Origin of the sequence: Gordonia aurantiaca, assembly GCF_039939235.1 — a bacterium.
In the GTDB taxonomy this organism is placed as follows: Bacteria; Actinomycetota; Actinomycetes; order Mycobacteriales; family Mycobacteriaceae; genus Gordonia.
Map to the genome: position 1 here is coordinate 1 of NZ_JBDUUF010000002.1, position 230,686 is coordinate 230,686.

The window sequence follows — 230,686 nt, forward strand, 5'->3', positions numbered from 1 at the left end:
ACAGGCCGCCGCTGAACCCGTGGCCAAACAACATCAAATCGCCTAGCATTCACCATGACTCGTTGATCACCACGCGTGAACCCACGCCGACCCAAAGTCCACCACCCCACGGGACACTGTCCGACACTGGTCGGTCGGCCGTCGGCGTCGTGGATGACGGAGGCCTGCGCGAGCAACCATCGTTCGCCCACCGTGGCCGCCCGGACCCCGATTCGTCCAGGACCTCCCGCCTGTGCACACTGCAACGCCCGTGCCGCTGCGGCGACGATCCACATCGGCACCGGCAGGCCGAACGGGTTCGTCACGTGGGCCTCGTCGCCGAGCGCCGACAACCACGGCGAGACGGCGTCGCCGGTCGCCACGAGGTCGAGTTCCCGGTCGAAGACGAGAAGTCCGGGGTGCGCGGGCAGGGGGCCTTCGGGGCCACGCCGGAGTCCGGCACGGACGAGTCGTCGAACCTGGCGACCGAGCGGCTCGGCTAGTCGTGCCAGGAGTTCCTCGTCGGCCGGGGTGAACGGTTGCTCGTCCCGGTTGCGGCGGAGGGAGACCAATGCCCACGGGGCGTCCTCGCATCCGAGGACCGCACGCAGTTCCCGGGGCCGGGCGCGCCGTGCTCCGGCGGAATGAGCCATCCGCCCGAGCGCCGCACAGTCGAGGACCTCGCCCCGTCCCATCTGCCGACGCCACCTGTCCGCGCGACTCGACGCCTCGGCTTCCCACAGCGTCGGCGAACTCGGCAGGCCGGTGTCCGGGTCGGCTGCGGTCCACACCGCGCTGCTGTACGGGACGATTCCGGGCAGGCGCGTCGTCACGAGGTCGAACACCTCGCGCACGTTCGACGCAGACCCGACTCGACGTACCAACTCGTCCTGGCGCCGTCGCACAACAGTCGGAGATCTGTCCGGGCCCACGTCTCCACCGTCACCCCTGCCCGCGGGTGCCGTCAAACGCGACCCCCTCAATCGAGGGATGGCACCGGGACCCGCGACCTGGCAAGAGTGGACGGGTTCGCCCACGCCACCGCCCGATCGCAGACGAACCGCAGAAGGAGACGACGTGAGCCGCCGCCGCTTTCGCCCGATCATCGCCACCGGAACCACCGCCCTCATCGGACTCGGGGGAGTGTTCGCGACGGGAGTTCCGAGCGCCTCGGCGGCACCTCCGAAGGCGACCACCACGGTCCGATGTGAGCCCGACAGCAGCGGTGACCCGCCACCGGGCGGCTGGTATCAGGGAAAGTCGGCGTCGTACCTGTACGATCGACGTTTCCGTGAGGGGCCGATCCTCTCCAAGGAACAGCTCGGCCGGTACACCCCGCAGGCGATCGCGCATTGGAAGGACTGGGACGGCAACGGCCGGGACGCCCTGCTCACCGCCACCTACGTCGAGGGTGGTGCCGACGACCGCGCGAAGATCATCGCGGTCGACGCGACCGTGCCCCACCGTCTGGTCGGGTGGGTCATGGTGAACAAGCGCTCCGCGAACGAACTGCCGACGCACGCGGGCGGGATGGCGATCGGCAACGGCCAGCTCTTCCTGAGTGGGCCGCAGGAGGCCGGCTCCATCCGTCACTATGCCCTTGCCGACGTCCGGAAGGCCTTGAAGTCCAACGGATCGATCAGTCCGAAGGGCGCCGACCGCAAGGTCTACGGACAGTCCTTCATGACCGCCGACGGGGACAAGCTCTACGCGGGGAAGTTCAATCGCAAGACGCGCGACTGGATGTACCGGTACACGATCGGTCCCGAGGGGGAACTGTCCACCGATCCGAAACCCGGCGGTGGCGGGAACCTGCGCTATGAGGTGCCCAAGGGGACCCAGGGCGTCGCGAAGGCCGGAGACACGATGTTCTTCAGCACCTCGTTGAATCGCAATGTGCGCAGCAACTTCTACGCGACAAGCGCCGAGGAGACCAACCTCGACAAGGCGCGGCCCCGCTGTTTTCGCGGCCCCAGCATGTCCCAGGGCATCGCCATCGACTCCGCGCACAATCGCGTGTTCCTGAACTACGAGTCCGGATCCCACAAGTTCGACGATCGCGCGAAAGATCCGGCGCGCAACATCATTCGCGGCGCCCACGTCGCGAACCTCACCGACGTGACCTCCGTCCCCGGTGGCACTCTGCGGATCGGCACCTTGCATGCGGAGAAGCAGACCGACACCAACGAGGCGGACGAGGTCGTCGTCAGCGTCGAGGGCGCCCCGATGTGTGTGAGGGGCGGCAACGGCAAGTGCCTGAGGCACATCACGATCCGGGAGGGCGAACGGCGCAAGATCGACGCCACCTTCCAGTTCACCGGTAACGCCCTGATCGGCATCACCGAGCGCGACGACCCGCCCGGCAACCCCCACGACGACCTCGGCACGGAGAAGCTCACCCCGGGAGCCGAGAAGGGAATCCTCCGGTTCACCAAGGGCGAGGCGGTCTACCGGCTGAGCTACGAGGTGAGCTGACGACCCTCGAGAATCGCGGATTCGACACAGACGCGCAGGTTGCGTGCAGCTCGCGCCCCTGGGTCGAACTCGCGGTTGTCGGGGGCTCGGGTACTGACAGTTCCTGCCCGGGATCATCGGGTGCGACGATGGGCGCAGCGGCCACGATCGTAGGCGAAAGGAGAGCCATGATCGGCACGCTCAACGCGCTCGTCGACCTCGTCGAAGGGGACACCGCCGAACCGGTCGACCTCGCGGGGTTCGCCCGTTCTCACGGCACGACCGAGTACCACCTGCGACGGATGTTCGCGTCGCTGGCGGGCATGCCGTTCTCGGAGTACGTCCGGCGCCGCCGGATGAGTCTCGCCGCAACGGATCTCGCCACCGGTGACGAGGGTCTGCTGGACATCGCCGTGCGCTACGGCTATTCCTCGGCCGAGGCCTTCGGTCGCGCGTTCCGGTCCGTGCACGACGCCTCGCCGTCGGAGGTGCGGACACATGGCGGTCCTTTCGCGACACAACCCGTACTCAGGTTCCGCCTGACCGTCGAAGGGAGCCGTCCCATGGACGTCACCATCACCGAACGCCCCACCCTCACATTCGTCGGACACGCGGCCGAGGTGCCGCTGATCCACCGGGGCGTGAATCCGCACATCCAGCAGCACATCGCCTCGATCCCGCCCGAGGAACACCTCCGGCTCAAGCAACTCAACGACACCGAGCCGGTCGGCATCCTCGCGATCACCGACGGCAGCGAGCCCGACGCGCCGGAGGGCACACCGATCACCTACCTGCACGGCGTCGCGGTACGTGAGGACACCGCGGTGCCCGACGACCTGTCGAGCATCACCGCCGACGCGGGCGCGTGGGTCACCTTCCGCTCCAGCGGACCTTTCCCGAATGCACTTCAGGAAACCTGGGCCGCGACCGCCACGGACTGGTTCCCGTCGAATCCCTGGCGACTGCGTCCCGGGCCGACGTTCGTGCGTTACCTGGCGCTCGACGAGTCGCATGCCGAGGCCGAGATCTGGATGCCGATCGAACGCGCGTGAGCCGCCGGTTCCCCCGCGAGATCACGCCATCGGGGAATCGCGGGTTCGACCACAGAAGCGCGGGTTACAGCTCGCGAATCTGGGCCGAAGCCCGCGATCCTGCGGGGGACTCGGGTGCCCGTCAGGCGACGGTGATGGCGTCCAGCCGTTCCCGGATGAAGTCGCCCGAGACGACCGGGGCGCCACCGCCCAGGGGGTGCACCACCGCATCGTGATCGAGCTCATAGAAGAAGATCAGGGACACGAGGTCCTCGGCCGGCGCGTCCGGTTGCGGAGGCAGCACACGATGGCGTCCCGCCGGCCAGCGACCGCCGGACCAGTACTCCAACAGGTCACCGATGTTGACGGTCAGCGCGTTCGGGTCGTACGGCGCGTCGGCCCAGCCGCCCTCCTCGCTGTAGACCTGCAGACCGCCGGCGCCGGGCTCGCGGTCGAGGATGGTGACCGTGCCGAAATCGGTGTGCGGGCCGATGCGGAACTGTCCCGGCTCGGGTTCGCCCACGTCGTGCAGCGGCGGATAATGATTGATGTTCGACGTCCAGGTCGGGTTCGACGCCAGGCCGCGGAACGGGTTGTCCTCGCCGGTCATGCCGAGTGACGCCGCCATCAGCGACAGCAAATCGTCGGACAGCGCCTTCATCTGAGAAGTCCACCGGTTGAACAGGGTTCGCAACTCCGGAACCTCGTCGGGCCACACGTCGGGAGCGAACCAGTAGTCGTCGACCTCGGGGATGCCCACCGGCGTCTGCGCGCCGCAGTTGTAGGTCTCCTTCAGATCGGGCGGGGTCTCGGTGCCCTCCGAGTAACCGTTGGCCTCCTTGCCCGGGCCGATCCAGCCACGGCCGCCGACGCCGACCGAGTACTTCTCCTTGACCTCGTCGGGCAGGGCGAAGAAACGCCGTGCGGTGGCACGCAACCCGGCGGGCAACGACGGATCGATGCCGTGACCGGTCACCAGCAGGAAACCCGCCTTCTGCAGCGATTCGTCGACGGCCGCGCACAGTTCCCGCGCGGCGCCTCCCGCGCGCCAGGCACTGATGTCGACGGTCAGGATGGGGCTGTCGGTCACCGCTCCTCCTCTGCGGCGTCCTCGTCGGCCACGCCGATGTCCTCGTTCCACACGTGCGGATTGGCGGCGATGTAGCCGGACATCATCGCGCGGCACCGCTCGTCATCGAGCACGATCACCTCGATCCCGTTCTCGCGCAACCAGTCCTCGCCGCCGTAGAAGGAGTCGTGCTCGCCGATCACCACCGTGCCGATGCCGAACTGCTTGACCAGTCCCGAGCAGTACCAGCACGGCGACAGCGTGGTGACCATGATCGTCGACGAGTAGTCGCGCTGGCGTCCGGCGGCCCGGAAGGCGTCGGTCTCGCCGTGGGCCGACGGATCGTCGTCCTGGACCCGTCGGTTGTGGCCCGCGCCGAGGAGCGTGCCGTCGGCGGCGAACAGGGCGGCGCCGATCGGGATGCCGCCCTCGTCGAGACCGATCCGTGCCTGCTCGTAGGCGACGTCGAGCAGCGCGTTGAGATCGAGGCCGGTGCGCTGGTGCAGGGTCGAGGTCATGAGATGAGAGTGCCCCCGCATCGCTGCGACGACAACCGACAGATCGTCGCCCTGCAGGATCGATCGCTCGGGCATATTGTCCTGTTCCGTGACCACCGTCCGCGACACCTCGACCGCCTGGGCGCCGACCCTCCAGGAAGTCCTCGACGATCACCTGGCGCCCGCGCACCCACGGGTCCTGTGCGCCCACGACCGTCTCGACCGGCCCGTGCGCTGGGTGCACTCCAGCGAGATCTTCGAGATCGGTCCGCTGCTGACCGGCGGCGAACTGCTGCTGACCACGGGTCTCGGCCTGCGCGGCCTCGACGCCGGCACCCGACGCCACTACGTCCGCGATCTCGCCGAGCGGGAAGTCGCCGCCCTCGCGATCGAACTCGGCCGGACCTTCGACGAGGTGCCCGAGGAGATGGTGCGCGCCGCGTCGGCGTCCCGCCTGCCGCTCATCGAACTCCGTGAGGTCGTCCCGTTCATCGAGCTCTGCCGCTCGGCGAACACCGCGATCGCCGCCCGCGAACTCCGACTCCTGAGGGACCGCGCGGAACTCGACGACGCGTTGCACGCCGCGCTCGCATCCGGCTCCGGGGTGGCGCCCATGCTCGAACATCTCGGAACCGCGCTCGACGCACCGGTCGTCCTGGTCAGCGCGGGCGGCGCGCTGATCTCCGCATATGGCGTCGACGACGATCCGTCGGCCTGGCGGGTCGTCGACCGCGCGGTCGCGGAGGCCGAGGTGACAAGCAAGGACCGCAGGCTCGCGCGCCTGGTCGTCGGCGAGAGTCGTTCCGGCCGGCCCATTCCGCATGCGGCCGAACTGTTGCGGGCGGCGGCCGCACTGCTCGCGGTCGGGCTGACGCGCACCGGTGTCCGAGGATCGGCGCTGGCCGCGCGCCTCGTCGAAGACCTCGTCGACGGCCGGCCGATGCGGCGCGCCGACCTCGAGTCACGCCTCGCCGCAGCAGGTGTCGCGATCAGCGGACCCACGGCCCTGGTGCCGGTCGTCGCCGAGGCGCCCGACCCGCGGATGGCCGACGCCGCGATCGCCGCGGCCCGATCCCTGGAGGCGGTGGCGCGCAGCATCGTCGACGCGACGGTCTACGCGCTCGTCGCGCTGCCCGCCGTCGACCTCGAGACCGCCGGCGATCCCGTCGACCGCGTCGCGAACGCGCTGACCATGCTGGGGACACGGCTGGGGCGCACGACGATCGTCGTCGGCGACGCCGTCCGCATCGACCGGGACCGCGCGGATGTCGACGTCGCCCGCTCGCTCACCGCCGCACTTCGACGTTGCGCCGGGCAGCTGGCCCTCACGGCGTCGGGCGGGGAGACCGGCCGACGCGTGTTCACGAGCCGGGAACTCCTCGCCGACGAGGCGATCGCCGCCCTCGACCCGGGGCTGCGCACCGACCTGTCGGCGCTCGTGAAACCGCTTGTTGCGCACGACGAGAGGTCGTCGGGCAACCTGGTCCGGACCCTCGCGGTGCACCTCGCGCACGGATGTAGCGCGACCAGGACCGCGCAGGCACTGCACATCGGACGCCAGAGCCTCTATCAGCGGCTGGAGAAGATCCGGCAGTTGCTCGGCTTCGACCCGACCGAACCCGCGGTCTACGCGTCGATGCTGCTGGCGGTGCGGGTGGCGGCATCGCCCTGAACGAGAGAGCGGCTGCGCGCGTTCGCGATCAGCAGCGTCCCGAACGGGACCAGTGCGAGAAGGCTCGCGCCGAGGCCGACGAGCAGCGGACCCCGGGCGGCGAGCCCGGAGTCGAGGGCGACGCCGGCGAGGAGGCTGCCGAGCGTGATCCCGACGTTGACGAATGCGATCGGCAGTGCGGCGGCGAGCAACGGCGCCTCGGACCCGTGATGCATCGACAACGAGATGAGTACCGGAAACGCCGCCATTCCCGTGAAGCCGAGAAGCCCGAACAACACCACCGCGGCCCAGGATTGCCCGGCGAACGCGACGAGCGCGGCGGTGACGACCGCGGTGGTGGCCATCGCGGTCGCGGCCGTGCGGTGCGGGCGTGCGTTGCCCAGCCGGCCTCCGGTGACCTGACCGATGGTCGCGCCGATACCGAATACACCCAGTGCGATCGGCACGAGCGAGTCGTCGAGGCCCGCGACATCGGTGAGCAGCGGGGAGGCGAAGGCGAACACCGACAGCGTTCCGCCCGCGACCGCGACGCAGGTGGCCAGCAGGAGCCACAGGCGCACCGAACGCACGCCCGCGAGCTCCCGGCGCAACGACAGGTCGACACGTTCGTGCCGGTCGCGCGGGATCAGTGTGACCACGACCGCCGCGGCGAGGACCGCGAGGCCCGCGAGCGTCCAGAACGCGGTGCGCCAGCCGAACATCTGTCCGGTGAACGACCCGAGGGGAACGCCGACCACGTTGGCCATCATCCCGCCGCTCTGCACGATCGCTATCGCCCCGGCACGGCGCGCGGGTCCGGCCAGGTCGGCCGCGACGAGTCCGCCGACGGTCCAGAAACCGCTCGTCGCCACCGATGCGACAAACCGTGCGGCGATGAGCACCCAGAACTCGTCGGTGAGCACCGACGCGAGCATGCCGATGGAGAACACGATCAGCGACGACGCCAGCGTCACCTTGCGCTGGACGCGCGCGGTGAGCAGTGCCATCGCCGGGGCGCCGCCGATCATGCCGAGGGCGAACACCGTGACGGTGAGTCCTGCACGGGCCTCGGTGACCTCGAAGTCGTCGGCGATGTCGGGGAGCAGTCCGGCGATGACGAACTCACTGGTCGACATCAGGAACGTGCAGCACGCCATGATGTACACGGCAGCCGGAAGCCGTTCTGCCGCACGCTCAACGGTGGTCACCCGACGAACAGTAGGGCCGGTGGGCGATCTCGGCAGCGTGGCGGATGAATGTCACAGTCGATCCTCGCGACGCGACTCCCTCCCGCCACCGGGAGTCGCTTGGCGGGAGGGAGATGTCGGCGCGGGCGGCGGGCCGGGAACCTCACACCCTCGGAACCGGGTTCGGGGCGGGTGAGTGCGGCCTCGCCTCCGCATCGTCGTGCAGCGCCCGCGCGTACCAGGCGCCCAGCCCGAGGAGGAGCAGGCCGGTGACCATGAACACGACGACCCGGAAGATGCCGTCGAGGGTGGCGAGATCGAACAGGAACAACTTGGCCATCGCCGCCGCGACCAGCACCAACCCGCTCGTGACCGCGGCGGTTCGTTCACCGCCGCGGCGGCGTCGTGCGTAGGCGAGGAGCCCGCCCGCCATCGCGACCCAGCAGGTGGTCGCGGCGACGTGCCCACCGAGGAATCCGTCCGCGCCGGCCAACAGCACACCGGTGGTGACGCTCATCGCGGTGACCGAGTAGACCGCGACCACGCCGGCCACGGTGTAGGCGAGGCCGACGACGTCCCGGTCGGTCAACCGAATCCAGGCGTCGGCGAGGATGATCGCGCCGACGGCGGCGAACAGTGCGCCGATCACGGCCGCGAGCGAGGCGCGGGATTCCACGAGACCGGTGTCGACCAGCACGTAGGGAGCCATGTCGGAGATCAGGAGTCCGAATCCGACGACCCAGACGAGGGTCGCGCCGACGAGTAGCACCATCGACGTCGCCGACCAGGTGCGCGCCATCAGTGCGGTGACGATCGCCAGGCCCAGCATCACCGACACCGCGACCCGGCCGTCGAAGCACACGAGTAGCGCCACGAACACCAGGACGAGCGCCGTCGCCGCCCAGATCGGGGCGACCGTGTCGGGCAGGCCGAACCGCTCGGTCCTCACCGTCGCGCAGACGACGGTCGTGCCGATGACGAGGAGCGCGGTCACGGCCAGCAGCGACACCGCGCCCGCCGTGCCCATCACCGCGCCGGCGAACAACGCCGGCACCGTCGTCGCGGCGGCCAGGCCGGCCATCGCCTCTGGGAAGCGGGTCGTGGACATCGCGACCACCGCGAGGGCGAACCCAAGGAAGACGACGATCATTGTCGCAGTGGCGAATTCGAATCCCAAGCCGGTGAAGGCACTGCGCTCGTGGCCCAGGGCGTGCAGTCCGACCATGGTCAGGGGCACGGTCGGCGCGGCGAGTCGGATGGTGTGCAGCCAGATCCAGTCCCGGCCGATCTGTACCCACGACGATGCGACGGCGAGCATCACCATGGACGCGATCAGGGTCATGTCCAGGCCGTCGGTGAGGACCGGTGCCAGCGCGATGAGTGGGACGATCACCAGAACGCCGAGATGTTCACTGTCCCAACGGGATGCGAGGATCAGGCCGGCTGCGGCGATGACGCCGGCGATGGTCAGGCCCGCGACGACCGGCAGCCATTCGTAGATCCTGGTCGCCGCGAGGACGTCCAGATGGCCGGCGGCGATGCCGGTGGCGGCCAGGGCGACCGCCCCGATGCGGCCATCGCGCTTGCGCTGCAGCCAGATAGAGGTCCCGACGAGCGCTCCGGCGAGCAGCGCACCACCGGCGACACGGAACTCCGGGCGCAGGATGCCCGCCTGCGCGGCGAGCACGAGAAGCAGCACGACACCGATGAGCGTGACGCCGACACCGGCGACGGCGAGGAGCTTGCCGATCAGACCGCGCTCGACGGCGGCGGAGATCCGATCCGACACCGGCGGGGTGGCCGGGCGCGGAGGTGATGGGGCCGGCGGTCGCTGCGGGACCGGCGCGTACGCGGGGTGCGGCCCCTGCCTCTGCTGCGCGAGCGCGCCCCAGTCGGGTGTCCAGGGCGCGTCGGGGGTTCTGGCCGCCGGTGACGGAGAAGCCTGCGTGGGCCCGGCCATCGGCGGCGCGGCCTGTGTGGACACCTGCTGGGACGGTGCCTGCGGCGGCACGACCGGCCGGGCGTCGACCGCGGGTGGGGCGAGCCGCGACGGCGACGCCCGCCGCCCCGCCGGCCCTGTTGCGGACCGGGAGGGCTCGCCGGATGCAGCCGACTCGGCCGCCGGCATCTGTTGCCGGGTCGTCTCATGCTCGAGGAGCCGCTTGAGTTCGGTGAAGTCCGCTGACACGGAGGACATCTGGTGGGCGATGGCGTCGAACTCGGACGCGAGACGCGCGAGCGTCGCCGCGCCGTGGGCACCACCGAGAGGACTGCTGGAAGTGGTCATGGTTCGACGATGGTCGTCGACGCCCGCCGGGACATGAGTAGTCCTACCCAGGCGAGGTGGGGATTTCCTGGTGCGGTCCCGGGTGGACCCCGGCGCCGTCGAGGTTCCTGCCGGGGTTTGGCTGTCCACCTTGTGCGGGTACGCCCAGGTCATGACTGATGCTCATGACCCCACCGACCGCGGGCGGGCCGACGTGGAGAAGCGCTGGCAGGACACCGGCACCTACCGCTCCGCGGCACTCTATGTGCTGGCCGTCGTCGCCGTGGCGGCGGTCGTGTGCGCGATCTTCCTGTCCGTCGCCCGTGACAGCGTCGTCGTCGGGGCGTTGATTCCGGGCGTGTTCTTCCTGGGCGGCGTCGGCGCCCTCGTCACGGGTTATCGCAGCTACCGAAAGGGCGGCACCTGGCCCATGTGGCAGGGAGCGGGATGGTTCCTCTTCGCGCTCATGCTGGTGACCCTGGCATTCCCCACCATGGCGACCTGACGCGGCGCCGTCCCCGGCCACCGACACGCGCCTCCGGGTTCTGGCACAGCGCCTCTGGTGCCCGGCCTGGCACAGCGCCTCTGGTGCCCGGCCTGGCACAGCGCCTCTGGCGCCCTTGTCGGGACGCCTCCGGTGTCGCTACTCGCAGCGCGGCCCGCACTCGGCGGCGAAACACGCGCGAGAGCGGCACCCTGGTCCCGATCCGTCCTCCCGGGCGCCATCCCATCGTCGGCTCCGACGGTGACCGCCGAGAGCGGTCGCGGCCTGAGGCATGATGTCTGCCATGTCGACTCCGTCGCGCACGGGCGCGCTGGCCGGCGGCACCCTGCTGCTGCTCACCGCCCTCTACTTCGCGCAGGGTCTGCCGTACGGGTTCTTCAGCCAGGCCGTTCCGGTCATCCTCCGCGAGGAGGGCTACTCGCTCACCCAGATCAGCGTCTACGGACTGCTGTTCGCGCCGTGGGGGCTGAAGTTCTTGTGGGCGCCGTATGTCGACCGTTACGGCACCCGCCGCCGATGGCTGCTCACCATGCAGCTCACCTCGGCCGCGACAGCCCTGGCCCTCGCGTGCTGCGACCTCGACGGCACCCTTGCCTGGATGCTCGTGGGCATCGCGGTCATCAACCTGACGTCGGCGACCCAGGACATCGCCACCGACGGACTGGCGGTGGAGACCCTCGGACCCCGGCAACGCGGACCGGGCAACGGGATTCAGGTCGGCGCCTATCGGATCGGCATGATCGTCGGCGGCGGCGGACTGCTCTGGCTGTTCTCTCTCGCGGGGTGGCGGACCCTCTTCGTGGCGATGTCGCTGATGCTGTTCGCCGTGACGATCCCGGTCTGGTTCCTCGTCGGGCGGTCCCGGCCGGACGAGGCCTCCGACGCGGTGGCCTCGGTGTCGGCGGCCCGCCCCAACCGGCCCACGCCCGGCCTGCTGCTCACCGGGTGGCTCACCCGGCTCCGACGCGCCGGCGTCCTCGTCTTCATCCTGGTGGTCGGGGCGTACAAATTCGGGAACTCGATGGGCTCGGCGCTGGTCGGTCCGTTCATGTCCGACATCGGGCTCTCGCTCGGCCAGATCGCGCTCATCGAGGGCGCGCTGTCGTCGGCGGGCGCGCTCGCGGGTGCGGCACTCGGCGGCTGGCTGGCCTTCCGGTTCGGGCGACGTTCGGCGTTGTTGTTCGGCGGGGTCACCCAGACGCTGAGTCTGGCCCTCTATCTCGTCGCCGCATTCGGTGCGGGCGGTTTCTTGATCGTCGTGACCGCAGGTCTCGCCGAACACGTGCTCGGCGGCGCCGCGACCGTCGCGGTGTTCACGCTGATGATGGACGCCTGCGAAAAGGGCCACGAGGGAAGCGATTACACGCTCTTCGCCTGCGCCGTGGTGGGGGTGCAGGGTGCAGCCGGCTTCTGTGCCGGGGTGATCGGCGACCTGTTCGGATTCCCGACGCTGTTCGGAACGTCGCTGGTGTTGTCGGGGCTCGGTGTCGTGGTGATGATCGCGGCGCTCGATCGCGGCATGGGGCCGGAGTCGATCCGGGCCCTCGCGCGGACGGGACCGCGGTCGGCAGGGTGACGGCTCGCGGCGGGCGGTATCGCGGTCGCCGTTTGCGGCCCCGCACCTGCGTCCGACGGGGGCGGCCCGCAACGGGGAAGACGCGGGCCCGGCCTCAGCCGGCGGTCCGGCGTCGCGCGGGGAGCAGCATCTCCACCACCTCGTCGACGACCCGGTCGAGGTCGTCGCCCAGGTTCCCGGCGAGGAACTGCTGCGCCAGCTCGGCCATCGCGCCGGTGAACATCGCCGCACGCACACGACCGGTCAGCGGATCGGTCTTCCGGGCGTCGGCCTCGGCGAACGCCAGGTCGAACAGCATGTCCTGGGTAGCGCCCCGGCGCTCGACCAGCACCGGATTGGTGCGGCCCTCGGTGAAGAGGATGCGACCGCGGCGCGGGTCCTCCGACGCGTGCCCCAGCACCGCCCGGATGCCGGCGCGGGTGCGTGCCCGAACCGACGGCCCGGCCGCAGCCATCGCGGCCTCCACGACCTCGGCGAGCTCCGCCGCCGTGGTGTCGTAGACCGCGCCGAGCAGCTCGTCGGTGTCGGCGAAGCTCTCGTAGAAGTAGCGGGTGTTGAAGCCGCAATGACGGCACACCGACCGCACCGACAGGTCGGTCTCTCCTCCGGTGCCGCCGAAGATGTCGAAGGCCGCCGCGATCAGGCGCGCTCGGCGTTCGGCGCGGCGGTCCGCGAGCGGGACGCCGGCCCATCGGGTCGGACTCGACATTCCTCCACCATATCCGCCGAAACCGACCCGGGGCGATGTCTGGTCACATGCGTACCCAAAGGATAGTCTGGACACAACCGTGACCACATTGCGTCGCCCATCGCCCGGACGTGTCCACACGACCGGGTGGGGGATCGGTGCAGAGGAGAGGACGACCCATGAACGTGTCCCTTGCTCCGGCGGATCTGCCGCCCGTGAAATCGCCGTCGCCGAAACTGCCAACGCCGAAACTGCCAACGCCGAAACTGTCGTCACCGAAGCTGTCACCGCTGAAGCTCGCGCCGGTGAAGCTGCCGCCGGGCGGGCTGAACCGCGGGCGGCTGTCGACGCCGGACCGGTTGCCGCTCGGCCTTCCGCACGAAGTGGTCGGCTCCTGGCTGAACGGAAAGTTCGACGAGAGTGTCCGGGCCAGGTTCTTCCGCGGCATGGAGTTCGGGGCTCCCGAGGGGGACCCCGGGTGGTTCGGTCCCGATAGTGCGACCTGGTACGTGCATTCGCACACCCCGGCCCTGATCTTCGGGTTGCAGGCCGCGTCGTACATGGAACGGCTCGATCCGTCGATCTACTGGATGGGCATGCACCATTCGCGCCTCGTCCGGCGGCGCGCGGACGGGACGCCCACCACGGCGATCGACCCCGACGGCGCGATGACCCGGCTCGGGCATTCGCTGGCCTTCTTCATGGGCACCGCCTACGGGTCGACCGAGACCGCCGAGCGGCTCGCCCGCACGGTTCGCGCCATGCACCACACCATCAAGGGAGTGCGCCCCGACGGAGCGGCCTACGACGCCGACGATCCGGAGTGGCTGCGTTGGAACTACGCGACCGTCGTCTGGGGCATCGCGACGGCGCACGAGATCTACCATCCGCGTCCGCTCCGCGGCGCCGAACTCGACCGGTACTACGGCGAATTCGTACGAGTCGGACACGCGCTGGGCGGCACCGACCTGCCGGCCACCAAGGCGGAGACCCTGCGCTGCCTCGAGTCATATCTACCGCGGCTCGCCCTGACGCACGGCAATGCGATGGCCACGGGCGCGAATCTGCGGAATCGTGTTCAAGCGGCGGTGGATTGGGCGATCCGCGACATCCAGCCGCGCTGGGCCAAGCAGCTGATCTCCTACCGTCCGCCCAATCCGGTGGAGCGTCGCGCCCGGCGTTCCCTCGTGTGGAGTGTCATCAACACCGCCCATCTCACGATGGGGGAGATGCCCGAGTTCCGGGCCGCCAGGCGTCGCGTGGCAGGCGGAACCGATGTGCCCCACACCCTTCCGCGGTACGAGCTCGGCACCGATCCCGAGATGAGCCGCGCCGAGGTGGAGGCGTCCTTCTCGCACTGAGCGCGGATCGAGGTCGCCGGCATCGTGTCTCCCGCCCCGGAGAGGTCGGCGAATTGTAGTCGTCGATGTTCTTTCGTGGGCTGAAATCGCCATGGTTACAACAAAATTCGGTGGCGTGGATCCGGCGTGAGCCGCCGTGAAGCGGAAACAGGGAATTCACTTCACGTCATGCCGGTGTAACAAACCATCAATACGTTTACCCCCCATACGCGACGTCACCGCTTTTCTGGTGTCGCGTATCCGAGCGGGGGGTTCCATCGGTGCGAAGGTGCACCGTTGTCTGTCTGGGCCATCCCGTACCGACCCGAGACGTATTGAGAAAGGCCTTCGGATGCCGTTCAGTTCATTGTCGTCCGCCGTCACCCCCACACGCCGTCGGCGGTACGGCATCATGATCCCTGCAGCCCTGTCGGCCGTGGCACTCGCGCTGAGCGCCTGTGGCAGCTCCGCGAGCGACGAATCGGCGTCGGGCGGGACGTCGTGCGTCGACACCTCGGGCGACACGATCAAGGTCGGCTCGCTGAACTCGCTGTCGGGCACGATGGCGATCTCCGAGGTCACGGTGCGTGACTCGATCAAACTCGCCGTCGACCAGATCAACGACGACGGCGGCGTCCTCGGCAAGCAGATCCAGCTCATCGGCGAGGACGGCGCGTCGGAACCGACCGTCTTCGCGGAGAAGGCCGAGAAGCTCATCTCCAGCGACTGCGTCGCGGCGGTGTTCGGCGGCTGGACATCGTCGAGCCGCAAGGCGATGCTGCCGGTCTTCGAGGACAACAACGCGCTGCTCTACTACCCGGTGCAGTACGAGGGCCTCGAGTCGTCGCCGAACATCTTCTACACCGGCGCCACCACCAACCAGCAGATCGTGCCGGCCCTGGAGTACCTGAAGGAAAAGGGCGTCAAGTCGCTCTACCTGGTCGGCAGTGACTACGTCTTCCCGCAGACCGCCAACCGCATCATCAAGGCGTACGCGGCGGCCAACGGCATCGAGGTCAAGGGTGAGGATTACACCCCGCTGGGCTCGACGGACTTCTCGACGATCGTCAACAAGGTCCGCGCCGCCGACGCCGACGCCGTGTTCAACACCCTCAACGGCGACTCCAACGTCGCGTTCTTCCGCGAGTACAAGAACGTCGGCCTGACGCCGCAGCAGATGCCGGTCGTGTCGGTGTCGATCGCCGAGGAAGAGGTCGGCGGCATCGGCGTGGAGAACATCGCCGGGCAGCTGGTCGCGTGGAACTACTACCAGACCGTCGACAACCCGCAGAACCAGTCCTTCGTCCAGGACTACAAGGCGGCCTACGGCGCCAACAAGCCCACCTCGGACCCGATGGAGGCGGCGTACGTCTCGGTGTACCTGTGGAAGAACACCGTCGAGAAGGCCTATTCCTTCGACGTCGAGGAGGTCAAGAAGGCCTCCGGCGGAGTCACTTTCGAGGCTCCGGAGGGAACTGTCACCATCGACGGCGACAATCACCACATCACCAAGACCGCCCGCATCGGCGAGATCCGTCCCGACGGTCTGATCTACACGGTGTGGGATTCGGGTCAGCCGATCGAGCCGGACCCCTACCTCAAGAACTACCCCTGGGCCGAGGGTCTCGGCAGCTGATCGCCAGGTGACCCGTCCCGCGTCCGCGGGACGGGTCACCTGCGTGACGGGGGAAAGCCCACCCCGGCGAGTCCGGCCACGGACATTCCCGCCGGCACAGACCCACAGCGAAACGGATGGTGACGTGGAAACCGTTATCGGACAGCTCTTCACAGGACTGAGCCTCGGCTCGATCCTGCTGCTCGCAGCACTCGGCCTGTCGTTGACCTTCGGTCAGATGGGTGTCATCAACATGGCGCACGGCGCGTTCATCATGGCCGGCTCGTACACCGCCTACTCGGTACAGGAGTACCTGGTCTCGAATGCCGATGTGTCCCTGCTCGTCTCGCTGGTCATCGGTTTCCTGGTCGGTGGGTTGATGGGGGTCATCCTCGAGGTCACCCTCATCAAACGCATGTACGACCGTCCGCTCGACACCCTGCTGGTGACCTTCGGAGTCGGCCTCATCCTGCAGCAGCTGGCCCGCGACATCTTCGGCGCTCCCGCCGTGGACGTGACCGCGCCGTCGTGGTTGTCGGGCGGCGTCGACATCCTCGGCGCGGTGGTGCCCAAGACCCGACTGTTCATCATGCTGCTGGCCGTGGTCGCGGTGATCGCGGTCGCCGCGGTCATGAAGTACACCGCGATGGGACGTCGTATCCGCGCGGTCGTGCAGCACCGCGATCTCGCGGAGACCAGCGGAATCGACAGCCGCGCAACCGACATCACGACCTTCTTCATCGGTTCGGGGCTGGCCGGCGTGGCCGGTGTGGCGTTGACCCTCATCGGTTCGACCAGTTCGAACACCGGCATGACCTACCTGATCGACGCCTTCCTGGTCGTCGTCATCGGCGGTCTCGGCCAGATCAAAGGCGCGGTCATCGCGGCCATCGCCCTCGGCATCCTCAACTCGTTCATCGAATACAGCACGACCGCATCGGTGGCGAAGGTCGCCGTCTTCGTGATCATCGTGATCTTCCTGCAGATCCGACCCCAGGGTCTGTTCACGGTCCAGTCGAGGAGTCTCGTGTGAAGGACTATGTCAACGGCCACTTGAAGGTGTGGGCGGGGTTCGGCGTCGCCGCGATCCTGCTGTTCGGCGTCGCGCCCACGGTCCTCTCCGACTTCCGTCTCAATCTGCTCGGCAAGTTCCTGTGCTTCGGCATCGTCGCGGTCGGCATCGGGCTGGCCTGGGGCCGGGGCGGCATGCTCACCCTTGGCCAGGGCGTCTACTTCGGCCTGGGCGCCTACATGATGGCCATGCACCTGAAGATCTCCGACGCCGAACTGCGCGGCGACGACGTGCCCGACTTCATGCAGATCGCCGGCATCCGCGAACTGCCCGGTTACTGGAAGCCGTTCGCCTCGCCGGTGGTCACCATCCTCGGGATCCTGTTCGTGCCCGCCCTGATCGCGGTCCTGCTCGGCCTCGGTGTCTTCAAGCGCAAGGTCAAGGGCGCCTACTTCGCCATCCTGTCGCAGGCACTCGCCGCGGCCTTCGCGATCCTGCTGGTCGGTCAGCAGACCACCGGGGGCAGCAACGGCCTCAACCGATTCCGCAGCTTCTTCGGGCTCGCGCTCAACGACCCGGTGAACCGGCACCTGTTGTTCTACATCGCCGCGGCCACACTGCTCATCGTCGTCGCGCTCACCCGCCAACTCATGTACAGCCGGTACGGCGAACTCCTCGTCGCGGTCCGCGACCAGGAGGAACGCGTGCGCTTCCTCGGCTACGACCCCGCGAACGTCAAGGTGGTCGCGTACGCCGTCGCGGCGCTGTTCGCGAGCATCGCGGGTGCGCTGTTCGTGCCGATCGTCGGCATCATCTCTCCTGCGGACGTCGGCATCGTCCCGTCGATCGCCTTCCTGATCGGTGTGGCCATCGGCGGCCGGACGACGCTGCTCGGCCCGGTGCTCGGCGCGATCGCGGTGGCGTGGGCACAGACGAGCCTGTCGGAGAACTTCCCGTCCGGCTGGACCTACGCGCAGGGCATCCTGTTCATCGTCGTGGTCGGCTTCTTCCCGGCGGGGCTTGCCGGACTCGGCGCATTGTTCAAGTGGCGGCGCGGAAACAAGCCCGACCCCGCACCCACCGGTGACATCGATGAAGTCGCCACCACCAAGGTAGGAGCGTCCTCATGAGCGGAAGCGAGACCGAGGTCGTCGAACCGGTCGCCGGGGGCAACGCCGGCATGAACAGCGAATACCTCCAGGTGCGCGGACTCACGGTCGAGTTCGACGGTTTCACGGCCGTCTCCGACGTGGATCTCACACTGATGCAAGGCGATCTGCGGTTCCTGATCGGTCCCAACGGCGCCGGCAAGACCACCATCATCGACGCCATCACCGGTCTGGCGAAGGCGAGTGGTTCGATCCAGAAGTCCGGTGTCGAGCTGATCGGCAAGAAGGTCCACCAGATCGCCCGTCTCGGCGTGGGCCGGACCTTCCAGACCGCGAGCGTCTTCGAGGAACTCACCGTCCTGCAGAACCTCGACATCGCCGCCGGGGCGGGTCGGTCGGTGTGGACGATGCTGCGCCGTCGTCCGGCCCGGATCCCGGATTCGATCGCCGAGGCCCTCGAGACCATCGGCCTGCAGGATCTGCGTGACGCCCCGGCCGGTGTGCTGGCCCACGGCCAGAAACAGTGGCTGGAGATCGGCATGCTGCTCGTCCAGAACGCGTCGGTGCTGTTGCTCGACGAGCCGGTTGCCGGAATGAGTCACGAAGAACGTGAGGAGACCGGAAACCTGCTGCGCCGTATCGGTGGTGAGCGAACAGTGGTCGTCGTCGAACACGACATGGACTTCATGCGAGCGTTCGCGACGTCGGTGACCGTGCTCGCCCGCGGTCAGGTGATCGCCGAGGGCACGGTCGCAGAGGTGCAGGCCAACCCGAAGGTGCAGGAGGTCTATCTCGGCACCGCGGCCGGCGGCGAGGAGCTCGAGGAGATCGCCGCCGGGACGGAGGGCCCCGGGGGCGACACGTCGGTGTCGATCGAGAAGAAGGGCTGAACCCGATGCTGAAACTATCCGGGGTCCACGCCGGATACGGCCGGACCGAGGTCATCCACGGGGTCGACATCGAGGTCCCCGCCGACGGCGTGGTCGCGATCATGGGTCACAACGGCGCCGGCAAGACCACCCTGCTGCGCGCGGCGGTCGGTTTGGTGAAGACCACCAGGGGAACCATCACGTTCGACGGGGTGGACATCACCAGGGCGCGCCCGAGCGCGCGCATCAAGCAGGGCATCGCCTATGTTCCGCAGGGCCAGCAGAGCTTCCCACAGCTCACCACCGCGGAGAACCTGCAGGTCGTCGCCGACGGCCGCAAGCGCGGGAAGGAACTGATCGACGAGATGCTCGACATGTTCCCTGCGCTCAGGGAGCTGCTGGGCCGGCGCGCCGGCCTGCTGTCGGGCGGTCAGCGCCAGCAACTCGCGATCGCACGCGCCCTCATCACCGAACCACGGATGCTGATCCTCGACGAACCCACCGAGGGCATCCAGCCCTCGGTGGTCGCCGAGATCGAGGAGACCATCACCGCGCTGACCCGGCGCGGCGGCCTCGGCGTGCTGCTGGTGGAACAGCACATCGGGTTCGCTCTCGAAGCGGCGCAACACTATTACGTGCTCGAGAGCGGGCGGGTCACCTCGTCGGGTGCCGGTGGCGCCGGAGCCGAGACGGCCGTGCGGGAGGCCATGACCATTTAGGGGGGCGGGCCTCGTTGCCCTTGCCGCGTACGACGTACGACTCGGCGCCCATCGAGCCGGGTATGAGTCCGTGGGTGCCGGTGCTCGCGTCGATGAGCCCCTTTCTGGTCGGCCACACATGCTCGCCGGCGATCTCCACCTTCTCGGTGTAGTTGTGATGGCAGTTGATCCGCCGCTGCTCCAGCGTCTTGCGCGGACGGAAGGCGTTGTCGCCCAGCCACTCGCCGAACACCATCAGAACCGGTCCATCATCTCGGCCCGGTTCTCGTAGGCGAAGGCCTGCGCCCACCGCAACTCGCGGCCATAGGCGCCGAACTCATCGGTGTCCGCGGAGGGTACGCCAGGTCGGGATGCGCACGACGGATGTGCCGGCTCCGGCACGACTTCTGCGCGATCCGGATGTGCTTCTGCGCGATCTTGTTCCCCACTCCACGGCTGCCCGAGTGAAGGAACAGCCAGAGGCTGCCCGTGCCGACCGCCGAACCGTTCCCCGCGTGGGCGTCGGGGATCAGCGGACATGTGGATGAACGAACGGCAACATCGAGATCGCTTGTGCCTGAGACTTGTCGTGTCGTCGAGGATCGTCGCGAAGTTGAGTACCCTCGGTGCGATCATCTCGGGCATGGTGTTTCCCCTGATGATGGATGCGATCGGCGCCGGCTTGTGGCCCGCACCGGCCGGTCAGTTCATCGCATCGCGGTGTGGGTGTCAATCCTTTGATCCGAAGCCGGATCCCGATCACCCCGCTACTCCAGGTGTACGGAGATCTCCTCGCCGAGTGCATAAGGATCGTGCAGCGGGAGGCGGTCACCACTCCAGAAGCGGCCCGGGTCGAACCAGTTGGGATCCTTGGCCGTGTACAGGATTCCCATGTCGCGGTAGGTGATCGCGACGACCTCGGCACAGTACGCGGTCTCGAGGCCGACGTGATCGGCACCGGCGCCGGAGTCCTCGTCGCGTCTGGCCCGGCGCTCGCGGATCCTGCGGCCGAGGAACGGCACCCCGCGCACGAGGTCGGCCGACGTCGGCACGCGCCCGGCGAACCAGCGGCCGGCCAGCCGCGCAGTGGTGGGGAAGGGGGTGCCGTCGAGTCGGGCGATCGCCTGCAGCAGCCCGTCCTCCTGTTTGCGCGTGACCTCCGGGGTGAGCTGTCGCAGCCAGCACGCCTGCTCGTAACGCACCATCCATTGCTCGGCCGCTTCGCGCGCGTCGTGCAACTGGACCCCGCGGTGCCGCGACCCGGTCCACACGTCGGTGAGCTTGTCGCCGAGTTCGGCGTGCCACAGCAGGGGCGGCAGGTCGTCGATGCACACCGCCATCGCAACGTGGTTCACCGGTGCGTTGGTGAGGGTGCGGATGGCCCGGTTGGGCCCGGAATGTCCCCGGAACAGCCAGATGTCGCCGGTGCGCGTGGCGTCGAGAGCGGCCTCCAGAGAGATCCCGCCCGGACGGCCGGGGAGGTCCGCGGGTGCGCGGCGGTGACGGCTGGGCATGCCCGAAGACTAGAGGGTATGGCCGCCGACGGGCCATCAGAACGTCGTCGGACCTAAGCTGCCCGCATGCGAAGTGTGTGGAAATGGCTCGGGCTGGCCGGTGCGGTCGGTGTCGCGACCGGGGGCGTACTGGTGGCGCGGGACCGGCGTCAGCGCAGGGCGTACACGCCCGACGACGTTCGCGAGCGGCTGCACCGCAGGCTCGCGGAGGCGGCGGAGGAGACCCCGACATCCGATTGACCCCGACATCCGATTGACCCCGACATCCGATTGACCACGACATCTGAATGACATGGGCACCCGAATGACATGGGCACCCGAATGACGTGGGCATCCGAAGACGTGCCGAGTGGGCCCGGACGCCGTTGGTGGCGCGTCCGGCCGATTCTGAGCAGACTGGACAGCGACGCCGGCCGCACGGTCGGCCGCACGGCTCGCCAGGATGGGATGCACCATGACCGACAACAGCGGATTCGGGGGCGGAGCGTTCAACTTCGGCCCCGAGGACTTCGACCGATTCGCGCGTGAGGCCGGCGACGGGCTCCGCGAGATGTTCGGCAAGCTCTTCGAGGGGCAGCCGGCCGCCGGGGCCTTCTCGATGTTCTTCGACGAGGCGGCGCGCGGCCGCACCAGGACGCAGCCACGCCCGGAGACGACGGGCGAGGCGGGTTCGGGTGTCTGGGCGGTGTTCTACGTCGACGAGGACGGCGGCGCGCGCGTCGAGCAGGTCTTCGCGACCGAGCTCGACGCCCTGCGCGCGAACAAGAACAACACCGACCCGCGGCGCAAGGTGCGATTCCTGCCGTACGGCATCGCCGTCAGCGCGCTCGACGAGGATTTCGACGGGGATCACGGACCGGGGGAATCGGTATCCGACAAGCTCGACTGACCGGTGCAGACGCGACGAGGCCGGTGAGTCATGGACTCACCGGCCTCGCGTATGAAGTTGTTCAGGGCACGCGAGGTGCCCGGGGCGTCACAGGTAGGCGCCGCAGGTCGGCCACGCGCCCGGGCCCTGGGTGGCCAGGACGTTCTCGGCCACGCGGATCTGCTCCTCGCGCGAGGCGTTGGCCGGGTTGCCGGAGCCGCCGTTGGCCTCCCAGGTGCTCTGGGAGAACTGCAGGCCGCCGTAGTAGCCGTTGCCGGTGTTGATGGCCCAGTTGCCACCGCTCTCGCACTGTGCGACGGCGTCCCAGTTGCCCGAGTAGGCCGAGGCGTTGGACGCGAGCATGGTGATCGGGGCTGCGGTCAGCGCGCCGACGATGGCGGCACGGGTGACGAGCTTGGTCAGGTGCGTCTTGGTCATACGCATGGTCTCTGTTCCTCCTTCACCACCCGGGGTCGGCAAGGTGGTTGATCTCGGACCGTGGCCGACCATACGGGTTGATAACGGTGAGGTCACGTCGAGCCCGTGACCTGCGGAGTTTTGGTCACGCACTGATAACGCCGTTAGCTTTGCGACAAAAGCCCAGCGCACGGCGCCATTCGGTTGCGCACGTCCCCAGGGTGTGTTCGAGCGTGTTCGATGACCAAGGTCACATCGCCTGGGTGGCTCACATCACGCGCCTCGGCTGGCGCGAAGTGCTACGAGCGCCTCCGAACCGCGATGCGTCCGCCGCGCGAGGGGGCGTAGGCGACCCCGCGTGAGAAGAAGCGTTCCGGTCGGGCGTCTGTGGGCAGCACCTCGAACTCGCCGAGTACGGTCCGCAGCACCACGTCCATCTCCATCGTCGCGAAAGCCGCCCCGATGCAGCGCCGGGTGCCGCCGCCGAACGGGAGCCATGCCGGCGACGGTGTGCTGTCGAGGAACCGTCCCGGGTCGAAGCGCTCCGGATCGGCGAACTCGCGGCTGTCGTCGTGGAGCAGGGCGATCGAGACCATGACGTTGTAGCCGCGCGGGATGCGCCACGGGCCGAGCTCGAGGTGGTCGGCGACCACGTGGCGCGCGGCGAAGTCGATCACCGGCCGGCTGCGCTGTGTCTCCAAGATGGTCGCGTGCCGGTAGTCGCTGCCGCCCTCGTCGACCTCGGCGACCAGGCGTGCCAGGACGTCGGGGTGGCGCCGGACGCGCTCGAACGCCCACGCGAGGGTCGTCCCCGTCGTCTCGTGCCCGGCGGCGAGCATGGTCACCAGCTCGTCGGCGATCTCCGCGTCGCTCATCGGGGTCCCGTCGTCGTAGCGACTGCGCAGCATCAGGGCGAGGATGTCGTCGCGCTCGTCGAGCGCGGGGTCGTTGCGGGACCTGGTGATCAGGTCTGCGAGGTACTCCATGCACTCCGCGTGCAGGCGCGCGTACCGTCGATTGGGGTCGACCCTGCTCAGCACGCGGGGGAGTTCGGGGACGGTCGCCGCGCGGGAACCGGCGACGACCGTGGGCGGGATCAGCCGGTGGAGGTGGTCCAGATCCTTGCCGACGGCGCCGAATACTGCACGCAGGATCACGTTGAGCGTGATCCGCATCATCGGTTCCATCGAGGCGAATTCGGTCTCCACCGGCCACGTCGAGGTCTCGGAACGGACCTCTTCCTCGACGATCTGCTCGTAGGTCTTCATCCGTTTGCCGTGCAGCGGCGGGGTCAGCAGCTTGCGGCGTGCCCGGTGCTCACGGCCTTCGAGGGAGAAGATCGATCCGGCCCCGAGGATGCGGCCGAGGTTCGGCTGGACGTTGATGACCTTGTCGCCGGCGGTGAACAGCTCGCGTGCGAGCGAGGCATCGGAGATGACCACGCATGGCCCGAAGACCGGCAGATCGACGGTGAAAGCCGAGCCGAACCGGTCATGCAGCCGTCCGAAGAACAGGCGTCGGGACGTCACCGCGGCCAGTCCCTGGATCGCCGACGGCAGGCGCGTCGCGGGCGGTAGGACGGTCTCGTCGTTCAGGACCGGTGCGCTCATCGGCGTCGTCGCCTTCCGTGAGTGGTACGCGGGCGTACCAGCGACGGTACTCACGCGTACCGTCGGAACACAAGGGGCATATCCTCAGTTCTGTGGAGCTGTGGCCGAACGGTGCGATGTCGACGAGGGGACGCCTCCTCGCGGCAATGCTCCAGTGCGTGGCCGAATCGGGCTACCGCGAGACCACCATCGCCGACATCGTGCGCGTGGCCCAGACGTCACGACGCACCTTCTATCAGGAGTTCACCGACAAGCAGGACTGCTTCTTCGAACTGCTGCGGGAGACCAATCGATTCATGATCGCCCGGATCGCGGCCGGCGTGGACCCCGGGGCGAGCCCGGAAACGCAGGTGCGTCAAGCGGTCACGGCCTATGTCACCACCAGCGAGCGATACCCCGGATTGATGCTGTCGTGGATTCGGGAACTGCCCGCGCTCGGCAGGGCGGCGGCGCAGGTGAAGAACGAGGCCATGGAGGACTGGGTAGACCTCTTCGTCGGACTCACCTCGACGCCCACGCTGGCCGCGGCCGGGGTCAAGCCGATCAGCCGTCAGCGCGCGGTGTTCCTGTGGGGTGGCGTCCGCGAGCTGACCGCGAGTGCCGTGGAATCCGGGGCGCCGCTCACCGAGATCGTCGAACCCGCCACCTCGGCGTGCCTGGCGTTGATGGGACGACAGGGCGACGACTGACATCGCGGCGTGCGGTTCTCAGCGCCGAGCGCCGCGCAGGTACTGCGGCGGGGTACGGCGCGTCCTCGCGGGACAGGCCCAGTTCGTGGGCGGCACGCTGCGGCCAGGAGGGCTCGCGCAGTGCGACGCGGCCGAAGAACACCGCGGTGACGTCCGCGTCGCCGGCGATCTTCTCGGCCTGATCCGGTTCGGTGATGAGTCCGACCGCGGCGGTCGGCACACCGGACTCGCGATGGACCGTGCGGGCGAGATCGACCTGGTACCCGGGCCCGACGGGGATGTCGGCGATCACGTTGCCGCCGGACGACACGTCGATGAGATCGACGCCACGGGCGCCCAGGACCTCCGCGAGGCGCGCGGTGTCGTCGAGGTCCCAACCGCCGTCGCGCCACTCGGTGCCCGACAGCCGCACGAACAGCGGCTTCGAGGAGGGCCAGGCCGCGCGCACGGCCTCCGCGACCTCGATCACCAGCCGGGTGCGGCCGGCGAAGTCGCCGCCGTGGGCGTCGGTGCGGGTGTTGGAGAACGGCGACAGGAACTCGTGCAGCAGATATCCGTGCGCTGCATGGATTTCCATCACGTCGAAGCCGGCGTCGTCGGCACGTCGGGCGGCCTGTGCGAAGGCTTCGACGACCGCGGCGATCTGTGCGATGGTGAGAGCGTCCGGCGTGGCGAGATCCTCGAAGGGGATCTCCGACGGCCCGACCGGAGTCCACCCGCCGTCCTCGGGCGGCACAGGTCCCGTGCGCTCGTCGAACGGCGAGAACACCGATGCCTTCCGTCCCGCGTGTGCCAGCTGGGTGCCGATCACCGCGCCCTGGGAGTGGACGAAGTCGACGATGCGCGACCAGGCCCCGGCCTGCTCGTCGTTCCACAGGCCGGCGTTATGGGGGCTGATCCGGCACTCGGGCACCACGGCCGCGGCCTCGGTGAGCAAGAGTCCGAAACCGCCGGTCGCGCGGGAGCCGAGATGGACGAGATGCCAGTCGGTGGGGACGCGTCACCGGCGAAACAGCTGTACTGGCACATCGGTGCCAGCCAGACCCGATTCGGGATCGTGACGGCGCGGAGGGTGATCGGTGCGAAGAGAGCGGTGCTGGCCACAACAGGAGCGGTGCTGGCCACAACAGGAGTCAACGGGGACGACTGCGGGCTGTTCCCGTCGATGGAACCTGTCGACGGTAACTTGAGGTCCATGACAGGCCCCGTCCCGAACCCGCGTCGGATGCTGCTGCCGGCGTCCGCGGCCGTTTTCGCGGTGGTCTGGGTATGGGTCGCGGTGTTCGGGCCCGACGAGCTGGCCGGCCACATGGGCGTCGACGGCGAGGTCACCCGCTGGGATTCCAAGTGGGGCCTGCTGACCGGGCTCGGCCTGGTGGCGGTGCTGCTCGTCGCCGTGTTCGGCGGCGTGGCCCGGCTGATGCCGCGGGTCCCGGCGTCCGCGGTGAACCTGCCCGGCCGCCACCGCAAGGAGTACTGGATGCGGCCGGCGAACCGGGTGGACTTCGACCGGATGGTCGCCGAGGACATGGCCGCGATCGGCGCGGGGACCCTGCTGCTGATGGCCTGGATCCTCGCAGCACTCGCCGTGATGGGCGATGACCGCATCGAATCGTGGCCGCTGATCGTCCCGGTGGTGATCTACCTGGTGGCCGTCCTCGGCCACACCGTGCACATCACCGTGGGCCCGCGCTACGCGATACCGGGGGACTGACCCTGCCATGGAGAGGAGCTCATCGATGAGCGAGACCGCGACGGACACACAGGCGGTGACGGTGGAGGTCGACGCCCCGCTCGGGATCATCACCCTGGGCGCTGCGCGTCGTCGGAACCCGTTGTCCACGAGCACGATGCAGGCGATCACCGCCGGACTGCGGGACTTCGACGCCGACCCGGCGGTGCGGGTCGTGGTGATCCGCGCACTCGGGCCCGCGTTCTCCGCCGGACACGACCTGAACGAACTCGTCGACCGCACCCTCGACGACGAACGTGCGGTCTTCGACACCTGCACCGAGCTGATGCGCACCGTCCACGGGATCAGACAGCCGGTCATCGCAGAGGTCGCCGGGATGGCGTTCGCCGCGGGCTGTCAGCTCGTCGCCACCTGCGACCTCGCGGTCGCCGGACGCAGCGCGACCTTCTCCACCCCGGGGGTGCGGATCGGACTGTTCTGCTCGACGCCGATGGTCGCGCTGAGCCGGGCCGTCGGTCGGAAACGTGCCATGCACATGCTGCTCACCGGCGACCCGATCGACGCCGAGACCGCCGCGGACTGGGGACTGCTCAGCGGCGTCGTCGACGACGACGAACTCGCCACGACCGTGCGCGAGCTCGCGCTGAGGATCGCGGGGTCGAGTGCGCGGACCGTGTCGATCGGCAAACAAGCGTTCTATCGGCAGATCGAACTCGACGAGAATTCGGCCTACGCCGAGATGTCGGAGACGATGGCGAACAACGCGATGACCTGCGATGCGCAGGAAGGGATCTCGGCGTTCCTCGCCAAGCGCGAACCGGTGTGGACCGACAACTGAGGGACAACGCAACGACCTGAGCGGTTGCGTCGGACGCACCCGGGCGGTCGCGGGGTGACTGCGGCCGTTTCGTCGTGGACCAAGCGTGAATACGCCACCGTCGGTCACCACGGGTGGGACTGACCGACGGTGGCGTCGGGACGGCTCAGGCCTCGGCGGTCTCCGCGGTCGCCTTCGCGAACCGCGCGAGATGCGCATCGGCCGTGCCGAATTCGTACTCGATCGCGGTCAGGCGCTTGAAGTAGTGACCGATCGCGAGCTCCTCGGTCATGCCCATGCCGCCGTGCAGCTGCACCGCGTTCTGGCCGATGAACCGGGCGGCCTTGCTGATCGTGGCCTTCGCGGCGGACACCGCGGCGGCGCGTTCGGCCGGTGACTTGTCGAGCGACAGGATCGCGAGGTACTGCGCGGCGACCGACTGCTCGAGTTGCAGGTGCATGTCCACCATGCGGTGCTGCAGCACCTGGAAGCTGCCGATGGGCACACCGAACTGCTCACGCTGCTTGGAGTACTCGACGGTGTCGGTGAACACCTTGCGCATCAGCCCGACGGCCTCGGAGACGACAGCGGCGGTCGCGGTGTCCCATGCCTTCTCGAGGATGTCGATCGCGTCCTGTGCGATCAGGGCGTCGGCGGGCAGCCGCACGTCGGTGAAGGTGATGTCGGCGGCCTGCCGGTCGTCGATGGTGCGCAGCTTGTGCAGCTCGAGACCCTGCGGCGTGCCATCGGAGACGTCGACGAGGAACAGCGACACCCCGGCGCGGTCGGTCGGGACGCCGGAGGTGCGGGCGGTGACGAGCAGGTAGTCGGCCAGCGGTGCGGTGGTGACGACGATCTTCGCGCCGTTGAGCACCCAGGCGTCGCCGTCGCGGGTGGCGGTGGTCTCGATGCGCGAGAGCACGCCGCCGGAGCCGTCCTCGAGGGCGGCGAGGGCGCTGAGCGCCTCGCCCTCCGCGATGCGGGTGGCCGCCGCGAGCGCGGTCTCGTTGCCGGTGGCGTGCAGCAGGCCGGCGCCGAGCACGACCGTGTCCACGAACGGCTCGACGACCAGCGCGTGCCCCAGCGCCTCGGTGACGACCATCAATTCCTCTGCTCCGCCGCCGAATCCGCCGATCTCCTCGGGAAGGCAGGCCCCGACGACACCGAGGTCCTCGACGAACGCCTTCCAGATCTTCGGCTGCCAGCCCTCGCCGACCTTCGCGGCGTCGCGGCTGGTCTGCAGGTCGTACCGCGCCTCGAGGAACTTGTTGAGGCCGTCGGCCAGCAGCTGCTGTTCGGGAGTGAGTGTGAAGTCCATGAGTTTTCTCCTGTTCCCGTCAGAGACCCAGAGCTGCTTTGGCGAGGATGTTCCGCTGGATCTCGTTGCTGCCCGCGTAGATCGAGCCGGCGCGGTCGTTGAAGTAGTGCAGCGGGGCGACGGCCTGCCAGTCGGCGCCGCTGACGTAGCCGTCGGTGGGCGGGGTGTATTGGAAGATCGGGCCGCCGGGCCGCGTGGCATGCGGCTGGAAGACGCGGCCGTGTGGCCCCGCGGCCTCGAGCGCCAGGGTGGTGATCTCCTGGCTGAGCTCGGTGCCCAGGATCTTCAGCATCGACGCGATCGACCCGGGGTCCTTGCCCGAGCTCATCGCGGCCAGCGCCCGGTACTCGAGGACCTCGAGGATCTTCGCGCGCACCTGCAGATCGTTGAGCTTGTGCGCGAACGCCGGGTCCTCCGACAACGGCCCGCCGTTCGGGCCGGTCACCGTGGCGGCGTCGCGGCCGAGGTTCTCCGCCATGACCTGCAGCGCCGGTGCGGCGGCGCCGCCGCCACGCTCGAAGACCAGCAGGTACTTCGCGACGGTCCAGCCGTCGTCGATCTTGCCGAGGACGTTCTTCTTGGGGACGCGCACGCCGTCGAAGAACACCTGCGCCTGGATCTGCTCGCCCGACGCGAAGACCAGCGGCTGGACCTCGATGCCCGGCGAGTTCATGTCGATGAGCAGGAAGGTGATGCCCTTCTGCTTCTTGTCCTGGCGCGAGGTGCGGACCAGGCAGAAGATCCAGTTCGCCTCGGCGGCGTGGGTGGTCCAGATCTTGGAGCCGGTGACGACGAAGTCGTCGCCGTCGTCGACCGCGGCCATCGACAGCGAGGCCAGGTCGGAGCCCGCCTCGGGCTCGGAGTATCCCTGGCAGAAGAAGACGCTGCCGTCGAGGATGCCGGGGAGGAAGAAGTCCTTCTGCTCCTGGGTGCCGAACGCCATGATCGCGTGCGAGACCATGCGGATGCCCATCGGCGACAGTGCGGGTGCGCCGGCCAGGATCGACTCGCGGCTGAAGATGTAGTGCTGGGTCAGGGTCCAGTCGCAGCCGCCGTACTCCACCGGCCATGCCGGTGCCGCCCAGCCGCGCTCGTGCAGGATGGCCTGCCATCTCATCGACGCCTCGTGGTCGGAGTAGACCGATGTCCGCAGGGTTCCCGCCGCGCGCAGGTCAGGGGTGAGTTTCTCGTCGAGGAACGCCCGTACCTCGTCGCGGAACGCGATGTCCTCGGGGGACCAGTTCATGTCCATGGCGGTGCGCAACCTATCTGTAAACGGTTGTGGTCAGATTTGGGTCGAGTGGCAATCTACCGAATTATCGCTCGTTAGAGTAGTCCGGCTCACTGATCACCCTCAGTGTGATCTGTGAGCGGGGCGCGGGGGCCGGGTCCGGCGAAGCGCCCGTCCCGGTGCAGACAACCGCGCCCCCGGAATCGACCCTCCGGGGCGGCGTCGACGACGATCGGTCGCCGACGCCGCCGGCGGGGGTGATTTCGGGGGCGGTTGTCGCCGAACGGGACCGCGCGTCAGCGGCCCTTCCACTCCGGCTTGCGCTTCATCACGAAGGCCATGATGCCCTCGAGGGTGTCGCCGCTGACGATCAGCGAGTCGAGCACGTTGGTGCTCGCGCGGACGGCTTCGACGGTGTCGGTGATGCCGTCGGACTGCTCCATCGTCGCGATCGACGCCCGCACCGAGGTGGGCGAGGCGGACAGGATCTCCTCGGCGACCTCGCGCGCGAGGTCCATGACCTTGCCGGCCGGGGCGACTCGGCTGACCAGGCCCGCGGCGGCGGCCTCGGAGGCCGAGATGCGGCGGCCGGTCAGGATCAGGTCGCGGGCCAGCGCCGGCGGGATCATGCGCGGCAGCCGGACGAGACCGCCTGCGGCGGCGGCCAATCCGACCTTCACCTCGGGCAGGCCGAACGACGCGTTCTCGTCGGCGACGATGATGTGGCAGGCCATCGCGATCTCGCAGCCGCCACCGAGGGCGAAGCCGTTGACCGCGGCGATCACCGGCTTGGGCAGGTGCTCGCGCGCGGTGAGGCCGGCGAATCCGTTCTTCGGCACCGACAGTGCGGCCGGACTGGTGGTCGCGGCGAGGTCGTTGCCCGCGGAGAACGCCTTGTCGCCCGCGCCCGTCAGGATCGCCACCCACAGGTCGTCGTCGGCGAAGTAGGCGTCGAAGATCGAATCGAGCTCGGCATTGGCGGCCGGGTTGAGTGCGTTGCGCGCGTCGGGCCGGTTGATGATCACCTCGAGCAGGTGGCCGTCGCGCCGGATCTCGACGTGTTCGTAGCGGTCCCTGAACGCAGGGGCGACCGTCGGGTACTTGGCCCGCATCGCCGCCTCGCTCAGCTTGACCCGGTTGCCCTTGTCGAACGAGCGCACGAAGATCTTCGTGCCCACCGGATCGTCGGAGTTCAGCAGCAGGTCGAAGAACTCGTCATCGTCGGAGTCGAGGTTGGCCAGGAACCGCGGGCCGAGACCGTTCGGCGCGGAGTCGTCGACCAGGCGACCGACCACGACGCCGGTGCGCTTGCCGCTCTTGGACGGGATGACGGTGTAGGACTCCAGGATCGCCGGGCCGTCGGCGTCGCCGATCGTGGGTACCGTCGGCACCGCGTCGAGGGCGGCCTGGACGGGGCCGCTGGTGTCGGGGCGCCAGGGCACAGGGGTCGTCGAGTAGACGCCGGCCGCGTGCTTGCTGAGCACACCGCCGTTGGCGATGACGAGACCGAACTCGCCGGGGGATCTCCTTGCGCGCGTGACGACTTCGGCGATCGCGTGCAGCGAGTAGTTGTTGCCGGGGCCGCCGAAGAACGGCAGGCCACCGGTCAGGGTCAGGCCGCGTGGATCGTCGGGTGCGATGCCCAGGCCGTCGAGGATGTTGAAGACGGCGATGGGGAAGCAGCTGTAGATGTCCAGGAACGAGATGTCGTCGAGACCGACGCCGGCGACCTCGAGCGCATGGCGGACCGCGGCCGGGGCGGCGGGGGCGGACCCGAGGTCGGGGCGGGCGAGCGCGGTACGTTCGACGGTCTTGGCGTGGCCGTGCAGGAAGACCCATTTCGACGGGTCGATGCCGGCGGCCTGTGCGGCGCGCACCGACATGACCAGCACGGCAGCGGCCTGGTTCACCTGGTCGCGGGCGACGATGTAGCGGGTGAACGGGTCGGCGACGAGTCGGTTCTCCGGGGTGACCGTCACCAGTTCCTCGGCGGTGCGCACGGTGGGGGCGGCCGAGTGCGGGTTGGCCGCCGCGACCTTGGTGAACGGTGCGAACAACTCACCCATGGCCTTGGCGTACTCCGCGCGCGAGAGCCCGGTGTCGTGACGGCGCGCGTTCTCCAACAGCGCGTACTGCGGGATCACCGTGGTGAGGCCGTGCCGCATCTCGGCGACGGTGACGATGCCCTTGAGGTCGTATCCGCGGTCGTCGAGTTGCCCGCCGACCTCCTCGGTGAAGTTCGGGCGCTCACCCTCGGGCCTGGTCTGCAGGTGACGCACGGTGGAGATGACCTCGGCGCCCACCACCAGGGCACCGTCCGACCGGCCGGCCGCGATGTCCGCGGCCAGTTCGGTCAGCATCGTCTGCGGGGTCTGCCCGCCGGTTCCCGGCTGGATGGCACGTCGGGGATCGATGCCCACGCGCTTGCCGATGGCGCGCGGCATGTTGTCGGGACGGCCGAGGGGCGCGGCGGACAACGGGGTGGAGATCTCGAACGAGCGGATCGCGGCGATCGTGTCGATGGCGGATGCGACACCGGAGCCGTCGGCGTCGGCGAGTGCTTCGGTGACGGCGCGCGCCGCGAGGTCGGCTTCACCCAGTGCCTCGTATCCGGGGTCGGTCAGGCGTTCGGAGGCCTGGCCCACACCGACGACGACGGGGGTGTGCGGATCGAGATCGGCAATCGAGATTGGCATATGCACACAATGGCACAAAGAGGTGATGAGCGTCTCATTGCGGGTCCGGTCCGGCACGCGATGGCTGTCCCGCACCGAGTCTGCCGAGAAAACGGCGGGTTGTGAACTTCTGCGTTCAGTGCGGTTTCAATCGTGGCCGATCACCACGGGCGCCGACGAAACTGTCGGCCTACACGTTCGTAGTGAAAGGACCTTTGATGACCGCAACCGTGCCCGCAGGCACCTCCTCCGCCGGCACCACCGACGAGCGGCTCGACGACATCTTCGCCCCGATCTTCGCGCGCATCGCCGAGGGCGCGGTGGCGCGCGAAGAGGACCGCCGGCTCGCCTATGACGAGGTGGCGTGGCTGCGTGAGGCGAAGTTCGGCGCGCTGCGTGTGCCCGTGGAACTCGGCGGCTACGGCGCGACCGTGCGCCAGTTGTTCCGTCTGCTCATCGACCTGGCCACCGCGGAGTCGAACCTCCCGCAGGCGCTGCGCGTGCACTGGTCGTTCGTCGAGGACCAGCTCTCCGCGCTGCCCGACGCCGAGGCCGAGCGCTGGCTGCGCAAGGTCGCCGAGGGCACCCTGGTCGGCAATGCCATCACCGAGCCCGGCGCCGGCGCCATCGACCGTTACCAGACCCGGCTGACCCCGAAGGGGGACGGCTATCGGCTCGACGGCACCAAGTACTACAGCACCGGCAGCCTGTACTCCGATCACATCCTGGTCGCCGCCGACAAGGACGGCGAGCGTGTGTCGGTGCTCGTCGACGCCGCCGCCGAGGGCGTCACCCAGCACGACGACTGGGACGGCTTCGGGCAGCGTCTGACCGCGAGCGGCACCACCGAGTTCAACGACGTCGAGGTCACCGCGGACCGCATCCTCGGGCCGGGCTACGGCACCGCCGGCCGCACCTACGCCACCTCGTACCTGCAGCTGGTGCAGCTGTCGGTGTTGGCGGGCATCGCGCAGCGCGTCGTCGACGACTCGGCCGAGTGGGTTCGTGAGCGCAAGCGCACCTTCACCCACTCCACCGCCGACCTGCCGCGGCACGATCCGCTGGTGCAGCAGGTCATCGGGCGGCTCACCTCGGCCGCCTACGCGGCACGGACCATCGTCCTCGACGTCGCGGACCGGCTCGATGAGCTCGCCGCCACCGGTTGGCAGGACGAGAAGCTCCTCGACCGGGTCGAGTTCGACGTCGCGCGCGCCCAGGCGACGGTGATCCCGCTGGTGCTCGACGCCACCACCCAGCTCTTCGAGACCGGTGGCGCGTCGATCACCTCCGAGCGGCTGCGCCTCGACCGCCACTGGCGCAACGCCCGGGTGATCTCGGTCCACAACCCGCTCATCTTCAAGCTGCAGGCGCTCGGCGACCATCTGCTCAACGGCAGCGAGTTGCCGTACGCCTGGAGCGCCGGACAGAAGTAGGGGGTCGATACCCTGGCCGCATGCAGCGCATGGCGGCGGCCGATGCCGCGTCGTACTGGATGTCCGAGCGCATCCCCAACGACCAGTTCCTCGTGTACTGCTTTGCGGCGCCCTCGATCTCGGTCGGGGAATGCGCACAGCGGCTACGGGCGTGGGCGCAGCGCGTCGACGATCTGTGCCTGCGGGTCCACGACGTCCCGGCAGCGGCCGATCGTCCGTACTGGGTGAGGGCTGCACCCACACGGGACCAGGTCCGCGTCGACACCGCGACGCGGACCTGGTCGTCGTTGTCGGAGGAGGTGGCCCGCCTCATCGGCGACCCGCTCGTGCCGTCGGAGGCGGCGTGGCGACTCCACCTGTTCGGGCCGGTGGCCGAGGTGCCGACCTCTGCGCCGGGTGAGGTGGGTGTGGTTGCGGTGCTGCAGATCTCGCACGCGCTCGGCGACGGACGTCGGGCAGCGCGGATCGCGCGGCAGTTGTTCACCGCGCCGCCGGCCCCGCGGTCCGGTCGTACCGGGTCGGGCATGCCCGACATCGTTCGTGACGCCGTGACCGTCGTCGCCGGCGCGGCCCGGTTCCCGATCGAGTTCGTGCATACCCTCCGGCGCGGAATCGACGCCGCTCGTGCTGCCGGACAAGGGAATCAGCCCGAGCGCGGGTACCCGCTGACGCGACTCAACACCGACCCCGGACCGCGACGGACACTGCGCGTGCTCGTGCTCGACCGGCACGTGCTCACCGCATCCGGTCATCCGGTGGCCGTCGCGGTGCTCGCGGCGATCTCTCGGGCCCTGCCGGAATACCTCGAGGGGCAGGCCGGTCGGCTGGGCGTCGAGCTCACGGTCGGGCGTTCAGGAGAATCCGGTGCGCGCAACAACTTTCGCAACGTGGGGATCGATCTCCACGTCGACGTCGACGACCTCGACGAGCGCGCCCGCCTCATCCGGGCGGAGATCGACGCCGCCCGCGCCGCCGATGCCGATCCCGTGCGCGTGGCCCGGCGCCGGGCGACCGAGGCCACCCCGGCGATCCTCGCACGCTGGGGCGTCCGCACATTCGACCTCGCCGCCCGCCCGGAGACCGTCACCGGTGTCACCGTGGTGTCGTCGGTGGACCGCGGCGCCGCCGACTTCGATCTCGACGGCGGAAAGGTGCTGTTCACCACCGGATTTCCTGCGCTCTCGCCGCTACAGGGACTCACCCACGGAGTGCACGGCATCGGCGACCGGGTCGCGGTGTCGGTGACGACGAGCCCCGATGTGATGCCCGACGTGGACCGGTACGTGGAGTTGCTGGGCAGGGCCTTTGCTCAGGGGCGCGAGTAACCGTTGCTGTCTGCGGACGCCGGGCCGTCCGAGGACGACCCGGAGTTCTTCGACCCCCGCGTGAGCCGCTTCGGAAGACGTTCGGCGAGACCGCCGAGCGGGGCGACGGTCTGGTTCAGCAGGTCGACGGTCTCGGCGAGCTCGTGCACGGTGTCCTGCATGGCGAGCAGGTTGGGTGCCAGCTGGCCGATGACCTCGGTGAGCTCGGTGATGCGGTCGAGCGGTCCGCCCGGCGCGATGGCGCGTTCGATGGCCCCGCCCTCGCCGAGGAGTTGATCGAGCAGGCCCTCCTCCTCGGTGAAGCGATCCAGGAGGCCGCCGGGCTCGGTGGCCTTCTCCAGGATGCCGTCGGGCGCGGTGAGCTTGTCGACGATCCCGCCCTCGGAGGTGAGGCGTTCGAGGATGCCCTCGTTCTCGGTGAACTGGTCGACGACGCCACCCGGGCGCGTGAGCCGGTCGAGCGGGCCGTCCTTGGCGGTGAGACGCATCAGGATGCCGCGCTCGTCGGCCATCTGGTCGAGCAGCCCGCCCTTGGCGGTGAGCTTCTCCAGTGCGCCGTCGGGAGCGGTGAGCCGGTCGATGACGCCGCCCGGGGTGAGCAGCCGGTCCAGCGGCCCACCGACGGAGAGGATGCGGCCGAACGGCCGGTCGGGACCCAACAGCTCCGACAGCTGGTTGAGCAGGGCGAGCGGCGTGCGCGCCGCGTTGACGCTGTCGTCCTCGAGGCCGACGGCCTGTGCGATCTCGTGCTGAACGCTGCCCGCGGTGATCCGCGCGATGGTGACCGCGGACTCCGCCGCGGCCATGACGACCCCCGTGACTGCGAAGCCCAGCCGGAACGGCGCCTCGATGAGCGCGCGCGCCGGATCGGTTCCGCGGGAAGCTCCTCGTTCGGGAACTGACTCCATGGTCCCGACACTAGGCCACTCGGGGCCGATTGGGCAGAAGGCCCCGGCGAATTCGACCGACGGATTCACCCCGTCGATTCCCGGCGCTCAGCCCTTGGCGGCCTTGGCGGCGGCCTTGGCGGCCTTCTTGAAGTCGCGGACCTTCTGCAACGAGTCGGGATCGACGACGTCGGCGACCGACCGGAACCCTTCCTTGCCGTAGTCGCCGGCGGCCTTCTCCCAGCCGGCGGGTTGCACGCCGAGCTGCTTGGCGACGAGCGCGATGAAGATCTTGGCCTTCTGCTCGCCGAAGCCCGGCAGCGCACGCAACCGTTTCATCAGGTCGGCGCCGCTGGTCGCCTCGGTCCAGATACGGGAGGCGTCGCCGCCGTAATCCTCGGCGACGACCTTGGCGAGTTCCTGGATGCGGCCCGCCATCGAGCGGCCGTAGCGATGGATGGCAGGTGGAGTGGAGCACAGGTCGGCGAACGCCTCGGGGTCGGCGTGGGCGATCTCGACCGGGTCCATCGTGCCGAATCGGTCCTTGATCTTGGCCGGGCCGGCGAACGCGCGCTCCATCGGGAACTGCTGATCCAGCAACATCCCGACGAGAAGGGCGAACGAATCGGTGGAGAGGAGTTCGTCGGCCGCGGGCTCCTGTGCGATCTGGATCTTCGGCATGCCTCCGATTCTGGCAGACGGGGTCGACGCGCCGCTCTAGACTGCCCCCATGGTCAGCGGGGAGAACATCACGGGACGGCGGGGTTCGCGCAGGACATCACGTATGGCGATCGGCGCGGTCGTCGTGACCATGGTCGCGACGCTGCTCGGGGCCGTGGGGCAGGGGGTCGTGGCGCCGCAGAGCGCGCACGCGATCCCCGACCACACCGAAGCCGATTACGTCACCACGCTGAACTGCACGTCGGCGAACCCGTGGCCCGCCGGTCCGGTGAAGATCCGCGTCGACGTATTCAACGGCATCCGGTTCCCGGCCGACGGCCTGCCCGGTCCGGCGATCGCGCTCATCGGGACCGACCGCGCCAAACCCGTTGCGCTGGAGTACACCTACGACGTCACCGTGCGCTGGCGGAATCTCCGGACCGGTCGCACCGGCACCGTCTTCGTGCCCGGCCGCGGCTTCACCGTGAAATACCAGGTGGACATCCATCCGGGGCACGGTCCGGTGGCCTTCACCATCTTCCAGAAGCTCGGGGCACTGGCGTTCAACCCGATGGTGAACCCGCAGTACTCGTCGTGCTCCGGGCGTGCGACGGCCTGACCCGACGGCCGGTCGGCGGCGCTGGATCTCCAGGCGCCGGATCTACCGGCGTTCTACTGGGGGCCACCTCGTCGGGACCGCTCGGCGAGCCCGCAGATCAGCAGGTACTGCGCGGTGAAGTAGCTCGCGAGAACCCACGCCTCGCCGGCGATCCGCAGGCGACGGTCGCGCACGAGGTGGCGGCGGTTGATGATCGCCAGATCCGACAGCAGAAACGCCAGCCCTCCGATCCGTAGCCGCGGCTGGGTGTCGGGCATCGCGCTCGCCATCGCCGACATCGTCGCGAGGGTGTTGCCATAGGCGCCGAGCACCGGTAGCAGCGCCGGCCGATGGCGGGCGAGCACCGTCGCCGATTCGCCGAGGAGTCCGACGCGGGGGAGCAGCTGCTTGGATGACGGCCGTGCCCCGGCCCGCCACATCGTCGCGATGTAGCTGAGCTGGGCGGCGGCGAACAGCGTCGCCCCGCGTCGGAGATACCGGTCCTTGGCGTCGGGTTCGGTCTCGAACTCCTCGAGGAACATCAGCACGTCACCGGCCATCGAAAAGACCAGGGCCCCGGCCAGCCCCGCGTTGTCCGCCGCACCGCGTCCGGGCGCCCCGGCGGCCGTGTCGGCCGCCAGGATCAGCATCGGCAGCGGTTTGGTCAGGCCCGCGATCCTCCGGTGGCCGAGGGCGCCGGAGACCGTGGCGACGGCGGTGGTCGCCGCGAACGCGAGATCGCGCACGCGTCGGCTCGGCAGTCGGGGACCCATGGCCCGCCTACTTCAGGATCTTCGCGACGAATGCGCGGATGTCGTTGTCGGACAGCTTCTTCGACTGCGCCGCGTCGAGCACGAGGTAGGTGCGCGGCTGGACCTGGCGGTCGGCGCGTGCCTCGTTGAGGTACTTCAGCGTGAGCGGCACGACGACCGAGGTGTCCTGCAGCGACTGGGTCATCATGACCGGCTTGGTGAAACCGCGGGTGGGCAGGTCGGTCGCCTTGGTGAGCAGGTTGGTCAGTTCGGTGTTCGACGAGACCGGCTTGGCGAACAGCGAACCGATCTTGAGGCCGTCGACCTGCTTGCGGAACTCCGTGATGCACTGGCTCGCGGCCTTGGCCATCCAGCGTTTGCCGGTGTCGGTGAGCAGCGAGTCGACGTCGAGGTTCGGCCGGGCGTTGCGGATCGCACTCAGCGTGTAGAGCGCGTCGGCGGCGATGCCCGACGGCATGCTCGCCGTCGACGGGCCGATGTTGGCGAGCAGGGCGCCGAACTCGGCGGGGATCGAGGTGGCCGCCGCCCCCTTGAAGTCGAGCGCACCGCGCTGGAGTTGCGGGGCCAGTTTGGCGAGGGTGATCGCGGCCGCCGCGCCCTGTCCCTCGCCGACGACGGCCCACGACGTGGACAGTTTGTCGGAGACATCGCGCGCGGCGCTGACCGCGTCGACGATGTTGCGGGCGGTTGCCTCGAGGTCGTAGTACTGCGGCGTGCCCGGGGTGCCGACGCCTGCGTAGTCGGTGCTGACCACGGCGTAGCCGCGGGACAGCCAGGAACTCAGCTCGGTGGTGTCGTCCTTGGTGGGCCGCTCCGACGGCGCGCACTTGTCGGAGATGCCTCGCGATCCGTGGGCCCAGGCGACGATCGGCCATCCGCCGGCGGGGGCCTGACCGCGCGGCACCATCACCACCGCGGAGGACAGGTGCGCCTTGCCGTCGGCGCCGGTGCTCCAGTAGGTGAAGTCGCTGCCGCCCGCCGACCCGGCGACCATGCGGGCGCGCGGCAGGTCACGGTTGGCGAACACGGCCCCCGGTGCCTGGCCGGGGCCCCGCGCGTCGATCTCACCCGCGTTCGCGTCGGCCGGTGACCCCGGTTCGGTGTCGGCCGCATCGGTGGCCGGGGTCTCCGCGGACGGGGTCGCCGGTGCGGGAGCAGCGGTCGACGGGGTGGTCGTGAGCGGTTCCGCGACCGCCTGCGCGGCCAGACCGAAGGTGGTCAGGCCCATCGTGAGGGCGGCGGCGAGGGCGACCGTGCGGGCGATGGGGGTGCTCCGTCGGGGGGAGGAGCCGTGCGTGTTCATGTGTGTTGTTCTGTCGTTCTGTGAGATGGGTGAATGACGTTCGGCGAGAGGGGCTCTCAGGCCTCGATGATGCCGACCGCCGGCAGGAACCAGCAGGTCTGCGCGCCGTTCTGGGCGGTGCCGAAGACCGCGGACAGGATGGTGCCCTCACCGGTCTTGACCGGCGCCAGGCGGACGCCGTTCAGCAGCGGGAGCGCGGTGAGCGCGGTCTTGTCGGTGACCGGCTTCAGGTCGGCGAAACCGCCCTGCAGGGTGCTCGTGTTGAACCACGCGACCTGCATCTGGCCGCCGCTGCCCGCCCGGGTCGTCGCGGGCACGAATGCGTAGGCGGTCTCACCCTTGTCGACCAGGTTCAGCTCGGACGGGATGTTCGCGATGGGGAGCATGTCGATCAGCGGCTTGAGCGGCGTCAGCGGATCGGTCTTCAACGGCCACGGACCTGCGACGGCACCCGCGCCCGCGGTGACGAGGCCGAGCGGGTTGTCGGCGGTCGGTGCGGTGCAGAACGGCGCCACCGACGGGGTCAGGGTCTGGATGCCCAGCTGCCTCAGCAGGGCCAGCGGATCGGTCGACGCGGCCTGCCGCGGGGCTGCGGCATCGTAGGGGAGTGCGCCGGCGCGCTGGACGAGGCTCTCCACGGACAGCTGGCCGCTGCTGCTCAGGATCGCCTGGGCGGCCTGCACGGCCAGCTGATCCACGCCGGCGGACTTGAGCATGCGGATGCCGGCGGCGAGTTCGCTGTCGAAGGGAATCGAGTACTGGCTGAGGAGATTCGGCGGCAGCAGCGGGAGCGACGGCGCGGCCGAGGCGGCCGGTGCGGTCGAGGTGATCGCCGCGGCGGCCATGGCGACACCCGCGAGGCCCATACCGCAGCGTCGGAGTCCGCGCCGCCCGACGGCACGACGTGTGAACCGAGACCTGATGGACATGGCACTCCTTCGAACAGCCGAACACCCCGCCATCGTGTGGCGGGTGTGACAGATGGGACTTGAGTTAAACAAGAGCACGGTAGGGGCCACCCGATCAAGCTGCGAGTCCGACCTGTGACATCCGCGCGACCGACGGGATACCGAGTCCGCGACGACCTGCGGTTATGGTCACCGGGGGCGTGTGGTGCGGGTCACGTCAGGCGGAGGTCTGCGGCGGCCCCGAAAACGACGAAACCCCGGCCGCAGCCGGGGTTTCGTCGTCGGATCTGCGTGTCAGATGACCGCGATGCCGATCACCGGGACGATCGTGCAGGACACGACCTTGCCCTTGGTCTTCGTGGTCACGTTGCCGTGGATCGCCGAGATCACGCGGCCCTTGCCGGTGCGGGCGATGCCGGTGAAGGTGCCCGGGCCGTCCTTGACGTTGATCTTGTCGTTGCGCTTGAGGGTCAGGGTGCCCGAGCGGCCGGTGTCGACGTTGAGCCAGCTCACCACGAGCGGCTGGGCCTTGTTGTCGATCGCCGGGCCGGTGCCTAGGGCGGTGTAGACGTAGCCGCCCTCACCGCGCTTGGGGCCGGGCGCCGGGGCCTCCTGCGGGCCTGCGGTCACGAGTGCGCGGCCGAGCGAGCCGCCGCCGGGAATGCAGCCGAGGCCGAACGTCGGGTACAGGAACTCCTGGATCTTCGGGGCCTTCGGCCCGCTCGGGATCTCCGGGTCGCTCTCGGCCTTCTTCTTCGATTCCGCGGCGAGCTGCTTGGCGGCCTGCTGACGTCCGGGCTCGCCGAGAAAATCGGCGACCGTGCGCCAGATCTTGCTGACCTCGGCGGGCATGCCGGGGGTGTTGGCGAACTGCTCGGCCTGTTGCAGGAGTTGGGCGTTGACCTTGCCGTCGGGGCCCGGGGTCGCGACCGAGCCGATGATCGCCGGTGCGAACGCGCCCAACGAATCCAGCACGCGCTGGTCGACCTTGGGGGCGGGGTCCGCCTGCGCGACCGCGGGAAAGACGAGTCCGGCTGCGGCGACCAGTGCCGAAGCGCTGACGATCAGGCGGCGGGTCCGGTGCGGGCGGGAGGCGGTGGAACGCAACCTCGACGGCCGGGTGAATCGCACTGGGTGTGTCCTATCGGTCGTGGCGCTGCGTCGGCCGGACTGCGGCCTCGGGCGCCTCGTGGTCGTATGGATCGTTCTCGTGAGCTGTCCGGGCGGGTGGACGTCTCTGACGATCCTCCCACCCCCGGACGTCGCGTCATTCTAAGCCCCGGCAATCCCCCGGTGTCCAGGCAGGCAACCCGGTTGCGACTGTGACGTATGGGGTTATTGATGCAATTGTTACAGAAGTGACTGCGTGACCGCCGAATCGTGCCGGGTTTCACCACCTGGTTGGATAAGGGGGACAGACGCATCCGCCGCCAGTCGCGAGGAGACCTGACGTGGAACAGCAGCAGCGTGCCGACCTGCCCGGAGGGCACCACCGACCCGGTGGACGGTCGGCCGGACACCGGGACGCGGTCGGCCGGATCGCGCGCAAGACGCTGGCGCTGGCCGTGGGTGCGCTGATGGTGGTGGGTGCCGCGGCCTCCTGTGCCGACGAGTCGACGACGGGTGGGGAGGTCACGCTGCTGACCCACGAGTCGTTCGAACTACCCGAATCGGTCATCGACGGCTTCCGCCGGCAGACCGGTCTGACTCTCAAGATCGTGAGGTCCGGTGACGCCGGGCAACTCGCGTCGACGGTGTCGCTGACGCCGGGCGCGCCGAAGGGCGACGTGGTCTTCGGTATCGACAACACCTTCGCCTCGCGGCCCATCGAGGCCGGGGCGCTCGAGGCCTACGAGTCGCCGGCGGCCGCGAACGGTGCGTCCGAGTACGCGGTGCCCGGGGCGGCGGACCTGCTGACCGCCGTCGACCGCGGCGACGTCTGCCTCAACATCGACGACGCCTGGTACTCCGCGCGCAAGCTGGCCCCGCCGCAGAGCTTCCGCGACCTGGCCGAGCCCGAGTACGCGGCGCAGGCGGTGCTGACCGATCCGTCCACGTCGTCGCCGGGTACCGCGTTCCTGCTCACCACGGTGGGTGCGCTCGGCGACGGATGGGAGGACTACTGGAAGCAGGTCGTCGCCGGTGGCGCCGAGATCGTCTCCGGATGGGAGATCGCGTACAACCAGGTCTTCTCCGCCGGCGAGGGCAAGGGCGACCGTCCGATCGTGCTGTCCTATGCCTCGTCGCCCGCGGCCACCCCGAACACCCGCGCCCTGCTCGACAGCTGCTTCCCGCAGGTCGAATACGTGGGAATCCTCAAGGGCACGCGCAACTCCACCGGTGCACGCAAGCTCGTCGACTATATGTTGAGCCCCGAGGTGCAGTCCGCGCTGCCCGATTCCATGTACGTCTACCCGGTCCAGCGCGATGTCCCGCTGCCCGAGGGCTGGCCGCCGCGCGCCGAGGTCCCCGAGTGGATATCGAAACTGCCGCCCGCCACGATCGCGGAGAACCGTGAGAAGTGGCTCGATCAGTGGCGCGCCGCCGTCGGCAGGTGACGCCCCGGTGACCCGGGAGGTCAGTACCCCGGTGACCACGGGCCCGATGACCCGGACGGTGATTCCGGCCGGGCGGATCGCCGTGCGTCTCGTCCCGGCACTGTTCATCACCGTGCTGTTCGCGTGGCCGGTGGTCGCACTGATCCGCCGTGCGGTGCGCATCGCGTCGGAGTCGGGGGAGCGGCTCGGCGATCTCCTCGCCGGCACCGGTGCCTGGTCGCTGCTGGGCGTCACGCTCGGACAGGCCGCGGCGTCGACGGTGCTCGCGATCGTCGCGGCCGCACCCATCGCCTGGCTCTACGCCCACGTGGGCGGACGCGCGGCGGTGATCCTGGCGGTCGTGGTGACGGTCCCGTTCGTGCTGCCGACGGTCGTCGTCGGCGTCGCCTTCCGCTCGCTGCTGACCGGGCCGTTGTCGTTTCTGCACATCGGATCGGGGCTCGGTGCGGTGCTGGCCGCGCACGTCTTCCTCAATGTCGCGGTCGTCGTCCGGGTGGTCGGGGCGGCCTGGCGCAACCTCGACCCCCGGCTCCTCGAGGCGGCCCGCACGCTCGGCGCGGGACGACTGAAGGCGACGCTGACCGTCGTCGTGCCACGGCTGCTGCCGGCGCTCGCCGGCGCCGCCGCACTGATCTTCCTGTTCTGCTCCACGAGTTTCGGCGTCGTGCTCATCCTCGGCGCCGGGAAACTGCGCACGCTGGAGACCGAGATCTACACCCAGGCGATCGGATACTTCCGCATCCCGCAGGCCGTGATGCTGTCGATGCTGCAGATCGTGGTGGTCTTCGCCGCGCTGCTGATGACGCGGGTGTTCTCCGACCCCGCCGGGTCCGGCTCGGCCCGCGGCGGAGGCCGGGGACGGGCGGAACCCCCGCTCCCCGGACCGGTGGCGCGGTTGTCGATGGTCGCGGCCGCGGTATGGGCGGTGGCGCTGCTCGTCGGGCCGGTGGCGGTCCTCGTCGTCCGGTCCCTGCGCCCATCGGTGGGCGGCGACTGGACCCTTGCCGGATACCGGGCGCTCGCCGAACCGGTCAACGGGGTGACACCCCTCGACAGCCTGCGGTACTCGCTGGTGTCGGCGGGTCTAGCGACCCTCATCGCGCTCGTCGTCGGGACCCTTGCCGCGGTGTCGTTGTACCGGGCACGCGGCGTGTTGGGCACGATTGCCTCGACCATCTCCCTCATCCCCCTCGGGATCAGTGCTGTGACACTGGGTTTCGGCTACCTGATCGTTCTCGCGTCGATGCCGTACGCGATCGCCGCGTCGCCGGCGGTCATCCCGTGTGTGCAGGCGCTGATCGCGATCCCGCTCGTCATCCGCATCATGGTGCCGGCCCTCGAGTCGGTACCGGTCCGCCTGCGTCAGGCCGCGGCCACGCTCGGCGCGCCGCCGTTGCGGGTGTTCACGACCGTCGACCTGCCGATCGTCGGCCGGTCCCTCGGGGCCGCAGCCGGTTTCGCATTCGTGATGGCGCTCGGTGAGTTCGGCGCCACCGGCTTCCTGGCGCGCGCCGACACCACGACCCTGCCGGTCCTCATCGGTTCCGCGCTCAACCGGCCGGGCGCGGAGAACCTGGCGACCGCGATGGCCGCCTCGGTGGTCCTCGTCGCGGCGACAACCCTCGCGGTGCTCATCGTCGAGGTCCTGCGTCCCCGAACGGAGGTGCCGCTGCTGTGAGCGGACCGGGCAGCGATTCCCGCTCTCCCGCCGAACGCGGGGTCCTCGAGATCGACGATCTGACCGTGACCTACGGCGATCACACCGTGATCGACGGATTGACGTGGCGGACCGGGGGAGCGGGCGCGCTCGTCACCGCGGTGCTCGGGCCGTCGGGGTGCGGCAAGTCGACGCTCATCCGCGCCGTCGCCGGTCTCGAACGTCCCGCCCGCGGCGCGGTGCGCTTCGACGGGCGCGACCTCGCCGGCGTCGAGGTGCACCGCCGCGACTTCGGGGTCGTCTTCCAGGACGGCCAGCTCTTCGGCGGCCGCAGCGTCGCCGCCAACATCGCCTACGGACTGAGGATGCGTCGCTGGCCGCGTCGCCGCATCGCCGACCGGGTTGCCGAACTCCTCGACATCGTCGGGTTGCCCGGATACGAGAAACGTTCCGTCGACACGCTTTCCGGCGGCCAGGCGCAACGCGTCGCGCTCGCCCGGGCGCTGGCGCCGCACCCGCGGCTGCTCCTGCTCGACGAACCGCTCGCCGCCCTCGACCGTCGGCTGCGTGACGAACTGGCGGTGGAGATCTCGGAGATAGTACGGGAGGCCGGCGTCCCGACCGTCGTCGTCACCCACGACCACGCCGAGGCGGCGACCATGGCCGACGTCATCGCGGTCATGCGCGACGGGACGATGGTGCAGGTCGCCGAACCGTCGGCGCTGTGGACCGGGCCCGCCGACGAATGGACCGCGCGGTTCCTGGGCGCCACGACGATCGTCGACGCGACACTCCGCGACGGTGTCGCCGCTACCGTGCTCGGCGATCTGCCCCTCGATCTCCCCGACGGGTCCCGCCGGCTCGGCCTGCGCCCGGAGTCGGTGGAGGTCGGTCGTGCGCCCGGCGCCGGCGACGAGGCGGATCCCGCGCGGGCGCGGGTCGTGCTCGTCGCCGAACTGCCCGCCGGTCCGCGGGTGCGCATAGACACCGTCGTCGGCGAGATCGACGCCGTCGCCACCGAATCCGTCGCCATCGGCGACCGGGTGCGGCTGCGTCTGGTGCCCGACCGGGTCGCCGTCGTCGGCGGTGCGGCGGTCGGATGACGGTGTGCCGATGACCAGCGCGACTCGCGGCGACCTGCTGCTGCCGCCCGGCCTGGTGGTCATCGGGGCGACCTCGATGTACCTGGGCGCAGCGGTCGCCGTGGGGCTCTTCGACGACCTCGAACCCGCAGCGGTCGCATGGCTGCGGATCGTCGGCGCCGCCCTGGTGCTGGCGCTCTGGGTGCGTCCGCCGCGGACCGCCTGGCGCCTCGACCGGCTACGGCTCGCGGCGTGTTTCGGCGTCATCACGGCCGGGATGAACATCACCTTCTACGAGGCACTCGCCCGGCTTCCGATGGGCACGACCGTGGCGCTGGAGTTCCTCGGCCCGATCACCGTGGCGGCGCTGGGTTCGCGCCTGCCCCGCGACATCGCCGCGCTGGTGTTGGCCGCGGTCGGGGTGGTCTTGATCGCCGACGTGCGGTGGCAGGGGACCGGTGCGGGTGTGCTGCTGGCGCTCGGGGCGGCTGCGTGCTGGGCGGGCCACATCGTCCTCGGCAAGAGGGTCGCCGCACGCGGCGCCGGCATCGAGGACCTGGCCACCGGGTTCGTGGTCGCCGCGCTGGTCACGTCGCCGCTGGTGTGGTGGGTCGTGGCGGCGGCCGCCGACGGGCTGTCGGTATTCGCGCTGATGGGGCAGGGCCTGATCCTCGGCGTCGCGTCGACCGCGGTGCCCTACGCGCTCGACCAGGTGGTACTGCGCCGCGTCGGCCAGGCCCGGTTCGCGATCCTGCTCGCGCTGCTGCCGGTGACGGCCGCCGTCATCGGGCTGATCGTGTTGTCGCAGGTGCCGCGCCCCCTCGAGGCCGCCGGGATCGTCGCGGTCGCGCTGGCGGTGGCCCTGCGGACCGTCGACGAGGACGGGATCCCGCCGGGCTGACCGGGGCCCGGGACGGCTGTGCTGACGGGGCCGGGGACGGCTGTGCTGAGGGGCCGGGGACGGCCGTGCTCAGGCGGCGCGGGCCTTCTTCAATGCCTTGCCCAGTTCCTTCTTCGTCATCTCCGAGGTGTCGAGCTTGCGCATCCGGTGGATCACGACGGGACAGCGCACGCACCGCTTGGAACTCTTGCAGCACTTCTTCTTCGGCTTCAGAGAGCCCACTTTGCCCGGGTCGACCTTGCCCATGCGGGAAAGGTTAGCAGAACCTAACTCAAGGGCATTCGGGGAGCCGTGATCGCGGTCTCAGGCCCTCAGCCGATACGCTGTGACGTTGAAACCTTAGGTGATCTGCGCCCGACACCGGTCAAAGACGACCGGCCGGGGAGCTGATATGCCCGGACCTCCCGGGCACCCGGCCGCGACGGCGGTCCCCAACTTACGAAAGAGAATCAGTGAGCACTGCCCCCTCCTTCCGGAACGTCGCGATCGTCGCGCACGTCGACCACGGAAAGACCACCCTCGTCGACGCCATGCTGCGCCAGTCCGGCGTCTTCGGCGAGCGTGCCGAGGTCGTCGACCGCGTGATGGACTCCGGTGACCTCGAACGTGAGAAGGGCATCACCATTCTCGCCAAGAACACCGCGGTGCACCGCCGCCAGCCCGACGGCACCGAGATCGTCATCAACGTCATCGACACCCCCGGCCACGCCGACTTCGGCGGCGAGGTCGAGCGCGGCCTGTCCATGGTCGACGGCGTGGTGCTCCTCGTCGACGCCTCCGAGGGACCGCTGCCGCAGACCCGCTTCGTGCTGCGCAAGGCGCTGGCCGCCTCCCTGCCGGTGATCGTCGTGGTCAACAAGACCGACCGCCCCGACGCCCGCATCCAGGAGGTCGTCGACGAGACGCAGGACCTGCTCCTCGACCTCGCGTCGGATCTCGACGACGAGGCCGCCCGCGCCGCCGAGCTCGTCCTCGAGCTCCCGGTGCTCTACGCGTCGGGCCGCGCCGGCGTCTGCTCCACCGAGCAGCCGGAGAACGGCCAGGTCCCCGACGCGGAGAACCTCGACGCCTTCTTCGACGTCCTGCTCGAGCACGTCCCGGCGCCCAAGGGCGACGCGGAGGCCCCACTGCAGGCCCACGTCACCAACCTCGACGCCTCGGCCTTCCTCGGCCGGCTGGCGCTCGTCCGCATCCACAACGGCACCCTGCGCAAGGGGCAGCAGGTGTCGTGGTGCCGCGAGGTCGACGGCGAGGCCGTCATCGAGCGCGCCAAGGTCACCGAGCTGCTGCGCACCGTCGGCGTCGACCGTGAGCCAGCCGAGGAAGCGGTCGCAGGCGACATCGTCGCGGTCGCGGGCATGCCCGACATCATGATCGGCGACACCCTCGCCGATCTGGAGAACCCGCAGCCGCTGCCGCGCATCACCGTCGACGAGCCGGCCATCTCGGTCACCATCGGCACCAACTCGTCGCCGCTGGCCGGCCGCGTCTCCGGTCACAAGCTGACCGCCCGCATGGTGAAGTCGCGCCTGGACTCCGAGCTCATCGGCAACGTGTCGCTGCGCGTCCTCGACATCGGCCGCCCGGATGCCTGGGAGGTGCAGGGCCGTGGGGAGCTCGCGCTGGCCATCCTGGTCGAGCAGATGCGCCGCGAGGGCTTCGAGCTCACCGTCGGCAAGCCGCAGGTGGTCACCAAGAAGGTCGACGGCAAGCTCAAGGAGCCGTTCGAGCACCTCACCGTCGACGTGCCGGAGGAGTACCTCGGCGCCGTCACGCAATTGCTGGCCGCCCGCAAGGGCCGCATGGAGAAGATGTCCAACCACGGCACCGGCTGGGTGCGCATGGAGTTCATCGTCCCGTCGCGCGGGCTGATCGGTTTCCGCACCGACTTCCTCACCGAGACCCGCGGTACCGGCATCGCCAACGCCGTGTTCTCCGGCTACGACGACTGGGCCGGCGAGATCCGCGCCCGCCACTCGGGTTCGCTGGTCAGCGACCGCGCCGGCACGGTGACCCCGTACGCGATGATCCAGCTCGCCGATCGCGGAACCTTCTTCGTCAACCCCGGCGACGACACCTACGAGGGCCATGTCGTGGGCATCAATCCGCGCGCCGAGGACCTCGACATCAACGTCACCCGCGAGAAGAAGCTGACCAACATGCGCAGCTCCACCGGTGACGAGCTCGAGCGGCTCGCCAAGCCGATGGAACTCGACCTCGAGGGCGCGATGGAATTCTGTGCCGCCGACGAGTGTGTCGAGGTCACCCCGGAGGTCGTCCGGGTGCGTAAGGTTCACCTCGACTCGTCGACGCGTGCCCGTGAGCGTTCGCGGGCCAAGTCCCGGGATGCCGCGGTCGGCTAGCCGACCGTGACCCGGCCTCCCTTCCCGCGGGGTGGGAGGCCGGCGCGTCCGACCGACCGAGAAGCTCATCCATGGGGGTATCCGAGTGAATCGCGCGAGACCACAGCGGGGTCGCGACGCCTCGAATCGGACCCGACGCCGTGTGCTCGGGTTGCTCTCGTGCGGCGTGGCCCTGCTCGTCGCCATGGCGGCGTGCTCCGCGGATCCGCCGCCACCGGTCCGCGACACCGGGCCGCCGCCCACCCCGTCCGAGTACCCGGTGGAGAAGACGATCTTCGTCGCCACCGACTCGGTGGGGGCCGGGTTCAACCCGCACATCGCGGCCGACCTCAACCCGGTGACCACCGCGGTCGCCGCGATGACCCTGCCGAGCGCGTTCGCCCCGGTCGAGACGCCGCAGGGCACCGTGTGGGAGCTGCAGAAGCACTTCGTGACCTCCGCCGAGGTCACCGACCGCGAGCCGTTCACGGTCACCTACCGCATCCACACCGACGCGCAGTGGTCGGACGGGCTGCCGGTGACCGGTGACGACTTCAGCTACCTGTGGCAGCAGATGTCGCGTCAGCCGAACGTCGTGGCGCCTGCCGGCTACCGGCTCATCGACTCGGTGCAGTCCCGCGAGGGCGGCAAGGTCGTCGAGGTGAAGTTCGAGCGGCCGTACCCGGCCTGGCGCGAGCTGTTCACCAACCTCCTGCCGAGCCACGTCTTCAAGGGCGCCCCGGCCGGTTTCCAGACCGGCATGGACACGGGCAAGCCGGTGTCGGCGGGTCCCTACGCGATCGTCGGCATCGACACCACCCGCGACGAGGTGCGGCTGGCCCGCAACGATCGCTACTGGGTGAAGCCGCCGCGCCTCGACCAGATCGTCCTGCGTCGTGCCGGCAACAACTCCCAGATGCTCGACTCGGTGCGTTCGGGCGACACCGCGATCGTCGCGCTCGGTGCGTCCCCGGCGACCCAGGCCGAACTCGCCGCGCTGCCCGGTCTCGAGACCCGGCGCAGCCTGACCTCCCGGTCGCTCGGCATCAGCGTCAACGTCCGCACCGACGCGATGAGCTCGCTGCCGGTGCGGCGCGCGGTCCTCGGCATGATCGACCCGCAATTGACCCGGTATGCCGGGGCGGGGGACTGGATCGTCGAGCCGTACGCGAACACGGTGTTCGCACCGTCGGATCCCGGCTACACCCCGGTGGCGCGCCCGCGTCCGGACCGCGCTGCGGTCGACGCGATGCTCGCCGAGGCCGGCTACCGCCGCGCCGAGCCCGAACCGCCGGCCCCGGTCCCCTCCGAGGCGCCCGCTTCGGACCCCGACGCGCCGTCCCGGTCGGCTCCCGCATCAGCGGATGCGTCGATCTCGGCGGAGACGTCGACACCGGCGCCGGCCGCGGGCGAGACCCCGGTGCCCGAACTGCCCGAGGGGGTCCAGCCGTTCGAGAAGGACGGGCAGGACCTCATCGTGCGGGTGGGTGCCGTCGCCGGCGACCCACGCGCAACCTCGGCGGCCGCCAGCGTCGTGGACCAGCTCCGCAGTGGGGGAATCCGCGCGCAGGTCGTCACCATGCCCAACAGCGAGCTATACGGCTCGGCGCTCACGAAGAAACGCGTCGACCTCGTCGTCGGCTGGACCGGACTCGGTGTGCCCCCTGCCGCATCGCTCGCCTCGCAGGTGGACTGCAACCAGCCGAAGCCGGGCACCGAGCCGTCGCCGATCACCCCGCCGACGCCGACCAGCCTCGCCCCGAACGGGGGCGACGCGGATGACAACTACGCCAGCAACATCTCGGGCCTGTGTGACCCGAGGCTGATCGAACTCGCGCGGACCGCGCTGAGCGAGGAGGACCCGATCGCCACCCTGAACCAGGCGGAGCCCCTGCTCGCCGCGCAGGCGATCTACATGCCGCTGTACCAGGACTCGATGGTCGTCGGCGTCACGCCACTCGTGCGCGACGTCCCGCTGACCGGCCCGATCCAGGAGTCCATCTTCGGGACCGCGGTCGACTGGGAACTGTCGTGACCGCCTCCGCCCCGGCCGCGAAGGCGGCGCGTCGGCTGTTGCTCGTGCACGCCCACCCCGACGACGAGACGATCCAGACCGGGGGCACCATCGCCCGCTACCTCGCCGACGGGGTCGACGTCCGCGTCGTCACCTTCACGCTCGGCGAGGAGGGCGAGGTGATCGGTGACGAGTACGCACTGCTCGTCGCCGACGGCGGGGCCGACCAGCTCGGCGGCTACCGCATCGCCGAACTCACCCGTGCGCTCGCCGCGCTGAGCCCCGCCGACGGTCCCGTGTTGCGTCCGCGGTTCCTCGGCGGGGCCGGTCGCTGGCGCGACTCCGGCATGGCAGGCGCGCCGTCGGCGCAGAACCCGCGCGCCCTCGTGCAGGCCCCGTTCGACGAGGTGGTGTCGACGCTGCTCGACATCCTCGTCGACTTCGAGCCGCAGGTCGTCGTCAGCTACGACGAGTCGGGCACCTACGGGCACCCCGACCACAAGCTCGTGCACTCGGTCACCGCCGCCGCCGTCGCGCGCGCCCGCGACCTCGGTCGCGGCCCGGTCAAGCTGTACGAGTCGGTCACCGAGCGCAGCGCGCTGCAGAATGGGCTGGCCGCGGCGTCGGAGGTCCCCGAGGGCTGGCGGATGCCCGAGCCCGGCGAGCTGCCCAGCTACCCGGACGACGCCGTCACCACCGAGATCGACGTGCGCGGGTTCTATGAGCGCAAGGTCGCGGCGCTGCGGGCGCACGCCACCCAGGTGACCGTCGCGCCGTCGGGCACCGAGTACGCGCTGAGCAACAACATCCTGCAGCCGATCGGCGACCACGAGCACTTCATCCTCACCGACTACGATCCGCGGGAGAATCTCGACGGCGATCGGGAGACGGATCTGTTCACCGGGATCGAGTGAGGACGAGGCGAGACGATGGCAGCCAAGAAGGGCCGCAGTCGCAGGAACCGGGCTCGCAAGTCGCCTGCGTCCGCAATCGGGGCGACCTCGGCGAAGGCGCCGGAGCGGGCACGGGTACCGGTCACTGGCCCGACGTCCACGCCGGCGTCCACCACGGCGACCGGCGGCACGCCGCCCCCGAAGGCCGCGACCGCGGTCGCCGGCCGGCCACCGACCCTCGACCCCGAGATCCGCGACCGTCTTCTCCTGGCGCTGCTGACCCTCGACGGCCTGGTCGTCGGCCTGCTCAGCGTCGCCTTCGCCTACCAGCGATTCGGAGGTGTCGCGCTTCCCGTCGCGGCTCTCGCCGCCGGCCTGTGCAACGCGGTCCTGCTGTATCTGGCCGCCGGCCACACCTCGAGCGGCCTGCGCTGGGCCCCGCTCGGCGCGTGGGGACTGGTAGTCCTCGTCGCGGGTGGCGTGCCGGGGCCGGGCGGCAACGTCGTGCTGTCGACCTCGTCGAACTATCTCGTTCAGACACTGCTGTTGCTGGTCCTCGGCGTCGCACCCGCCGTGCTGTTGAGCCGCAGCGGTCGCCTACCCGGGTCCGGCGACTGATCACGGCGATTCACGACGGTCGATCGCCCGCCGCGCAACACCGCGACGCGTGGGTCGCACCCGACCGGACGATAGAGTGTGGACATGGTTTTGCGCGCGTGGGCCGACGACATCACGGCCCCGACCGAGCGCGTCACGGCCGCCCTGCGGCAGCTCCGTGACGACCCGACATCCCTCGGTCCCGACGCCCTGGACGTCGAGGGCTGGGTCGCGCTGCTCGGCGCCTCCGGATCGCAGCTGGAGGAGCTGTGCGAGCTGGCCGACGCCGTGCGCCGGCAAGTCACCGATCCCGATGCCCTCACCTTCGTCGTCAACCGCAACCTCGACACCGCGGTCGCCTCCCGCCTGTTGTCCGACGACACCCGCGGGGCGGACCCCACGTTGGTCGACCTCGTGACCGAAGCCGTCGACCTCGGCGCCACCGAGATCTGCATGCAGGGTCCGCTGCCCCCCGATCGGCCCGCCGAGGACTATGTGCGTCTCGTCGAGGAGATCACCGGAGCCGCCACGGACCTGCACCTGCACGCGTACCGCGCCGCGGAGATGGTCGACGGCGCGCAGCGTGCCGGGGTGACGGTCGCCGAACACCTCCGCCGACTCCGCGACGCGGGGCTCGGGTCGATGCCCGGCACCGCAGCCCAGATCCTCGACGACGACCTGCGTGCGTACCTCTCGCCGACCGGCTCCGCGATGCCGGTGCGCGACTGGATCGAGGTCGTCGAGACCGCGCACCGCACCGGACTGTTCTCGACCGCCACCATCGTCTACGGACACGTCGAGACACCGGAGCAGCAGGTCGCCCACCTGCGCACCCTGCTCGGCATCCAGGCCCGCACCGGTGGTTTCAGCGAACTCATCCTGATGCCGATGGTCGACACCAACACGCCGCCCCACCTGCTCGACGGCGCCACCGCGACCGCCTCGCAGCGGGAGAGTCGCGCGCTGCACGCGGTGGCCCGGCTGATGTGCGCCGGGCTCGTCGACCACATCCAGGTCGCATGGACCAAGCTCGACCCGGAGACCGTGGAACTGCTGCTGCGCGGCGGCGCCGACGATATCGGGGGAGTGCTGCTCGACGGCCGGCTGATGCCCGAGGCCGGGCCCGAGGCCGGGCGCGTCCTCGACGTCGAGACCATCGCCGACATCGCGCAGCGCCTCGGACGCTCCCCGCGCCAGCGCACCACGCGCTACGGCGAGCCGCGATCCCATCGGCTGATCCCGATCCCGCAGGTACATTCGTGACGGTGACTTCGCAGGGGACGGGCCGGGATTCGGCGCCGACGGTGCACATCGATGTGGCCATCGTCGGCGCGGGTTTCGCGGGCCTGGGCATGGCCACGCAGCTGGCCCGCCGCGGGCAGGAGACGTTCGTCGTGCTCGAACGCGCCGACGCGGTCGGCGGCACGTGGCGCGACAACGTCTATCCCGGCATCGCCTGCGACATACCTGCGCATCTCTACTCGTTCTCGTTCCGCCCGCCCGCCGACTGGGCGTCGCGGTACCCGAGCGGCGCCGAGATCCGCGACTACCTCGAGCAGACCGTCGACGACGAGGGATTCGCCGACAACATCTGGCTGAGAACCGAGCTGCGAGAGGCCCGTTGGGACGAGACCGATGCCCAGTGGGTGATCACCGCGGGCACCGCCGACGGCGCCGTGCGCACCGTGATCGCCCGCACCCTCGTGCTGGCGGTGGGCCGCCTGTCGGAACCGAAGATCCCCGACATCGCCGGGCTCGAGGGCTTCCCCGGGCAGGTCGTGCACACCGCGGCCTGGCACGACGACGTCGCGGTCGACGGTGCTCGGGTCGGGGTCGTGGGCACCGGTGCGTCGGCGGTGCAGGTCATCCCGCATCTCGCCGAGGCCGCCGAGGAACTCGTCGTGTTCTGCCGGACGCCACCGTATGTGGTGCCGCGCGAGGACCGTGACTACACGCCCGAGGAGCGGGCCGCGCTGCTCGACCCCGAGATCGCCGCCGAGGTCCGCAACCGCCTTCTCACCGAGGCCGACGCCGCCTTCCGCCAGCGGCTGGGACTGCATCCCGACATCGACGAGATCCGCTCGCGGGCGCGCAACCACCTGTTCGCGCAGGTCGCCGATCCGGTGCTGCGCGAACAGCTGACCCCCGATTACGAGATCGGCTGCAAGCGAATCCTTCTCAGTGACGACTTCTACCCGGCGCTGCAGCGGTCCAACGTGATCTTCGAGCCGAGCGCATTGGACTCGGTCACCGAAACCAAGGCGACCGCGCGCAGCGGCCGCACCTTCGACCTCGACGTCCTCGTCATGGCGACCGGCTTCGAGGCGGCGCGCCCGCCTGCGGCGGTCCGGGTCGTCGGCCGTGGGGGAGAACGCCTCTCCGACCACTGGTCGTCGGGCATGACCTCGTACGCGTCGACGGTGGTGAGCGGCTTTCCCAACATGTTCGTGCTCGACGGACCCAACGCCGCGCTCGGCCACAACTCGGCGATCTACATGATCGAGACGCAGCTCGACTACGTCCTCGGCGCCCTCGACTTCATCGACGCGAACGGTGTCCGCGCGCTCGAGGTCTCCCCCGAGGCGGAGGAGGCCTACACCCGCGAGATCGACGAGCGCAGCGCGTCGACCGTCTGGCTGACCGGTTGCGACAGTTGGTATGTCGATCCGGAGAGCCGCCGTCTCACGCTGCTCTGGCCGGGCACCGCGGCATCGTTTCGCGAACGCAACGGCACCTTCGATCCCGCGCCGTATCTGACCGACACCACGGAGGGCCGGCGATGACAGATCTGAGCATGCCGATCGTGAGAAACGCGTCCCCACACGACGATCCGCCGCCGAGCCGAGAGGCCGTCGCCGCCGCACTAGGCGCGGCCGAGGCCGGTGAGCGGATCGACGTCGATCAGGCCGTAGCGCTCTTGCACTGCGCGGGCGACGATCTCGCGCGCCTGCAGTCGGTCGCCGGAGCCCTGCGCGACGAGGGACTCACGGCGGCCGGCCGGTCCCGGCAGGTCACCTACTCGCGCAAGGTGTTCATCCCGCTGACGCGCCTGTGCCGCGACCGGTGCCACTACTGCACCTTCGTCACCGTGCCCGGCAAGCTCGCCCGCTCCGGCGAGGGCCTGTACCTCGAACTCGACGAGGTCGTCGACCTCGCGCGCCGTGGTGCCGAACTCGGTTGCAAGGAGGCGCTGTTCACGCTCGGCGACCGTCCCGAGGACCGCTGGCCGCAGGCCCGCGAATGGCTCGCCGAGCGGGGCTACTCGTCGACGCTGGACTACGTCCGCGCCGCCGCGGTCGCCGTGCTCACCGAGACCGGTCTGCTGCCGCACCTGAATCCCGGGGTGATGAGCCTCGAGGAGCTGCAGCGCCTGCGCCCGGTCGCCCCGTCGATGGGCATGATGCTCGAGACCATCTCCCGGCGACTGTTCACGGAGAAGGGCCAACCGCACTACGGCAGCCCGGACAAGGACCCACAGGTCCGGATGCAGGTCTTGCGCGACGCCGGGACGGCCCGCGTCCCCTTCACGACCGGAATCCTCGTCGGCATCGGCGAGTCCATGCGCGAACGTGCGGAGTCCTTCTTCGCCATCGCCGACGTGCACGCCGCGTCGGGGCACATCCAGGAAGTCATCGTGCAGAACTTCCGCGCCAAGCCCGACACCGCGATGCGCTCGACACCCGACGCGGAGATGACGGAGTTCCTCGCCGCGGTCGCCGTCGCACGGATCGTCCTCGGACCCCACATGAGGGTGCAGGCGCCGCCGAACCTCGTGTCGCCGGCCGAGTGCGCCGCGCTCATCGCGTCGGGCATCGACGACTGGGGCGGGGTGTCCCCGCTGACCCCCGACCACGTCAACCCGGAACGCCCGTGGCCCAACCTGGATGCCCTCGCTGCACGGACGGCGGAGTCGGATTTCGTTCTGACCGAACGGATCACGGCGCAGCCGGCGTATGTGCTCGGGGCGTCGGAGTGGATCGACCCGGCGCTCGCCGATCACGTTGCGGCGTTGAGCGATCCGGCCACCGGCCTGGCCCGCGACACCCGCCCCCTCCCGCGTCCCTGGCCGGCGGTCGCCTGAATTCCCGCAAGATCGCGGTTGTGTTCAGAGTCGCCGGTTGGAAGTCGCACTTCTGTGGGTCGACCTGCGAATCCCGGCGGCCCGGCGCAGGGGCACGGCCTCAATCCAGGACCGGCGCCAGCGCCTCGTACCCGCCGATGACATCGGTCGCGCGGTGCAGACCGAGATCCTGCAGCGCGGCGGCCGCGAGGCTCGACGTGTAGCCCTGCTGGCACAGGATGATCCACCGGACGTCGTGGTCGACGGCCTCCGGGATGCGGGCGTCACTGGCCGGGTCGCACCGCCATTCCAGGACGTTCCGTTCGATGATCAGTGCACCGTCGATCTCGCCCTTCTCGGCGCGCTGCGCGGCGGGACGGATGTCGACGAGGACCGCGCCGTCGGCGAGTTCGGCGGGGACCTCCGACGCCTCGAGTCGTTCGAGACGAGCGCGAGCCTCGGCGAGGACGTCGTCGATGGTTCGGGGAGCGGGCCTGCCGGTCATTCGGGCTCGTCGGTGAGGACCGTACGGGTACGGCGCAGGTGATGGTTGTCGTCAGCGACCTCGTAATACGACATCGCCGTCAGCGGCGGCGAGTAGGCGTGCACGCTCAGCGTGGGGCCGGTCACGGTGATCGCCGGGTTCTTGACCACGTCGTGCACCCAGCCGAGCGGGAAGGCCGCCTGGTCGCCTGCGTCGAGCACGCGGACGTCGAGGTCCTCGCCGGTCCAGTGGTACTCGCGGAGCGAACCGGACAGCACGGTCAGCGCACCGAGCGAGCCGGCGTGGTCGTGCAGTTCGGTGGCCTCGCCAGGGGTCCAACTGATCAGCCACACGTCGAGGTCGTCGTCGGCGTACAGGCGCGTCGACCACCGGTGGACCGGGTCCCACTCGGCGGGCAGGAGGTCGTCGTGCCGACCGTCGAGGACGTCGGCGACGCCCTGGTCGGTGATGCGCAGCAGGTCGGCCGGACGCAGGCGGGTGGGCAGATGTGTGCGCGACCGCGGGGCCTCGGCGACGAACCGGCGACGGCCGGGCGAGGCGGGACCGGTCGGCCGGTCGGCCTGTGAGCGGAGTGATGATGCGCCGGAGCGCGAGAGGGTTGAGGTCATGGTGAATCCTTGCGGGCGAGGTATGTGAGGTCGGAGAACCGGGGATCTAGCGACAGCACATACACATCGCCCGCGAAGCCGGCTCGAGCCCACGCACGACCCACAGGCCGGTGCGGGGACGGTCCACGGCGACCGGATTCGACACGACGATCATGCGGCCGAGAATGCCTGCGGAACCGGCTGAAGTCCAGTGTTGTGGCCACGGTGAGGAAAACTCTGCGGATGCCCCGGGGGAGCGGGACCTCCGGCACGGATCGGCTGCCTGCGCATCGGCCTCCGAGTCGGCGGGAGCGGGGTTCCGCCCGGACCGATCCCGGTGTGATACTCGTTACATACGCCCGTTCCGGGGCCTCGGGGGCGGGGGCCGATTTCGTGGTGGGAACCTGCTCAGCGGATACTGTGGGTTGCGGTCCGATCAGCCCTCGGGCCGAACCGGCGCCGACGCCGGAGAGTGCGAGAGACCGGAATGGTTCGACGCCGGACTGCTCAACCCGTCGCGCCGGCAATGATCTTCCTAGCGAAGGAGTGAGTGGTGACCTACATCATCGCGGAGCCTTGCGTCGACGTCATGGACAAGGCTTGCGTGGAGGAATGCCCCGTCGACTGCATCTACGAGGGTGGGCGCATGCTTTACATTCAGCCGGATGAGTGCGTCGACTGTGGTGCATGCGAGCCGGTGTGCCCGGTGGAGGCCATCTTCTACGAGGACGACGTCCCGGATGAGTGGGAACCCTATGTCAGCGCCAACGCGGACTTCTTCGACGAGCTCGGTTCGCCGGGCGGCGCCAGCAAGGTCGGCAAGACCGAGGCCGATCCGGCGTTCATCAAGGGCCTGCCCCCGATGAACGAGGACGACTGAACGCAGTCGATCGAACGCAACCGACTCAACGCAGTCGAGCGAACGCGGCGACTGATCGCAGACGACCGACGTACCGACCCTCTTCGACATCTCCGACCGGACGGATAGGACTGGCCCCGACGTGAGCACCCCCACCTCCCGAGCAGCGACACCGCTTCGCGTGTCGACGACCCGCGTGAGCGGTACTCTGCCCGACTTCCCGTGGGACACCCTCGCCGGCGCGAAGGCCACGGCCGCGTCCCATCCGGACGGCATCGTCGACCTCTCGGTCGGCACCCCGGTCGACCCGGTACCGCAGCTGATCCGCGACGCCCTCGTCGAGGCCTCGGAATTCCCGGGATACCCGACGACGGTCGGTACCCCGGAACTGCGGGAGGCCGCCGCCGAGGCGCTGACCCGCCGTCACGGCGTGACGAACCTCGATGCGTCGGGCATCCTGCCGGTCATCGGAACCAAGGAGGCCATCGCGTCCCTGGCGTCGACCTTCGGGCTCGGACCCGGTGACGACGTCGTCATCCCGGAGGTCGCGTACCCGACCTACGAGGTGAGCGCGCTGCTGGCCGGGGCACGTCCGATCCGATCGGACTCGACGGTCGCGCTGGGGCCGATGACCCCGGCGCTGATGTTCATCAACTCGCCGTCGAACCCCACCGGCAAGGTGCTGCCCGTCGAGCACCTTCGCAAGGTCGTCGCCTGGGCGCGCGAGCGGGGCACCGTCGTGGTGTCCGACGAGTGCTACCTGGGACTCGACTGGGACGGCGAGCCCGTCTCGATCCTGGACCCGCGGGTCTGCGACGGTGACCACACGGGCCTGATCGCCGTGCACTCGCTGTCGAAGATCTCCAACCTCGCGTCGTACCGCGCCGGTTTCCTCGCCGGTGACGCCGAGCTGATCGCCGAGCTGCTCGCGGTACGCAAGCACGCCGGCTGCATGGTGCCGTTCCCGATCCAGGGTGCGATGACCGCCGCACTCCGTGACGACGCGCACGTCGTGGAGCAGCGTGAGCGGTATGCGGCACGACGCCGGACGCTGCTCGCCGCGGTCGAGGGTGCCGGTTTCCGCGTCGACCACTCCGAGGCCGGGCTGTATCTGTGGATCACCCGCGACGAGCCGTGCCGTGACACCATCGCCTGGCTCGCCGAACGCGGAATCCTGTGCGCCCCGGGCGATTTCTACGGCCCGGCGGGGGAGAAGCACGTTCGCATGGCGCTCACCGCGACCGACGAGCGGGTCGCCGCGGCGGCCGCACGGCTGAGCTCCTGATCGCACACCCACCTTTTACGGACAAACCCTCCCCCCGCGCGGGGGGAGGGTTTGTCCGCAAAAGGTGGGCGTGCCGACCCTCGGTCGTACTCGCCCTCAGTCGTTCTTGTGCAGCGCCTCGTTGAGCGCGATGCCGTCGCCCTTCCACGGTACGACCTCGACCGCACCGGTGAGGCTGTTGCGACGGAACAGCAGGTTCGACTGACCCGCGAGATCGCGTGCCTTGACCTGGGTGCCGTCCGGCCCGGTGACCTTGGTGCCGGCGGTGACGTACAGGCCGGCCTCGATGACGCAGTCGTCGCCGAGCGGGATGCCGCAGCCGGAGTTCGCGCCGAGCAGGCAGCGCTTGCCCAGCGAGATGATCTCCTTGCCGCCGCCGGACAGCGTGCCCATCGTCGACGCGCCGCCGCCGATGTCAGAGCCGTCGCCGACGACGACGCCGGCCGAGATGCGGCCCTCGACCATCGACGACCCGAGGGTGCCGGCGTTGAAGTTCACGAAGCCCTCGTGCATGACCGTGGTGCCCGACGCGAGGTGCGCGCCGAGGCGGATCCGGTCGGCGTCACCGATGCGGACACCGCCGGGGACGACGTAGTCGACCATGCGCGGGAACTTGTCGATCGAGTACACGGTGACCGGGCCGCGGGCGCGCAGCCTGGTGCGGACGGACTCGAAGTCCTCGACCGGGCACGGGCCGTGGTTGGTCCACACGACGTTGGTCAGCAGCCCGAAGATGCCCTCGAGGTTGGCGCCGTGCGGCTGGATGAGCCGGTGGGAGAGCAGGTGCAGCCGGAGGTAGACGTCGTACGCGTCGACCGGGGCCGCCGACAGGTCGGCGATGCCGGTGCGGACGGCGACGGTCTTCACGCCGCGGGCCTCGTCGGTGCCGACGAGTTCGCGCAGCTCGGCCGGGGTCGAGTCTCCGTCGAGGACGACGGTCTCGGCGGTCTCGACGCCGTCGAGTTCGGGCTTGGGGAACCAGACGTCGAGCACGACCCCGGGGTTCGCGCCCCCGTCGGTCACGGTTGCGATGCCTGTTGCGTGTGCGCCAGTAGTTGTCACGACTCCTCAGTCTAGGTGATCGGCCCGGCACGTCCGTCCCGCCGCCCGACCCGTGGTGCCCGGCTGCCCGCGGGGTCATCCGAACGGCACAAGATCCTGGTGGGAGGGGGTCGGGGCTCGTATGGTCGCTCACATGACCGGTCACGGCACCGCGCCTCCGTCGCCACCGCCCCCGCTGCCGGGAGAACCCGCGCCGCGGCGTCGCCGTCGGTGGCCCTGGGTGCTCGGTGGAGTGGGCGTCGTGGTGGTCGTCGGTCTGGTGATCGGTGCGGTGGCCTTCCAGCCCTGGCTGATCTTCGTCGACACCGAGATCGACGACGAGATCCCCGTCGCGGTCACCCCGACCACGTCCGCCGAGGGACGGGCGCCCGCCGGGCCGGTCGTGCTTGCCGAAGGCGGCCTCATCAGCCACGAGCACTCGACGTCGGGAACGGTGTCGATCATCGAGAGGCCCGACGGCACGCGCATCCTCGCGATCGACGACCTCGACACCACCACCGGGCCCGACGTCCACGTCTGGCTGTCGCGGGCCGAGGTCGTCGAGGGGTTCTCCGGTTGGCGCACCGCGGCCGGGCCGCCGCACGTCGACCTCGGCATGATCAGGGGCAACAAGGGTGACCAGGTCTACGAGATCCCCGCCGATGTGGACCTCGCCGACCACCCGTCGGTGTTCCTGTGGTGTGTGCGATTCAGCGTCTCCTTCGGCGCGGCGGAGCTGACCCCGACCTCCGCCTGGGACGCGGGGGGATACCGTTGAGCGCGTGAGCACACTCGATCTCGCCGCCGACCCCGTCGAACTGACCGCCGCCCTCGTCGACATCGAGAGCGAGTCGCGCAACGAGTCCGCGATCGCCGACGCGGTGGAAGCGGCTCTGCGCGAGCAGACCACGGGCTTCGAGATCTTGCGGCACGGCAACCGCGTGCTCGCCCGTACCAACCGCGGGAAGGCGCAGCGCGTCATCCTCGCCGGGCACCTCGACACCGTGCCGGTCGCGGGCAACCTGCCCTCGCGTCGCGAGAACCACCCCAACGAGGGCGACATCCTCCACGGCTGCGGCACGGTCGACATGAAGTCCGGCGACGCGGTCTTCCTGCACCTCGCCGCGACCCTCGCCGAGCCCGCCCACGACCTGACGCTGATCTTCTACGACTGCGAGGAGATCGCCGCGGAGTTCAACGGCCTCAACGACATCGAACGCGAGTTGCCCGACTGGCTCGCCGGCGATGTCGCGATCCTCGGGGAACCCACCGCAGGTCTCATCGAGGCAGGATGCCAAGGGACGCTTCGGGTTCGGCTCTCCACATCGGGGACGCGCGCCCACTCGGCACGCTCGTGGATGGGTGACAACGCGATCCACAAGCTCGGCCGGGTGCTCACCACCCTCGCCGCCTACGAGCCGCGTCGCGTCGACATCGACGGCTGCGAATACCGCGAGGGCCTGTCCGCGGTCGGGCTCGGCGGCGGTGTCGCCGGCAACGTCATCCCCGACGCCGCGCACGTCGACGTCAACTTCCGCTTCGCTCCGGACCGCTCCGTCGAGCAGGCGATCGATCACGTGCGCGAGGTGTTCGCCGCCGATCTCGCCGACGGCACCGTCACCCTCGAGGTGACCGACGCCGCGGCGGGTGCGCTCCCGGGACTCGACCGCCCGGCGGCGGCGGCGCTCGTCGAGGCCGCGCAGGGCCGGTTCCGCGCGAAGTACGGCTGGACCGACGTCTCGCGGTTCTCCGCCCTGGGCATCCCCGCCGTCAACCTCGGCCCGGGCGACCCCAACCTCGCGCACCGCCGCGACGAACGTGTCCCGGTCGCCCAGATCCGCCAGGTCACCGAACTGCTGCGTACCTACCTGTCCTGACCTGCGTCTTGTCGCAATTCGTCACACGGGACGCGGAGCCCGTCGGACGGGGTCGCCGGCACTGCTAGCGTCGATCGCATGTCGACGAATCCGGAACCCCCTGCGCACGATCCCGAGACCGACGACGTCTGCTACATCGGGCCGATCCGTGTCCGGCCGCAGCAGCGCCTGGGCAAGACCACCGACCGCCGCCTCCTCGAGTGGGTCGACCCACGCGATGCCGAGCGGCGTGCCGAGCGCACCATGCGCGACTCATGGCGGGTGCTGCGCATCCAGTCGGAGTTCGTCGCCGGCTTCGACGCGATGAGCGAGGTCGCCGAGGCGGTCACGGTGTTCGGTTCGGCACGGGTCAAGCCGGATTCCCCGGAGTACGCCCTCGGCGTGCGCGTCGGGCGCGCGCTCGGCGAGGCGGGGTACGCCGTCATCACCGGTGGCGGCCCCGGTGCGATGCAGGCGGCCAACCAGGGTGCGCACGAGGCCGGCGCCCAGTCGATCGGCCTGAACATCGAGTTGCCCTTCGAGCAGTCGCTGAACCCGTGGGTCGACCTCGGCATGAACTTCCGCTACTTCTTCGTCCGCAAGACGATGTTCGTGAAGTACGCGGTCGGCTTCGTCTGCCTGCCCGGCGGGCTGGGCACGCTCGACGAGCTCTTCGAGGCGCTGACGCTGGTGCAGACCAAGAAGGTGGTGCGCTTCCCGATCGTGCTGGTGGGCAGCGAGTTCTGGGGCGGCCTGCTCGACTGGATGCGCGACGTGCTGGTCGCCCGCGGCATGATCTCGGCCGAGGATCTCGACCTGCTGACCGTCGTCGACGACCCCGAGGACGTGGTTGCGGCCATCGAGGCGACCGCCGCGGCCCGGCCTTCTGGGAGAACGTCCGATGCCGATGGCACGATGACCCGGTGAGTGCCGTCTGCGTCTACTGCTCGTCCGGTCCCGTCGAGCAGCGTTTCATCGATTTCGCCGCCGAGGTGGGTACCGCCCTCGCCCGCGCCGGGCACACCGTCGTCTCCGGCGGCGGCAACGTCTCCATGATGGGTTCGCTCGTCACCGCTGCGCGCGCGGCGGGCGGTAACACCGTCGGGATCATCCCGCGCGCCCTGATGGAGCGCGAGGTCGCCGACCTGGGGTCCGACGAGCTCGTCATCACCGAGACCATGCGCGAGCGCAAGCGGATCATGGACGAGCGCGCCGACGGTTTCATCGCACTCCCCGGGGGTATCGGGACCCTCGAGGAGTTGTTCGAGACATGGACCGGCGGCTATCTGGGGATGCACGACAAGCCCGTCGTGCTGCTCGATCCTTTCGATTTCTACGCGCCGCTGTTGACCTGGCTGCGAGAGTTGTCGACAACCGGCTTCGTGTCGCAGCGCTCCCTGGACCGACTGCTCGTCACCTCGTCGATCGACGAGGCGCTGAAGTTGGCGACACAGCGGTAGCGGTTTACTTACCGGCCGGTAAGGTAGCGCGCGTGAGTGCGCGGGGCACTCAACGACGCCCAGCGGAGAGCGGAGGCCACATGTCCCCAGAGATCCAGCGTAAGGACGTCCAGACGGACACGACCGAGGACTCGAACGGCAGATCGTCGAGCAGTGCGAGCGAGGGTGGGTCCACCGACGCGGTCAAGACCATCGGGGTGAGAGATCTCCTTCGCGGTGTGGTGAAGATGGCGCCACACGCGACCGGGATGATCAAGCACGCGCCAGGGCTGATCCGCCGGCCCCCGGAGGCCAAGAAGACCATCGGGTCGGTCTTCCAGAAACATGCCCATGCACACCCGGACCGTCCGTTCATCCGGTTCGAGGGCCGCACCACCACCTACGGTGACGCCAACCGGCGGGTGAACCGGTACGCCGCGGTGCTGGCCGAGGCCGGCGTGCGAAAGGGCGACGTCGTCGCGCTGCTGAGCAAGAACAATCCCACCGACCTGATGCTGATGCTCGCGACGGTCAAACTCGGCGCGGTGGCGGGCATGCTGAACTACAACCAGCGCGGCGAGGTGCTCGAGCACTCGGTCAAGCTGCTCGGCGCCCGGGTGCTCGTCTACGACCCGGAATGTGCCGAGGCGCTCGAGTCGATCCCGGAATCGACTCTGCCCGAACACGTCTACGACTTCACCGCATTCGACGAGGCCGCCAAGGGCAAGCCGGACACCGATCCCGAGATCACCGCGCAGCTGCCCGCGTCGACCAAGGCGTTCTACATCTTCACCTCGGGCACCACCGGAATGCCCAAGGCGAGCGTGATGAGCCACAACCGCTGGCTGGCCAGCTTCTCGGGCATCGGCGGACTCGCGGTGCGTCTGCGCCAGAGCGACACGATGTACGTCCCGCTGCCGCTGTACCACAACAACGCGCTGTCGGTGTCGCTCGCGTCGGTCCTCGCCTCAGGGGCGTGCATCGCGATCGGCAAGTCGTTCTCGGCGTCGAGGTTCTGGGACGACGTGATCCTCAACCGCGCCACCGCCTTCTGCTACATCGGCGAGCTGTGCCGCTACCTGCTCGCGCAGCCGCCCAAGCCCACCGACCGACAGCACTCGGTGCACACCGTGGTCGGCAACGGGATGCGACCGGAGATCTGGGACGAGTTCCGGGAACGCTTCGGCATCGACCGGGTCGTGGAGTTCTACGGCGCCAGCGAGCTCAACCTCGCGTTCGTCAACGCCTTCACCGTCGACAAGACCGCCGGCTTCTGCCCGCTGCCGTACAAGATCGTCGAGTACGACGAGGACGGCAATCCCAAGCGCAACGCGCAGGGCCGCCTGACCGAGGTCGGTAAGGGCGGCACCGGCCTGCTGCTCGCGGAGATCTCCAACCGGGTGCCCGTCGACGGTTACACCGACGAGGCGGAGACCGAGAAGAAGATCGTGCGCGACGCCTTCGAGGACGGGGACGCCTACTTCAACTCCGGCGACCTCGTGCGCGACCAGGGCTGGTTTCACATCGCCTTCGTCGACCGGCTCGGCGACACCTTCCGCTGGAAGGGCGAGAACGTCGCCACCACCGAGGTCGAGGGCGCCGTCGACGCGTTCGAGAGCGTCGCCCAGTCGGTGGCCTACGGCGTCGAGGTGCCGGGCACCGACGGTCGGGCGGGCATGGTCGCGATCAAGCTGCGCGAGGGGGCCGAGCTCGACAAGAAGGGACTCGCGGAACACCTGTACAAGGCGCTGCCGGCCTACGCGGTGCCGCTGTTCGTCCGCGTCGTCGACGACTTCGAGCAGACCTCCACCTTCAAGAACCGTAAGGTCGAACTCCGTAAAGAGGGTTACGCGGACGCGGACCCGAAGACGGTCTACGTCCTCGCCGGACGGGAGAAGGGTTACGTGGAGTACTACGACGACTACGCCGCAGACGTGGCGGCCGCCAAGGTCCCCAAGGGATGATGACGGTCTCGCCGACCCTGTGCGGCCGGCCGGTCGCCACCGATCGTGCGCTGATCATGGCGATCGTCAACCGGACCCCGGACTCGTTCTACGACCGCGGCGCCAGCTTCGACGACGAGGCGGCGCAGCGGCGGGTGCACCAGGTGGTCGCCGAGGGCGCCGACATCATCGACGTCGGCGGCGTGAAGGCCGGACCGGGTGAGGAGGTCGACGCGAAGACGGAGGCGCATCGCGTCGTCCCGATGATCGCGTGGATCCGTGAGCGCTACCCCGACGTGCTCATCAGCGTCGACACCTGGCGCAGCGAGGTCGCCGACCAGGCGTGCGCGGCCGGCGCCGACATCATCAACGACACCTGGGCGGGCTACGACCCGGATGTCGTCGCGGTGGCCGCCGAGCGCGGTGCCGGACTCGTCTGCTCGCACACCGGCGGCGCGGTGGTGCGCACCCGTCCCCACCGCGTCGCCTACGGCGACTCCGTCGACGACGTGGTGGCCGACGTGGTCGCCGAAGTGACGTCCGCCGCAGAACGGGCCCTTGCAGCCGGGGTGCATCGAGATTCGATCGTTATCGATCCGACGCATGATTTTGGCAAGAACACCCATCACGGGCTGGCCCTGTTACGCCACGTAAAAGATCTTGTTAACACGGGCTGGCCAGTGCTCATGGCGCTGAGCAACAAGGATTTTGTGGGGGAGACTCTGGGTACAGACCTAGAGCACCGGTTGGAGGGAACTCTCGCCGCGACGAGTCTGGCCGCCGAACACGGTGCCCGGATCTTTCGCGTACACGAGGTCGCTGCCACCCGGCGCGTGGTCGACATGGTCGCTGCCATCGCGGGAAGTAGACCACCCGCCCGAACAGTCAGGGGACTCGCATGACCAAGCAGCAGAAGCGACGTAAGCCCGGCACCATCAGCCGTGACAAGGCCGCCGTGTGGCCGACTCCGGTCGAGACGTCCGGGACGAAGCAGCTCTGGTCGGCAACCCACACCTGGGAACAGCCGGATTGGACGATCGACGAGCTGATCGCCGCCAAGAACGGACGCACCGTCTCGGTGGTGCTGCCGGCCCTCAACGAGGAGGAGACGGTCGCCGACGTCATCGCCTCGATCATGCCGCTGTACGGCACGCTCGTCGACGAGCTGATCGTGCTCGACTCGGGCTCCACCGACGCCACCGCCGAGCGCGCACGCGCCGCCGGCGCCAAGGTGGTCAGCCGTGAGGAGGCGGTCCCCGAACTCGAACCCGTCAAGGGCAAGGGCGAGGTGTTGTGGCGTTCGATCGCCGCGACCACCGGCGACATCATCGCCTTCGTCGACTCCGACCTCATCGACCCGGACCCGATGTTCGTGCCGAAGATGCTCGGCCCGCTGCTGGTCAACCCGGAGATCCACTTGGTCAAGGGTTACTACCGGCGGCCGCTGCTCACCGGAGGCACCCAGGACGCCAATGGTGGCGGTCGTGTCACCGAACTCGTCGCCCGGCCGCTGCTGGCCTCGCAGAAGCCCGAACTCACCGCGGTCCTGCAGCCGCTCGGCGGCGAGTACGCGGGCACCCGCGAGATGCTGTCGTCGGTGCCGTTCGCGCCCGGTTACGGCGTCGAGATCGGCCTGCTCATCGACACCTATGACCGCTACGGCCTCAACGGCATCGGTCAGGTGAACCTCGGGGTGCGGACCCACCGTAACCGTCCGCTCGTCGAACTCGGCGTGATGAGCCGGCAGATCGTCGGAACCCTCATGCGCCGCTGCGGCATCGAGGACTCGGGCGTGGGGCTCACCCAGTTCACTGCCGAACCCGACGGCACCTTCACGCCGCACACCACCGAGGTCTACCTCGAGGATCGCCCGCCGATGAACACCCTGCGCTCGATGGATTCCAAGGTGATGGCCTCCTGATCCGACCCGCCCGGCCGGCTCCGACCGGTCTGTGACCCCGCCTCCGGCGACACCGCGTCAGCCCTGAACCGGTGTCGCCGGAGTCGTGTCCGGGCCCTGCATCGGCGGACGCGGCCTCAGGGGGCAACGGGCGGGGTGGTGGGTTCTGGCGATCGGGCGGGATGGTGGGCTCTGACAATCGGGCGGGATGGTGGGCTCTGACAATCGGGCGGGATGGTGGGCTCTGACAATATGGACGCATGCAGACCTTGCTGCTGTACCTGCTGATCCTGGCGCTCGTCGCCGGCGTGATCTACGCGCTCGTCTGGTTCGTGTTCGGCCGTGGCGAGGAGCTGCCGCCGGTCGAACCGGACACCACGCTCACCCGGTTGCCGTCATCGGGGATCAGCGGCGACGACGTGCGCGCCCTGCGCTTCCAGCAGACGCTGCGGGGCTACAAGCAGGCCGAGGTCGACTGGGCACTGGCGCGTCTCGCGCGCGAGGTCGACGATCTGCGCGCGGTCATCGTCCGCCTGCGCGAACGGGAACAGGTGTCGCAGACCGGGGGCGGCGCCGGGATCGCCGGCGCTTCACCGGACATCGCATCCGATGGTGTTGCCGATGCCGAAACCGTCCACGAACAGGGAGTTTCCGGTGCCGGCGGAGCGGATTCGGCGGTGTGGGAGCCGGGTCCGTGCTCGCCGGGCGAGAGGTGAGCAGGGTACGCCGGGACAACGCTCGTGTCGCGCACTCGCGTTCGATTGAGACATCGACACGTATCATGTTCAGAGCAGGACATTGTGAAGGGAGCTTGAGAATGGCGGCAATGAAGCCACGTACTGGGGACGGCCCCCTCGAAGCGGCCAAGGAAGGGCGTGGAATCGTTGTCCGGATTCCGATCGAGGGTGGCGGGCGTCTCGTCGTCGAACTGACCGCCGAGGAAGCCGCCGCGCTGGGCGAGGAACTCCGCGGGGTCACCAGCTGAGCGGAGGTCTCGCCGAAGTCGTCGAGCTGCTTCGATGTCCGGTCTGCGCCGGATCCTTCGGAACACCGGAATCCGGGGCGGGGTCGTCGAGTGATGAGCCCACCGCCCGGTCGGCCCGTGTCGTGTCGCTGCGATGCGACAACGCACACTCTTTCGACGTGGCCCGGCAGGGCTATGTCTCGCTACTCGACGGGCGTTCGGGATCGTTGCGCGCCGACACCGCGGCCATGGTCGCGGCTCGTGCGCGCGTACACGACACCGGCTTCTTCTCCCGCGTCGTCGACGCCGTTGCGGAGCGGACGAGCCGATTCGGCACGGACGTACCACGGCCGGTCGTCCTCGACGCGGGAGCCGGTGGCGGCCACTACCTCCGCGCCGCCGTCGGCGCTCTCTCGTCCGACGCCCGGGGCATCGGCATCGACCTGTCCAAGTTCTGTGCCCGGGCCATCGCGCGCGGCACACCACCGCAGGCCGCGGTCGTCGCCGATATCTGGCGCGGCCTGCCCGTCGCCGACGACACGGTCACGGTGGCGCTCTCGGTCTTCGCGCCCCGTAACGGCGCAGAGTTCGCTCGCATCCTCTGCGACGACGGCGGTCTGATCGTCGTCACGCCCGCGACCGATCACCTCGCCGAGATCGTCGGCCCGATGAAGATGCTGCGGGTCGACGCGGAGAAGTCGGAGCGGCTGCGTGCCACGCTCGACGAGCACTTCGAGGTGATCGACTCGGAGCCGGTGCGCGCAGTCGTCGAGGTCGACGCGCATACGGTCGGCGACCTCGCGGCGATGGGGCCCTCTGCCTTTCACGCCACCGAAAACGACATCCGTTCGCGCGCAGAGACGTTCGTGGGTTCCGGGACGATCGCGGTCACGGCGTCGGTGATGGTGACCACCTGCCGGCCGCGCACCGCGGACACGAGGACTGCGAACGCTTAGTCCGGGCGACCCTCAGTGCAGGACCGACCGGTAGACCGCGAGGGTCTGTTCGGCGATCGTCGCCCAGGAGAACTCGGCCTCGGCGCGCTCGCGACCGGCCTTGCCCATCGCGTCGGCCGCGGCCGGATCGGCGACGACGGTGTTGACCGTCTCCGCCAGTGACCGTTCGAAGGCCCTCGGGTCCGAGGGGTCGTAGGGGACGAGGCGTCCGGTGACGTGGTCGCGGACCACCTCGGGGATGCCGCCGACCTCGGATGCGACCACGGCGGTTCCGCAGGCCATCGCCTCGAGATTCACGATGCCCAGTGGCTCGTACACCGAAGGGCATACGAAAACTGTTGCTGCGCTGAGTATTTCTCGGATTCTTGGCAGCGGAAGCATTTCCCGGACCCAGAACACCCCGGGGCGTGCGGCAGACAGCGCGGCGACCGCCGCCTCGACCTCGGCGCCGATTTCCGGGGTGTCGGGAGCGCCTGCGCAGAGGACGAGCTGGATGTCGGGATCGAATCGGTGGGCCGCCGCGACGAGATGGGCGACGCCCTTCTGCCGCGTGATGCGGCCGACGAACGCGGCGATCGGACGAGACGGGTCGACGCCGAGTGAGGCCAGCGTCGACTCCGGCCCGAACGGGTCGTCGACCGGATACCACTGGGTGGTGTCGATGCCGTTGCGCACGACGTGGACCCGCTCCGGGTCCAACAGTGGATAGGTGGTGCACACGTCGGTGCGCATGCCGGAACTGACCGCGATGACGGCATCGGCGTATTCGACGGCATTGCGCTCCACCCAACTCGACACCCGGTAGCCGCCGCCGAGTTGTTCGGCCTTCCACGGCCGCGACGGTTCGAGGGAGTGCGCGGTGAGGATGTGCGGGATGTCGTACAACTGCCCGGTGAGATGGCCGGCCAGCCCGGTGTACCAGGTGTGCGAGTGCACGACGTCCGCGCCCTCGGCGCCGACGACCATCCGCAGGTCGGCCGAGAGCGTGGTGATGGCCGCGTTCGCCCCGGCCAGGCCGGGATCGGGGGTGTAGACCTTCGCGGTGTCGCGCTCGGCGCCCATGCAGTGCACGTCGACGGTGGTGAGATGGCGTAGGTGGCGGACCAATTCGGTGACGTGCACCCCGGCGCCGCCGTACACCTCGGGTGGATACTCCCGGGTCATCATCGCCACCCTCATGATGACGACGCTAGTGGCAACCCGGACAGTTCGCCATCGCAGCGACGGATGCGTTCACGAATCTCACCGCGCGGGTACGGAGAGGTGGGCCGGCGACGGCGGGGTGAACGGTCGGATCCATCTGGCCGGTCATCTGGCCCGCGTGTGAGATCGCGGTTAAGTTGGGGGAGTGAGATCACAGCCGCACGTCCTCGGCATCGTCCTCGCCGGCGGAGAAGGCAAGCGCCTCTACCCGCTGACGATGGATCGGGCCAAGCCTGCGGTGCCCTTCGGCGGTGCCTACCGGCTGATCGACTTCGTGCTGTCCAACCTGGTCAATGCCGGGTATGAGCGCATTTGCGTGCTCACACAATACAAATCGCACTCGCTGGACCGGCACATCTCGCAGACGTGGTGGACGTCGGGCTTCCACGGGGAGTACATCACCCCGGTGCCCGCCCAGCAGCGGCTCGGTCCCCGCTGGTACACCGGCAGCGCCGACGCGATCTTCCAGTCGCTGAACCTGATCGCCGATGAGCAGCCCGAGTACATCGTGGTTTTCGGCGCCGACCACGTCTACCGCATGGACCCGTCGCAGATGGTCGCCGCACATGTCGAATCCGGAGCCGAGGTCACCGTCGCCGGCATCCGCGTGCCGCGCGCCGAGGCGACCGCCTTCGGATGCATCGACGCCGACGAGTCGGGCCGGATCACCCGGTTTCTCGAGAAACCTGCGGCCCCGCCCGGCACCCCCGACGACCCGGACGTCACGTTCGCGTCGATGGGCAACTACGTGTTCACCACCGACGCGCTGGTCGAGGCGCTGCGCGAGGACGCCGCCGACTCCGACTCCGACCACGACATGGGCGGCGACATCATCCCGGCGTTCGTGGCGCGCGACCAGGCGCACGTCTACGACTTCAAGGACAACGAGGTGCCCGGCGCCACCGAGCGTGACAAAGGGTACTGGCGCGACGTCGGAACGCTCGACGCCTTCTACGAGGCCCACATGGATCTGGTGTCGGTGCACCCGATCTTCAACCTGTACAACAACAAATGGCCGATCCGAGGGGAGACGCACAACCTCCCGCCGGCCAAGTTCGTGCAGGGCGGCGTGGCCGAGGACTCGGTCGTCGGCGCGGGCTCCATCATCTCCTCCGGCACGGTCCGCAACTCGGTGCTCTCCTCGAACGTCATCGTCGAAGACGGCGCGATCGTGGAAGGCGCGGTGTTGATGCCCGGCGTGCGCATCGGCAAGGGCGCGATCGTGCGCCGCGCGATCCTCGACAAGAACGTGGTCGTCAGCGACGGCGAGCAGGTCGGCGTCGACCTCGAGCACGATCGGGAACGCTTCTCCGTCAGCGCCGGTGGGGTGGTGACGGTCGGAAAGGGTTTCCGGGTCTGAGCCGGGCGGTCACGACGCGGTCCGCCGCACGCACGTCGCCGCCCGACCCGCGTGAACCGCCGGCCGGATGACTCGCGGATCGAGGACGCCGCGGGTCAGGTCAGCCGAGGGCTGCGCGGATCAGTTCGGGGATGTCGGCGTCGGCGTCGTCGGGCAGGGCGTCGATCGGCCACCACTGCAGGTCCACCGACTCCTCGCTGCGCGCGAACACCGGCAGCGAACCGTCGGGCGTGGGCGCCGCGACGATGCGGTAACGCACGTCGAGATGGCGCGTCGGCACTCCGAGCGAGCACGTGATCGGGTGCGTGTGCAGGTGGACGAGTCCGCCGTCGGCGGCGTCGCGATCGAGGTCGAGTCCCGCGATCCCGGACTCCTCACGTGCCTCCCGCAGCGCGGCGCCGGCGAGTGTCTCGTCGGACGGTTCGCAGTGCCCGCCCAGCTGAATCCATTTCCCGACCCGGGGGTGCAGCGTCAGCAGGACATGGCTGCGCGTGGCGTCGAAGACGATCGCCGACCCGGTGAGATGCCCTGCCGCACAAGCTCTCAGGCATGCCTCGGGGGTCGAGGCGAGGAAGGCCAGGTAGGCGTGGCGCAGGCTGTCCTGTGCCGAGGTCGGCGCCGCCCACGAGGTCAGGGCCTCCACCGCGGAGACGTGTAGCGACTCGGCGCTCACAGCTCGATCACCCACTCGTCGGTCGGGGCTGCCTCGCGAAGCGGAGCCGGTTCCAGCGGGTATCCGATCGCGACCGCGCCCAGCGGTTCCCATGAGTCATCGAGCCCGAGGACACGCCGGACGGTCGGGGCCGCGAAGATCGTGGAACCGATCCAGCAGCTGCCGATCTCCCGGACCGACAGCGCGATCAGCAGACTCGCGACCGCTCCGCCCGCGGCGACGGTGAACATGGTGTGCTCGGCGGCGTTCCGGCGATCGTCGGGATAGGTTTGGGCGCCCTCGGGAACGAGGAACGGGATCACCAGTTCCGGCGCGTCGTACAGGATCCGGCCGCGGCGCAGCCGCTTGGCGATGGACTCCTCCGACTTGCCGTCCGCGGTGAGGTCGGCGCGCCAGTCGGCGTTCATCGCGTCGAGCAGCTCCCGTCGGCGCGCGGCCGAACGCACCCACACGAACCGAACCGGATGCGTGTGATGCGGCGCCGGAGCGGTGAGGGCCTCACCGAGCGCCGCACGCAACTGCTCCTCGTCGACCGGCCGGTCGTCGAAGGCGCGCACCGAACGGCGGGTCCGGATGGCCTCGCGACGCCCCTGGGCGATCGCCTCCTCGGTGCCCAGCCGGAACAGGTCCTCGTCGGCGGGGCGGATGAGCGCGGCCGCGGTCGATCCGTCGTCGACGGGGGAGTACCCGCGGACCACGGCGACCGGGACGCCGGCGAGCTTGCCCTTCACCAGGTCCGCGGCGGCCGCGAGTTCGTCGGCGACCGCGATGTCGGTGACGACGAGCGGGTTCCCGTAATCGTCGACGCCGCCCTCGTACGGGTGGGTGACGGCGATGCCGGCGGACCCGATCGCGACGTCGGTCTGGCCGGTCCGCCAGGCACGGCCCATGGTGTCGGTGATGATGACCGCGACGTCGAGCCCGGCGCGCTCGGCGATGTCGCGCCGCAACCGTGCGGCACTGGCGTCGGGGTCCTCCGGCAGCAGCGCGAGTTCGTCGCCGCGGACGTTGGAGCCGTCGATGCCCGATGCGGCCTGGACGATGCCGAGGCGGTTCTCGGTGATGAGCGTGCGGTTCTTGCGTGCCAGGACGCGGACCGCCTCTTGTTCGACGAGCCTGCGCCGCAGTGCATCCCGCTCCTCGGGGTCGGTCGGCGCGGTCACCATCCGGCCCTCGGCCTTGGAGATGATCTTGCTGGTGACCACCAGGACGTCACCGTCGGCCAACCACGGTGCGGCGGCGAGGATCTCGCCGGCCACGTCGGAATCGGTGGTGAACTCGCCGAGTCCGGTGACCGGGCGGATCTCGAGTCCGTCGGGGGCACGGTGATCGGTGCGCTCGCTCACGCGGTGCCCACGTTCCGGTCGGGGACCGCCACGCCGACGAGCGCACATGCGGCCCGGATCATCTGCGCGGTGGCGGCCGGGTCGGTCATGAGCAGCGGGGCCGAGCCGATGGCGATGCCGTCGACCGTCGCCTCGTCGCCCTCGGCGATCAGCCAGCCGTCGAGGATTCCGTTGGCGCTGCGGGCGCCGTAGTGGGCGGCGATCGCCTCGGCGGAGGTCTCCACCCCGATCACGGACAGGCACTCGTCGGCCATTCCGCGCAGCGGGCGGTTGTCGATCACCGGCGAGATGCCGACGATGGGCGCCTTGGTGGTGCGCAGCGCGCTGCGCATCCCCGGGACGCTCACGATCGCCCCGATGCTCACCACCGGGTTCGACGGCGCGAGCAACACGACGTCGGCCTCGGCGATGGCGTCGAGCACACCGGGCGCGGGAGTGGTGTCGTCGGAACCGACCTGGGCGAAACCGTAGGTCGGGACCCGGGCGCGGTGACGCACCCACCATTCCTGGAAGTGGATCGCGACGCGCTCGCCCTCGTCGCCGTCGGGCTTGGCGATGACGACGTGGGTCTCGTGCCGGTCATCGGTCGCCGGAAGCAGGCGCACGCCGGGATTCCAGCGGCGGCACAACGCGGCGGTGACGTCGGAGAGTCTGAACCCCGCGTCGAGCATCTGGGTGCGGATGAGGTGGGTCGCGAGGTCGCGGTCACCGAGGCCGAACCAGTCCGGGTCGGCGCCGTAGGCGGCGAGCTCCTCCTTGGCATGCCACGTCTCGTCGCGCCGGCCCCAGCCGCGTTCGGGGTCGATGCCGCCGCCGAGGGTGTACATGCAGGTGTCGAGGTCGGGGCAGATGCGGACGCCGTGCATCCAGGCGTCGTCGCCGACGTTGACGACGGCGGTGATCTCGTGGTCGCCGGGCGAGGCGTCGGGATGCGGCGGGAACGGGGTGGCGCCGAACAGTTCGCGTGCGCCGAGCAGGAATCGCGCGCCTCCCACGCCGCCGACGAGTACGGTCACCTTCACAGCAGGTACTCCTTCACACCGCCACTCTAGTGGTCGGCGATCGGCCCTCTGCTGTCGGAGCCGAGCGGGACGAGCGTCCGGGTGGGGTGCCGGCCAGGAGGTGTGATCTTCGTTCGGCTTGGGCATCTCGCCGTGTCGAGTCACAAGATGCGCGGCCGACGATGGTAAAGGGAAATCTTCGTTTCAACTTGACCTGGAGCACGCTCGGCGTGTCTAATCACATCAGTGTCATTCCGAGTTTGAGATCGAGAACCTTCGAGGTCGAGAACGGCTGGCCTCCAAGGGATTCGATCACTTGTTCGAACTCGGTACAGGGTGTCGGCGCCGGAGCAGATGGGCCGTCGCTCGGGCGCTGTGTACGACGCGAGCAGGCTCTTCGCCGACGCGTAGTACAAGTGGTGTGGCAGCAGTGGTGGGTACGGCACCTGTGTCGTGTTCGCGAAGGACAGAAATCGACCGAAATCCCGAGCTAGGAGGCGCCGACGATGGCTTTGGAAAACCCGATCGGCAATCCGCTTGAACCACATGATCGCCCGCAATACATCGCTGAACCCAGCGTCCGCGAGAACCACGTCACCCCGGGTGCCACGGACTCCGATGTCCTCCGCGGCATTGGGCCCGTTGACGATTCGATGATCGGCGGGACCGCGTTCGCCGGTGTCCCCGAAACCGGTGACACCGTCGCGGATCTCGCAGGTCGTGGGGATGACGACCAGTCCGCTCGTCGTCATCTGGCCTTGGTGCCCAACGGTTTCGACGAACTCTTCGACGTCGTCGAGGAGCAGTGGCAGGACCGCGCGCTGTGCGCGCAGACCGACCCTGAGGCGTTCTTCCCGGAGAAGGGTGGCTCGACCCGCGAGGCCAAGCGCATCTGCCAGGGCTGCGAGGTCAAGGCGGAGTGCCTCGAGTACGCCCTCGCCAACGACGAGCGTTTCGGTATCTGGGGTGGGCTCTCGGAGCGCGAGCGGCGTCGCCTCAAGCGCGGCATCGTCTAGTCCGGATCGAGGAATTCGACTGGGCGACAAGCGAGATGTCGCCGGTTCGGATGTCGTCCGAACGGATCAACTTCTGCGACGGTCTTCTTTCAGATCAGGCCGTCGAGAAGCGACGCGGCCACCGCCGGGAGGTGGGATCAGGCCTGCGGTTCGACGCCGAGTGCGTCGAACACGATCATCGACCGCGGAAACACCCGAGGGGACGTCACTCGGGTCCGCGGTCGATCGTGTCCTCGTCGAGTCCCAGGTGCGTGGCCACCTGCTGGACGAGCACCTCGTGGATCAGCTCGAGCAGATCCGTGCCCTTCTTGGCGCGGGATTCCAGCGGCCTGCGGAACAGGATGATCTGCGCGCGCGTCGGCACGCCGTGGACATCCATGCCGGCCGGGATCAGACGCGCCAGCGGCACCGCGCCGTCCGCGGTGACCTCGTCGGGCCACTCGACCGTCTCCGGGTCGCGGGGGAGCAGTCGCGGGATCTCGTCGACCGCGATGTCGAGACCGGCGAGCTGGTCGTGCCAGTTGGCGTCGATCTCGGCGAACGCCTCCAGCGCGATCGCGTCGAACTCGTCGGAGCGCGTGTTGTAGGCGGGCACGTGCTGCGGCAGCAGCGGGGAACGCAGCCCACGACCGCGGCGGTCCCGGAGACGCCCGGGCCGCCGGCGACCACGACGGGGACCCGAGATGCCGTAGGGGCTCGGGGTGCCGTAGGAGCCGCGCGCCGGCTTCGGGTGGATGCGCATGGCGCGAGTGTAGGAGGTCGGAGTGGCACATGTCGCGTCCGCCCCGTGGGCGCCGCTGAGCGTGTCGGCTCCGTGGTTGCCGAGCCGCCGGGCTAATCTCGTCACGTGAAGCTTCCCCGTCTGTGCTGCCGACCCGGCTGCGCCCGATCCGCGGTGGCTACCCTGACCTTCGTCTACGCCGAATCGACCGCGGTCATCGGCCCGTTGGCGACCTCGGAGGAGCCGCACTCCTGGGATCTGTGCGAAGACCACGCGCGGCGGATCACCGTCCCGCGCGGGTGGGAGATGCTGCGTAGCGAGCGCGGGTTCTCGGTGCCTGCCGAGGACCACGAGCTGACCGCGCTCGCCGAGGCCGTCCGTGAGGCCGGTGCCGTCGCCGGTGGACCGCGTCCGGGCTTCGACAACACCCTCGGCCAGGTCGATTCCCTCGACGGCTTCGACAACGGCCGCTCGTCGGTCGAGGCGGCCTTCGACGCCGCCCTCGCCGACCGCCGGAGTGGTCGCCACCGCGCCGGGCCCGTCGATCCGCCGTCGCCGTTGACGCAGGGATCGTCCGGCTCCTCCACGCCCCGTCACCAGACCCGTCCGCGTCCGGGACGCCGAGGACACCTGCGTGTCCTGCCGGACCCGGTCGACTGAACGCGTACCGCCACGCTCACGACGCGACCCCCGCCTTCCCACGGCTCGTCGGATGACCCCTGCGCACGGTCCGGGACCTCTTCGACCATCGCCGGATGTGAGTCTGTCGCGTAGCCGGGCGGGTGTCCCAGTGGCTGGCTACGCTGGTTCCATGCGTACCGGTGCCCCCGACCTCGACGACGCCGAGGAACTCCTCTCCGCAGACGTCGACGGTCTCCTGCGTACCGCCGCGCTCGCCGGGGCGCAGGTCCGGGCCACGGCCGAGGCCGCCCGCGAGGGCGTCCTGGCACCGCTCGCCGATCTCCGGCCGCGCAGTGTGGTGGTCGTCCACGGTTCCAGCGAGGTCGCCCATCGTGCCGCCGGGCTGAGCGTGGCCGCGGTCGCATCCCGGGTCGACGTCCCGCTCGTCACCTCGCCTGTCCTGCCCGGCTGGGTGGGCCCCCTCGACGTCGTGGTCGTGGTCGGCGAGGATGCCGGCGACATGGCCCTCGCCGACGCCGCCGCACGCGCCGGCCGCCGACGCGCCGAGGTGATCGTCGCCGCGCCGATCGCCGGACCGTTGCGGGATGCCCTGGGTGGCAACGGGATCGACCTGTCGCCGCGATTCGACATCGAACCCCGCTTCCGGTTCGCCGGCTTCGTCGCGGCGCTGCTGGCCGTCTTCGGCGGCCTCACCCAGGTGCGGGTCACCGGCCCGGTCCCGGTCCTCGACGACGTGGCCGACGCGCTCGACGCCGAGGCCTCGGCGTCGCATCCGGGTCGCGAGACCTTCCACAATCGTGCCAAGTCCCTGGCCGTACGGCTGCAGGATCGGCCGGCGGTGTGGACCTCGGACTCCCCGGCGGGCACCGTGATCGCCGCCCATGCCGTGGCGAGCCTCGTCGGTCTCGCGGGAATCGTCGGCGCCGTCGCCGAACTCGCCGAGGTGGCGAGGATGTCGCGGCTGTTGGCGGCACGGTCGCCGGGCGCGTCGGCCACCGACTCGATCTTCTACGACCCGGACTTCGACGAGCCGCCGGCCGAGGTGGCCCCGCGCATCCTCGTCGTGTCCACCGCACGTCGTGAGTGGTACACGCGGCAGCGTGTGACCGGTCTCGGCGACGTCGACCTCGTGGTCGGCGTCGACGCGGCCGACGGGGTGCCGGACGGCCGGTCGCAGCCGCGTCGGGAGTTGCATCCGCTGCCGGGCGAGGACCCGGTGGCCGACGGTCCGGGCGACGTCCTGGACTTCCTGCTCGTGGCGTTGAGGATCGAGATGGCGGCGGTGTACCTCCGCCTGATTGGGAACACGGTGCAATGAGGATTCTCGAGGGAGTGGTGCGTCCCTACGCATGGGGTTCGCGAACGGCCATCGCGTCGATCCAGGGCAGGCCTGTCCCGTCGGCGCATCCGGAGGCCGAACTGTGGTTCGGTTCCCATCCGGCGGGTTCGGCGACGTGTGTGGACCCGTCCGGCCCGCCGCAACCGCTGGTGGACGTGATCGACGCCGACCCGACGTCGACCCTCGGGCCCGCCAGCACCGAGGCGTTCGGTGACCGGTTGCCGTTCCTGCTCAAGATCCTCGCCGCCGAGGAACCGTTGTCGCTGCAGGCGCACCCGTCGTCGGAACAGGCGCGGGAGGGCTTCGAACGCGAGAACGCGCGCGGGCTCGCACTCGACGCCCGCGACCGCAACTACAAGGACCCGTGGCACAAGCCCGAACTGATCGTCGCGATCACGCCGTTCGACGCGCTGGCCGGGTTCCGCGACCCGCAGGAGACCGTGGCCCTGCTGCGTGAGCTGCAGGTCAGTGAACTCGACCACTACCTGGGAATGCTGGCGGGACAACCGGATTCGGAGGGTCTGCGGGCGGTGTTCACCACCTGGCTGACCCTGCCGGAGGCGTTGATCCGCCGGCTCGTCCCGGCGGTGCTGCGCGGCGCGGTCGAGGTGCTCAGCAAGGGGCGGTCCGACTTCACCGCGGAACTGCGCACCCTGTGCGAACTCGGCGAGGACTACCCGAACGATCCCGGCGTGCTGGCGTCGCTGCTGCTCAATCACGTCCACCTCGAACCGGGGCAGGGCCTGTACCTGCCGGCGGGCAACCTGCACGCGTACCTACGCGGCACCGGCGTGGAGATCATGGCCAACTCCGACAACGTCCTGCGCGGCGGGCTCACACCCAAGCACATCGACGTCCCGGAGCTTCTGCGCGTCCTCGACTTCACCCCGGTCGATCCCGCCGATCTGGCGCCGTCGGTGCGCACCCTCGGCGCCGAGCAGATCTATCTCACCCCGGCGCCGGAGTTCCGGCTGTCGCGGATCGAGTTGGACGGCACCGGATTGCACCACGCGTCGTCGATCTGCTTCGACATGCCCGGCCCGCAGATCCTCGCGGTGCTCAGCGGCGCCATCGAGGTCCGGCCGGTCGGCGGCACGCCGCTGACGATCCCGGCGGGACGTGCGCTGTGGATCACCGACTCCGACCCGGACGTCATCGTGCACGCCGCGTCGTCCCGGGCGGTGTTCTACCGCGCGCTCGTCCCGGTCGCGGTGTCGGCGGTCGAGGGCGGCGCGTCGGCGGAGCCCGCGGTCAGCGCCGCGGAGTGACGCACCCCGACCACCGGCCGCGCGCCGATGTGCGTGCTCAGCCTCGTGCGGCGGCAGGTTCTGGGTAGCCGCCGATCAGCTTCCACTCGTCCGGTGTGGCGACCATCGTCACCATCACCGGCGCGCCGCCTGCCGTCAGGGAAAGATCCTGCGGCGCACGCGGATTCTGGCTCAACGTGACGGTGTGTGCGCTGTTCGGGTCGTCGAGGCCCGGCGCGGTGACGATCATCCGCGTCGTATCCGCCTGCGGCGGAGGCGGGGTCACCCCGTCGGCGATGACCAGTGCCGGGCCCGGACGCGCTGGGGTGCGGTCGCCGGCCAGCGAGAGGGCGCTCGGATCGCCGACGGCGTTCACCACGGGAGCCCACCGGTGCGGCCGGTCCGTGTGGATGCGGACCGAGGCCCCTACCGCGACCGCCCGCAGCGCGATCTGCGCGACCACGTGGATGCCTGCCGAGACCGCGACGGTGGCGATTCCGGGGCCGACGAGTCGGGTCGCGACGGCACGCCCCGCGTGGTCGGCGCCGATCAGCTGACCGCAGCCGCCCGCGGGCAGTCGGACCGATCGCAGGAAGTCCTGTGCCGCTTCGCCGGTCAGGTTCGGCAGATCACGGTCGAGGCGGGTGGCACCGGCGATCGGCAGACTCACGGTGAGCGCCTCGAACTGTCGGCCGTCGAGGGGGACGAGACCCTCCGGCCACGCCGACAGCGCGCGATGGGCGCCCGGGAACTCGTTGAACCGGACGAATCCGGTCACCTCGACCTCGTTGCGGTCGCCGCGACCCCGGCGGTCGGTGGAGACCTGGCGGAGTCGCAAGGTGAACGTCGTCGACACCGCCGGGTTCACCCAGACGTCGCGGATGACGCCGGACAGCGCCGCGGGTTCGACCGCGGCGGTGCGGATGCGGAGTCCGGCGGCCCCGACCAAATCCCATTCCTCCTCGAGGGAGTCGATGCTCGCTCCCTCGGTGAGCTGGGTGGTGACCGAGGTGATCTGCGCGGCCGAGAGGATAGTCGTGCCCAGGCCGTGCTCGCTGAGGCGTTTCGCGACGCGGCGTGTGGTGACGGTGGCGGTGCGGAGGGCGCCGGCGGCCCCACCGCCGCGTCGCGCGACCGCGTCCGGGCAGTCGAGCGGGTCGAGTCGCAGGACCACGAACACCGATCGCTGGGCGGTGGCGGCCAGCGGGCCGAGGGTACGCTCGTAGGTCGCCGGCGCGACCCCCGATCCCCATACGCGCACACCGTGACTGATGACCTCGATGGAGCCGAGGACGATGTCGTAGCGATTGATGCACTCGGCGAGGACGTCGAGCGGGATGACCTGACCGGACTCGTCGGACGGCGTGCTCGATCCCGGCGCGAGGTAGGTGACCGCGGGACCGCCCGGATCGACGCGGATCACGGTCACGAGGGTGTCGCCGACCCACCGGGCGCCGATCGTGGTCGGGGCCGACGACCGACGTGCCGCGGGACGTGTCGACGGTCTGGCCAGGGGGACGTCGAACGGGGCGGGCGCGAGGTCGGCGGTGCGTCGGCGCGTCCGCGACAGCGAGAACGCGGCCCGGCTCCACAGCCGACCGAACACCGACGGGCGTCCGCCGAAGCGGATGAGTCCGACGGCCAGCACGGCCGCCAGGGCGAGGGCCGCGGAGCCCCACCTGCTCCCCGAGAGAGCCCAGGTGACCAGGCCCGCGGCCAGGATCACCTCGACCACCACGAGTGTGCGCATCGCTGTCGCGCGCGTGTTCCGGTCCACGCCTGTCCGCCCCCTCGGTTCCCCCGTCGACGTCGTCGGACGCCACCGCCGGCGGGTCTCCACAACCGGCGGAGCCCCACGTGTCGGGGGCATGTTCGTCGGCTAGGCTACTACCGCGCGACGGGGGGTACGTCGCCGGAGATCACAACCGTCCTGGCCGCCGTCGGCTGTCGTCAGGACGCCGACGGTGCGGACAGGGGGGAGTCGTGGCACGTCAGCTGACGACCAAGGCTCAGGTCAACGGCTACCGATTCCTCATCAAGCGCCTCGAACATGCTCTCGTGCGCCGCGATGTGCGGATGCTGCACGATCCGATGCGTTCCCAGTTACAGGCGCTGGTCGTCGGCACGGTCCTGGGCCTGCTCGTCCTCGGCGGCTGCGGGGTGTGGGGCCTCATCCGGCCGCAGGGCTCGGTCGGTGACGCGACCATCGTCGTCGGAAAGAACAGCGGCAGCACCTACGTCCTGATCGAGGACACCCTCCACCCGGTCCTCAACCTCGCCTCGGCGCGCCTGATCAGCGGCAGCTCGGAGAAGCCGACGTCGGTGGCCGACGACAAGCTGAAGACCTACGCGCGCGGCCCGCTGCTCGGCATCCCGGGCGCGCCGGCGGCACTGCCGGGTCCGGCGCACAGGGGCACCTCGACGTGGACGGTGTGCGACACCGCCGAGGTGTCCTCGGACGGCTCGGCGGAATCCCTGCGGCAGACGGTGATCGGCGACGAGCCCGTCCTCGGCGACGACACCGCGCACGTCGTCGCGCCGTCGGATTCCGTGCTCGTGAACTCCGGTGACAAGACCTTCCTCGTCTATCAGTTGTTTCGCAACGGCGCCTGGAGTCCGGTGCGGGCCGAGATCGACACCGCCAGCGCTCCGGTGATGCGCGCGCTCGGCCTCGAGGGCGTGACCGCGCGCCGCATGTCCCCGGGTTTGCTGAGCGCGTTCCCGCTCGTCGACCCCATCAGGGTTCCGGCGATCCCGAACGCCGGACAACGCGGCGCGGTCGACTCGCTCAGCGTGGGCTCGGTGGTGAGGTCGGTCGATGTCGACGACGAGACCAGCTACCATCTCGTGCTGCGTGACGGGGTGCAGGAGATCAGCGAGCCGACCGCTCAGATCCTGCGGCTCGCCGACCGGAAGGGCGACGCGCAGGTCCGGACCGTGCCGCCCGGCCGGCTCGCCAGTGTGAAGGTCGTGGACACCCTGCCGCTCGGCGACTTCCCTCAGCTCACGCCCAAACCGCTCGGCGTCGCGGCCGATCCGACGCTGTGCCGCACCTGGACCCGCAAGGCCGACGAGCCGCGGGCCGGGACCATGCTCCTCGCCGGGCGGGCCCTGCCGCTGAAGTCCGACGCGGTGCCGGTGTTGCTCACCTCGGGCGACGGCTCCGGACCGGGGCTCGACCAGGTGTACCTCCCGCCGGGCTCCGGGGAGTACGTGCAGGTGACCGGGAACGAAGACGACTCGACCCGCAGAGAGTCGCTGTTCTACGTCAACGACTCCGGCGTGCGCTTCGGCGTTCCGGGCGCCGAGACCGCGGCCGTGCTCGGCCTGCCGGACTCGCCTGCACTCGCACCGTGGTCGGTGGTGTCACTGCTCGCGCCCGGCCCGACGCTGTCCCGGGAGGCCGCGCTGATGGCGCACGACGGTCTGCGGACCCAGGAGATCGAGCGCGACGGGGAGTAGCGGTCCCCACGCGCGGCCGCCAGAATCGCGGGTTGATGTGCAGAAGCGTTATTTCCGGACAGCGCTTCTGGATTCGAGGCGCGATTCTGCGCGACCCGGGGGCGACAGGGCCTGGGGCGAAGCGAACCGGGTGACTTGGCTCAGGTGAGCGGCCCGCCCATGATGTTGCCGACGATCCCGCGGATGATGTTGGTGCCGTCCTCCCGGCGGAGTTCCTCGTACCAGGCCGCGGTCTTCTTCGGGTCCTTGCCGTGGGTGACGTCGCACCGCTTACGGGCCCGCAGCACCAGGTCGCCGGCGCGTTCGGTGCGGGCGGCCTCGTAGGCGGCGAGCGCGGCGTGGGCGTCGTCGGGATGCTCCCTGAACGCGAACTGCAGGGCCACGGCGTCCTCCATCGCCGAACACCCGCCCTGCCCGATGTCGGGGGTGGTGTTGTGCGCGGCGTCGCCGAGGACCGCGACGCGTCCCCTCACCCAGGTGTGGAACGGGTCGAGGTCGAGGATCTCGACGCGGTTCGTCGTTGCGGGATCGAGCTTTTCGATGAGGGTCTGCACACCCGGGGCCCAGTCGGCGAACTCCTGCGCGAGGAACTCGCGGGCGGTGCCGCGCTCGAACGGAACGCCCTCGGGCATCGGGACGTCGAAGAAGAAATAGAAACGGTTGCCCGCCACCGGCATCACCGACACCCGTCGTGAGTCACCCACGTAGGTCGTCCATTCCGTGGCCGGGCCGATCTTCTCGTCGATCTCGACGAGGCCGTTGAAGTTGACGTAGCCGGCGTAGCGTCGCTTTACGGGATGTCCCAGCACGTACTCGCGCGCCAGCGACCTGGCGCCGTCGGCGCCGATCACGATGTCTCCGGAATCGCTGGTGCCATCGGCGAATTCGACGGTGGCGCGATCGCCGTCGTCGTGCACCGCGACCATCTTCTTGCCGAAATGGATGTCGTCGAGGCCGTAGGCGTTCATCAGCATCAGCTGCAACTCGGCGCGGGCGATGGGGTAGGGGCGCTGGCCGACCTGATCGATGAGCGGCTGCATGCTGAAGCGGCACATCGTGTCACCGGTGAAGGCATCGACATAGCTCATGGAGTCGACGATGCCGCCCAGCTCGGCGGTCTCCTTCTCCAGGCCGAGGTGGTTGAGGCACTTGACGCCGTTGGACCACACGGAGATCGCGGCGCCGACCGGCTTGTTCTCGGTGACCTGCTCGTAGACCTCGACGTCGAAGCCGAGTTGCTCGAGGGCGATCGCCGCAGACATCCCGCCCATCCCCGCGCCGACGATCACTGCCTTCACACTCACCACCGCTTTCTTCTCCACGAGCGAGCCGCCGTCGGGTCGCCGCGGCGGTAGTCACAAGGCTAGGGCGACACCTCGGTCTCCGCGCGGCGAGCAGAGGCCGGTGCGACGAGCGTCGCGGTCAGTGCGATCGACGGGCCCGAACGAGGTCGATGACCATCCGCTGCCACTGGTCGGTGATGGTCTGCAGGTCGAGACCGACCTCCTGTGTGAGGTACCGGACGGAGCCGGCCGACATCGGAGCCTGGATGGACAGCGCCATGAACTCGAGATCGTCGTCGAAACCGAGCTGTCGCAACAGGATACGGACGTGCTGGGTCGACGCCCGGCCCGCCGGGTGGGTGAGGAAGTCCTCGGCGGTCCCGCCGGCCTCGAGGAGGATGTCGAGGTGATCGCAGGTGAGCTTGAGCCGGGCGCGGCCGTAGGCGAGCAGCCGGTCGAGTGGCGGCGCGCCCGGTCCGAGCGGTTCCGGGCCCGAGAGGTAGGCCTGTTGCATCTCGGATTCGGAATGGTCGAGCAGCGCCAGCATCAGCCCGGTGCGGCTGCCGAAGCGCCGGAAGACTGTGCCCTTGCCCACACCCGCCTCGCGTGCGACCGCCTCCATCGTCACCGCGGACGCCCCGTGATGGTCGATCAGGTTCTTGGCAGCGGCCAGCAACAATCGCCGGTTACGTGCGGCGTCGGCACGTTCTGTCTCCGCGATGTTGAAGGAGAGGGGGATCGGGGAGTGGTCGGGCCCGTTCGACACGTGATGAGGGTAACTCTTGACCTCGACCGGGAATCAATCGGACCCTGGTCCGGTTAAACCCTCCGTATCCCCGGCCCACGAGGGTCGGAGCCGCGTCTTCGAAAGGAAACCCATGTCGGATCGAACCGTCGAACTGGTCGCCCTGGTCGGAAGCCTCCGCGCCGCCTCCATCAACCGTCAGCTGGCCCAGGTGGCCGCGGACAACGCCCCCGAGGGTGTCCGTGTCACCATCGTCGACGACCTCGGTTCGCTCCCGTTCTACAGCGAGGACATCGACGTCGAGGGCCGACTGGACCCGGCCGTGACGGCCCTGCGCGAGAAGGTCGGTGCGGCCGACGCCGTGCTCATCGCCACCCCGGAGTACAACGGCTCGATCCCGGCCGCGCTGAAGAACGCCATCGACTGGCTGTCGCGCCCCTATGGCAACGGCGCCCTGAGCGGCACGCCCGTCGCGGTCCTGTCGGCGGCCCTCGGCCAGTACGGCGGCCAGTGGACCCGCGAGGACACCCGCAAGGCGGTCGGCGTCGCCGGCGGGAAGGCGATCGAGGAGGCCGACCTCGGCCTGCAGATCCCCGCACTGCCCGAGGGTGGTCTCACCCATCCGACCATCGTCGAGAAGGTCGTCGCGTCGGTGAGCCGTCTCGTGGACGAGGTCACCGTCAGCGCCTGAGTCTCGCGCACTGGTGGTGCCCGACGGTCACGGCGCCGTCCCGCACCGAGCTTTCCTCTCACCGAATGACGCCGCGCCGGGTCCCATCCCGGCGCGGCGTCGTCGTGTCCGGGGTCCACTGTCCCGGCGGGGCGCTCCGGTTTGCGCCCGGCTTCGGGCCTGGGATGGGTGGCACGGTGTGGGGAGGGGGTCCGGTGAAGCCCGTGTGTCCGTTTCGTGACCGGACTGTGGACTGCTGGTGCACACGTTGTGGAGGACCGCTGGACAACCTGTGAGCGACACGCCGAACGCGGCCACGACACGCCGGAATTTGTGATCGTGCACCGCTGCGACCTGCATGTCTTTCACGGATGTTATTCACAACCCCTTGTGGTGCCCAGAAAAGTCAGCCACTAGGTGTAGTGTTTGCACTACCAGTGAGGCGGACGCCGGGGCGGGCATCGATCCCCGCGAAACGCCTCGTAGGAGCGTGACCCAAATCACCTTCTTCACACTGGGAAACCGCAAGTCACTGGCGATTCACAACGACTGAGGAGAACCACTCGATGTCTTCGATCACCGTCTACACCAAGCCGGCATGCGTCCAGTGCAACGCCACCTACAAGGCCCTCGACAAGCTGGGTCTGTCCTACGAGGTCGTCGACATCAGCCAGGATCCCGAGGCGCGTGATTACGTCATGGCGCTCGGCTACCTGCAGGCGCCGGTCGTGGTCGCCGGCGACGAGCACTGGTCGGGATTCCGTCCGGACCGCATCAAGAAGCTCGCCACCGCAGCAGCCTGATCTCCTCGTCGACGCCCGCCACGACGCCGACGCAGGTGTGATCCGAAGGGGAAGCCGGGTCAGCCGCGTCGGGACGTGACGGACGACAAGCACCGTGGTCGATCCCGGGTAGGGGAAATGACCACCTCGGTTCAGTTGTTGGAACTCCACGACACCGTCCGCGACCGGCCGTCGGGCCGGGCGGGCGGGGCGTGGAACGAATCGTCAATCGGTCACCGCAGGGTTGGAGGCAGACATGTCGGCATCGCCGCTGATCGTCTACTTCTCCTCCGTGTCCGAGAACACCCGGCGCTTCGTCGAGAAGCTGGACATGCGCGCCGAGCGTATTCCGCTGACCGGCGGCGCCGAGGGGTTCCGGGTCGACGAACCCTACGTGCTGATCTGCCCCACGTATGGTGGGGGCAAGGTCGGGCAAACCGGCGGGTTCGTGCCGAAGCAGGTGATCCGCTTCCTCAACGACGAGCACAACCGGTCACTCATCAGGGGGGTGATCGCCGCGGGCAACACCAACTTCGGTGAGGAGTTCTGCCACGCCGGCGACATCATCTCGCGGAAATGCCGCGTGCCCTACCTGTACCGATTCGAATTGATGGGCACCGCCGACGACGTCGAGCGCGTGCGCGCGGGCCTCGCCGAGTTCGTCCGCAGTCAGGCGTTCACGGGCGGACCGTCGCTGCACGCCACGCCCGCCTGAGCGGCGCCCCGCGCGTCGCACCCGGTCCGTCGTCCACGTTCTGTCACACCCCTCCAATAGCCTGCCCGCAAGGTTCCAGCCCACAAGGAGTCATCTGTCGTGTCGCCCACCGTCACCGTCTCGGACACCAACTCAGCCAGCAAGTCGGGCGTTCATGCCGGTCCGTCGGGGCACGACCCCGCCGAGCTCGACTACCACGCGCTCAACGCGATGCTCAACCTGTACGACGCGGACGGCAAGATCCAGTTCGACAAGGACCGCGAGGCGGCCCGGCAGTACTTCCTGCAGCACGTCAACCAGAACACGGTCTTCTTCCACGACCTCGACGAGAAGCTCGACTATCTCGTCGAGGAGAACTACTACGAGGCCGAGATCCTCGACAAGTACGACCGTGAATTCGTCAAGGACCTCTTCAAGCACGCCTACAGCAAGAAGTTCCGTTTCCCGACGTTCCTCGGTGCGTTCAAGTACTACACCAGCTACACGCTGAAGACCTTCGACGGGAAGCGCTACCTCGAGCGGTTCGAGGACCGCGTGTGCATGGTCGCGCTGACGCTCGCCGACGGTGATCGTTCGCTCGCCCGCGACCTCGTCGACGAGATCATCGACGGCCGCTTCCAGCCGGCCACCCCGACCTTCCTCAACTCGGGCAAGAAGCAGCGCGGCGAACCGGTTTCGTGCTTCCTGCTCCGCATCGAGGACAACATGGAATCGATCGGCCGCGCGATCAACTCGGCGCTGCAGCTGTCCAAGCGCGGCGGCGGTGTCGCGTTGCTGCTGAGCAACATCCGCGAGCACGGCGCCCCGATCAAGAAGATCGAGAACCAGAGCTCGGGCGTCATCCCGATCATGAAGCTGCTCGAGGACTCGTTCTCCTACGCCAACCAGCTCGGCGCACGTCAGGGTGCCGGCGCGGTGTACCTGCACGCGCACCACCCCGACATCCTGCGCTTCCTCGACACCAAGCGTGAGAACGCCGACGAGAAGATCCGCATCAAGACGCTGTCGCTGGGTGTCGTGATCCCGGACATCACGTTCCATCTGGCCAAGGCCAACGACGACATGTACCTGTTCAGTCCGTACGACGTCGAGCGCGTCTACGGTGTGCCGTTCGCCGACATCAACGTCACCGAGCGCTACCACGAGATGGTCGAGGACCGTCGGATCCGCAAGACCAAGATCAACGCCCGCGAGTTCTTCCAGACCCTCGCCGAGCTGCAGTTCGAGTCGGGCTACCCGTACATCATGTTCGAGGACACGGTGAACCGGGCCAACCCGATCGACGGCAAGATCACCCACTCCAACCTGTGCTCGGAGATCCTGCAGGTCTCGACCCCGTCGACGTTCAACGACGATCTGTCCTACTCCCATGTGGGCAAGGACATCTCGTGCAACCTCGGCTCGCTGAACATCGCCAAGACGATGGACTCCCCCGACATCGGCAAGACCATCGAGGTCGCCATCCGCGGTCTGACCGCGGTCAGCGACCAGACGGCGATCACCTCGGTGCCGTCGATCGAGCGGGGCAACAACGAATCCCACGCCATCGGCCTGGGCCAGATGAACCTGCACGGCTTCCTCGCCCGCGAGCGGATCTTCTACGGGAGCGAAGAGGGCATCGACTTCACGAACATCTACTTCTACACGGTGACGTACCACGCGATCCGGGCGTCGAACAAGATCGCCAAGGAGCGCGGCCGGGCGTTCGCCGGGTTCGAGAAGTCGAAGTACGCCACCGGTGAGTTCTTCGAAAAGTACACCGACCAGGTGTGGGAGCCGAAGACCCAGAAGGTGCGGGATCTGTTCGCGCAGTCGGGAATTCACATCCCGACGCAGGACGACTGGCGTGAGCTCAAGGAGTCGGTCCAGCGCTACGGCATCTACAACCAGAACCTGCAGGCCGTCCCGCCGACCGGTTCGATCAGCTATATCAACCACTCGACCAGCTCGATCCACCCGGTCGCGGCGAAGATCGAGATCCGCAAGGAAGGCAAGATCGGGCGCGTCTACTACCCGGCGCCGTACATGACCAACGACAACCTGGAGTACTACCAGGATGCGTACGAGATCGGGTACGAGAAGATCATCGACACCTATGCCGCGGCGACGCAGCACGTCGACCAGGGTCTGAGCCTGACGCTGTTCTTCAAGGACACCGCCACCACGCGCGACGTCAACCGGGCGCAGATCTACGCGTGGCGCAAGGGGATCAAGACGCTGTACTACATCCGCCTCCGCCAGATGGCCCTCGAGGGGACCGAGGTCGAGGGTTGCGTGTCGTGCATGCTGTGATCTGCAGCGGTGCAACAGCTTCAGATACTTCCGAACTCCACTCGACCCACCAGATGAGGAAGACTCGATGACCTCCACGCACAGCCCTGCCGACGGCGCACCCATCAAGCTGATCGATCGGGTGTCGGCGATCAACTGGAACCGCGTCCCCGACGAGAAGGACGCCGAGGTCTGGGATCGCCTGACCGGCAACTTCTGGCTGCCGGAGAAGGTGCCGGTGTCCAACGACATCCAGTCGTGGAGCACGCTGACCGAATACGAGAAGCAGCTCACCATGCGGGTCTTCACCGGCCTGACGCTGCTCGACACCATCCAGGGCACGGTCGGCGCAGTGTCGCTGATCCCGGACGCCACCACCCCGCACGAGGAGGCGGTGCTCACCAACATCGCCTTCATGGAGTCGGTGCACGCCAAGTCCTACAGCTCGATCTTCTCGACGCTGTGCTCCACCAAGGAGATCGACGAGGCCTTCCGCTGGTCGGAGGAGAACGAGAACCTCCAGCGCAAGGCGCACATCGTCATGGACTACTACCGTGGCGACGACCCGCTGAAGCGCAAGGTGGCCTCGACACTGCTCGAGTCGTTCCTGTTCTACTCGGGCTTCTACCTGCCGATGTACTGGTCGAGCCGCGCGAAGCTGACGAACACCGCCGACCTGATCCGCCTCATCATCCGCGACGAGGCCGTCCACGGCTACTACATCGGCTACAAGTACCAGCGCGGCCTGGAGACCCAGTCGCCGGAGCGTCGTCAGGAGCTCAAGGACTACGCCTTCGAGCTGTTGTTCGAGCTGTACGACAACGAGAGCGACTACACCGAGTCCCTCTACGACGAGGTCGGGCTCACCGAGGACGTCAAGAAGTTCCTGCGGTACAACGCCAACAAGGCGCTGATGAACCTCGGCTACGAGGCGATGTTCCCGAAGGACGAGACCGACGTGAACCCGGCGATCCTGTCGGCGCTGTCGCCGAACGCCGACGAGAACCACGACTTCTTCTCGGGGTCGGGCAGCTCGTACGTCATCGGCAAGGCCGTCAACACCGAAGACGAGGACTGGGACTTCTAGAGGCCTGGCGAAGCGTAGAAGTAGTGGGCGGATAGCGCCGACAACTTCTACGAATCCCCGGCGGAGAGGCGGTCGTAGAGGTCGCCGAGCTCGTCGATCGCCTCCGCGATGTCGGCCGGCGCGACGCCGGTTGCGCGCAGCGCCGCCCGCAATTCCGACCCGTCCAGTGCGGTCAGCGGATTCATCCGCGGCACCGACGGCGACGGTGGCAGCGGAGAATTCGTCCCGTAGAAGTCGTCGGGCCTCAGAGCGCTGCCCGACGACTCCTCGGACGAGGTCTCGGAAGCCGCAGGGCGCGCGTCGATCTCGGCGAGCAGTCCCCGCAGGTCGGTTCCCATCACGGTGAGCAGCGTGAGTGGCGAGCGGTCGATCTCGGCGGCCACCTCGTAGGCGGTGGCGAGCGCGTGCACACACCGCGGCGCCTCGTCGGGGCAGGTGCAGTCGATCGCGATGTCCGCCGACTCGGTGGGCAGCAGCAGCTCACCGAGGACCGGCGGTTGCTCGCCGCGTGTCAGCCGCATGAGTTCGCCGACGGCGCCCCGGTCGCGGAGCAGATCCGCCACCGTGGGGGTGTCGACGGTGCGGGTGGTGAGGATGACGTCGAACGGCTCGAGCTGGGTGCCCTCCACCGATGAGGTCACCCGGCCCGCGCCGATCCGCAGGCCGCGCACGTGACGATCCCGGAAGTACCTGCGCGCCTTCGTGATGTGGCGGCTGTCGGCGACTGCCGTCCCGTCCGCGCCGCGTCCCTCGACGACGTCGACGAACGCACGCGACCACGGGGTGAGCGCGTATCCGCGGACGGCGATGGTCCCGCGCGAGCCCTTGCGTCCGGCGCTCTTGCGTGCGCTCATTCGCTCACCGCCTCGTCGCGCAGGCGCAGCAATTCGAACAGCTCGTCGTCGGCGAGGTCGGACACCCAGTTCTCGCCCGCCGCGACCGTCAGCTGCGACAGTTCGCGCTTCCTGGTGATCATGTCGTCGATCCGCTCCTCGATGGTCCCGACGCAGACGAATCGGTGCACCGACACCTTCTGGTTCTGTCCGATGCGGTAGGCACGGTCGGTGGCCTGGTCCTCGACCGCCGGGTTCCACCAACGGTCGATGTGGATGACGTGGTTGGCGGCGGTCAGGTTGAGACCGGTGCCGCCGGCCTTGAGCGTCGCGAGCATGACCGGTGGGCCTTCGTCGGCCTGGAAATCGGCGACGAGCCGGTCGCGGTCGGCCCGGCCGAGTCCTCCGTGCAGCAGCGGGATCCCGGTGCCCAACTCCTCGGACAGCCAGCCCGACAGCATCTCGCCGAAGGCGGCGAACTGCGTGAACACGAGTGCGCGGTCGCCCTCGTCGGCGACGGTGGAGACGATGTCGGACAGCAGTTCGACCTTGCCCGAACGGTGTTCGCCGTCCCGCAGCAGAGCGGTGCCGTCGGCCAGGTAGTGCGCAGGATGGTTGCAGATCTGCTTGAGCCGCGTGAGGGCGGCGAGCACGTTGCGGCGTCGGAGGGTTCGCTGCTGTTTGTCGCGTAGCGCCTCCATCAGTTCGTCGATGACGGCCCGGTACAGCGCGGCCTGTTCGACAGTGAGGTTGGCGCGTACCGCGAAGTCGGCCTTCTCCGGCAGGTCCGCGGCGATCGCCGGGTCGGTCTTCTCGCGCCGCAGGATGAACGGCCGGGTGATCGCCGAGAGTCTACGCAGCGCACCGGTGTCGCGGTCGCGTTCGATGGGTTCTGCGTACCGTGCACGGAACACCGACGCCGACCCCAACAACCCCGGGTTCACGAGGTCGATGACGGCGCGCAGATCCTCGAGACGGTTCTCCACCGGGGTGCCGGTGAGGGCGAGCCGACGGTCGGCGGGGATGGTTCGTACCGCCTTGGAGGCGATGGTGTTCACGTTCTTCAGGTGCTGCGCCTCGTCGACGACGATGCGGTGCCACGGCCGCGACGACAACAGTTCGTGGTCGCGGGCGGCGATCGCGAAGGTCGTGATGACGATGTCGACGGAGTCGCGGACAGTGTCGAACACGGTGCCGGACGCACGTGACGGCCCGTGGTGGACCGCCACCCTCAGCGTCGGCGCGAAGCGGGTGATCTCGCGAGACCAGTTGCCCACCAGGGACATCGGACACACCACCAGCGACGGCCCGGGGACCTCGCCGTCGGGGGCGCGCTCCAGGCACTCGAGCGCGATCACCTGCAACGTCTTGCCCAGGCCCATGTCGTCGGCGAGCACGCCGCCGACGCCCAGCCTCGACAGGTGGGCCAGCCAGTCCAGGCCGCGCTGCTGATACGGCCGCAGCGTGGCCTCGAGAGTAGGTGGGGGAGTGACGGGTTCGGGTCGGATGGCGCCGGCGGTGGCGATGTCGTCGAGCCAGGACAGACCCTCGACGCGGGTGACCGGCACCGGAATCTGATCCGATGCGCCGGTCACCAGTCCGAGCAACTCGCCGACGTCCGCCGGCGGTTGCGTCGCGGCGAGCGCACGTTGGGCGGCGACGAACGCCGCAGCCCGGGTGAGAGCGGCTCCCTCGGCGACTACCCACACGCCACGGACACGTACGAGATCGCCCTTCTGCCCGGATAGTTCGTCGAGATCGGCGTCGGTGAGGGTGAGGGCATCCGGTGCCTCGCCGAGCGCCAGCCGCCACTCGAATTCGCGGATCTCGCGCAACCCGACCATCGCCGCAGGCGCGCCACCGCCGGGCGGGGGCAGTGCGCGCAGGGTGAGGCTCGGCCGGACCTCGGCGATGGTCCGGGGGAGCAGAACCGGGATTCCGGCCGCGCCCAGTGCGGCGGCGCCGGTCGGGAACAGCTCGGCGGCCACGTCGGTGGGCAGCAGGAAGTCGAGGGACCCGCGGTCGGGGTCGGCGCGGTCGAGTTCCGGGAACGCCCGCACCGCTTCGGCCAGCCCGGTGGTGATCTCGTCGAGTTCGTGGGCGTCGAGCCGATGCGGGGCGACCGGTTCGATCTGGCCGTCGACGCTGCGCCGGCACACCTCCAACCGCCACCGGGAGCTCTCGGCGACCTCCTCGCGGCCGGGCAGCTCGAACGTGTCGTCGTCCCACGCGTCGTCCCAGTGGCCCTCGGAGGGGGCGTCGTACTCCGGTTCGTGGAGCCGGAAGATGAGGGAGAGGTCATCGCGGGCGGTGCCCGAATTCCACTTCAGCCAGCTGCTCGCGGCCCTCGACAGGCGATCGGGCGAGCACGGCGTCGGGACGTCGGTGCCGGGCAGCAGCGCCCGCACCACCGGCGACGACGGGTTCGGCTCGCCCCAGCGCGGCCCGGAGCGGGCGATCGCGGCGCGGCACTCGTGGTCGACGAGCTCGGTCAGGAAGTCGTCGATCGCCGACCGAGTGCCGTTGTGCAGCAGGGCGTCCGGGGCGCCGTCGAGGGCGACGGCGTGCCAACCGCGCCAGGTCGGAGTGGGGACGGCGCTCCACCGGAGCAGCCACTCGCCGGCGATCTGCACGACGGTCGGGGCGACCGCACCCGCGGCGACGAACGAGCGCACCCCGTCGAGCAGATACCGGTACCAGCGGACGTCGCCGGTGACCGCGACCGACCGAGAGGCGTCGAGCAACACGACGGCGGTCGTGATGCCCAGAGTGGCGGCGCGGACGAACCTGCGGCGGCCTCCGTCGCCGATGACGGGTATGTCGCTGCGGAACCGTCGGCCGCCGAGGGCCTCGCGCAGCGGTTCGGGCAGGTCCGCGGGATCGCCGTCGACCCACACCGACATACCCACACCGGGACGCCACAGGGCGTGCAGGGGTGCGGGCGTCGTCGGGGCGGAATCCGGGCCGCCGTGCTGGGGTTGCGATGGCATCGATGATCGGGCGCCAGTCTATCGGCGGTGACCGACGATGCCGGTTTCCTTGTCGGCGCTACGGGGTAAGACCTCCGTCTGCGGATCCGCGTCACGCGGGGCGAGAGGAGTCACCGATGGGGAAGTCCGACAGACAGGCAGAGCACGCCAAGGGCACCGAGGAGGTCCGTGAGGATCCTCCGGGCCCGAAGGACCACGGCCGTCAGGGCGGTATGGCGACCCGGGAGAACGCACCCGACGCGGTGCAGCGGTCCGACGACTCCGGGGACTAGTTCACCGGAGACCGACCGGGCGCCGGCGGCGGGCGCCCGGTCAGTGGTGTGTCGGCGTCAGGAGACCTCGCGCAGCAGACCCGTGGCAACGTCGAAGACGAATCCACGCAGCGAGGTGGTCTTGGTGATGAACGGGCTGTTCCGGATGCGGTTGAGCGACTGGCGGACGTCCTCGTCGATGTCGGTGAACGACTCGGCGGCCCACTCCGGCTTCTGGCCGATCTCGTTCTGGATCTCGCGCTTGAAGTCGTCGTCGGTGAAGGTCAGCATGCCGCAGTCGGTGTGGTGGATCAGGATGATCTCGGTGGTGCCCAGCAGTCGCTGGCTGATCGCGAGCGAGCGGATCTCGTCGGCGGTGACGACGCCGCCGGCGTTGCGGATGACGTGGGCCTCCCCCTCCTTGAGGCCGAGGACGCGGTAGACGTCGAGGCGGGCGTCCATGCAGGCGACGATGGCGACGTGCTTGCTCGGCGGCAGCGGCAGGGGACCGGAGAACGTCTTGGCGTATTCGGCGTTGTTGGCCAGGTACTCGTCGGTGACACTCATGCGCCAACAGTGATGAATCGCCAGGTGCTTGCGTAGGGTTTGGCCTGCGCTGATCGCAAAGGGTGACTCCATCCGACGGAGTGCTAGGCGAACGGCTTCGATGCGGCGGAGTCTGTTCCGGGGCGCCACCGCTTCGACACCGGACTCCGTGGGCGCCGGACTCTGTGGGCGCCGGACTCCGTGGGCGCCGGACTCCGTGGGCGCCGGACTCCGTGGGCGCCGGACTCCGTGGGCGATGCGGTCTCGGCCGGAAAGAAGGGGAGCGATTCCCGTCTCGGGTGGAGCTCAGCTGTTTCCGTCCAACGACCCCTTGACGTCGTTCAGCACCAGCCACGCGGCCGCCAGGCCGGACGAGTCGTACCAGATGTCGTCGTCGACGGCGAGGACGCGCTTCCACATCGACGCGCCCAGGTTCAGCCATTCGTCGCTGAGGAGCACCTTCTCGGCGTGCTTCTGCCCCTCCTCGCCCTCCCAGCTCACATAGATGAGGTCGCCTTCGGCCTCGCGGAAGTTCTCCGAGTCGACGGGGAAGGAGTCGGGTACCCGCTGAGCGGCGGGCCGCTGGACGCCGATCTCGGCGAGGATCTGTCCGGCGAAGGTGTCGGTGCCGGCGATCGTCTCCGAGTCCGGGCCGAACCGCACCAGCGACACCTGCGTGTGGAACGCGTCCATGCGCTTGCCGGTCTTGCGGGCCTCGGTGCTGAACTCGGCGAGCCGCTCGCGGCCGGCGTCACTGCGTCCGACCGCGTCGGCCACTGCTTGGAACTGCTCCTGCCACGTCCCGTCGGGGATCGTCGCCGAGCGGGCGTCGTCGAACGGCTTCGCCGACGACGCGGTCTGCGGCGTGGTGAGCACCAGGTCGGCGTCGGCCTCGGCGACCGCAGCGGCGTCTGGCGTGGCCCCGATCGTCGGCACCGCGGTGAGTCGGGGGCCGAGGTAGGCCGGGACGGAGCCGGGGTCGGCGGTCACCGCCACCGCCTTGTCTCCGATACCGAGGGCGCACAGCGCGTCGAGCAGGCGCGGGTCGGTCACCACGATGCGGGTGACGTCGGTGGCGCCGGCGTCGGGTGCGGTGGGGGCCAGGCAGGTCTTGGCGGGGTCACGGTCGGCGGAGACGATGTTGACCTCCGCGACGCGCGTCACCGTGGTGGAGATGGGGGAGCCGTCGGGTGTGGCCAGCGGTTCGTCGCCGGAACAACCCGCCGATGCCGCGACGACAACACCGAGAAGAGCTGCCGCACAGATCGTGCGCTTCCGCATACTCCTGACCCTGCTCTGCACCCGCCCAACCTAGCACCGGCGCGGTGGCGTCGAGCGTAGGCTTCGAGGTGGCCTCGACACCGGCGGTCGTGGTCGCCCGAAGTGGCGCGCCGGCCGCCTGGCGCGTCGCCCTGAAAAGGCGTTGAGCACGGTCGATATGGCCCGTTGCGCTGGAATTACGACAGATCGTAGGACCCGGTCGGCCCGGGCGTCGGAGAGGGTTTAGGATCAGTACCCAGCGCTCGGTTTGTTCATGTGCCGACCGACGACCGAAGGGGTTCGGCGTCGCGCTCGGGCAAGAGGAGGATCTGTGACCGCGGTAGACCAACCCACCACGCAAGTGGCTCCAGTGCGTCCATTCCCGGAGCGCTATCAGCCCAAGGGTTCGTTCATCTACAAGCTGCTGACCACGACCGATCACAAGCTGATCGGCATGATGTACATCTCTGCGTGCTTTGCGTTCTTCCTGATCGGCGGCCTCATGGCGCTGCTGATGCGTGGCGAGCTCGCTCACCCGGGCATGCAGTTCCTGTCGACGGAGCAGTTCAACCAGCTCTTCACGATGCACGGCACCGTGATGCTGCTGATGTACGCCACCCCGATCGTCATCGGCTTCGCGAACTTCGTGCTGCCGCTGCAGATCGGTTCGCCTGACGTCGCCTTCCCGCGCCTCAACGCGCTGGGCTTCTGGCTCTTCGTCTTCGGTTCGACCATCGCCATCGCCGGCTTCATCACCCCGGGTGGTGCAGCCGACTTCGGTTGGACCGCCTACACGCCGCTGACCGACGCGGTCCACAGCCCCGGCGTCGGTGCCGACCTGTGGATCATGGGCCTGGGTGTGTCCGGTCTGGGCACCATTCTCGGCGCGGTCAACATGATCACCACGGTGGTCTGCCTGCGTGCCCCCGGCATGACGATGTTCCGCATGCCGATCTTCACCTGGAACATCCTGGTGACCAGCGTCCTGATCCTGCTGATCTTCCCGCTGCTCACCGCTGCTCTCCTGGGCCTGGAGGTCGACCGCCAGTTCGGTGCTCACCTGTACGACCCCGCCAACGGCGGCGTCATCCTCTGGCAGCACCTGTTCTGGTTCTTCGGACACCCTGAGGTGTACGTCATCGCGCTGCCGTTCTTCGGCATCGTGTCGGAGGTCTTCCCGGTCTTCTCGCGTAAGCCGATCTTCGGTTACTCGGGCCTGATCTACGCCACCCTCGCGATCGCCGCCCTGTCGGCCGCGGTGTGGGCGCACCACATGTACGTCACCGGGGCTGTCCTGCTGCCGTTCTTCTCCTTCATGACGTTCCTGATCGCGGTGCCCACCGGTGTGAAGTTCTTCAACTGGATCGGCACGATGTGGCGAGGACACATCACGTTCGAGTCGCCGATGCTGTTCGCCGTCGGCTTCATCGTGACCTTCCTCTTCGGTGGCCTGACCGGCGTCCTGCTCGCGAGCCCGCCGCTGGACTTCCACCTGTCCGACAGCTACTTCGTGGTCGCCCACTTCCACTACGTGCTCTTCGGCACCATCGTGTTCGCCACCTACTCGGGCATCTACTTCTGGTTCCCGAAGATGACCGGACGCATGCTCGACGAGCGCCTGGGCAAGATCCACTTCTGGCTGACGTTCATCGGCTTCCACATGACCTTCCTGGTCCAACACTGGCTGGGCAACGAGGGCATGCCGCGTCGCTACGCCGACTACCTGCCGTCGGATGGCTTCACCACCCTGAACACCATCTCGACCGTCGGTGCGTTCATCCTCGGCCTGTCGACCCTGCCGTTCCTGTGGAACGTCTTCCGCAGCTACCGCTACGGCGAGGTCGTGACCGTCGACGATCCGTGGGGCTTCGGCAACTCGCTGGAGTGGGCCACCTCGTGCCCGCCGCCGCGGCACAACTTCACCGAGCTGCCCCGCATCCGTTCGGAGCGTCCGGCCTTCGAGCTGCACTACCCGCACATGATCGAGCGGATGCGTGCCGAGGCCCACGTCGGTCCGGGCCACAGCGCAGGTCACGATCGTCAGCTCGAGGACGCTCGTCGCGAGCCGTTCACCGTCGGATCTCACGAGGGGTCGCCGGATCCCGATCCGCGCTGACCGGTGAGCAACGACTCAACAGGCACTACCGGCACGACCGTTCTCTTCACGGTCACCGGTCCCGACCGGCCAGGGGTCACCTCCGTTCTGATGGGGGCCCTGGCCGGTCAGGCCGTTGCACTGCTGGACGTCGAACAGGTCGTCATCCGCGGCCAGTTGACCCTCGGCGTGCTGGTGTCCGCCCAAGGTGATCCCGAAACCCTGCAGGACATCGTCGAGCAGGCGATGGCCTCCATCGGGTTCGACGTCCGCGTCGAGATCGGCGTCGACCCGGGTGGCCGACCGCCGTCATCGCATGCGGTGGTGATCCTCGGCAGCCCGGTCACGGCCACCGCGTTCAGCGCGGTCGCCGGCGAGCTGGCGTCGCAGGGCGGCAACATCGACTCGATCCGCGGCATCGCGGACTACCCGCTGACCGGCCTCGAGCTCATGGTGAGCGTCGCCGGCCGCGGCGGGGTCGCCGCCGACGCGGCACTGCGCAAGGGCCTCGCCGAGGTCGCCGCGAAGCACTCGGTCGACATCGCCGTCGAACGGGGCGGTCTCGCCCGGCGAGCCAAGCGGCTCATCGTCTTCGACGTCGACTCCACCCTCATCCAGGGAGAGGTCATCGAGATGCTCGCCGCCAAGGCCGGCCGTGAGGCGGAGGTCGCGGCGGTCACCGAGCGGGCCATGCGCGGTGAACTCGACTTCGAGCAGTCCCTGCACGAGCGCGTCGCGGCCCTCGCCGGCCTCGACGCCGGCGTCATCGACGAGGTCGCGAAGTCGCTGCAGCTCACCCCGGGTGCGCGCACCACGATCCGCACCCTGCACCGCCTCGGCTTCCACTGCGGCCTCGTGTCGGGTGGATTCCGCCAGGTGATCGACGGGCTGGCGCACGAACTCGAACTCGACTTCGTCCGGGCCAACACCTTGGAGATCGTCGACGGCAAACTCACCGGACGGGTGGTCGGTGAGGTCGTCGACCGGATGGGCAAGGCGCGCGCGCTGCGTACGTTCGCCGATCAGGTCGGGGTGCCCATGGAGCAGACGATCGCGGTCGGCGACGGCGCCAACGACATCGACATGCTCAGCGTGGCCGGACTCGGCATCGCGTTCAACGCGAAGCCGGCGCTGCGGGAGGTCGCCGACGCGACCCTGAACCATCCGTTCCTCGACGCCGTGCTGTTCATCCTCGGGGTGTCGCGCGACGAGATCGAGGCAGCCGATGCCGCCGACGGCGTTCTGCGACGCGTGCCGCTCGGCTGAGACGACCTGATACCGGACACGGCAGTCGACTCGTCGGCTGCCGTGTCCGTTCTCCGTGGAACATGAGAGCCGGGGGTGACCGTGAGTGACGACCTGACACCACCCGTCGAGCACGGGGCGACCGCGTCCGACGACGCACTCGGCATCGGTGCCGGCATTCCGGCGACCCCCGAGGCCATCGTCGCCAACCACCGGCGTCTGGCCGGATACATCGGCGGCGGTGAGGACCCCGAGGACCCGGCCGCCGTACTGGCGATGCCGATGGTGCTGCGCATCGAGAAGAGCGACCCACCGGATCGCACCGATCTGCTGACCGCGGCGGCGCGCGCCGTCGCGCTGCTGTGCCTCGACGACCGCGCCGCCGGCGACGGTCCCTGGGCGGCGCCGATGGACGCGTGGTGCAATGCCCGCATCCGCAAGATTGCGCGGCGTGCGCGCGGGTCGCAATGGGCTGCCGCGCAAGAGGTGTGGGGGGTCACCGCGCAGGAGGGCAGCGCGCAGGCGCGGGCCTTCGTGCCCGGCCGCGTCGGCGATCTCGACCGGCGGATCAAGAAGCTGCAGATCGGCGGCACCGAGGTCGAGGGCACACTGCCGTCCGAGCCGCCCGGATCCGGCGTCGTCCTGTGGACCAACCCCGGGCTCGACATGACCGTCGGCAAACTCGCCGCACAGGTCGGGCACGGCTCCATGCTGGCCGCGAAGCTGCTGTCTGCCGACGAGGCCGTGCGGTGGCGGATGGACGGGTGCCCGTTGGCCGTTCGCGAGGCGACCCCGGAACGCTGGACGGAGCTGCTCGACGCCGACGCCGTGGGCAAGGCGGTCGCGGTGCGCGACGCGGGTTTCACCGAGATCGCGCCGGGTTCGGTCACCGTCATCGCGGAAGTCGTTCGGAACTGAGATCATCTGTCGGGAACTGACGTCGATTCCACGACAGGGGACAGATGAGCGCCACCGAACTACCCGACTGGGCGAAAAGCCTTGACCTGCAACCCCATCCCGAAGGTGGCCACTACCATCAGACGTGGCGCAGCGAGATCCGGCTGCCGCAGTCGGCGCTGCCGGACGGTTATCCGGGGGATCGTGCCGCCGGCACCGCGATCTACTTCGTCCTGATGCCTGGACAGCAGTCGGCGTGGCACACCGTGCGCAGCGCGGAGATCTGGCTTTACCACCGTGGCGCTCCGGTCCAGCTGGATCTCGGTGGCGACGGCGGCGCGCCCGGCGAACCGTCCCCGATCGTCGTCGGCCCCGACATCGCGGCCGGCCATCAGCCGCAGGCGCTGGTGCCGCCGGGCGTGTGGCAGCGGGCCCGGCCGCTCGGCGACGAGGCGGCTCTGGTGAGCTGCATCGTGGTACCCGGATTCGACTTCGAGGATTTCCGGCTCGTCGAGCGGTAGGCGCGCGTCAGTCGGCCACGGCGACCGGTGAATTCACCGGTGCGATGTGCTCGAACGTGCCCCGCCACACCTCACGGCTCGGTGCCACCGACGCGACGATCAGCTCGTCGGCGTCGGCGTGATCGGCGAACCAGGCGAGGTACTCGCGCACCTCGTCCGGCGTGCCGACACCCGCGTACCGCAGCATCTCGTCGACCTGACGACCCTGCGGTGTCGAGAGGATGGCGTCGGCCTCCTCGTCGGTGAACTTCCGTCCGCCGCGTCCGAAGAGCAACGAGACGCGCTGCCGCTTCGCGATGAGCAATTGCTCGCGCGCGACGTCGGCGTCATCGTGGGCGATCGCCCCGACCCCGGCGATCACGTATGGCTCGGACAGGTGTTGCGACGGCCGGAACTCGCGGCGGTACAACCGGACCGCGTCGAGCAACGCCTGCGGGGCGAAATGCGACGCGAACGCGTAGGGGAGACCCAGCGCCGCGGCGAGCTGAGCGCCGAACAACGACGATCCGAGGATGTAGAGCGGTACGTGCGTACCGGCTCCGGGTGTGGCGCGGACGCCCTCGATGCGGGACTCGTCACCCAGGAAGGCCTGGAGTTCGAGGACGTCGTGCGGGAACCGGTCGGCCGACGCCACGGTGCGCCGCAGCGCCTGGAACGTCTGCTGGTCGGTGCCCGGTGCGCGCCCGAGGCCCAGGTCGATGCGTCCGGGGTGGAGTTCGGCGAGCGTGCCGAATTGTTCGGCGATGGTCAGCGGGGCGTGGTTCGGCAGCATCACGCCACCCGCGCCGAGGCGGATTGTCGAGGTGTGGGCGGCGATGTGCGCGATCAGGACGGCCGGCGCCGACGACGCGATCGTCGACATGTTGTGGTGCTCGGCGTACCAGATGCGCTTGTACCCCCACTTCTCCGCGCGTTGTGCGAGATCGACACTGGCGGCGAAACTTTCCGCAACGGTCTCATCGCGGCCGACGTAGGCGAGATCCAGGATCGAGAGGGGTACTTGTCGAGACGTCACGTATCCGGTCAACCGCGCATCCGCCGGGGGTATTCCCGGCACCCGGCACACGGCGCGGATCGGGTGCCCCCGACACGGGAGTCGCGCGCGGTCCGACCCCCGGCCGTGAGGCAGGATAGGGGTCGTGACCGAATCCGACCCCGACCTCTTGATCGACTTCCGCGACGTCGCGATCGTCCGTGACGGGAAAACCCTCGTCGGCCCGCTCTCCTGGCAGGTCGAACTGGACGAGCGCTGGGTCATCATCGGCCCCAACGGCGCGGGCAAGACCACGCTGCTGCGCCTCGCGGGCGCCGAGATCCACCCGACCTCGGGCACCGCGTTCCTGCTGAACGAGAAGCTCGGCCGGATCGAGGTCCGCGAGCTCGCCGTCCGCATCGGTGTGGCGAGTCCCGCCCTCGTCGACCGCGTGCCCGACGACGAGATCGTCAGTGACGTGGTCGTCTCCGCCGGGTACGCCGTGCTCGGGCGCTGGCGGGAGAAGTACGACGAGATGGACCGCGAGCAGGCCATCGAGTCGTTGGAGTCGATGGGCGCCGAGCACCTCGCCGACCGTCGGTTCGGGACGCTGTCGGAGGGGGAGCGCAAGCGGGTCATCATCGCCCGCGCGCTCATGACCGACCCCGAACTGTTGCTGCTCGACGAGCCGGCGGCCGGTCTCGACCTCGGCGGCCGCGAGGAGCTCGTCGACCGGCTCTCGACGCTCGCCGCCGATCCCGCCGCCCCGGCCATCGTGCTCATCACCCATCACGTGGAGGAGATCCCGGAGGGCTTCACGCACGCGATGATCCTGTCCGAGGGCGGTGTGGTCGCGCAGGGCCTGCTCGAGGACGTCCTCACCAGCGAGAACCTCACCAAGGCGTTCCGGCAGCAGATCGCCCTCGACAAGGTCGACGGCCGGTACTTCGCCCGACGACGCCGTCGTGCGGGCGGTCATCGTCGAGCAGGAGGCGACCAATGACGTCTACCGATCAGGCGCCCGACGCCGTGTCCGAACCCGCGCCGTTGCGCGACGCCGCGACCGTCGTCCTGGTCCGCGATTCCGCCGACGGCATCGAGGTGTTCCTGCAACGCCGGGTCAAGCAGATGGCCTTCGCCGGCGGCATGACCGTCTTCCCGGGCGGCGGCGTCGACCAGCGTGACGCCGGGGCCCATGTGGCCTGGACCGGTCCCGACGCCCAGTGGTGGGCCGAGCGGTTCAGTGCCGAGGCCGAGCTCGCCCAGGCCCTCGTGTGCGCAGCCGTGCGGGAGACCTTCGAGGAGTGCGGTGTCCTGCTCGCGACCACCGATGACGGTGCGTTCGCCGACCCGGGGGCCCTGGCCGATGATCGCAGGCGTCTCGTCGAGAAATCGCTGTCGTTCGCCGAGTTCCTCACCTCACGGGGTCTCACGCTGCGCGCCGACCTGCTCAGCCCGCTCGCGCACTGGATCACCCCGGTCAACGAGAAGCGCCGGTACGACACCCGGTTCTTCCTCGCCGCGATGCCCGAGGGGCAGCACGCCGACGCCGAGACCAGCGAGGCCGAGGTCGCCGACTGGATCGCCGCGTCGAAGGCCATCGACCTCTGGTCGTCGGGCAAGCACTTCCTGCTGCCGCCCACCTGGGCGCAGCTGCGCTACGTGAGTGGTTTCGACACCGTCGCCGAGTTGTTGGCGGCCGAACGCGCGATCTCGCCGATCCTGCCCGACATCACCCCCGGTGCCGGCCTGCAGGGGCTCGGTTTCCCCGGGTCGGACGAGTACTTCCGCACCCTGGGCGACCAGAAGCCGCCGGAGATCACTCTCTGAGGCGGCGGGCCGCCCTCTGCCGATCCTCCTCTGCCGATCCTCCTCTACCGATCCTTCTCGCCGACCTCGGCCTCGGACTCCTCGGCGATGTCGTCGCGATCCGCCCAGTCGAGGAGAGTGTCCAGCCGGTGTGCGACATCGTCGATCTCTGCGTGCAGGTCGCCGAGTTCGGCGAATCGCGCGGGCACGGTGGCGATGGTGAAGTCGTCGGGTTCGATGTCGTCGATCTCGTCCCAGCGCACCGGCGTCGACACCGTCGCCCGCGGGTTGCCGCGCACGGAGTACGCCGCGGCCATCGTGTGGTCGCGGGTGTTCTGGTTGTAGTCGACGAACACCGCGGCGGGATCGCGGTCCTTGCGCCACCATGTCGTCGTCACGTCCTTCGGCGCTCGACGCTCCACCTCCCGCGCGAACGCCAGCGCGGCGCGCCGGACCTGCGGGAATCCCCATTCCGGGGCGATGCGGACGTACACGTGCAGGCCGCGACCGCCCGACGTCTTCGGGAAGCCGCGCATGTCGAGTTCGTCGAGCACCTCGCGGACCACGTGTGCGACCCGGCGGATTCGCGGGAAGTCGCACTCGGGCATCGGGTCGAGGTCGATGCGCCACTCGTCGGGTGATTCGGGGTCGGCGCGTCGGGAGTTCCAGGGATGGAACTCGACCGTCGACATCTGCACCGCCCAGATCACCGACGCCAGTTCGGTCACGCACAGCTCGTTGGCGGTGCGGCCATAGCGGGGGAAGTAGATCTCGGTGGTCTCCAGCCAGTCCGGTGCGCCCGCGGGGATCCGTTTCTGGTGGACCTTGTTGCCGCTAACGCCCTTGGGGAAGCGGTGCAGCATGCAGGGGCGTTCGCGGAGGGCCCGGACGATGCCGTCGCCGACGGACAGGTAGTAGTTCGCGAGGTCGAGCTTGGTCTCGCCGCGTTCGGTGAAGTAGACGCGGTCGGGGCTCGTCAGTCGGATGGTGCGCCCGCCGACCTCGAGTTCGACGGGTTCACCTGCGGAAGCCTCGCCCTTCGCCATGAGGCCACTGTAGGTGCCGGCGGCGGGATGCGGGGCTTGTCCGGGCTGGCCGCACGCCGCGGACTTACCAAACGGTAGCCTTCGAGAATGCCTGAGTTCGTGACACTCGAGACGTCCGACGACCACCCCGGCGTGGGCACCATCCTCATCTCGCGACCGCCGATGAACGCGCTGAGCCGCCAGGTGCAGGCCGAGCTGCGCGCGGCCGCCGAGGAGGCCACGGTCCGCGACGACATCAAGGCCGTCGTGGTCTACGGCGGTCCCAAGGTGCTGGCCGCCGGCGCCGACATCAAGGAGATGAACGATCTCTCCTATGCGGAGATGAGCAAGGTCGCCGGCCGCCTGCAGCGCGACCTGGGCGCCATCTCCGAGATCCCGAAGCCGACAGTCGCCGCGATCACGGGCTACGCGCTCGGCGGCGGCCTCGAGGTCGCGCTGGGTGCCGACCGTCGCATCGCCGGCGACAACGCCAAGCTCGGTGTGCCCGAGATCCTGCTGGGTGTGATCCCCGGAGGTGGCGGCACGCAGCGACTGGCGAGGCTCATCGGGCCGTCGAAGGCCAAGGATCTCATGTTCACCGGCCGGTTCGTCGATGCGGAGGAGGCGCTGCGGATCGGTCTGGTCGACGAGGTCGTCGCCCCCGACGAGGTGTACAACGCCGCCCTCGCCTGGGCCGGACAGTTCGCCAACGCCGCGTCGGTGGCCCTGGCCGCCGCCAAGAAGGCCGTCGATCAGGGCCTCGGCGTCGACCTCGACACCGGCCTGAAGATCGAGGAGCAGCTCTTCGCCGCGCTGTTCGCCACCGAGGACCGCGCCATCGGCATGAGGTCGTTCGTGGAGAACGGCCCCGGCAAGGCGAAGTTCCTCGGACGCTGAGCGAACTCCGGCCGCTGCCGATCTCAGATTCATTGCAAGTGACCCATTCACGCGACAGGAAGCGATCATGACCACCGACGCAACCCCGGGTACCGATCCGGCGCCGAACCCGCATGCCACCGAGGAGCAGGTGCAGGCCGCACTCAAGGACACCAAGCTCGCCCAGGTCCTCTACCACGACTGGGAAGCCGAGACCTATGACGAGAAGTGGTCGATCAGCTTCGACGAGCGCTGCATCGAGTACGCGCGCGGACGTTTCGACGCCGTCGCCGCCGACGAGCCGCTCCCGTACGAGCGTGCGATGGAACTCGGTTGCGGCACCGGCTTCTTCCTGCTGAACCTGATGCAGTCGGGGGTCGCGAAGAAGGGGTCGCTCACCGACCTGTCGCCGGGAATGGTGAAGGTCGCGCTGCGCAACGCCGAGAACCTCGGCCTCGACGTCGACGGCCGCGTCGCCGACGCCGAGAAGATCCCGTACGACGACAACACCTTCGACCTCGTCGTCGGACACGCTGTGCTGCACCACATCCCGGATGTCGAGCAGTCGCTGCGCGAGGTGCTGCGCGTCCTCAAGCCGGGCGGCCGCTTCGTGTTCGCCGGTGAGCCGTCGACGATCGGTGACTTCTACGCCCGCTGGCTGAGCCGCGCGACGTGGGCGATCACCACCAACGTCACCCGGTTCGGCCCGCTGCGCGGCTGGCGCCGTCCGCAGGAGGAGCTCGACGAGTCGTCGCGCGCCGCCGCGCTCGAGGCAGTCGTCGACATCCACACCTTCGATCCCGACGAGCTCGCCGGCATCGCACGCTCGGCCGGAGCCGCCGAGGTCCGTACCGCCACCGAGGAATTCACCGCCGCGATGCTGGGCTGGCCGGTTCGCACCTTCGAGGCCGCGGTCCCGCCGGAGAAGCTGGGCTGGGGCTGGGCGCGTTTCGCGTTCGGCGGCTGGAAGCGCCTGACCTGGCTCGACGAGAACGTGCTGCGCAAGGTCGTGCCGCCGAAATTCTTCTACAACGTCGTGGTCACGGGCACCAAGCCCGAGTAACCGCGATCCGTAGAAACCAGCGGGTCATAGCGCCGCTTGTTTCTACGGATCCCCGTGTGTCTCGACGCCGGGGTCGCAGACCCTCTGCGGGTGACGCGGACGGTAGCCTGCATCTCCATGAGCTACTCCTTCACCCTCGACGACGTCGCGTTCCTGCGTTCGCGGCACGGCGAGAAGGCGTTGGAGATGGTCTCGACCCTCGAGCTGACCCCGGCGTCGATGCTGGCCGACATCACCGAGGCACGCAGCCGTTACGCACCGCACGATCCCGCGCTCATCGAGACGGTCCGTTGCCGGCGCCGCGCCGTCGCGAAACTCCGCGAGCCCGCCGAGATGCTGTTCACCGACGACGGGCTCCAGCAGGCCACCGCATCGGCCGTGGCCGCCCATCGTGCCGCCGAGATCGCCACGCGCTTCGCGGGTGCGGTGGTCCACGACATGACCTGCTCGATCGGTGCCGAACTCCGAGAGCTGGTGCAGTCCAAGGGAATATCCGGAGTCATCGGCAGCGACATCGACCGGGTCCGGCTCGCGATGGCACGCCACAACGTGCCGGGCGCGACGCTGCTGGTGGCCGACGCGCTCACCCCGACGTCGACCGCCGACGTCCTGCTCGCCGACCCCGCCCGACGGTCCGCCGCCGGGCGGGTCTTCCGGCTCGACCAGCTGACCCCGCCGCTGCTCGAACTCCTCACCACCTATGCCGGGCGGGTGCTGCTCGTGAAGTGCGCACCGGGCCTCGATCACCAATTGCTACGCAACCGCTACGGATTCGACGGCGAGGTCCAGGTCACGTCGCTCGACGGGGGTGTTCGCGAGGCGTGCCTGTGGTCGGGGCCGGGCATCGACCCCGGCCGCCGCGCCACCGTGCTGCGGACCCGGTCCGACGGCACCGTGGCGACATTCGAGATCACCGACCGCGAGGACGACGACGTACCGGCGGGCGAGGTGGGGGAGTGGATCGTCGACCCGGACGGCGCGATCATCCGTGCCGGTCTGGTGCGGCACTACGCGCACCGCTTCGGTCTCTGGCAGCTCGATCCCCAGATCGCGTATCTGACCGGCAAGTCCGTGCCCGCGGGGGCGCGGGGCTTCCGGGTCATCGAGCAGGTCGGCACCTCGGAGAAGGTTCTTCGCAAGGCGTTGTCCGCGCACGACGCCGGGCCGTTGGAGATCCTCGTCCGCGGCCTCGACGTCGATCCGGACCAACTGCGAAAAAAGTTGAAAACCAAGGGCTCTCGTCCACTGTCCGTGGTGCTCACCCGCATCGGCCGCAAGGGTGTGGCATTCATCTGCGAGCCCGGGGTCCGCTTCTGACGGGACAAGGGTCGTAAACCTGGGCTTGACACAACCGGGTTTGTAAACCTAGTCTTTACAAGTGTCCGAGGTGGAAGAAACAGCCCGTCAGATCGAGCGATACGCGCGCAGCGTGGCGACCGGGCCCGGCGTCGAGCCGGGGGACCCCGGTGCGCGTGAAGCGGCGTTGACCAGGGTCCATGACGCCCTGCAGTTGAGTCGTCGTGCGGAGGATCTACTCAGCGCGACGGCACGCGCCGCACGTGATCACGGGTGCACTTGGCAGGAGATCGGTGACGTCGTCGGCGTCACCAGGCAGGCCGCGTTCCAACGCTTCGGCAAACCCATCGATCCGAGAACAGGAGCACCCATGCAGAAGACGACGATCCCGCACGCCGACGCGATGGCCCTCGATCTGCTCGAGAAGATCGCCGGTGCCGAATGGGCCACCGTCACCGCGCGTTTCGACGAGACGATGACCGCGGCGCTGTCGGAGAAGGCGCTCGCGGACGCCTGGGCCGCGGTGGTGGCGCTCCACGGTGAACTCGAGAGCACCGGAACGCCTTTCGTCCGCGGCCACGGGCTGCACACCGTCGTCGACGTCCCGTTCGAGCAGGAGGCCGGTGAGATGGTCTTCCGCGTTGCGTTCGACGCCGATGGTCGCGTCGCCGGCCTGTACTTCCTCAACCCCGACGCCGCGGGCAAGGACCTGTAGAACATCCCGAAACGAGAATGCGGTCCGGGTGTCGGAAGAGGACACCCAGACCGCATTCTGCGTCAGAGCCCTAGTTCAGGTTCTTCTCGCTATCGAAGAAGTAGACCTCGCCGGCGTTCGTCGCGGTGGCGATCTGGCCCCAGTACGAGACCGCGACACCCGTCGCGAAACCAGACGAATTCGGCAGCGGCAGCGTCCGTTTCGTCGAACCGTCGGCGGTGGACACCTCCACCAGAGACAGCGACTCCTTGCCCGGATCGCGAGCGACCGTCCACGCGGTCTGCTGCTGGGTCAGGGTCGACAGGCTCGCGGTCGCGAGATCGTCGCGCTGCCAGAGCTGTTCGGCGCGGTCACCGGCATCGCGCAACAGCCGCAGCGGGGCGCCGACCCTGCCGGCCGGGATGATCAGCCCGCTGGGGGAGACGGTCATCGTCGCGAAGCCGGGGTCACCGAGGTCGTAGGTCCACCGCGTCGAGCCGTCCTCGGAGTCCAAAGCGACGAGTCGGCCGTCGCGCGCGAACGCGTACAGCGTCGTGCCGTCGGTCGAGAGCGTCGGCGTGCCGACGACGCCGCCGGGGATCTCGGCCTTCCATGCGGTGCGGACCTCGCGCTGACCGCCGACCGCGCTGTACTTCATCGCGCGGATCTGCGACGTGGCCGCGTCCTGCGGGAAGAAGTTCAGGTAGAAGCGTTCCCGGGCGGTGTCGACCGCTGCGGGGGCGGGGATCGCGCACTTCGGTCCGCCGCGGACGCACTCGTCGAAGCCGAGCAGCGGCTGCTCGGGATCGGCGTCGTCGCGCAACTTGACCTCGGGGGCGACGAGCTCGTTGCGCTGGGTGTCGACGAGCAGGATCTGGCCCTGAGTCGTCACCACCAGCACGACGTTCGGGGCGGCGAACTTCGCCGACAGCGGCACACCGATCACCCCGGCACGCCACCGGATGGCGCCGCCGGCGTTGAAGGCGAGGAAGGTGGTCTCCTCGCCGAGGTACGGCTGGTCGTACTGGTCGACGAGCATCGCGTTCATCTCGACGCCGGCCCGCATGTCCTTGCAGAAGTTCTTGCGGCCCGAACGACCGTCGAGCACCAGCACATTGCAGCCCTCTGGGGCGTTCGACGTCACGCCGACGTTGCCCTTGCCGGAGATCGTGACGGGCGCGGTGACCGGGCCGCCGGTGGGACGCGTCCAGCTCAGGGTGAGGTCGTCGGGGACGTCGGCGTAGGCGAAGTTGCCGTTGCCGGGCACGCCGCCGTAGCTGGGCCAACCGATGCTGGGGATGGAACGTACGTCGATGTGTCCGTCGGAGCACGCCGCGAGTCCTAGCGAACACACGGCGGTGACGGCCACGAACAGCCGGGTCAGCGCAGATCGGCGGTGTCGGGACACCTTCGGTCGTGCCAAGGCCATCGCGCTCCTCATCGGTCGGTCCTCACCGGCACGAAACGTGCCAGCAGTGAGCCTATCGTGTGCGAAAAATCGGTCGTTTAGGGTTTGTCCCATGACCACCATGTGGAACGCCTCGTACCGGTCCCGCCGTCGCGCGGGCCGTCGCCGCGACCCCGAGCAGGCCCGATTCCTCACACTGGATTCGCTCCGCTGGGTGAAACGCAACCGGGCGTACACCCCCTGGTACCTGGTCCGCTACTACCGTCTGGCGAAATTCCGGCTGGCCAACCCGCACATCGTCCTCAAGGGCATGGTGTTCCTCGGCCGCAACGTGGAGATCCACTGCACGCCCGAACTCGCCCGCATGGAGATCGGTCGCTGGGTGCACATCGGCGACGGCAACTCCATCCGCTGCCACGAGGGCAGCCTCAAGATCGGCGACAAGACCGTCTTCGGCTGCAACAACGTCGTCAACGCCTACCTCGACGTCGAGATCGGCGGGTCGACGCTGGTCGCCGACTGGTGCTACATCTGCGACTTCGACCACAAGATGGACGACGTCAACCTGCCCATCAAGGACCAGGGCATCGTCAAGGGCCCGGTCCGCATCGGTCCGGACACCTGGGTCGCGGCGAAGGTGTCGGTGCTGCGCAACACGATCGTCGGCCGCGGCTGCGTCCTCGGCTCACATGCGGTGGTCAAGGGCCGGATCCCGGACTACTCCATCGCCGTCGGCGCCCCCGCACGCGTGGTGAAGAACCGCATGGACGAGTGGAACAAGAACGCCGTACAGCGTGCCGAGCTCGAGCGTGCGCTCGCCGACATCGAGCGCAAGAAGGCGGCTGCCGAGGCCGCGGCGAAGGGGAAGTAGGGGATTCGGATCCGGGGCGGTTCGACACGGTGAGCGCACCGAAACCGCACCGGATCTCACGGACCTTCTTCGTCGTTGTCCGGTTCGGTGTCGGCGGGGCCCGACTCATCGGCCGCGGGCACGGGTCCCTCGGAGGCAGCAGCAGACCGATCACCGGCAGCCGCCGGCGAGGGCTCCGACTTCACGGTCTCCCGCCACTCGGACCCGACCTTCTCCACCAACGTCACCGTGCCGTCGGGTTCGGAGATCTCCAGCGTCGACGTGCGGGGCAGCCACCGGATGTTGCTGCGGGCGGAGAACCGACCCTCGTACTCGGGCTCGCCGTTCTCGGCACTGCGGATCGTGACCTCGCCGCCCGACATGTAATAGGCGTAGTTGCCGGAGTCCGACAGCTTTCCGTCGGCTGGCAGTTCCGTTCTCGTCGGGGTGGGGGTCGATGACTCGTCGGCTTCTGTGGACTCGGCTGTCGGAGTGGACCCTTTCGCGGATTCGGGCGACACTGATTCCGAGGGGTCCGAGAATTCCGAGGAATCGGGGGATTCGGGAATGAGTGACTTCGGTGCAGCGCGACGAGCCACTGCTCCCGATGGGGCTTCGACAGTTCCAGCGGACACACAACGGACACCCGCCGGAAGCTCCAAGGCTGTGGTGCGCCTGATCGCCTGATCCAGATAAGACGTGGATTCGAAGTTCTCGACCAAGTTGGTGAGTCGAATGCGAAATGGGGAGCCGGTCCAGTTGAGCAAGAGACTCAACAATGTCGTGACGAGCCCTTGCGCTATCGAATAGGTGAAGGTATTCGGGTCGGAGTCTTCGTCGTCACTCGAGTCCAAGTACAACGGAGTGAGTGAGGGATAGTCGGGAAAGCTCAACTTGTATTGCGTATATACAGGTGAAGCCTCCCATGTGAGCCTGACTGTGTTGAACAGGAGCAGCACGGTGCGGTCGGCACACCCGAACCATCCGGGGCCGTTCGGAACGCCGGCATGCACCGTGCCCGTCGCGGTCGCTGTGGTCGCTGCGTGTGCCTCGCCGGCGCCCTGGACACTACTGACGCCCATAACCACGACCGTGGCGGCGGCAGTGCCGACCAGGATGCGTTGTCCTCCAGGTGAGTTGCGCCAGCCGCGCTTCGGGGCGAATGCGACCCCGAGAAGGAGCACGACTGCCGATGTCTGGAGCGCGAGCGTGTAAGGGTTCTTGAACCACGCAGCCACGTAGCCGAGAAGTGGGACTGTGCCGACAACTCGCTGGACCTCGGTCACCACGTAGTTCCGCCGGTCGGTGGTGTCGTTCGCATCACCGCGGAGTCGGAGGCTCACGGAGTTGCCGGCGGGATCGGAAACCGATTCGACGCGGTGTGTCACTCGGACTCCGTCGTCGCGGACAACGCTGACAACGTCGCCCTTGCGGACAGACGTGGCCGGGGCCGTGCGGCTCAAGCCCAGGGATCCTGTCGGAATGGTGGGTGCCATAGATCCGGTCTCAAAGATCATCGGGCGAAGACCGAGACTCAGGGCCAGGACTGCCGAGATCATGCAGAGTGTGCCGAGTACGGCACCGAGGGTCAGAAGGCGGTCACCGAGAGGGCGTGTGGCCGGAGCGGCGAACTCGATGGTGGGTGGTTCGTCCTGCACTGAGTGCCCCATCAGGAGTCCGCCGATGCGTCGAAGGTGAACTTGACGGTGCTGGTGGCGCCTGCCAGGCTGCCTTGGGCGGATATGGGCAAGGTCAGCTGCAGACAGAGCGCCTGTTCGCCGTTCGTCGCGGCCAACGGGCCTCGTCCGGTGTCGAAGACAGTATCGGAGGACGTGATCGGGAAGGCATTGACCACGGCTGTTCCCGACGAACCCAATTGGCAGGTGGCGCCGCTGAGCACGCCTCCTGCAATGACCTTCAATAACATCGCGCGACCTAGTTCGGCGCCGCTGGAAACCCTAGAGCTGTAGCGGATTGCGACAGAACTCTTGTTCTGGACGTTCACCACGGCGGCGGTGCTGTCGCCGGGCAGCATTGAGCCGGGAAAAGTGAATGTGTACGTGTCGAAACCGCTGACTTCGAGTTCGATATTGGCAGTGGTGAACGTGCCCGAGGTAGTGGCTGCGGTCGTCGACCACAGCGCAGTGGTGCCGACTGTGGCCGTAGTCAGTAGGAGTCCACAGGTGAGCAGCGCGCGCACCCGCCGTGAGACGTTGGGGGACCAGCGAATCCGTTTCATGAGGTTGTCTCGGACTTGGGTTCGGGCCTGATTGTGTCGGAGCCGTCGTCGTTCTTTCGTTCTCGATGATCGGCGATGAACTGCCAACCGCCATAGGCGAACAACAATCCCGCCAGCACGAAGATCGTCACCGTGCGCAGGTCCTTGGTGAACCAGTTGTTGACCCAGCCGATGTAGGGCACGGAGTACCAGAGCTCACCGCGGACCTGCACCGGGCGGACAGGCTCCGCGTCGGCGACACCGTTGTTGTCGCCCTGCGTGATGAACCGGAGCTCGCCCTGCTCGTTCTCGGTCACGTCGATCACTCGGTGGGTCACGACTTCCGGTGATCCCGAACGGATTTGATATGTGATGACGTCACCGACCCGGATCTCGTCCGCCGGCCTGGGTTTCACCACGATGAGGGTGCCCGGTGGATAGTCCGGGCTCATCGATCCGGTCAGCACCGTGTACGCCTGTGCGCCCGCGATCCTCGGGATGAGGATGGTCAGACACAGGATCGCGACGGCGCCGATCAGAAGCAGCCACGAGACGCCCTGCCACAGATGGTGCAGTGGACCGCGTCGCGCGTCCGGCCGGTCGACGGGCGGATCGGTATCCGCCCTGGGGAATTCGACCGTCGGCTGGTCGTCGACGGCCGGCGTCGATGTCGGTTCGGTCATGGTCGGATCTGCTCCGCTGCGAAATCGAAGGTGATCGTGAACGTCGCGGGCTGGGTTCCCGTGACCGAGACCAGGTCGGCCCGGATGCACCAGTCGGTGGAGGCGCCCACGGCGAGCGGTGTCCACGGCGAGGTGAACGACGTTCCCGTGCCCGAGGTGTTCTGTGCCGTGAATGCCCCGGTCAACGGCGTGCCCGTGCCCGGGCAGGTCGACGTCGGGGCCCCCGACAGGTTCACGGTGACCGTGGACCCCGGCGTCGACACCACCGGCCCGGCGGAGGCCAACCGGAACCGCAGCGGAGTTGACCCGGTGTTGGTGATGGTCAGCACCGCCTGTCGGGGTTGCCCGGGAACGACGTTGGAGCCGTTGAGTGCCGGGAACGTGAACGAACCACCGCCGGAGCCCGGTGCGAGACCGATGGTTCCGGTGGTGATGTCGGTCGTCGAGCCGTCCGCCTGCGCGGACCACAGCGCCAGGGTGGTCTGTACCGATCCGAAGAGCAGCACGACCACCCCGACCGCCAGGGCCGCATAGAGGACGCCCCGCCGTTTCAGGGCTTCCGGCATGAATTCTCCGCGGTTACGGACGGACCTGATTCAGTTCGATCTTCATGCCACTGACATTGATCGTCCCGTTCGTGAACTCCGTATTCGGAGTTGCGGACGAGAAAGCGACCGTCACGGTGACCGGGAGGACCTCGCCGTTCGAGACCGTCACGGGCGCATTCGGAGCGCCGCCGCCCACCACGGTCGTGGTGGTGACATATGTCGTTGTCGGCGTGGTGGATCCGGTGCCGATCCCGATGACCGACAATTCGGCCCTCATGTTCTTTCCCGTGGCCGTCACGGTGCAGTTCGCGTTGTACTCCCAGGTGTCGCCCGGCACCATCAGGTCGGAGGCAGGGTTGATCGTCACCACCGGGACGTCGCCGGACACGTCGGTCCAGGTTCCCGCCGGGCAATCGAGCCCGAAGTCGCCCGTGGTGATCGAACCGCCGGCAACGTCCTCCTGGTCGCTCCACAGCGCATACGACCCCATTCCGCCGAGCAGCAGGATCGCTCCGGCGCCGACCGCGATGGCGCCTTTCGTCTTCCGATTCATTCACGTGCCCCTTTCAGGGAAAACCGCACCCCAGGGCATTTGCGATGGGGAATGCGCGTCACGCTAGCGAATCGCGAAGTTTTTCGTTTATGGAACCGAAGTAAAAATTGAGGCCAGTGACACAGTTGTTATGAAAAGTGAAAATCAGTGCTCGATCGGATTGTTGGGGTCTCGTTCCGGTAGAGGCCGTAACGGAATGTCCGGTCGGCCGATGGGATGGCGAACCCGTCGTTTCGCCGCGAGGTGTACCGAGGCGGTGCGTTCGGCGACCTCCGCCCACGAGAACTCCTCGGTCAGGCGCGCCCGCGCGCGCAGCGCACGCTGCGCCGCGGCATCCGGATCCGACAGCGTGGCCCGAACCGCGGCCGTCAACCCGGCGACGTCGGCCGGCTCGAAGGTCAGCCCGGTGTCGGGTTCCTGCACCGCCTCGCCCAGGCCGCCCGCGGTGGACACGACCAGCGGGATACCGGTCGCCGCGGCCTCGAGCGCGACGATCCCGAACGGCTCGTAGCGGCTCGGCAGCACGATCGCGTCGCACCGGTGCATCAGCGTCACCAGATCCTCGTGTCCTACGGCGCCGACGAAGTTCACCGCCTTGGCCACCCGGTACTTGCGGGCGAGTTCCATCAGCCAGTCGCGCTGGGTGCCGTCACCGGCGATGGTCAGCGTGGTTCCGGGATGGCTGCGACGGATCCGGGGGAGTGCGGCCAGCAGGTCCTGCACGCCCTTCTCGTACTCGAGACGACCCGCGAACAGCAGCTCGGCAGGACCGTTCGTCCGGGTGCGTGGCGCGAACGGCCAGGTGCGGATGTCGATTCCGTTGTGGATCACCGTGATGTCGCCGGCGTCGTAACCGAACAGCCGGTTCACCTCGTCACGCATCGACGCCGAACACGTGATGAGAGCATCGGATTCGGCGACGAGCCACCACTCCACCGAGTGCACCTGACGGTTGGTGCGTCCACTGACCCAGCCGCTGTGTCGGCCGGCCTCGGTCGCGTGGATGGTGGAAACCAGTGGCACGTCGAAGAACTCGGCCAGCGCGATCGACGGATGGGCGACCAGCCAGTCGTGGGCGTGCACCACGTCGGGTGTCCAGCGCGATTCGCCCGCAAGGAATCTCAGGCCGGCGCGGATGAAGGAGTGCCCCATCGCGAGGGTCCACGCCATCATGTCCTCGCCGAAGTCGAACTCCGGCGGATCCTCGGCGACCGCGATCACGCGCACACCCTCGACGACGGTGTCGGTCGTGGGGTGTGTGACCGCATCGGTGCCGGACGGGTGGCGCGTCAGCACCACGACCTCGTGGCCGGCGGCGGCCATCTCCGTGGCGAGATGATGCACGTGGCGGCCGAGACCTCCGACGACGACGGGCGGGTACTCCCACGAGACGAACAGCACCTTCATCTACAGACCCCCGTCCGTGCCGAATCCGGGGCGCAGCCCCTCCGCCGTCATGATCGCGTGCAGTCGGCGCGCATCGAGTGCGGGGAAGAGATTGTCGGCCTGCGCCCAGTTGTGGGCCAGGGTCGACGCGGCGTCGTGTCGACCGCGTAGCGCGGCGTCGCAGATCTCTCGTGTCGCATGTGCGTGTGTGTGCGCTCGCGAGACAGCGTACTGCGCGGCGGTGTCCTTGGACACCATGAACGGCCAGTCCGACGAAACCGTGAGCAGCGTCTCCCGCACGATCTGATCGGCCACCCGGTTGCGTTCCCGGCGACCGGCGAGCAGCTTGGCGACGGCGTCGAGCGCGGTCTCGGTGACCTCTGCGTTCAGGGTCACCAGGTGCTCGACCTGAGGGCCGTTCCACACCCGCCAGTCCTTGCCGGAGCCCCACGACGACGCGGGCAGCTCGACCGGCTCGCCGACCAGGCCGGATCGTGTTGCGCCGGCGAGGGTTCCGACCTTCACCCCGACCTCACGCAGACGGCGCAGCACGCGTTCCAGCCACACCGGGCCCTCGTGCCACCAGTGTCCGAAGAGTTCGGTGTCGAATGCGGCCACCACCAACGCATCTCGCCCGATCCGGGCGGATTCTTCGATGAGACGCCGACGGACGTGCCCGACGAAATCCTCGACGTGCTGATCGATCACCGCGTCGACGCGCGACGGGTCGTACGGCTTCTTCTTGTCGCCGGGCACGGTCCGCCCGGTGACCCGGAACCGCTTGAGACCGGATTCGTGGTCGTAGGTGTGGAAGTCGCGATACGCGGCATGTCCCGGATACCCCGACTTCGGCGACCACACCCGGTAGCTGACCGTCAGGTCGCGGCCGTAGGCGATGACCCCACTGTCGCCGACCGGGCGGCCGAGCGCGGTGTCACCGTGCAGCGTCGGTCCGTCGACCATGAAGTGTCCGACCCCGGCGGCCGCGTACTCGGCCTCCATGCCCGGGTCGAAGGCGCACTCCGGCGCCCAGATCCCGGCGGGGTCGAAACCCCACCGCGCCCGCGCGTCGTGCAGGCCCTCGGTGAGCGAGAAGACCCGCAGTCGTGGATCGAGCAGGGGAGCGAACGGATGGGCGAGCGGTCCGCCGAGGATCTCCACGACGCCACTCGACGCGACCCGCCGGATCAGCGGGGACGCACCGTGGCGCCATTTGGTCTCGAAGGTCTCCATCGCTCGCCGTGCCGCCAGGTACTCACGACGACCGGCGTCGGCGCGGTCGGCGTCGGACGACGTCGCCGCCTCGGTGGCGCGGAGCTGCCAGTCGGCGAGCCACTCGTACATCGACGCCGCGCAGTGCGGGTCGTCGAGCTGTGCCGCCAACACCGGGGTGATACCCAGGGACAGCTGATCGCCGAACCCGTCGTCGGCGAGCCGTTCGAGCATGTCGAACAGCGGCAGGTACGACGCCGCCCACGACTGGTACAGCCATTCCTCCCCGACCGGCCAGCGTCCGTGGTTGGCCAGCCACGGCAGGTGGGAGTGCAGGACGAAGGTGAACTGGCCCGGAACCGTGGAATCGTTGTTCGTCACGGCATCAGGCCCGGATCGCCACGGCGAACAGATCGAGGGACGCGTCGATGTCGCGCTCACGCGCGTCGAGGATGTCGAAATCCCGAGCGGTGACACCCGCGACGTCGGCGACCAGGTCCTCCGGCCACTCCTCGCCGGCGAGCGCACGCGCGATCTGCGCATCGATCAGCGAACCGCCCCACTTCTCGTCGAGGGCGACCAGCCGCGCGCCGTGGTGGACGCCGAGCATCGCGTCGAGCGTGAAACCGCCGTCGACGATCAGCTCGGTGAGCTCCGCGGCATCGAGCTCACGCGTGTGGAACGGGTTCAACGGGGTGTCGCGGCCGGGGGAGAAGGTGATCCGGTTGGGCGTCGAGATCAGCAGCTCACCGCCGGGACGCAGCACTCGCCGGCACTCGTCGATGAACTTCGCCTGATCCCACAGGTGCTCGATGACCTGGAAGTTCACCACCACGTCGACCGAGGCGTCCGCGAGCGGCAGGTCGACGAGATTGCCCTGATGCACGATCAGTCCCGGGTAGCGACGGCGCGTGTGCTCGACCGCGGCGGCGTCGTAGTCGACGCAGATCACCGACGACGCTCCCGCGTCGGCGATCATCGCGGCGCCGTAGCCCTCGCCGGACCCTGCCTCCAGCACGTCGCGGCCCGGACACCGATCCACGATGTGGAGGTAGGCGATCTCGTGGCGTCGGAACCAGTAGTTCTCCGCGGGAATGCCCGGAACGGTCCGCTCGCCGGTCAGCGCGAGCTGCTGATCGGTGTCGAGCGCCTCGAGGCCGGTGGTCCCGGCCGGTGCCGCCACAGCAGGGGCCGGGGAGCCGAGGTCTGAGTCAGTCATCTGCACGAGCGTAGGGCATGGCCGACGCGCCGATCGCCGGTCCCGGCCCGTGCGCCCGAGCGGCTCGGAAACGCACGTCGGGCCCGCTGTCAACTCGCGGGGCCGCCACAGCTCCATAGTGTGAGGTAGTCGATGTTTAGTGAGAAGATAGGAGACGCTAAAGTGGGGGAGACCCATGGCCTTACCCGCCGGTAAGTTGCCGAACCCGACGCAGGAGGTCGACGTAGACCCATGACAAATATTGTCGTACTGATCAAGCAGGTTCCCGACACGTGGTCCGAGCGGAAGTTGAAGGACGACGACTTCACGCTCGACCGCGAGGCCGCCGACGCCGTCCTGGACGAGATCAACGAGCGGGCCGTCGAGGAAGCTCTGAAGATCAAGGAGGCCGATGGCGGTGAGGTCACCATCCTGACCGCAGGTCCGGAGCGCGCCACCGACGCCATCCGCAAGGCTCTGTCCATGGGTGCGGACAAGGCCATCCACATCAAGGACGACCTCCTGCACGGCTCGGACGCGGTTCAGACCGCGTACGTCCTGGCCCGCGCACTCGGCACCGTCGAGGGCGTCGAGCTGGTCATCGCCGGTAACGAGGCCACCGACGGTCGCGTCGGCGCCATCCCGGCCATGATCGCCGAGTACCTGGAGCTTCCGCACCTCACCCACCTGCGCAAGCTGACCGTCGAGGGTGACACCCTCAAGGGTGAGCGCGAGACCGACGAGGGCATCTTCCACGTCGAGGCGTCGCTGCCGGCCATCGTCAGCGTCAACGAGAAGATCAACGAGCCGCGCTTCCCGTCCTTCAAGGGCATCATGGCCGCCAAGAAGAAGGAAGTCCAGGTCGTCTCGCTGGCCGAGATCGACGTCGAGCCGAGCGATGTGGGCCTGGAGAACGCGGGCACCGTCGTGACCTCCTCGACCCCGAAGCCGCCGAAGACCGCGGGCGAGCGCGTCACCGACGAAGGCGACGGCGGCACCAAGGTCGCCGAGTTCCTGGTCAGCCAGAAGATCATCTAGTTCTTCTCGACAGACCACCGGCGAACCCAAGACATCCAGGAGAAAACCAACATGGCAGAAGTACTCGTGCTCGTGGAGCAGGACGCCGAAGGCGCCCTGAAGAAGGTCACCAGCGAGCTCATCACCGCCGCCCGCGCTCTCGGTACCCCGTCGGCAGTCGTCGTCGGCAAGCCCGGCTCGGCCGACGGCATCATCGACGGCCTCAAGGAGGCCGGCGCCGAGAAGATCTACGTCGCCGAGTCCGACGACGTGGCCAACTACCTGATCGATCCGCAGGTCAACGTCCTGTCGGCGATCGCCGAAGACGTGTCGCCGGCCGGCATCCTCGTCGCCGCGACCGCCGACGGCAAGGAGATCGCGGGCCGCCTGGCCGTGCGTCTGGGCTCGGGCGTCCTCGCGGACGTCGTCGACGTCAAGGAAGGCGCCGTGGGCGTCCACTCGATCTTCGGTGGCGCGTTCACCGTCGAGGCCCAGGCCAAGGGCGAGACCCCCATCTTCTCGATCCGCCCGGGTGGCGTCGAGGCCGCTCCGCAGGCCGGCGCCGGCGAGCGTGTCGACGTCGAGGTCCCGGCCGTGGCCGAGAACGCCGTCAAGATCACCAAGGTCGAGCCGAACGTCGGCGGCGACCGTCCGGAGCTCACCGAGGCCTCGATCGTCGTCTCCGGTGGTCGTGGCGTCGGTAGCGCCGAGAAGTTCTCGGTCGTCGAGGAGCTCGCCGACGCGCTCGGCGCCGCCGTCGGTGCCTCGCGTGCCGCCGTCGACTCCGGCTACTACCCCGGCCAGTTCCAGGTCGGCCAGACCGGCAAGACCGTGTCGCCGCAGCTGTACATCGCCCTCGGCATCTCGGGCGCGATCCAGCACCGCGCCGGCATGCAGACTTCGAAGACCATCGTCGCAGTCAACAAGGACGAAGAGGCGCCGATCTTCGAGATCGCCGACTACGGCGTCGTGGGCGACCTGTTCAACGTCGCCCCGCAGCTGACCGAGGAGATCAAGAAGCGCAAGTGATCTCGCCGATCACCGGCCGCTGAGGCCGACCGGGTTCCACGATGGCCCCCGACGTTCGCGTCGGGGGCCATCGTGCATTCCGGGACGGTTCGCGCCGCTGTTCATCTGACCGGCGCCGACACGACACGTCAGCGTGGCCGCGGCGACGTCTCGCGATGTTTTCCTTCGAGGTGTGAACGCCATCAGGTACCTCGCCCCGCCACGCCGAGCCACCACCCTGCTCGGTGCGGGTCCGGTTCGCGTCGCCGTCTCCGACGACCCGGCCGACATCGTTGCGGCGCAACGACTCCGCTACCGGGTCTTCGTCGACGAGCCGGGCTTCTCCGACCGGATCGGCGACCCTCGCACCGGACTCGACGCCGACCGGTTCGACTCGTTCTGCGAACACCTCGTCGTCCACGAGGCCCACGGTCTCATCGGGTGCGCCCGCCTGCTGGCCCCGGCACGCGCGATCGCCGCCGGCGGCTGGTACTCCTCGACCGAGTTCGACCTCCGCGAATTCGACGACATCGCCTCGGCCACGGTCGAATTGGGGCGTGCCTATGTCGATTCCCGCCATCGGGACGGCTCGGTCACCGCGCTCATGTGGGCGGCGCTGCTGCAATACACGGAGCAGACCGGACACCGCTACCTGATGGGGTGTGTCTCGGTGCCGTTGTACAGCCCGGGGGAGAGCGAGCCGGGAGCCGTGCTCGGCGCCGTCCGCGATCGACTGCGCCGGGATCACCGGCACCCGGACCCGGACGGCGTATCCGCTGACCGTCGCCCGCGTCGAGGGCAGGCTCCTCGACGACATCGCGCCGTCGGAGACGCTCGGCATGCCGCCGCTCCTGCGCGGCTACCTCCGGATGGGCGCGCGGATCTGCGGTGACCCGGCCGTCGACGACGTCTTCGGCGTGGCCGACTTCCTCACCCTGATCGACCGGGACGGCGCCAACCGGCGGTACCTCGAGCGGTTGCGGTCCAGCGCGCAGCGTCTCGGGACGGCGGCGCGAGCGGGGGTGACGGGGACTCCCGGGAGCCGGGCTTCGTGAGCGCGCTGCTCGTCCCGGACCTCGCCGCCGCCGACCGGTCGGCGGCCGGATCGAGGGCCTCGTCCTCCCTACACGCGTGGTTCCCGGTCAGCACCTGCGGGAGCCGATGCCTGCGCCCGCGCGACAGGAGAGGCCTCGACCGGCTCGGCGACCTGGTGCGGGCCGGATGGCGGGCGACCCGACTGGTGGCGGTCATCGCCCGGTTCGTCGTACCCGGGGTCGCGGGGGACCGGGCCGGGCGGTCTCCGGGACGCCGATCCCGTGCCTCCAGGGCGTGTCTCGCGGCACTCGGCATCCGGACGGTCATCGACGACCGCCGGTCCGGAGCCCAGCGCGCCACCCCCGCCCTCGTCGTCGCCAACCACATCTCCTACCTGGACATCCTGGCGCTCTCGCTCGTCGTTCCCGCGCCCGTCGTCGCGAAGTCGGAGGTGCTCGACATGCCGCTCGTCGCATCGGCGGCCCGACGGTGCGGGGTGATCGGCGTGGACCGTCGCCGGCTGCGCGACCTCCCCGCGACGGTCGACGAGGTGACCGCGCGGCTACGCCGCGGCGAGTCGGTCATCGTCTTCCCCGAGGGCACGACCTTCTGCGGTCGGGAGGCCGGCGCCTTCCGGCCTGCCTTCTTCCAGGCCGCCGTCGACGCCGGGGTGCCGGTGCTCCCGGTCGGTCTCCGTTTCCGCGGCAATGGCGGCCGACCCGCGCCCGAGCCGGGTTTCATCGGTGACGACACGCCCCTGGCCACGCTGGGCCGGGTCCTCACCGCTCGTGGCCTGGTCGTCGAAGTGCGTCTCGGGCCCCTCGAACCGCCCCGCGTCGATCGCCGCGAACTCGCCGCGCGCTGCCGGCGGGTCGTCGTCGGCGAACGTCGCGGCGAGAAGTGGCGTCCGGGAAAGTGACATCGGTCGTTCTCTGATATAGGTTCACTGGCGTGTCCGGCCGCGCGGCGGCCGGACCAGGATCATCGAACAGCCGACGTCGAAGGAGTCCGACGATGACGTCCACCCTGTCCCGAGAAGCGGCGCGCGCCAAGTTCTTCGAGCTCAAGGAGGCCGAGGGGCTCGTCGACGACGCGGTGCTCGACACGGTGTGGGCCGGCCTCGCGACGCTGCGTCCCGAGGAGATGCTCGGTGCATGGAAGGGCGGGGAGTTCAACACCGGCCACGCCATCAACGGGGCGCTCGCCAAGGCCAACTGGTACGGCAAGACCTTCACCTCGCGCAACGACGTGCAGCCCCTGATCTGCCGCGACGAGAACGGCAGGCTCTTCTCGAACGTCAAGCTCGGCAAGGGCGAGGCGAGCCTGTGGGCGATCGAGTTCCGCGGTGAGGTGACCGCGTCGATGGTCTACGACGGCCAACCGGTCATCGACCACTTCAAGCGCGTCGACGACACCACCGTCATGGGCATCATGAACGGCAAGGGCGGCGTCATCGACGGTCGTCACCTGTACTTCTACCTCGAACGCGTCTGATCCCACCCGCACCGAGCGGAATTTGTCGGGGCCGGTGGCGCGTCTATCCTTGCTAGCGATGCCCTTGTCAACCCAGGCGCCCCGCGCGTCCGTCTACCTCGACCACGCCGCTTCGACGCAGATGCTGCCCGAAGCCGTCGAGGCGATGACCGCTGTCTTCGCCGAGCCCGGGAACGCCTCCTCGCTGCACGGGTCCGGACGCACCGCCCGTCGCCGGCTCGAGGAAGCCCGTGAGGCGATCGCGGCCGCGGTCGGCGCGCGCCCGTCCGAGGTGATCTTCACCGGAGGCGGCACCGAGTCGGACAACCTCGCGGTCAAGGGCATCTACTGGGCGCGCCGCCGCGCCGACGACAAACGACGCCGCATCATCGTCTCCGCCGTCGAGCACCACGCCGTCCTCGACCCCGCGCAGTGGCTCGCGACCGACGACGACGCCGAGCTCGTGGTCCTGCCCGTCGACGCCGAGGGTGTGGTGTCGCCCGCCGACCTGCGCGCCGAGCTCGAGGCGCATGCCGACGAGACCGCGCTGATCTCGGTGATGTGGGCCAACAACGAGGTCGGCTCGATTCAGCCGATCCACGAGATCGCGGCGCTGGGAGCCGAATTCGGTGTCCCGGTACACTCCGACGCCATCCAGGCGGTCGGGCACGTGCCCGTCGACTTCGCCGCGAGCGGGCTGTCCGCGCTGAGCCTCGCCGCCCACAAGTTCGGCGGCCCACAGGGTGTCGGCGCGTTGCTCCTCGGCCGTGACGTCGCATGCGTGCCGCTGCAACACGGAGGTGGACACGAACGCGACGTGCGTTCGGGCACCCAGTTCGTCGCCGGCGCCGCGGGCATGGCCGCCGCGCTGACCTGGTGTGTCGAGAACATGGACGCCAACACCGCCCGGGTGCGCGCCCTCGCCGCCCGGCTCACCGACGTGCTGCTGGGCGTCGACGGCACCGTGCGCAACGGTGCCGACGGGGAACGTCGGCTGCCCGGCAACGTGCACGTGTCCTTCCCCGGTTGCGAGGGCGATTCGCTGTTGATGCTGCTCGACGCCAAGGGCATCGAGTGCTCCACCGGGTCGGCGTGCACCGCGGGGGTCGCACAGGCGAGCCACGTCCTGATCGCGATGGGGCTCGACATGGCCGATGCCCGGTCGTCGTTGCGTTTCTCGCTGTCTCACACCACCACCGACGCCGACATCGACGCGGTGGCGCAGGTCATCGACGAGGTCGTGGATCGTGCACGCGCAGCCGGCCTCGTCTCCGCACCCGGCGGAAGGGTTTCGTGATGCGCGTACTGGCAGCGATGAGCGGGGGAGTCGACTCGGCGGTGGCGGCCGCCCGCGCCGTCGACGCCGGACACGAGGTCGTCGGGGTCCATCTGGCCCTGTCGTCCGCGCCCGGGGCGTTGCGCACCGGATCGCGTGGGTGCTGCTCGCGGGAAGACGCCGACGACGCCCGCCGCGCCGCGGATGTCCTCGGCATCCCGTTCTACGTCTGGGATTTCGCGGATCGCTTCAAGGACGACGTCATCGACGAGTTCGTCGAGGCATATGCGGCGGGACGCACTCCCAATCCGTGCCTGACCTGCAACGAGAAGATCAAGTTCGCCGCGCTCGCCGACAAGGCGATCGCCCTCGGCTTCGACGCGTTGGCGACCGGCCACTACGCGCGCCTGGAGAACGGTGAACTGCGGCGCGCCGTCGACGCCGACAAGGACCAGTCCTACGTGCTCGCCGTCCTGACGAAGGAACAGCTCTCGCGCGCGCTGTTCCCGGTCGGCGACACCCCCAAGAGCGAGATCCGGGCCGAGGCCGCCCGCCGCGGCCTGGCGGTCGCCGACAAGCCGGACTCGCACGACATCTGCTTCATCCCCAGCGGCGACACCCGCGCCTTCCTCGGCGCGCGTATCGGTGTGCGCCGGGGTGCGGTGGTCGACGCCGCGTCCGGTGAGCGCCTCGCCGAACACGACGGCGTCCACGGCTTCACCATCGGCCAGCGCAAGGGCCTCGGCATCGAGGCGCCGGCCGCCGACGGCAAGCCGCGCTACGTCACCGACATCGATCCCGAGAGCGGCACGGTCACCGTCGGTACTGCCGCGGACCTGCAGGTCTGGGGCATCACCGCCACGCGCGCGGTGTGGACGTCGGGCATCACCCCCGACGCCCCGTTCGAGGCCGTGGTGCAGGTGCGCGCCCACGGCGGCCTCGCGCCGGTGACCGCGACCGCCACCACCGTCGACGGCGAACCCGCGATCGACATCGTCCTGCACGAACCGCTGACCGGTGTGGCCAAGGGTCAGGCGGCCGTGCTCTACCTGCCCGACGCCGAGCGCGGCGATCAGGTCGTCGGGTGCGGACGCATCGCGGCAACGTCTGCACGGCCGACCACCGTCGCGGCTCGGTGACGACGCCCGCGCTGCCCACCGGCCTCGGCACCGGTGTCGGATCGATGCCGGGCACCGATCCGCGTGCCGCGGCCGCGGTCGTCAACGGTGAACTCGATCTCGCGCACCTCGTCGAACTGCCCGGCCGGGGAGTGGGCGCCGATCTCGTCGGCCGGATGGCGGCGCTGCTCGTCGACCTCCCGATGGACACCGCGACCTGGGGATATCGTCTCGCCCAACGGGATTCGCTCCTGACCCGCCGCGCCGGCGACTACCTGAAGGAAGACCTCGACGTCGTCGAAGAGCTCTGGGACAAGGCGGGATTCGTCGGCACCGGCCGGATCTTCAAGGTGCAGGTCGCCGGGCCGTTCACCACGGCTGCGATGGTCGAACTGCCCAACGGGCACCGCGTCCTCCGTGATCCCGGCGCCGTCCGGGACATCGTCGCGTCGGCGGCCGAGGGGATCGCCCAGCACGTCGGCGAGATCAGGCGGCGGCTCGGCGCCGAGGTCGTCGTCCAGCTCGACGAGCCCATGATCGGCCAGGTCATCGAGGGGACGGTCGAGCCGCTCACCCGGTTCGACCCGATCCGGGCGATCCCGGCGGTCGAGGTCGCGCGTGCCCTCGGCGAACTCGTCGAGCATGTCGCCGTGCCGGTCATCCTGCACGACTGTGGAAAACCGCGGTGGGACCTCCTCGAACACCTGACGACCGTTGCATACTCGATCGACGTCACCAGGCCGACCGCCGAGGATCTCGACGGCATCGGCATGCTCATCGACCGTGGGGGCGTGCTGGTCGCCGGACGCGTGCCGTCCACCGAACCCGCGCGGCCGTTGCGCGCGGAGACCGTCGCGACGGACCTCGCGGCGATCACCGACCGGATCGGACTGAATCGAAAGGTGTTGGCGGGCAACGTCATCGTCACACCGACGTGCGGCCTCGCCGGAGCGTCGGAGCGTTGGGCCAAGTCCGCGCTGTCGATCTGTGCGCAGGCCGGCGAACTGCTGTCGAGGGACCCGACCGCGCTGTAGGTCACCTGCTCGGGCGTGCGGCGCGACGGCGACGGGCCCCGGTGGGGGGAACAGAACTCCCGCACGCACGACCGATCCCAGGTCGCCCGGGACATGGCGTCGGCGCGGGCTCACCGAATCACTGCGCGACCCCGTCGTGCCGACCTATCCTGCCGGTGTGCCGCATCCGATCATGTTCGACGACGCCGACCCGTTCCTCGTCCGCGTGCGTGAGATCGCACTCGCGTTGCCCGACAGCACCGAGGTCGTCGCGCACGGACGCCCGACGTTCCGCTGCGGCAAGATGTTCGCCGAGTACGGTGGCGGGCTCAAGGGCGGCAAGGTGCGGTACGACCAATCGGTGCTGTTCATCCCCGACGAGTCGGAGCGACCCGCCCTCGTCCAGGATCCGCGCTTCTACGTGCCGGCCTACTACGGGCCCTACGGTTGGCTGGGGCTGATCCTCGACGACGAGACCGACTGGGACGAGGTGTCCGAACTCCTCGACACCAGCTACCGGCAGGTCGCGCCGAAACGTTCGCTGGCCAAGCTCGGCGACTGACTGTGCGAGCTCGCCGTCCGACCACTCCGATACCCTCGGACCGTGGCAGAAACAACGGAGTCGGGGGCAGTGGGGTCGGCGTCGGGGGCCACCGAGCAGTCGGGGCCCGAGGCCGACCTGCGCGAGGAGTGGACGGCCCTCGCCGAGGAGATCCGCGAGCACCAGTTCCGCTACTACGTCAAGGACGCGCCGATCATCAGCGACGGCGAGTTCGACGAGCTGATGCGTCGCCTGCAGGACCTCGAGGAGAAGCACCCCGAGCTGGCGACGCCCGATTCGCCGACCAAGCTCGTCGGCGGCGGTTTCTCGACCGCGTTCTCGCCGGTCGACCACCTCGAGCGGATGATGTCGCTCGACAACGTCTTCGACCACGACGAGATGACCGCGTGGGTCCAACGGGTCCAGGCCGACGCGGGCGCCGATCCGGACTTCCTCTGCGAGCTGAAGATCGACGGTGTCGCACTGTCTCTCGTGTACCGCAACGGCGTCCTCGAACGAGGTGTCACCCGCGGTGACGGCCGGACCGGTGAGGACGTGACGCTCAACGCGCGCACCATCGAGGACATCCCGCACCGGCTGAAGGAGTCCGACGAGTACCCGATCCCGGACGTCCTCGAGGTGCGCGGCGAGGTGTTCTTCCGCGTGGAGGACTTCGAGGCGCTCAACGCGTCGCTCGTCGCCGACGGCAAGCCGCCGTTCGCCAACCCCCGCAACTCGGCGGCCGGTTCGCTACGGCAGAAGAATCCGCAGGTCACCGCCCGGCGCAAGCTCCGGATGATCTGCCACGGCATCGGCCACACCGAGGGCTGGCGGCCCGCGTCGCTGCACGACGCCTATCTCGCACTCGGCGCCTGGGGGCTGCCGGTGTCGTCGCACACCAGCAAGGTGTCGGGCGTCAAGGAGATCCTGGACAAGATCACCTACTGGGGCGAGCACCGTCACGACGTCGAGCACGAGATCGACGGGATCGTGGTCAAGGTCGACGACTTCACGATCCAGCGCCGCCTCGGCTCCACCTCGCGCGCGCCGCGCTGGGCGATCGCCTACAAGTACCCGCCCGAGGAGGCCACCACCAAGTTGCGCGACATCCAGGTCGGCGTCGGCCGGACCGGCCGCGTCACCCCGTTCGCCGTGCTCGAGCCGGTGTTGGTCGCCGGGTCGACCGTCTCGCGCGCGACGCTGCACAACGCCTCGGAGGTCAAGCGCAAGGGCGTCCTCATCGGCGACACCGTCACCATCCGCAAGGCCGGTGACGTGATCCCCGAGGTCCTCGGACCCGTCGTCGACCTGCGCGACGGCAGCGAGGTCGAGTTCCAGATGCCCGAGCGATGCCCCGAGTGCGGCACCCCGCTGCGGCCGGAGAAGGAATCCGACGTCGACCTGCGCTGTCCGAACCAGGAGAGCTGTCCGGCGCAGCTGCGCGAGCGCCTGTTCCATCTCGCCGGCCGTGGCTCCTTCGACATCGAGGCCCTCGGCTACGAGGCCGCCGCCGCGCTGCTCGGTGCCGGGGTGATCCGCAACGAGGGCGACCTGTTCTCGATCACCGCCGACGACCTCGCGAAGACCGAGCTGTTCACCACGAAGTCCGGCAATCTGTCGGCGAACGGCAAGCGGTTGCTGGCGAACCTGGAGAAGGCGAAGAAGGTACCGCTGTGGCGGGTCCTCGTCGGCCTGTCCATCCGGCACGTCGGCCCCACCGCGGCACGTGCTCTCGCAACGGAATTCGGCTCTTTGGAGGCCATCGAGAACGCCGACGTCGAGCGGCTCGCGAAGGTCGAGGGCCTCGGCATGACCCTGGCCCAGTCGATCCATGACTGGTTCACCGTCGACTGGCATCGCGAGATCATCGAGAAGTGGCGTGCCGCAGGTGTTTCCATGGAGGACGAACGTGACGAGTCGATCGAGCGCACCCTCGAGGGCAAGACCATCGTGGTGACCGGCTCGCTGGTCGACTTCTCCCGCGACGGCGCCAAGGAGGCCATCCTCCGGCGTGGCGGCAAGGCGTCGGGATCGGTGTCGAAGAAGACCGACTACGTCGTGGTCGGGGATTCGCCGGGCAGCAAGGCGGCCAAGGCCGAGCAGCTCGGTGTGCCGATCCTCGACGAGGACGGATTCAAGCGACTGCTGGAGACGGGTCGTCCGGACTAGCCGGCCGTCATCCGTTGAGCGCCTTGTCGAACGCGCGGTAAGCCCGTGGGTCGAACAGGACGAAACGGATCTCGGCGAGCGAGGTCTCCGCGGCCCGGACGGTGTCGACGGCCTTGCGGGCGCCGTCGTCCATCGGCCAGCCGTACACCCCGGTCGAGATGGCCGGGAAGGCGATCGTCTGTGCGCCCAATTCCTCTGCCACACGGAGGGATTCGCGGTAACAGGAGATCAGGTACGCCGACCGGTCCTCGTCGTAGGAGTGGACCGGCCCGACGGTGTGGATGACCCAGCGTGCGTGCAGGTCACCGGCTGTGGTGGCCACCGCCTCCCCGACGGGCAACCCACGCCGGTACCTTCCGGCGCGCAGTTCCTTGCACTCGGCGAGGATCGCGGGGCCACCGCGCCGGTGGATCGCGCCGTCGACACCGCCACCGCCGAGCAGGGTCGAGTTCGCGGCGTTGACGATCGCGTCGACGGCCTGGTGGGTGATGTCTCCCTGGACGATCGTGATGGAGGTCATACCCCCATCATGGCGCTAACCGTCGGCCCGCAGCACGGTGCTGACGATGCCCGCGAGGTAACCGAGCCGGGCGATCTCCGACGGACGGAAGTCCGGCCCGCCGATGCGGCCGAGCAGGATCGCCTTGTCGTTGGAGCCGATCGGCGCGGCCGCGAGCCTGGTGTCCATGTCCTTCCACGCCTCGGGCACCCACTCGCCCTCGGAATCGAGCTGCTCCGCGCGCTCCAGCGGCAGCCAGTCCGCACGTGTCAGCGGCGTCTCCGGCGCGCCCGACGACCCGAACAGCTGCAGCACGCCGCCGCTCGCACGGGTGATGACCATCGCCCACGACACCCGCAGGACGCGAGGAGCGTTGTCGACGAGGATCTGCAGGCGCTCGTTGCGCGCCGCCGTCGCGACCTGGTCGACCAGCTCGAGTTCTCGGTGTGTGTCGAGGACGCCGGAGTACGGGCGGATCGAGTCCACACGCACCCCGTTGACCTTCTCGGCCGCGGTGATCAGGCTGTCCGGAAGGGAGCCGGGGGCCATCTCGACGACCAGATCGTCGACCGCGTAGCCATTGCCCCGCTCGACCACTTCGAGGGACAGGATGTCTGCGCCGACCGAACCGAGTTGGACGGCGAGTACGCCGAGACTGCCCGGACGGTCCTCGAGGTAGACCCGCAAGAGGTAAGACACGTCCGTCATTCTCGCACTCGTGACGATCGGCCGCGCAGCGCCCGTCGGCCCGCCCCGTGTGCCCGGGTCACGCGCATCGCGGCGCCCCGGTCGTGCGTGGCGCGGGTCGCGATCGGCGGAAGAGGGTGGCTGGGGTGAGGCTGATCGGCGCGTTCCCATAGGCTGGAGTGGCACATCTGCGCGCTCCGGCGCGGCGATGGGCGTCATGGCCGAGCAAGTGAAGGTGAGAAAGGACGCTGACGGTGGCTGGCGAACCGAAGTCCATATCGCGTGAAGAGGTCGCGCACCTGGCGCGACTGTCGCGACTGGCGCTGAGCGAGGACGAACTCGATGTCTACGCCAAGCAGCTGGACTCCATCCTGACTCACGTGGCGTCGGTCTCGGAGGTGGCCGCCGACGACGTTCCCGGCACCGCGCATCCCGCCGAGCTCGCCAACGTGCTGCGCCCCGACGTCGTGACCCCCGGTCTGAGCACCGAGGCCGCGCTGTCCGGTGCGCCCGCCGTCGAGCAGGACCGTTTCGCCGTTCCGCAGATCCTGGGAGAAGAGCAGTGAGTGTCGATTCGAGTGCCGCCGCGCCGCGTCCGGACGGTGACCTGATCGGTCTGTCCGCCGCCGAGCTCGCCACCAAGATCGCCGCCCGCGAGATCAGCTCGGTGGAGGTCACGCAGGCCCACCTCGACCGCATCGCCGAGGTCGACGACAAGATCGGCGCCTTCCTGCACATCAGCGGCGCGGAGGCCCTCGTCGCCGCCAAGGCTGCCGACGACGCGATCGCCGCGGGCGAGGTCCCGTCGGCGCTGGCCGGTGTGCCGATCGCGCTCAAGGACGTCTTCACCACCACGGATGCGCCCACCACGTGTGGCTCCAAGATCCTCGAGGGCTGGGTCCCGCCGTACGACGCCACGGTCACCGAGAAGCTCCGCAAAGCGGGCATCCCGATCCTGGGCAAGACCAACATGGACGAGTTCGCCATGGGCAGCTCGACCGAGAACTCCGCCTACCAGCTGACCCGCAACCCCTGGGACCCCACCAAGATCCCGGGCGGCTCCGGTGGCGGTAGTGCCGCGGCGCTCGCGTCGTTCGAGGCGCCGCTGGCCATCGGCACCGACACCGGTGGCTCGATCCGCCAGCCGGCCGCCGTCACTGCGACCGTCGGCGTCAAGCCCACCTACGGCACCGTCTCGCGCTATGGACTCGTCGCCTGCGCGTCGTCGCTGGACCAGGGTGGCCCGTGTGCCCGAACCGTCCTCGACACCGCGATGCTGCACGAGATCATCGCCGGTCACGATCCCCGTGACTCGACCTCGATCGACGCGCCGGTGCCCGACGTGGTCGCCGCCGCGCGCGAGGGTGCGCAGCAGGATCTCGAGGGCGTGCGTATCGGCGTGGTCAAGGAACTGCAGGGCGAGGGCTACCAGGCCGGCGTTCTCGAGTCGTTCCACGACGCCGTCGCGCTGCTCGAGGAGCGCGGCGCCGAGGTCGTCGAGGTCAGCTGCAAGCACTTCACCTACGCGCTGGGCGCCTACTACCTGATCCTGCCGTCGGAGGTGTCCAGCAACCTCGCCCGCTTCGACGCGATGCGGTACGGCCTGCGCGTCGGAGACGACGGCACACACTCCGCCGACGAGGTCATGGCGCTGTCGCGCGAGGCCGGTTTCGGCCCGGAGGTCAAGCGCCGCATCATGATCGGCACCTACGCGCTGTCGTCGGGCTACTACGACGCCTACTACGGCCAGGCGCAGAAGGTCCGCACCCTGATCGCCCGCGACTTCGCCGCCGCGTTCGAGCAGGTCGACGTGCTGATCTCGCCGACGACGCCGACCACCGCCTTCCCGATCGGGGAGAAGGTCGACGACCCGCTGGCCATGTACCTGTTCGACCTGTGCACCCTGCCGGTCAACCTGGCGGGCATCGGGTCGATGTCGGTGCCGTCGGGCCTGTCGAAGGATGACGGCATGCCGGTCGGCCTGCAGATCATGGCCCCGGCGCTCGCCGACGACCGGCTCTACCGGGTCGGTGCGGCCTACGAGGCCGCGCGGGGCCCGATCGTCTAGGCCACAAGCTCACTTCTGGACAGATCCACCACCCCGACGAGGTGGTGGATCTGTCCATTTCTGCTGGTCTGCGGCTACCCGACCTGCTCCACCCCGTACCGGTGTCCGACGCCGGGCGGTCCGTCGAGCGCGGACAGCAGGTCCACGCTGGTCTGCAGGAAACTCACCACGGGCAACCACGGGGCCTCGGGGACCCGGGGTCCGTCGAAGACGGTGCCGTGCGGCGAGGTCGTCGGCCACCACAACGCGGTCGTCGACCACCGGCCGACCGGGTCGCTGTGATTCGCGAGAATCCTTCTCGGCGTGCGTGATCCGTCCTCGACCGTGCCACCCGGTGGTGCAGTCAGCACCGTCTCCATCGGGAGTGCCGGGTGATGGTTCTCCAACCACACCCGTGCCGCATCGGCGCCGATGGCGCCGAGGCTCTGGCCGTAGAGCACGAGCCGTGGACGGTCCGGGGCCGCCGCGAGGACCGGAGCCAGCCGGCGGAGAAGGGCGACCGCCGACTCGGTCGCGGCCGACCGGTCGGTGACGAACGCCTGCCATGACGGGACGTCGGAATATGGCAGCGAGAGCACCCTGATGTCGTGACCGAGGCGACGGACGAATCCGTCGACCGCCGTCCGGTCCACCCAGCCCGAGCCGGTCGGGACCGCGACGATCACCGCATCCGCCGACAGCCCGCCGGAGTGAGCCCATGTGTCGACCAGATCCGTTGCGGCGCGATCGAAGTCGCCGTCGGACAGTTCCCCCTTCAGGACGAGGCCCGGTTCGGACGTCGTCCGGGCCGGGCTGGGCAGCTCGCCGTCCGCCCCGGCCTGGGCGGGCGTCAGCAACCCGGCGGTCAACGCGACCGCGCACGCGGCGACCACGGCCGTGAGCCGTGGGAGCAGCACGATCGCCGCGACGGCGGCAGCCGGGGCGAGCGTGGTGCCCGCGCACCAGAGGATATCGACCGGCGGTGCCCCCACCGCGTCGCGGATCAGCGACTGCCACCGGACGGCGAGTCCCGCGCCGGACGCGGCCACCAACACGCCGACGCCCAGGGAGACGCGCCGTGACCGATCATCGACGTCGCAGGCGGATCGCGACGACAGCCACTTCCCGATGATCGCCCCAAGCGATGCGAAAGCGGTTGTCAGCACGGTCATGGTCACCGCATCGCGCGGCAGGCTTCCGGGATACAGCGAGATCAGATAACCGATCAGCACACAGACGACGAGGACGGGACGGGGTGAGCTGTTCATGAGATCTCCCGTACGGAACGCGTGTCGGCGAAGGCACGCTCGAAGGTGGTGGTGACGAGACGGGGGATCGACTCGCCGGCGGCCGGGGGTCCGCCGGCCTGCCGCCAGGTGTTCCAGGCGAGCCCGATCCGGGCGGCCTGTGCCGCCGCATGGCAGAGCGGGTCGGTGCACGTTTCGTGCATCCGGTCGATCAGCATGCGGTCCAGTGCGAGACGTGCCCACGCGTCGAGCGGATGACCGGATGCGTCGGCGGCCCGCAGCAAGTCGTAGCCGAAATCGTGTGTCCGGCACAGGGACGTGAACCGATCGGGCAGCGGGATGGGGGATGAGCAGTCACCGTCGGGGTTGATCGGGACGCCGTTTGCCAGGGCCGGGCGGTATCCCATCACCTCCGCGAACCCGGCGGGCAGGATCTCCAGTGCGTGTTGTGGATGCGATCCGGTCAGTGCCCGAACCACCTTCGCGTACGGATCACCGGCGTCACGCGCCGACGGTCGGATCCCGTCCGCGCCGATGTCGCCCGCGACCGCCTGTGCCGTCGACATCCACTGTCCGACAACGATCACGGCCAGTGTGACGGCAGCGATCACGGCGCGCAGCGGGAAGCCGGAGCGGCCGCGGCCGCGAGCGGTGGCGCGCCGTGATCCGCGACGAGAAACGTTGTACGAGGGTGGTTTCCGGGTCAGCTGTGGTGGACTCGATGTCGTCATGGATCATGACGCTAAGGACGGGAAACCCTCGTCCACATCGCTCCGCGGAGCCGATCGCCCGTCGCCGTCCGGGTGGGTCGTGGGGGAGGGGTCCAGTACCCGGGAAGGAGGGTGTCTCCCCCCAAAGTATGAGGACTCGGTGTATCCGCGCGGCCTAGGGTTGAAGCATGTCCGGTTTACGCAAGCATCTGCAGGCGGCGCGCGGCGAGTTCGTCGACTGGGTGTCGAGTGCACCGGTCGCCCGAGTACCCGCGGTGCGGGCCTACTTCTCGCGGCCGATGAACTGGTTCTTCCTGCTGCTCGCCGTCTTCATGTACATGATCGCCTGGCCGACGCTGCAGGTGACGCATCCGATGCCGGAGATCCTGCGACCGTTCGTCTCGGCGTTCGCGGCACTCCCGGTCGCGCTGGCGTGGTCGGCGCCGATGGTCGCGTGGGCGATCTCGGTGGTCTCGGCACAGGTCATCGGGTTGGTCGTACCGAGGAGCGAGGACTGGGAGCTGACCATCCAGGTCACGCACTTCATCGAATTGCTGTTCCTCACCTTCATGGTGATGCTGCGTGGTCCGCTGCGCTGGATCCCGGTGGTGTGGCTCGCCAGCTCGATCGTGGTCGCCTACGCGGTGCACCCGGCGTGGATCATCGCGACCTCGGCGATGGCCGTGGTCGTACCACTCCTGCGCGTACTCATGGCGTCGCGCCGTCAGCTCGCCGAGCGCACCAAGGCGACCGAGGCGGCGGAAGCGGAGTCCGCGGTGCTCCAGGAACGCGCGCGGATCGCGCGCGATCTGCACGATGTGGTGGCGCACCGGATGTCGATGGTCGTCGTCATGGCGCAGACCGCCCGATACCGTCTCCCCGACGTCCCGCCCGCCGCCGCAGCCGAATTCGACGCCATCGCCGATGCCGCGCGCACCTCTCTCGACGAGGTGCGGCAGCTGCTCGGGGTGCTGCGTGTCGAGGGGAGCGAGCCCAACGCGGCCCCGAATCCGCGACTGGCGGACATCGATGCCCTGGTCGCCGAGACGCGCCGGGCCGGCTCCGAGGTCACCCTCACCCGATCCGTCGACGACGAGATGGTCGGCGACTCCGCCGCTCTGGTGGTCTACCGGATCGTGCAGGAATCGCTGGCCAACGCGACCCGTCACGCACCGGGAAGCCGTACCGAGGTGACCATCGCGCCGTCGGCGACGGGGTTCGTCGAGGTGTCCGTGGTGAATTCGGCTCCCATGGCCGCGCCCCTGGGCATCGGCGGCAGCGGCGTCGGTATCCCGGGCATGCTCGAACGTGCTCAGGCCGTGGGCGGGTCGCTCGTCGCGGCGCCGACGGTCGACGGCGGTTTCGCGGTCCGCGCCCGCATCCCGATGACCCCGCCGCGGGAGGACGCCGTCCTCACCACGGCGGCCGCCTCGGAATCGGAAGGTCGAGACACGCACCAGGACGGTGACCGGTAGCCTGACGCACGTGTCGATGACCCCGGATTCGCAACGCTCACATGGAGACACCGGACCGATCACCGTCGTCGTCGCCGACGACCAGGCCATGGTGCGCCAGGGATTCTCGGCATTGCTCGCCGCACAGCCGGACCTGTCGGTCCTCGGCGACGCGGCGGACGGCGTGGAGGCGGTGGAGGTGTGCCGGCGTACCCGTCCCGACGTCGTCCTCATGGACGTCCGGATGCCGCGCAAGGACGGTCTGTGGGCGGCCGAGCAGATCCTGGCCGCCGGCTGGGACCCGCCCACCCGGGTGCTGATGCTCACCACCTTCGACATCGACGACTACGTCTACGAGGCGCTGCGCATCGGCGCATCGGGGTTCCTGCTCAAGGACGCGCCCGCCGACGAACTCGTGCGCGCGGTGCGCGTGGTCGCGGCGGGGGAGGCGTTGCTCGCGCCCGCGATCACCAAGCGACTCATCGACGAGGTGACGTCGCGACGGCGCCGGCCGAAGAAGAACCCCGCGCTCGACCACCTCACCCCGCGCGAGCGGGAGGTGCTCGAACTCCTCGCCGAGGGCAAGTCGAACGCCGAGATCGGCGCCGACCTCTTCGTCACCGAACAGACGGTGAAGACCCACGTGAGCAGTCTGCTCGGCAAGCTGCGGCTCCGCGACCGTGCCCAGGCGGTCGTGTTCGCCTACGAGAACGGTCTCAAGTGAATTCGTGACCGGCGGTGCGGGCGCCCGGGCACTAGATTGGGAGTGATCGTCGAGAAGGAGGGTCCCACCACATGGCCAAGAGGTTCGGCATTCTCACATCCGGCGGTGACTGCCCCGGCCTGAACGCGGTGATCCGCGGTGCGGTGCTCAAGGGCGAAACCGTCTACGGGCACGAGTTCGTCGGCTTCAAGAACGGGTGGGCGGGTCTCGTCTACGGCGACATCATGGAACTCAACCGGTCCACGGTGCGCGGTCTCTCGCACCAGGGCGGAACCATCCTCGGTACCAGTCGGTTCGGTCCCTACTCCGAACCCGACGGCGGTCCGGACAACATCAAGAAGGTCCTCGAGAACCTCGGGGTCGACGGCGTGATCGCGATCGGCGGCGAGGGCACCGCGTCGGCGTCCAAACGGCTCTTCGAGGACGGCATCAACATCGTCGGCGTCCCCAAGACCATCGACAACGACATCGACGCCACCGACTACACCTTCGGTTTCAACACCGCCGTCGAGATCGCCACCGAGGCCATCGACCGGTTGCGCACCACCGGCAACTCGCACCAGAGGTGCATGGTGCTCGAGGTGATGGGCCGGCACGCGGGCTGGATCGCGCTGCACTCCGGTATCGCCGGCGGCGCCCACGTCATCCTCATCCCGGAGCAGCCGGAGAGCCTCGACCAGATCTGCGCCTGGGTGACCAGCGTCAAGGCGCGCGGCCGTTCGCCGATGGTCGTGGTGGCGGAGGGCTTCAAGCTGCCCGACATGACCGAGGCCTACTCCACCAAGGGCCTCGACGGGTTCAACCGTCCGCGGCTCGGCGGTGTCGGCGAGGTGCTGGCGCCGCTCATCGAGGAGCGAACCGGCATCGAGACCCGTGCGACGGTGCTCGGACACATCCAGCGCGGCGGCGTGCCGTCGGCCTACGACCGTGTGCTGGCCACCCGAATGGGCATGGCCACCGCCGACCTCGTCGCAGAGAAGGGGTGGGGCCAGATGGTCGCCCTGCACGGCACCAGCATCGACCGCATCACCTTCGACGAGGCGCTCGGCAAGCTGAAGACCGTGCCGCCGGAGCAGTACAAGGAGATCCGGGTCATCTTCGGCTGATCCGGCCCGGTTCCGGCGGACAAAGGGAGGCCCGTCGGCGGTGGGCGTCCTCCACCGCCGACGGGCTCGTCGGTTGGTTCTCGTGGTCGCGGCAGGCGTTACTGCGTCGGGTAGGGCTGCTGCGGCGTGTGGGTCGGAGCCGGCTCGCGCGGGATGATGATCCACAGCGCCAGGTAGATCAGCACCTGGGGCCCGGGGAGCAGCAACGACAACACGAACAGCGCGCGGACCAGCGTCGGATCCCAGCCGTAGCGGGCGGCGATGCCGCCGCAGACCCCGCCGAGCCAGGCGTCGGTGCGCGAACGCATCAGCCGGGGACCGGAATATGCGGGTTGTGCTGTGGTCATCGGTGAACTCCTCGGTCGGTGAACTCTCGTCTTCGACGGTAGGGCCGACGAGGCGTTTCGGACATCGGTGATCACCCTGAACGTTCCCCTGGGATTTCGCCGCATAAACTGGCATCCATGACTTCCGCCGCCACCGATCTGTTGGACTACGACGAGGTCATCGCCGCTTTCGATCCGGTGATGGGCCTCGAGGTGCATGTCGAGCTGGGTACCGCGACCAAGATGTTCTGCGGTTGCCCGACCGATTTCGGTGCCGATCCCAACACCCAGGTGTGCCCGGTGTGCATCGGCCTGCCCGGATCGCTGCCGGTCGCCAACGCCAAGGCCGTCGAGTCGGCCATCCGGATCGGCCTGGCCCTGAACTGCTCGATCCGGCCGTCGAGCGTGTTCGCGCGGAAGAACTACTTCTACCCGGACCAGCCGAAGAACTACCAGATCTCGCAGTACGACGAGCCGATCGCCTACGACGGCTACCTCGATGTGCCGCTGTCGGACGGCACCACCTGGCGGGTCGAGATCGAGCGTGCCCACATGGAGGAGGACACCGGCAAGTCGCTGCACATCGGCGGCGCCACGGGCCGCATCCACGGTGCGAGCCACTCGCTGCTCGATTACAACCGTGCCGGCGTCCCGCTCGTCGAGATCGTCACCAGGCCGATCGTCGGCGCCGGTGAGCGCGCCCCCGAGGTCGCCCGCGCCTACGTGACCGCGCTGCGCGACCTGCTCAAGGCGCTCGGCGTGTCCGACGTCCGCATGGACCAGGGGTCGCTGCGGTGCGACGCCAACGTCTCGCTGATGCCGAAGGGCGCCAGTGAGTTCGGCACCCGCACCGAGACCAAGAACGTCAACTCGCTGAAGAGCGTCGAGGTCGCCGTGCGCTACGAGATGTGCCGCCAGGCGGCCGTGCTCAAGGCCGGCGGCGAGATCGTCCAGGAGACGCGGCACTTCCACGAGACCGACGGCACCACCTCCGCCGGTCGCCGCAAGGAGACCGCCGAGGACTACCGCTACTTCCCGGAGCCCGACCTGCCCCCGGTGCAGCCGGACCCGGCGTGGATCGAGGAGCTGCGCGGCACGATGCCGGAGCTCCCGTGGGTGCGTCGCGCCCGTATCCAGGAGGAGTGGGGCGTGTCCGACGAGGTCATGCGCGACCTGGTCAACGTGGGCGCCGTCGACCTGATCATCGCCACCGTCGACGCCGGCGCCGCGGCCGAGGCCGCCCGCGGCTGGTGGGTGTCGTTCCTTGCGCAGCAGGCGAATTCGCGCGGCGTCGAGCTCGCGGACCTGCCCATCACCCCGGCGCAGGTCGCCGAGATCATCGGCTTCGTCGACGAGGGCAAGCTGACCACCAAGCTGGCCCAGCAGGTCGCCACCGCCGTCCTCGACGGCGAGGGCGAGCCCGCGCAGATCGTCGCCGACCGCGGTCTCGAGGTCGTCCGCGACGACTCGGCGCTGCAGAAGGCGGTCGACGAGGCGCTCGCCGCCAACCCCGACATCGCCGAGAAGATCCGCGGCGGCAAGGTGCAGGCCGCCGGCAAGATCGTCGGCGACGTCATGAAGGCGACCCGCGGCCAGGCCGACCCGGCGCGCGTGAAGGAACTGGTGCTCGAGGCCTGCAAGTAGGCGCCTCCACCAGCTGAGAAGCGACAACGACAAGCCACGAAGGCCCGGCGGGACAACGGATCCCGCCGGGCCTTCGTGGCTTGATTCTTGATTCGCCCATGCTCCAAGGGGCGACGGATCCTCCTCGGCCAACCGTCCGGCCGAGGACCGCCGGTCACCGGAGCTTTGCAACCCCGTGGCCTGCGGGGGACGTGTCGACGGGTGAAGCGCCTCGGCCGCATCCGCCGGGTGACTCACGTCCGGTCGTTGCCCCCGCCCTGCGGCAGGAACCGGAACACCCGGTCGTCGGTGGGCTTGGGATTGCCGACCTGCTTGTTGACGGTCGCGACCTGGAGCAGTCCGTTGGGCAGCGCGGTCATCCGGCCCAGCGCGCCGTAGCGGCGGTCGAGAACGACGGCCGGCGCGGTGACGGTCGGATCCTCGCGGGTGGGTTCGCGGATGCTCTCGATGTGCTGGGTGCGGGTCGTCGACACGAAGATGTTGCCGTTCGCGACACCGCATCCGGCGATCTGCGGCTTGTCGGGCCACGTCCACAACACCTTGGGGCCGCCCTCCTCGAGGACCTGCACCCGGTCCTCGGCGGCCTTCTGGTCGGCGATGTAGATGGCGCCGGTGGAAGCATTGGGGCACAACGCGACCGACGATCCGAACCCCGAGGCGAGAATTCGCGGACGCGGGTTCTGGCCCGAGGTGAACGAGGTGATCACCAGCACCTTGCCCGCCAGCGACGACGGGTCGTCGGCGGCCGCGGGGTTCCCGGCGTCACCGGTGGCGACGACGAGTTCGGTGGGCGTGCGGAAGAACATCGAGCCCATGTTCCCGGTGGCGCCCTTGGGGATTCCGGTGAGGATCGGCTTCGGGACATCGCCCGGCGCGAGTCGCACGACCCGGTTGTCCGACGGTGTCGTGATCAGCGCGTAGATCAGTCGGTCCTGGGCGTAGGTGGGTGAGAAGGCGAAATCGACGAGTCCGCCGTCGCCCGAGGCGTCGACCTGCGCCTGCCCGAGGATCCGCTCGGGTCCGTAGCGCTTGGTGGTGATGATCTTCCCGGTGGTCCGCTCGGCGACCACGGTCACCTCGCCCTGATCGTCGCCGGGCATCAGCCCGCCGGTCGACGCGAGGCAGGTGGCGATCACCGCGGGGTCGGGATCGATGCAGGGGCCCGACGGCGGCGGCTGGGTCTCGCGCGGCGTCGCCGGCGGGGGAGTCGGCTCCTCCTGTCCGCTCGGCCGGCTGTTGGGACTGAACGCACCCGCCTCCCGCTGACGGTCCTGATCGGTGAAGTTCGCGCAACCCCCCAGCGCGAGTGTGATCACCGCCAGGATCGTCACCAGCAATCGGCCGCTCGGCCGCCCCTTCCACATGGCGTCCACAGTAATGGTGTGCCGACTCGCCCCGCCGAGGTGCGGGGACCGGCGTGCACGAGCGCCTAGAGTCGGGCATGTGAGCGAACGCGACACGCCGAACGCCGGGGAGTCCGATACATCGGCCACGCCCGCAACCAGCCCATACGACGAGCCGACCGGTCAGATCCCGGTCCCGGAGCGGTCACCGGTGCCGGAGCCCGCGGCGGACCGGGACGCCTTCTACGACCGGCATGCACGCCGGCCCGCGGCCTATTCCCGGGTCGACGAGCTCGACGACATCGATCCCGCGGACGTCGAGACCCGCCGCATCGATCCGCCGTCGCCCGCGGTCCCCGACGCCGCACCGGCGGCGACACGAGGCGCAGACGCGCCGGCGGCGACACGAGGCGCAGACGCGCCGGCGGCGCCGGTGCCCTCGGCGCCCGCACCCGAGTCCGGTCTCGACCCGGATGTCGAACCGACGGTCGCATTCGCGAAGCAGCCGGCCACCCCCGCGCCCGCCGAGGTCCCGGCCGACGACGCGCTGACCACCCCCGAGCCGGCGCTGCCTCCCGTCGGCACCGCCCGCTACCCCTTCCTCGAGGACGAAGAGGACAGCCGCCACGCCGCCGACGCCGCGCTGATCGACGACGAGGAGCCGGGGCGTAGAGGGCTCCTCGGGCGGCGCAAGCGGGGCGACGACGAGTACGACACCCGCGGCACCGTCGCCGGCGAAGAGTTCGACGAAGCGGTGGCGAAGGCCCGCCGCGGAACCCTCGACCTCGGGCTGCTCATCCTGCGCGTCGGTCTCGGCGTCGTCGTCGGGGCCCACGGCCTCCAGAAGCTGTTCGGACTCTGGAACGGCCCACGGCTGTCCGGTTTCGAACAGATGCTGATCGACGGTGGCTTCAACGCCGACTACGCGCAGATCCTCGCGATCGTCGGCGCGCTGTCGGAAACCGTCGGCGGGCTGATGGTCATCCTCGGTCTGCTCACCCCGATCGGCGCGTCCGCGATCCTCGGCACGATGCTCGTCGCCGCCGCCTACCGGGTCTCCGCGGCCGGGGGCTTCGAATTCTTCGCCGCTGCGCAGGGCGTCGAATTCGAACTGTTCCTCGCGGTCGCCGCGGCCGCGGTCATCCTCACCGGCCCCGGCCTGTACTCGCTGGACTACCCGCGCGGCTGGGCACGACGCCCCTTCGTCGGCTCCTTCGTGTGGCTGATCGTCGGCGTCGCCGCAGCGGCGGCCGTCTGGATCCTCGCCAACGGCACCAACCCGCTCGCCTGACCGTCGCGCCACGCGTGGCCCGAACACGAATGCGGGCCGGGTACCGGAATCCGATACCCAGCCCGCATTCTGCGTTTCCGAGAGGTCAGTCGACCTTGCGCACAGCGACTCAGTCGACCTTGCGCACAGCGACTCAGTCGACCTTGCGCACAGCGACTCAGTCGACCTTGCGCACAGCGCCCTTGTCCGCCGAGGTCGCCATCTTCGCGTATGCACGCAGCGCCTGCGTGACGGGACGCTGACGGTCCTTGGGCTGCCACGGACGCTCGGAGGCCTCCATCTTCGCGCGGCGCTCGGCGAGCACCTCGTCGTCGACGAGCACCTCGAGGCGGCGGGTCTTGACGTCGATGAGGATCGGGTCGCCGTCCTCGACGAGACCGATCGCGCCGCCCGATGCCGCCTCCGGCGACATGTGGCCGACCGACAGGCCGGACGAGCCACCCGAGAAGCGGCCGTCGGTGATCAGGGCGCACTTCTTGCCCATGCCGGTGCCCTTCATGAAGGCGGTCGGGTGCAGCATCTCCTGCATGCCCGGGCCGCCCGCGGGGCCCTCGTAGCGGACGACGAGCACCTCACCGGCCTGGATGGTCTTGGACAGGATGACCTGGACTGCCTCCTCCTGGCTCTCGACCACGCGTGCCGGGCCCTCGAAGTGCCACAGGTCCTCGTCGATGCCGGCGGTCTTCAGCACTGCGCCGTCCGGGGCGAGGTTGCCGCGCAGCACGCACAGACCGCCCTCGGTGGTGTAGGCGTGTTCGATGTCGCGGATGCAGCCCTCGGCGGCGTCGGTGTCGAGCGAGCTCCACCGGTTCGCGGTCGAGAACGGGGTCGTGGTGCGGACACCGCCCGGGGCGGCGTGGAAGAGCTCGAACGCCTCGTCGATGGCCTTCCCGCCGCGGATGTCCCAGTCGTCGAGGAACTGCGCGAGCGTCGGGGTGTGGACCGTCGAGGTGGTCTCGTCGAGCAGGCCGGCGCGACGCAGCTCGCCGAGGATGGCGGGGATGCCGCCGGCCCGGTGGACGTCCTCCATGTGGTAGTCGGAGTTCGGCGAGACCTTCGACAGGCAGGGGACCTTGCGGCTGATCTCGTCGATGGTCGACAGGTCGAAGCCCTCGACCTCGCCCTCCTGCGCGGCGGCGAGGATGTGCAGCACCGTGTTGGTCGAGCCACCCATCGCGACGTCGAGCGCCATCGCGTTGCGGAACGCGGACGCGGATGCGATGTTGCGGGGCAGGACCGACGCGTCGTCGTCCTGGTACCAGCGCTTGGCCGCCTCGACGACGACCTTGCCGGCGCGCTCGAACAGCGCACGACGGGCCTCGTGCGTCGCCAGCGTCGAACCGTTGCCCGGCAGGGCGAGCCCCAGCGCCTCGGTGAGGCAGTTCATCGAGTTCGCGGTGAACATGCCGGAGCAGGAGCCGCAGGTCGGGCAGGCGGAGCGCTCGACCTCTTCCAGGCCGACCTCGTCGACGGCGCTGTTGGCCGACGCGGAGATGGTGGTGATCAGGTCCGACGAGGGGTGCGCCACGTCGCCGACGACGACCGCCTTGCCGGCCTCCATCGGTCCGCCGGACACGAAGACGGTCGGGATGTTCAGGCGCAGAGCGGCATTGAGCATGCCTGGGGTGATCTTGTCGCAATTGGAGATGCACACCAGGGCGTCGGCGGTGTGCGCGTTGACCATGTATTCCACCGAGTCGGCGATGATCTCGCGCGAGGGCAGCGAGTAGAGCATGCCGCCGTGACCCATCGCGATGCCGTCGTCCACGGCGATGGTGTGGAACTCGCGCGGCACGCCGCCGGCGGCGCGGACCGCGTCGGCGACGATGTCACCGACATCCTTGAGGTGCACGTGTCCGGGCACGAACTGCGTGTAGGAGTTCGCGATCGCCACGATCGGCTTGCCGAAATCGTCGTCGGTCATTCCGGTGGCGCGCCACAGGGAACGGGCTCCGGCGGCTTCGCGGCCGACGGTGGTGGTGCGTGACCTCAGGGCTGGCATCGTTTCCTCATATCGATCGTCGGGTCTGGCTGAGTCGCCCCGGCGGCAAGGCCGTTCGGGGATCGGCCGGCCGGGGTTTCCGGGCAGACGCATCCCGGGTGAGGTCTGCCGTCGGACTCCTTGGCGCAACACCACCGACCCAGGGGTTTGTCTCACACGGGCGGTAAGCCCCGGGAAGTGGGGTTGAACGGCTGCGCACGCTGAGGGTGGGCGTGACGCGTCGCTGACAGACCAGGCTACTCCGCTGTGACATGCGGAAACAAAACCAATCGCCGACCACTGGACCGGTGACGGCGCCGGTCAGATCCCCAGGACGGCCTTGGCGATGGAGAAGTAGATGATCAGGCCGGTGGCGTCGCAGAACGTCGAGATGAACGGGGTGGAGAAGACCGCGGGGTCGACGTGGAGGGACTTGGCGACCAGCGGCATGACCCCGCCGACGGTCGCGGCCATCGTGCAGATCGACACGATCGTCAACCCGATCACCGCCCCGATCGACGGTTCGTAGACCAGTGCGGCGACCGCGAATCCGACGATGCCGAGCAGCGAGCCCATGGTCAGGCCGACGCGGATCTCCTTGGCCGCGACCCGGAGCACGTCGCGGGGGCCCACGTCGTCGGTGGCCAGCGCGCGGGTCACGGTGGTGGCCGCCTGCGACCCGGTGTTGCCGCCGATGCCGGTCAGCAGCGGGATGAACAGGGCCAGGGCGACCTTCTGCTCGAGGGTGCCCTCGAAGATCTCGAGCACGTTGACGGTGAGGATCGCCGACACCGCGAGGATGAACAGCCACACGATCCGCGCCCGTGTGATCGACAGGATCGACGCGTACAGGTACGGCTCGCGCAGCGGTTCACGGGCACCGGCGCGTGCCTCGTCGGTGTCGCGGGCCTGTTCGACGACGGCCACGGCGTCGTCGATGGTCAGCACGCCGACGAGCCGGCTGTCGCGGTCGACGACCGGCATGGCGAGGATGCCGCGGTCGAGGCAGCGCTGGGCGGTGGACTCCGCGTGATCGTCGACGAAGGCGTAGATCGGCTTGCGCATGAGCGCGGAGATCGGCTCGTCCGGGGCGGCGAGCAGCAGGTCGCGCAGGCTGACGACGCCGCACAGCACGCGCGAGTCGTCGATGACCGGGACGGTGTAGATCGTCTCGGCGGCGTGGCCCCGCTCCTTGACCCGCGCCAGCGCCGCCGCGGCGGTCTCGTCGCGGCGGGCGTGCACGACCTCCGGGCTCATCCGGCGCCCGACCGAGCCGCGCGGATATCCGAGCACGACGGCGGTCGCGTCGCGTTGCTCGGGTGTCAGCTGCGCGACGAGTGCGCGTGCCACCCCGGCGGGCAGTTCGTCGAGCAGTTCGGCGCGGTCGTCGGGGTCGAGGTTGTCGAACGCGGCGGCCACCTCGACGGTACCGAGGTCGTCGATGAGGCGGTGCTGCGAGTTCGGCGACAGGTGATCGAACACCTCGACGGCGAGATCCTTCGGCAGCAGCCGGAAGGCGACACCCCGTGGTTTGTGGGGGAGTCGGTCCAGAAGTGCGGCGATGTCGCCGGGCGGGAGTGCGGACAACGCCGACGCGGCGACACCGAGGTCGCCACCGGAGATCAGTTCGTCCAGCTCGTTCGGTTCGATCGTCGCGTAGGTCACGGTGTCGACACTAGCGGTTCCCGGCGAGGTCAAACCCGTTCGGGCAGTGCTGTTTCTGTGCCGTCGGGTGGTGCTGTTCGGTGCCCGGGCCGGCGCCGGCGGGGCGACACGGGGTCAGTCGTCGCGCTTGGCGGCTTCCTCGAACGGGTCGGGGATGCGGCCGCGACTCACCACATTCAGCGCGGGGAGATCGCGAAAACCGATGGCGGGCAACCGAACCCGGTCGCCATTGGTCAACACCGCGCGCACCGCGCTCCACTTCGGGAACTGGAGTCCGGCGATGTCGGACCATGGGATGTCGGTCGTCGAGAATCCGCCGACCGCCTGCAGGCCGTCTTCGGTGACGACGGTGCGGAGGCGATGAATCCAGAGGTAGAGCGCCACGGGGACGACGAACGCGAAGGCGAACCACCATGAGGCGCCGAGCAGCAGGACCACCACGAGCGCGACCATCGGGACGGTGAAGTAGGCGACCCGATTGATGCGGAAGACCACCGGATAGGTGAACTCCGGCGAGTTGTCGTCGGGTGTCGAGGTGGTGTCACTGGAATCGGTCGGCACGTCCCCATTGTGCCAACTGTCCCCGCGCCGCCCGGGCGGCGGGTGGTGTGGGAGGTGCTGCGAACCGGGCTGTCGCCATGCGGTGAGATGCACGTCACCACCAGTGTTTTCTCATGATGTGGGACGTGACTGTCCGGAGTTTGACTCAGTACTGCACACAGTCCTACCGTGAACGCGTGATGACGAACGGGATTCTCGTAGTACTCGGCTGGCGCGTCGCCTGACCGGTCACTTCGCAGACCCCGAAAACGGCAACGACGCGCCACCCTCGAACAGCTGTCAGCTGTCGGGGGTTTTTTCATGTCAGGCCACATCACCACGCAAACGGAACACCCAAACAAGATGAGGATCGTGCAGTGAGCGCACCAACAGCACGCAACGACGCCGGCCGCAACGAGCCGTCGCGTAACGCCGGACTGCGTACGCAGTCTCCCGCGGCGGGCAACCTCCGTGCGGTAGGCCAGCACACCGTGGCGCCCGAACGCGTCAGCGGCGCGCAGTCGGTGGTCCGGTCGCTCGAGGAGCTCGGTGTCGAGGTCGTGTTCGGCATCCCGGGCGGCGCGGTGCTGCCGGTGTACGACCCGCTGCTCGATTCCAAGAAGGTCCGTCACGTCCTCGTCCGCCACGAGCAGGGCGCGGGTCATGCCGCCACCGGCTACGCACAGGTCGCCGGCCGTGCGGGCGTCATGATGGCCACGTCCGGCCCGGGTGCGACCAACCTCGTCACCCCGCTGGCCGACGCGCAGATGGACTCGGTCCCGGTGGTCGCCATCACCGGCCAGGTCGGGCGCCAGCTGATCGGCACCGACGCCTTCCAGGAGGCCGACATCGCCGGCATCACCATGCCGATCACCAAGCACAACTTCCTGGTGACGCGTGCGATCGACATCCCGAAGACCATCGCCGAGGCCTTCCACATCGCCGAGAGCGGCCGTCCCGGTGCGGTTCTCGTCGACATCCCCAAGGACATCCTGCAGAGCCAGACCACGTTCTCGTGGCCGCCGCAGATCGACCTGCCCGGGTACCGTCCGGTCACCAAGCCGCACGGCAAGCAGGTGCGCGAGGCCGCCCGCCTCATCAATGCGGCGAAGAAGCCGGTGCTCTACGTCGGCGGCGGCGTCATCAAGGCCAACGCGGCCGAGGAGTTGCGTGAGCTCGCCGAGCTGACCGGCATCCCCGTCGTCACCACCCTGATGGCGCGTGGCGCGTTCCCCGACAGCCACCAGCTGCACATGGGCATGCCCGGCATGCACGGCACCGTCGGCGCCGTCGCGGCCCTGCAGCGCAGCGACCTGCTCGTCACCTTGGGCGCGCGCTTCGACGACCGCGTGACCGGCGACCTGTCGTCGTTCGCGCCCGAGGCCAAGGTCATCCATGCCGACATCGACCCGGCCGAGATCGGCAAGAACCGTCCGGTCGACGTCCCGATCGTCGGTGACTGCAAGGCGGTCATCGCCGAGCTCGTGGAGACCCTGCGCGACGAGCGGGCCACCACCGGCACCACCCCGGACCTGACGGAGTGGTGGGCGTACCTCGAGGACATCCGCAAGACCTACCCGCTGAGCTACGACCGCCAGAGCGACGGATCGATGTCGCCGCAGTTCGTCATCCAGGCCCTCGGCAAGGCCGCCGGTCCGGACGCGATCTACTGCGCCGGCGTCGGCCAGCACCAGATGTGGGCCGCGCAGTTCATCTCCTACGAGAAGCCGCGCACCTGGCTGAACTCCGGTGGTCTGGGCACCATGGGCTACGCGGTCCCCGCCGCCATGGGCGCCAAGGCCGCCGCACCCGACGCCGAGGTGTGGGCCATCGACGGTGACGGCTGCTTCCAGATGACCAACCAGGAACTGGCCACCTGCGCGATCGAGGGCATCCCGATCAAGGTCGCGCTCATCAACAACGGCAACCTGGGCATGGTCCGCCAGTGGCAGACGCTGTTCTACGACCAGCGCTACTCGAACACCGACCTCGCCACCCACTCCCGGATGATCCCGGACTTCGTGAAGCTGGCCGAAGCGCTCGGCTGTGTCGCATTCCGCGTCGAGCGCGAGGAGGACGTCGACGACGTCATCGCGCAGGCACGTGCGATCAACGACCGCCCGGTGGTCATCGACTTCATCGTCGGCAAGGACGCCCAGGTGTGGCCGATGGTCGCCGCGGGCACCGGCAACGACGAGATCATGGCGGCCCGTGACATCCGGCCGCTGTTCGACGATGACGAGGCCGCCTCGGACCCCGTCGACATCCACGAGACCATGAAGAAGAGCGATGCGGCGGCGCCGAAGTCGGCCGCGGCGGAGAAGGACCAGAAGTGAGCAGCACCCACACCCTCAGCGTCCTGGTCGAGGACCGGCCGGGCGTCCTCGCCCGCGTCTCCGGGCTGTTCTCGCGCCGCGGGTTCAACATCGAGTCGCTGGCCGTCGGACCGACCGAGCTCAAGGGCATCTCGCGGATGACCATCATGGTCTCCGTCGAGGACTTCCCCCTCGAGCAGGTCACCAAGCAGCTGAACAAGCTGATCAACGTGATCAAGATCGTCGAGCAGGACCCGGCCAACTCGGTGTCCCGTGAGCTGATGCTGGTCAAGGTGCGCGCCGACTCGTCGGTTCGCACGGAGGTCATCGAGGTGGTGAACCTCTTCCGCGCCAAGGTCATCGACGTGTCGCCGGAGTCGCTCACCATCGAGGCGACCGGCACCTCGGAGAAGCTCGAGGCGCTGCTGCGGATGCTGGACCCGTACGGCATCCGCGAGATCGCGCAGTCGGGCGCCGTGGCGCTCGGTCGCGGACCGAAGAGCATGTCGGCAAATCGCTGACCGTTAGACTCCCGCTGGAAACAGCGACAACAGGATTACAAGTCTCTCGGCGTCACACATCGCGGCGAGGGGCGCCACATATCGAAGGGAAACAAAGTGGCCATCGAACTGTTCTACGACGACGACGCGGACCTGTCGATCATCCAGGGTCGCAAGGTCGCGGTGATCGGTTACGGCAGCCAGGGCCATGCGCATTCGCTGTCGCTGCGTGACTCCGGCGTCGAAGTCGTCATCGGTCTGCGCGAGGGCTCGAAGTCGCGTGCCAAGGCAGAGGAGCAGGGCCTGAAGGTCATGACCAACGCCGAGGCCGCCGCCTGGGCCGACGTCATCATGCTGCTCGCCCCGGACACCTCGCAGGCCAAGATCTTCACCGAGGACATCGAGCCGAACCTGAAGGACGGCGACGCGCTGTTCTTCGGTCACGGCCTGAACATCCACTTCGGCCTGATCAAGCCCCCGGCCAACGTCACCATCGGCATGGTCGCCCCGAAGGGCCCGGGCCACCTGGTCCGTCGTCAGTTCGTCGACGGCAAGGGCGTTCCCGCGCTCATCGCCATCGAGCAGGACCCGAAGGGCGAGGGCCAGGCCCTGGCGCTCAGCTACGCCAGCGCGATCGGCGCGGGCCGCGCCGGCATCATCAAGACCACCTTCAAGGAGGAGACCGAGACCGACCTGTTCGGTGAGCAGGCCGTCCTCTGCGGTGGCACCGAGGAACTGGTCAAGACCGGCTTCGAGGTGATGGTCGAGGCGGGCTACGCACCGGAGATGGCCTACTTCGAGGTGCTGCACGAGCTCAAGCTCATCGTCGACCTCATGTACGAGGGTGGCATCGCCCGCATGAACTACTCGGTCTCCGACACCGCCGAGTTCGGTGGCTACCTCTCCGGCCCGCGCGTCATCGACGCCGGCACCAAGCAGCGCATGAAGGAGATCCTGAAGGACATCCAGGACGGCACCTTCGTCAAGCGACTCGTCGCCAACGTCGAGGGCGGCAACAAGGAGCTCGAGGAGCTGCGCAAGAAGAACGCCGAGCACCCGATCGAGGTCACCGGCAAGAAGCTGCGCGACCTGATGAGCTGGGTCGACCGCCCCATCACCGAGACCGCCTGAGTCTCCACGCATCTGGTCTGGCACGGGCCCGTACCTCCACGCGAGGTGCGGGCCCGTTGTCGTAGCCGGCGCGCACACCGGATCGAAGACGATGCGCAGGTGGATGTCCCGGGTGAGCGGGAACCGCGGGAAACGGACGAACCCACCGCCTGGTGAAGGCGGTGGGTTCGTCCGGGGGAAGGTCGTTTCGGGGCGGCCGTGTCGCGGGACCGGGTCGGTCAGTGAGCCGACGGGGGGAGTCCCATCGTGGTCACCTCGGCGACCGGCAGGCCGGACCTCTCGCACACCGCGTGCACGAGGTCGTCGTAGGTCCGGCAGACCACCGACGCACCGGTCGGGGAGCTGACCACCCAGCCCGCCGTGATGGCACGGACGGTGTCCCGACGCAGTGCGCGCGACATCCTTCGCGCCACCGCGTCACGCCGACGCGGACCGCTCACATACTCCGCCGCCCAATCGAGCGGTGCTCCGGCACATCCCCCGCACATCAGGGCATCACGTCGCCGGAGTTGGGGCCGAGGACCTGGCCGACGAACAGGTTGCCGCCGGGATCGGACGCCAGCAGTACCGCGGTCGGGGCGATCTCCTCGGGACGTCCGAAGCGCCCGAGGGGCAGTTCCGCGCGCTTGTCGCGCTTCCAGTCCTCGTCGATCCCGTCGACCATCGGCGTCTCGACCGGCCCGGGTGCGATCGCGTTCACGAGGACACCCTGCGTCGCGGTCTCGAGTGAGATCGACTTCGACATCGCGATGACCCCGGCCTTGGCGGCCGCGTAATGGGCAAGCGAGACACCGCCCTTGATCGCCAACTGCGAGGCGACGTTGATGATCCGGCCGAAGCCGGCATCGAGCATCGGTCGCAGTGCGGCGCGATTCAGCAGGAACACGCTGGTCAGGTCGATGTCGATGGTCTCGCGCCACTGATCGGACGACAACTCGACGGTCGGTGACTGCGTGAGGATGCCGTGTGAGCAGACCAGGACGTCGAGTCCGCCGTCCTCTCCGACGACGAGGTCGACCAGGTCGGCCACTGCCGGCTCCGACGTGGCGTCCAGCACCACACCGCGCCGTCCGCCGATCTCGGATGCCACCGCTTTCACGCGCGGGTCGCGGTCGGCGAGGGTGACGATCGCGCCCTCGCCGACGTACGCCTGCGCGATGGCCCGGCCGATTCCCGACGCGGCGCCGGTCACGATCGCGCGGCGTCCGTCCAGGACTCCGGACATGTCAACTCCCTTCGGGTGAGGTACGGACATCAGTCCCGCATCGCGGTGGTCAGGGCGCCGTCGACGACGATCGCCTGACCGCTGACGTAGGAGGCCTGCGGACTCGACAGGAACGCGATGACCTCTGCGACCTCGCGCGGATGACCGACACGGCCCCAGGGGATGTACCCGCCGGCACGTTCGAGGCCGTCCGGCCCGAGCGAGTTGACGGGGTCACTGGACTGCGGTGTCCGGATCAGGCCGGGGATGATCGCATTCGCCCGGATGCCGCGCGGACCGTACTCGACGGCGAGGCTGCGTGCGAGACCGATCACGCCGGCCTTCGCGGTCGCGTAGTGCGCGTGCTCCTGCCATCCGTACACGCCACCGGCGATCGAGGAGATCACGGTGACCGAGCCGCCGGATGTCATGTGCCGCAACCCGGCTCGGGCCGTGCGCATCACACCGTGGAGGTCGACCTCCATCATGTCGTGCCACGCGGCGTCGGTCATCGACTCGAAGGCGGCCTCCCGCAGGATGCCTGCGTTCGCGACGGTGATGTCCAGGCGCCCCCATCCGGCGACGAGTTCGTCGGCGAAGGCATCCACCGATTTGGTGGACCGCACGTCGACCTCGACGATCCGGCCCTCGCCGCCGGCGTCCCGGACGGCCCGGAGTGTGGTCTCCGGGTCGTGCGGGTCACCGCTGTAGGTGCCGATGCCCACGCGCACTCCGCGTCCGGCGAGGCAGATCGCGGTCTCGGCCCCGATTCCCGACGCCGCACCCGTGATCATCGCGACGAGTTGCCCGCTCATGCGCGAACCTCCGCCGACGCAACGTCTTCCGCGACACCGGGGGTCCCGTCGGTCGGATCGTCGACGACCTTGCGCGCACCCAGGACGATGACCGAGGACACGAGCGCTCCCAGCACGCCGACCCACAACGCGGCGGTGGAGTAGGAGATCGACGCGGCCGTCAGGCCGGTGAGGATGAAGCCCGAGATGATCGCGCCCGGCTGCGACATGGCGCCGATGAAGGCGCTACCCGTCGCACGGCAGTCGGTGTCGAAGCACTCGGCCTGGAAGAACATGATCGCGGCGTACGGTCCGAGGATGAAGAACAGGCCCATCATGTAGGTGACCAGCACGTAGACCTGGTTCGACGGCCCGAGGAGCATCGCGGCGAAGAACACTGCGGCGAGGAACCAGCCGACGGCGATGGTGTTGCGACGTCCGAAGCGGTCACCCGCCCAGCCGTGGGTCACGTAGCCGGCGACGGCCACCAGGTTCGACAGGACGACCAGGATCAGTGTCGACGAGGCGTCGATGCCCTTGCCCTTCTCCAGGACGGTGGTACCGAGGACCGAGAAGGTCTGCAGGCCGAACCAGTTGAACAGCCACGCCAGCGACAGGATGATCGTGTTCCGACGGTGCTTGCCGACGAAGATGCGCTTGAACGGCGCAGCGGTCTGTTCGACGGTGGCGGTGGCCGCCGCGAGTGCGTCGGCCTCCTCGTTCCGGCCCGCGGCGCGCAGCTTCTTGATGGTCTGCTGCGCCTCGAACTGGGGGCTCTCCTTGAGCTTGCGGCACACCAGCGCGACGATCGTCGCCGGAATGGTGGCCAGCAGGAACGCGATTCGCCACGAGTCGGCGCCGAAGATCGCGGTGACGACGGAGACGAAACCGGCCGCGAGCAGAGCGCCGATCGGCCAGCCGGTCTGGACCATCGAGTAGACGAATCCGCGACGCTTCTTGATCTTCTCGTCCTCGGTGAGCTCGTAGAGCTCGTTGAGGTAGGTGGCGTTCACGGACTGCTCGCCGAGGCCGAGGCCGCTGATCGAGCGGACGCCGATCAGCGAGGCCGCTCCGAACGTCGCGGCGGTGGCGGCCGACGACGCCGCGGTGCCGCCGACCGAGATGATCATGCCCTTGCGACGGCCGAGCTTGTCGACCAGCGGGCCCACGAGGAGTACGACGATCGCGGTGCCGACGCTCACCAGGGTGGATACCAACAGCGCGTGGCTGGTGGACCAGCCGAACGACTCCTCGATGCGCGGCAGCAGCGTGCCGAACAGGATGAAGTCGTAGACCGCGATGGTCCAGGCGAAGAACGCGATTCCAGATGCTCGGCGGGTCTCCTTACCGGTGACACGCCGCAGTCCCGGGGACCGGGGGTTGAGGGAGTTGGACATGGAACTTGCTCTCTTGTCGATGGAGGGACTGCCGGCGCGTCGTTGGGTCGGCAAAGAGGGGTTGTGGGGCAGGGGATCTCAGCTACGCGGGCGGCGCTTCTTGAAGTCCTCGGCGATGGTGTCGAAGTTCGCCCAGCGGACGCCTTCGTGGGAGTTGATGTGTTCGATCAGGCGCTCGAGCATCAACAGCACCTGCGGGCGTCCCGACACGTCCGGGTGGATCGTGAACGTGAAGACGGCGTAATCGCTCTCGCGGTAGACCCAGTCGAACTGATCGCGCCACATCTCCTCGATGTGTCGCGGATTGACGAATCCGTGGCTGTTCGGGCTGCCCTTGATGAACATCATCGGAGGCAGGTCGTCGAGGTACCAGCTCGCCGGGATCTCGACGAGGTCGGTCTCCTCACCGCGCACCAGCGGCTTCATCCACGTGGATGCGGGCTTGTCGTAGTCGATGGGAGTCCACGAATCGCCCACGCGGACGTAGTACGGCTCGAAGTCGCGGTGCATCAGCGAGTGGTCGTAGGTGATCCCGCGCTCGACCAGCAGTTCGTTGGTGACCTTGCTGAACTCCCACCACGGGGCCACATAGCCGGTCGGGCGCTTGCCGGTGCGCGTTGCGATGAGATCGATGCAGTGGTCGAGGATCTCGGACTCCTGCTCGCGGGTCATCGCGATGGGGTTCTCGTGGCTGTAACCGTGCAGGCCGATCTCGTGCCCGGCCACGACGACCTGCTCGAACTGCTCCGGGAAGGTCTCGATGCTGTGGCCCGGCCAGAACCAGGTGGCCGGCAGGTCGTACTTCGCCAGCAGATTGTTCAGCCGGGGGACACCCACCTCGCCGGCGAAGATGCCGCGGGAGATGTCACCCGGAGAGTTCTCGCCGCCGTAGGAACCCAGCCAGCCGCCGACCGCGTCGACGTCGATGCCGAATGCGACAAAGATTTCCTTGGCCATGATCTTCCATCCTCCTTGTGTTGGGGAAGCGTTGCTTCTCGTGAAAGGTGTTGTGGGACAGTGGATGTCAGTTGTCGAGGCAGACGTGTGAGGCGACGACCCCGGCGAGTGCGGACATGTCGGCACCGCGGTTCTGGGACAGCCACAGCGCCAGCAGTATTCGGACCTGGGAAGCGGGCAGCCCCGATGCGCACGGAATGCCGGCCGCGGTGAGGTCGGCGCCGCCGCCGCTGCCGTAGACCCCGCGAACGGGGCCTTCGGGTACCCGGGTGGACACCACGAGCGCGATCCCTTCCGAGACGAGCTCGGTTGCGGCCGCGACGATCTGCGGATTCGTGTTGCCGAGTCCGGTTCCCGCCAGGACGATCCCCGTCGCTCCGGCGCGGACGGCCGCGTGCAGGAGGGCGTCGTCGGCGCCGGGATAGGACTCGACGAGATCGACACGGGTGATGTCGAGCCGGGAATCGGGGCGGGGGAGCGGCTTCGGCCGGACGATGTCGGCGACGAGGTGGACGCCGCCGGGGCCGACGGTCCCGAGTTCGGTGCCGTTCACCGAGCCGAAGGCGTGCAGGGCCTCGGTGTGCAGCTTGCGTGTGCCCCGCGCCGGCAGCACCGCGCCGTCGAACACGATCATCACGCCGTGGTCGCGGGCCTCGGCCGATGCCGCGACCCGTACCGCGTCGGTCAGGTTCCGCGGTCCGTCGCCCGCCTCGGCGTCTCCTGCGCGCTGGGCCCCGGTGAGAACGACCGGACGCGGATCGTCGTGGACGAGATCCAGCAGGATCGCCGTCTCCTCCATGGTGTCCGTGCCGTGGGTGATGACGATGCCGTCCACCGGGCGGTCCGTGCGCGACAGGAGGTCGGCGACCGCGTCGCTGATCCGGCGCAGATGCTCCAGGGTCATCCGATAGGAGCCGATCGTCATCAGATCGATCGTCTCCACCTCGACGTCCGCGATCCCCAGTCCGTCGACGAGGCTGCCGGCGGTCCTGGTCGCGACGACCCCGTGGTCGGTGGCGACCGAGGCGATCGTGCCACCGGTGGCGAGGACCGCGATGCGGGCGCTCACCGGGTCCTCGATCCGTGTCTCGGGCGCCGAACCCATTGAGCGCCAAGGTTCTCCAAGCGTTGCATGCGGAGCAGTCAATCACACACAAACGTTTGTGGCAATCGTTTGTGTAACATCTGCCAAACGTTTGTGTAAATCGCGCCGTAACACGACCCGTTGGGTACGCTGAGGGCCGTCGGAGGAAGACAGAGAGGTAAGGGGTGAAAAAGCCAGTCCAGGGGCCGCTGACGCTCCGCATGATCGCGACGGAGCTGGGTGTGAGCCCGTCGACGGTGTCTCGCGTGCTCAACACCCCCGGGGACGGCGCGCTGCGCTGGGGGTCGGCCGAGACGGTCGCCCGAATCCGGGCCTTCGCCGAGGAATACGGTTACTCACGCAACCCGCACGCGTCGAGTCTGCGCACGCGCCGGTCCGGGCTGATCGGCGTCCTCGTCCCGCGCCTCCAGGACTACGTCCTCGCGACGATCTACGAGGGCATCGAGGAGGCGGCCACCGAGGCCGGGCTCTCCACCTTCGTCACCAACTCGCTCGACAGGCCCGAGAACCAGCGGGCGCGCACGCAGATGATGATCGACCGCCGCGTCGACGGACTCATCTACGGCGACGCGCACCTCGATCACGCATTCCTCGACGAGATCCACGCGCGGGGCACGAAGTTCGTCCTCGTGTCCCGCCGGGCGGGTTCGTACCCGTCCGCGACGGTCGACGACGTGAAGGGCGGCCGGCTGGTCGGCCGGCACCTCATCGAGACCGGTCGGCGCAACGTGGCGATTCTCGCCGGTCTCGAATTCGCCTCCACGGCACGTGATCGCACCAGGGGGATCGTGTCCGTCTTCGCCGAGCACGGCATCGAGATACCCGCCGACCGGATCGTGCACACCGGGTTCGACCCGGCCGGTGGGCGCGCCGCGGTCGAGCGCATCCTGGCGACGGGACCGGTTCCCGACGCGATCTTCGCGACCAACGACTTCGCCGCGATCGGCGCGTTCGGCGCGCTGCGTGACAGGGGCATCCTCGTACCGGACGACGTCGCACTGGTGGGCTACAACGACACCCCGCTGGCGGCCGGAGGTGCGGTGCCGCTCACGACGATCCGGTCTCCGATGCACGAGATGGGGCGGCGTGCCGTGGGCCTGCTGCTCGAGGTGATCGCCGGCCGAACACCGGAGTCGGTCGTGCTCGAGCCGGAACTCATCGTCCGATCGAGCAGCGCCACGTCGTCGGTGGCGTCCTCGCGCTGATCTCCCCGCCGACCTCCGCCGCAAAAAACGACGAAACCACCACCTCGCGGTGATGGGTTCGTCGTGGATCGGATGTGGAGGCGTCAGGCCAGCCGGAATCCGCCGTATGCCGGCAGCGACGCGACGCGGTCGAGGATCGGTTGGATGTTGGTGCCGGTCTCGGGGCCGAAGCAGCCGATGAAGTAGTAGGCGTTGACCATGCCGACGAGACGGTCGCCGACGACGACCGGGCTGCCGGAGTCACCCTCGATCACGCACAGCTGGCTCAGGTGGACACCGCCCTCGGAGAACCAGGCGACGCCGCAGGTGTTGCCGGTGGTGCGGCCCTCCTTGCAGGCGATGGTGGGGAAGTTCAGTGGCCGCGGATCGATCGAGCGGATCGTCACGCCGCGGACGGTGCGCAGCGGCACGACGCGCGAGGCGTCGAGCTCGATGATCGCCATGTCCAGGTCGGAGGCGGAGTAGGTGATGACACCCGCCTGCCCGCGATCCTGGAAGGTCTCCGAATAGACCTTCTGACCTTCGGTGCCACAGTGTCCGGCGGTGATGCCGATGAGCTTGCCGGTCTTCGAACGGCCGATGGTGGTCAGGGTGCACGCCGCTGCGGAACTGCCGCCCTTGAGGACCAGGATTCCCGAGCCGCCTCCGAGGTAGATCTTCGCCGGCGCCGCAACCGCGACACCGGCACCCCAGCCGGCCAGCACCGTCGCAGCCAAGATGGCCAACAGTGCTGTCAGCTTCTTCGTCATCCGCTCTCCACTTCTCATTCTTCTCTCGCAACCGAAACGCCTGCCGGAGGATGTCGCGGCAGGCGGTCAAAGGACACCGTACCGGCACATTCCGGGGTTGGCTTCGGGGTGGGATCTACCCGCGGTCGCATTGCAACGATTCCGTGATGCACGCCCCCCACGAGTCGTAATGCCGATCACACTCTACCCACGCGCGGGGACACGGCTCCGGTTTTGGGGTAGACCGCCTGCTCGGAGCAGATTTACCGGGCTCTAAGCTGTGACATGGAGCGTCGACGACACTCCGACTGACCTTTGGTGACAAATCGCACCTGCCCCGACTCTGGAGAAAAGACTGTGAGCTCTGCTGGCCGCCCGGTTGTACTCATCGCCGACAAACTGGCGCCGTCCACCGTGGAAGCACTCGGTGACGGTGTGGAGGTGCGGTGGGTCGACGGCCCGGACCGTCCCAAGCTGCTCGAGGCCGTCGTCGATGCCGACGCGCTCCTCGTGCGTTCCGCGACGACCGTCGACGCCGAGGTTCTCGACGCCGGCAAGAAGCTGAAGATCATCGCCCGCGCCGGCGTCGGACTCGACAACGTCGACGTCCCGGCCGCCACCGAGCGCGGTGTCATGGTCGTCAATGCCCCGACCTCCAACATCCACTCCGCCGCCGAGCACGCGATCGCGCTGCTGATGGCCACCGCGCGCCAGATCCCGGCCGCCGACGCCACCCTGCGTGAGCACACGTGGAAGCGCTCGTCGTTCAACGGTGTCGAGATCTTCGACAAGACCGTCGGCGTCGTGGGCCTCGGCCGCATCGGCCAGCTGGTCGCCGCGCGTCTCGCCGCGTTCGAGACCCACATCATCGCGTACGACCCCTACGTGTCGCCGGCCCGCGCCGCCCAGCTGGGCATCGAGCTGGTGAGTCTCGACGAGCTCCTCGAGCGCGCCGACTTCATCACGATCCACCTGCCGAAGACCCCGGAGACCGAGGGCCTCATCGGCGCCGAGCAGCTGGCGCGCACCAAGAAGGGCGTCGTCATCGTCAACGCCGCCCGTGGTGGCCTGGTCGACGAGCAGGCGCTCGCCGACGCCATCAGGTCCGGCCAGGTCCGCGCCGCCGGCCTCGACGTCTTCTCGACCGAGCCGTGCACCGACTCGCCGCTGTTCGAGCTGCCCGAGGTCGTCGTGACGCCGCACCTCGGCGCCTCGACCTCCGAGGCCCAGGACCGTGCGGGCACCGACGTCGCCAAGAGCGTCCGCCTCGCGCTGGCCGGTCACTTCGTGCCCGACGCCGTCAACATCACCGGCGGCGCCGTCGACGAAGAGGTCGCCCCGTGGCTCGAGGTCGCCCGCAAGGCCGGTGTCCTCGTCGGCGCCATCAGCAAGGAGCCGCCGACCTCGCTGGTCGTCGACGTCCGTGGTGAGCTGGCCGCCAAGAACGTCGAGGTCCTCGGATTGTCGGCGCTGCGCGGCCTGTTCTCGGCCGTCCTCGACGAGCCGGTCACCTTCGTCAACGCGCCGGCCGTCGCCGAGAGCCGTGGCGTCACCAGCGAGGTGACCACCGCTCCGGACAGCCCGAACCACCGCAGCGTCGTCGACGTGAAGGCCGTCTTCGCCGACGGGTCGGTCCACAACGTGTCCGGCACCCTGACCGAGCCGCGCCTGGTCGAGAAGATCGTCAACATCAACGGTCGCAACTTCGACCTCCGCGCCGAGGGCCACAACCTGATCGTCAGCTACGCCGACCGCCCGGGCTCGCTCGGCAAGATCGGCACCATCCTCGGCGACGCCGGTGTCGACATCCTCGCCGCCGGTCTGTCCCAGGACGCCGAGGGCGAAGGCGCGACCATGATGCTGCGCATCAGCGGTGAACTCGGCGACGACGTCGTCGACGCCATCTCGCAGGCGGTGGGCGCCACCCTGATCGTGCAGGTGGACCTGTCATGAAGCTCGCAGTCATCGCCGGTGACGGCATCGGTCCGGAGGTCATCGGGGAGGCTCTCGGCGTCCTCGAGACCGTCGTCCCCTCGCTGACCACCACCGAGTTCGACCTCGGCGCGCGTCGCTACCACCGCAACGGTGAACTGCTGACCGAGGACGACCTCGAGTCGCTCCGCCGTCACGACGCGATCCTGTTGGGTGCCATCGGCGATCCGTCGGTGCCGCCGGGCATCCTCGAGCGCGGTCTGCTGCTGACCATGCGGTTCGCTCTGGACCACCACGTGAACCTGCGTCCGTCGCGTCGGTTCCCCGGTGTGTCCTCGCCGCTGGCGGGCGATCCCGAGATCGACTTCGTCGTGGTCCGTGAGGGCACCGAGGGTCCCTACACCGGCAACGGCGGCTCGATCCGCGTCGGGACGCCGCACGAGGTGGCCACCGAGGTCAGTGTCAACACCCGTTTCGGTGTGGAGCGCGTGGTGCGCAACGCCTTCCAGCGCGCACAGAAGCGTCGCAAGAAGTTGACCCTGGTCCACAAGACCAACGTGCTCGGCTTCGCCGGTTCGCTGTGGAGCCGGGCGGTCGAGGAGATCGGCGCCGAGTTCCCCGACGTCACCACCGACTACTGCCACGTGGACGCGGCGACCATCTACCTGGTCACCGATCCCGGCCGCTTCGACGTGATCGTCACCGACAACCTGTTCGGCGACATCATCACCGACATCGCGGCGGCGGTCAGCGGCGGCATCGGGCTCGCGGCGTCGGGCAACATCGACGCCACCGGCGCGAATCCCTCGATGTTCGAGCCGGTTCACGGTTCGGCGCCCGACATCGCCGGCCAGAACAAGGCCGACCCGACCGCGGCGATCCTGTCGGCCGCCCTGCTGCTCGAGCACCTCGGCGAGACCGACGCCGCGGCCCGCATCGAGAAGGCGGTCGCCGACGACCTCGCCGAGCGCACCGGTCCGGTCACGACCACCGAGGTCGGCAAGCGGATCCGCGAACGCCTGAGCTGAGCCTCGCCCCCATGGGGGCCGCACACGGATCACCCCCACCACCCGTCACGGGTGGTGGGGGTGATCCGTTCAGGCCGCTATGCCCTGTCTCACGAAGGGGCGCCGGGTTTCTCGGTGCCCGGCGCTTCGGTGCCCGGCGGTTCGGTGCCCGGCGGTTCGGTGTGCGTCTTCTCTGCGCGCGGGCGCGCGTCCCCGGGGACCAGGGGAGCGGCCACCAGCGGGGCGAGCGCGGCGAGCGCGAAGGTCGCGGGGAAGCCCACCGCGGCGATCAGCGCGCCCAGGAGCGGAGTGGTCGCGGCGGTCACCAGGTACTGGCCGGTGTTCTGCACGGCGAGTCCGCGTCCGCTCCAGGAGGGGCCCGCGAACTCGGCGATCGCGGTGAACGCGAGACCGTTGTCGGCCACCGAGATGACGCTCGCCACCGCCATCAGCGCCGGCGCGACCGGGCTGTCGAACCAATCCGCCAGCGCCAGAGCGCACATCGACGCCACACCGGCCACCGCGATGACCCGGATCGGGCGCATCCGCGACAACCACACGTCCGACCATCGTCCGGCCGCGATCCGGCCCAGGGCGCCGATGACCTGGGTGACCGTGATCAGGGTGCCCGCCCCCGCCGGAGCCCAGCCGTGCGCCACGATCAGCCACGTCGGCACGAAGGTCCACAGCATCGACTGCGGGATCACCAACAGCATGCTGACGCCGTGCACGCGGGCCAGGAACGAGTTGCCCCGGTAGGGGTTCGGGGCCGGCCGTGGCGCGGCCGGGGTTCCGGGGGCCTGATGCGGCGGGTCGCTGATCCCGGCGACGACAGCCAGCAGCCCGGCCGCGGTCACGATCGCCGGAACGGCAAGTGCCGCTGCGGGACCGTGGTCGGCGGCGATCGCCGGCATGGTCAACGCACACACGCCGATTCCCAGCGGCTGGGCCATCTGGCGGATGCCCATCGCCGTTCCCCGACGATGGGCCGGGAACCAGCCCACCACGATTCGTCCGCTCGCGCCGTTGGCCGCACCTGCCCCCAGTCCGCCGACGAACAACGCGACGCCGACGACCGCGTAGGACGCTTCGGCGTGCGCCGCGACCGCGGCCGCGACCGCACCGAGCAGGGAGATCGACAGCGAGATCAGCAGGACCAGGCGCTCACCGAGGCGGTCCAACAGGATTCCCCACGGGATGATCGCGATCATCAGGCCGATCGTCGGCACGGCGGCCAGCGTCGACGCCTGGGTCAGTGTCAGGCCGGCGTCGGTGTGCAGCGAGGGGATGAGGTAGGCGACACCGCTCACGACACAGGTGGTCGTCAGCGCGGCGAGGAGCGAGCAGCCGAGGATGATCCACCTTCGCGTGTCGGAGCTGACGCCGGTGTCACTCATGCGAACTCACCTCTCGCTCATGTGGCGTCCCTTGTGGCAGGGAAACCCGCTCGAGATCTCGGTCTCAGAATATGAAACAGATAGTTCACATTCTAAAACCGGGCGGTGCGGCCGCCAACTCGGCTCCCAACGGGTGGGATCGCCGGGTGCGCTAGGGTCTCACCATGCGCTTAGGTCGAATTGCGAGCCCGGACGGAGTGGCATTCGTCTCCGTCGAGGGGGACGGCTCCGACGCCGTCGTGAAGGAGATCGCCGAGCATCCCTTCGGCACCCCGACATTCACCGGTCGCTCCTGGAAGCTGGCCGACGTTCGTGTGCTGGCCCCGATCCTCGCCAGCAAGGTGATCTGCATCGGCAAGAACTATGCGGCCCACGCTGCGGAGATGGGCGGTGAGGCGCCCGAGGATCCGGTGATCTTCATCAAGCCCAACACCTCGATAATCGGCCCCGAGGTCCCGATCGTGCGCCCGCCGTCGTCGGAACGTGTCGACTACGAGGGTGAGCTCGCGGTGGTGATCGGCCGCCCCTGCAAGGATGTCAAGGCCGCGCAGGCCAAGGACGTGATCCTCGGTTACACCGTCGCCAACGACGTGACCGCCCGCGACCAGCAGAAGATCGACGGTCAGTGGACGCGCGCGAAGGGCTATGACACCTTCTGCCCGCTCGGGCCGTGGATCGAGACCGATTTCGATCCCTCCGATGCCGAACTCGTCACCGAACTCGACGGCGAGGCGAAGCAACGCACCCGGACATCGTTGATGCTGCACGATGTGGGTGAGATCGTGGAGTGGATCTCGCGGGTGATGACGCTCCTCCCGGGTGACGTCATCCTCACGGGTACCCCCGAAGGTGTGGGGCCCATGGTTGCCGGGCAACGTGTTTCGGTGACCATCGAAGGCATCGGCACGCTCTCCAACCCGGTGGTGGACAAACAATGACCTCTCCGAGCACCGCTCGTGTCAACGGAATCGACATCTCCTACAGCGTCTCCGGCAGCGGCCCGTTGGTCGTGATGGTGATGGGCACCGGCAGTCCCGGTCGCGTATGGAAAGCGCACCAGGAGCCCGCCCTGGTCAAGGCCGGCTTCACCGTGGTCACCTTCGACAACCGCGGCATCGCGCCGTCGTCGGAGTGCCCGGAGGGCTTCACGCTCGACGACATGGTGAGAGACACCGCCGGCCTCATCGAGCATCTCGGTCGCGGCCCGGCGATCGTCGTGGGCACCTCCCTGGGCGCACGAATCACCCAGGAGCTCGCCCTGGCACGCCCCGACCTGGTGAAGGCCGCCGTGCTGATCGCCACCTACGGCCGCAACACACCTCTGCAGCAAGCGATCTCCGCAGGTGAGCGCGCGCTCTACGACAACAACATCAAGCTGCCGCCGGAGTACGAGGCGGCGATCACCGCCCACCTCAACCTCTCGCCGCACACCCTGGACGACGACCGCGCGGCGCGGGACTGGTTGGACATCATCAGCTTCTCGCCGCAGACGGTCACCCCCGGCGTGCGGGCGCAGCTCGAACTGCACAACAACGAGGTCGACCGGCTCTCGGCGTACAAGGGCATCACCCGCCCGACGCTGGTCGTCGGGTTCGCCGACGACCGGACCCTGCCGCCGAAACTGGCCCGCGAGGTCGCCGACGCGATCCCGACCGCCGAGTACGTGCAGATCGAACGGGCCGGGCATTTCGGATATCTCGAGCAGCCGGACGAGGTGAACCGGGTCCTCGTCGACTTCTGCGGCCGCCACCGGGCCTGAACGCGCTGGTCGGGCCCCGCGGCGGTTTCGATACCCTGAGGGTCATGACCAGTAGTGATGTGCGAGTCCGTTTCTGTCCGTCCCCGACCGGTACTCCCCACGTGGGAATGGTTCGGACCGCGCTGTTCAACTTCGCCCAGGCCCGGCACGACGGCGGCACGTTCGTCTTCCGCATCGAGGACACCGACGCCCAGCGTGACAGCGAGGAGAGCTACCAGGCGATCCTCGAATCGCTGCGCTGGCTGGGGCTGAACTGGGACGAAGGACCCGAGGTGGGCGGCCCGTACGGGCCGTACCGCCAGTCGGAGCGTCGAGAGATCCATGCCGAGGTCGTGCAGAAGCTGCTCGACGCGGGGGAGGCCTACGAGGCGTTCTCCACCCCCGAGGAGGTCGAGGCCCGGCACCGGGCGGCCGGACGCGACCCCAAGCTCGGCTACGACAACTTCGACCGCGACCTCACCGACGAGCAGAAGGCCGCATACCGGGCCGAAGGACGCAAACCGGTTGTGCGCCTGCGGATGCCGGATCACGACATCACGTGGAACGACCTCGTCCGCGGCGAGACGACGATCAAGGCCGGCACCGTCCCGGACTTCGCGCTCACGCGTGCGTCGGGCGACCCGCTCTACACCCTGGTCAACCCGGTGGACGACGCCATGATGAAGATCACCCACGTGCTGCGAGGTGAGGACCTCCTCTCGTCGACGCCGCGGCAGATCGCCCTCTACGAGGCGCTGATCCGCATCGGCGTCGCCGAGCGGGTGCCCGAGTTCGGCCATCTGCCGTTCGTGATGGGGGAGGGCAACAAGAAGCTCTCCAAGCGCGATCCGCAGTCGAATCTCTTCCACCACCGTGATCGCGGCTTCATTCCCGAGGGTCTGCTGAACTACCTCGCTCTGCTCGGCTGGGGCTACTCGAAGGACACCGACGTCTTCACCCTCGACGAGATGATCGAGGCTTTCGATGTGCGACAGGTGAATTCGAATCCGGCCCGGTTCGACCAGAAGAAGGCCGACGCGATCAACGCCGAGCACATCCGCCGCCTCGAGCCCGCCGACTTCGCCGCCCGCCTCAAGACGTTCCTGGTCGGGCACGGCCACCTGGCCGAGCCGGTCGACGACGCGACGTTCACCGCGCTGGCCGAGCTCGTGCAGACGCGCATCACCGTCCTCGGCGACGCGTGGGACCTCATCAAGTTCGTGTACGTCTCCGACGAAGAGTTCACGATCGACGAGAAGGCCGCCGACAAGAACCTGGGCGCCGATGCGGTGCCCGTCCTCGACGCCGCCATCGCCGCTGTGGAGCCACTGGGGGCCTGGGCCACCACCGCCCTCCAGGACGCGCTGACCAAGGCGCTGGTGGACGATCTGGGCCTCAAACCGCGTAAGGCGTTCGGTCCGGTGCGCGTCGCGGTGACCGGCTCCCAGGTGAGCCCGCCACTGTTCGAGTCGATGGAGATCCTGGGGCGCGACAAGAGCCTCGCCCGATTGCGCGCAGCCCGCGACATGGCTGCAAAATAGGCCTCTGACCAGCCGATTTGCGGACTTCCGGTAACCCTTTGCTATTGTCTTTCTCGGCGCTTTTCCCGGCAGGGAGAAGGAAGTCCATGGGGTATGGTGTAATTGGCAACACAGCTGATTCTGGTTCAGCCATTCTAGGTTCGAGTCCTGGTACCCCAGCGAACTGAACAAGGTCGAGACTGCTGGGTCTTGATCATCGGAAAGTTCCAAGGCCCCGTCGTCTAGCGGCCTAGGACGCCGCCCTCTCAAGGCGGTAGCGCGGGTTCGAATCCCGTCGGGGCTACGCGAAGCTCCCTCCCTCTGTCCGGCAGGGGAGGGAGTTTTTCGGTGTGAGGTATGAGGAGAGGAGCCGGCCGATCTCCGGGCAACCGGGAGCGTGCTAGGGTTCTCTTCGCCGGAAAGTCCATGGCCCCGTCGTCTAGCGGCCTAAGACGCCGCCCTCTCAAGGCGGTAGCGCGGGTTCGAATCCCGTCGGGGCTACGCAAGACTCCCTCCTCCTGCTCGGCAGGGGAGGGAGTTTTTTCATGCGCGGGCGAGTTCTGCTGTGCGCCAACGAAATCGCCCGTGTCGCGACGATCACGTCACGGCACGGGCGGATGATCGTCGACGACGACCGGCGGGTCACTCGGATGCGTTGAGGAAGCGGGCGGTGCTGCCCATCGGCTCCATCCTGTCCATGCCGAGCTTGCGGTGGTCCCACGAGCGAGTCCGCGTGGGGACGAAGCGGACGGCCACACGTTTGTTCATCATCTGCTCGACGAACGGTCGCGACTCCTCCGTGTAGGGGGCCGTGTAGCGCTCCCAGACGCTGATGCCGACCTTCAGGCACGAGTCCGGGTCGTCGAGGATCTCGGCCGTCCCCTCGAAGGTGACGCCGCGTAGCGAGTCGTAGGTGTCGCCGTCCTCGATCATGATCGTGCAGCGGTTGTCCCGGCGGAGGTTGACCGCCTTCTGTGACTTCGCCTTGGTCTCGAACCAGATCTCACCGTCGACGATGCCGTACCACATCGCGACGAGGTGGATGTTGCCGTTCGGGCCGAAGGTGGCGAGGGTCGCGGTGCGGCTGCGGGCCACGAACTCGGTGATCTCCTCGTCGGTCATGACGATCTGGCTGCGTTGGTTCACTCCCATGTGACGAAGCTATCCGACGAGGCTCCGGGTGATGAAGACATCCGTCCCCGATCGGATGTGAGCGGCGGCCGAGCGCTACGGACGCGACGCCTGCAGCCGCTTGTGGATGGCGTCGGCGGCCGCGAGCAGATCGGCGGCCCATCGGGCACCCGGGCGCCGGCCCATGCGGTCGATGGGGCCCGACACCGAGATCGCGGCCACCACGTCGCCGTTGGCGTCGCGGACGGGCGCCGAGACGCTCGCGACGCCCGCGGCCCGTTCGCCCGCGCTCTGTGCCCAGCCGCGGCGCCGGATCTCCTGGAGCGCGCGTTCGCTGAAGACGCTCTCGTGGATCAGTGCCCGCTGGGTGGCCGGATCGGCCCACGCGAGCAAGACCTTCGCGGCAGAGCCCGCGCTCATCGGGAAGCGCGTGCCGACCGGAACGGTGTCGCGGAGACCGGTCGGCGGTTCCATTGCGGCGACGCAGACGCGTTCGGCACCCTCGCGTCGGTAGACCTGTACCGACTCACCGGTGATGTCACGGAGGCGGGGGAGCACCATCAGCGCGGCCTCGGTCACCGGATCGTGTGCCGACGCGGCGAGCTCGCCCAGTGCGGGGCCCGGCTGCCACCGGCCGCTGACATCGCGGGTGAGGAATCGGTGGGTCTCCAGGCCGACGGCGAGCCGGTGGGCCGTCGCCCGCGGGAGCCCGGTCCGTTCGCACAGCTCCGAGAGATTGCAGGGCGACTCGGCGATGGCGTGCAGCACGGCCACGGACTTGTCGAGAACGCCGATTCCGCTGCTGACCCCCGATGCGGTATCCTTTCCCATAGGACGATACTAGCTGTCCAAATAGTGAGATGCACGTCGTACCTCCGCGGTGTGACGTACTCCGTCCTCCGAACCGAGAAGATATCGAGAGCAGCCATGAGCAACAGCCCAGCCAAGCCGCTAACTCTTGCCGAGAAGGTCTGGCGCGACCATGTTGTCGTGCCCGGCGAAGCCGATTCGTCGGGGAACCACAACCCCGACCTGATCTTCATCGACCTCCATCTCGTGCACGAGGTCACCAGCCCCCAGGCCTTCGAGGGTCTGCGGTTGGCCGGGCGCAAGGTGCGCCGGCCGGACCTGACGATCGCCACCGAGGACCACAACGTCCCGACCGTCGACATCGACAAGCCGATCGCCGACCCGATCTCGCGCACTCAGGTGGAGACGCTCCGGAAGAACTGCGAGGAGTTCGGGATCCGGCTGCACCCGATGGGTGACCGCGAGCAGGGGATCGTGCACGTCGTCGGGCCGCAGCTGGGCCTGACCCAGCCGGGTATGACCGTCGTCTGCGGTGACAGCCACACGTCCACGCACGGCGCGTTCGGCGCCCTTGCGATGGGCATCGGCACCAGTGAGGTCGAGCACGTCCTCGCCACGCAGACACTGTCGCTGCGCCCGTTCAAGACGATGGCGATCAACGTCGACGGCGAACTTCCGCCCGGCGTCACGAGCAAGGACCTGATCCTGGCGATCATCGCCGAGATCGGGACCGGCGGCGGACAGGGATACGTCCTCGAGTACCGCGGCGAGGCCATCCGCAAGCTGTCGATGGAGGCGCGGATGACGATGTGCAACATGTCGATCGAGGCAGGCGCCCGCGCCGGAATGATCGCCCCCGACGAGGTGACCTACGAGTTCCTCAAGGGCCGCCCGCACGCGCCGAAGGGCGCCGAGTGGGATGCTGCGGTTGAGTATTGGGAGAGCCTGAAGACCGACGAGGGTGCCGTGTTCGACGCCGAGGTCCACATCGACGCCAGTACGCTCACCCCGTTCGTCACCTGGGGCACCAACCCGGGTCAGGGGGCGCCGCTGGGGTCGGCCGTGCCGGACCCGGAGGAGTTCGGTGACGACGTCGCCAAGCAGGCCGCGGCCAAGGCGCTGGAGTACATGGACCTGAAGCCGGGCACCCCGCTGCGCGACGTCAAGGTCGACACCGTCTTCGTCGGTTCGTGCACCAACGGTCGCATCGAGGATCTGCGTGCGGTCGCCGAGGTGCTCAAGGGTCGCAAGGTCGCCGACGGCGTGCGGATGCTGATCGTCCCCGGCTCGATGCGCGTCCGCGCGCAGGCGGAGGAAGAGGGTCTGGGCGAGATCTTCGTCGATGCCGGAGCCGAGTGGCGGCAGGCCGGGTGCTCGATGTGCCTGGGCATGAACCCGGACCAGCTGTCGCCGGGACAGCGGTGCGCCTCGACCTCGAACCGAAACTTCGAGGGACGGCAGGGCAAGGGCGGCCGCACCCACCTGGTGTCACCGGCCGTCGCCGCCGCGACCGCGGTCCGCGGGACGCTGGCGGCCCCGGCCGATCTCGATTGAGTCACCGCCAGACCACATTCCAGACAATCTTCCAAGAGGGGCAATCAACCATGGAGCCGTTCACCGAACACACGGGCATCGGCGTCCCGCTGCGCCGCAGCAACGTCGACACCGACCAGATCATTCCGGCCGTCTACCTGAAGCGGGTGAGCCGCACCGGCTTTGAGGACGGCCTGTTCGCCGGCTGGCGGACCGACCCGGAATTCATCCTCAACAACGAACCGTGGAGCCGGGGCTCGGTCCTCGTGGCCGGACCGGACTTCGGCACCGGGTCATCGCGCGAGCACGCGGTGTGGGCACTGTCCGATTTCGGGTTCCGCGTGGTGATCTCATCGCGTTTCGCCGACATCTTCCGTGGGAACGCCGGCAAGGCCGGGCTGCTCGCCGCGCAGGTCGAGCAGGCCGACGTCGAGCTGTTGTGGAAGCAGCTCGAGCAGAACCCTGGGATGGAAGTCACGGTCAGCCTTGTCGATAAGACCGTGACCGCCGGAGACCTCGTGGTGCGGTTCGCAATTGATGACTACACGCGGTGGCGCCTGCTGGAGGGTCTCGACGACATCGGACTGACGTTGCGGCAGGTAGACGCGATTTCTGCGTACGAGAGCACCCGTCCGTCCTTCAAGCCGAGGACGCTCGTCGACTGATCGTCGTCCGCATGACCGACCGCGCGACGGTCGTGTCCCGCCGGGACGTAGACCCCGTGGGCTACCATGCGATTTCGCAACACGGCTTCCTAATTGGCGTGGAAGATGGACGTTTTCGAATTCGACGTTTACCGTGTGTGGGTAGCTGGCCGAAAAACGGCCACTTCAGCTTGCGGAGGTACTCATGAACAAGGCGGAGCTCATCGATGAGCTGACCAAGAAGCTCGACGCGGATCGCAAGACTGCGACCGAGGCCGTCGAGCACGTCGTCGACACGATCGTTCGCGCGGTCAACCGTGGCGAGAGCGTGACGATCACCGGCTTCGGCGTCTTCGAGAAGCGGAAGCGCGCACCGCGCGTCGCCCGTAACCCGCGTACCGGCGAGACCGTGAAGGTCCGTGCCACTTCGGTTCCGGCATTCCGTCCGGGTGCGCAGTTCAAGGCCATCGTCGCCGGCAAGCAGAAGCTGTCGGCCACCGGCCCGGCCGTGAAGCGCGGCAGCGGCACCACCACCGCGGCCAAGAAGACCGCGGCGAAGAAGACCACCGCCAAGAAGACCGCGGCCAAGAAGGCCCCGGCCAAGAAGACCACCGCGGCGAAGAAGACGACGGCGGCGAAGAAGACGACGGCGGCGAAGAAGACGACGGCGGCGAAGAAGACCACCGCGGCCAAGAAGACCACCGCGAAGAAGGCCCCGGCGAAGAAGACGACCGCCAAGAAGGCCCCGGCGAAGAAGACCACCGCCAAGAAGACCGCGGCCAAGAAGTCGACCCGCCGCTGACCCGAGCAGTCCGTGAAGGACGCTTCAGAATCGAATGGCCCGATCGGGCGCACAGACAACCCCTGGCGACTTCCCCGCCAGGGGTTGTTCTTGTGTCAGGGGTTGTGTTGTGTGAGCGACGATCTCAGTCGCCGGGCAGGGGGCCGGGGATGTGGTCGGCAGCGACGAGGCGTCCGTCGTGTAGCGAACAGACCCACACGCTGCCCTTCCGGTTGGCCGCCTCCGGCAGGTCGATGCCGTCCTGTCGTGCCCACCATTCCATCAGCGGGGGGATCACCTTGCCCTGGCTGCACACCGCGACGACGTCGGCCGTCTCGGCGGCCAGTTCGCGAATCCGGCGTTGCGCCGCCGCCGGATCGGTCCGGTAGACCTCCTCGGACAGATCCGGTTCGCTCTGCACGCCGACGCCCAGGAACGCCGCCAACAGCTCCAGCGTCTGCTCGCAGCGCACCCGATCCGCGGCGTGGACGCGACGGGCACCGAACGCCGCCAGCAGCCCGACCAGCGCGGCCGCCTGCCTGCGCCCGACCGCGTCGAGCGGCCGCAACCGGTCGTCGCCGTCCCAGTCGGCACGTCGTCCCGCCTTGGCGTGACGCACCAGCAGGAGGGTGTGCAGGTCGGCCGGCAGTCGCGTGAACTCCTGCAGGATCTGCTGATCGAGCTCGTAGGTGAGTGTCTCGCGTGCCTTCTCGACGGTCAGCCACCGCAACTCGTCGACCTCGTCGTCGGCGGCGAAGGTTCCGTCGCCGCCGCGCGCGGCCCAGTACCGGACGTGCTTGCGCCCCGACCCGAGGTCGTAGTGGATGTCCCCGAGATGCCGCCCGAGCACGATGTGCTGCCCGGTCTCCTCGGCGATCTCGCGGACCGCCGTGTCGACCAGCGTCTCGCCGCGTTCGCCCTTGCCCTTGGGGATCGTCCAGTCGTCGTAGCGCGGGCGGTGTACGACGGCGATCTCGACCTCGTCGGTCGCGGTGGAGCCGGAGGGGCCGGGGCGCCACACGACGGCGCCGGCCGCCCACACGTCCTTGTGTTTGTCCTTCTGGTTCTTCGTCATCGCTTCGGGGTGGGGGTCGTCGCCGGGGCGGTGGCGCCGGCACGTGCCGGGCCGGTGCCGGCGGTCACGAACTGATCTCCGGCCGACGACGATTGCGACGCATCATCTGTCGTTGATGGTCGCGTACCTCCTCGCCGGCCGCCGGCGACGCGACCCAGCTGCCGTCGGAATGCAGCACCCAGCAGCGCGTTCGCGGGTCCAGCGCCGAGTCGAAGATGTCGCCGAGTTCCGCGGCGAGGCGCGTGTCGCGGACGTGCACCATGACCTCGACGCGCCGATCGAGGTTGCGGTGCATCATGTCGGCGCTGCCGATCCAGTACTCGTTCTGGGCGCCGAAGTGCAGGATGCGCGAATGCTCCAGGAACTGGCCGAGGATCGAGCGCACGTGGATGTTGTCGCTGACCCCTTCCATCCCGGGACGCAGCGCGCAGATGCCGCGGACCACGATGTCGACCGGAACCCCGCTCTGCGAGGCGCGATACAGCGCGTCGATGACCTGCTCGTCGACGAGCGCGTTGGCCTTGAGCCGCACGCGAGCACGCTTGTCGCCGGCCCGGAACAGCTCGATCTCGCGGTTGATGCGCGCGATGATGCCCGTCCGGATGCCCTGCGGGGCAACGAGGATGTTCCGGTACTCCTTCTTGCGCGAGTACCCCGTGAGCGTGTTGAACAGGTCGGTGAGATCCGCGCCGATGTCCGGGGCGGCCGTGAGCAGACCCACATCCTCGTACAGACGCGCGGTCTTCGGGTTGTAGTTGCCGGTTCCGATATGGCAGTACCGCTTGATCGTCGACCCCTCGCGCCGTACCACCAGGGCCGTCTTGCAGTGGGTCTTGAGACCGACCAGGCCGTAGACGACGTGCACGCCGGCCTGCTCGAGCTTGCGGGCCCACTTGATGTTGGCCTGCTCGTCGAATCGGGCCTTGATCTCCACGAGCGCCACGACCTGCTTGCCCGCCTCGGCGGCGTCGATGAGGGCGTTGACGATCGGGGAGTCACCCGAGGTGCGGTAGAGCGTCTGCTTGATCGCGAGCACCTGCGGGTCGGCGGCGGCCTGTTCGATGAACCGCTGCACGCTCGTCGAGAACGAGTCGTACGGGTGGTGGACGAGCACGTCACCCTCGCGGAGCGTCGAGAAGACGCTCTTTGGCGTCTCCCGCTCTCCGAACGCCGGATGCGTCGCCGGGACGAACGGTCGGTCCTTCAGCTGCGGCCGGTCCAGGTCGTAGATCTCGAAAAGCGATGAGAGATCGAGCAGGCCGGGTACCTGGATGACATCGGCGGGATTCACATCCAGCTCGCGCAACAACAGTTCGAGCATGTGCTCGCTCATGTCGTCGGCGACCTCGAGGCGCACGGGGGATCCGAAGCGACGGCGGGCGAGTTCGCGTTCGAGGGCCTGCAACAGGTCCTCGTCGCGGTCCTCCTCGACCTCGAAGTCGGCGTTGCGGGTCACCCGGAACACGTGATGCTCAACGATTTCCATGCCCGGGAAAAGGGTGCCCAGATTGGCCGCGATGAGATATTCCAGCGGCAGGAACACCGCCTTCTTGGGGCTGTCGCCACTCGACGGCGCCAGCCTGTCCACCCGGATGAAGCGATTCACGTTGTCGGGAACCTTGACTCGCGCGAAGTGCTCGCCGCTCTCGTTGACGTCGCGCACCGTGACCGCGAGGTTCAGGGACAGGCCGCTGATGTAGGGGAACGGGTGAGCCGGGTCCACGGCGAGCGGGGTCAGGACCGGGAACACCTCGTCCTGGAAGTAGTCGACCATCCGCGCACGCTGCTCGTCGGTCAGCTCGGCCCACGACACGACGTGAATGTCGTTGTCGGCCAGGGCGGGCCGGACCGAGTCGAGGAACACGCGGGCATGGCGGTCGGCGATCGTCTGGGTGCGCCCGGCGATCCGCATCAGTTGTTCGCGTGGGGACAACCCGTCGGCGGAGCGCACCGACAGGCCGGTCTCGTCACGTCGCTTGAGTCCGGCGACGCGCACCATGAAGAACTCGTCGAGGTTCGACGCGAAGATCGCGAGGAACTTCGCTCGCTCGAGGAGGGGCAGCGAGGTGTCCTCGGCGAGCGCGAGCACTCGCGAGTTGAAGTCGAGCCAACTCAATTCCCGATTCAGGTAGCGGTCGTCGGGCAGGTCGGCCGACTCGTCCGGGATGAGCGTCGCGGCGGGCGGCGCGTTCGGGATCGGCGTCGTCGTCAGCGAGGCTGTCGTCGAGGTGTCATCAGCAGGGCTCACCGTTCAATCATGACCCATGTCGACGCGGGTGTGGTGTCTCGTCTCACACGCCGTCACCGGATCACGCCTGCCCGTGACACTCGTGCCGGGAGGTGCGGTTCACCCGAAGTGGCGCAGGGCCAGTGCGGTGTGGCGGCCCAGGCCGAGTTCGCGGGCGGCTGCGAGATCGGATGCGGTGTCGACGTCGGTGCGCAGATCAGCCCACCGACGACGGTCGGGATCGAGTTCGACGGCACCGGCGGCCCGGTGCGCGTCGGCCGAACCGAGGCCGAACCTCGGTGCGGCGTCGAGGGAGCCGGAGCCGTCGGGCGGGAGATGGCCGTGCAGCAGGACCGTACCGGTGCCGTCGCGGTCGGTGAGGAAGCTGAGTCCGTCCGGTGGGGTCTCGCCGAGCACCTCCCGCAGCGAGTCGCTCGTCGCGGCCGGGAGGTCGGCCTGCACGAACACCAGTCGTCCGGAGTCGGGCCAGGTCTCGCGGACCCATCGGGCGCCGTGGGAGAACGCGGCGTTGAGACCCGAGTCCGAACCGGTGCGCGGCGAGGGTTCTTCGGGCAGTCCGCGGGTGCCCGACCGGCGGGCGGCGGCGAGGACCTCGGCGTCGGGACTCACCACGACGACGCGCGTGACGCCGGCGCCGCGGAGTGCCTCGACGGTGTCGAGGAACATCGCGAGTACGAGCGATCCGCGGACCCCCGGATCGTCGGTCGCGGCCAAATCCCACAGCGTCGCGGCCAGCCTCGACTTCGCCTGCCGCAGGCTCTTCACCGCCAGCACGGCGGCGACCGTCGCGCCTCCGGCGGGCATCGTGCCGGCGGCCGCGAGGTCGACACTCGAGTCGACGGCGCTGCGTTCCATGCAGACCATCATGGTCCACCGGGGGACCGGGGGTGGCATTCCGGGTCGGTCATCGCCGTCGGACCATTAGGGTGTGTAGATGGTCGGTCGGTCCGATGACACGGACCCGGGCAGGAGGAGTGCTGTGCGCGCGGCGGTCATGGGAGCGGGTTCCTGGGGAACGGCGGTGGCGAAGGTACTCGTCGACGCGGGCACCGAGACGATCATCTGGGCTCGGCGTCCCGAACTGGCCGAGGCGATCAACACCCGGCACGTCAATCCCGACTATCTCTCCGACATCCAGTTGCCCGACGCGCTGGCCGCGACGAGCTCTCCGGAGGAGGCGCTGACCGGCGCCGACATCGTCGTGTGCGGTGTGCCGTCGCAGTCGTTGCGCGAGAACCTCTCGCAATGGACGCCGTACATAGGCTCCGACGCGTCGCTGGTGTCGCTGGCGAAGGGCATCGAGTCCAACACCCTGCTGAGGATGAGCCAGGTCATCGGTGAGGTCACCGGTGTGCCGGAGGAGCGCATCGCCGTGCTCACCGGCCCGAATCTCGCCCACGAGGTCGCCGAGGGACAGCCCGCGGCGACCGTGATCGCGTGCGTCGACGAGGCGCGTGCCGTGACGTTGCAGAGCGCGTTCAACACGCGGTATTTCCGTCCCTACACGAACACCGACGTCGTCGGCTGTGAGATCGGCGGGTCGGCGAAGAACGTGATCGCGCTGGCGTGCGGGATCGCGAGCGGCGTCGGGTTCGGGCAGAACACGCTCGCCACGATCATCACCCGTGGTCTGGCGGAGACCATCCGCCTCGGCGTCGCGCTCGGCGCGCAGGTGGAGACCCTCGCCGGTCTGGCCGGTGTGGGCGACCTGGTCGCGACGTGCTCGTCCCCGCTGTCGCGGAACCGCACCTTCGGTGCGCGACTCGGTGAGGGTGCGACGATGGCCGAGGCGCAGGCGGCCACCAACGGGCAGGTCGCCGAGGGCGTGAAGTCGTGTACGTCGGTGCGCGCGCTCGCCGAGAAGCATCAGGTCCCGATGCCGCTGACCGACGCGGTCCATCGCGTGTGCCACGACGGCGAGTCGGTGGCCGAGACCATCAACTCGTTGCTCGGCCGCAAGACCAAGCCGGAGATCTACCGCAACTGAGCCGGGTTGCGCTTCCGCCGACCGCACCGACCCGAGAGCGTGGGACTCAGCGGCCGAGGTCGAGCGGCCCGCGCTTCAGGGTCTCGTCGATGACGCCGGAGATGTCGGTGATCGGCGCGTTGCCGGCCGTGGACGGCACCCACAGCGCCACGTAGGGGCGGTGGTCGACGGCGACGTACGCCTGCCCGGAACCCTCGACGGTGTCGGTGATGAACCATTGAACGCCGCGATGGCCCTGGGCCTGGACCAGCTGGAGGCGGCTGTCGGGCGCGAGCTCGGCGGGACGGGAGACACCGCATCGCAGGATGACGTCGTCACCCGAACCCGTCGCCGGCCAGGTGGCACGGTTGCCGGAGACCTGCTTGTCGCCATAACCCTCGAACGTCTGCGGCGCCCTCTCGAGGAACTCGGCGCACTCCTGTGACGCGGACTCGGCGGCGTAGGACTCGACCGGGTTGACCGGATCGGGGCGCAGCGCGGCGAATGCGATGAACCCGGCGATGACCATGACCGGGATCGCGACCAGGGTGGCGATGAGCGCGGGACCCAGACGCGGCTCGGAACCGTAACGGCCGTCACCGGAGCCGACGCCGGTGGTGGCCTTCTCGGTGGTGGCGTCGTTCACGGGGTCCTGCGGGGTGTCGTCCGAACCTGCTGGTGTCACGCCACCACACTAGGAGAAACCCCGACGGTGCCGTCCGCCGGGCCGTCCGCCTCGGGTGCTAGCGGGCGGGAGCGACGACGGGGCAGGTCAGGGTGCGGGTGATGCCGTCCACCTTCTGGATCTGCGGGACGACGTTCTGGGTGAGGTCGGTGGCGTCGGCGGCCTCCACCCGGACGATCACGTCATACGGTCCGCTGACCTCTTCGGACGAGGCGACCCCCGAGATCTCGGCGATCGTCGCCGCTGCCAGGGCGGCCCTCCCGACCTCGGTCTGGATCAGTATGTATGCCTGAACCACGGACTTCCTCTCCGTCTGTGCCCCACCGCCGGGCCCGGGACTGCGAATCCGGCGGGTAGGTGCTCGTGGCGAACGACGCCCGCCACGAACCCAATACACTGTGGCACACATTGTCACCGACAACCCGGTTCGCGCGCGACTCATAGGGGATTCGACGAGAGTGAGACCCGACAAGTGACTTCCGACGACGTCGGCGCCGCCGCGGGCGGCGGCATCGACCGCGCCGTTCCGGTGGGCGAGATCGGCGAACGGGCCGTGATCGCCGCCCTCACCGCCGCGGCCACCGCCGCCGGTCCGGCCGACGACATCGTCATCGGATCCGGTGACGACGCCGCGGTTCTCGACATCGGCGGGTCGGCCGTGATCAGCACCGACACCGTCGTCGAGGGACGGCACTTCCGATTCGACTGGTCGACGCCGAACCAGATCGGGGCGCGGGCGGTCATCCAGAGCGCAGCCGACGTCGCCGCGATGGGCGGCCGCACCACCGGGCTCGTGATCTCCGTCGCGTGTCCGCCGCAGACCCCGGTCGGTGTCGTCCTCGACCTCAACGACGGCGTCGTCGACGCCGCACACGGACTGGGCGCGCGCGTACTCGGTGGGGACCTCGTCGCTGCTGCCGAGGTGGTCGTGAGCGTCACCGCGGTCGGCGCCCTCGAGGGTCGGCGACCGGTCTCGCTCGGCGGCGCGCGTGGCGGCGACCTGCTCGCGGTGAGCGGTCCGCTGGGCTCGAGTGCAGCGGGTCTCGCGGTACTGTCCACGCCCGGCAGGGATCCCGAAGAATGGCCGGAAGTGGTTGCGCTGCACCGTGTCCCGTCACCCGACCTCACTCAGGGCCCGGTCGCCGCGGCTGCCGGTGCGCACGCGATGACCGACATCTCCGACGGACTCGTCGAAGAACTCATCACGATGTCCCGCGCCGCAGGCGTGGCGATGGAGGTGCGCGCCGACGCAGTCCCGCGGCGCGCCGATCTCGCGCGCGTCGCAACACAACTCGGCGCCGACGTCGACGAGTGGGTGCTCGCCGGCGGTGAGGACCACCATCTGCTCGGCGCGTTCGACGCCGCGTCGGTGCCCGCGGGCTGGACCGTCATCGGGGAGGTACGTGACGCCGCCGGACCGACACCGGAGGTGTGGGTCGACGGGCGGCGCGTCGGCGGACCCGACGGTCGCGACCTGCACGGCTGGCAGTCCTTCGCCCAGCCGCGCGGATAGGGTGACCCGGCCGCGCCGGCAGCGGGACCGACTCCGCCGGTTTCGCTCCGACGACCGCGGTCCCTCGGCGACACTGTGAAGATGGCATCGCGCTGCGGCCGGGTCGTCGCCGGGGATTCGGCCACCACAGGGTCGGCCACCACAGGGTCGGACATCACCGGATCGACTGCCGGCGGGCCGTCCGGAACCGACCCGGTGGGGCGCGCCCCGGCGCTGCTCGCCACCGTGGTCAACCCGGCGGGACTGATTCTCGCCAAGATCGTGCCCGGCGACCGGGCGCCGCTGTCCGCGCGGGGTCCTGCGTCGGGTCGTGGCCGGTCTCGCCTCCGCAGATCTGCACGCGTCGGTGGGGGCACGAGATCGAGTTCGTGCTCGTCGCGCCCGACGGATCGACCCTCCCGTCGCACGACTGGACGCCGTAGGGCGCGGCCGGTCTGCTGGGGCACGAGGACTTCGTCCGGGATCTCATCTCCGCCTGCGCCTTCGCCGGGGTCGAGGTGCAACAGATCCATCCCGAACATGCCCGACGCCAGTTCGAGGTGTCACTCGGTCCCGCCGACCCGGTGACCGCGGCCGACCGACTCGTCCTCACCCGGCTGATCATCGGTCGTGTGGCGCGTAAACACGGTGTGCGTGCCGGATTTTCGCCGAAACCTCCGGCTGACGAAGCGGGTTGCGGTGCACATCAACATTTTTCGCTTCGGCGCAGGGAACAGCCGTTGTTCTCGGTGGGCAGGCGCCGCCGGGATGACCTCCGACGCTGAGCACGCGGTCGCCGGAATCCTCGGGGCCCTCCCGGAACGCAGGGCGTCCTCTGCGGTTCGGTGGTCTCGTGCCTGCGCACCCGACCAGGCCAGTGGGCGGGAGAACACGCCTTCTGGGGTGTGGAGGATCGGGAGGCGGCGGTGCGGCTGGTGCAGGCCGAACCCCGGAAGGGGTCCGCGGTCGAGGGGAATCACGGACGGCAGGCCGATATCGAGGCGAAGGTCGTCGACCCGTCGGCCAACGTCTATCTCGCAGCCGCCGCCGTGCTGGGCGCCGCGGTACACGGGATCGAATGCCGGACCGGGTTGCCGGCCGAGATGACCGCCGACCCGATGGACTGCCCACCTCATCTCCGAGGTACGGAGCCGGCGACGGATCAGCGGGAGATCGTCGTCCGTCTCGACTCGTCGGACCTGGTGCGCGGCATCGTGGGCCACGAGGTGGTCGATGCGGTCGTGGCGGTCCGTCGCTACGAGGTCACGCACTACCCGGACCACACGCCGGAGTCCCTCGCCGAACCGTTCCGGCCTGCCTGGAGCGTGTGTGAGGGCTCGAGGGGTGGGCGTCGGTGGGTGTGACGGCCAGGAGCGTGTGACGCCCGCGCCCCGTGTCACGGCGGTTGCCTGGTTAGAGTCTGCGTATGGCGATCTACGCACTCGACGACCGTGTGCCCACCCTGGGGGCCGACACCTATGTTCATCCCGATGCGGTGGTGATCGGGAACGTCACCCTCGGCGACGGGGTCTCGGTATGGCCCGGCGCCGTGCTCCGCGGCGACTACGGCACCATCACCATCGGCGAGCGGTCCAATATCCAGGACGGTACCGTCATCCACTGCACCGTCTTCGAGCCGACCGTCATCGGTGCCCGTTGCGTGGTCGGCCACAATGCGCACATCGAGGGCGCCACCATCGGCGACGACTGCCTCATCGCCTCCGGATCGATCGTCCTGAACGGTTCGACGATCGGCGACGGTGCGATCGTCGGCGCCGGCGCTGTCGTGCCGTTCAAGTTCGAGGTCCCGCCCCGCCGCATGGCGCTCGGCGTGCCCGCGAGGATCCGCGAGAACCACGAGGTGCCGGAGAAGCACACCGAGCTCAACTGCGAGATGTACTTCCAGAACGCCCAGCACTATCGCGGGGCACTGCGGAGGATCGACTGAATGCCGGATCGACTGAAGGGGAACCCGCTCCAGTGACGACCGCACAGCCCAAACCGCTCTCCGAGATCATCGACCCCGGCTGGGCCGAGGCCCTCGCGCCCGTCGAGCCGATCATCACCGAGATGGGTCGGTTCCTGCGCGCCGAGATCGCCGCGGGCCGCCGCTATTTCCCGGCAGGGCAACACATCCTGCGTGCCTTCACCCGGCCCATCGACGACGTCCGGGTGCTGATCGTCGGTCAGGACCCGTACCCGACCCCGGGACACGCTGTGGGCCTGAGCTTCTCCGTGGCGCCCGACGTGCGGCCCATCCCGCGCTCGCTGGCCAACATCTTCACCGAGTACTGCTCGGATCTCGGTTACCCGATGCCTTGCTCGGGCGACCTCACCCCATGGGCCGACAACGGCGTGCTGCTGCTGAACCGGGTCCTCACGGTGGCGCCCGGCGAACCGGGGTCGCACCGTGGCAAGGGCTGGGAGGCCGTGACCGAGTGCGCGATCAAGGCGCTCGCCGCTCGCGACGAGCCGCTCGTCGCAATCCTGTGGGGGCGCGACGCCGCGAGCCTGGAGAAGTGGCTGCCCGACGTCCCGACCATCGTCTCGGCCCATCCATCGCCGTTGTCGGCCTCGCGCGGGTTCTTCGGGTCTCGGCCGTTCAGTCGCGCCAACGAGGAGTTGATGGACCTCGGCGCCGAGCCGGTGGACTGGCGCCTGCCGTAGGTGCCGACACGCACACGACCGCCCGCTCCCGACGGAGGCAGGCGGTCGTGTGTGGTCTACGGGTCAGCGCGCCTTGCCGAATTCCGGTGCGCGCTTGCCGACGAACGCGTCGACGCCCTCGATGCCCTCCGGCAGGCCCGACCGCTCGGAGATCGAGCGGCCCTCGAGTGCGAGGTGATCGAGGAGAGAGGTCTCCGACGCCAGCGACAGCAGGTGCTTGGTGCCCGAGTTCGCCGACCGGGGCCCGGCGGCGATGGCCTCGGCGTTGGCGCGGGCCACGCTCTCGATCTCGTCGTCGGCGACCACCTCCGACAGGATTCCCCATTGCAGGGCCTCGTCGGCGGAGATCACGCGGTCGGTCAGGATGATCTGGCGGGCGCGGGCCGCACCGACCGTGCGGGGCAGGGTCCAGGTGAGACCACCGTCGGGGGTGAGGCCGATGCCGCGATAGGCGGGACGCATCTTGGTGGACCCGCCGCCGATCGCGACGTCGGCGTGCAGAACCAGCGACATGCCGGCGCCGGCCGCCCAGCCCTTCGCCGCGACGACCACCGGGATCTCCGCCTCGTAGAGCGCCCCGACGAACGCATGGAAGTTGTCTGCGATCTCGCGTAGGTATGTCGGGCGGTCGTCCGCGGCGGCGAAGGCGCGCACGTTGCCGCCCGCACAGAAGTTCTTGCCCAGGCCCACCAACAGCACCGCGCCCACGTCACGCTTGCCGCGCGCGACCTCGCGCAGCGCCTGGGTGCCCACGGCGATGCCCTCGTCGGACAGGGAGTTGCCCGCGCCGGCCGTCGAGACGGCGAGCGTCAGCACACCATCGGACTCGGTGACGAATTCCGGCGAATCGGACTGTGCGATCTGGGGGGATTGTGTGGAGGTCATGAGAGGAGACATTATCCCGCTCACACCAAAGACCCGACGCGGGGGAGTTCACACTCACCCTCGTCGGGTCTTCGATATGCTTTCGAACCTCACGTCACCCGTATGCGGGTGAGGGGAGATCAGACAGCTGCGTGCTTGCCGGCCTTCAGGCAGGAGGTGCAGACGTTCTTGCGCTTGCGGTTGCCCGGGGCGACCTCGACGCGAACGGACTGGATGTTCGGGTTCCAGCGGCGGTTGGTGCGGCGGTGCGAGTGAGACACCGACTTGCCGAAGCCCGGGCCCTTGCCGCAAATGTCGCAGACGGCAGCCATCGTCGAACTCCCTTGATAGATGAATATGGTCTCGTGGTCGGCCTCACGGGAAACGGCACCACCAGATGGTGTGCACGTTGACCGAAAGGCAACCCTGCAAGGATAACCAGCCCGGGTGGGTGGCACCAAATCCGGCCCCGGGTGCCCCGGGAGGCGGCGTGGACGTGCGTCACGACGTCGGGGTGGCCGAGTAACCTGGCACACAACTCTCCAGCCCGTCCCGTCGCCGCATATGGCAGAGCGAGAAAGAGTCACCGCGTGATCGCCCGCACCATCAATCCGCAGCTGCTGCGCGACTGGGCGCATGCCTGCGTCGAGCAGCTCGAGGCGTTGCGGGGCGAGATCAACGACCTCAACGTCTTCCCGATACCCGACTCGGACACCGGCAGCAACATGCTGTTCACCATGCGGGCAGCGGCCGACGCCGCCGACGCCGTGCGGGACGAGGGGACGCTGTCGGAGGTCGCGCGCGCGATGGCCGACGGCGCGGTGGCCCAGGCGCGCGGCAACTCGGGCATCATCCTGTCCCAGGTCCTCGTCGGGCTGGCCGACGCCGCGGAGATCCTCGGTGACACCGAGTCGCTGAGCTTCGGCGAACTCGCGACGCTCGGCCTGCGACTCGGATCGCTCGCCGCGACCCGCGCGGTCAGCGAACCCCGCGAGGGCACCGTCCTGACACTGGTCCGCGTGGCCGCCGAGTCGGCCGCCGCCCACGAGAAGGAATCGGCCGCCGACATCGTCCGCGCCGTCGCAGACGACTGCGCCGAGGCGCTCGAGCACACCCCCGAGCAATTGTCGGTGCTCGCCTCCGCTGGTGTGGTCGACGCCGGCGGCCGGGGCTTTCTGGCCATCGTCGACGCGATGGTGCGGGTGATCACCGGCGTCACCAACCGGCGTCGGCGCTACCGGGGCATCCTCACCGACAGCGAGACCCTCGGCCACGGCCTCGACGACCCGTGCGGCGACAGCAGCGACCAGGACTTCGAGGTGATGTACCTGCTCGACGGCGCGGCGGCCGAACAGATCGCCGAGTTGCGCGAGAAGCTCGACGAACTCGGCGACGCGGTCGTCATCGTCGGCGACAGCTCCAGTGGCGAGGGCGAGCGCTTCTCGGTGCACGTCCACACCTGCGAGCCCGGTGCCGCGGTGGAGGCCGGCGCGGGACTCGGCCGTCTCTCCGACGTCCGGATCACCTGCTTTGCGCTCGATGCCATTCGCGCACAGGCGGATTCGAATGAACCGCCGCCGCGGCACAAGCGGGCGGTGGTCGCCGTGGCCTTCGGCGACGGTGCCGAGGAACTCTTCGCCGAGGCCGGCGCGACAGTGCTGCGCGGGGACGACGGCGTCACCGCGCGGGAACTCGGCAAGGCGATCCGGGACACCGACAGCGCCCACGTCGTCGTGATGGCCAACGGCGCGTTGAGTTCTCAGGATCTGGTCACGGTCACCACCGAGGTGCGGTCGTCCCAGCGGTCGGTCCTGATGCTGCCGACGGCGTCGATGACCCAGTGCCTGGCGGCGCTCGCGGTGCACGACCCCAGCGAGATCCCCGACGTCGACGCGTACGCGATGGCCGAGGCCGCCGCCGGCGCACGCTGGGGTTCCCTACAGAGGGCGACCACCAAGATGATGACGCTGGCCGGCATGTGCGAGGTCGGGGATGTGCTCGGGCTCATCGGCGACGACGTGCTGGTCGTCGCGCCCGACCAGACCTCGGCGGGGACCGCGCTCGTCGACCTCATGCTCGCCACCGGCGGCGAACTGGTCACCATTCTCGCCGGCGCCGACGTCGACGAGGCGGCACTCGAGGCGGTGGCCGAACAGATGCGCCGCAGCTACCCCGGCATCGAGCTCGCGGTCTACCGCACCGGACAGCGCGGCGATCTCCTGCAGGTGGGTGTGGAGTGACCGAACTGGCGCTGTCGGATTCGCTGGTCGACGCCCTCGGGCCCAAGCCCGCCGAGAAGCTCGCGACGCTGGGCGTGCAGACCGTCGGCGAGTTGCTGCGGTACACCCCGCGCCGCTACGTGCGCCGGGGCCGGGCCTCGGACCACACGCGCCCCGAACCGGGGGAGTGGCTGACGATCGTCGGGCGCATCACCAAGTCGGACCTGATCCAGATGCGCAGCCGCCGTGGGCAGTTCCTCAAGGTGAAGGTCGCCGACGACAACGAGGTGTACGAGGCGAGCTTCTTCAATCCCCGCTTCATCAAGAACCAGCTGCGCCCCGGCGCCCGCGTGATGATGGCCGGGACGGTCAAGTACTTCCGCGACCAGATCCAGCTGTCGCATCCGGAGTGGATGATCCTGCCCGACGGCGAACCCGAGATCGAGCATGTCGTCGGCTCCAAGATGCTCACCGAGATGTACGCGGTGGAGGAGGAGATCACCCGCGAACACGGCGGCCATCCGCTGGTGACGATGTTCGACCGGGAGATCCTGCCGCTGTACCCGGCGACCAAGCAGGTGCAGACCTGGGACATCCTCGGCGCGGTGCGCCGTGTGCTCGACCACTGTCCGCCGATCCCGGACGCGCTCACCGACGATCAACGCCGGCTCCGGGGGCTCGTCAGCACCGACGAGGCGATCCGGAAGATCCACCTGCCGGAGACGGAGGATGACGTCAAGGTGGCCTCCTATCGCCTGAAATTCGATGAGGCCCTGGCGATCCAGACGGTTCTGGCGCAACGCCGCATCGCCGGACGCGCCGACGCCGCGCCACCGTGTCCCCACGTCCCGGGCGGGCTCGAGGACAAGCTGCGCGAACGGCTCCCGTTCGAGCTCACCGACGGACAACGTGCCGTCGGCGAGGAGCTCGGCGAGGATCTCGCCCGTGCGCAACCGATGTCGCGCCTGCTGCAGGGCGAGGTCGGTTCCGGCAAGACCCTCGTGTCCCTGCTCGCGATGCTGCGGGTCGTCGACAACGGCTACCAGTGCGCCATCCTTGCACCCACCGAAGTGCTTGCCGCACAGCACTATCGGACCATGAAGCAGATGCTCGGCGATCTCGCCGAAGGTGGTGAGTTGACCGCTGCCGAGGGGGCGACCCGCATCGCGCTGCTGACCGGGTCCATGAAGACCAAGGGCCGTCGCGAGACGCTGCTCGACGTGGTGACCGGCAACGCCGGCATCGTCATCGGCACGCATGCCCTGCTGGAGGAGAAGGTCGAGTTCTTCGACCTCGGCCTCGTCGTCATCGACGAGCAGCACCGGTTCGGCGTCGAGCAGCGCGATGTCCTGCGCAGCAGGGGCCGTGATGGTCGGGTTCCGCACTTCCTGGTGATGACCGCGACCCCGATCCCGCGTACCGTCGCGATGACCGCGTTCGGCGATCTCGAGACGTCGGTGCTGCGCGAGCTGCCCCGCGGTCGCCAGCCGATCATGACATCGGTGGTGCCGATGGGCCGGCAGAACTGGGTCGACCGTGTGTGGTCGCGCGCCAACGAGGAGATCGACGCCGGCCGCCAGGTCTACGTCGTGTGCTCCCGCATCGGCGACGACGACTCGGAGCCCCAGGCACCGGAGGCCGAGGACGACAAGGGGCCCAGGACCACCTCGGTGATCGAGCAGTACGAGGCGTTGGTCTCGGGCCCGTTCGCCCACCGGCGCGTCGAGATGCTGCACGGCCGGATGGCGCCGGACGAGAAGAACGCGATCATGGACGCGTTCGGCTGCGGAGAGGTCGACGTGCTCGTGTCCACCACCGTGATCGAGGTCGGTGTGGACGTTCCGAACGCGACCACCATGGTCATCGTCGACGCCGACCGGTTCGGTGTCAGCCAGCTGCATCAGCTCCGCGGTCGTGTCGGCCGCGGACAGCATGCCGGACTGTGCCTGCTGATGACCAACGCCAAGGACATCTCGCAGTCGATGCAGCGTCTGCGGGCGGTCGCGGCGTCGAACGACGGCTTCGAGTTGGCCCGCGTGGATCTCGAGCAGCGTCGCGAGGGCGATCTGCTCGGATCGTTGCAGTCCGGCCAGAGCTCGTCGCTGCGGTTCCTGTCCCTGCTCGACGATGTCGAGATCATCGAGGACGCCCGGGCACTGGCCGAGGAGGTGGTGGGCGAGGACCTCACGTTGCTGCACCACCGGCCGCTCGCCGACCTGGTCGACGGCATCCTGGTGCCGCAGAAGATCAAGTACCTGGACAAGTCGTAGGTCCGGGCGGCCGCGCCCCGGGGCCGTGGAACCGAATGCCCGCGGGCGACGTCCAAATCCCATGGCCCACCGCGATGTCCGTCGAGCACATCCGCTGCGTGACCTGCGCATGCACGTGCGATGGAGAACGTGGCACGGGTCCGCGTCACCCGCGTGGTCGTCGAGGCAGTGGGCGACACTGGTCGTCGCGGTGGCCACCGCGATCGTGGTCGCGGCCGGCGGCGGTGGGTTCTGGTCGCACCCCGACGTGGATCCACGGTTGTCGGCGAAGGCGCGAGAGGCATTGTCGCGGTTGGCGTCACTGCCAACCGTTCCGCATCGGCCGGCGCGCGACGACTACGACCGCACCGCGTTCGGTGCCGCGTGGACCGACGCGGTGTCCGTCGCCGGCGGCGGCAACGGGTGCGACACCCGCAACGACATCCTCGCCCGCGACCTGCGGGACATCCGTGCCGGGCCGGTGTCGAGCTGCCCGCGGGCGGTGCTCGAGGGGGAGTTCCGCAGCCCGTACACCGGCGAGTTCGTGGTGTTCAGTCGGGATCGCGGGGCGTCAGGCGTGCAGATCGACCACATCGTGCCGCTGGCCTACGCGTGGGACATGGGTGCGTGGTCGTGGACACCGACCCGACGCGTCGACTTCGCCAACGACCCGGCGAATCTCGTCGCCGTCGACGGGGCGTCGAACCAGGAGAAGGGCGATGCCGAACCCGCGCGCTGGATGCCGCCCGAGCGCGGTTTCCGGTGTCCGTACGCGATCCAGTTCGTGATGGTCAGCGCCGCTTATGGTCTGTCGGTCGACGCGAGATCGCGCGGCGTGCTCGCCGCGACACTCGACTGTTCTTGAGTTCCGGTCTGCGCCCCGCCGGATACGTTGTGCAGCAGGTTCAATCCGACCACGCCGACCAGGATGAGGAAGATGCAGCCCATCCGCGCCCAACCGGCGGGCTCGCGGAGGAAGAGCATGCCGTAGAGCGAGGTGCCGACCGCCCCGATGCCCACCCACACGGCATAGGTGGTGCCGAGCGGGATCGACCGGATCGCGTAGGCGACGCCGGCCATGCTGGCGACCACGCCGACGGCGAACAGCGCCGTGGGCCACGGTCGGGTGAAGGTCTCGGACCTCTCGAGCGCCGCCATGTAGACGATCTCGATCAGGCCGGCGGCCACCAGCACAACCCACGCCATGTCGAGCACCTCGCACTGTCCCAATTCATCTGCAGTCTTCGACGACACCCTAAGTCGGGCGGACCGGACACGCAGGGCGAGGGAGGTGCGGTGTGAGGAAAGTCCGAGGAATCGATCCCGGTGCGGGAAACCCCGCGGTGATTCCGAGCGGTGAATCCGGTGCGCGCCGGCCGGACGACCGGTGCGCACCGTGCGGGATCATTGCGTGTCGATGAGACGCGCGACTATCCCGCTCGCCCCCACCCAGAAGGACACCGCGCCCAGGCCGGCCAGGATGAGTGAGCCCAGCAACGGCCACAACGTCGACCAGGTCAATGTCTCGAATGCGACGGCCGGCAGATAGACCGCGGAGGCGAACAGCATCAGGCAGCCGAGCACGAAGGCGAACAGTCGTGCGGCCACCGTTGCCTGAGCCCGTCGAATCCAGGTGAGTACGGCGCTCGACGGCGCCGACTGCAGAACATGTGAGCCCTCGAAGGCATGTGTCAGCAACGTCATCGAATCTTCTCCCCACAGATACGACAGCCACCCACCCCATGCCGGAGTGCAGTGTAGATTCACGATAGCAAAGACCGTGCGTTCGCGGCGTGGGCCGCTCATTCGTCCGACGGAATGCGGGGTGATCGGACGGACAATTCTCTTTGGGACGCTGCCGACCGCGGCGCTACTCTTGTGAACGGCACATTTTCCGCGGCGCCCCGTCGCGGTGACCACCCGCGAAGTCGAGGATGTTGATGAGCGCACCCACCGCAGAGCCTTCCGTCGCTGCACGCGAATCCGATGTCGAGACGGTCGTCCTCGGCCTTGCCAAGGCGGCCAAATCGGCGTCCCGCACGCTGGGCGGTCTGACCACCGCGGACAAGAACGAGGTGCTGCTGGCCGCCGCCGACGCCCTCGAGGCGTCGTCGGCGTCGATCCTCGCGGCCAACGCCGACGACATCGCGCGCGCCGAGGCCGCCGGCACCGAGGCGAGTCTGCTCGACCGTCTGCGTCTGACCCCAGAACGCGTTGTGGGGATCGCGAACGGCCTGCGTCAGGTCGCGAACCTGCCCGATCCGATCGGCGAGATCACCGCCGGCAAGACCCTGCCGAACGGGCTGCAGCTGCGTCAGGTCCGGGTTCCGCTCGGTGTGGTCGGCATCGTCTACGAGGCCCGCCCGAACGTGACGGTCGACGCCTTCGGCATCGCCTTCAAGTCCGGTAACGCGGTGCTCCTGCGCGGCTCGTCGTCGGCCGCGTCGTCGAACGCCGAGCTGGTCCGCATCCTCCGTGAGACCCTGTCGAAGAAGGGCATCAACGCCGACGCGGTGTCGCTGCTGCCGAGTGAGAACCGCTCGAGCGTCACCGCGCTCATCCGCGCCCGCGGGCTCGTCGACGTCGTGATCCCGCGCGGCGGCGCCGGCCTCATCGAGGCCGTTGTCTCCAATGCGACCGTCCCCACCATCGAGACCGGCGTCGGCAACTGCCACGTGTACGTGCACGCCCTCGCCGACCTCGATGTCGCGGTGCGCGTGATCCTCAACTCCAAGACCCGCCGGCCGAGCGTCTGCAACACGGCCGAGACCGTCCTCATCGACAAGGCGATCGCCGCCGAGGCGATGCCCCGCATCACCCAGGTGCTGCAGTCGCAGGGCGTCGTGATCCACGGCGACGAGCCGGGCATGGAACCGGCCACCGAGGAGGACTGGGCCAACGAGTACCTGTCGATGGACATCGCGATGAAGGTCGTCGAGGACCTCGACGCCGCGATCGCCCACATCGACACCTACGGCACCGGCCACACCGAGGCGATCATCACCACCGACCTCGGCGCCGCCGACGAGTTCACACAGCGGGTCGACGCCGCGGCGGTCATGGTCAACGCGTCCACCGCCTTCACCGACGGCGAGCAGTTCGGGTTCGGCGCCGAGATCGGCATCTCCACCCAGAAGCTGCACGCCCGGGGTCCGATGGGCCTGCCCGAACTGACCTCCACCAAGTGGCTGGTCTGGGGCAACGGACACGTTCGGCCGGCGTGATGAGCGCCCCGCAGCAGCCGGTCACCGGCCCCGCCGTCGTCCCGTCGTTCACCTCGGTCGACGACGTCGTCGCGCGGCTCCGGGAGACCGGGTATCTCGCCGACGACGCGACCGCGACGTCGACCTTCCTCGCCGACCGGCTGGGCAAGCCGCTGCTCGTCGAGGGCCCGGCCGGTGTCGGCAAGACGGAACTGGCCAAGGCGATCGCGGCGGCCACCGACGCCGAACTGGTCCGCCTGCAGTGCTACGAGGGGATCGACGAGGCGCGGGCGCTCTACGAGTGGAATCACGCCAAGCAGATCCTGCACATCCAGGCCACCGGCACCCGCGCCTGGGAAGAGGCGAAGACCGACATCTTCTCCGAGGAGTTCCTGCTGCCGCGTCCGCTGCTGAAGGCGATCTCGCGCGAGGGCAAGACCGTGCTGCTGATCGACGAGGTCGACAAGGCCGACGTCGACATGGAGGGTCTGCTACTGGAGGTGCTCAGCGATTTCGCGATCACCATCCCGGAGATGGGAACCGTTGCGGCGCAGCACCGTCCGATCGTGCTGCTGACCTCCAACGCGACGCGTGAGCTGTCCGAGGCGCTCAAACGCCGCTGCCTGTACCTCTACATCGACTTCCCTGATGCCGAGCGGGAGAAGGAGATTCTCGCCTCCCGGGTGCCGAACCTGTCGTCGGCACTGAGCGCGGAGCTGGTGCGGATCGTCGGCGTGCTGCGCACCCTCGACATCCGCAAGAAGCCGTCGGTGGCCGAGACGATCGACTGGGCCAACACGCTTCTCGCGCTCGGGGCGGGAGAGCAGGCCGGTGCTCACGGCGCCGGGGCCAAGCGCGGCGGTCTGGACGACGGGCTGATCGCGCGGACGCTCGGCGTGGTGCTCAAGCACCGTCCGGACCTGAAGACAGCCCTCAAAGAACTCAAGCTGGGCTGATGACGACGGCACCGCTCGTCGACCACCTCACCGACTTCGTCGATGAGTTGCGCCGGCGCGGGATCGTCGTGGGGCCGTCGGCGCTGATCGACGCGGCGTCGGCGATGGAGGTGCTCGACCTCCTCGAGCGGCCTCGCCTCCGGGAGGGGCTGGCGACGACGCTGCTCGTCGACCATTCGCACCGGCCCGTCTTCGACCGTGTCTTCGACCTGTGGTTCCCGATCGGTTCCGGGATGCGCACGGTCACCGAGGACCTCCCGCGCGACGACGAGGGCAATCTCGACATCGAGGGGGTCCGCGAGACGCTGGCCGAGATGTTGGCCGACGACACCGCCGCCAACGACGGACGCCTCGACCAGGCGATCGCGATGATCGTCGACGAACTCGGCCGTTACGGATCGACGAAGGGCGAGGCGTTCTCGGCGTATCAGGCCATCTCCGCGGTGAATCCGCAGACGCTCATCGCCAAGATCGCTGCCGCGATGGACAACGGCGACGGCGACGGCGGCCGGCCGGGAACCGGTGAGCTGTACCGGCAGGCGGCACGGCAGAAGGCGGCGGACCTGCGGGCCGCCATCGAGCGGGAGACGCAGCGCCGCATGGCCGATCGCAACGGCCGGGACAAGGTCGGGGCGTACGCGGTGCCGCCGCTGCCGGAGAACATCAACTTCCTGTCGGCGGGCGCCAAGGAGCAGATGGAGATCCGCAAGACCATCGAGCCCCTGGCGCGGCTGCTCGCGGCGAAACTGGAGACCCGCCGACGTCGTGCGCACCGGGGTGCGGTCGACGTCCGGAAGACGTTGCGCGCGTCGATGTCGACCGGCGGCGTGCCGATCGAGCTGAGCCACCGCAGACCGCGGCCCGGCCGCCCCGAGCTGATCATCATCTGCGACGTCAGCGGGTCGGTCGCGGGTTTCAGCCAGTTCACGCTGCGCCTGGTCTACGCGCTGCGGCAACAGTTCTCGAAGGTCCGGGTGTTCGCGTTCGTCGACACCGTCGACGAGGTGACCGATTACTTCGACCATGGCGAAGAGGACTTCGGCGCCGCGATGCACCACATGATCTCCACTGCGCGGATCTCGACCCGCGACGGTCACTCCGACTACGGCAACATGCTGGCCGGCTTCGTGAGCGAGTACGGGGATTCGCTGACGCACCGGGGTGCGCTGCTGGTGCTCGGCGACGCCCGCAACAACTACCACGACCCGCACATCGACGCGCTCGCCGAACTCGTCGAACGTGCCCGGCACGCGTATTGGCTGAATCCGGAGGCCAAGGAGCACTGGGGCACCGGGGACTCGGCGGCTCCCGACTACGCGGAGATCATCGACATGTTCGAATGCCGTAATGCCACCCAGCTCGGAACCGTCATCGCCGACCTGCTGCCGGTCTGATCCCGGCGGCACCGCGTAGACTGACCGTCCATGTCAACCGACCGCCCCAGTGCGCGCCGCATCGGTGTCATGGGTGGCACGTTCGACCCGATCCACAACGGCCACCTCGTGGCCGCGAGCGAGGTCGCCCATCGATTCGCGTTGGACGAGGTGATCTTCGTGCCGACCGGCCGCCCGTGGCAGAAGCTGGGCGAGCACACGATGGTCAGCCCACCCGAGGACCGTTACCTGATGACGGTCATCGCCACGGCGTCGAATCCGCAGTTCAGCGTCAGCCGCGTCGACATCGACCGTGAGGGCGACACGTACACCGTCGACACCCTTCGAGACCTGCGCAAGCAGTTGCCGGACGCGCAGCTGTACTTCATCACCGGCGCCGACGCGCTGGAGTCGATCCTGTCGTGGCAGGACTGGGAGGAACTGTTCGATCTCGCCCGGTTCGTCGGTGTGAGCCGGCCCGGCTACAAACTCGATGCCACGCATCTGGCGAAGCACCTCGAGCAGTTGCCCGCCGACACGCTCACCCTGCTGGAGATCCCGGCGCTGTCGATCTCGTCGACCGAGTGCCGCACGCGCGCCGCGGAGGGGCGGCCGGTCTGGTATCTGGTGCCCGACGGCGTCGTGCAGTACATCGCGAAGCGGAAGCTGTATCGTGCGCCTCGGGCGTCGTCCCCCGGGGTGTCTGCGCCGGGAGCGGAGCGAGCGGGCAGGGATGAGACTGCGTCGGGAGCGGAGCGGGGACCGGCGGATGCTCCGGCCCCGGACTCATCGGAGACAGAGCGCACCGAGCGGGCGGACGCCCGCAAGTGAAATCGAGAGGACTTGAGTGACTGCGTCAGCTGAAGCGGTGGAGATGGCCAAGGTGGCTGCTCTGGCGGCCGCGGACAAGCTCGCCCATGAGGTGACAGTGATCGACGTGTCGGAGCAGCTGGTGATCACCGACTGCTTCGTCATCGCGTCGGCGGACAACGAGCGGCAGGTCAACGCGATCGTCGACGAGGTCGAGGACAAACTGCGCGAGGCCGGCCACAAGCCACTGCGTCGTGAGGGCACCCGCGAGGGGCGTTGGGCGCTGCTCGACTACGCCGACATCGTGGTGCACATCCAGCACACCGACGAACGTCGTTTCTATGCGTTGGAGAGCCTCTGGAAGGACTGCCCGACGATCGAGGTGGAAGGCCTCTCGTGAGCGGGGGACCCGACACCCACGACACCGCGGTCGAGCGCCTGACCCCGGTGGTCCGGCGTCTGATCCTGTTGCGTCACGGGCAGACCGAGTACAACGCCAGCAGTCGCATGCAGGGCCAGCTCGACACCGATCTCTCCGAACTCGGTGTGCGGCAAGCGAACTCGGCGGCGATTGCGCTCGCGAAACGGCAGCCGAAGGCGATCTGGTCGTCGGACCTCAAGCGTGCCCGCGACACCGCGGAGGCGCTGGCCCAGCGCACTGGCCTGACGGTGAGAACCGATGTGCGGCTTCGGGAGACGCATCTCGGTGAGTGGCAGGGCATGACCCACCACGAGGTGGATGCGGTGATGCCGGGTGCGCGGGTGGTCTGGCGCGACGATGCGACGTGGACGCCTCCGGGCGGCGAGAGTCGCGTCGACGTGGCCAACCGTTCGATCCCGCTCGTGGACGAGCTGATCGAGCTCTTTCCGGATTGGGGCGTGGGGGACAACCCGGAGGCGCCGGTGGTCCTGGTGGCCCACGGCGGGGTGATCGCGGCGATGACTGCTGCCCTGCTCCGGCTGCCCGTCGACAACTGGCCGGTGTTCGGCGGCCTGGCCAACACCAGTTGGGTGCAACTGTCGGGTCACGGTGTGCCCGGTGCTGCTCCGCGCTGGCGGCTCGACGTGTGGAACGCGTCGGCCGAGGACGCCGATCCCGCCGTCCAGTGACGGATTCCCCGGTGACCGGCGACCCGCGGGCAGATGGTTTCCAGCGCTGCGTGATGGTCCTGTCGGACTCGCTGGCCTATTACGGGCCGGCCGGCGGGTTGCCCGCCGACGATCCGCGGATCTGGCCCTCGTTGCTCGGCGCAGACCTCGGGGTACCGGTGCGGCTGTTCGGCCGCATCGGCTGGACGAGCCGCGACGTGTGGTGGGCGCTCACGCAGGATCCGAACATCTGGGCCACAGTGCCGCACGCCGATGTCGTGGTGCTCGCTTTCGGCGGCATGGACACGCTGCCGTCGCCGTTGCCGACGGCACTGCGCGAACAGATCCGCTACGTGCGGCCGAACCGGTTGCGGCAGCTGGTTCGCGAGGCGTACTCGTGGGTGCAGCCGCGTGGGTCGAAGCTCGGTTGGCCGGTGGTGCTGCCGCCGCGGGTGACGGTCGAGTACCTGGAGAAGATCCGCGGGGCACTGGCCCAACTGCGTCCGGACCTGTCGCTCGTCGTGTGCCTGCCGCCGACGCATCGCAGCCCGTACTACGGCTACGTACATTCCGGGCGCATCCCGACCACCGCCGCGATCGCGCGGTGGGCAGCCGCACACGACCTGCCGTGCGTCGACTTCTACCCGGCGACTCGCGACGCCTTCGACGACCCGAAGGTCGAGATGAACCCCGACGGCATCCACTGGGGCTTCGAGTGCCATCGCAGGATCGCCGATCTCGTGGTTCCGGTCGTCGAGAAGATCCGCGCCGACAAATAGTGACCACACGTCGGCGAGTGGCCGGCGCGGGCCGCGCGAACCGGTGTGAGCACCGGGCGTGGGACCGGTTAACGTAGACGGGTGCCTGTCGTCGTCGTCACAGATTCGTCGTCTCGGTTGCCGGAGTCGGTGACCGAACACTACGGGATCCGGCAGGTCCCTTTGCACGTGTCCTTCGATGACAAGGACTATCGCGAGGGTGTCGACCACATCCCGGACAACGTGTCGTCGACGCCCGGGGTGACGACGTCGGGTGCCAATCCCGCCGAGCTGACCGAGTACTTCGAATCCGCGCTCGAGGCCAGTGGCGGCGACGGGGTGGTGGCGGTGCACCTGTCGCGCAAGCTGTCCGGGACGTGGAGCTCCGCGCGGCTGGCGGCGGAGAAGTTCTCCGGGCTGGTCCGGATCGTCGACTCGCGATCGGTCGGGCTCGCAGTCGGATTCACCGCCGTCGCGGCCGCCCAGGCCGCCGCGGGCGGCGCCGACCGGGACCGCGTCTACGAGTCCGCGATCCGTCAGGCGGCGACCGTCGACTCGCTGCTGTGCGTGCAGCAGCTCGACAACCTGCGCCAGAGCGGCCGCATCAGCGCCGCGAGCAAGCTGTTCGGCTCGGCGCTGTCGATCAAGCCGATCCTTCACATGGTCGACGGCACGCTGCAGCTCAAGGAACGGCACCGCACCTTCTCCAGGGCGCTCGACAAGATGGTCGACGCGGCGGTCGAGTCCGCCGGCGGACGTGCGGTCACCGTCGGCATCCAGCACTGCGAGTGCGAGGACACCGCCCGGGATCTGCTCGAGACCCTGCGCGGCCGGCTGCGGATGGTGACCTCGGAGCTGATCGTGGACCTCGGCCCGATCCTCGGCTCGCATGTGGGGCCCGGGTCCGTGGGCGTGGTCATCGCGTCGCATCTCGACCCGATCGAGGGGATCGAGTCGCTCTGAGGTATTCAGCGCTCCCTCGGTGCGAGTCTGGTTGCTCGATACCCGGTGGTAGGCCACGAGATTGCACCGATCATCGCTATCCTGCTCAAGCGAAGCTTGAGAGGAGTAGGGGCGGGCATCGTGGAGAACGCGACACCAGATGACGACAACGCTGGCGAAGCTGCACCTGCACACACCGAACTGACGAAGATGGATGTTTCGGGCGCGACCACTTCCCGTAAGTCACTGATGGTGTGGGTACTGGGAGTCGCTGTTGTTGTTCTGTTAATGGTGGCTTCGGGTCTGGTCGGCTTCATCGTCGCGACGAGCCGCGGTAGCGGTGGCGAACAATCTGGGCTTCCTGCTGCGCCGGAAACGAGGTCTTTGAGCCTCCGCCAGACCGTCGACAAGATGCTCGCCGAAACAACCGTCACAGAAGCACAGAACGGTGAAGACGCTGCGTGGCAGGCGATGAAGAAGTACGCCGAGCCAGCTTGCGCGGCCATGATCGACGGTTTAGTGGCGGCTTTCGGTGTCGTCGACGACGCGACCGCGGCTAACCAGACCGGAACCAAGTCTTTTACTGAAGTCAGGTCGGTGGTCGAGCGAGGGAACCGCGGAACCGTGGTGATGGCAACTGGTGGTAAAGACGAGACCATGTACTGGCTCCGGCGTGACGGTGTGTGGCGCTTCACCTGTCAGGACCTGTTCCAGCAAACGGAGAAGGAAACGGAATCTACGCTGACCACGACGCCGACTCTTGAGATGACAGCGGAGGTCCCAGCTGACGCTAGCGTCGAGCTACCGCAGCCGTCGAATTCGTTGCGCACGACAACGATTCCGAACGAAGATCCAAACCTGGACCAAGCGAAATGGGCCGAATGCGTGCGAACGCATTCCAACGCAGAGTGTCGAGAGCTCTTGAGCACCAATCAGAAGTAGCCCTCGACTGATCCGATTCCACAGGTCTTCAAACGATCCACAGAAGTGCTCGATCTGGCGTAGGAGAGCTCCTGACCGGTTGCCGGGGCCCTAACGTCGTCCGGCATGAGCGCATCAGGACGGCGAAACCCGCTGGACCGACTCGGACCGGTCGTCGAGATGCCCGCGCGGCCCGCCGACGCACCGCTGCCTTCCGCCGACCCCGACCCGCCGGTCGACGTCGAGGGCGGTTCGGGTGCGGTCGTGGTCGAGGAATCCGAACACCCGGGCTGGGGGATCGGGGGGATGCCGACGTGGCTCGCGCCCGAGGACTCGACCGGAGATCGTGCACGCGGGGAGCGTCGGTCGTCCCGACGTCGCCCGTTCGACGAGGTCCTGGACGTGGATGGCCAGGAGCGCGAAGGATTCTGGGACGACGACGATCCGGTGCCGCGTCGCCGGTTCGCCATCGCCCCGCCGGGGGCCATCGCACTGATCGTGGTCGGTGTGATCGCCTGCGCGGTGGCCGCATTCGGACTGTTCCGCGGAACGGACCCGGCCCCGGTGGTGGATTTCGGGACGCCCGCGGGTGCGTCGGCGGCGCCCGATGTCGGCACGCCCGGGGCGGGACCATCCACCGCGGAGCCGTCCGCGGCGGGGCCGGCCGAGGTGATCGTCAGCGTCGTCGGGCTCGTCAACGAACCCGGTCTCGTGCGGTTGCCGTCCGGGGCGCGGGTCGCCGAGGCGATCGAGCGGGCCGGCGGTGCCCGTAAAGGTGCAGATCTGTTGTCGCTCAACCTCGCTCAAGTTCTCCGTGACGGTGACCAGATCTTGGTGGGATATGCGGGCGGGGAGGGGCGGATGTCGCTGAAAAGCGCGGTCGTCGGGGCGAGCGGGGCACCCGCGGGTGGGGGAGCCCCGGCGGCGCAGGGCGGCGCGAGCGCCGAATCCGGCGGCGCCCCGCCCGGTTCAGGGGCTTCCGGGGACAAGGTGAATCTCAACACGGCGACCGAAGCCGAACTCGACGCGCTGCCCGGCGTCGGTCCGGTGACGGCCAAGGCGATCCTCGCCTGGCGGCAGCGCAACGGTCGCTTCACCTCGGTCGACCAGCTCGCCGAGGTGGACGGGATCGGTCCCGCCCGGCTCGCCAAACTCCGTGACCACGTGACGGTCTGACCGCGTGGACTTCCGGCTTCTGGTGCCGGCTCTGGTGGTCTGGGTGGTGACCGCCTGCGGCCTGATCGTTCCGGCGAACGCGAGCATCGGGGTGGCGGTCGTCGCCGCGGTGACCACCGGCGTTCTGGCCGGTGCTTGTCGGGCCGGGCGTCTCCGCTGGGACACAGTCGGTCTCGTGATCGTGGCGGCAGGCCTCGCCGGTGCGTGTGCGACGTCGCTGGCGATCCGACAGGAGATCCGTGCGGAACATCCGCTGGCGCACGTGTCGGGGAAGGAGGCGGTCGTCATGACACTGCGCGGTGATCCGACCCCGACCGGACCCGCGCGGCAGGGACGGATGCGCGTCCGGGTCGACGTCGAACAGATCGGGACACGGGTGGTGCCCTCGGCCGCGTCAGAACTTCGCGGACCAACACAGGCATGGTCGGGACTGCTGCCGGGGCAGCGGGTGAGCGCCGTCGTGCGCGTGCGGCCACCGCCGGAGCGAACCCTGCTGGTCGCATCGCTGACCGCACAGTCGCCGCGACTGGTCGGTGGTCCGCCCGTGCACCAGTCCGCGGCCGGCGCGATCCGGCAACGACTGCACCTGGTGGCGGCCCGGACCCTCGGGCCGGACGCCGCAGGGCTGCTCCCGGGCCTCGTCCTCGGTGACGAGACCGGTCTCGACGACGACCTGCGCGACGATTTCCGGGCGGCGGGGCTGAGTCATCTCACCGCGGTCTCCGGTGCGAACTTCGCGATCATCTGCGGCGCGGCGCTTCTGCTGGTGCGCAGCATCGGATTCGGTCCGCGATCATCGGCGGTGATCGGGCTGATGGTGATCGCCGGGTTCACCATGCTGGTGAGACCGACACCGAGCGTGGTACGGGCGGCATTGATGGGCGCGGTCGGGGTGATGGCGCTGTTCGCGTCACGCCGCGCACAGTCCTTCCCGGCGTTGGGCGCCGCGGTGATCGCGGGCCTGCTGTGGTGGCCGGAACTCGCCCTGCAACCGGGGTTCGTGCTGTCGGTGGCTGCGACCTGCGCGATCGTGCTGTGGGCGCCTCGCGTCCGGGATCGGCTGCGCCGGTGGCGGATTCCTCCGGGTCTCGCGGAGGTGATCGCCATGGCGGTGACCGCCCAGATCGTCACCGCGCCGATCCTCGTACTGGTCACCGGCCGGATCTCGGTCATCGGCGTGGTCGCGAACCTGCTCGTCGCCCCGGTTGTCGCGCTCATCAGCATCCTCGGTACGGTCGCCGCCCTCGTCGGCGCTATCGGTCCACCCGACGGGCTGTGTGCGGGCATCGCGGAGCTCCTGGTCCGGGCGCTGGGGCCGGAGTTGTGGTGGATGGTGTGGTGCGCGCACACGTTCGGCGGCGTCGGATGGGCGAGTGTCGAGGTGCCCGGTTTCTGAGAACGGTACCGAATTCCGCCCATGGAGTCGGCCCGCCGGAGTGGAGCGGATCACGATATGTCGTCGGCGTTGCTCTGGAGGGCGCATTCCGGGGCGGAGCACCTCGACACATCGCTTGGTACGCGAGCGTGCCCGCTCGTGCCGGCCTGATCCGGCAGAGCCTAATCTTGGTTTGGATGGGTATCTGCCCGGTTTTGGTGCATCTCTGGGGCGCACTTCGTCCTTCTGCATGGCCACCTGGTCACGTCTCGCTCAGCGCCGCAGGCAAAGCCGAGCAGTGGTGGTCGGAGGTCGTTCAGGTGAGGACCCTGCGTTGTGGAGCCGGTGTGCGGTGAAACCGACACGGCATCGGCTCGGCCGAGACATCTGCCCAGTGGAGCTAATCGAAGGGACGCGAATGGACGGCACCGCCGTGTCGAGTGGTCGTGAGCAGTACTTGGCGAAGTGGGAGCAGAAGGCCGAGTGGCCACTCGCTGTGGTCGCCGTGGTGTTCATGGTGGCCTATTCGGTGGAGATCCTCGGTGACCCGTCCGACCAAGCGCGCCAGGCTCTCGACTGGACAATGGCGGTCTCCTGGCTTGCGTTTGCCGTTGACTACGTGGTGAGGCTGGCGATTGCGCCACAGCGTGGCCGCTGGTTTGTGCAACATCTCCTCGACCTCGCGATCGTCGTCCTTCCTGTGCTCCGACCACTCCGCCTGTTGCGCTTGCTGATGCTCGTTTCTGCGTTACAGCGGGCAATCGGAACAGCCATCCGCGGTCGGGTCGCGATCTACACCGCCTGTAGCGCGATTCTTCTCATCTATGCTGCGTCGCTGGCCATCTACGAGACCGAACGCAATATCCCGGGTTCGTCCATCACCTCTTTCGGCGATGCGCTGTGGTGGGCCATCGCCACCGTCACCACAGTCGGGTACGGCGACTACGCACCGGTGACCACCTCTGGACGGATCATTGCGGCGTGTCTGATGATCGGCGGGATCAGCATCATCGGTGTCGTCACCGCCACCATTGCGTCATGGATCGTGCAGCGCGTGGCGGAAGAAGATGACGCCAACGCCGCAGCCACCCGCGAGCAGATCGAAACCTTGCGCGCCGAGATCCAGGATCTGCGGGCACTCATCCTCGAGGTGTCCACGTCTACTGGCACGAGGAGCTCCGAGTCGGCGGCCGAGCCTGCCCTGTCCTCCCCGTCTGGCACGATGAGCACGTGACCGATCGCCTGCACCTGCTTCTCGGAGACGACGACTTCCTGACCGGCCGGGTGATCTCCGCGGTCGTCGAGCAGACGTCGAAACAGGCCGGTACCCAGGTGCCGGTGACCCGCGTGCGGGCCGGTGATGTCAGCGAGGGCGAACTCGCCGAGCTGCTGAGCCCGTCGCTGTTCGCCGAGGAGCGCGTCGTCGTGGTGGAGGCCGCCGCGGAGGCGGGCAGGGAACCGGCGGCGCTCATCGCTTCGACGGCCAAGGCGCTGCCCGAGGGCATCACGCTGATGGTCATCCACACCGGCGGCGGCCGCGCCAAGTCGATGGTGCCCGCGCTGAAGAAGGCCGGTGCCGTCGAACACGACACCGCGACCCCGAAGTGGCCGTCGGACCGGATGACGTTCGTCCGCAACGAGTTCCGAGCCCTCGGGGTGAAGGCGAGCGCCGACGTCGTCGAACAGGTCGTGGAATCGGTCGGTTCCGAACTGCGGGAGCTCGCCGCCGCGTGCGCGCAGCTCGTCGCCGACACCGGCGGCAAGGTCACCCGAGAGACCGTGCAGCTGTACTACCAGGGCCGGCCCGAGGTGACCGGATTCGAGATCGCCGACAAGGCCGTCAACGGGGACCGGGCCGGCGCGCTCGAGGCCCTCGAGTGGGCGATGCATCACGGTGTCCCGCGGGTGCTGCTGGCCGACGCGCTCGCGGAGGCGGTCCACTCCATCGCACGGGTGCGGCCGATGGGCGGTGTCGACCCGTACTCGGCGGCGTCGGAGCTCGGCATGCCGCCGAATCGCGTCAAGAGCGTTCAGGCCAAGGCCAAGGCATGGGATTCGGAGTCGATCGCGCGAGCCATCGGTGTCGTCGCCAAGCTCAACGGCGACGTCAAGGGACAGGCCGCCGACGCCGACTACGCCCTGGCCCACGCGGTCGCCGCGGTGGCGGAGCTGCGGCCGGACGGGCGTCGGAGACTGTAGGGGATCGGCGAGGGCCGGTTTCGACACGGACCCTCCGCAAGCGCCGAGGCCTACTCGGCCGGCGGTGGAAACCGGGCTGGTTTCGACGGCTTCTCTCCGCGCTCGTCGCGTATCCGACCAGCGTGACGTCGGTCGGTGGTGGGAGATCGGCGGGTCGGGATCCGCCGACGACACCGACGCCCGACGACGATCACCCCGGCAACCGCGTGGATGCTGCCGGGGTGATCGAGAGTATGAACATGTGACGGCGCGTCGCGCCGTGGGGTCGACCCGCGGGTCGGGGAGTGTCAGCCGAGCTTGTTGACCGCGAGGGCGATCGCCGACTTCTTGTTGGCGGCCTGGTTGGCGTGGATGACACCCTTGCTGGCGGCCTTGTCCAGCTTGCGGCTGGCGAAGCGGCCGAGCTCGATGGCCTTGTCCTTGTCACCGGCTTCGACGGCCTCACGGAAGTGGCGGATCGAGGTACGCAGCTCCGACTTCACCGACTGGTTGCGCTGCCGGTTCTTCTCGTTGGTGCGGTTGCGCTTGATCTGGGACTTGATGTTCGCCACGCGTGTTACCTCTGTCGTTGCTGGTGGATATGTCTGTCTGGTGGTTCGGGTGGCGGACCGGGTTGGTCCTGCTGACCCGCGCGATGATCGGCGCGTGAAGCAACTTCACGGTGTCACCGCAACAGCGGACAACATTACCAGCCGGGCACTTCGAGCCCAAAATCCGGCAGGGACCCGACCGGACGCCGAAAAGAATCACCGTGCACAAAAGTCTAGGCTCGAGACATCATGTCTGTTGTCTACGTACACATCGGTCTGCCGAAGACCGGTACCACGCATCTGCAGGATCGGCTCTGGCGCAACCGTGACCTGGCGTTGGACACGTCGGGTCTGCTGTACCCCGGCAACGTCATCTCCGACCACTTCCACGCGGCGGTCCATCTCCAGCCGGAGCGCTACCTCGACTGGGCCGACCCTGCATTCTCCGGTGTATGGCCGACGCTCGTGAAACAGATGCGGGCCTGGCCGCAGACCTCGCTGCTGTCGCACGAGCTGTTCGCCACCGCGAAGCCGGAGCACATCGCGAAGCTGCTCGATGATCTGTCCTTCGCCGACGAGGTGCACGTGGTCGCGACCGTGCGCGACCTCGCCCGCCAGCTGCCGTCGGTGTGGCAGGAGAACGTCAAGAACCAGCGGCGGGCGTCGTTCGACGAGTTCGTCGACGCGGTCGCCTTCGCCGCCGAGTCGAATGCGGTGGGCGGCCTGGATCCCGACCGGGTCGGGGACCCGATCGTCGAGGACGAGCCGTTCTGGGAGTTCCAGGACCACGTCGGCATCCTCTCCCGCTGGGCCCGGTTCGTCGGCCCCGAACGCGTGCACGTCGTCACCGTGCCCCGCACCCGGGAGAAGGGCGACGGTCTGTGGGAGCGGTTCCTCGCCGCCATCGACGTCGACCCGGCGCCGCTGACCATCCCGGTCCCGAGTCTCAACAGCTCGCTGTCGGCCGCGCAGGCGGAGTTCCTGCGCAATCTCAACCAGCGACTGCAGCCGGACACCATCGAGTGGCGTCGCTACGAACGCATCATCAAGGGGCAGGTGATCGGCGAGATCCTGTTCGAGGCCGAATCCGGTCCGCCCCAGGGTCTCGGTGTCAAGCAACGCCAGTGGGCCGCAGGCCAGGCCGAGACGATGGTCACCGCCATCCGGGAGGCCGGTTATCAGGTGACCGGCGATCTCGCCGACCTCCAGGTGCCCGCGGACGGGGCAACCGACGACGTGCCGATGCCCTCCGACGCCGAGGTCCTCGACGTGGCGCTCGACACCATGGCGGAGATGGTCCTCGCCGCACCGCTGCCCAAGGTCGGGCCACCGCTCAAGACGCGCGCGGCCAATGTCGTGCGTCGCGCACGCCGCCGTGCCCTCGCGATCCGGCGTTCGATCTGAGACCTGACGGTGACGCTGTGACGTCATCGGGTGGCATATCCGACACGTCTCGGTGACCGTCGTGCCGATCGGGAAGTTTTCGTGCACCATGACTGACTATGACCCCGGCATCGACCAGTGCGCCCGCCAAGAAGGCGACGCGTAAGTCCGCATCCGCGAAGACCGCCACGTCGAGTGCGGGAAAGACGACATCGGGTCGATCCGGTGGCGCGAAGGGCGCATCGTCGGCCAAGTCCGCCAAGTCCGGTTCCGACAACTTCACCGGCAACTTCGCCGGGTACTCAAAGGGGCCCTACGGCAAGGCATATGACGAGATGTTCGATGCGTCGGGCGAGGTCCGCCCGCCGTATCGCGGCATCTACAAGGCCTTCGCCGACGAGGAGCAATCGGATGTCGTCGAGGCGCGCGTCGAGGCGCTGAACCGCGCGTACCTCGACCAGGGCGTCACCTTCTCGCTGTCGGGCAAGGAACGTCCGTTCCCGTTGGACATTGTGCCGCGCGTGATCTCGGCCTCCGAGTGGAACAAGCTCGAGGCCGGCATCACCCAGCGTGTGCAGGCGCTCGAGCTCTTCCTCGACGACATCTACGGCGAGCAGGAGATCCTGCGCGACGGCGTCCTGCCCAAGCGGCTCGTCCACTCGTGCGAGCACTTTCATCGCCAGGCCGCAAACATCCGTCCCCCCAACGGGGTTCGCATCCACGTGGCCGGCATCGACCTGATCCGCGACGAGAACGGCGACTTCCGCGTGCTCGAGGACAACCTGCGGTCGCCGTCGGGTGTGTCCTACGTCCTCGAGAACCGGCGGGCGATGTCGCGCGTGTTCCCGGACCTGTTCGCCAAGCACAAGGTGCGTGCGGTCGCCGACTACCCGAGCCATCTGTTGCGGGCCCTGCGTGCGTCGGCGGCGTTCAACGAGGCCGACCCGACCATCGTCGTGCTCACCCCGGGGGTCGCGAACTCGGCGTACTTCGAACACTCGCTGCTCGCACGCCTCATGGGCGTCGAGCTCGTCGAGGGTCGAGATCTGTTCTGCCGCGACAACGTCGTCTACATGCGCACCACCGAGGGTGAACAGCGCGTCGACGTCATCTACCGACGCATCGACGACGACTTCCTGGATCCCCTGCAGTTCCGGCCGGATTCGATGCTCGGCGTCGCCGGTCTGCTCAACGCGGCACGCGCCGGCAACGTGGTCATCTCCAGCGCCGTCGGCAACGGTGTGGGCGACGACAAGCTCATCTACACCTACGTGCCCGAGATCATCGAGTACTACCTCGGCGAGAAGCCGACCCTGCAGAACGTCGACACCCTGCGCTGCTGGCTGCCGGAGGAATGTGAGGAGGTCCTCGACCGGATCGACGAGCTCGTCGTGAAACCCGTTGAGGGATCGGGCGGTTACGGCATCGTGTTCGGTCCCGAGTCCACCAAGGCCGAGCTCGACGCGCTGGCCCGCAAGGTCCGCAACGACCCGCGCGGCTGGATCGCCCAGCCGGTGGTGCAGTTGTCGACCGTGCCCACCAAGGTCGACGACGTGATCCGGCCGCGGCACGTCGACCTGCGGCCGTTCGCGGTCAACGACGGTGAGAAGGTGTGGGTGTTGCCCGGCGGTCTCACCCGGGTCGCGCTGCCCGAGGGGTCGCTCGTGGTGAACTCCAGCCAGGGTGGTGGTTCCAAGGACACCTGGGTGCTCGCGAGCCGCGCTTCGGAGGGTGAGCGCGAGCTGTCCGGCACCAAGGTCGTCACCTCGAGCGGTGTGGCGGCGGCGCGCCCCGCCGACTCGGCACCCGACCCGATCCACACGCAGACCCAGCAACAGCAGCAGGGGGTCGTCGACGACCAGGGTGGTGATGCCCGATGATGCTGGCGCGCAACGCCGAATCGCTCTACTGGATCGGCCGTTACGTCGAACGGGCCGACGACATGGCCCGCATCCTCGACGTCGCGATCCACCAGCTGCTCGAGGACACCACCGTCGACGTCGACCAGCAGGCCCGCCTGGTCATCCAGGTGCTCGGTCTCGTCGCTCCCGACACCGACGAGGAACTCGACGTCTGGTCGCTCACCGAGCGGGTCGCCTACGACGCGGACACCCGCGGGTCGATCGTCGACCTGATCCGCGCGGCACGCGAAAATGCCCGCGGCGCACGAGAAGTCACCTCGAGCGAGTTGTGGGAGTGTCTCAACACCACCTACAACGGCCTCGATGCCGCCGAGCGCAAGGCGCGTCGCCTCGGTCCACACGAGTTCCTCTCGTACATCAAGAACCGGGCCGCGATGTTCGCCGGTCTCGCCGACTCGACCCTCAGCCATGACGACGGCTACCGGTACCTGTTGCTGGGGCGGTCGGTGGAACGGGTCGACATGACCATTCGAATGCTGTTGTCGCGCGCGGGAGATCGCACGTCGTCGCCCGCGTGGGTCAACGTGCTCGTCTCGGCCGGCGGCCACGACACCTTCCTGCGCACCTACCGCGGTGTGCTGGACGCGGAGAAGGTCGTCGAGTTCATGCTGCTCGACCGACTGTTCCCGCGGTCGATCTTTCACGCGCTGAGCGTCGCCGAACGCAATCTCGCCCAGTTGGAGAAGGGGCCGAGCCGGGTGGGGGCGCGTGCGGAGGCACAGCGCCTGCTGGGCCGGGCGCGCAGCTCGCTGGAGTTCCTCGAACCCGGTGAACTGCTCGACGGTCTGCAGGAACGGCTCGTCGATCTGCAGGACACGTGCCGCGAGGTCAACGAGGCGGTCACCAAGCAGTACTTCCATGTCTCGCCGTACGTCGCGTGGGCCGACGCCCGGGTCAGCGATGGCCACGTCATCGAGGAGAGTGAACTGTGAGCTGGCGCCTGCGGGTCGTCCATTCCACGGGTTTCGCGTACGACGGCCCGGTCACGTCGTCGTACAACGAGGCCCGTCTCACGCCGCGCAGCGATGCCCGGCAGAACGTGATCGTCAACCGCGTCGAGACGGTTCCCGCGACCCGCGCCTACCGGTACACCGACTACTGGGGCACCGCGGTCACCGCCTTCGACCTCCACGCGCCGCACGACGAGCTCGAGGTGACGGGGATGTCGGTGGTGGAGACCGAACCAGGTCCGCGCGTTCCGGAGGACGAGCTGGTGTCGTGGGACGAGCTGAAGGGCGAGGAGGTCGTGGACCGCTTCAACGAGATGCTCACCAACACCGAGTACGTGCCGCCCAACCGGCAGCTGATCTCCACCGCCAAGAAGGTCGCGAAGGGCCTCACGCCGGAAGAGACCGTCGAAGCGGTCTCGCGGTTCGTGCACTCCGAGATGGAGTACGTGCCGGGCACGACCGGGGTGCACACCACCGCGGTCGACGCGTGGAACGAACGCAAGGGCGTCTGCCAGGACTACGCACACCTCACGCTGCTGATGCTGCGCGGACTCGGCATCCCGGCGCGGTACGTCTCCGGGTATCTGCATCCCAAACCCGACGCCAAGATCGACAAGACCGTCCAGGGCCAGAGCCACGCGTGGATCGAGGCGTGGACCGGCGGCTGGTGGGGCTACGACCCGACCAACGACACCCCGATCACCGAACAGCACGTGTCGGTCGGTGTCGGCCGTGACTATGCGGACGTGTCGCCGCTCAAGGGCGTGTACACGGGCGGCAAGGCGAAGGATCTCGACGTGATCGTGGAGATCACGCGACTGGCCTAGCGGTACACCTAGCGCCAGCCGTACCGCGCGCGGAGCTCCCCGGCGATCGCGTCGAACCGCTTGCGATCGAGGATGGCTCCCTCGCGGCGGATGCCGTCGGCGTCGACGACCAGCACGCGATCGAGGCGGACGAAACTCGGCCGGTTCTGCGAATCCCAGGTGCCGGTGCCGAGGGCGAGCCAGTTGGCGTCGTCGCGGTGATGATCCTTGCTCGACAGCATGAGCCCGAGGACGTCGTCGGCGGTCTCGGCATTGGCGTCGCGCCCGACGACGAGCACAGGGCGGTCCTTGCCCTGGTCCGGATCGTCCTCATAGGCCACCCACGTCCACACGATCTCGCCCGGGTCGGCGTCGCCGTCGAGATCCGGGGTGTAGCTGATCGTGCGGGCGACGTCGGCGGTCGAACGGAGACGGGGCTGGATGCGGCGCAGGGTCACGCCCGGGATTCTCTCATCAGGAAGTCGTCCACCGCGTCGGCGGTCAGCACCGGCGTCGGCTGCTTCTTCGGATTCAGGTCATGCCCGACCTTCTCGACATCGACGATCCGCGTCGGTGCCGGGATGAGGGCGACAGCCTCGGCCATCTCCGCCGAGGTGCCGAACGGGTCGGAACTGCCGTGGACGACGAGCGCCGGCACGGTGATCGACGGCAGGTGCTCGATACGCAGCCGATCGGGCTTGCCCGGTGGGTGCAGGGGATACGACGTCAGCAGCAGGCCGTCGGCGAGTTCCCCGCCGTCCTCGGCGACCGCCATCGACGCCTGCCGTCCGCCGTAGGAGTGGCCGCCGACGAACAGCGGGCCGTCGGACTCGTCGCGGAACATCGCGCAGGCCGCCCGGATGCCGTCCCGGTCGGCGGGTGACGTCGACGGGCTCGGCGGACCCTTCGGCCGGCGCCGGCGATACGGCAGGTCGATGCGGGCGACGACGTACCCGCGGCCGGACAGTTCGTCGGCGAGCGCCCGCATGATGGCGGTGTCGCGGTTGCCGCCTGCGCCGTGGGCGAGGACGATCGTGGCGCGCGGCGGGGCGTCCGGACGGTGGACGTCGGCGGCCACGTCGTCGGTCTCGACGGGCGTGACGGTGACCTGGAAGCGGTGCGATGGGTCGGCTGACACGGCTGTCACGGTAGCGCCTCGGCGCGGGTGGCAACGCTCATGAGAACATGGTGGTCAACGCCCGTGTCCGTCTTACGAGGAGTAGTTCCCATTCCCACCTTCGCCGACAAGACCTTCACCGACCCGGCGCGTATCCGGAACTTCTGCATCATCGCCCACATCGACCACGGCAAGTCGACGTTGGCGGATCGGATGCTGCAGCTCACCGGTGTCGTGGAGGAGCGCCAGATGCGCGCGCAGTACCTCGACCGCATGGACATCGAGCGCGAGCGCGGCATCACCATCAAGGCCCAGAACGTCCGTCTGCCCTGGCAGGTGGACGGCGAGGACTACGTCCTGCACCTCATCGACACCCCCGGCCACGTCGACTTCACCTACGAGGTGTCGCGCGCCCTCGAGGCGTGTGAGGGTGCGGTGCTGCTCGTCGACGCCGCGCAGGGCATCGAGGCGCAGACCCTCGCCAACCTGTACCTGGCGATGGAGAACGACCTCACCATCATCCCGGTCCTGAACAAGATCGACCTGCCCGCAGCCGACCCCGACCGTTACGCCGCCGAGCTCGCCCACATCGTGGGCTGCGAGCCGGAGGACGTCCTGCGTGTGTCGGGCAAGACCGGCGTGGGCGTCGGTGAACTCCTCGACGAGGTCATCCGCCGCGTCCCGGCGCCCGTCGGCGACCCGGACGCCCCGCCGCGCGCAATGATCTTCGACTCCGTCTACGACACCTACCGTGGCGTCGTCACCTACGTCCGCGTCGTCGACGGCAAGATCGTGCCGCGCGAAAAGGTGCGGATGATGTCGACCGGCGCCACCCACGAACTGCTCGAGGTGGGCATCGTGTCGCCCGAGCCGAAGGCGTCGGCCGGACTCGGCGTAGGTGAGGTCGGCTACCTCATCACCGGTGTGAAGGACGTTCGCCAGTCGAAGGTCGGTGACACCGTCACCACCGCCCGCGACGGCGCCACCGAAGCGCTCACCGGTTACCGCGAACCGCGCCCGATGGTCTACTCCGGCCTCTATCCGGTGGACGGATCGGACTACCCGGTGCTGCGTGAGGCGCTGGAGAAGTTGCAGCTCAACGACGCCGCGCTCACCTTCGAGCCGGAGACGTCGGTGGCGCTCGGCTTCGGTTTCCGCTGTGGCTTCCTCGGTCTGCTGCACATGGAGATCACCCGCGAGCGTCTCGAGCGCGAGTTCAACCTCGACCTCATCTCGACCGCCCCCAACGTGGTCTATCGCGTGGTGATGGACGACGGCTCCGAGCATGTCGTCACCAACCCGTCGGACTGGCCGGAGGGCAAGACCCGCCACATCTACGAGCCGGTCGTGAAGACCACGATCATCGCTCCGAGCGAGTTCATCGGCGCGATCATGGAGCTGTGCCAGTCGCGTCGCGGCGAGCTAGGCGGCATGGACTACCTGTCGGAGACCCGCGTCGAGCTGCGCTACACGATGCCGCTGGCCGAGATCATCTTCGATTTCTTCGACTCGCTGAAGTCGCGCACCCGCGGCTACGCCAGCCTCGACTACGAGGAGGCGGGCGAGCAGGAGGCCGACCTGGTCAAGGTCGACATCCTGTTGCAGGGCGAGGCCGTCGACGCGTTCAGCGCGATCGTCCACAAGGACGCCGCCTATGCCTACGGCAACAAGATGGCGCTCAAGCTCAAGGAGCTCATCCCGCGCCAGCAGTTCGAGGTGCCGGTGCAGGCGGCGATCGGCTCGAAGATCATCGCGCGCGAGAACATCCGTGCGATCCGCAAGGACGTGCTCGCCAAGTGCTACGGCGGTGACATCAGCCGTAAGCGCAAACTGCTCGAGAAGCAGAAGGAAGGCAAGAAGCGGATGAAGACGATCGGCCGGGTCGACGTCCCGCAGGAGGCCTTCGTGGCGGCGCTGTCCACCGACGCGGCAGGCGACAAGCCAAAAGGGAAGTGATGGCGAAAGGGGAAGGTATGGCAGGGCAGGACGGCTCGATCAATCCGGTTCTGGCGCACAGCGATCTGCCCTACGGTCTGCCCGACTTCGCCTCGATCTCCGACGACGACTTCCTGCCCGCGTTCACCGCGGCCATGGAGTCGCATCTCGAAGAGGTCGAGGCCATCGCGGCCGACCCCAACCCACCGACCTTCGCCAACACCATCGAGGCGCTGGAGCTGTCCGGGCGTGACCTCGCCCGGGCGTCCGGCATCTTCTTCAACCTCATCGGGCCCGACACCAACCCGAAACGCAACGAGATCTCCCAGGAGCTCTCGACGCGGCTGACCGATCATTCGAACACGATCGCGATGCACCCGGTGCTGCTCGCGCGGATCAAGGAGCTCTTCGAACGCGCCGACGAGCTGGACCTGACCGAGCCGCAGCGCCGGCTGCTCGAGAAACGGTACCGGGAGGCGGTGCGCGCGGGCGCCGGGCTCGGCGAGGCCGAGCAGGAGGAGATGCGCAAGATCGCCTCCCGCCTGGCATATCTCACGACGACGTTCTCGCAGAAGATCCTCGACGACACCAACGACTCCGCGGTGTTCGTCGCCGACGAGGCCGACCTCGACGGGCTGTCGGCCGGACAGATCGCCGCCGCCCGGCGCGCGGCCGCCGAGGCCGGGCACGAGTCGGGATACCTCCTCACCCTGGAACTGCCCACCAGCCAGTCGGTTCTCGCCGAGCTGACGAATCCCCAGGTGCGGCAGAAGGTCTTCGACGCGTCGGTCAACCGGTGCGCCCGCGGCAACGAGCACGACACCCGTGAACTCGTCCTGGAGATCGTGCGCCTGCGGGCCCGTCGCGCCGAACTGCTCGGTTATCGCGACCACGCCGAGTGCGTCATCGCCGAGCAGACCGCGCCCAACCCGTCGGCGGTCGACGACTTCCTGCGTGAACTCAACGCGTCGGCGATCCGCGCCGGCGGTCGGGAGCTGACCCGGCTCACCGAGTTCGCCGGCGACGTCGAGATCGGTCCCGCCGACCTGACCTTCTGGCTCGAGCAGGAGAAGAGGTCGACGGCGACTGTGCCGCTCGACGGCTTCGCCGACTACTGCGAACTCGACACCGTGCTCACCCGCGGCGTGTTCTACGCGGCCAACAAGCTCTACGGCCTGCAGTTCGTCGAGCTCGAGGGGCTTCCCGTCTACCACCCCGACGTGCGGGTGTGGGAGGTTCGCGACGACTCCGGCGTCGGCATCGGCCTGTACCTCGGTGACTACTTCGCGCGGCCGTCGAAGCGCGGTGGCGCGTGGATGAACAACATCGTCGACCAGTCGTCGAAGCTGGGTGACCGGCCGATCATCGTCAACGTCCTCAATGTGCCCAAGCCCGACGAGGGCCGGCCGTGCCTGCTGTCCATCGACCAGCTCACCACCCTGTTCCACGAGTTCGGGCACACGCTGCACGGGCTGCTGTCGTCGGTGGACTACCCGTCGCAATCGGGTACCTCGGTGCCGCGCGACTTCGTCGAGTTCCCCTCGCAGGTCAACGAGATGTGGGCACTGCACCCGGACGTGCTGGCGAACTACGCTGTCCACCACCGGACGGGTGAGCCGATCCCCGCCGAACTCGCAGCTGCGGCAAGGGAATCCGCGGGAACAGAGTCCGCACACGCGACCATCGAGTACCTCGCTGCGGCCTCGCTCGACCTCGCCTGGCACCGGCTGACCGTCGACGAGGCCGAGGCCGTCACCGACGTGCAGGAGTTCGAGGCGAAGGCGCTGACCGAGGCGGGACTGAAGACCGACCTGATCCCGCCGCGCTACCGGACGACCTACTTCAACCACGTGTTCGGCGGCGGCTATTCGGCCGGCTACTACAGCTACATCTGGTCGGAGGTGCTCGACGCCGAGACCGAGCAGTGGTTCCTCGCCGAGGGCGGTCTGGAACGGGACAACGGCCGGCGCTTCGCCGAGGCCACCCTCTCGCGCGGCGACAGCGTCGACCCGCTGGCCGCGCACGAGAAGCTGATCGGCCGCAAGCCGCGGATCGACCCGCTCCTGCGACGCCGCGGCCTGGCGGCCTGAGAGTGATCTCGCGGTGACGACCCGGCCCCGGGACCTCACGCGCTTCGCGTTGCTGAGCATCGCGACGGCCGTGGCGGTGTTCGCGCTCAAACTCGTCGCGTGGTGGGTGACCGGATCGGTCGGCCTGCTCTCCGACGCCCTGGAGTCCATCGTCAACGTCGTCGCAGCCGTGGGCGCCTTCGTCGCGCTGCGGGTGGCGGCCAAACCCGCCGATGCCGGGCACAACTTCGGGCACACCAAGGCCGAGTACTTCTCGGCGGTGTTCGAGGGCGTGCTGATCGTCGTCGCCGCGGTGATCATCGTGGTCTCGGCGATCGACCGCTTGCTGAATCCGCGCGAACTCGAGGACGTCGGACTGGGACTGGGCATCTCGATCGGCGCCACGGCCCTCAACGGTGCGGTGGGCCTGTTCCTCATCCGGGCCGGACGCAAACACCGGTCGCTCACGCTCGAGGCCGACGGCAAGCACCTGATGACCGACGTCGCGACAACCGTCGGCGTCGTGATCGCGGTGTTCCTGGTGGCGTGGACCGGGTGGCTGCCGCTCGACCCGCTGATCGCCATCGCGGTCGCGATCAACATCATGGTCGTGGGCTTCGGCCTCGTGCGGCGTTCGGGCGCCGGGCTCATGGACTCGGCGCTGCCCGACGAGCAGCGCGCCGCCATCGACGCCGTGCTCGACCGGCACCGTGCAGAGGGAATCGTCTTCCACGACGTCCGCACCCGTGAGGCCGGGCACGAGCGGTTCGTGCAGCTGCACATGCTGGTGCCGGGGGACTGGTCGGTGCAGCGGGCCCACGATCTCGCCGAGGTGGTCGAGGGAGAACTCCACGATGCGGTCGCAGACCTGAACGTCACGACGCACATCGAACCGGTCAACGACCCGCGCGCATACGAGGACTGGCGGCTCGACTGACGGCCCCGCACGGGGTTTTGATCGCGCTGATTTCAACTCTTGCGAGGTGTCCGACCGGTTTCCCGGCAGACCCGAGGGAGAACCCGCACCCCGGCAGGTGCCGGTGTCCGCTGCCGGTGCTCGTCGTCGGGGTCAGGCTGAAGGCATTAGGTGAGCAGTGCGGTGCTACAGGTGTTTACGCAGGCCATCGGGTCCGACGGCCCGGCCGTCGGATGTCCGCGGCGAACCCGCGGCGGTTTCGCGCGACATGGGCCGATCTCTTGCCCGGACGCCGCCGGGATCCCACGTCTCGCGGTGGCATCGGGGGTCGGCCCGCGGTCCGGGCGTGTGGGCGTGCGCACGACCTCCGGGCGCGTTGTCGGACACTGTCAGACCCGCGTGCCGGTTGCTAGCGTAATCCGGTCCTCGCCGGTCACAGCCCCGTCCCGACCGGCCCCGGCAAACTCCTGGAGGAATCAGTGAGCGCTGGCTCCGTCACGCGACGCGGCACCGGCGTGCTGGTGTGCTTGTTGGCACTGGCGATGGTGCTCGTCTCCGGATGTGGTGGTGGATCGACCGACGAACCCGGCGGAGTGGACATCTCCAGCGGGGACCGCCACCTCGACCTCGTCGCCTACGCGGTTCCCAAGATCGGGTTCGACGAGATCATCCCGGCCTTCCGCGCGACCCCCGAGGGAAAGGGCATCGGGTTCTCCGCGTCGTACGGCGCGTCCGGCGACCAGTCCCGCAAGGTGGCCCGCCGCGTCCCGGCCGACGTCGTGAACTTCTCCGTCGAGCCCGACATCACCCGGCTCGTGAAGGCCGGCCTGGTCGACGAGGACTGGAAGGAGAAGGCCCCCTACGACAGCACGCCGTTCGGCTCGGTCGTCGCGCTGGTCGTCCGCAAGGGCAACCCGAAGAACATCCGCGATTGGGACGACCTGCTCAAGCCCGGCGTCCAGGTGGTCACCCCGAACCCGGGTAGCTCCGGATCGGCCAAGTGGAACCTGCTGGCCCCGTTCTCCGCGGTCAGCGACGGCGGACGGAACATGCAGGCGGGTCTGGACTATGTCGCCGAACTCATCCGCGACCACGTGAAGGTGGTCCCGAAGTCGGGTCGCGAGGCGACCACGGCCTTCGAGCAGGGGCAGGGAGATGTGCTGATCAGCTATGAGAACGAGGCGATCATGCTCGACAAGGCCAACGCGGGCAAGGGCCCGAACAGCCAGGTGGAGTACGTGATCCCGCCGCAGACCTTCAAGATCGAGAACCCCGTCGCGGTGGTCAACACCTCCAAGGACCTCCCGGCCGCCCGCTCCTTCGTGGACTTCCTGTTCACCCCGGAGGCACAGCGGATCTGGGCGGAACAGGGCTTCCGCCCCGTCGACCCACAGGTCGTCGAGCAGACGAGGGACCTGTTCCCGGGTGAGATCGTGAAGCTGTGGACGATCGCCGAGATCGGAAAGGTCCTCGGCGAGGGCACCGCCGAGAAGAACGACGGCAAGGACCTCACCGGATGGAAGGCCGTCGACGAGGCCCTCTTCGGCAAGAAGGGCGCCATCACCAGGATCTACGACGCAGGGGGTAAGCAGTGACCACGGCCGACTCGGTCGACGCAACGGCCCCGGACGCCGGCGTGCCGGTTCCCGGGTCGCAGCCGCCCGGCGGATTCCTCGGGCGTTCACGGACCTTCGCGGGCGTCAGTCCGCTGACCGTCGGCGTCGCATGGTTGTGGCTGAGCCTCATCGTGCTGCTCCCGCTCGCGGCGATCACGGTGCAGTCGTTCGAGGAGGGCTGGAGCGGCTTCTGGGAGGCGGTGTCTGCGCCCGCCGCCGTCGACGCACTCTGGATCACCGTCCTGGTGTCGGTGATCGCGGCGCTCATCAACGTCGTGTTCGGCACCCTGATCGCCTGGGTCCTGGTCCGGGATGACTTCCCCGGCAAGGGGTTCGTCAACGCGATCATCGACCTGCCGTTCGCGCTGCCGACCATCGTCGCCAGCCTGGTGCTGCTGTCGCTGTACGGCCCGAACAGCCCCATCGACATCCAGCTCAACGCGACCAAGCCCGCACTGGTGATCGCGCTGACGTTCGTCACGCTGCCGTTCGTGGTCCGTCAGGTGCAGCCGGTGCTGATCGAACTCGACGTCGACGTCGAAGAGGCCGCGTCGGTGCTCGGCGCCAACAACCTCACGATCTTCCGCAGGATCATCCTGCCCGCGCTGCTGCCGGCGATCCTGACCGGCGCCGGCCTGGCGTTCACCCGCGCCATCGGCGAGTTCGGCTCGGTGGTGCTGATCGGAGGCAACATCCCCGGCGACACACAGGTCGCGTCGCAGTACATCCAGCAGCAGATCGAGATCGACGCCCCGGTCGACGCCGCCGCGATCTCGGTGGTGCTGCTGTTGATCGCGTTCGTCACGCTGCTCGTGCTGCGTGTGGTCGGGCGCTGGCAGTCCAAGCGGGAGGACGCGGACCGATGAAGGTTTCCCGGCTCACCCGGTACGGCCTGCGCACCGTCGCACTCGTCTACCTGTTCATCCTGCTGATCGTCCCGGTCGGCACGATCTTCTACCGCTCGTTCGAACACGGCATCGTGCAGTTCTGGGAGTGGATCACCACCCCCGCGGCGATCTCCGCGCTGCAGCTCAGCCTGCTCATCGTCGTGATCGTGGTGCCGCTCAACGTCATCTTCGGCATCATCACCGCACTCGCGCTGGCCCGTGGACGATTCCCCGGCAAGGGCCTGCTGCAGGCGGTCGTGGACCTGCCGTTCGCGGTGTCGCCGGTCGTCGCGGGTGTCGCCCTCATCCTGCTGTGGGGCTACGGTGGCTGGTTCGGCGGCATCGAGAGCCTCGGCTTCCGGATCATCTTCGGGTTCCCCGGCCTGGTGCTGGCGACGCTGTTCGTCACCCTGCCGTTCGTCGCCCGCGAGGTCGAGCCGGTGCTGCGCGAGATCGGCACCGAGCAGGAGGAGGCCGCGGCCACCCTCGGCGCCAATTCGTGGCAGGTGTTCTGGCGGGTCACCCTCCCGGCGATCCGCTGGGGCCTGACCTACGGCATCGTCCTGACCGTCGCCCGTGCGCTCGGCGAGTACGGCGCGGTGACCATGGTGTCGTCGAACTACCCGGGTGTCTCCCAGACCCTGACGCTGTTGGTCAACTCCCGCTACACCGACGACTACAACGAATTCGGTGCCTACGCGGCCGCGACGCTGCTGATGTTCGTCGCGATCCTGGTGCTGGTGGCGATGTCGCTGATCGAGCGCCGCGCCAAGTCGCGCCTCGCCGAGGCCGGCGAGACCACCTCGGGCGACGCCGAGGTCCTCGTGCCCGAGCTCACTCCGCCGCACGGACCGGAATCGGTCGACGCCAAGCAGATCGTCCACTCTCACGCCAAGCCCAAGGAAGGCGAGTGACATGTCCATCAAGGTCATCGGCGCGAACAAGCGCTACGGCGACTTCGCCGCCCTCGACAACGTCTCCATCGAGATCCCGGACGGGCAGCTGACCTCGCTGCTGGGACCCTCGGGCTCCGGCAAGTCCACGCTGCTGCGGGCGATCGCCGGTCTCGACACCCTGGACTCGGGCACGGTCATCATCAACGAGACCGATGTGTCGAACAAGTCGCCGCAGAAGCGCGACATCGGTTTCGTGTTCCAGCACTACGCCGCGTTCAAGCACCTGACCGTGCGCGAGAACATCGCCTTTGGCCTCAAGATCCGCAAGCGGCCGAAAAAGGAGGTCGACGCCAAGGTCGACCAGTTGCTCGACGTCGTCGGCCTCACCGTCTTCCAGAAGCGTTTCCCGGCGCAGCTGTCCGGCGGTCAGCGCCAGCGCATGGCGCTCGCCCGCGCGCTCGCCGTCGACCCGAAGGTGCTGCTGCTCGACGAGCCGTTCGGCGCGCTCGACGCCAAGGTGCGAGATGACTTGCGCCGCTGGCTTCGTCGTCTGCACGACGAGGTGCACGTCACCACGGTGCTGGTCACCCACGACCAGCAGGAGGCGCTCGACGTCAGTGACCGGATCGCGGTGCTGAACAAGGGCCGCATCGAACAGGTCGGCACGCCCGACGATCTCTACGACCGTCCGGCCAACGAGTTCGTCGCGTCCTTCCTCGGGTCGACCGTGCGCCTCAACGGAGAGCTCGTGCGCCCGCACGACATCCGGATCGGCCGCACCCCGGAGATGGCTTCGCCGACCAGCGATCCCTCGCTCGACGTCGGCATCATCCGGGCCACCGTGCAGCGCGTGGTCAACCTCGGTTTCGAGACCCGCGTCGAACTCGTGTCGGCGTCCACCGGCGAGGAGTTCGCCGCGCAGATCACCCGCGGCGACCAGAACGCGCTGAACCTGCAGCCCGGCGAGACCGTGTACGCACGGGCCACGAAGGTGGCCGCGCTGGACGGGATCTGAGCGCCGTTTCTCCGGAGCCGAACCGCCACCGGGATCGGCCCTCCGGCGGAGCGCCGACGACGACATGTCGACGGCCCCGGTACGGCGGGCGGAGTTCGGCGGCGGGTTTCGTCGGCCGTCCGGAGTTCAGTGGTTGGCCGGCTGGAACGTCGCCTGGTGCTCGGCCTCTTCGGCGCGGATCACGTGCATGACCGCGTTGATCAATGCCAGGTGGGTGAATGCCTGCGGGAAGTTCCCGAGGTGCTGACCGGTCTTCGCGTCGATCTCCTCGGCATACAGTTTCAGCGGGCTCGAGTAGGAGAGCAGCCTCTCGCACAGCGCCTTCGCCCGCGGCAGTTCACCGATCTCGACGAGCGCCGACACCAGCCAGAACGAGCAGATCGTGAACGTGCCCTCTTCGCCGGTGAGGCCGTCGTCGGTCTCCTCCACCCGGTAGCGCAGCACCAGGCCGTTCTCGGTGAGCTCGTCGGCGATCGCGAGAACCGTTGCGCGGACGCGATGATCGTCGGGCGGCAGGAACCGCAGCAGCGGTACGAGCAGCAGGGAGGCGTCGAGGGCGTCGTCGCCGTAGCGCTGGGTGAACACGCCGCGCTCGTTGACGCCGTGGGCCAACACGTCGGCCTTGATCTCCTCGGCGATCGCCGCCCACTCTCGGGCGTGCTTGGCCTCGCCGTGCATCAGCGCCAGCCGCGCACCACGATCGAGCGCCACCCAGCACATCACCTTCGACGAGGTGAAGTGCTGCGGCTCGCCGCGCACCTCCCAGATGCCGCGGTCGGGTTCGCGCCAGTGCTCGATGGCCTCCTCGACCTGTGCCTTCAGCACCGGCCAGAGTGTCTCCGGGACCGCCTCGTGGGACTTGATGTGCAGGTACACCGAGTCCAGCATCGTGCCCCAGATGTCGTGCTGTCGTTGGTTGTACGCGCCGTTGCCGATGCGGACCGGCCGCGCGCCGTCGTATCCGGAGAGGTGGGTGAGTTCCTCCTCCTCGAGGGTGCGCTCGCCGCCGACGCCGTACATCACCTGCAACGGATGGCGTTCCCCGTTGGTGATGCCGGAGACGTCGGCGATGAAGGAGAAGAAGTCGTCGGCCTCACGGTCGAGGCCGAGGGTGTACAGGCCCCACAGCGCGAAGGTGGAGTCCCGCACCCACGCGTATCGGTAGTCCCAGTTCCGTTCTCCCTGAGGCGTTTCGGGCAGCGATGTGGTCGCGGCGGCGAGCAGTGCGCCGGTCGGGGAGTAGGTGAGTCCCTTGAGGGTCAACGCCGACCGCTGGAGATGGGTGCGCCACGGGTGATCCGGGAAGGAACCGATGTTGATCCACTGCCGCCACGCCTCACTGGTGGTCCACATCTTGTGGGAGGCCTCGTCCCAGTTCTGCGGTGCAGGATGGCGTGACCAGCTGAGCGCGACGAAGCGGTTGTCGCCCTCCACGAGACGGGTGCGTGCGCGGGCCTCGCGGCCCTCCAGACCGAGTCGGAGGTCGGTGGTGAGTTTCAGAATGGGCGTGTCGGCGTCGGTGTCACGCGCCGTCGCGATCGCCTCGCCGTAGGCCGGGCCGGTGTATTCCCACTTGGTGGTGCCGCGGTGGTAGTCGAAGGCCGGTTCGCAGCTCATGTGGAGCTCGACCGTGCCCGACACGCAGCGAACCGTGCGCAGCAGCACGTGCTCGGCGTCCCAGTCGGTCGGGGTGCGGCGGTGGGTGCGCGAACGCCGCTCGGTGTCGTGCCACGGACCCATGACGAGGGCGTCGCGCACGATGATCCAGCCGGTGTCGGTCTGCCAGGTGGTCTCGACCATCAGGCTGCCGGGGAGGTATCGGCGGTCGACCGGGACGTTGACGCCGTAGGGCGCGAGCCGGAAGTGTCCCGCGCTGCGGTCGAGGATCGCGCCGAACACGCTCGGCGAGTCCGGCCGGGGGATGCACATCCACTCCACCGAGCCGTTGCGCGCGATGAGGCAGTTGGTCTCCGTGTCGGAGAGGAAGGCGTAGTCGCCGATGGGTGGAAAGGCGCTGCGATGAGACGGTGAGGTCGGCGGGATCGGCGCGGCATCCGGGTTGCTGACTCGTGCAACGTCGGTGTCGGCGCCCCCGGCCCGGTGGCCGGTGGCGGACGGCAAGGACGTTACGGTGGAGTCATCTGCGGTCGACATGGCAACTATCATTGCCACGGGCGCTGTCCGACGCCACTCGGTCCGCCGGACCGAGCACGCGGATGAACCGAATCGGATGGACGGGGAGATGACGTGACGGCGTTCTTCGACTGGTGGGACGGCGTGGAGGAGTGGCTGACCGGCCTGTCCTTCGTGCCGCAGCTGCTGGTCACGGTCGCCGTGGTGATCCCCGTGGCGATCCTGATCGCCTACGTGCTCAATCTCCTCGTGGACCTCGCGGCCGACATCCTCGACCGCCGCCGCTTCGCCGACGACGATGGGACCGGACTGTGAAACTGATGCGCTCGCCGGTCACCGTGGCCCTGCTCGCGCTCCTGATCCTCGTGATCATCGCCTGGCTCGTGACGATGTGAGTTCGTGCCCGGTGGGAGCCGGGACGGGTGTGGGGGTCACCACCGGGTGACGCTGATCGCACGCTCAATCGCCGCCGTCCGATACAAGGCGCAGATCCCGTCGACGACGTCCTGGTGTGCGCCCAGCGGGCCCGCGACGAGGGTGCTGTCCGCCATCGTGTCGAGGGCCGTCTCGACCTTCTCGATGAGCAGCCCCGTCGACAGGAAGTAGGGGCTGAGCGCGATGCGCTCGGCACCGGCCGTACGCAGCCGGCGCACCGCCGACCGCAGCGCCCGTCCACCCGCGCCCAGCTTGGTGGCGAAGACCACCTCCACCGGTCGGTGCAGACGCGTCGACAGCTCGATGGCACGGCGCCGGACGTGGAGGTCGGCCGATTCGTCGGACGAACCCACCGCGGCCAGGATCACGCCGTCACGGTCGTCGAGCCCGGCCTCGCGCAGACGGTCCGCGAGCGCGGCGGCCAGCGGCCGGGTGCCGATGACCTCGGTCTGATGGGCGAACGGCCGGTGCTCGGCGATGATCGCGGGGAGGTCGATCTTGTGGTGATAGCCCGACGACAACAGCAACGGGACCACGATCGTGTCGTCGCCGACCCGGTCGAGCACGTCACCGACGAGCGGCTCGTCGAGATCGAGATAGGACAGCTCGACCTCCACGTCCGGGAGGTTCGCCACGACGGCGTCGCGCACCCGACGCGCGGTCACGCCGAAGCGTGGATCGCGGCTGCCGTGTGCGACGAGGACGAGCGTCGGGTTCACACCAGCTCTTTGAGATGCAGCGGCGCGAGCGCGTCACCGACGAGGCCGGCGGCCAGTGTGTTGCCGCCCTGCGGGTCGATCAGCAGGAAGCTGCCCGACTCGCGGTTCACCTGGTAGTCGTCGGCCGGGATGGGCTCGGCCGTCTGGACGGTGATCCGCACGATCTGGTTGAGCTCCACCGTCTCCGGGGCGTCGACCAGCGCCAGGTTCTGCTCGTCGAAGAGGGCGTCGAGCCCGCCGACGATGGCCTGGGTGGTCTTGGTGCCGTGCTTGAGGAGCAGCCGCGCGCCCGGGCGCAGCGGCTTCTCGGCCAGCCAGCACACGGTCGCGGTGAACTGCTGGATCGGCTCCGGCGCATCGCCGACCGCGGCGATCAGGTCACCGCGCGAGATGTCCACGTCGTCGGCGAGCAGCAGGGTGACGCTGCGGCCGGTGTGCGCGGTGCCGAGCGGGCCGTCGGCGGTGTCGATGCCGCTGACCGTGGTGCGCTGCCCCGAGGGCAGGACGACGATCTCGTCGCCGACGGTGACACGTCCGGCCGCGATCTGCCCGGCGTAGCCGCGGTAGTCGGGGTACTCCGGGGTGCGCGGACGGATCACGTACTGCACCGGGAAACGCAGGCCGACCGGCGCGCGCTCGGTCAGGTTCGGCACGGTCTCGAGGTGCTCGATGAGGGTCGGGCCGTCGTAGAACGGGGTGTTCTCCGACCGCTTGGCGATGTTGTCGCCGTGTAGCGCCGACACCGGGATCGCGGTGACCTGCTCGTCGGACCAGCCGAGCGAGCGGGTGAGTTCACCGAACTCCGCGGAGATCTCGGCGAACACCGTGGCCGCGTCGTCGACGAGGTCGATCTTGTTGACCGCCAGCACGAGCTGCGGCACACCGAGCAGCGCCATGACGGCGGCGTGGCGACGGGTCTGGGCGACGACGCCGTTGCGTGCGTCGACGAGCAGGATCACCAACTGGGCGGTCGAGGCGCCGGACACGGTGTTGCGGGTGTACTGGACGTGTCCCGGTGTGTCGGCGAGCACGAAAGACCTTGCGGGCGTGGCGAAGTAGCGGTACGCCACGTCGATGGTGATGCCCTGCTCGCGCTCGGCGCGCAGGCCGTCGACCAGCAGCGAGAGGTCCGGGGTGTCGAGGCCGCGGTCCACCGAGGCCTTGGTGACGGCGTCGATCTGGTCGGCCAGAACGGATTTCGTGTCGTACAGCAGCCGGCCGACGAGCGTCGACTTGCCGTCGTCGACGCTGCCCGCGGTGGCGATGCGGAGGAGGTCGGGGGCGTGGCTCATCAGAAATATCCTTCGCGCTTGCGGTCTTCCATGGCGGCCTCGGAGACCCGGTCGTCGCCGCGGGTGGCGCCGCGTTCGGTCAGTCGGGAGGCGGCGACCTCGGCCAGCACCTCTTCGTTGGTGCGTGCCTCGGACAGCACGGCTCCGGTCGACGAGCCGTCGCCGACGGTGCGGTAGCGCACCCAACGGCGTTCCAGCACTTCGCCCTCGCGCGGGCCGCCCCAGACACCGGGGGTCATCCACATGCCGTCGCGCAGGAACACGTCGCGTTCGTGGGCGTAATAGATCGGCGGGAGCAGGACCTGCTCGCGGGTGATGTAGCGCCACACGTCCAGCTCGGTCCAGTTCGACAGCGGGAACACGCGCACGTGTTCGCCCGGCGCGTGCCGGCCGTTGTAGAGGTTCCACAGCTCGGGACGCTGACGCTTCGGGTCCCACTGGCCGAAGGCGTTGCGCAGCGAGAAGATCCGCTCCTTGGCGCGCGACCGCTCCTCGTCGCGGCGGCCGCCCCCGAAGACCGCGTCGAAGCGGTTCTCGGTGATGGCGTCGAGCAACGGGATGGTCTGCAGCGGATTGCGCACGCCGTCGGGGCGCTCGGTGAGCCGGCCGTCGGCGAGGTACTCCTCGACCGAGGCGACGTGCAGGCGCAGGTTGTGACGCTCGACGACCTGGTCCCGGAACTCGAGGACCTCGGGCAGGTTGTGCCCGGTGTCGACGTGCAGCAGCGAGAAGGGAAGCGGCGCAGGCCAGAACGCCTTGAGCGCGACGTGCAGCAGGACGGTGGAGTCCTTGCCGCCGGAGAACAGGATCACCGGCCGCTCGAACTCGCCGGCCACCTCGCGGAAGATGTGGATGGCCTCCGACTCGAGCGCGTCGAGGGTGGAGAAGTCGTCGTCGGCCGCGGTGTCGCGGACGGGCGAGGGTTCGGTGACGGTCATGCGTGGAGCCCACATTCTGTCTTGGCGCGGCCGGCCCAGCGGCCACTGCGCGGATCGGATCCGGGTTCGGGTTTGGCGGTGCACGGGGCGCAGCCGATCGACGGGTAGCCCTCGTCGACCAGCGGGTTGACCAGCACGCCGTGGGAGTCGATGTAGTCCTGCATCTGCTCGTCGGACCACGGGGCGATCGGGTTGATCTTCACCAGGCCGAAGGCCTCGTCGAAGGAGATCAGCGGAGCGTTGGCGCGTGTCGGCGCCTCCACTCGGCGGATGCCGGTGATCCAGGCGTCGTAGCCGGTGAGCCCGGCCTTGAGCGGGACGACCTTGCGCAGGCGGCAGCACTCGCCGGGATCCCGGGCGAACAGGTTGCGGCCCAGCAGCTCGTCCTGCTCGGCGACGCTGTGCTCGGGGGTGAGGTTGATCAGTTCCACCCCATACACCTGCTCGACCGCGTCGCGGGTGCCGATGGTCTCGGCGAAGTGGTACCCGGTGTCGAGGAACAGGACCTTCACCGGCGCACCGCCGAGGAGTTCACGGTCGACGTTCTTGACCGCGAGGTCGACGAGCACCGCGTCCTGCATGTTCGACGCCACGACGAAGTTGGGGCCGAAGGTCTCCGCCGTCCACCGGATCAGTTCCTCCGGGGTGGCGTCGGGACCCAGGTCGGCGGCTCCCTGCGCGGCGATCGCGCGGAGCTCGTCCTCGCTGTGCCGTCGGCCGGTGGCGGTCTCGGTGGTGCTGATGGTCATCGCAGAGCCTCCTCATCGGCGCGGACGGCCCACTGTGCGAACCGTTCGCCCTCTTCTCGCTGTTCCACGAAATTGCGGACCACGCGTTCGATGTAGTCGCCGAGCTCGGTGGAGAGCACCTTGTGCTGGCGGAGTTTGCGGCCGAATCCCGAGTCCAGGCCGAGGCTTCCGCCCAGGTGGACCTGAAAGCCCTCGGTGACGTTGCCGTCGGCGTCCTCGACGAGTTGGCCCTTGAAGCCGATGTCGGCGATCTGCGACCGGCCGCACGAGTTGGGGCAGCCGTTGATGTTCACCGTGATCGGCACGTCGAGCTTCGCGTTGATGTCGGCGAGACGCTCCTCCAGCTCGGGGGCCAGGACCTGCGACCGCTTGCGGGTCTCGGTGAACGACAGCTTGCAGAACTCGATGCCGCTGCACGCCAACAGGTTCCGGCGCCACTGCGACGGACGTGCGTGCAGGCCGAGCGGTTTGAGCTCGTCGATGAGCCACTCGACCTTGTCGTCCGGCACGTCGAGCACGATCAGCTTCTGGTACGGGGTGAACCGCACGCGATCGGAACCGACGGCGGCGACCGCCTCGGCGGTCTTGGTCAGGATGGTGCCGGACACGCGGCCGGCGATGGGAGAAAAACCGACGGCGTTGAGGCCGTTGCGCAGCTTCTGCACGCCGATGTGGTCGATCGGGCGTTCGGGCCTCTCCGGCGCCGGGCCGTCGATCAGCTTGCGGCCGAGGTACTCGTCCTCGAGGACCTGCCGGAACTTCTCGATGCCCCAGTCCTTGACGAGGAACTTCAGGCGCGCCTTGGAGCGCAGGCGTCGGTATCCGTAGTCGCGGAACAACGCGACCACGCCCTCCCAGACGTCGGGCACCTCGTCGAGCGGGACCCACGCGCCGACGCGCTGGGCGAGCATGGGATTGGTCGACAGGCCGCCGCCGACCCAGAGGTCGAGACCGGGACCGTGCTCGGGGTGGACGACGCCGATGAAGGCGACGTCGTTGATCTCGTGCACCACGTCCTGCTGGCCGGAGATCGCGGTCTTGAACTTGCGCGGCAGGTTCGAGTACTGCGGGTCGCCGATGTAGCGACGCACGATCTCGTCGATCGCCGGGGTGGGGTCGAGGACCTCGTCGAAGGACTCGCCGGCGAGAGGTGAACCCAGCACGACGCGGGGGCAGTCGCCGCACGCCTCGGTGGTCTTCAGGCCGACGCCCTCGAGGCGCTCCCAGATGGTGGGGACGTCCTCGATGCGGATCCAGTGATACTGGACGTTCTCGCGATCGGAGAGGTCGGCGGTGTCGCGGGCGAACTCGGTCGAGATCTCGCCGAGGGTGCGCAACTGTGCGACGTTGAGCGCGCCGGCGTCACACCGGACGCGCATCATGAAGTGCTTGTCCTCGAGGATGTCGATGTTCTCGTCGCCGGTCCAGGTGCCGTCGTAGCCCTGGGCGCGCTGGGTGTACAGGCCCCACCAGCGCATCCGGCCGCGCAGGTCCTGCTTGTCGATCGAGTCGAACCCCTGCTTGGAGTAGATGTTCTCGATGCGGGCGCGGACGTTGAGGGGGTTGTCGTCCTTCTTGACCTGCTCGTTCGGGTTCAGCGGCTCGCGATAGCCGAGCTTCCACTGACCTTCGGCGCGGCGCTTGGCCGGACGCGCCTTGCGGGCCGGACGGGCACGCTTGTCGCCGGTGTTCCCGGCGTTCTTCTCGGGTGCCGGGGCGGCGGGAACCGCATCGGGCACTGCTGGGGCATCGGTTGTGGACGTCATCAGATCTCCTGTGCCGGCGCACGCGATCGCCGGCGTTCTACGCACGAAAAGTGGGCTGGAACGTGCCGGCATCCCCGCAGATGGGGACCATTCGGGGCCGAAACGTCGCTAGACGCGACAGAAAGCGCTGTTCACGCGCTTGAGATCAATGTGGCGACGCGCTGCGAGCCACACCCCGGGAAAAATCACGGGCTCCATAGTGCCACGTCCATCGTCGCCTCGTCTACTTGGGGTTATTTTCCATCACGATGATGGAAACCGGTGCGGTCGGCCCGGTGCTGCTTTCTGCAAGGCCACGGGAGCCCCGGTTGTTCCCGGGCGGCATGATGGACAGGTGAAGGTCGACAGCGAAGCACCCGCACCCGAGCCCGCCCACGAGCTCATCCCGAAGGCGTGCGCCGACGTCGACGCCGAGGTGCCGTTCGGGCTGTACCTGCACGTTCCGTTCTGTGCGACCCGCTGCGGCTACTGCGACTTCAACACCTACACCGCCGGTGAACTCGGCTCGTCGTCCTCGCCGGAGTCCTGGCAGGACGCCGTGGCGGTGGAACTCGAGGCCGCGGCGCGGTTGCTGCGGCCGTCGCGGAGGGTGTCGACCATCTTCGTCGGTGGCGGAACCCCGTCGCTGCTCGGCGCCGACGGTCTCACCCGACTCCTCGACACCGTGCGCGCGAACTTCGACCTCGCCGACGACGCGGAGGTCACCACCGAAGCGAACCCCGAGTCGACGTCGCCGGAGTTCTTCGCCCGTCTCCGTGAGGCCGGCTACACCCGCATCTCGCTCGGCATGCAGTCCGCGGCGCAACACGTGTTGCGCATCCTCGACCGGGTGCACACGCCGGGCCGGGCGGTGGCCGCGGCGCGGGAGGCGCGCGCCGCCGGGTTCGACCACGTCAACCTCGACCTCATCTACGGCACTCCCGGCGAGGCCGACGCCGATCTCCACGGCAGCGTCGACGCGGTGCTGTCCGCGGGCGTCGACCACGTCTCGGCGTACGCGCTGATCGTCGAGGACGGCACCGCCCTGGCGCGACGCATCCGCCGCGGCGAGATGCCCGCCCCCGACGACGACGTTCTCGCCGACCGCTACCAGATTCTCGACGATCGCTTGAGCGCCAACGGATTCGGCTGGTACGAGGTGTCGAACTGGGCGCTCGACGAGGCGGGCGCGTGCCGGCACAACCTCGCGTACTGGCAAAGCCATGACTGGTGGGGGATCGGCCCCGGCGCCCACTCGCATGTCAACGGCGTGCGCTGGTGGAACGTCAAGCATCCCGCCCGTTACGCGAAGACACTCGGCGACGGGGCGCTGCCGGCGGCCTCGGCGGAGGAACTCGGTGCCGAGGACCGTCACGTGGAGGAGGTCATGCTCACCACGCGCCTGCGGTCCGGCCTGCCGCGGCGCATCCTCGACGACGCCGAGCGGGCGAACGCCGAGAAGCTCTGTGCGGATGGCCTTTTCGAATCGACCGAGACCGCATACGTCCTCAGCGACTCCGGACGCCTGCTGGCCGACGGGGTGATCCGCCGGGTGCTCTGGGGCTGACCCGGCCCGCACGGCCGGCCCCGTGGGCGGCCTGCGGAGGCAACCGGCGCCTCACCAGGGGCGTTCCGGCCGGACGGGGCTCGTCCAGCCGGTCGAACGTGCCCGGCGATGGGCGCCGCGTCCGCTCGGGTCGTCGCCGGGCTGGGGCTGCCGCGGGATCTCCCGGGTCTCCGGTGTCGGGCGGCGCTGCGGCGGGTCGGGGTTGTCCTCGAGTTGCTCCTCGAGCGGGCGGGCTCCCTCCGAGAGGTCGAGGGCGTCGAGGTCGAGGGTGCGGGCGTGGATGATGTTCCGGTTCCGCAGGGCCGAGCGCACCGCGCGGTGGAGTCCGTCCTCCAGGTACAGCTCGCCCTCCCAGCGGACGACGTGCGCGAACAGGTCGCCGTAGAAGGTGGAATCCTCGCTGAGCAGCTTGTCGAGTGCGAGCACCCTGGTGAGTGTGGTCAGCTGGTCGAGGCGCAGCTGGCGGGGCGGGATCTTGGCCCAGCCGCGCGCAGACAAACCGTGGTCGGGATAGGGCTTACCCTCCCGCACCCCTTTGAAGATCATGGGACTCCGCGCTCGTTTCGTACTATTGAATGTATCCAGTATGAGGTCTGGGCCACTGTATGGCCCAGCCCGCAGCCAGGGACTCGAATCAGGGAGGTGTTGCCGGGTGTCAGCGACCGAGGAGCGCCGGTTCGAGATCCTCCGCGCGATCGTCGAGGACTACGTCGCGACGCAGGAACCCATCGGGTCGAAGGCCCTGGTCGACCGTCACAAGCTGGGCGTTTCCAGCGCCACGGTCCGTAATGACATGGCGGTGCTGGAGGCCGAGGGCTACATCACCCAGCCCCACACGAGTTCGGGGCGTGTACCCACCGACAAGGGGTACCGCCTGTTCGTGGACCGGATCAGCGAGATCAAGCCCCTCTCGGCGGCCGAACGACGCGCGATCATCTCCGTGCTCGACGGCAGCGTCGACCTCGACGACGCGCTGCGGCGCTCGGTGAAGCTGCTGGCCAAGCTCACCCGCCAGGTCGCGATCATCCAGTACCCCGTCCTGTCTGCCGCGCGGGTCCGTCATCTCGAGATGGTGACGCTGTCCCCCTCCCGGTTGCTGCTCGTGGTGATCGTCGACAACGGGCGTGTCGAACAGCGGATGGTCGTGCTGAACGAGGAGCACTCCGACGACGACATCGCCCGCATGCGGGACCTGTTCTCCGCCGCCCTTCACGGCAAGCGGCTCGCCGAGGCCTCGGCCGCGGTGGCGGAACTGGCCAACGACGCGCCCCAGGACCTGCGCGCCTCCGTGATGAACATCGCGACGGTGCTCGTGGAGACCCTCGTCGAGCGCGGCGACGATCGGCTCGTGCTCGGCGGCACGTCGAACCTGGCGAAATCGGCCGCCGACTTCACCCCGACCGTGGGCGGCATGGATTCGGTCCTCGAGGCGCTCGAGGAACAGGTGGTGGTCTTGAAGATCCTCGCCCATTCACAGCAGATGGGCCAGGTCACAGTGCAGATCGGAGAGGAGACCCAGACCGAGAACCTGCGTGGGACCTCGGTGGTGTCGACAGGGTACGGTGCATCGGGAACCGTGTTCGGCGGCGTCGGAGTGCTTGGCCCCACACGGATGGACTATCCGGGAACCATCGCATCGGTGGCGGCCGTTGCCAAGTACATCGGCGAGGTGCTCGCCGAGCGATGACCGCAGGCCCGGCGGGCGAGCGGGACGCCGCGCGAAGACCACCGGCGGGTTTTCGGCAGAATTGAGTGGTTCCCGTGTGAACCGTGCGGCGGGCTGCCCGCAGGCGCGGGGCGCACGACGCGTGGGTGCCGCAGAGAACGGCGCCAACAACAGACCGAAGGATCACTACGACCGTGGCACGTGACTATTACGCAACCCTGGGGGTGTCCAAGGACGCCAGTGACCAGGAGATCAAGCGGGCCTACCGCAAGAAGGCGCGCGAACTCCACCCCGACGTCGCCCCCGACCGGGAGGACGAGTTCAAGGAGGTCAAGACCGCCTACGAGGTACTGAGCGATCCCGAGAAGCGCCGCATCGTCGACGCGGGTGGTGACCCGATGGCCGGCCCCGGTGGCGGCGGCTTCGGTGGTTTCGGCGGTGGCGGCTTCGGCGACGTCTTCGAGGCGTTCTTCGGCAACGGCGGCGCGTTCGGCGGCGGCGGCGGTTTCGGTTCGAGCCGTGGCCCGCGTTCGCGTGTCCAGCCCGGCGAGCCCGCGCTCGTGGGCGTGAAGCTCGATCTCGAGGAATGCGCCAAGGGCGTCAACAAGGAGATCACCGTCGACACGGCCATCCTGTGCGACGCGTGCAAGGGCTCGGGCACCAACGGCGACAGCAAGCCGACCACCTGCGACACCTGCAAGGGCGCCGGCGAGATCCAGTCGGTGCAGCGCTCGTTCCTCGGCCAGGTGATGACCGTCCGCGAGTGCCCGACCTGTCACGGTATCGGCGAGGTGATCCCCGACCCCTGTCACAAGTGCGGCGGCGACGGCCGGGTCCGCTCGCGGCGCACCCTGACCGTCCGCATCCCGGCCGGCGTCGAGAGCGGCATGCGTGTCCGGCTCAGCGGCCAGGGCGAGGTCGGCCCCGGCGGCGGTCCCGCCGGCGACCTCTACGTCGAGGTCACCGAGCGTCCGCACGACGTCTTCGTTCGCGACAAGGACGATCTGCACTGCACCGTGAAGGTGCCGATGGTCGACGCCGCGCTCGGCGCCGAGTTCGACGTCGAGACCATCCTGGGCGACGTGGTGACGGTGTCCATCGCACCCGGCACCCAGCCCGGTCAGGTCGTGAAGCTGCGCGGCCACGGCATGCCGCACGTCAGCTCCGGCGTGCGGGGCACCCTGCATGTTCACCTCGACGTCGTGATCCCGACCCGTCTCGACCACGCGCAGATCGAGGCGCTCGAGCAGTACAAGAAGGTGGCGGACGAAGAGATCGAGGTGGTCAACTCGTCGGCCGCCGCGGCACCGGGCGGACTCTTCTCGCGACTCCGTAACGCCTTCGCCGGCAAGTGAGTCCGCCGCTTTTCTGGGCGGACTCCGTCCCGGCTCCAGGCGCCGATCTGATCCTCGGCGGACCGGAGGGCCGCCACGCGGTGACCGTCGCACGGCTCGGGGTGGGTGAACGCATCCTGGTCGGTGACGGGGCCGGATCGGTCGCCGGCTGCGAGGTGCGCGAGATCGTCTCCAAGGACACCCTCGTCGCATCGGTGCGCGAACTCGAGTTCCGCGCCCGACCGACCCCGCAGGTGACCGTCGTGCAGGCGCTGCCGAAGTCCGACCGGTCCGAACTCGCGGTCGACCTGGCCACCGAGGCCGGTGCCGACCGGATCGTCCCGTGGCAGGCGCTGCGC

At 68.9% G+C, this 230,686-nt stretch carries 211 protein-coding genes, 3 tRNA genes and 5 pseudogenes (1 of these 219 cut by a window edge); 134 read left to right on the top strand and 85 right to left on the bottom strand.

Annotated features, from left to right (window positions below; translation table 11 throughout):
• The coding region (locus ABFT43_RS04955) for a hypothetical protein (RefSeq protein ID WP_347959280.1) at positions 1-824 on the bottom strand (824 nt) is incomplete at its 3' end.
• A gap of 232 nt (positions 825-1,056) precedes the next feature.
• Here ABFT43_RS04955 and ABFT43_RS04960 point away from each other — a divergent pair.
• Both ABFT43_RS04960 and ABFT43_RS04965 read left to right on the top strand, forming a co-directional pair.
• Complete coding sequence (locus ABFT43_RS04960) at positions 1,057-2,454, top strand: hypothetical protein (RefSeq protein ID WP_347959281.1); 1,398 nt, start codon at positions 1,057-1,059, stop codon at positions 2,452-2,454.
• A 167-nt stretch (positions 2,455-2,621) separates the two neighbouring features.
• A complete protein-coding gene (locus ABFT43_RS04965; protein WP_347959282.1) occupies positions 2,622-3,485 on the top strand; it encodes an AraC family transcriptional regulator in 864 nt (287 codons plus the stop codon).
• A 121-nt stretch (positions 3,486-3,606) separates the two neighbouring features.
• Here ABFT43_RS04965 and ABFT43_RS04970 read toward each other — a convergent pair whose 3' ends face one another.
• Both ABFT43_RS04970 and ABFT43_RS04975 read right to left on the bottom strand, forming a co-directional pair.
• Positions 3,607-4,554 (bottom strand): isopenicillin N synthase family dioxygenase, encoded by a 948-nt coding sequence (locus tag ABFT43_RS04970; protein ID WP_347959283.1) that lies wholly within the window; start codon positions 4,552-4,554, stop codon positions 3,607-3,609.
• Positions 4,551-5,051 carry a nucleoside deaminase gene (locus ABFT43_RS04975; protein WP_347959284.1) on the bottom strand — a complete coding sequence of 167 codons (501 nt, stop codon included), beginning with the start codon at positions 5,049-5,051 and terminating at the stop codon, positions 4,551-4,553. Before ABFT43_RS04975 ends, ABFT43_RS04970 begins: the two co-directional genes overlap by 4 nt.
• Positions 5,052-5,139: 88 nt before the next feature.
• On the opposite strand from ABFT43_RS04975, the gene ABFT43_RS04980 reads away from it, so the two are divergent.
• Entirely contained in the window at positions 5,140-6,702 is a 1,563-nt protein-coding gene (locus ABFT43_RS04980) for a PucR family transcriptional regulator (RefSeq protein WP_347959285.1), read from the top strand.
• On the opposite strand, the gene ABFT43_RS04985 is transcribed toward ABFT43_RS04980, so the two are convergent.
• Entirely contained in the window at positions 6,657-7,889 is a 1,233-nt protein-coding gene (locus ABFT43_RS04985) for an MFS transporter (protein ID WP_347959286.1), read from the bottom strand. The genes ABFT43_RS04980 and ABFT43_RS04985 overlap by 46 nt on opposite strands.
• A 142-nt stretch (positions 7,890-8,031) precedes the next feature.
• A complete protein-coding gene (locus ABFT43_RS04990; protein ID WP_347959287.1) occupies positions 8,032-10,155 on the bottom strand; it encodes a DUF2339 domain-containing protein in 2,124 nt (707 codons plus the stop codon).
• 151 nt (positions 10,156-10,306) lie between these two features.
• Here ABFT43_RS04990 and ABFT43_RS04995 point away from each other — a divergent pair, with 151 nt between their 5' ends.
• Both ABFT43_RS04995 and ABFT43_RS05000 read left to right on the top strand, forming a co-directional pair.
• The gene (locus ABFT43_RS04995) at positions 10,307-10,639 is read left to right on the top strand and encodes a hypothetical protein (RefSeq protein ID WP_347959288.1); all 333 of its coding nucleotides are present in this window, start codon (positions 10,307-10,309) and stop codon (positions 10,637-10,639) included.
• 283 nt (positions 10,640-10,922) lie between these two features.
• The gene (locus ABFT43_RS05000; RefSeq protein ID WP_347959289.1) at positions 10,923-12,215 is read left to right on the top strand and encodes an MFS transporter; all 1,293 of its coding nucleotides are present in this window, start codon (positions 10,923-10,925) and stop codon (positions 12,213-12,215) included.
• Positions 12,216-12,309: 94 nt separating this feature from the next.
• Here the strand turns inward: ABFT43_RS05000 and ABFT43_RS05005 are convergent, their stop codons facing one another.
• Positions 12,310-12,924, bottom strand: coding sequence for a TetR/AcrR family transcriptional regulator (locus ABFT43_RS05005; protein WP_347959290.1), 615 nt, complete (start codon positions 12,922-12,924; stop codon positions 12,310-12,312).
• A gap of 158 nt (positions 12,925-13,082) precedes the next feature.
• Between ABFT43_RS05005 and ABFT43_RS05010 the strand changes: the two genes are divergently transcribed.
• The 6 genes from ABFT43_RS05010 (at position 13,083) to urtE (ending at position 19,567) form a co-directional block, all read left to right on the top strand.
• Positions 13,083-14,264, top strand: coding sequence for an oxygenase MpaB family protein (locus ABFT43_RS05010; RefSeq protein WP_347959291.1), 1,182 nt, complete (start codon positions 13,083-13,085; stop codon positions 14,262-14,264).
• Between the two features lie 391 nt (positions 14,265-14,655).
• On the top strand, positions 14,656-15,879 hold the full coding sequence (urtA, locus tag ABFT43_RS05015) for an urea ABC transporter substrate-binding protein (protein WP_347959292.1): 1,224 nt from the start codon (positions 14,656-14,658) through the stop codon (positions 15,877-15,879).
• A 124-nt stretch (positions 15,880-16,003) separates the two neighbouring features.
• Positions 16,004-16,891 (top strand): urea ABC transporter permease subunit UrtB, encoded by an 888-nt coding sequence (gene urtB / locus ABFT43_RS05020; protein WP_347959293.1) that lies wholly within the window; start codon positions 16,004-16,006, stop codon positions 16,889-16,891.
• Entirely contained in the window at positions 16,888-18,000 is a 1,113-nt protein-coding gene (urtC, locus tag ABFT43_RS05025) for an urea ABC transporter permease subunit UrtC (RefSeq protein ID WP_347959294.1), read from the top strand. The genes urtB and urtC overlap by 4 nt, the downstream gene beginning before the upstream one ends.
• Positions 17,997-18,869, top strand: a complete 873-nt coding sequence (gene urtD / locus ABFT43_RS05030; protein WP_347959295.1) for an urea ABC transporter ATP-binding protein UrtD — start codon at positions 17,997-17,999, stop codon at positions 18,867-18,869. Before urtC ends, urtD begins: the two co-directional genes overlap by 4 nt.
• A 5-nt stretch (positions 18,870-18,874) precedes the next feature.
• Positions 18,875-19,567, top strand: a complete 693-nt coding sequence (gene urtE, locus ABFT43_RS05035; protein WP_347959296.1) for an urea ABC transporter ATP-binding subunit UrtE — start codon at positions 18,875-18,877, stop codon at positions 19,565-19,567.
• 13 nt (positions 19,568-19,580) lie between these two features.
• Here the strand turns inward: urtE and ABFT43_RS22680 are convergent.
• Positions 19,581-20,028: pseudogene (locus tag ABFT43_RS22680) on the bottom strand (RtcB family protein); the annotation flags it as partial.
• A gap of 285 nt (positions 20,029-20,313) precedes the next feature.
• Positions 20,314-21,060 carry a guanylate cyclase gene (locus ABFT43_RS05055; RefSeq protein ID WP_347959299.1) on the bottom strand — a complete coding sequence of 249 codons (747 nt, stop codon included), beginning with the start codon at positions 21,058-21,060 and terminating at the stop codon, positions 20,314-20,316.
• Positions 21,061-21,126: 66 nt separating this feature from the next.
• Here ABFT43_RS05055 and ABFT43_RS05060 point away from each other — a divergent pair, with 66 nt between their 5' ends.
• The gene (locus tag ABFT43_RS05060) at positions 21,127-21,300 is read left to right on the top strand and encodes a hypothetical protein (RefSeq protein WP_347959300.1); all 174 of its coding nucleotides are present in this window, start codon (positions 21,127-21,129) and stop codon (positions 21,298-21,300) included.
• 214 nt (positions 21,301-21,514) lie between these two features.
• Complete coding sequence (locus ABFT43_RS05065) at positions 21,515-21,949, top strand: hypothetical protein (protein ID WP_347959301.1); 435 nt, start codon at positions 21,515-21,517, stop codon at positions 21,947-21,949.
• A gap of 87 nt (positions 21,950-22,036) precedes the next feature.
• On the opposite strand, the gene ABFT43_RS05070 is transcribed toward ABFT43_RS05065, so the two are convergent.
• Together ABFT43_RS05070 and ABFT43_RS05075 are read right to left on the bottom strand one after the other, a co-directional pair.
• Entirely contained in the window at positions 22,037-22,372 is a 336-nt protein-coding gene (locus ABFT43_RS05070) for a transglycosylase family protein (protein ID WP_347959302.1), read from the bottom strand.
• A gap of 272 nt (positions 22,373-22,644) precedes the next feature.
• Positions 22,645-23,955 (bottom strand): cytochrome P450, encoded by a 1,311-nt coding sequence (locus ABFT43_RS05075; protein ID WP_347959303.1) that lies wholly within the window; start codon positions 23,953-23,955, stop codon positions 22,645-22,647.
• A gap of 92 nt (positions 23,956-24,047) precedes the next feature.
• Between ABFT43_RS05075 and ABFT43_RS05080 the strand changes: the two genes are divergently transcribed.
• On the top strand, positions 24,048-24,644 hold the full coding sequence (locus tag ABFT43_RS05080) for a TetR/AcrR family transcriptional regulator (RefSeq protein WP_347959304.1): 597 nt from the start codon (positions 24,048-24,050) through the stop codon (positions 24,642-24,644).
• Positions 24,645-24,662: 18 nt separating this feature from the next.
• Here ABFT43_RS05080 and ABFT43_RS05085 read toward each other — a convergent pair.
• Positions 24,663-25,748 (bottom strand): annotated as a pseudogene (locus tag ABFT43_RS05085) (NADH:flavin oxidoreductase/NADH oxidase).
• A gap of 91 nt (positions 25,749-25,839) precedes the next feature.
• On the opposite strand from ABFT43_RS05085, the gene ABFT43_RS05090 reads away from it, so the two are divergent.
• Together ABFT43_RS05090 and ABFT43_RS05095 are read left to right on the top strand one after the other, a co-directional pair.
• Positions 25,840-26,358 (top strand): SdpI family protein, encoded by a 519-nt coding sequence (locus ABFT43_RS05090; RefSeq protein WP_347959305.1) that lies wholly within the window; start codon positions 25,840-25,842, stop codon positions 26,356-26,358.
• Positions 26,359-26,383: 25 nt separating this feature from the next.
• Positions 26,384-27,175: an enoyl-CoA hydratase gene (locus ABFT43_RS05095; protein WP_347959306.1), complete on the top strand. Its 792-nt coding sequence runs from the start codon at positions 26,384-26,386 to the stop codon at positions 27,173-27,175.
• A 145-nt stretch (positions 27,176-27,320) separates the two neighbouring features.
• Here ABFT43_RS05095 and ABFT43_RS05100 read toward each other — a convergent pair whose 3' ends face one another.
• From ABFT43_RS05100 to ABFT43_RS05110, 3 genes are all read right to left on the bottom strand, one after another.
• Positions 27,321-28,472, bottom strand: a complete 1,152-nt coding sequence (locus ABFT43_RS05100; RefSeq protein WP_347959307.1) for an acyl-CoA dehydrogenase family protein — start codon at positions 28,470-28,472, stop codon at positions 27,321-27,323.
• Positions 28,473-28,491: 19 nt separating this feature from the next.
• Positions 28,492-29,724, bottom strand: a complete 1,233-nt coding sequence (locus tag ABFT43_RS05105; RefSeq protein ID WP_347959308.1) for an acyl-CoA dehydrogenase family protein — start codon at positions 29,722-29,724, stop codon at positions 28,492-28,494.
• Between the two features lie 275 nt (positions 29,725-29,999).
• Positions 30,000-32,399, bottom strand: coding sequence for an acetyl-CoA acetyltransferase (locus tag ABFT43_RS05110; RefSeq protein ID WP_347959309.1), 2,400 nt, complete (start codon positions 32,397-32,399; stop codon positions 30,000-30,002).
• Between the two features lie 197 nt (positions 32,400-32,596).
• Between ABFT43_RS05110 and ABFT43_RS05115 the strand changes: the two genes are divergently transcribed.
• On the top strand, positions 32,597-33,811 hold the full coding sequence (locus ABFT43_RS05115; RefSeq protein ID WP_347959310.1) for an acyl-CoA dehydrogenase family protein: 1,215 nt from the start codon (positions 32,597-32,599) through the stop codon (positions 33,809-33,811).
• A 20-nt stretch (positions 33,812-33,831) separates the two neighbouring features.
• Positions 33,832-35,136: a WS/DGAT domain-containing protein gene (locus tag ABFT43_RS05120; RefSeq protein ID WP_347959311.1), complete on the top strand. Its 1,305-nt coding sequence runs from the start codon at positions 33,832-33,834 to the stop codon at positions 35,134-35,136.
• Here ABFT43_RS05120 and ABFT43_RS05125 read toward each other — a convergent pair.
• Positions 35,121-36,044 (bottom strand): hypothetical protein, encoded by a 924-nt coding sequence (locus ABFT43_RS05125; RefSeq protein ID WP_347959312.1) that lies wholly within the window; start codon positions 36,042-36,044, stop codon positions 35,121-35,123. The genes ABFT43_RS05120 and ABFT43_RS05125 overlap by 16 nt on opposite strands.
• An 87-nt stretch (positions 36,045-36,131) precedes the next feature.
• A complete protein-coding gene (locus ABFT43_RS05130) occupies positions 36,132-36,704 on the bottom strand; it encodes an HhH-GPD-type base excision DNA repair protein (protein ID WP_347959313.1) in 573 nt (190 codons plus the stop codon).
• Positions 36,705-36,834: 130 nt separating this feature from the next.
• Between ABFT43_RS05130 and ABFT43_RS05135 the strand changes: the two genes are divergently transcribed.
• Complete coding sequence (locus ABFT43_RS05135; RefSeq protein ID WP_347959732.1) at positions 36,835-37,302, top strand: hypothetical protein; 468 nt, start codon at positions 36,835-36,837, stop codon at positions 37,300-37,302.
• A gap of 53 nt (positions 37,303-37,355) precedes the next feature.
• On the opposite strand, the gene ABFT43_RS05140 is transcribed toward ABFT43_RS05135, so the two are convergent.
• The 4 genes from ABFT43_RS05140 to ABFT43_RS05155 form a co-directional block, all read right to left on the bottom strand.
• On the bottom strand, positions 37,356-38,054 hold the full coding sequence (locus tag ABFT43_RS05140; RefSeq protein ID WP_347959314.1) for a lysoplasmalogenase: 699 nt from the start codon (positions 38,052-38,054) through the stop codon (positions 37,356-37,358).
• 7 nt (positions 38,055-38,061) lie between these two features.
• Positions 38,062-39,357 (bottom strand): alpha/beta hydrolase family protein, encoded by a 1,296-nt coding sequence (locus ABFT43_RS05145; RefSeq protein WP_347959315.1) that lies wholly within the window; start codon positions 39,355-39,357, stop codon positions 38,062-38,064.
• 56 nt (positions 39,358-39,413) lie between these two features.
• On the bottom strand, positions 39,414-40,286 hold the full coding sequence (locus tag ABFT43_RS05150) for a hypothetical protein (protein WP_347959316.1): 873 nt from the start codon (positions 40,284-40,286) through the stop codon (positions 39,414-39,416).
• Positions 40,287-40,559: 273 nt separating this feature from the next.
• Complete coding sequence (locus tag ABFT43_RS05155; protein ID WP_347959317.1) at positions 40,560-41,396, bottom strand: Rv1157c family protein; 837 nt, start codon at positions 41,394-41,396, stop codon at positions 40,560-40,562.
• Positions 41,397-41,740: 344 nt separating this feature from the next.
• Between ABFT43_RS05155 and ABFT43_RS05160 the strand changes: the two genes are divergently transcribed.
• Genes ABFT43_RS05160 through ABFT43_RS05175 form a run of 4 tightly spaced genes read left to right on the top strand, consistent with a single transcriptional unit; the run spans position 41,741 to position 46,463 of the window.
• Positions 41,741-42,823: a thiamine ABC transporter substrate-binding protein gene (locus ABFT43_RS05160; RefSeq protein ID WP_457590109.1), complete on the top strand. Its 1,083-nt coding sequence runs from the start codon at positions 41,741-41,743 to the stop codon at positions 42,821-42,823.
• 46 nt (positions 42,824-42,869) lie between these two features.
• On the top strand, positions 42,870-44,501 hold the full coding sequence (locus tag ABFT43_RS05165) for an ABC transporter permease (RefSeq protein WP_347959318.1): 1,632 nt from the start codon (positions 42,870-42,872) through the stop codon (positions 44,499-44,501).
• Complete coding sequence (locus ABFT43_RS05170) at positions 44,498-45,583, top strand: ABC transporter ATP-binding protein (protein ID WP_347959319.1); 1,086 nt, start codon at positions 44,498-44,500, stop codon at positions 45,581-45,583. The genes ABFT43_RS05165 and ABFT43_RS05170 overlap by 4 nt, the downstream gene beginning before the upstream one ends.
• 10 nt (positions 45,584-45,593) lie before the next feature.
• Positions 45,594-46,463, top strand: coding sequence for an EamA family transporter (locus ABFT43_RS05175; RefSeq protein ID WP_347959320.1), 870 nt, complete (start codon positions 45,594-45,596; stop codon positions 46,461-46,463).
• Between the two features lie 69 nt (positions 46,464-46,532).
• On the opposite strand, the gene ABFT43_RS05180 is transcribed toward ABFT43_RS05175, so the two are convergent.
• Positions 46,533-46,709 (bottom strand): hypothetical protein, encoded by a 177-nt coding sequence (locus tag ABFT43_RS05180; protein ID WP_347959321.1) that lies wholly within the window; start codon positions 46,707-46,709, stop codon positions 46,533-46,535.
• A 206-nt stretch (positions 46,710-46,915) separates the two neighbouring features.
• Here ABFT43_RS05180 and typA point away from each other — a divergent pair, with 206 nt between their 5' ends.
• The 7 genes from typA to cofG all read left to right on the top strand — a co-directional run bounded on the left by typA (position 46,916) and on the right by cofG (position 56,390).
• Complete coding sequence (gene typA, locus ABFT43_RS05185) at positions 46,916-48,826, top strand: translational GTPase TypA (protein ID WP_347959322.1); 1,911 nt, start codon at positions 46,916-46,918, stop codon at positions 48,824-48,826.
• A 184-nt stretch (positions 48,827-49,010) separates the two neighbouring features.
• Positions 49,011-50,840 (top strand): ABC transporter family substrate-binding protein, encoded by a 1,830-nt coding sequence (locus ABFT43_RS05190; protein ID WP_347959734.1) that lies wholly within the window; start codon positions 49,011-49,013, stop codon positions 50,838-50,840.
• The gene (gene mshB, locus ABFT43_RS05195; RefSeq protein WP_347959323.1) at positions 50,837-51,733 is read left to right on the top strand and encodes an N-acetyl-1-D-myo-inositol-2-amino-2-deoxy-alpha-D-glucopyranoside deacetylase; all 897 of its coding nucleotides are present in this window, start codon (positions 50,837-50,839) and stop codon (positions 51,731-51,733) included. Before ABFT43_RS05190 ends, mshB begins: the two co-directional genes overlap by 4 nt.
• A 228-nt stretch (positions 51,734-51,961) precedes the next feature.
• Complete coding sequence (locus ABFT43_RS05200; protein WP_347959735.1) at positions 51,962-52,330, top strand: facilitated glucose transporter; 369 nt, start codon at positions 51,962-51,964, stop codon at positions 52,328-52,330.
• Between the two features lie 84 nt (positions 52,331-52,414).
• Positions 52,415-53,572: a radical SAM protein gene (locus ABFT43_RS05205; protein WP_347959324.1), complete on the top strand. Its 1,158-nt coding sequence runs from the start codon at positions 52,415-52,417 to the stop codon at positions 53,570-53,572.
• On the top strand, positions 53,569-55,092 hold the full coding sequence (locus tag ABFT43_RS05210) for a flavin-containing monooxygenase (RefSeq protein ID WP_347959325.1): 1,524 nt from the start codon (positions 53,569-53,571) through the stop codon (positions 55,090-55,092). Before ABFT43_RS05205 ends, ABFT43_RS05210 begins: the two co-directional genes overlap by 4 nt.
• 11 nt (positions 55,093-55,103) lie before the next feature.
• A complete protein-coding gene (gene cofG / locus ABFT43_RS05215; RefSeq protein WP_457590110.1) occupies positions 55,104-56,390 on the top strand; it encodes a 7,8-didemethyl-8-hydroxy-5-deazariboflavin synthase CofG in 1,287 nt (428 codons plus the stop codon).
• Between the two features lie 100 nt (positions 56,391-56,490).
• On the opposite strand, the gene ABFT43_RS05220 is transcribed toward cofG, so the two are convergent.
• Positions 56,491-56,874 carry a rhodanese-like domain-containing protein gene (locus tag ABFT43_RS05220; protein WP_347959327.1) on the bottom strand — a complete coding sequence of 128 codons (384 nt, stop codon included), beginning with the start codon at positions 56,872-56,874 and terminating at the stop codon, positions 56,491-56,493.
• Positions 56,871-57,482 (bottom strand): cysteine dioxygenase, encoded by a 612-nt coding sequence (locus ABFT43_RS05225; protein ID WP_347959328.1) that lies wholly within the window; start codon positions 57,480-57,482, stop codon positions 56,871-56,873. Before ABFT43_RS05225 ends, ABFT43_RS05220 begins: the two co-directional genes overlap by 4 nt.
• Before the next feature lie 529 nt (positions 57,483-58,011).
• On the opposite strand from ABFT43_RS05225, the gene fdxA reads away from it, so the two are divergent.
• Together fdxA and dapC are read left to right on the top strand one after the other, a co-directional pair.
• The gene (gene fdxA / locus ABFT43_RS05230) at positions 58,012-58,341 is read left to right on the top strand and encodes a ferredoxin (RefSeq protein ID WP_347959329.1); all 330 of its coding nucleotides are present in this window, start codon (positions 58,012-58,014) and stop codon (positions 58,339-58,341) included.
• Between the two features lie 121 nt (positions 58,342-58,462).
• Positions 58,463-59,605: a succinyldiaminopimelate transaminase gene (gene dapC, locus ABFT43_RS05235; RefSeq protein ID WP_347959330.1), complete on the top strand. Its 1,143-nt coding sequence runs from the start codon at positions 58,463-58,465 to the stop codon at positions 59,603-59,605.
• 96 nt (positions 59,606-59,701) lie between these two features.
• Here the strand turns inward: dapC and dapD are convergent, their stop codons facing one another.
• Positions 59,702-60,667 carry a 2,3,4,5-tetrahydropyridine-2,6-dicarboxylate N-succinyltransferase gene (dapD, locus tag ABFT43_RS05240; RefSeq protein ID WP_347959331.1) on the bottom strand — a complete coding sequence of 322 codons (966 nt, stop codon included), beginning with the start codon at positions 60,665-60,667 and terminating at the stop codon, positions 59,702-59,704.
• A gap of 220 nt (positions 60,668-60,887) precedes the next feature.
• Here dapD and ABFT43_RS05245 point away from each other — a divergent pair, with 220 nt between their 5' ends.
• The 10 genes from ABFT43_RS05245 (at position 60,888) to ABFT43_RS05290 (ending at position 69,704) form a co-directional block, all read left to right on the top strand.
• The gene (locus ABFT43_RS05245; RefSeq protein WP_347959736.1) at positions 60,888-61,424 is read left to right on the top strand and encodes a DM13 domain-containing protein; all 537 of its coding nucleotides are present in this window, start codon (positions 60,888-60,890) and stop codon (positions 61,422-61,424) included.
• 4 nt (positions 61,425-61,428) lie between these two features.
• Positions 61,429-62,523: a succinyl-diaminopimelate desuccinylase gene (gene dapE / locus ABFT43_RS05250; RefSeq protein ID WP_347959332.1), complete on the top strand. Its 1,095-nt coding sequence runs from the start codon at positions 61,429-61,431 to the stop codon at positions 62,521-62,523.
• 78 nt (positions 62,524-62,601) lie between these two features.
• Positions 62,602-63,429 (top strand): LOG family protein, encoded by an 828-nt coding sequence (locus ABFT43_RS05255; protein WP_347959333.1) that lies wholly within the window; start codon positions 62,602-62,604, stop codon positions 63,427-63,429.
• Positions 63,426-63,962 (top strand): LOG family protein, encoded by a 537-nt coding sequence (locus ABFT43_RS05260; protein ID WP_347959334.1) that lies wholly within the window; start codon positions 63,426-63,428, stop codon positions 63,960-63,962. Before ABFT43_RS05255 ends, ABFT43_RS05260 begins: the two co-directional genes overlap by 4 nt.
• A gap of 80 nt (positions 63,963-64,042) precedes the next feature.
• Positions 64,043-65,905 carry a long-chain-acyl-CoA synthetase gene (locus ABFT43_RS05265; protein ID WP_347959335.1) on the top strand — a complete coding sequence of 621 codons (1,863 nt, stop codon included), beginning with the start codon at positions 64,043-64,045 and terminating at the stop codon, positions 65,903-65,905.
• The gene (gene folP, locus ABFT43_RS05270; protein ID WP_347959336.1) at positions 65,905-66,786 is read left to right on the top strand and encodes a dihydropteroate synthase; all 882 of its coding nucleotides are present in this window, start codon (positions 65,905-65,907) and stop codon (positions 66,784-66,786) included. The genes ABFT43_RS05265 and folP overlap by 1 nt, the downstream gene beginning before the upstream one ends.
• Complete coding sequence (locus tag ABFT43_RS05275) at positions 66,783-67,805, top strand: glucosyl-3-phosphoglycerate synthase (protein WP_347959337.1); 1,023 nt, start codon at positions 66,783-66,785, stop codon at positions 67,803-67,805. Before folP ends, ABFT43_RS05275 begins: the two co-directional genes overlap by 4 nt.
• A gap of 239 nt (positions 67,806-68,044) precedes the next feature.
• Positions 68,045-68,500, top strand: a complete 456-nt coding sequence (locus ABFT43_RS05280; protein ID WP_347959338.1) for a DivIVA domain-containing protein — start codon at positions 68,045-68,047, stop codon at positions 68,498-68,500.
• 101 nt (positions 68,501-68,601) lie between these two features.
• Positions 68,602-68,769: a DUF3117 domain-containing protein gene (locus ABFT43_RS05285; RefSeq protein ID WP_347959339.1), complete on the top strand. Its 168-nt coding sequence runs from the start codon at positions 68,602-68,604 to the stop codon at positions 68,767-68,769.
• Between the two features lie 122 nt (positions 68,770-68,891).
• The gene (locus tag ABFT43_RS05290) at positions 68,892-69,704 is read left to right on the top strand and encodes a putative RNA methyltransferase (protein WP_347959340.1); all 813 of its coding nucleotides are present in this window, start codon (positions 68,892-68,894) and stop codon (positions 69,702-69,704) included.
• A gap of 12 nt (positions 69,705-69,716) precedes the next feature.
• On the opposite strand, the gene glgA is transcribed toward ABFT43_RS05290, so the two are convergent.
• Entirely contained in the window at positions 69,717-70,883 is a 1,167-nt protein-coding gene (gene glgA / locus ABFT43_RS05295) for a glycogen synthase (RefSeq protein ID WP_347959341.1), read from the bottom strand.
• A 169-nt stretch (positions 70,884-71,052) separates the two neighbouring features.
• Here glgA and glgC point away from each other — a divergent pair, with 169 nt between their 5' ends.
• Positions 71,053-72,267: a glucose-1-phosphate adenylyltransferase gene (gene glgC, locus ABFT43_RS05300; RefSeq protein ID WP_347959342.1), complete on the top strand. Its 1,215-nt coding sequence runs from the start codon at positions 71,053-71,055 to the stop codon at positions 72,265-72,267.
• A gap of 100 nt (positions 72,268-72,367) precedes the next feature.
• On the opposite strand, the gene ABFT43_RS05305 is transcribed toward glgC, so the two are convergent.
• From ABFT43_RS05305 to cofD, 3 genes are read right to left on the bottom strand one after another with little or no spacing between them, the layout of a single operon-like run.
• Positions 72,368-72,940, bottom strand: a complete 573-nt coding sequence (locus tag ABFT43_RS05305; protein ID WP_347959343.1) for an NUDIX hydrolase — start codon at positions 72,938-72,940, stop codon at positions 72,368-72,370.
• Positions 72,937-74,286 (bottom strand): coenzyme F420-0:L-glutamate ligase, encoded by a 1,350-nt coding sequence (locus ABFT43_RS05310; protein WP_347959344.1) that lies wholly within the window; start codon positions 74,284-74,286, stop codon positions 72,937-72,939. The genes ABFT43_RS05305 and ABFT43_RS05310 overlap by 4 nt, the downstream gene beginning before the upstream one ends.
• Entirely contained in the window at positions 74,283-75,308 is a 1,026-nt protein-coding gene (gene cofD / locus ABFT43_RS05315; protein WP_347959345.1) for a 2-phospho-L-lactate transferase, read from the bottom strand. Before cofD ends, ABFT43_RS05310 begins: the two co-directional genes overlap by 4 nt.
• Positions 75,309-76,039: 731 nt before the next feature.
• Between cofD and ABFT43_RS05320 the strand changes: the two genes are divergently transcribed.
• Positions 76,040-76,303, top strand: a complete 264-nt coding sequence (locus ABFT43_RS05320; RefSeq protein ID WP_347959737.1) for a WhiB family transcriptional regulator — start codon at positions 76,040-76,042, stop codon at positions 76,301-76,303.
• Positions 76,304-76,508: 205 nt separating this feature from the next.
• On the opposite strand, the gene ABFT43_RS05325 is transcribed toward ABFT43_RS05320, so the two are convergent.
• Positions 76,509-77,045, bottom strand: coding sequence for a metallopeptidase family protein (locus tag ABFT43_RS05325; protein WP_347959346.1), 537 nt, complete (start codon positions 77,043-77,045; stop codon positions 76,509-76,511).
• A gap of 105 nt (positions 77,046-77,150) precedes the next feature.
• Here ABFT43_RS05325 and ABFT43_RS05330 point away from each other — a divergent pair, with 105 nt between their 5' ends.
• From ABFT43_RS05330 to manA, 3 genes are all read left to right on the top strand, one after another.
• Positions 77,151-77,684 carry a DUF3499 domain-containing protein gene (locus ABFT43_RS05330; protein ID WP_347959347.1) on the top strand — a complete coding sequence of 178 codons (534 nt, stop codon included), beginning with the start codon at positions 77,151-77,153 and terminating at the stop codon, positions 77,682-77,684.
• A gap of 151 nt (positions 77,685-77,835) precedes the next feature.
• Positions 77,836-78,984 (top strand): hypothetical protein, encoded by a 1,149-nt coding sequence (locus ABFT43_RS05335; RefSeq protein WP_347959348.1) that lies wholly within the window; start codon positions 77,836-77,838, stop codon positions 78,982-78,984.
• Positions 78,981-80,273, top strand: coding sequence for a mannose-6-phosphate isomerase, class I (gene manA, locus ABFT43_RS05340; protein WP_347959349.1), 1,293 nt, complete (start codon positions 78,981-78,983; stop codon positions 80,271-80,273). The genes ABFT43_RS05335 and manA overlap by 4 nt, the downstream gene beginning before the upstream one ends.
• A 37-nt stretch (positions 80,274-80,310) precedes the next feature.
• Here manA and eccE read toward each other — a convergent pair whose 3' ends face one another.
• The gene (eccE, locus tag ABFT43_RS05345; protein ID WP_347959350.1) at positions 80,311-82,029 is read right to left on the bottom strand and encodes a type VII secretion protein EccE; all 1,719 of its coding nucleotides are present in this window, start codon (positions 82,027-82,029) and stop codon (positions 80,311-80,313) included.
• Positions 82,030-82,235: 206 nt separating this feature from the next.
• Here eccE and eccB point away from each other — a divergent pair, with 206 nt between their 5' ends.
• A complete protein-coding gene (eccB, locus tag ABFT43_RS05350; protein ID WP_347959351.1) occupies positions 82,236-83,714 on the top strand; it encodes a type VII secretion protein EccB in 1,479 nt (492 codons plus the stop codon).
• Between the two features lie 140 nt (positions 83,715-83,854).
• On the opposite strand, the gene hpxO is transcribed toward eccB, so the two are convergent.
• Together hpxO and ABFT43_RS05360 are read right to left on the bottom strand one after the other, a co-directional pair.
• On the bottom strand, positions 83,855-85,012 hold the full coding sequence (gene hpxO / locus ABFT43_RS05355) for an FAD-dependent urate hydroxylase HpxO (RefSeq protein WP_347959738.1): 1,158 nt from the start codon (positions 85,010-85,012) through the stop codon (positions 83,855-83,857).
• A gap of 124 nt (positions 85,013-85,136) precedes the next feature.
• Positions 85,137-85,763, bottom strand: coding sequence for a TetR/AcrR family transcriptional regulator (locus ABFT43_RS05360; RefSeq protein ID WP_347959352.1), 627 nt, complete (start codon positions 85,761-85,763; stop codon positions 85,137-85,139).
• 112 nt (positions 85,764-85,875) lie between these two features.
• Here ABFT43_RS05360 and ABFT43_RS05365 point away from each other — a divergent pair, with 112 nt between their 5' ends.
• The 5 genes from ABFT43_RS05365 (at position 85,876) to nrdF (ending at position 91,267) form a co-directional block, all read left to right on the top strand.
• A complete protein-coding gene (locus tag ABFT43_RS05365) occupies positions 85,876-86,433 on the top strand; it encodes an NAD(P)H-dependent oxidoreductase (protein WP_347959353.1) in 558 nt (185 codons plus the stop codon).
• Between the two features lie 545 nt (positions 86,434-86,978).
• Positions 86,979-87,215: a redoxin NrdH gene (locus ABFT43_RS05370; protein WP_006898598.1), complete on the top strand. Its 237-nt coding sequence runs from the start codon at positions 86,979-86,981 to the stop codon at positions 87,213-87,215.
• A 235-nt stretch (positions 87,216-87,450) separates the two neighbouring features.
• Positions 87,451-87,909 (top strand): class Ib ribonucleoside-diphosphate reductase assembly flavoprotein NrdI, encoded by a 459-nt coding sequence (gene nrdI / locus ABFT43_RS05375; protein ID WP_347959354.1) that lies wholly within the window; start codon positions 87,451-87,453, stop codon positions 87,907-87,909.
• A gap of 99 nt (positions 87,910-88,008) precedes the next feature.
• Positions 88,009-90,201, top strand: a complete 2,193-nt coding sequence (gene nrdE, locus ABFT43_RS05380) for a class 1b ribonucleoside-diphosphate reductase subunit alpha (RefSeq protein WP_347959355.1) — start codon at positions 88,009-88,011, stop codon at positions 90,199-90,201.
• A gap of 67 nt (positions 90,202-90,268) precedes the next feature.
• Positions 90,269-91,267: a class 1b ribonucleoside-diphosphate reductase subunit beta gene (gene nrdF / locus ABFT43_RS05385; RefSeq protein ID WP_347959356.1), complete on the top strand. Its 999-nt coding sequence runs from the start codon at positions 90,269-90,271 to the stop codon at positions 91,265-91,267.
• Between the two features lie 47 nt (positions 91,268-91,314).
• On the opposite strand, the gene ABFT43_RS05390 is transcribed toward nrdF, so the two are convergent.
• Complete coding sequence (locus ABFT43_RS05390) at positions 91,315-92,121, bottom strand: hypothetical protein (protein WP_347959357.1); 807 nt, start codon at positions 92,119-92,121, stop codon at positions 91,315-91,317.
• Positions 92,118-95,090, bottom strand: coding sequence for a DEAD/DEAH box helicase (locus tag ABFT43_RS05395; protein WP_347959358.1), 2,973 nt, complete (start codon positions 95,088-95,090; stop codon positions 92,118-92,120). Before ABFT43_RS05395 ends, ABFT43_RS05390 begins: the two co-directional genes overlap by 4 nt.
• 116 nt (positions 95,091-95,206) lie before the next feature.
• Here ABFT43_RS05395 and ABFT43_RS05400 point away from each other — a divergent pair, with 116 nt between their 5' ends.
• Positions 95,207-95,362, top strand: a complete 156-nt coding sequence (locus ABFT43_RS05400; RefSeq protein WP_347959359.1) for a hypothetical protein — start codon at positions 95,207-95,209, stop codon at positions 95,360-95,362.
• 57 nt (positions 95,363-95,419) lie between these two features.
• Here ABFT43_RS05400 and ABFT43_RS05405 read toward each other — a convergent pair whose 3' ends face one another.
• Both ABFT43_RS05405 and ABFT43_RS05410 read right to left on the bottom strand, forming a co-directional pair.
• Positions 95,420-95,908: a beta-class carbonic anhydrase gene (locus tag ABFT43_RS05405; RefSeq protein WP_347959360.1), complete on the bottom strand. Its 489-nt coding sequence runs from the start codon at positions 95,906-95,908 to the stop codon at positions 95,420-95,422.
• Between the two features lie 285 nt (positions 95,909-96,193).
• Positions 96,194-97,168, bottom strand: a complete 975-nt coding sequence (locus ABFT43_RS05410; protein ID WP_347959361.1) for an ABC transporter substrate-binding protein — start codon at positions 97,166-97,168, stop codon at positions 96,194-96,196.
• Between the two features lie 310 nt (positions 97,169-97,478).
• Between ABFT43_RS05410 and ctaD the strand changes: the two genes are divergently transcribed.
• The 4 genes from ctaD (at position 97,479) to ABFT43_RS05430 (ending at position 101,905) form a co-directional block, all read left to right on the top strand.
• Complete coding sequence (ctaD, locus tag ABFT43_RS05415; RefSeq protein WP_347959362.1) at positions 97,479-99,263, top strand: aa3-type cytochrome oxidase subunit I; 1,785 nt, start codon at positions 97,479-97,481, stop codon at positions 99,261-99,263.
• A gap of 3 nt (positions 99,264-99,266) precedes the next feature.
• On the top strand, positions 99,267-100,508 hold the full coding sequence (serB, locus tag ABFT43_RS05420; protein WP_347959363.1) for a phosphoserine phosphatase SerB: 1,242 nt from the start codon (positions 99,267-99,269) through the stop codon (positions 100,506-100,508).
• Between the two features lie 81 nt (positions 100,509-100,589).
• Positions 100,590-101,405, top strand: a complete 816-nt coding sequence (locus tag ABFT43_RS05425; RefSeq protein WP_457590100.1) for a peptidyl-tRNA hydrolase — start codon at positions 100,590-100,592, stop codon at positions 101,403-101,405.
• A gap of 44 nt (positions 101,406-101,449) precedes the next feature.
• Positions 101,450-101,905 carry a cupin domain-containing protein gene (locus ABFT43_RS05430; protein ID WP_347959364.1) on the top strand — a complete coding sequence of 152 codons (456 nt, stop codon included), beginning with the start codon at positions 101,450-101,452 and terminating at the stop codon, positions 101,903-101,905.
• Between the two features lie 7 nt (positions 101,906-101,912).
• Here the strand turns inward: ABFT43_RS05430 and ABFT43_RS05435 are convergent, their stop codons facing one another.
• The gene (locus ABFT43_RS05435) at positions 101,913-102,920 is read right to left on the bottom strand and encodes an LLM class flavin-dependent oxidoreductase (RefSeq protein ID WP_347959365.1); all 1,008 of its coding nucleotides are present in this window, start codon (positions 102,918-102,920) and stop codon (positions 101,913-101,915) included.
• Between the two features lie 124 nt (positions 102,921-103,044).
• On the opposite strand from ABFT43_RS05435, the gene ABFT43_RS05440 reads away from it, so the two are divergent.
• Both ABFT43_RS05440 and ABFT43_RS05445 read left to right on the top strand, forming a co-directional pair.
• Positions 103,045-103,881, top strand: a complete 837-nt coding sequence (locus ABFT43_RS05440; RefSeq protein WP_347959366.1) for an ABC transporter ATP-binding protein — start codon at positions 103,045-103,047, stop codon at positions 103,879-103,881.
• Positions 103,878-104,708, top strand: a complete 831-nt coding sequence (locus tag ABFT43_RS05445) for an NUDIX hydrolase (RefSeq protein ID WP_347959367.1) — start codon at positions 103,878-103,880, stop codon at positions 104,706-104,708. Before ABFT43_RS05440 ends, ABFT43_RS05445 begins: the two co-directional genes overlap by 4 nt.
• A gap of 44 nt (positions 104,709-104,752) precedes the next feature.
• Here the strand turns inward: ABFT43_RS05445 and ligD are convergent, their stop codons facing one another.
• Positions 104,753-105,733: a non-homologous end-joining DNA ligase gene (gene ligD / locus ABFT43_RS05450; RefSeq protein ID WP_347959368.1), complete on the bottom strand. Its 981-nt coding sequence runs from the start codon at positions 105,731-105,733 to the stop codon at positions 104,753-104,755.
• A gap of 87 nt (positions 105,734-105,820) precedes the next feature.
• Here ligD and ABFT43_RS05455 point away from each other — a divergent pair, with 87 nt between their 5' ends.
• From ABFT43_RS05455 to ABFT43_RS05470, 4 genes are all read left to right on the top strand, one after another.
• Complete coding sequence (locus tag ABFT43_RS05455; protein ID WP_347959369.1) at positions 105,821-106,609, top strand: enoyl-CoA hydratase-related protein; 789 nt, start codon at positions 105,821-105,823, stop codon at positions 106,607-106,609.
• A gap of 67 nt (positions 106,610-106,676) precedes the next feature.
• Positions 106,677-107,651: a class I SAM-dependent methyltransferase gene (locus ABFT43_RS05460; protein WP_347959370.1), complete on the top strand. Its 975-nt coding sequence runs from the start codon at positions 106,677-106,679 to the stop codon at positions 107,649-107,651.
• A gap of 117 nt (positions 107,652-107,768) precedes the next feature.
• The gene (locus tag ABFT43_RS05465; RefSeq protein WP_347959371.1) at positions 107,769-108,968 is read left to right on the top strand and encodes a class I SAM-dependent methyltransferase; all 1,200 of its coding nucleotides are present in this window, start codon (positions 107,769-107,771) and stop codon (positions 108,966-108,968) included.
• A 61-nt stretch (positions 108,969-109,029) separates the two neighbouring features.
• Positions 109,030-109,662 carry a DUF3887 domain-containing protein gene (locus ABFT43_RS05470; RefSeq protein ID WP_347959372.1) on the top strand — a complete coding sequence of 211 codons (633 nt, stop codon included), beginning with the start codon at positions 109,030-109,032 and terminating at the stop codon, positions 109,660-109,662.
• A 70-nt stretch (positions 109,663-109,732) separates the two neighbouring features.
• Here ABFT43_RS05470 and ABFT43_RS05475 read toward each other — a convergent pair whose 3' ends face one another.
• Entirely contained in the window at positions 109,733-111,070 is a 1,338-nt protein-coding gene (locus ABFT43_RS05475) for an outer membrane protein assembly factor BamB family protein (protein WP_347959373.1), read from the bottom strand.
• A gap of 91 nt (positions 111,071-111,161) precedes the next feature.
• Between ABFT43_RS05475 and ABFT43_RS05480 the strand changes: the two genes are divergently transcribed.
• A complete protein-coding gene (locus tag ABFT43_RS05480) occupies positions 111,162-111,920 on the top strand; it encodes an acyltransferase (RefSeq protein WP_347959374.1) in 759 nt (252 codons plus the stop codon).
• Positions 111,921-111,976: 56 nt separating this feature from the next.
• Here the strand turns inward: ABFT43_RS05480 and ABFT43_RS05485 are convergent, their stop codons facing one another.
• The 8 genes from ABFT43_RS05485 to ABFT43_RS05520 form a co-directional block, all read right to left on the bottom strand.
• The gene (locus ABFT43_RS05485) at positions 111,977-113,416 is read right to left on the bottom strand and encodes a S24/S26 family peptidase (protein ID WP_347959375.1); all 1,440 of its coding nucleotides are present in this window, start codon (positions 113,414-113,416) and stop codon (positions 111,977-111,979) included.
• A gap of 152 nt (positions 113,417-113,568) precedes the next feature.
• Positions 113,569-114,099: a hypothetical protein gene (locus ABFT43_RS05490; protein ID WP_347959376.1), complete on the bottom strand. Its 531-nt coding sequence runs from the start codon at positions 114,097-114,099 to the stop codon at positions 113,569-113,571.
• A 35-nt stretch (positions 114,100-114,134) separates the two neighbouring features.
• Positions 114,135-114,800: a signal peptidase I gene (locus ABFT43_RS05495; protein ID WP_347959377.1), complete on the bottom strand. Its 666-nt coding sequence runs from the start codon at positions 114,798-114,800 to the stop codon at positions 114,135-114,137.
• Positions 114,797-115,366: a hypothetical protein gene (locus tag ABFT43_RS05500; RefSeq protein ID WP_347959378.1), complete on the bottom strand. Its 570-nt coding sequence runs from the start codon at positions 115,364-115,366 to the stop codon at positions 114,797-114,799. Before ABFT43_RS05500 ends, ABFT43_RS05495 begins: the two co-directional genes overlap by 4 nt.
• A 13-nt stretch (positions 115,367-115,379) precedes the next feature.
• Positions 115,380-115,901 carry an alternate-type signal peptide domain-containing protein gene (locus ABFT43_RS05505; protein ID WP_347959379.1) on the bottom strand — a complete coding sequence of 174 codons (522 nt, stop codon included), beginning with the start codon at positions 115,899-115,901 and terminating at the stop codon, positions 115,380-115,382.
• 144 nt (positions 115,902-116,045) lie between these two features.
• Entirely contained in the window at positions 116,046-117,308 is a 1,263-nt protein-coding gene (locus ABFT43_RS05510) for a glycosyltransferase family 4 protein (protein WP_347959380.1), read from the bottom strand.
• Positions 117,309-118,880, bottom strand: a complete 1,572-nt coding sequence (locus ABFT43_RS05515) for a glycoside hydrolase family 57 protein (protein WP_347959381.1) — start codon at positions 118,878-118,880, stop codon at positions 117,309-117,311. It abuts the gene before it with no gap.
• 4 nt (positions 118,881-118,884) lie between these two features.
• The gene (locus ABFT43_RS05520) at positions 118,885-119,718 is read right to left on the bottom strand and encodes a class I SAM-dependent methyltransferase (protein ID WP_347959382.1); all 834 of its coding nucleotides are present in this window, start codon (positions 119,716-119,718) and stop codon (positions 118,885-118,887) included.
• Positions 119,719-119,949: 231 nt separating this feature from the next.
• Here ABFT43_RS05520 and ABFT43_RS05525 point away from each other — a divergent pair, with 231 nt between their 5' ends.
• The 10 genes and pseudogenes from ABFT43_RS05525 to ligA all read left to right on the top strand — a co-directional run bounded on the left by ABFT43_RS05525 (position 119,950) and on the right by ligA (position 130,347).
• Positions 119,950-120,735 carry an electron transfer flavoprotein subunit beta/FixA family protein gene (locus ABFT43_RS05525; protein ID WP_347959383.1) on the top strand — a complete coding sequence of 262 codons (786 nt, stop codon included), beginning with the start codon at positions 119,950-119,952 and terminating at the stop codon, positions 120,733-120,735.
• A gap of 51 nt (positions 120,736-120,786) precedes the next feature.
• Positions 120,787-121,743 (top strand): electron transfer flavoprotein subunit alpha/FixB family protein, encoded by a 957-nt coding sequence (locus ABFT43_RS05530; protein WP_347959384.1) that lies wholly within the window; start codon positions 120,787-120,789, stop codon positions 121,741-121,743.
• Between the two features lie 133 nt (positions 121,744-121,876).
• Positions 121,877-122,777: pseudogene (locus ABFT43_RS05535) on the top strand (GNAT family N-acetyltransferase).
• Positions 122,774-123,676, top strand: coding sequence for a lysophospholipid acyltransferase family protein (locus tag ABFT43_RS05540; protein ID WP_347959385.1), 903 nt, complete (start codon positions 122,774-122,776; stop codon positions 123,674-123,676). Before ABFT43_RS05535 ends, ABFT43_RS05540 begins: the two are co-directional and overlap by 4 nt.
• A gap of 95 nt (positions 123,677-123,771) precedes the next feature.
• Positions 123,772-124,251 (top strand): DUF4334 domain-containing protein, encoded by a 480-nt coding sequence (locus ABFT43_RS05545; protein WP_347959386.1) that lies wholly within the window; start codon positions 123,772-123,774, stop codon positions 124,249-124,251.
• 58 nt (positions 124,252-124,309) lie between these two features.
• Positions 124,310-125,527 carry a cysteine desulfurase family protein gene (locus tag ABFT43_RS05550; RefSeq protein WP_347959387.1) on the top strand — a complete coding sequence of 406 codons (1,218 nt, stop codon included), beginning with the start codon at positions 124,310-124,312 and terminating at the stop codon, positions 125,525-125,527.
• Entirely contained in the window at positions 125,527-126,645 is a 1,119-nt protein-coding gene (mnmA, locus tag ABFT43_RS05555; RefSeq protein ID WP_347959388.1) for a tRNA 2-thiouridine(34) synthase MnmA, read from the top strand. The genes ABFT43_RS05550 and mnmA overlap by 1 nt, the downstream gene beginning before the upstream one ends.
• Complete coding sequence (locus ABFT43_RS05560; RefSeq protein WP_347959740.1) at positions 126,642-127,658, top strand: uroporphyrinogen decarboxylase/cobalamine-independent methonine synthase family protein; 1,017 nt, start codon at positions 126,642-126,644, stop codon at positions 127,656-127,658. Before mnmA ends, ABFT43_RS05560 begins: the two co-directional genes overlap by 4 nt.
• 157 nt (positions 127,659-127,815) lie before the next feature.
• On the top strand, positions 127,816-128,199 hold the full coding sequence (locus ABFT43_RS05565) for an MmcQ/YjbR family DNA-binding protein (protein WP_347959389.1): 384 nt from the start codon (positions 127,816-127,818) through the stop codon (positions 128,197-128,199).
• Positions 128,200-128,241: 42 nt separating this feature from the next.
• On the top strand, positions 128,242-130,347 hold the full coding sequence (gene ligA, locus ABFT43_RS05570; protein WP_347959390.1) for an NAD-dependent DNA ligase LigA: 2,106 nt from the start codon (positions 128,242-128,244) through the stop codon (positions 130,345-130,347).
• Between the two features lie 7 nt (positions 130,348-130,354).
• Here ligA and ABFT43_RS05575 read toward each other — a convergent pair whose 3' ends face one another.
• Positions 130,355-130,867: an O-acetyl-ADP-ribose deacetylase gene (locus ABFT43_RS05575; protein ID WP_347959391.1), complete on the bottom strand. Its 513-nt coding sequence runs from the start codon at positions 130,865-130,867 to the stop codon at positions 130,355-130,357.
• A 15-nt stretch (positions 130,868-130,882) separates the two neighbouring features.
• Positions 130,883-131,554 carry an ACT domain-containing protein gene (locus ABFT43_RS05580; RefSeq protein WP_347959392.1) on the bottom strand — a complete coding sequence of 224 codons (672 nt, stop codon included), beginning with the start codon at positions 131,552-131,554 and terminating at the stop codon, positions 130,883-130,885.
• 233 nt (positions 131,555-131,787) lie between these two features.
• Here ABFT43_RS05580 and gatC point away from each other — a divergent pair, with 233 nt between their 5' ends.
• Together gatC and gatA are read left to right on the top strand one after the other, a co-directional pair.
• The gene (gatC, locus tag ABFT43_RS05585) at positions 131,788-132,099 is read left to right on the top strand and encodes an Asp-tRNA(Asn)/Glu-tRNA(Gln) amidotransferase subunit GatC (protein ID WP_347959393.1); all 312 of its coding nucleotides are present in this window, start codon (positions 131,788-131,790) and stop codon (positions 132,097-132,099) included.
• Entirely contained in the window at positions 132,096-133,601 is a 1,506-nt protein-coding gene (gatA, locus tag ABFT43_RS05590) for an Asp-tRNA(Asn)/Glu-tRNA(Gln) amidotransferase subunit GatA (protein WP_347959394.1), read from the top strand. Before gatC ends, gatA begins: the two co-directional genes overlap by 4 nt.
• A gap of 74 nt (positions 133,602-133,675) precedes the next feature.
• Here the strand turns inward: gatA and ABFT43_RS05595 are convergent, their stop codons facing one another.
• The gene (locus ABFT43_RS05595) at positions 133,676-134,848 is read right to left on the bottom strand and encodes an alpha/beta-hydrolase family protein (protein WP_347959395.1); all 1,173 of its coding nucleotides are present in this window, start codon (positions 134,846-134,848) and stop codon (positions 133,676-133,678) included.
• The gene (locus tag ABFT43_RS05600) at positions 134,845-135,558 is read right to left on the bottom strand and encodes a hypothetical protein (RefSeq protein ID WP_347959396.1); all 714 of its coding nucleotides are present in this window, start codon (positions 135,556-135,558) and stop codon (positions 134,845-134,847) included. The genes ABFT43_RS05595 and ABFT43_RS05600 overlap by 4 nt, the downstream gene beginning before the upstream one ends.
• A 167-nt stretch (positions 135,559-135,725) precedes the next feature.
• Here ABFT43_RS05600 and ABFT43_RS05605 point away from each other — a divergent pair, with 167 nt between their 5' ends.
• From ABFT43_RS05605 to ABFT43_RS05615, 3 genes are all read left to right on the top strand, one after another.
• Complete coding sequence (locus ABFT43_RS05605) at positions 135,726-137,012, top strand: sensor histidine kinase (RefSeq protein ID WP_347959397.1); 1,287 nt, start codon at positions 135,726-135,728, stop codon at positions 137,010-137,012.
• 16 nt (positions 137,013-137,028) lie between these two features.
• Positions 137,029-137,715, top strand: coding sequence for a response regulator transcription factor (locus ABFT43_RS05610; protein WP_347959741.1), 687 nt, complete (start codon positions 137,029-137,031; stop codon positions 137,713-137,715).
• Between the two features lie 71 nt (positions 137,716-137,786).
• Positions 137,787-138,821 (top strand): 6-phosphofructokinase, encoded by a 1,035-nt coding sequence (locus ABFT43_RS05615; protein ID WP_347959398.1) that lies wholly within the window; start codon positions 137,787-137,789, stop codon positions 138,819-138,821.
• A 98-nt stretch (positions 138,822-138,919) separates the two neighbouring features.
• Here the strand turns inward: ABFT43_RS05615 and ABFT43_RS05620 are convergent, their stop codons facing one another.
• Positions 138,920-139,168 carry a PspC domain-containing protein gene (locus ABFT43_RS05620; RefSeq protein ID WP_347959399.1) on the bottom strand — a complete coding sequence of 83 codons (249 nt, stop codon included), beginning with the start codon at positions 139,166-139,168 and terminating at the stop codon, positions 138,920-138,922.
• Between the two features lie 117 nt (positions 139,169-139,285).
• Between ABFT43_RS05620 and gatB the strand changes: the two genes are divergently transcribed.
• A complete protein-coding gene (gene gatB / locus ABFT43_RS05625; protein WP_347959400.1) occupies positions 139,286-140,791 on the top strand; it encodes an Asp-tRNA(Asn)/Glu-tRNA(Gln) amidotransferase subunit GatB in 1,506 nt (501 codons plus the stop codon).
• Between the two features lie 233 nt (positions 140,792-141,024).
• Here gatB and ABFT43_RS05630 read toward each other — a convergent pair whose 3' ends face one another.
• A complete protein-coding gene (locus ABFT43_RS05630; protein ID WP_457590101.1) occupies positions 141,025-142,155 on the bottom strand; it encodes a PQQ-dependent sugar dehydrogenase in 1,131 nt (376 codons plus the stop codon).
• Positions 142,156-142,234: 79 nt separating this feature from the next.
• Between ABFT43_RS05630 and ABFT43_RS05635 the strand changes: the two genes are divergently transcribed.
• Positions 142,235-143,425, top strand: coding sequence for a DoxX family protein (locus ABFT43_RS05635; RefSeq protein ID WP_347959401.1), 1,191 nt, complete (start codon positions 142,235-142,237; stop codon positions 143,423-143,425).
• 157 nt (positions 143,426-143,582) lie between these two features.
• On the opposite strand, the gene ilvD is transcribed toward ABFT43_RS05635, so the two are convergent.
• From ilvD to ABFT43_RS05650, 3 genes are all read right to left on the bottom strand, one after another.
• A complete protein-coding gene (gene ilvD, locus ABFT43_RS05640) occupies positions 143,583-145,427 on the bottom strand; it encodes a dihydroxy-acid dehydratase (protein ID WP_347959402.1) in 1,845 nt (614 codons plus the stop codon).
• A 300-nt stretch (positions 145,428-145,727) separates the two neighbouring features.
• Positions 145,728-147,071 (bottom strand): magnesium transporter, encoded by a 1,344-nt coding sequence (gene mgtE, locus ABFT43_RS05645; RefSeq protein WP_347959403.1) that lies wholly within the window; start codon positions 147,069-147,071, stop codon positions 145,728-145,730.
• Between the two features lie 114 nt (positions 147,072-147,185).
• Positions 147,186-147,632, bottom strand: a complete 447-nt coding sequence (locus ABFT43_RS05650) for a PH domain-containing protein (protein ID WP_347959404.1) — start codon at positions 147,630-147,632, stop codon at positions 147,186-147,188.
• A 356-nt stretch (positions 147,633-147,988) separates the two neighbouring features.
• Between ABFT43_RS05650 and ABFT43_RS05655 the strand changes: the two genes are divergently transcribed.
• The 3 genes from ABFT43_RS05655 (at position 147,989) to ilvC (ending at position 151,557) form a co-directional block, all read left to right on the top strand.
• Positions 147,989-149,947: an acetolactate synthase large subunit gene (locus ABFT43_RS05655; protein ID WP_347959405.1), complete on the top strand. Its 1,959-nt coding sequence runs from the start codon at positions 147,989-147,991 to the stop codon at positions 149,945-149,947.
• Positions 149,944-150,447 carry an acetolactate synthase small subunit gene (gene ilvN, locus ABFT43_RS05660; RefSeq protein ID WP_347959406.1) on the top strand — a complete coding sequence of 168 codons (504 nt, stop codon included), beginning with the start codon at positions 149,944-149,946 and terminating at the stop codon, positions 150,445-150,447. Before ABFT43_RS05655 ends, ilvN begins: the two co-directional genes overlap by 4 nt.
• 96 nt (positions 150,448-150,543) lie before the next feature.
• Positions 150,544-151,557, top strand: a complete 1,014-nt coding sequence (ilvC, locus tag ABFT43_RS05665; RefSeq protein WP_347959407.1) for a ketol-acid reductoisomerase — start codon at positions 150,544-150,546, stop codon at positions 151,555-151,557.
• Between the two features lie 218 nt (positions 151,558-151,775).
• Here the strand turns inward: ilvC and ABFT43_RS05670 are convergent, their stop codons facing one another.
• The 6 genes from ABFT43_RS05670 to ABFT43_RS05695 all read right to left on the bottom strand — a co-directional run bounded on the left by ABFT43_RS05670 (position 151,776) and on the right by ABFT43_RS05695 (position 156,978).
• Positions 151,776-151,958: a hypothetical protein gene (locus ABFT43_RS05670; protein ID WP_109237359.1), complete on the bottom strand. Its 183-nt coding sequence runs from the start codon at positions 151,956-151,958 to the stop codon at positions 151,776-151,778.
• 86 nt (positions 151,959-152,044) lie between these two features.
• A complete protein-coding gene (locus ABFT43_RS05675; RefSeq protein WP_109237358.1) occupies positions 152,045-152,782 on the bottom strand; it encodes an SDR family NAD(P)-dependent oxidoreductase in 738 nt (245 codons plus the stop codon).
• A gap of 29 nt (positions 152,783-152,811) precedes the next feature.
• Positions 152,812-153,576 (bottom strand): SDR family NAD(P)-dependent oxidoreductase, encoded by a 765-nt coding sequence (locus tag ABFT43_RS05680; RefSeq protein WP_347959408.1) that lies wholly within the window; start codon positions 153,574-153,576, stop codon positions 152,812-152,814.
• Positions 153,573-154,952 (bottom strand): MFS transporter, encoded by a 1,380-nt coding sequence (locus ABFT43_RS05685; RefSeq protein WP_347959409.1) that lies wholly within the window; start codon positions 154,950-154,952, stop codon positions 153,573-153,575. Before ABFT43_RS05685 ends, ABFT43_RS05680 begins: the two co-directional genes overlap by 4 nt.
• A 78-nt stretch (positions 154,953-155,030) precedes the next feature.
• A complete protein-coding gene (locus ABFT43_RS05690; RefSeq protein WP_347959410.1) occupies positions 155,031-155,909 on the bottom strand; it encodes a polysaccharide deacetylase family protein in 879 nt (292 codons plus the stop codon).
• A 67-nt stretch (positions 155,910-155,976) separates the two neighbouring features.
• A complete protein-coding gene (locus tag ABFT43_RS05695) occupies positions 155,977-156,978 on the bottom strand; it encodes an asparaginase (RefSeq protein WP_347959411.1) in 1,002 nt (333 codons plus the stop codon).
• A 236-nt stretch (positions 156,979-157,214) separates the two neighbouring features.
• On the opposite strand from ABFT43_RS05695, the gene ABFT43_RS05700 reads away from it, so the two are divergent.
• On the top strand, positions 157,215-158,219 hold the full coding sequence (locus ABFT43_RS05700; RefSeq protein WP_347959743.1) for a LacI family DNA-binding transcriptional regulator: 1,005 nt from the start codon (positions 157,215-157,217) through the stop codon (positions 158,217-158,219).
• A gap of 83 nt (positions 158,220-158,302) precedes the next feature.
• Here the strand turns inward: ABFT43_RS05700 and ABFT43_RS05705 are convergent, their stop codons facing one another.
• Positions 158,303-158,968 (bottom strand): chymotrypsin family serine protease, encoded by a 666-nt coding sequence (locus ABFT43_RS05705; RefSeq protein ID WP_347959412.1) that lies wholly within the window; start codon positions 158,966-158,968, stop codon positions 158,303-158,305.
• Positions 158,969-159,304: 336 nt separating this feature from the next.
• Between ABFT43_RS05705 and serA the strand changes: the two genes are divergently transcribed.
• Together serA and ABFT43_RS05715 are read left to right on the top strand one after the other, a co-directional pair.
• Positions 159,305-160,900, top strand: a complete 1,596-nt coding sequence (gene serA / locus ABFT43_RS05710; protein WP_347959413.1) for a phosphoglycerate dehydrogenase — start codon at positions 159,305-159,307, stop codon at positions 160,898-160,900.
• The gene (locus ABFT43_RS05715) at positions 160,897-161,907 is read left to right on the top strand and encodes a 3-isopropylmalate dehydrogenase (RefSeq protein WP_347959414.1); all 1,011 of its coding nucleotides are present in this window, start codon (positions 160,897-160,899) and stop codon (positions 161,905-161,907) included. Before serA ends, ABFT43_RS05715 begins: the two co-directional genes overlap by 4 nt.
• Before the next feature lie 89 nt (positions 161,908-161,996).
• Here the strand turns inward: ABFT43_RS05715 and ABFT43_RS05720 are convergent, their stop codons facing one another.
• Positions 161,997-163,283 carry an MFS transporter gene (locus ABFT43_RS05720; protein WP_347959415.1) on the bottom strand — a complete coding sequence of 429 codons (1,287 nt, stop codon included), beginning with the start codon at positions 163,281-163,283 and terminating at the stop codon, positions 161,997-161,999.
• A 164-nt stretch (positions 163,284-163,447) separates the two neighbouring features.
• Here ABFT43_RS05720 and ABFT43_RS05725 point away from each other — a divergent pair, with 164 nt between their 5' ends.
• The 6 genes from ABFT43_RS05725 to ABFT43_RS05750 all read left to right on the top strand — a co-directional run bounded on the left by ABFT43_RS05725 (position 163,448) and on the right by ABFT43_RS05750 (position 167,042).
• On the top strand, positions 163,448-164,221 hold the full coding sequence (locus ABFT43_RS05725) for a fumarylacetoacetate hydrolase family protein (protein WP_347959416.1): 774 nt from the start codon (positions 163,448-163,450) through the stop codon (positions 164,219-164,221).
• The gene (locus tag ABFT43_RS05730) at positions 164,218-165,042 is read left to right on the top strand and encodes an alpha/beta fold hydrolase (RefSeq protein ID WP_347959417.1); all 825 of its coding nucleotides are present in this window, start codon (positions 164,218-164,220) and stop codon (positions 165,040-165,042) included. The genes ABFT43_RS05725 and ABFT43_RS05730 overlap by 4 nt, the downstream gene beginning before the upstream one ends.
• Positions 165,043-165,086: 44 nt before the next feature.
• The gene (gene gltX / locus ABFT43_RS05735) at positions 165,087-166,562 is read left to right on the top strand and encodes a glutamate--tRNA ligase (protein ID WP_347959418.1); all 1,476 of its coding nucleotides are present in this window, start codon (positions 165,087-165,089) and stop codon (positions 166,560-166,562) included.
• Between the two features lie 87 nt (positions 166,563-166,649).
• A tRNA-Gln gene (locus ABFT43_RS05740) sits at positions 166,650-166,721 on the top strand.
• 51 nt (positions 166,722-166,772) lie between these two features.
• Positions 166,773-166,845 (top strand) — tRNA-Glu (locus ABFT43_RS05745).
• 124 nt (positions 166,846-166,969) lie between these two features.
• Positions 166,970-167,042, top strand: a tRNA-Glu gene (locus tag ABFT43_RS05750).
• A gap of 141 nt (positions 167,043-167,183) precedes the next feature.
• On the opposite strand, the gene ABFT43_RS05755 is transcribed toward ABFT43_RS05750, so the two are convergent.
• Together ABFT43_RS05755 and ABFT43_RS05760 are read right to left on the bottom strand one after the other, a co-directional pair.
• Complete coding sequence (locus ABFT43_RS05755) at positions 167,184-167,693, bottom strand: PPOX class F420-dependent oxidoreductase (protein ID WP_347959419.1); 510 nt, start codon at positions 167,691-167,693, stop codon at positions 167,184-167,186.
• A 75-nt stretch (positions 167,694-167,768) separates the two neighbouring features.
• On the bottom strand, positions 167,769-168,503 hold the full coding sequence (locus tag ABFT43_RS05760; RefSeq protein ID WP_347959420.1) for an IclR family transcriptional regulator: 735 nt from the start codon (positions 168,501-168,503) through the stop codon (positions 167,769-167,771).
• 96 nt (positions 168,504-168,599) lie between these two features.
• Between ABFT43_RS05760 and leuC the strand changes: the two genes are divergently transcribed.
• The 3 genes from leuC to ABFT43_RS05775 all read left to right on the top strand — a co-directional run bounded on the left by leuC (position 168,600) and on the right by ABFT43_RS05775 (position 171,461).
• Positions 168,600-170,036, top strand: a complete 1,437-nt coding sequence (leuC, locus tag ABFT43_RS05765) for a 3-isopropylmalate dehydratase large subunit (RefSeq protein ID WP_347959421.1) — start codon at positions 168,600-168,602, stop codon at positions 170,034-170,036.
• A gap of 50 nt (positions 170,037-170,086) precedes the next feature.
• On the top strand, positions 170,087-170,680 hold the full coding sequence (gene leuD, locus ABFT43_RS05770; RefSeq protein ID WP_347959422.1) for a 3-isopropylmalate dehydratase small subunit: 594 nt from the start codon (positions 170,087-170,089) through the stop codon (positions 170,678-170,680).
• A 184-nt stretch (positions 170,681-170,864) separates the two neighbouring features.
• Positions 170,865-171,461: an HU family DNA-binding protein gene (locus ABFT43_RS05775; protein WP_347959423.1), complete on the top strand. Its 597-nt coding sequence runs from the start codon at positions 170,865-170,867 to the stop codon at positions 171,459-171,461.
• Positions 171,462-171,585: 124 nt separating this feature from the next.
• Here ABFT43_RS05775 and ABFT43_RS05780 read toward each other — a convergent pair whose 3' ends face one another.
• The 3 genes from ABFT43_RS05780 to cofC all read right to left on the bottom strand — a co-directional run bounded on the left by ABFT43_RS05780 (position 171,586) and on the right by cofC (position 175,618).
• Positions 171,586-172,515: an NUDIX hydrolase gene (locus ABFT43_RS05780; RefSeq protein ID WP_347959424.1), complete on the bottom strand. Its 930-nt coding sequence runs from the start codon at positions 172,513-172,515 to the stop codon at positions 171,586-171,588.
• Positions 172,516-172,579: 64 nt separating this feature from the next.
• Positions 172,580-174,763 (bottom strand): RNA degradosome polyphosphate kinase, encoded by a 2,184-nt coding sequence (locus ABFT43_RS05785; RefSeq protein WP_347959425.1) that lies wholly within the window; start codon positions 174,761-174,763, stop codon positions 172,580-172,582.
• 99 nt (positions 174,764-174,862) lie between these two features.
• Complete coding sequence (gene cofC, locus ABFT43_RS05790) at positions 174,863-175,618, bottom strand: 2-phospho-L-lactate guanylyltransferase (protein ID WP_347959426.1); 756 nt, start codon at positions 175,616-175,618, stop codon at positions 174,863-174,865.
• A gap of 124 nt (positions 175,619-175,742) precedes the next feature.
• Between cofC and ABFT43_RS05795 the strand changes: the two genes are divergently transcribed.
• The gene (locus tag ABFT43_RS05795; RefSeq protein WP_347959427.1) at positions 175,743-176,750 is read left to right on the top strand and encodes an NAD(P)H-dependent glycerol-3-phosphate dehydrogenase; all 1,008 of its coding nucleotides are present in this window, start codon (positions 175,743-175,745) and stop codon (positions 176,748-176,750) included.
• 46 nt (positions 176,751-176,796) lie between these two features.
• Here the strand turns inward: ABFT43_RS05795 and ABFT43_RS05800 are convergent, their stop codons facing one another.
• Positions 176,797-177,414, bottom strand: coding sequence for a DUF3515 domain-containing protein (locus ABFT43_RS05800; RefSeq protein ID WP_347959428.1), 618 nt, complete (start codon positions 177,412-177,414; stop codon positions 176,797-176,799).
• A 58-nt stretch (positions 177,415-177,472) separates the two neighbouring features.
• Entirely contained in the window at positions 177,473-177,712 is a 240-nt protein-coding gene (locus ABFT43_RS05805; RefSeq protein WP_347959429.1) for an Lrp/AsnC ligand binding domain-containing protein, read from the bottom strand.
• 174 nt (positions 177,713-177,886) lie between these two features.
• Between ABFT43_RS05805 and ABFT43_RS05810 the strand changes: the two genes are divergently transcribed.
• The 4 genes and pseudogenes from ABFT43_RS05810 to ABFT43_RS05825 all read left to right on the top strand — a co-directional run bounded on the left by ABFT43_RS05810 (position 177,887) and on the right by ABFT43_RS05825 (position 181,573).
• Positions 177,887-178,927, top strand: a complete 1,041-nt coding sequence (locus tag ABFT43_RS05810) for a thiamine-phosphate kinase (RefSeq protein ID WP_347959430.1) — start codon at positions 177,887-177,889, stop codon at positions 178,925-178,927.
• 497 nt (positions 178,928-179,424) lie between these two features.
• Positions 179,425-180,270, top strand: a pseudogene (locus tag ABFT43_RS05815) (hypothetical protein).
• A gap of 62 nt (positions 180,271-180,332) precedes the next feature.
• Complete coding sequence (locus ABFT43_RS05820) at positions 180,333-180,854, top strand: gamma carbonic anhydrase family protein (protein WP_347959431.1); 522 nt, start codon at positions 180,333-180,335, stop codon at positions 180,852-180,854.
• Between the two features lie 32 nt (positions 180,855-180,886).
• The gene (locus ABFT43_RS05825; RefSeq protein ID WP_347959432.1) at positions 180,887-181,573 is read left to right on the top strand and encodes a uracil-DNA glycosylase; all 687 of its coding nucleotides are present in this window, start codon (positions 180,887-180,889) and stop codon (positions 181,571-181,573) included.
• 63 nt (positions 181,574-181,636) lie between these two features.
• Here ABFT43_RS05825 and ABFT43_RS05830 read toward each other — a convergent pair whose 3' ends face one another.
• Both ABFT43_RS05830 and rpmB read right to left on the bottom strand, forming a co-directional pair.
• Positions 181,637-182,458, bottom strand: coding sequence for an enoyl-CoA hydratase/isomerase family protein (locus tag ABFT43_RS05830; protein ID WP_347959433.1), 822 nt, complete (start codon positions 182,456-182,458; stop codon positions 181,637-181,639).
• Between the two features lie 119 nt (positions 182,459-182,577).
• Positions 182,578-182,769 (bottom strand): 50S ribosomal protein L28, encoded by a 192-nt coding sequence (gene rpmB, locus ABFT43_RS05835; protein WP_006899833.1) that lies wholly within the window; start codon positions 182,767-182,769, stop codon positions 182,578-182,580.
• Positions 182,770-183,027: 258 nt separating this feature from the next.
• On the opposite strand from rpmB, the gene ABFT43_RS05840 reads away from it, so the two are divergent.
• From ABFT43_RS05840 to ABFT43_RS05850, 3 genes are all read left to right on the top strand, one after another.
• On the top strand, positions 183,028-184,677 hold the full coding sequence (locus tag ABFT43_RS05840) for a DAK2 domain-containing protein (RefSeq protein ID WP_347959434.1): 1,650 nt from the start codon (positions 183,028-183,030) through the stop codon (positions 184,675-184,677).
• Positions 184,674-186,926 (top strand): ATP-dependent DNA helicase RecG, encoded by a 2,253-nt coding sequence (gene recG / locus ABFT43_RS05845; RefSeq protein ID WP_347959435.1) that lies wholly within the window; start codon positions 184,674-184,676, stop codon positions 186,924-186,926. Before ABFT43_RS05840 ends, recG begins: the two co-directional genes overlap by 4 nt.
• Positions 186,927-186,987: 61 nt before the next feature.
• A complete protein-coding gene (locus tag ABFT43_RS05850) occupies positions 186,988-187,770 on the top strand; it encodes an HNH endonuclease family protein (RefSeq protein WP_347959436.1) in 783 nt (260 codons plus the stop codon).
• A 17-nt stretch (positions 187,771-187,787) separates the two neighbouring features.
• Here ABFT43_RS05850 and ABFT43_RS05855 read toward each other — a convergent pair.
• Both ABFT43_RS05855 and ABFT43_RS05860 read right to left on the bottom strand, forming a co-directional pair.
• Positions 187,788-188,111, bottom strand: a pseudogene (locus ABFT43_RS05855) (DMT family transporter); the annotation flags it as partial.
• Between the two features lie 198 nt (positions 188,112-188,309).
• Positions 188,310-188,609 carry a hypothetical protein gene (locus tag ABFT43_RS05860; RefSeq protein WP_347959437.1) on the bottom strand — a complete coding sequence of 100 codons (300 nt, stop codon included), beginning with the start codon at positions 188,607-188,609 and terminating at the stop codon, positions 188,310-188,312.
• 236 nt (positions 188,610-188,845) lie between these two features.
• Here ABFT43_RS05860 and ABFT43_RS05865 point away from each other — a divergent pair, with 236 nt between their 5' ends.
• From ABFT43_RS05865 to holA, 13 genes are all read left to right on the top strand, one after another.
• Complete coding sequence (locus tag ABFT43_RS05865) at positions 188,846-190,129, top strand: glutamate-5-semialdehyde dehydrogenase (RefSeq protein WP_347959438.1); 1,284 nt, start codon at positions 188,846-188,848, stop codon at positions 190,127-190,129.
• Positions 190,129-191,064, top strand: a complete 936-nt coding sequence (locus ABFT43_RS05870) for an AAA family ATPase (protein WP_347959439.1) — start codon at positions 190,129-190,131, stop codon at positions 191,062-191,064. The genes ABFT43_RS05865 and ABFT43_RS05870 overlap by 1 nt, the downstream gene beginning before the upstream one ends.
• Complete coding sequence (locus ABFT43_RS05875) at positions 191,064-192,458, top strand: vWA domain-containing protein (protein ID WP_347959440.1); 1,395 nt, start codon at positions 191,064-191,066, stop codon at positions 192,456-192,458. Before ABFT43_RS05870 ends, ABFT43_RS05875 begins: the two co-directional genes overlap by 1 nt.
• Before the next feature lie 30 nt (positions 192,459-192,488).
• Complete coding sequence (gene nadD, locus ABFT43_RS05880) at positions 192,489-193,268, top strand: nicotinate-nucleotide adenylyltransferase (protein ID WP_347959441.1); 780 nt, start codon at positions 192,489-192,491, stop codon at positions 193,266-193,268.
• Positions 193,269-193,284: 16 nt separating this feature from the next.
• Complete coding sequence (gene rsfS, locus ABFT43_RS05885) at positions 193,285-193,647, top strand: ribosome silencing factor (RefSeq protein WP_347959442.1); 363 nt, start codon at positions 193,285-193,287, stop codon at positions 193,645-193,647.
• Complete coding sequence (locus ABFT43_RS05890) at positions 193,644-194,357, top strand: histidine phosphatase family protein (RefSeq protein ID WP_347959443.1); 714 nt, start codon at positions 193,644-193,646, stop codon at positions 194,355-194,357. Before rsfS ends, ABFT43_RS05890 begins: the two co-directional genes overlap by 4 nt.
• A gap of 53 nt (positions 194,358-194,410) precedes the next feature.
• Positions 194,411-195,115: a diglucosylglycerate octanoyltransferase gene (octT, locus tag ABFT43_RS05895; RefSeq protein ID WP_347959744.1), complete on the top strand. Its 705-nt coding sequence runs from the start codon at positions 194,411-194,413 to the stop codon at positions 195,113-195,115.
• Between the two features lie 81 nt (positions 195,116-195,196).
• Positions 195,197-196,057 (top strand): DegV family protein, encoded by an 861-nt coding sequence (locus ABFT43_RS05900; RefSeq protein WP_347959444.1) that lies wholly within the window; start codon positions 195,197-195,199, stop codon positions 196,055-196,057.
• 120 nt (positions 196,058-196,177) lie between these two features.
• On the top strand, positions 196,178-196,978 hold the full coding sequence (locus ABFT43_RS05905) for a hypothetical protein (protein WP_347959445.1): 801 nt from the start codon (positions 196,178-196,180) through the stop codon (positions 196,976-196,978).
• Positions 196,979-197,083: 105 nt separating this feature from the next.
• Positions 197,084-198,133 (top strand): helix-hairpin-helix domain-containing protein, encoded by a 1,050-nt coding sequence (locus ABFT43_RS05910; RefSeq protein ID WP_347959446.1) that lies wholly within the window; start codon positions 197,084-197,086, stop codon positions 198,131-198,133.
• Positions 198,134-198,137: 4 nt separating this feature from the next.
• On the top strand, positions 198,138-199,529 hold the full coding sequence (locus ABFT43_RS05915; protein ID WP_347959447.1) for a ComEC/Rec2 family competence protein: 1,392 nt from the start codon (positions 198,138-198,140) through the stop codon (positions 199,527-199,529).
• A gap of 397 nt (positions 199,530-199,926) precedes the next feature.
• Entirely contained in the window at positions 199,927-200,742 is an 816-nt protein-coding gene (locus tag ABFT43_RS05920; protein WP_347959448.1) for a potassium channel family protein, read from the top strand.
• Positions 200,739-201,707 carry a DNA polymerase III subunit delta gene (holA, locus tag ABFT43_RS05925; RefSeq protein WP_347959449.1) on the top strand — a complete coding sequence of 323 codons (969 nt, stop codon included), beginning with the start codon at positions 200,739-200,741 and terminating at the stop codon, positions 201,705-201,707. The genes ABFT43_RS05920 and holA overlap by 4 nt, the downstream gene beginning before the upstream one ends.
• Positions 201,708-201,994: 287 nt before the next feature.
• Here the strand turns inward: holA and rpsT are convergent, their stop codons facing one another.
• Positions 201,995-202,258, bottom strand: coding sequence for a 30S ribosomal protein S20 (gene rpsT, locus ABFT43_RS05930; RefSeq protein ID WP_347959450.1), 264 nt, complete (start codon positions 202,256-202,258; stop codon positions 201,995-201,997).
• 228 nt (positions 202,259-202,486) lie between these two features.
• Between rpsT and ABFT43_RS05935 the strand changes: the two genes are divergently transcribed.
• From ABFT43_RS05935 to ABFT43_RS05950, 4 genes are all read left to right on the top strand, one after another.
• Positions 202,487-203,641: a sulfotransferase family protein gene (locus ABFT43_RS05935; RefSeq protein WP_347959451.1), complete on the top strand. Its 1,155-nt coding sequence runs from the start codon at positions 202,487-202,489 to the stop codon at positions 203,639-203,641.
• Positions 203,642-203,739: 98 nt separating this feature from the next.
• Positions 203,740-205,500: a circularly permuted type 2 ATP-grasp protein gene (locus ABFT43_RS05940; protein WP_347959452.1), complete on the top strand. Its 1,761-nt coding sequence runs from the start codon at positions 203,740-203,742 to the stop codon at positions 205,498-205,500.
• Complete coding sequence (locus tag ABFT43_RS05945; protein WP_347959453.1) at positions 205,497-206,474, top strand: alpha-E domain-containing protein; 978 nt, start codon at positions 205,497-205,499, stop codon at positions 206,472-206,474. The genes ABFT43_RS05940 and ABFT43_RS05945 overlap by 4 nt, the downstream gene beginning before the upstream one ends.
• Positions 206,471-207,319, top strand: coding sequence for a transglutaminase family protein (locus tag ABFT43_RS05950; protein WP_347959454.1), 849 nt, complete (start codon positions 206,471-206,473; stop codon positions 207,317-207,319). The genes ABFT43_RS05945 and ABFT43_RS05950 overlap by 4 nt, the downstream gene beginning before the upstream one ends.
• Before the next feature lie 8 nt (positions 207,320-207,327).
• On the opposite strand, the gene ABFT43_RS05955 is transcribed toward ABFT43_RS05950, so the two are convergent.
• Positions 207,328-207,756, bottom strand: coding sequence for a type II toxin-antitoxin system PemK/MazF family toxin (locus ABFT43_RS05955; RefSeq protein WP_347959455.1), 429 nt, complete (start codon positions 207,754-207,756; stop codon positions 207,328-207,330).
• The gene (locus tag ABFT43_RS05960; protein WP_347959456.1) at positions 207,753-208,445 is read right to left on the bottom strand and encodes an alpha/beta hydrolase family protein; all 693 of its coding nucleotides are present in this window, start codon (positions 208,443-208,445) and stop codon (positions 207,753-207,755) included. The genes ABFT43_RS05955 and ABFT43_RS05960 overlap by 4 nt, the downstream gene beginning before the upstream one ends.
• A 30-nt stretch (positions 208,446-208,475) precedes the next feature.
• Here ABFT43_RS05960 and lepA point away from each other — a divergent pair, with 30 nt between their 5' ends.
• From lepA to ABFT43_RS05995, 7 genes are all read left to right on the top strand, one after another.
• Positions 208,476-210,371 carry a translation elongation factor 4 gene (lepA, locus tag ABFT43_RS05965; protein ID WP_457590102.1) on the top strand — a complete coding sequence of 632 codons (1,896 nt, stop codon included), beginning with the start codon at positions 208,476-208,478 and terminating at the stop codon, positions 210,369-210,371.
• Positions 210,372-210,388: 17 nt separating this feature from the next.
• Positions 210,389-212,440 carry a M3 family metallopeptidase gene (locus tag ABFT43_RS05970; RefSeq protein ID WP_347959458.1) on the top strand — a complete coding sequence of 684 codons (2,052 nt, stop codon included), beginning with the start codon at positions 210,389-210,391 and terminating at the stop codon, positions 212,438-212,440.
• Positions 212,441-212,453: 13 nt separating this feature from the next.
• Positions 212,454-213,356 (top strand): cation diffusion facilitator family transporter, encoded by a 903-nt coding sequence (locus tag ABFT43_RS05975; protein WP_347959459.1) that lies wholly within the window; start codon positions 212,454-212,456, stop codon positions 213,354-213,356.
• 458 nt (positions 213,357-213,814) lie between these two features.
• Entirely contained in the window at positions 213,815-214,930 is a 1,116-nt protein-coding gene (locus ABFT43_RS05980) for a sulfate ABC transporter substrate-binding protein (protein ID WP_347959460.1), read from the top strand.
• Entirely contained in the window at positions 214,927-215,817 is an 891-nt protein-coding gene (gene cysT / locus ABFT43_RS05985; RefSeq protein WP_457590103.1) for a sulfate ABC transporter permease subunit CysT, read from the top strand. The genes ABFT43_RS05980 and cysT overlap by 4 nt, the downstream gene beginning before the upstream one ends.
• Complete coding sequence (gene cysW / locus ABFT43_RS05990) at positions 215,814-216,752, top strand: sulfate ABC transporter permease subunit CysW (protein ID WP_347959461.1); 939 nt, start codon at positions 215,814-215,816, stop codon at positions 216,750-216,752. Before cysT ends, cysW begins: the two co-directional genes overlap by 4 nt.
• Position 216,753: 1 nt before the next feature.
• Positions 216,754-217,749: a sulfate/molybdate ABC transporter ATP-binding protein gene (locus ABFT43_RS05995; RefSeq protein WP_347959462.1), complete on the top strand. Its 996-nt coding sequence runs from the start codon at positions 216,754-216,756 to the stop codon at positions 217,747-217,749.
• A 126-nt stretch (positions 217,750-217,875) separates the two neighbouring features.
• Here ABFT43_RS05995 and ABFT43_RS06000 read toward each other — a convergent pair whose 3' ends face one another.
• Positions 217,876-219,912 carry a glycoside hydrolase family 15 protein gene (locus ABFT43_RS06000; protein ID WP_457590111.1) on the bottom strand — a complete coding sequence of 679 codons (2,037 nt, stop codon included), beginning with the start codon at positions 219,910-219,912 and terminating at the stop codon, positions 217,876-217,878.
• Positions 219,913-219,996: 84 nt separating this feature from the next.
• Here ABFT43_RS06000 and ABFT43_RS06005 point away from each other — a divergent pair, with 84 nt between their 5' ends.
• Positions 219,997-220,197: a hypothetical protein gene (locus ABFT43_RS06005; protein WP_347959464.1), complete on the top strand. Its 201-nt coding sequence runs from the start codon at positions 219,997-219,999 to the stop codon at positions 220,195-220,197.
• 116 nt (positions 220,198-220,313) lie between these two features.
• Here the strand turns inward: ABFT43_RS06005 and ABFT43_RS06010 are convergent, their stop codons facing one another.
• The 5 genes from ABFT43_RS06010 to ABFT43_RS06030 are packed head-to-tail and all read right to left on the bottom strand — an operon-like array spanning position 220,314 to position 225,781.
• Positions 220,314-221,036, bottom strand: coding sequence for a sirohydrochlorin chelatase (locus ABFT43_RS06010; protein ID WP_347959465.1), 723 nt, complete (start codon positions 221,034-221,036; stop codon positions 220,314-220,316).
• Positions 221,033-222,328 (bottom strand): sulfate adenylyltransferase subunit 1, encoded by a 1,296-nt coding sequence (locus tag ABFT43_RS06015; RefSeq protein WP_347959466.1) that lies wholly within the window; start codon positions 222,326-222,328, stop codon positions 221,033-221,035. Before ABFT43_RS06015 ends, ABFT43_RS06010 begins: the two co-directional genes overlap by 4 nt.
• Positions 222,328-223,281: a sulfate adenylyltransferase subunit CysD gene (cysD, locus tag ABFT43_RS06020; protein ID WP_347959467.1), complete on the bottom strand. Its 954-nt coding sequence runs from the start codon at positions 223,279-223,281 to the stop codon at positions 222,328-222,330. The genes ABFT43_RS06015 and cysD overlap by 1 nt, the downstream gene beginning before the upstream one ends.
• Positions 223,263-224,015: a phosphoadenylyl-sulfate reductase gene (locus ABFT43_RS06025; RefSeq protein WP_347959468.1), complete on the bottom strand. Its 753-nt coding sequence runs from the start codon at positions 224,013-224,015 to the stop codon at positions 223,263-223,265. Before ABFT43_RS06025 ends, cysD begins: the two co-directional genes overlap by 19 nt.
• Positions 224,012-225,781 (bottom strand): nitrite/sulfite reductase, encoded by a 1,770-nt coding sequence (locus ABFT43_RS06030; protein WP_347959469.1) that lies wholly within the window; start codon positions 225,779-225,781, stop codon positions 224,012-224,014. Before ABFT43_RS06030 ends, ABFT43_RS06025 begins: the two co-directional genes overlap by 4 nt.
• Before the next feature lie 334 nt (positions 225,782-226,115).
• Between ABFT43_RS06030 and hemW the strand changes: the two genes are divergently transcribed.
• On the top strand, positions 226,116-227,327 hold the full coding sequence (hemW, locus tag ABFT43_RS06035; protein WP_347959470.1) for a radical SAM family heme chaperone HemW: 1,212 nt from the start codon (positions 226,116-226,118) through the stop codon (positions 227,325-227,327).
• A gap of 51 nt (positions 227,328-227,378) precedes the next feature.
• Here the strand turns inward: hemW and ABFT43_RS06040 are convergent, their stop codons facing one another.
• Complete coding sequence (locus ABFT43_RS06040; protein WP_347959471.1) at positions 227,379-227,873, bottom strand: type II toxin-antitoxin system VapB family antitoxin; 495 nt, start codon at positions 227,871-227,873, stop codon at positions 227,379-227,381.
• Positions 227,874-227,979: 106 nt separating this feature from the next.
• Between ABFT43_RS06040 and hrcA the strand changes: the two genes are divergently transcribed.
• The 3 genes from hrcA to ABFT43_RS06055 all read left to right on the top strand — a co-directional run.
• Positions 227,980-229,014 carry a heat-inducible transcriptional repressor HrcA gene (gene hrcA / locus ABFT43_RS06045; protein WP_347959472.1) on the top strand — a complete coding sequence of 345 codons (1,035 nt, stop codon included), beginning with the start codon at positions 227,980-227,982 and terminating at the stop codon, positions 229,012-229,014.
• Positions 229,015-229,187: 173 nt separating this feature from the next.
• On the top strand, positions 229,188-230,348 hold the full coding sequence (gene dnaJ, locus ABFT43_RS06050; protein ID WP_347959473.1) for a molecular chaperone DnaJ: 1,161 nt from the start codon (positions 229,188-229,190) through the stop codon (positions 230,346-230,348).
• A protein-coding gene (locus ABFT43_RS06055; RefSeq protein ID WP_347959474.1) for a 16S rRNA (uracil(1498)-N(3))-methyltransferase crosses the window boundary here: on the top strand, positions 230,345-230,686 show its beginning. It continues 408 nt past the right edge of the window; the window shows 342 of its 750 coding nt (coding positions 1-342); its start codon is at positions 230,345-230,347; its stop codon lies beyond the right edge, outside the window. The genes dnaJ and ABFT43_RS06055 overlap by 4 nt, the downstream gene beginning before the upstream one ends.

Coding starts and splice junctions, on each gene's coding strand:
- ABFT43_RS05285 (WP_347959339.1), top strand. CDS start 68,602: ATGGCGGCAATGAAGCCACGTACTGGGGACGGCCCCCTCGAAGCGGCC.
- ABFT43_RS05165 (WP_347959318.1), top strand. CDS start 42,870: ATGACCCGGACGGTGATTCCGGCCGGGCGGATCGCCGTGCGTCTCGTC.
- ABFT43_RS05065 (WP_347959301.1), top strand. CDS start 21,515: ATGACCGACAACAGCGGATTCGGGGGCGGAGCGTTCAACTTCGGCCCC.
- ABFT43_RS04990 (WP_347959287.1), bottom strand. CDS start 10,155: ATGACCACTTCCAGCAGTCCTCTCGGTGGTGCCCACGGCGCGGCGACG.
- ABFT43_RS05530 (WP_347959384.1), top strand. CDS start 120,787: ATGGCAGAAGTACTCGTGCTCGTGGAGCAGGACGCCGAAGGCGCCCTG.
- ABFT43_RS05410 (WP_347959361.1), bottom strand. CDS start 97,168: ATGCGGAAGCGCACGATCTGTGCGGCAGCTCTTCTCGGTGTTGTCGTC.
- ABFT43_RS05365 (WP_347959353.1), top strand. CDS start 85,876: ATGTCGGATCGAACCGTCGAACTGGTCGCCCTGGTCGGAAGCCTCCGC.
- ABFT43_RS05715 (WP_347959414.1), top strand. CDS start 160,897: ATGAAGCTCGCAGTCATCGCCGGTGACGGCATCGGTCCGGAGGTCATC.
- ABFT43_RS05175 (WP_347959320.1), top strand. CDS start 45,594: ATGACCAGCGCGACTCGCGGCGACCTGCTGCTGCCGCCCGGCCTGGTG.
- ABFT43_RS05275 (WP_347959337.1), top strand. CDS start 66,783: ATGACCAAGCAGCAGAAGCGACGTAAGCCCGGCACCATCAGCCGTGAC.
- ABFT43_RS05505 (WP_347959379.1), bottom strand. CDS start 115,901: ATGAATCGGAAGACGAAAGGCGCCATCGCGGTCGGCGCCGGAGCGATC.
- ABFT43_RS05460 (WP_347959370.1), top strand. CDS start 106,677: ATGACCACCGACGCAACCCCGGGTACCGATCCGGCGCCGAACCCGCAT.
- ABFT43_RS06040 (WP_347959471.1), bottom strand. CDS start 227,873: ATGATCTTCAAAGGGGTGCGGGAGGGTAAGCCCTATCCCGACCACGGT.
- ABFT43_RS05430 (WP_347959364.1), top strand. CDS start 101,450: ATGAGCGCCACCGAACTACCCGACTGGGCGAAAAGCCTTGACCTGCAA.
- ABFT43_RS04975 (WP_347959284.1), bottom strand. CDS start 5,051: ATGACCTCGACCCTGCACCAGCGCACCGGCCTCGATCTCAACGCGCTG.
- ABFT43_RS06030 (WP_347959469.1), bottom strand. CDS start 225,781: ATGACGTCCACAACCGATGCCCCAGCAGTGCCCGATGCGGTTCCCGCC.
- ABFT43_RS05705 (WP_347959412.1), bottom strand. CDS start 158,968: ATGACGAAGAAGCTGACAGCACTGTTGGCCATCTTGGCTGCGACGGTG.
- ABFT43_RS05820 (WP_347959431.1), top strand. CDS start 180,333: ATGGCGATCTACGCACTCGACGACCGTGTGCCCACCCTGGGGGCCGAC.
- ABFT43_RS05755 (WP_347959419.1), bottom strand. CDS start 167,693: ATGGGAGTGAACCAACGCAGCCAGATCGTCATGACCGACGAGGAGATC.
- ABFT43_RS05480 (WP_347959374.1), top strand. CDS start 111,162: ATGACCACCATGTGGAACGCCTCGTACCGGTCCCGCCGTCGCGCGGGC.
- ABFT43_RS05485 (WP_347959375.1), bottom strand. CDS start 113,416: ATGATCTTTGAGACCGGATCTATGGCACCCACCATTCCGACAGGATCC.
- ABFT43_RS05400 (WP_347959359.1), top strand. CDS start 95,207: ATGGGGAAGTCCGACAGACAGGCAGAGCACGCCAAGGGCACCGAGGAG.
- ABFT43_RS05775 (WP_347959423.1), top strand. CDS start 170,865: ATGAACAAGGCGGAGCTCATCGATGAGCTGACCAAGAAGCTCGACGCG.
- urtD (WP_347959295.1), top strand. CDS start 17,997: ATGAGCGGAAGCGAGACCGAGGTCGTCGAACCGGTCGCCGGGGGCAAC.
- ABFT43_RS05405 (WP_347959360.1), bottom strand. CDS start 95,908: ATGAGTGTCACCGACGAGTACCTGGCCAACAACGCCGAATACGCCAAG.
- ABFT43_RS05180 (WP_347959321.1), bottom strand. CDS start 46,709: ATGGGCAAGGTCGACCCGGGCAAAGTGGGCTCTCTGAAGCCGAAGAAG.
- glgA (WP_347959341.1), bottom strand. CDS start 70,883: ATGAGGGTGGCGATGATGACCCGGGAGTATCCACCCGAGGTGTACGGC.
- cysD (WP_347959467.1), bottom strand. CDS start 223,281: ATGTGGGCTCCACGCATGACCGTCACCGAACCCTCGCCCGTCCGCGAC.
- ABFT43_RS05150 (WP_347959316.1), bottom strand. CDS start 40,286: ATGTCCATCAGGTCTCGGTTCACACGTCGTGCCGTCGGGCGGCGCGGA.
- ABFT43_RS05140 (WP_347959314.1), bottom strand. CDS start 38,054: ATGGGTCCCCGACTGCCGAGCCGACGCGTGCGCGATCTCGCGTTCGCG.
- folP (WP_347959336.1), top strand. CDS start 65,905: ATGACGGTCTCGCCGACCCTGTGCGGCCGGCCGGTCGCCACCGATCGT.
- ABFT43_RS05370 (WP_006898598.1), top strand. CDS start 86,979: ATGTCTTCGATCACCGTCTACACCAAGCCGGCATGCGTCCAGTGCAAC.
- ABFT43_RS05225 (WP_347959328.1), bottom strand. CDS start 57,482: ATGACCTCAACCCTCTCGCGCTCCGGCGCATCATCACTCCGCTCACAG.
- rpmB (WP_006899833.1), bottom strand. CDS start 182,769: ATGGCTGCCGTCTGCGACATTTGCGGCAAGGGCCCGGGCTTCGGCAAG.
- ABFT43_RS05095 (WP_347959306.1), top strand. CDS start 26,384: ATGAGCGAGACCGCGACGGACACACAGGCGGTGACGGTGGAGGTCGAC.
- ABFT43_RS05680 (WP_347959408.1), bottom strand. CDS start 153,576: ATGAGCGGGCAACTCGTCGCGATGATCACGGGTGCGGCGTCGGGAATC.
- ABFT43_RS05220 (WP_347959327.1), bottom strand. CDS start 56,874: ATGACCGGCAGGCCCGCTCCCCGAACCATCGACGACGTCCTCGCCGAG.
- ABFT43_RS05760 (WP_347959420.1), bottom strand. CDS start 168,503: ATGGGAAAGGATACCGCATCGGGGGTCAGCAGCGGAATCGGCGTTCTC.
- ABFT43_RS05325 (WP_347959346.1), bottom strand. CDS start 77,045: ATGCGCATCCACCCGAAGCCGGCGCGCGGCTCCTACGGCACCCCGAGC.
- ABFT43_RS05265 (WP_347959335.1), top strand. CDS start 64,043: ATGTCCCCAGAGATCCAGCGTAAGGACGTCCAGACGGACACGACCGAG.
- urtA (WP_347959292.1), top strand. CDS start 14,656: ATGATCCCTGCAGCCCTGTCGGCCGTGGCACTCGCGCTGAGCGCCTGT.
- cofG (WP_457590110.1), top strand. CDS start 55,104: ATGCCGATCGTGAGAAACGCGTCCCCACACGACGATCCGCCGCCGAGC.
- ABFT43_RS05995 (WP_347959462.1), top strand. CDS start 216,754: ATGTCCATCAAGGTCATCGGCGCGAACAAGCGCTACGGCGACTTCGCC.
- ABFT43_RS05120 (WP_347959311.1), top strand. CDS start 33,832: ATGCAGCGCATGGCGGCGGCCGATGCCGCGTCGTACTGGATGTCCGAG.
- ilvD (WP_347959402.1), bottom strand. CDS start 145,427: ATGCCAGCCCTGAGGTCACGCACCACCACCGTCGGCCGCGAAGCCGCC.
- ABFT43_RS05935 (WP_347959451.1), top strand. CDS start 202,487: ATGTCTGTTGTCTACGTACACATCGGTCTGCCGAAGACCGGTACCACG.
- ABFT43_RS05675 (WP_109237358.1), bottom strand. CDS start 152,782: ATGTCCGGAGTCCTGGACGGACGCCGCGCGATCGTGACCGGCGCCGCG.
- cysW (WP_347959461.1), top strand. CDS start 215,814: ATGAAGGTTTCCCGGCTCACCCGGTACGGCCTGCGCACCGTCGCACTC.
- ABFT43_RS05945 (WP_347959453.1), top strand. CDS start 205,497: ATGATGCTGGCGCGCAACGCCGAATCGCTCTACTGGATCGGCCGTTAC.
- ABFT43_RS05390 (WP_347959357.1), bottom strand. CDS start 92,121: ATGAGCGCACGCAAGAGCGCCGGACGCAAGGGCTCGCGCGGGACCATC.
- ABFT43_RS05075 (WP_347959303.1), bottom strand. CDS start 23,955: ATGAGCGCACCGGTCCTGAACGACGAGACCGTCCTACCGCCCGCGACG.
- ABFT43_RS05475 (WP_347959373.1), bottom strand. CDS start 111,070: ATGGCCTTGGCACGACCGAAGGTGTCCCGACACCGCCGATCTGCGCTG.
- ABFT43_RS05525 (WP_347959383.1), top strand. CDS start 119,950: ATGACAAATATTGTCGTACTGATCAAGCAGGTTCCCGACACGTGGTCC.
- ABFT43_RS05060 (WP_347959300.1), top strand. CDS start 21,127: ATGCGAAGTGTGTGGAAATGGCTCGGGCTGGCCGGTGCGGTCGGTGTC.
- urtE (WP_347959296.1), top strand. CDS start 18,875: ATGCTGAAACTATCCGGGGTCCACGCCGGATACGGCCGGACCGAGGTC.
- ABFT43_RS05860 (WP_347959437.1), bottom strand. CDS start 188,609: ATGACGTTGCTGACACATGCCTTCGAGGGCTCACATGTTCTGCAGTCG.
- ABFT43_RS05125 (WP_347959312.1), bottom strand. CDS start 36,044: ATGGAGTCAGTTCCCGAACGAGGAGCTTCCCGCGGAACCGATCCGGCG.
- ABFT43_RS05920 (WP_347959448.1), top strand. CDS start 199,927: ATGGACGGCACCGCCGTGTCGAGTGGTCGTGAGCAGTACTTGGCGAAG.
- ABFT43_RS05520 (WP_347959382.1), bottom strand. CDS start 119,718: ATGACTGACTCAGACCTCGGCTCCCCGGCCCCTGCTGTGGCGGCACCG.
- ABFT43_RS05850 (WP_347959436.1), top strand. CDS start 186,988: ATGGCCCACCGCGATGTCCGTCGAGCACATCCGCTGCGTGACCTGCGC.
- ABFT43_RS05445 (WP_347959367.1), top strand. CDS start 103,878: ATGACGTCTACCGATCAGGCGCCCGACGCCGTGTCCGAACCCGCGCCG.
- ABFT43_RS05780 (WP_347959424.1), bottom strand. CDS start 172,515: ATGACGAAGAACCAGAAGGACAAACACAAGGACGTGTGGGCGGCCGGC.
- ABFT43_RS05725 (WP_347959416.1), top strand. CDS start 163,448: ATGCGCTTAGGTCGAATTGCGAGCCCGGACGGAGTGGCATTCGTCTCC.
- ABFT43_RS05190 (WP_347959734.1), top strand. CDS start 49,011: ATGGCGGCGTGCTCCGCGGATCCGCCGCCACCGGTCCGCGACACCGGG.
- ABFT43_RS04995 (WP_347959288.1), top strand. CDS start 10,307: ATGACTGATGCTCATGACCCCACCGACCGCGGGCGGGCCGACGTGGAG.
- ABFT43_RS05255 (WP_347959333.1), top strand. CDS start 62,602: ATGTCGACGAATCCGGAACCCCCTGCGCACGATCCCGAGACCGACGAC.
- ABFT43_RS05395 (WP_347959358.1), bottom strand. CDS start 95,090: ATGCCATCGCAACCCCAGCACGGCGGCCCGGATTCCGCCCCGACGACG.
- ABFT43_RS04965 (WP_347959282.1), top strand. CDS start 2,622: ATGATCGGCACGCTCAACGCGCTCGTCGACCTCGTCGAAGGGGACACC.
- ABFT43_RS05870 (WP_347959439.1), top strand. CDS start 190,129: ATGAGCGCCCCGCAGCAGCCGGTCACCGGCCCCGCCGTCGTCCCGTCG.
- ABFT43_RS05690 (WP_347959410.1), bottom strand. CDS start 155,909: ATGGCCAAGGAAATCTTTGTCGCATTCGGCATCGACGTCGACGCGGTC.
- ABFT43_RS05495 (WP_347959377.1), bottom strand. CDS start 114,800: ATGACCGAACCGACATCGACGCCGGCCGTCGACGACCAGCCGACGGTC.
- gatB (WP_347959400.1), top strand. CDS start 139,286: ATGACTTCCGCCGCCACCGATCTGTTGGACTACGACGAGGTCATCGCC.
- ABFT43_RS05510 (WP_347959380.1), bottom strand. CDS start 117,308: ATGAAGGTGCTGTTCGTCTCGTGGGAGTACCCGCCCGTCGTCGTCGGA.
- ABFT43_RS05685 (WP_347959409.1), bottom strand. CDS start 154,952: ATGTCCAACTCCCTCAACCCCCGGTCCCCGGGACTGCGGCGTGTCACC.
- ABFT43_RS05545 (WP_347959386.1), top strand. CDS start 123,772: ATGACGTCCACCCTGTCCCGAGAAGCGGCGCGCGCCAAGTTCTTCGAG.
- ABFT43_RS05610 (WP_347959741.1), top strand. CDS start 137,029: ATGACCCCGGATTCGCAACGCTCACATGGAGACACCGGACCGATCACC.
- ABFT43_RS05335 (WP_347959348.1), top strand. CDS start 77,836: ATGCGTACCGGTGCCCCCGACCTCGACGACGCCGAGGAACTCCTCTCC.
- lepA (WP_457590102.1), top strand. CDS start 208,476: ATGAGAACATGGTGGTCAACGCCCGTGTCCGTCTTACGAGGAGTAGTT.
- ABFT43_RS05630 (WP_457590101.1), bottom strand. CDS start 142,155: ATGTGGAAGGGGCGGCCGAGCGGCCGATTGCTGGTGACGATCCTGGCG.
- ABFT43_RS05595 (WP_347959395.1), bottom strand. CDS start 134,848: ATGAACAGCTCACCCCGTCCCGTCCTCGTCGTCTGTGTGCTGATCGGT.
- ABFT43_RS05865 (WP_347959438.1), top strand. CDS start 188,846: ATGAGCGCACCCACCGCAGAGCCTTCCGTCGCTGCACGCGAATCCGAT.
- ABFT43_RS05110 (WP_347959309.1), bottom strand. CDS start 32,399: ATGCCAATCTCGATTGCCGATCTCGATCCGCACACCCCCGTCGTCGTC.
- ABFT43_RS06025 (WP_347959468.1), bottom strand. CDS start 224,015: ATGACCATCAGCACCACCGAGACCGCCACCGGCCGACGGCACAGCGAG.
- leuC (WP_347959421.1), top strand. CDS start 168,600: ATGAGCAACAGCCCAGCCAAGCCGCTAACTCTTGCCGAGAAGGTCTGG.
- ABFT43_RS05720 (WP_347959415.1), bottom strand. CDS start 163,283: ATGAGTGACACCGGCGTCAGCTCCGACACGCGAAGGTGGATCATCCTC.
- ABFT43_RS05090 (WP_347959305.1), top strand. CDS start 25,840: ATGACAGGCCCCGTCCCGAACCCGCGTCGGATGCTGCTGCCGGCGTCC.
- ABFT43_RS05070 (WP_347959302.1), bottom strand. CDS start 22,372: ATGCGTATGACCAAGACGCACCTGACCAAGCTCGTCACCCGTGCCGCC.
- ABFT43_RS05830 (WP_347959433.1), bottom strand. CDS start 182,458: ATGACCTCCACACAATCCCCCCAGATCGCACAGTCCGATTCGCCGGAA.
- mnmA (WP_347959388.1), top strand. CDS start 125,527: ATGCGCGTACTGGCAGCGATGAGCGGGGGAGTCGACTCGGCGGTGGCG.
- ABFT43_RS05700 (WP_347959743.1), top strand. CDS start 157,215: ATGATCGCGACGGAGCTGGGTGTGAGCCCGTCGACGGTGTCTCGCGTG.
- ABFT43_RS05000 (WP_347959289.1), top strand. CDS start 10,923: ATGTCGACTCCGTCGCGCACGGGCGCGCTGGCCGGCGGCACCCTGCTG.
- gltX (WP_347959418.1), top strand. CDS start 165,087: ATGACCAGTAGTGATGTGCGAGTCCGTTTCTGTCCGTCCCCGACCGGT.
- octT (WP_347959744.1), top strand. CDS start 194,411: ATGGTCCTGTCGGACTCGCTGGCCTATTACGGGCCGGCCGGCGGGTTG.
- ABFT43_RS05205 (WP_347959324.1), top strand. CDS start 52,415: ATGGTTTTGCGCGCGTGGGCCGACGACATCACGGCCCCGACCGAGCGC.
- ABFT43_RS05970 (WP_347959458.1), top strand. CDS start 210,389: ATGGCAGGGCAGGACGGCTCGATCAATCCGGTTCTGGCGCACAGCGAT.
- ABFT43_RS06015 (WP_347959466.1), bottom strand. CDS start 222,328: ATGAGCCACGCCCCCGACCTCCTCCGCATCGCCACCGCGGGCAGCGTC.
- leuD (WP_347959422.1), top strand. CDS start 170,087: ATGGAGCCGTTCACCGAACACACGGGCATCGGCGTCCCGCTGCGCCGC.
- ligD (WP_347959368.1), bottom strand. CDS start 105,733: ATGGCGAAGGGCGAGGCTTCCGCAGGTGAACCCGTCGAACTCGAGGTC.
- ABFT43_RS05145 (WP_347959315.1), bottom strand. CDS start 39,357: ATGAACACGCACGGCTCCTCCCCCCGACGGAGCACCCCCATCGCCCGC.
- ABFT43_RS05940 (WP_347959452.1), top strand. CDS start 203,740: ATGACCCCGGCATCGACCAGTGCGCCCGCCAAGAAGGCGACGCGTAAG.
- ABFT43_RS05010 (WP_347959291.1), top strand. CDS start 13,083: ATGAACGTGTCCCTTGCTCCGGCGGATCTGCCGCCCGTGAAATCGCCG.
- manA (WP_347959349.1), top strand. CDS start 78,981: ATGAGGATTCTCGAGGGAGTGGTGCGTCCCTACGCATGGGGTTCGCGA.
- ABFT43_RS05455 (WP_347959369.1), top strand. CDS start 105,821: ATGCCTGAGTTCGTGACACTCGAGACGTCCGACGACCACCCCGGCGTG.
- ABFT43_RS05605 (WP_347959397.1), top strand. CDS start 135,726: ATGTCCGGTTTACGCAAGCATCTGCAGGCGGCGCGCGGCGAGTTCGTC.
- cofC (WP_347959426.1), bottom strand. CDS start 175,618: ATGGAACGCAGCGCCGTCGACTCGAGTGTCGACCTCGCGGCCGCCGGC.
- ABFT43_RS05005 (WP_347959290.1), bottom strand. CDS start 12,924: ATGTCGAGTCCGACCCGATGGGCCGGCGTCCCGCTCGCGGACCGCCGC.
- ABFT43_RS05910 (WP_347959446.1), top strand. CDS start 197,084: ATGAGCGCATCAGGACGGCGAAACCCGCTGGACCGACTCGGACCGGTC.
- ABFT43_RS05875 (WP_347959440.1), top strand. CDS start 191,064: ATGACGACGGCACCGCTCGTCGACCACCTCACCGACTTCGTCGATGAG.
- ABFT43_RS05575 (WP_347959391.1), bottom strand. CDS start 130,867: ATGACCTCCATCACGATCGTCCAGGGAGACATCACCCACCAGGCCGTC.
- ABFT43_RS05055 (WP_347959299.1), bottom strand. CDS start 21,060: ATGCCCAGCCGTCACCGCCGCGCACCCGCGGACCTCCCCGGCCGTCCG.
- ABFT43_RS05115 (WP_347959310.1), top strand. CDS start 32,597: ATGACCGCAACCGTGCCCGCAGGCACCTCCTCCGCCGGCACCACCGAC.
- ABFT43_RS05500 (WP_347959378.1), bottom strand. CDS start 115,366: ATGCCGGAAGCCCTGAAACGGCGGGGCGTCCTCTATGCGGCCCTGGCG.
- ABFT43_RS05135 (WP_347959732.1), top strand. CDS start 36,835: ATGGTCGCGACGCTGCTCGGGGCCGTGGGGCAGGGGGTCGTGGCGCCG.
- nrdF (WP_347959356.1), top strand. CDS start 90,269: ATGACCTCCACGCACAGCCCTGCCGACGGCGCACCCATCAAGCTGATC.
- nadD (WP_347959441.1), top strand. CDS start 192,489: ATGTCAACCGACCGCCCCAGTGCGCGCCGCATCGGTGTCATGGGTGGC.
- ABFT43_RS05615 (WP_347959398.1), top strand. CDS start 137,787: ATGGCCAAGAGGTTCGGCATTCTCACATCCGGCGGTGACTGCCCCGGC.
- ABFT43_RS05670 (WP_109237359.1), bottom strand. CDS start 151,958: ATGTCGCGCGCACTGCGTCGGGACACCGTCCGTGCCATCACGGCGGGC.
- ABFT43_RS05280 (WP_347959338.1), top strand. CDS start 68,045: ATGCAGACCTTGCTGCTGTACCTGCTGATCCTGGCGCTCGTCGCCGGC.
- ABFT43_RS05465 (WP_347959371.1), top strand. CDS start 107,769: ATGAGCTACTCCTTCACCCTCGACGACGTCGCGTTCCTGCGTTCGCGG.
- nrdI (WP_347959354.1), top strand. CDS start 87,451: ATGTCGGCATCGCCGCTGATCGTCTACTTCTCCTCCGTGTCCGAGAAC.
- ABFT43_RS05600 (WP_347959396.1), bottom strand. CDS start 135,558: ATGACGACATCGAGTCCACCACAGCTGACCCGGAAACCACCCTCGTAC.
- ABFT43_RS05100 (WP_347959307.1), bottom strand. CDS start 28,472: ATGGACTTCACACTCACTCCCGAACAGCAGCTGCTGGCCGACGGCCTC.
- ABFT43_RS05620 (WP_347959399.1), bottom strand. CDS start 139,168: ATGACCACAGCACAACCCGCATATTCCGGTCCCCGGCTGATGCGTTCG.
- ABFT43_RS05730 (WP_347959417.1), top strand. CDS start 164,218: ATGACCTCTCCGAGCACCGCTCGTGTCAACGGAATCGACATCTCCTAC.
- ABFT43_RS05130 (WP_347959313.1), bottom strand. CDS start 36,704: ATGCCGAAGATCCAGATCGCACAGGAGCCCGCGGCCGACGAACTCCTC.
- ABFT43_RS05550 (WP_347959387.1), top strand. CDS start 124,310: ATGCCCTTGTCAACCCAGGCGCCCCGCGCGTCCGTCTACCTCGACCAC.
- ABFT43_RS05105 (WP_347959308.1), bottom strand. CDS start 29,724: ATGGACATGAACTGGTCCCCCGAGGACATCGCGTTCCGCGACGAGGTA.
- ABFT43_RS05580 (WP_347959392.1), bottom strand. CDS start 131,554: ATGACGGACGTGTCTTACCTCTTGCGGGTCTACCTCGAGGACCGTCCG.